Source organism: Pseudomonas spirodelae (genome assembly GCF_034653255.1).
Taxonomy (GTDB): domain Bacteria; phylum Pseudomonadota; class Gammaproteobacteria; order Pseudomonadales; family Pseudomonadaceae; genus Aquipseudomonas; species Aquipseudomonas spirodelae.
Genome location: NZ_JAYEET010000039.1, coordinates 1 through 230,686, shown reverse-complemented (window position 1 = coordinate 230,686; position 230,686 = coordinate 1). Strand labels below are relative to the sequence as shown.

Genomic DNA, 230,686 nt, shown 5'->3' with positions numbered 1-230,686 from the left:
CTTCGGCCAGCGGCACGCCGCTGATGCTGGTCACCGTTTTGCCGCCACGGCCTTTGGTTTCGCGGCGCACGCGGGCAATGCCATCACCGTCGGGAATCTGGGTTTGTTTGCAGGTGCAGGCGTCCACCGGCTGGCTGCAGTCAGGGCAATGCCGACCGCTATCAGTGGAATACACCAGGCCGCTAAGGGCGGCAAATGAGGAAGCTTTCTTGACCACCGGTTTGTCCTCGAAGGGGGCCGGATAGCGACTGGCCGACTGAATACCGGTTAAGGCGTCGACCGCGAAGCCCCACTCTGGCAGGGGCAGCGCACCTAGGCTTTACGGCCAAGGCTTGAAGGCGGCGCAGTGTAACGGCAAAAAACGCTGCTGCTAAGTGTAAAAATGCGCCATTACTCGGCGCATAAGCGACGCTGTGCAGGATGCCGAACAAAACGTCCACATATCCTGCACAAAGCCTTAAACGGCGCGGGATTACCCTGCCAGAGCTGGTCGTAGGATGGGTTGAGCGCAGCAATACCCCTCCTCGCGAAACGATGGGTTACGCCTACGGCTAACCTACGCGGCCCGACCCATCCTACGCAGTGGCTGCCAGATAACGCTGCAAGGCGGCCAGCGAATCGGGGCAATAGGGCAAATGCTGGGTCTCCGCCAAGGCCTGTTCGATGGTGATAAATCGCGCCTCCACGACTTCCTCAGGCTGCAACACCAGCGGCGCGTCGGAGACCGCCGAATAGGCCATGCACCACAGGCGACTTTCCGGCGAGTCGTAACGAAAATGCGCGTGCTCAACCAGCACCGCATCAACGATGCCCAGCTCTTCCGCCAGTTCGCGGGCGGCGGACTCGGCATAGCTTTCATTCACCAGCACCATGCCGCCGGCGGCCACATCCCAGTAGCCCGGATACAGCGCCTTACTCAGGGTACGCCGGTGCACGCAGAGCAGGCCGGCACTGTTGAAGAGCAGGATATAGGTGCCCCGGCCGCGCAAATGGCGCTGACGCAGTTCGCTGCGCAGCACGCCACCCAGCAACTGGTCATCCTCGTCGACCCAGGCGATGCGCTCGCGATCCGAGGCAGCGCGGTGCGCCGCCTCAGCGTCAGACCAGGCCACCGATCAGCCCTGCGACAGCAGTTGGCGTAGATCGATCAGGCCGGCATTGGCCCGCGAAATATAGTTGGCCATCACCAGCGAGTGGTTAGCCAGCAAACCATAACCGCTGCCATTGAGGATCATCGGGCTCCACAGGGGTTCCTGCGCGGCCTCCAGCTCACGGATGATCTGACGCACACTGACGGTGGCGTTCTTCTTCGCCAGCACATCGGCGAAATCCACTTCGATGGCGCGCAGCAGGTGCGCCAGCGCCCAGGCCTGACCACGGGCTTCGTAGAACACGTTGTCGATCTGCAACCACGGTGTTTCGTAGTTCACGCCTTCGACAAAGTCGGCCTGAGCCACGCTTTCGGCCAGCGCCGGATCAACCACCGCGGTATTCAGACGTACCTGACCCACGCTGGCCGACAGACGCTGCGACAGCGAACCCAAACGGGTCGCGGCATCGCCCAGCCAGTTGTTGAGGTTATCGGCGCGGGTATAGAACTGCGCATTGGACTGACTGGGATCGGCAAGGCGAGCCAGATAGCGATCAAGCGACTTGATGCCTTCGGCATACTCGGCCTCGGAGGCCGGCAGCGCCCAGCTCTTGTTGTCGAAGTGAAAGCGCGGCTCGGCCTTGGCCAAATCCGGGTCTTCGGTGGATTGCGATTGCGAACGGGTGAAGTCCTTGCGCAGCGCGCGGGACATATCACGCACCTGCACCAGCACGCCAAACTCCCAGCTCGGCATGTTGTCGAGCCACAGGCCCGGCGGCGCGAGGTCGTTGGACAGATAGCCGCCCGGCTTGTCGAGCAACGTATTGGCCACCTGCTTGAGGGTTTCGGCAGTGGTGTAACCATTCACCAGCTTATGCCCGCGCGCCTGGGAAGCCGCCTCGGCGCGTTGCTGCACAGAAAACTGCGCAGGCTCCTGACTCCAGTACCAGCCGACGACCAGCGCCAACAGCAGGAAAAGCCCGATCAATCCACCCACGGTGCGTACAACCCAGTTAGCGGAGGACTTGTTGGGGGTACTGTCAGCTGAGCCGGTGGCGCCAGCAGACGCAGCGGCAGTTCGATTCTTCCAATCCAGCATGGCGTTGTCCTTTTTTACTCAAGTAGCGAGGCCACAGCGGAGCGTGCTGCGCTGTGGCAGCGCCGCCCGCAGGCTCTCGTTCGACCACAATCCCCTCGCAGGGTTGCGCGACTGGCTTTAACTATAAGTGAAGCGCGGCGTGCTGCGCAGCGAAGATCGGCAAACTTAGCGCGTCTGAGTCAATCTGCCACCTGTGACGGGGTCGACAGAAGGCCGACGCCAATAGATCGACGGCGCGAACAAAACCGTTCGCCAGTGGTACGATTGCTAGCAATAAGCCATCACTTCCCCTGCATAAGCCGACCCAATCGAACCCGCGCCATGATCGAGCACGAAGACCCCTGCAGCGACCGCCTCAAGCAGCACTTCGCCCAGCGCGTCATCAATCAGGCACGCCAAGTACTGGAAGTCTGGCAGCGCCTGCAACGCAGTGAATGGAACGACACTGGCATGGCCGAGTTACGCGAAGCCACGCAGCTGCTGCAACGCTACGCCGAACGCTTCGACCAGGCCGAGCACCGCCAGCTGGCCGAGGAGATCAATAACAGCCTGCAACAGGTCGCCGACAATCGCGGTCGCCTCAACAGCCAACTGATCAGCCAACTCAACCTGCTGCTGCAGCGCCTGTCGCGCACCGGCCTGCGCCACGGCGACCGTTTCGAGCAAACCGTGCTACCGCCGCTGCGCAAACCGGTGTACCTGGCGCTGCAACATATCGAGCGTGCCGAGCAACTGGTCCAGCGCTTAGAGTTCTTCGGCATGACGGCCATTGCCCTGGACACTGCCAACGCGTTTCGCAACGCCATCCTGGAACGCCACCCCGCCGCGATCCTGATGGAAGTCGATTTCTCCGGCCCCGGCTGCGGCCTACAGCTTGCACAGAGCGTGCAGGAAGGCCTCAAACACAAGATCCCGCTGCTGTTCTTCAGCGCTGAAGACACCGACACCCTGACCCGCCTGAAGGCTGTACGCGCCGGTGGCCAGGAGTTCTTCACCGGCAGCCTGGACGCCTCGAACCTGTTCGAACGCATCGAGGTGCTGACGCATGTCTCGCAGTACGAACCCTACAAGGTGCTGATCATCGACGACTCGCGGGCGCAGGTCACACACACCGAGCGCGTGCTCAACAGTGCCGGCATCGTCACCCGCACCCTGGTCGAACCGATTCAGGCGATGAGCCAGCTGGCCGACTTCCAGCCCGACCTGATCATCCTCGACATGTACATGCCCGAGTGCAGCGGCCCGGAACTGGCCCAGGTGATTCGCCACAACGACCGTTATGTCAGCGTGCCGATCATCTACCTGTCCGCCGAAGATGACCTGGACAAGCAGCTCGATGCCATGAGTGAAGGCGGCGATGACTTCCTCACCAAACCGATCAAGCCGCGCCACCTGATCGCCACCGTACGCAACCGCGCCGCCCGTGCGCGCAGCCTCAAGGCGCGCATGGTACGCGACAGCCTGACCGGCCTGTACAACCACACCCATACCCTGCAACTGCTCGAAGACGCGCGCTTTCGTGCCGAACGCGACGGCCAGCCTCTGAGCTTCGCGATGATCGATATCGACTTCTTCAAGAAGGTCAACGACACCTATGGCCACCCCATGGGCGATCGGGTGATCAAGAGCCTGGCGCTGTTTCTCAAGCAACGCCTGCGCAAGACCGACCATATTGGTCGCTACGGCGGTGAAGAGTTCGCCGTGGTCATGCCCAATACCGACGCCGAGTCAGCCAAGCGCGTGCTGGATGACATCCGCCAGCGCTTTGCGGAAATCCAATACTCGGCGCAGCCGCATGACCTGTCCTGCACCTTTAGCGGCGGCATCGCCCAGCTGAGCCCGAACCTGGATGGCAAACTGCTCTCGCAGCAGGCCGACCAGGCGCTGTATGTGGCCAAGCACAGCGGGCGTAACCAGGTCGCGATCTATCAGGGCGACTGAACCGCAGACAAGTGGTTATAGGCGTCAGCGCGCGATAGAAAACTGTGACGCGGCTCGCACCGTCATATTACGGTCATGAAAGAGCAATAAATTCTGAGGCTTAGTGGCTGCCTGACGCCAATCGTCGGTAGCCCGCACCGTTCTTCAGCCGGTCGAGCCCTATGCGCCTTAAATTCCTGACTAATTTCAATACCCTGCTACTGGTCACCGTGTGCGCCGCCTTGGCTGCCACGCTCTGGTGGTCGCAGCGCGCCCTCGAACGCCCGTATCTGCTGATGACGCAATACCTCAGCCTGTCGCAACAATTCCAGAACGATGCAGCACTGAATATCAACGCCTACCTGAAAACGGGCGACGCCCTGCGCCACAGCGCGGCGCTGCAGGCGCTGGCGACACTGGAGCAATCGATTGCCGAGCTGCCCGAACAGTTGGCCAACGACGCTCTTCCGAGCATCAACGCTCTCACAGCTTTCAGCGCCCACGAACTGCTGGCCGCCGGCAAGCTCTCCGCAGACCCACAAGGCCTGCTCGTACAGGCCGAGCGTGAAATAGAGGCGAGCCTCGAACAACTGGCGGACTATGCCGACAGTGCAGATACAGGCGATGCTGCGAGCTATCGCCGGCCGCTGTTCAACGCGGCTCGCCACCTCACACGCCTAGCCCATGCCCGCGACAAACTGGTGCGCAGCGGCCGCAGCGAGCTGGCGAGTGAAGTCGAGCGCGAGCTGGCGGCACTGAGCAAACAAACGCAGCGGCTCAGCGACCTGCCGTTACTCGGCGTGGCCGACGCTAACCAAGCGCCCAGTAACGCCTTTGCCAATTTACTAGGACTGGACGCCGGCGCTGACAGCAGCCAGGCCGAAGACCGCGGCATCGCCCTCAAGCGCGACCTGCTGTCGCTGCTCAAACGCTACCCCGCCGAACTGCAGCGCACCCGGGAGCTGATCGAGGCACGCGCGGCCCTTGCCAGCAGCACCCGCGTGCAGGTCGATCAGGTACAACAGGCGCTCGCCGCGCTGGAGCCTCAAGTGCGCGCCGAGCATGGGCGTATCCAGGGCGAAGTGCAGTTGATACTGGGCCTGATGATCGGCCTGATCCTGCTGATTGCCTTGATTATCGACACCCTGCAGCGCCGCCTCACCCGCGTCCTTTCTCGCCTGGCACCAGCCTTGTCGACCTGGGCCCAGGGTGACTTCGCGACCGACATTCATCTCGACTCACGCACGCAGGAGTTGCGCGATATCGAAGAATCGCTCAACCGCTTGCGGGTTTATCTGGTTGACCTGGTGGGCACCATTCGCCAAAACGCCGAGCAGGTGGTCAGTTCCAGTCACACCCTGGCACACCTCAATGGCGGCCTGCATGAGGGCGCTGAGCGCCAGGCCGGGGATACCGCACAGATTCGCGATGCATTGGGCGAATTGCAGGCCACCATTCAGCAGGTAGCGGGCGACGCCAGCCAGGCCGCCGACGCCAGCCGCGATGCCAACAGCGCCCTGGAGCAGGGCCAGCAGGTGATTGGCCAGAGCCTTACCGGCCTGCATTCGCTGGTCGACGAAGTACAGGGTAACGCCCAGGCCATCGAACGCCTGGCCGAAGAAACCGCCACCATCGGTAATGTGCTGACGGTCATTCGCGGCATCGCCGAACAGACCAACCTGCTGGCCCTGAACGCGGCCATCGAAGCGGCGCGCGCCGGAGAGCTGGGCCGCGGCTTTGCAGTGGTGGCCGACGAGGTGCGCTCGCTGTCGCAACGCACCAGCGGCGCGACCGCCGAGATTCAGGAGCTGATCGGCCGCCTGCAACAGGCGGCCCGGCAGTCGGTGCAAGCCATGCGCACCCAGGTCGAACACGCCGAAGCCACAGCCAGCCAAGCCGAAGCGGCTGACGGTGCGCTGGATGAAATCGTTGCCGCGATCCGCACCATCGCCAGCATGGCCGAGCGCATCGCCGATGCCACGGCGCAGCAGGGTGAAGCCGTCAGCGACATTCGCGGACACAGCGAGCGCATCCACACGCTGGGCGGCGACAACCTGCAGCGTATCGGCGAGGGGCGCAATCAGGGCGAACACCTGTTGCAACTCGGCGGGCAACTGCACACCGCGGTGCAGGCGTTTCGGGTGTAACGCGGCAATCTGTCGCGGCCATTTAGCCGGCAGACAACAGCGCTTACAGCCTTGACCGTGCCCTGAGTCACCCGCCTCCGTTATGATGCGGCGACTCCCGTATCACGAGCCTGCCATGCACCGTTTACTCTGCCTGCTTCTGCTTTTGGTCGCACTGCCTGCCAGCGCCGGCCTGTTCGATAAGCCACCCGCGCCCGCACAACTGGGCACGCCGCTAAACAACAGCGCCGACTTCCTGCCGGTCAGCGAGGCGTTCAAGCTGAGCCTGATCGACAGCTCCAGCACCTCGGTCAAATTGCGCTTTGTCGCTGCAGAAGGTTATTACCTGTATCGGCACCGCTTCAGCTTCAGCAGCGAACCGGCTGATATCAGCCTAGGCCAGGCGATTCTGCCGCCAGGCAAAGCCAAGCATGATGAGTTCTTCGGCGATGTGGAGGTGTACTACGAGGTGCTGGATGTCGAGGTGCCGGTCAGTAACCCGGACAATCGCCCCTTCAACCTCAATGTCAGCTACCAGGGCTGCGCCGACAAAGGCCTGTGCTATCCACCGGAAACCAACGTGCTGGCCATTGGTGGCGGCGCAGCGGCCAACAGTGCCGCACCTGATGCGGCAACGCCGTGGCGCTGGAGCGATCTGGCACTGTTCTTCCTTGGAGGCCTGGCGCTGACCTTCACCCCCTGCGTGCTGCCGATGCTGCCGATTCTCACCGGCGTGGTATTACGCGGCCAGCCGGGCGGGCTGCGCAGCCTGGTGCTGTCGCTGGCCTATGTGCTGCCGATGGCCCTGAGCTTTGCCATCCTCGGCGCATTGATGGGTCTGTTCGGCGCGGAGCTCAATCTGCAAGCGCGCCTGCAGTCGCCCTGGGTACTGGTGCCCTTTGCGATTTTCTTCGCCCTGTTCGGCGCGGCCAGCCTGGGCTTCCTCGAACTGCGCCTACCGGCTGCCATCGATGGCCCGCTGCAGCGCCTGAGCCAGCGCCTGCAGGGCGGCACGGTAGTCAGCGCAGCCGCGTTGGGCGTGCTCTCCAGCGTGTTGGTGTCACCGTGCGTCTCCGCACCATTAGCCGGCGCGCTGTTGTATATCAGCGCCAGCGGCGACGCCCTCGGTGGCGGCCTCAAACTGCTGGCTCTGGGCCTGGGCATGGGTGCGCCACTGGTGCTGTTCGCCGTCGGCGGCGGCGCCTTACTGCCAAAGTCCGGCACCTGGATGATTACCGTACGCAACCTGTTCGGCGCACTGCTGATGGCCGTGGCCATCTGGCTGCTTGAGCGCGTGGTGCCTGGCCCGGTCAGCCTCGCCTTGTGGGGCCTGCTGGCCGCAGGTATCGCACTCTGGCTCGGCGCACTGGAACTGACGCCGAAAACCCATCACCAAAAACTCGCGCAACTGCTTGGCCTCCCCCTGCTGGTGTATGCCTTGGTTGCCTGGGTCGGTGCATTACAGGGCCAGGATGACCCGCTGCGACCACTCGGGCGCGCGCTGATGAGCAGCGCCGAAGCAACCCAGCAGGTGCAATCAGGCCAGTGGCAAACCGTTACGACTCCGGCCCAGCTGGATGCAGCATTACTGTCCGCCCAGAGCAGCGGCCAACCGCTGCTGCTCGACTGGTACGCCGACTGGTGCATCAGCTGCAAAGTGATTGAGCGCGAGGTGCTCGCCGCCCCCGAGGTCGGCCGCCAGCTGGGTGACTACACGTTAGTGCGCTTCGACATCACCGAAAGCAACCCGGCGCAGCGCGCGCTGCTTGACCGCTACCAGCTGTTCGGGCCGCCGGCGATCCTGTTATTCGACGGCAAGGGTGACGAATGGCGCGACCTGCGAGTCGTAGGTGAGGTGGATGCCGCAACCTTCGCCGCCCGTTTGAGTGCAGCACGCGAACGTTTCTAGCACCCGCAGTCATATATTTGCCGCAATCTGCAGCCATCGTGCTGACTATTGCAGAGAACTAGACAGCCCGACGCTGTCGCGGCATAGTCCAGCGCAGTAGAAAAACAAGGAAGCACCGCCATGGCGACCCTACTGGTATTGCACGGCCCTAACCTCAACCTGCTCGGCACCCGCGAGCCTGGGGTTTATGGCGCCGTCACCCTGGAGCAGATCAACCTCGACCTGGAGCGCCGCGCCCGCGAGGCCGGCCACCATTTGCTCTACCTGCAGAGCAATGCCGAATATGAGTTGATCGAGCGCATTCACGCCGCTCAAGGCGAAGGGGTCGACTTTATTCTGATCAATCCTGCCGCTTTTACGCACACCAGCGTCGCATTACGTGACGCGTTGCTGGCGGTGAGCATCCCATTCATCGAAGTGCATCTGTCCAACGTGCACAAACGCGAAGCTTTCCGCCATCACTCCTACTTTTCCGATGTTGCTGTAGGGGTGATCTGCGGCCTTGGCGCCAGCGGTTATAAGCTGGCCCTGGAGGCTGCACTCGAACAACTTGAACTTAAGCGCCCCTGACCTCACCGGGAGTTGAACCACTATGGATATTCGTAAAGTCAAAAAACTGATCGAGCTGCTGGAAGAGTCCGGCATCGACGAGCTGGAGATTCGCGAAGGCGAAGAGTCCGTGCGCATCAGCCGCCACAGCAAGCAGCCGGCCTTTATGCAACAGCCGATGTACGCTCCGGCGCCAGCCCCAGCAGCCGCACCGGTTGCCGCAGCACCCGCCGCCGAAGCCGCCGCCCCGGCAGCTGCCAAGCTGAACGGCACCGTCGTGCGTTCGCCAATGGTCGGCACCTTCTACCGCGCCTCCGGCCCAACCTCGGCGAATTTCGTCGAAGTCGGTTCGAGCGTGAAGAAAGGCGACATCCTCTGCATCGTTGAAGCGATGAAGATGATGAACCACATCGAAGCTGAAACCAGCGGCGTGATCGAATCCATCCTGGGCGAGAACGGTCAGCCGGTGGAATACGACCAGCCTCTGTTCACCATCGTTTGAACCGAGGAGAGCCAGCGATGTTGGAAAAAGTTCTGATCGCCAACCGCGGCGAGATTGCCTTGCGCATCCTGCGCGCCTGTAAAGAACTAGGCATCAAGACCGTCGCGGTGCACTCCACCGCCGACCGCGAGTTGATGCACCTGGGCCTGGCCGACGAGTCGGTATGCATCGGCCCAGCTTCCGGGGCGCTGTCGTACTTGCAGATTCCGGCGATCATCGCCGCTGCCGAGGTCACTGGCGCAACAGCCATTCACCCCGGCTACGGCTTCCTTGCGGAAAACGCCGACTTCGCCGAGCAGGTGGAAAACTCTGGCTTCGCCTTTGTCGGCCCAACCGCTGAGACCATCCGCCTGATGGGCGACAAGGTGTCCGCCAAGCACGCCATGATCAAGGCCGGCGTCCCCGTGGTACCCGGCTCCGACGGCCCGCTGCCGGAAGACGAAGAAACCGCCCTGCAGATTGCCCGCGAAGTGGGTTACCCGGTGATCATCAAAGCCGCTGGCGGCGGCGGTGGTCGCGGCATGCGCGTGGTGTACAAGGAAGAAGACCTGATCAAGTCGGCCAAGCTGACCCGCAGCGAAGCGGGCTCAGTGTTCGGCAACCCGATGGTCTATCTGGAAAAATTCCTCGGCAACCCGCGCCACGTCGAAGTCCAAGTCCTCTCCGACGGCCAAGGCAACGCCATCCACCTGGGTGACCGCGACTGCTCGCTGCAGCGCCGCCACCAGAAGGTATTGGAAGAAGCACCGGCACCGGGCATTGATGAAAAAGCCCGCGCCGAAGTGCTGCAACGCTGCGTCGATGCCTGCATCGAGATCGGCTATCGCGGCGCTGGCACCTTCGAGTTTCTCTACGAAGACGGTCGCTTCTACTTTATCGAGATGAACACCCGCGTACAGGTTGAGCATCCGGTATCGGAAATGGTCACCGGCATCGACATCGTCAAGGAGATGCTCAGCATCGCCGCTGGCAACAAGCTGTCGTTTACCCAGGACGACGTGGTGATTCGCGGCCACTCGCTGGAATGCCGAATCAACGCCGAAGACCCGGATAACTTCATGCCCTGCCCCGGCAAGGTCAAGCACTTCCATGCCCCTGGTGGCAATGGCGTGCGGGTTGATTCGCACCTGTACAGCGGCTACACCGTACCGCCGCATTACGACTCGCTGATCGGCAAGGTCATCACCTACGGCGCCACCCGCGACGAGGCCCTGGCCCGTATGCGCAATGCCCTGGACGAGATCGTAGTTGACGGCATCAAGACCAACGTCCCGCTGCACCGTGACCTGGTCCGCGACAAAGGCTTCTGCAAAGGCGGCGTGAATATCCACTACCTGGAAAAGAAATTAGGTATGGATAAGCACTAAGCTTTGGCATAGCGCACAGACAAGGGCTGCCATTCGGCGGCCCTTGTCGTTTCTGCCGACCGCAAGCGGTGGCAGCCGCACCACCGCTTCAAGTAAGCTGCGCGCCAATTTGCGCCATCCCGCCACAACGCTCACGAGGTTTCCCATGCCCTGGTTACAAGTCCGTCTCGCCATCACTCCTGAGCAGGCGGAAACCTACGAAGATGCCCTTCTGGAAGTCGGCGCCGTATCGGTGACCTTTATGGACGCTGAAGACCAGCCAATTTTCGAGCCGGACTTGGGCACCACGCCGCTGTGGTCGCATACCCACCTGCTCGCCCTGTTCGAAGCCGATACCGACGCCAATGCAGTCTTTGCCCACCTGCAGCTGCTGACCGGTGCCGACCTGCCGGAACACCAGGCCGAAGTGATTGCCGACCAGGACTGGGAACGCAGCTGGATGGACGGCTTCCAGCCGATGCGCTTCGGCCAACGCCTATGGATCGTGCCGAGCTGGCATGCCGCACCAGAGCCGGACGCCGTCAACCTGCTGCTCGATCCAGGCCTGGCCTTCGGCACCGGCACCCACCCCACCACCGCGCTGTGCCTGGAATGGCTGGATGGGCAAGACCTGCATGATTGCAGCGTGATCGACTTCGGCTGCGGCTCGGGCATCCTCGCCATTGCCGCCTTGCTGCTTGGCGCACCGCAAGCCGTCGGCACCGACATTGACATCCAGGCCATCGAAGCCTCGCGCGATAACGCCGGACGCAACAACATCGACCCGGCGCGTTTCCCGCTCTACCTGCCTGAAGACATGCCGCAGGCGCCCGCGGACGTGGTGGTCGCCAATATCCTCGCCGGCCCGCTGGTGGCACTGGCGCCGCAGATCTCCCGCCTGGTTAAAGCCGGCGGCCGCCTAGCGCTGTCAGGCATCCTCGCCGAACAGGCCGAAGAAGTGCGCGCCGCCTATGCCGACGCCTTTGACCTCGACCCAACAGCCGACAAAGATGGCTGGGTACGCATCAGCGGCGTGCGCCGTTAGGCTGCGCTGCATTGCCGAGCGCTTGCGTTAGACTAACCGCCTTGTTTATTCGGATTGCCGCATGACCCAGAGCTTCGTCACCCAGTGCCCCCATTGCCGCACCAGCTTTCGCGTGAACCTCACGCAGCTGGGCGCAGCCCATGGTGCCGTGCGCTGCGGAGCCTGCCTGCATGTGTTCAACGCCGCGCAACAGCTGCGCGAACAAGGCCAGCAGCTACCCACCAGCGCGCCAGCGCAGGCGCCCGACATAAAACCGCAGCCCCTGCCCGCAACGCCCGCACCACAGGCGGTCGAGCCCAGCGCAGCAGCCCCCGAGCCAGCCAGCAACACCGCCAGCGACACCTTGTGGATTCACGACGACCTGGACCTCGACAGCCTCGACCTGGATGAAGAGCTGGCCAAGCTCGAAGCCCAGGAACAGCAGATGTCCAAGCAGTTTCTGGCGATTGATAGCGCCCCAAAATACGCCGAAACCTTTCTGGCACCCGAGCCCGTTGAGCACGACCCGCACGACGAGCGCTGGGCCGAAGCCCTGCTGCATGACGAGCTGCGCACGCCAGCCGCCAGTCAGCCGCCGACGTCGCACGAGCCGCTCAGCACGATTGAGGACGAACCTGCGTTCAATACCAACGCCAGCGAACGCCATCTAGAACCCGAAATCGAACACATTGAACTGCACGCCCAGCGCGACAGCTTTTCCGCGCACGCAGACAGCCCCGCCGATGAAGAGCCGGACTTGACCGCGCCGAAAAAAACCGAGCGCAACGAGCCGCAATTGCGTGACGAGCACCTGTTCGAGCTGGATGACGAACCATTACAACTGGACTGGCAGCCGCCGAAGAAGCCCTGGGGCCGCTGGATTGGCTGGACCGTGCTGAACCTGCTTGGCGCCAGCGCCTTGGCTGGCCAATACGTGATCTATCACTTCGACGAACTGGCGCGCCAGGATCAGTACCGCCCATGGTTTGAACAGTTGTGCCCGGCGGTCGGCTGCCAGCTGCCATCCAAAGTCGACATCAGCCAAATCAAAAGCAGCAACCTGGTGGTGCGCAGCCACCCCGAGTTCAGCGGCGCACTGGTAGTCGACGCCATCCTTTACAACCGCGCACCCTTCTCGCAGCCCTTCCCGCTGCTGGAAATACGCTTTGCCGACATCAATGGCCAGCTGCTCGCCAGCCGCCGCTTCAAACCCAGCGAATACCTCGCCGGTGAACTGGCCGGCAACGTCGAAATGCCACCGCAGACGCCGATTCACATCTCCCTGGACATCCTCGACCCAGGCACCCAGGCGGTGAATTACAGCCTGAGCTTCCACTCGCCGGAATAGCCAAGATAGCGAGGTTTGGTTGCGCATCCGCCACAACCAAACCCATCGCGATAAGCTCAGAGCTGTTCATAATTTGTTCAAAACAGCCTTTCTCCGGTCATCCAGAGCGGGTATCATGCCCACCCTTTTTCGCACTCTCCTATTGACCTCAACAGCACGTCTCTTGAGCAGGGAAGCCCTATGTCGGCGCTACGCATCGGCCCCTATACATTGCCCAACTCACTGATCCTCGCCCCGATGGCGGGCGTCACGGATCAGCCGTTTCGACAGCTGTGCAAGCGCATGGGCGCCGGTTTAGTGGTGTCGGAAATGGTCACCAGCGACATGCGCCTGTGGCACACCCGCAAGTCGAGCCTGCGCATGGTGCACGCCGGTGATCCCGAGCCGCGCTCGGTGCAGATCGCCGGCGGTGATCCGCAGATGCTTGCCGAGGCGGCGCGCAAGAACGTCGAATTGGGTGCACAGATTATCGACATCAACATGGGCTGCCCGGCCAAGAAAGTCTGCAACAAGGCTGCCGGCTCCGCCCTGCTGAAAGATGAAGCCTTGGTTCGCGAGATTGTTCAGGCCGTGGTCGCCGCCGTCGATGTGCCGGTGACCCTGAAAATCCGCACCGGCTGGGACCGCGAGAACAAGAACGGCGTCACCGTCGCGAAAATCGCCGAAGACGCCGGTATTGTCGCGCTGGCCGTACATGGCCGCACCCGCGCTGACCTGTACATGGGCGAGGCTGAGTACGACACCATCGCTGCAATCAAGCAGGCGGTGTCGATTCCGGTGCTGGCCAATGGCGATATCGACTCGCCAGAAAAAGCCAAGGCCGTGTTAACGGCAACTGGCGCCGATGGCCTGCTGATCGGCCGCGCCGCGCAAGGGCGGCCGTGGATATTCCGTGAAATCGAGCATTACCTGCGTACCGGTGAACACCTCCCGGCACTTGGCCTGCTCGAAGTGGAACATATTCTGCTTGAACACCTGGCTGCACTGCACGCCTTCTACGGCGATGTAATGGGCGTGCGTATCGCCCGCAAGCATGTCAGTTGGTATCTCGCAACCTTGCCGGGCGCCAAGGAGTTTCGCGCCCAATTCAATCGTCTGGACAGTAAGGACGCGCAGTGCGCCAACGTTCGCGAGTTTTTCAGCGAACGGCATAACAATGGAGAAGGGGTGGCCGCATGACGATGTTGACTGAGACTTTAGGAAGTGAAATGGCTCCTGCGAGTGACAACAGTAGTTTGAAGCAGCACCTCAATACGCCAAGCGAAGAAGGGCAAACCCTGCGTGGCAGCGTTGAGAAAGCCTTGCATAACTACTTCGCCCACCTAGAGGGCGCCGACGTCTGTGACGTCTACAACCTGGTGCTGACCGAAGTGGAAGCGCCGCTGCTGGAAACCGTGATGAATTACGTCAAGGGCAACCAGACCAAGGCCTCCGAGCTGCTCGGCCTGAATCGCGGCACCCTGCGTAAGAAACTCAAGCAATACGACCTGCTGTAACCCCCAACTCCCGAAAAGGGCGGCCCACATGAGCCGCCCTTTTTGCTGAAACCACCGCCCTGATGGACTCTGAAATGACCGACCAGACCACCCGCCTCCCCGTTCGCCGTGCCTTGATCAGTGTTTCCGACAAGACCGGCATCCTTGAGTTTGCCCGTGAGCTCGTCGCCCTCAATGTGGAGATCCTGTCCACCGGTGGCACCTACAAACTGCTCAAAGACAACGGCGTACAAGCCGTGGAAGTGGCTGACTACACTGGCTTCCCAGAAATGATGGACGGTCGCGTCAAGACCCTGCACCCGAAAATTCACGGCGGCATTCTCGGCCGTCGCGCCCTCGACGGCGCCGTCATGGACGAGCACGGCATCAAGCCGATCGACCTGGTCGCGGTCAACCTCTACCCGTTCGCCGCCACCGTGGCCAAGCCGGGCTGTGACCTCGCCGATGCCATCGAAAACATCGACATCGGCGGCCCTACCATGGTCCGCTCCGCGGCGAAGAACCACAAAGACGTGGCCATCGTGGTCAACGCTGGCGATTACGCCGGCATCGTCGAGTCCCTGAAAGCCGGCGGCCTGAGCTACGCCCAGCGCTTCGACCTGGCCCTCAAAGCCTTCGAGCACACCGCTGCCTACGACGGCATGATCGCCAACTACCTGGGCACCATCGAACAGAGCCGCGACACCCTATCGACTGCCGAGCGCAACCTCTTCCCGCGCACCTTCAATACCCAGTTCATCAAAGCGCAAGACATGCGCTACGGTGAAAACCCGCACCAGAAAGCCGCGTTCTACGTCGAGCATGCCGACGAAGCCTGCGTGGCGACCGCCGTGCAGCTGCAGGGTAAAGAGCTGTCGTTCAACAACGTGGCCGACACCGACGCCGCGCTGGAATGCGTGAAGAGCTTCGTTAAACCGGCCTGCGTCATCGTCAAGCACGCCAACCCATGCGGCGTGGCCGTGGCCCTGGACAGCGAAGGTGGGATCCGCCAGGCCTACGAGCTGGCCTACGCCACAGACACCGAGTCGGCCTTCGGCGGCATCATCGCCTTCAACCGCGAGCTGGACGGTGCCACCGCCCAAGCCATCGTTGAGCGTCAGTTTGTCGAAGTGATCATTGCGCCGAAAATCAGCGCTGAAGCACGCGCTGTAGTCGCTGCCAAAGCCAACGTCCGCCTGCTCGAGTGCGGCGAATGGCCGGCTGAGCGCAGCACCGGTTGGGACTTCAAACGCGTCAATGGCGGCCTGCTGGTACAGAGCCGCGACATCGGCATGATCACCGCCGACGACCTGAAGATCGTCACCCAGCGCGCGCCGAGCGAGCAGGAAGTGCACGACCTGATCTTCGCCTGGAAAGTGGCCAAGTTCGTCAAATCCAACGCCATCGTCTACGCCAAAGGCCGCCAGACTATCGGTGTCGGCGCCGGCCAGATGAGCCGCGTCAACTCCGCACGCATTGCTGCAATCAAAGCCGAGCATGCTGGCCTACAAGTGGCGGGCTCGGTGATGGCCTCCGACGCCTTCTTCCCGTTCCGCGATGGTTTGGATAACGCGGCGGCTAATGGCGTCACCGCGGTGATCCAGCCGGGTGGATCGATGCGCGACGCAGAAGTGATTGCCGCCGCCGATGAAGCGGGTATTGCCATGGTGTTTACCGGCATGCGCCACTTTAGGCACTAAAATCGGCCGCACTCGGACAGGTACCTGCGGCGTTGTCCGGCACTCCCCCCATGCTCATTGCCAGAAGGCAACTCCGCTGGGTGAAGTGCCGAACGCCTTGCATCTACCAGCCCGATCGCGACCTCAGAATTTGTAGGGTGAATAACGCTTCGCTTATCCACCAAACGGGCCAAAAGCCCGCCTCCACTGGGAGAGAAACATGAATGTATTGATCATAGGCAGCGGCGGTCGTGAACACGCCCTGGCCTGGAAAGTCGCGCAAGACAAGCGCGTCACCAAAGTCTTCGTGGCCCCGGGCAACGCCGGCACCGCGACAGAAGCCAAGTGCGAGAACGTCGCCATCGACGTGCTGGATATCCAAGCGCTGGCCGACTTCGCCGAGCAAAACGTGCAGCTGACCATCGTCGGCCCGGAAGCGCCGTTGGTAGCGGGCGTGGTTGACCTGTTCCGCACGCGCAAACTGGATATCTTCGGCCCCACCGCTGCCGCCGCGCAGCTGGAAGGCTCCAAGGCCTTCACCAAGGACTTCCTCGCCCGTCACGCGATTCCAACTGCCGATTACCAGAACTTCACCGAAGTTGAACCGGCCCTGGCTTACCTGCAAAAAGTCGGCGCACCCATCGTGATCAAGGCCGACGGCCTAGCGGCGGGCAAAGGCGTGATCGTCGCCATGACCCTGCAGGAAGCGGAAGACGCCGTGCGCGACATGCTCGCCGGCAACGCGTTTGGCGAAGCCGGTTCACGCGTGGTGATCGAAGAGTTCCTCGACGGCGAAGAAGCCAGCTTTATCGTCATGGTCGATGGTGCAAACGTGCTGCCTATGGCCACCAGCCAGGACCACAAGCGCGTCGGCGACGCCGATACCGGCCCGAACACCGGCGGCATGGGCGCTTACTCGCCGGCACCGGTAGTCACCGCCGACGTGCACCAGCGCGTGATGGATGAAGTGATTTATCCGACCGTGCGCGGCATGGCCAGCGAAGGCAACGTTTACACCGGCTTCCTTTACGCCGGGCTGATGATCGACCAGGCTGGCAAGCCGAAGGTGATCGAATTCAACTGCCGCTTCGGCGACCCAGAAACCCAGCCGATCATGGTTCGCCTGGAAAGCTCCCTGGTGCTGCTGGTCGAAGCCGCACTGGCCAAGGCGCTGGACAAGGTCGAAGCTACCTGGGACCCACGCCCGACAGTAGGTGTGGTGATCGCTGCCGGCGGCTACCCCGCTGATTACGCCAAGGGTGATGTGATCGAAGGGCTGGAGGATGCCGCACAATTGGAAGGCAAAGTTTTCCACGCCGGCACGGCACTGAAGGACGGCCAGGTCGTTACCGCTGGTGGCCGCGTGCTGTGTGCCACCGCCATCGGCCGTACCGTGGAAGAGGCTCAGCAGCAGGCCTACCGCCTGGCCGAGAAGATCCGCTGGAACGGTAGCTTCTACCGCAACGACATCGGTTACCGCGCGATTGCCCGCGAACACGCAGAAAAGTAAACGTAAAGACGACAATGGTGGCTAAATGGCCATCATTGTCATATTACCCAGACAAACAGCTTGGCTATAATCTGCCCACCTAATATTGAAGGGAACTCATTGTGCGCCGGCTGAGGATTGCCACCTACCTGCTACTCAGCACCCTGCTGATGGCGCTCACCGTAGCGTCAGCTCAAGCAGACGCACAGGTTGCCTGGTCAAGCCTTAACGACCCGGGCGCTGAGCTACAACTCAATGACGTGCGCAGCGCCGAACGCAGAGCGCAGTTCCAGCCCATTGACCTCACCCAGCTCTACACACCAGGCGGCAACAGCGCACTGTGGCTGCACCACCGCCTGCCGGCGAATACCGATGCGCAGATGCTGCGGTTGTTCGCCCCTTACCTGGCCTACCTTGACCTCTATGTGCTGCAAAACGATGAGCTCATCGCGCAGGCCCATACCGGTAGCAACCTACCGCTCTCCAGCCGGCCACTGGCCAGCCGCGACTTTCTCTTGCCGCTGCCGATCAGCGAGCAACCGCTAGACCTGTATCTGCGCCTGGCCTCCGATCATGCCTTGCGCCCTACCATCACCCTGCAGAGCGCCCAAGCCTTAGCGGCCGATGATAATCGCCCGTTGCTCTTTGGTCTGTTAATCGGCTGCCTGCTCATGCTGGTGGCTTATAACCTTGTGCGCTATGCGTACATTCGTGCCAACAGCAGCCTCTGGTTGGCCGCGATGCAAACCTGCCAAGTGATCGTGGCGATAAGCCTGCTGGGCATCAGCACGCCCTGGCTGGGTGAGTGGCAAAGCCTGCAGCCACAGATCGTCAACCTGTCGATGCTGCTGGTGGCACTCTGCGCGCTGTGTTTTACCGCCAGCTTCTTCCATAAGGTTTGCCCCAACACGCTGCTGAACTATCTGCTTGGCGGCGAAGTGGCGCTGATCGCCGTGGTATGCGCGGTTCTACTGGTCGCAACCAACCTGCAGTTCAACCAGTTGGTCTACCTACTCAATGCGCTTGCCGGCTTGAGCATCCTGCTGGTCGCGCTCACCCACTGGCGACATGGTTACCAACCCGCGCGCTTGTTCAGCCTGGCGGCGCTGGTGTTCTGCGCGGCCTTTATCTGCGCCCTGCCCGTTTTCTTTGGCTATGGGTCAGTGCAGAGCGAATCGATCGCCTACGCCCTGCTGGCCGCCACTGTCGTTAGCGGTTTTATCCTCAGCATGGCCATGAGCGAACGGCAACGCCGCATCCTGCATGAGCACTTCAGTACCAGCAGCGCGCTCGCCGCCAGCACGGCCGAACTAAAAGCCAAAGCCGAGTTTCTCGCCAAGATCAGCCACGAAATCCGCACACCGATGAATGGCGTGCTCGGCATGACTGAGCTGCTGCTCGGCACGCCGCTGTCCGCCAAGCAGCGCGACTATGTGCAAACCATCCACAGCGCGGGCAATGAGCTGCTGACCTTGATCAACGAGATCCTCGACATCTCCAAGCTCGAATCCGGGCAGATTGAACTCGATGACGTGCAGTTCGACCTCAACGCGCTGATTGAAGACTGCCTAGACATCTTCCGCGCCAAGGCCGAGCAGCAGAAGGTTGAGCTGATCAGTTTTATCCAACCGCAAGTGCCACGCGTGATTAGCGGTGACCCCACGCGCCTGCGCCAGACCCTGCTGAGCCTGCTGGACAACGCCTTCAAGCAGACCGATGAAGGCGAAATTCTGCTGGTGGTGGCGCTCGACAACAATAGCGACACCGCACGCCTACGGATTGCGGTGCAGGACAGCGGCAAGCCACTGGATGCCAGCGAACGCGACGCCCTCCTCAACGCCGAACTGCACAGCAAAGACTTCCTCGCGGCAACAAAGCTGGGCGGCCGCCTTGGCCTGATTATCGCCCGCCAGCTGATCCGCCTGATGGGCGGCGAGTTTGGTATCCAGGGCGGCAACAGCCGGGGCTCAACCCTATGGCTGACCCTGCCGCTGGATGCCGCGCGCCTGGAGCTGCCCACCGCCGATCTCGACGCCTCGCTGCAAGGCGCCCGCCTGCTGGTGGTGGACGACAACGACACCTGCCGCAAAGTCCTGGTGCAGCAATGCAGCGCCTGGGGCATGCGCGTCAGCGCGGTGCCGTCGGGTAAAGAAGCGCTGGCCCTGCTGCGCACCAAGGCGCACCTGCACGAGTACTTCGATGCCGTGCTGCTGGACCAAGAAATGCCCGGCATGACCGGTATGCAGCTGGCGGCTCGCATCAAAGAAGACGCCAACATCAACCACGACATCCTGCTGATCATGCTCACCGGTATCAGCCAGGCGCCGAGCAAGATCATTGCGCGCAACGCCGGGATCAAACGCATCCTGGCCAAACCGGTGGCCGGCTACACCCTGAAAACCACCCTGGCTGACGAGCTGGCGCAGCGCGGTAAGGGTGAATCGCCGATGTTCAGCCCCGCACCGGTCAGTGCCCCCCTTAACGCCCCCAGTGACTTCCGCATTCTGGTCGCCGAAGACAACACCATTTCCACCAAAGTGATTCGCGGCATGCTCGGCAAGCTCAACCTGCAGCCTGATACCGCGAGCAACGGTGAAGAAGCGCTTAGCGCGATGAAAGCGCAGCAGTACGATCTGGTGCTGATGGATTGCGAAATGCCCGTGCTCGATGGTTTCTCCGCCACCGAACAGCTGCGCGCATGGGAAGCCGCCGAGCAGCGCCCGCGCACCCCAGTGGTGGCGCTGACCGCGCACATCCTCAATGAACACAAAGAGCGCGCGCGCCAAGTGGGTATGGACGGGCACATGTCCAAACCGGTGGAAATGTCGCAATTGCGTGAACTGATTGAGCACTGGGTGGCCGAGCGGGAAATCCGCCTAAAGCGCGCCGCCTTGCCATCCTGATCGGGTCGTCGGGATTGCCCGGCGGCCTCTACACTCGTACCCTGCCTCCCCTTATTGATCGAGACGAGTCCTAGTCATGGCGTCCGCGCTGTTCAGCCTGTATTTGAAACTGCTGGTGCTCTATAGCCCCTTCTTCGTGCTGTCGTGCTTTATTGGTTTGAGCCGTGGTTACACGGTCAAGGAGCGCAAGCGCCTGGCCTGGAAGGTGGCGCTTGGCGTACTGATCGCCAGCGTGCTGCTGTACCTGTTCGGCAAACACATCTTCACCCTGTTCGGCATCACCATTGATGCCTTCCGCATCGGGGCCGGCAGTGTGCTATTTATCTCGGCGCTGGGCATGGCCCAGGGCAAGTCGGCGGTGCAAAGCGATAACGTGCAGCAAGACGTGACTATCGTGCCGCTGACCATCCCGCTGACCGTCGGCCCCGGCACCATCGGCGCCCTACTGCTGATGGGCGCCAGCCAACCGGACTGGAGCGACAAGGCTGTGGCCGTGCTGGGCATCGCCCTGGCCAGCTTCACCGTGGGCGTGGTGCTGTATATGTCCAACCAGTTCGAACGCTTGCTCGGTGATCAGGGCCTGCAGATCGTCAGCCGCCTGATGGGGCTGTTCGTTTGCGCCCTGGCCGCGCAGATCATCTTTACCGGGGTAAAAAACTACCTGATCAGCTGACCCTCAGCCTCACGCCCCAGCACAGCACACACCCACGCACCACACCCCGCCCTTCGCACCTGCATGGTGCAACCACACCGCAAACCATCACACCGCGCCCCGGCTGCACAGCCGGGGCGCAACACCGGCGGCTGCCCGCTAAACACGACGCCCCTAGGCCATAGCGCATCTCAGGGGGCCTATCTGCGCGTGTTGCCGGGCGCGATCTGCCTGGCGTAACGCAAACAGGCACAGCAATTGCTCTAGTCCTGTCGAGGACAGCGCAGCGCTGTCGACGTTTCCGGGCGCAGCTTGTGCCCCGTTGTTTCACTGCCAAGACCAATAAGCCCAAATCAGCAGTTAACACAGTACCTTTGTGAATGGAGATCGCACCATGCAACGTCGCAATCTGATCAAGGCCTTCACCCTGTCCGCGTCCATCGCCGCCATGGGCATGACCTGGACCGTGCAAGCCGCGGAAACCATCAAGGTCGGCATCCTGCACTCATTGTCCGGCACCATGGCCATCTCGGAAACGTCGCTGAAAGACATGGCGCTGATGACCATCGACGAAATCAACGCCAAGGGCGGCGTACTCGGTAAACAGCTTGAGCCTGTGGTGGTTGACCCGGCGTCCAACTGGCCGCTGTTCGCCGAGCGTGGCCGCCAGCTGCTGACCCAGGACAAGGTCGACGTCACCTTCGGCTGCTGGACCTCGGTATCGCGCAAATCCGTGCTACCGGTCTATGAAGAACTCAACGGTCTGCTGTTCTACCCTGTGCAGTACGAAGGCGAAGAAATGTCGCCAAACGTCTTCTACACGGGCGCAGCGCCAAACCAACAGGCCATCCCTGCGGTCGAGTACTTGATGAGCGAAGACGGCGGCGCGGCCAAGCGCTACTTCCTGCTGGGTACTGACTACGTTTACCCGCGCACCACCAACAAGATCCTGCGCGCCTTCCTGGTCAGCAAAGGCGTGGCCGAGAAAGACATCGAAGAGGTCTACACCCCATTCGGCCATAGCGACTATCAAACCATCGTCGCCAACATCAAGAAGTTCTCCGCTGGCGGTAAAACTGCGGTGATCTCCACCGTTAACGGCGACTCCAACGTGCCGTTCTACAAAGAACTGGCCAACCAGGGCATCGAAGCCACCGACATTCCAGTCGTAGCCTTCTCCGTGGGTGAGGAAGAACTGCGCGGCATCGACACCAAGCCGCTGGTCGGTCAGCTGGCCGCCTGGAACTACTTCCAGTCCGTGGAGAACCCGGTTAACGAGAAGTTCGTCGCTGACTGGAAAGCCTACGCCCAAGCCAAGAAGCTGCCGAACGCCGACACCGTGGTGACCAATGACCCAATGGAAGCCACTTACGTGGGCATCCACATGTGGGCCCAGGCCGTTGAGAAAGCCGGCACCACCGACGTTGATAAGGTCCGCGAGGCCATGGCCGGGCAGACCTTTGCTGCGCCGAGTGGCTTCACCCTGACCATGGACAAAACCAACCATCACCTGCACAAACCCGTGATGATCGGTGAAGTGCAGGAAGACGGGCAGTTCTCCGTGGTCTGGCAGACCGAAGGGCCGATCCGCGCCCAACCGTGGAGCCCGTACATCGAGGGCAACGACAAAAAGCCGGATTACGCAGTCAAGTCCAACTAAGGCAAAAGCCCTCCCCTCGAGCGTGATGACACGCCGCGTGTGCTGACCAACCCCCTTGTCAGAGATGGGTTGGCTCAGCCACGCAGGGAGAGGGTCGCTGGAGCCCGGAGGTGATCCGGGAAGACCGCTCCCGGATCACATCCGGGCTACGCCAAGGAATCCCCATGCCCACTGCCCTTACCCGAATTCTGCTGAGCCTGCTGTTGCTGCTGCCCCTGGCCGCGCACGCTGGTGATGCACAAGATTTTGCCGCCGCCAACCCGGCTAAGCAGGCCAAGCTGCTGCAAAGCTGGTCGGCCGCCCCTGATGCTGCACGCCTGCCATTGCTCGAAGCCTTGCAGCAGGGCCGCGTCGCGACTGACAAGAGCAAGCAGGCGTTTATTGAAACCGCCGGCACTTACCAAGCATTGGAAGGTGACGCGCGCCCAACCAGTACGCCCAAGAAACTGCGCCTGAATAACCGCCTGCGCGGCCTGATCAGCAGCACCATGGCCAGCCATCAACTGCTCGCGGACGATCCAGCACTGCGCCTGGCCGCCGCCCAGCAACTGCAAAAGAGCGCCAAACCGGCGCAACTGCCATTGCTGGAAGCCAGCGTCGCCCGCGAAACCGACGAGACTGTGCGTGACGCCTTGACCCTGGCGCTGGCCAACCTACAACTGGTCGACAGCGACCCTGCCGTGCGCCTGGCAGCCGTACGCCTGCTCGGTGAAACCGGCGACCCACTGGCCCGCACCCGCCTGGAAACCCTGCTCGACCCCGCCGTGGAAAGCGACCCAGGCGTGCGCACCGCCGCCGAAACCAGCCTGGCCCAAGTCAAACGCAAGCTGCTGATCGGTGAACTGCTTGGTCAGGCCTTTAGCGGCCTATCGCTCGGATCGATTCTGCTGTTGGCCGCCTTGGGCCTGGCCATCACTTTCGGCCTGCTCGGGGTGATCAACATGGCCCACGGCGAGATGCTGATGCTCGGCGCCTATTCCACCTACATGGTGCAGGTGCTGTTCCAGCGTTTCGCCCCCGAGGCTCTGGCGCTGTACCCGCTGGTGGCGCTGCCGGTGGCATTCTTCGTCACCGCAGCGATTGGCATGCTCCTAGAGCGCACGGTAATCCGCCACCTTTATGGCCGCCCGCTGGAAACCCTGCTGGCCACCTGGGGTATTAGCCTGATTCTGATCCAACTGGTGCGCGTGCTGTTTGGCGCGCAGAACGTCGAAGTGGCCAACCCCTACTGGCTGTCCGGCGGCATCCAAGTGCTGCCGAATCTGGTGCTGCCGTACAACCGCATCGTGATTATCGGCTTCGCCCTGTTTGTGGTGGTGCTGACCTGGCTGCTGCTGAACAAGACCCGCCTCGGCCTTAACGTCCGTGCCGTGACGCAGAACCGCAACATGGCCGCCTGCTGCGGTGTGCCGACCGGCCAGGTGGATATGCTCGCCTTCGGTCTCGGCTCCGGTATCGCCGGTCTCGGCGGCGTGGCCCTGAGCCAGATCGGCAACGTCGGTCCCGATCTCGGGCAGAGCTACATCATCGACTCGTTCCTGGTGGTGGTGCTCGGCGGTGTCGGCCAGTTCGCCGGTAGCGTGATGGCCGCCTTTGGTCTGGGCATCGCCAACAAGATTCTCGAACCGCAGATCGGTGCCGTGCTCGGCAAGATCCTTATCCTCGCGCTGATCATTCTGTTTATTCAGAAACGCCCGCAAGGTCTGTTTGCTTTGAAAGGACGGGTGATCGACTGATGACTATGCCACTCAACCAAACGCTGCTGGCGCGAGCCAGCGCCAAGCTCGGCCCGCAAGTGTCCATCGCCATCGGCCTGCTGGTACTCACCCTGCTGATCGCCATGCCGCTGCTGCACCTGTTGCCTGCGGACAACGCCCTGCATGTGTCGGCCTACACCCTGACCCTGGTTGGCAAAATCCTCTGCTACTGCATCGTCGCCCTGGCGCTCGATCTGGTCTGGGGTTACGCCGGCCTGCTGTCGCTCGGCCACGGCCTATTCTTCGCCCTCGGCGGTTACGCCATGGGCATGTACCTGATGCGCGAAGCCGCCGGTGACGGCCTGCCGGCCTTTATGAGTTTCCTCGCCTGGACCGAGCTGCCCTGGTATTGGTACGGCACCAGCAACTTCCTCTGGGCGCTATGCCTGGTAGTGCTGGCCCCCGGTTTGCTGGCGTTAGTGTTCGGCTTCTTCGCCTTCCGCTCGCGGATCAAGGGCGTGTACTTCTCAATCATGACCCAGGCGCTGACCTTCGCCGGGATGCTGCTGTTCTTTCGCAACGAAACCGGCTTCGGCGGCAATAACGGCTTTACCAACTTCAAAACGATTCTGGGCTTCGACATCACCTCGGCGCACACCCGCGCGGTGCTGTTTCTCGCCACCGTGGCGCTGCTGGTCGCCAGCCTATACCTGGGCTGGACACTGGCGCGCAGCAAGTTCGGCCGCGTGCTGACGGCGCTGCGCGATGCGGAAAACCGCCTGATGTTCTGCGGCTACGACCCGCGCGGCTACAAGCTGTTTATCTGGGTGCTCAGCGCCGTGCTCTGTGGTCTGGCCGGCGCGCTGTATGTGCCACAGGTGGGCATCATCAACCCCAGCGAAATGTCGCCGACCAACTCTATCGAAGCTGCCGTGTGGGTCGCCCTCGGCGGGCGCGGCACGCTGATCGGTCCGCTGCTCGGCGCCGGTTTAGTCAACGGTATGAAGAGCTGGTTTACCGTGGCCTTCCCCGAGTATTGGCTGTTCGCCCTGGGCTTCCTTTTCATTGTCGTAACCCTGTTCTTACCCAAGGGCGTAATCGGCCTATTGCGTAAAAAAGGAGAGCAATGATGCGCGCCACTCCGGTACCCGAATTTATGCTCGAACCTGCCTTTGACCCCGCCGGCAGCGGCCGCGATGCGATTGGCGCAAGCACCCTGGCGAGCAAGGGCCTGAACGTCCGTCACGGCACCATCCTGACCCTGGAAGACATCAACGTCAGCTTCGATGGCTTCAAGGCGCTGACCAACCTGACCCTGTATATCGGCGTCGGCGAGCTGCGCTGCATCATCGGCCCCAATGGCGCCGGCAAGACCACCATGATGGACGTGATCACCGGCAAGACCCGTCCCGACAACGGCGTCGCCTACTTCGGCGAAACCCTCGACCTGACGCAGATGAGCGAAGTGGAAATCGCCCAATCCGGTATCGGTCGCAAGTTCCAGAAACCCACAGTATTCGAAGCGCTGAGCGTGTTCGAAAACCTCGAGTTGGCGCAGAAAACCAACAAGTCGGTATGGGCCAGCCTGCGCGCCAAACTCAGTGGCGAGCAGAAAGACCGCATAGATGAAGTACTGCAGACGATCAAACTCGACACCTCGCGCAATCGCCCGGCCGGGCTGTTGTCCCACGGCCAGAAGCAGTTCCTCGAGATCGGCATGTTGCTGGTGCAAGACCCGCAACTGTTGCTGCTGGACGAGCCGGTGGCGGGCATGACCGACGCCGAAACCGAGTTCACCGCCGAGCTATTCAAATCCCTGGCGCGCAAGCACTCGCTGATGGTAGTGGAACACGATATGGGCTTTGTCGGCAGCATTGCCGACCACGTCACCGTGTTGCACCAGGGCAGCGTGCTGGCCGAAGGCTCGCTAGAGCAGGTGCAGGCCGATGAACGAGTGATTGAGGTTTATCTAGGCCGCTAAATACCGCGGATGATGGTTCCCACGCTCTGGAGTGGGAACCCCTCCCGGGACGCTCCGCGTCCCTGCGACGCAGAGCGTCGCCAACTGCATCCCCACGCAGAGCGTGGGAACGATCAAGGGAGCAAGACATGCTGCAAGTTGAGCAACTGCATCAGTACTACGGCGGCAGCCATATCCTCCGCGGCCTGTCGTTCGAGGCCAAGGTCGGCGAAGTCACCTGCCTGCTCGGCCGCAATGGCGTGGGCAAGACCACCCTGCTGAAATGCCTGATGGGCCTGATCCCGGCCAAGCAAGGCGCAGTCAACTGGGAAGGCCAGCCGATCACCGCATTCAAGCCGCACCAGCGCGTGCACGCCGGCATCGCCTACGTACCCCAGGGCCGGGAAATCTTCGGCCGCCTGACCGTGGAAGAAAACCTGCTGATGGGCTTATCGCGCTTTCCCGGCAGCGAAGCCAAGGTAGTGCCGGAGTTTATCTACGAACTGTTCCCAGTGCTGCGTGAGATGAAGCAACGCCGCGGCGGCGACCTCTCCGGCGGTCAGCAGCAACAGCTTGCGATAGGCAGAGCCCTGGCGAGCAAGCCGCGCCTGCTGATCCTCGATGAGCCCACCGAAGGCATCCAGCCCTCGGTGATCAAGGAGATCGGCGTGGTAATCAAGAAGCTCGCCGAACGTGGTGACATGGCCATCCTGCTGGTCGAGCAGTTTTATGACTTTGCCGCCGAGCTGGCCGATCAATACCTTGTCATGAGCCGCGGCGAGATTGTCCAGCAGGGACGTGGCGAAACCATGGAAGCCGACGGTGTGCGCGGACTGGTGGCGATTTGAGGGCAACCTGTAGGCGCGAGCTTGCTCGCGATTGCGATTCGCGAGCAAGCTCGCGCCTACAAAACAGCCGAAGCCCATTCCACCGAAAAAGATAACTATGAACGCACCCGTACCCGCCGCCTTATTTACCCCCAGCTGGCACGCCGAGCTGGAGCTGGGTTATGGCCGTGACGGCGACGCCACCCGCCCGACCCTGCGCCGCCATAAAGGCCCGCTGCGGGTGCAAAAGCACCTGTACGCCGAAGGGCCGCAAGTGTGCCAGCACATCATCGTGCACCCACCGGGCGGCATCGCCGGCGGTGACCGCCTGGATATTTGCGCCACCGTCGGCGCCAATGCCTGGGCCCAGCTGACCAGCCCCGGTGCAGCCAAGTGGTACCGCGCTACCGGCCCGGCTTATCAAAGCCTCAAGCTGCGTGTCGAAGCGGGTGCCACCTTGGAATGGCTGCCACAGGAAACCATCGTCTACGCCGGCGCCCAAGCCGAGCTGAGCACCGATATCGACCTGCTTGGCGATGCCAAGCTGCTGTACTGGGACATCGTCGCCCTCGGCCGCCCAGCCAGTGGCGAGCGCTTCGATGCGGGCCATTTCCAAGCCGAACTGAATATTCGCCGCGACGGCCAACTGCTCTGGCACGAACGCCAGCGAGTTACCGGCGCTGACGGCCTGCTCGACTCGCCCATCGGCCTGGACGGCAAACCAGTGTTTGCCACCCTGCTGATCACTGGCGAAATCGACAGCGAATTGCTGGAGCGCTGCCGCAATCTGACCACACCGGTACGCGGCGACCTGACTCAACTACCGGGCCTACTGGTGGCCCGTTGCCTGGCCAGTGAAGCGCTGCTTGCCCGCGCCTGGCTAATCGAACTCTGGCGCCTGCTGCGCCCTGAATTACTTGGCCGTGAGGCCATACCCCCGAGAATTTGGAACACGTAGGGTGGACAACCGCGCAGCGTTGTCCACCACCAGCCGGTGGATGTGAAAAGCGACATCCACCCTACGAACGGAGCAAAACGATGGACCTTACACCCAGAGAAAAAGACAAATTACTGATCTTCACCGCCGGCCTGGTGGCCGAACGCCGCCTCGCCCGTGGGGTAAAGCTCAACTACCCGGAAGCCATGGCCTATATCTCCGCCGCACTGCTGGAAGGCGCCCGCGACGGCCAGACCGTGGCCGAGCTGATGCACTTCGGCACCACGTTGCTCAGCCGTGATCAGGTGATGGAAGGCATCCCTGAAATGATCCCGGAGATTCAAGTCGAGGCCACCTTCCCCGACGGCACCAAACTGGTCACCGTCCATCAACCGATTGCATAAGCATGATTATTCAAGACGCCACTGCCGCCGACCTGCCCGCCATCCTAGCCATCTACAACGACGCCGTACTCAATACCACGGCGATCTGGAATGAAACCCTCGTCGACCTGGCCAACCGCCAGGCCTGGCTGAGCGAACGCAACGCCGCCGGTTTCCCCGTACTGGTAGCCCACGATGCTGCTGGAGAGGTCGTCGGCTACAGCAGCTACGGCACTTGGCGCGCCATCGAAGGCTTTCGCCACACCGTCGAACACTCGGTATACGTGCGCTGCGACCAACGCGGCCAAGGCCTCGGGCCGCTGCTGATGCAAGCGCTGATCGAGCGCGCCCAAACGGCAGGCCTGCACGTCATGGTCGCCGCCATCGAGAGCGGCAACAGCGCCTCAGTCCGCCTGCACGAGCGCCTTGGATTCGTCACCACCGGCCAGATGCCGCAGGTCGGCCGCAAGTTCGGCCGCTGGCTGGACCTCACCTTTATGCAACTGAACCTGGAGTGAAACAGCGATGATCCCCGGCGAATACCAAATCCAGGACGGCGACATAGAGCTGAATGCCGGCCGTCGCACGATCAGCCTGACCGTAGCGAACAGCGGCGACCGACCGATTCAGGTCGGCTCGCATTACCATTTTTTTGAAACCAACGACGCGCTGACTTTTGATCGCAGCGCCGCACGCGGCATGCGCCTGAACATCCCGGCCGGCACTGCGGTGCGCTTCGAGCCAGGGCAGAGCCGCGAAGTGGAATTGGTCGACCTGGCCGGCCATCGCCGCGTATTCGGCTTTGCCGGACGGGTGATGGGCGACTTGTAACGTCTGGGTAGGATGGGTGGAGCGCAGCGATACCCATCGCCCAAAACTAACCAAGCATTGATGGGTTACGCCGCTTCGCCGCTAACCCATCCTACGGATAGGACAAACATGAAAATTTCCCGCCAAGCCTATGCCGATATGTTCGGCCCCACCGTCGGCGATAAGGTGCGCCTGGCCGATACCGAGCTGTGGATTGAAGTGGAAAAAGACTTCACCACCTACGGCGAGGAAGTGAAATTCGGCGGCGGCAAGGTGATCCGCGACGGCATGGGCCAGGGACAACTGTGCGCCGCCGACGTGGTCGACACACTGATCACCAACGCACTGATCATCGATCACTGGGGCATCGTCAAAGCCGACGTCGGCCTTAAGGACGGCCGTATTGCCGCCATCGGCAAAGCCGGCAACCCGGATATCCAGCCGGACGTGACCATCGCCATCGGCGCCGGCACTGAGGTGATCGCCGGTGAAGGCATGATCCTCACTGCGGGCGGTATCGACACGCATATCCACTTCATCTGCCCGCAGCAGATCGAAGAAGCGTTGATGAGCGGCGTGACCACCATGATCGGCGGTGGTACCGGGCCGGCCACCGGCACCAACGCCACCACCTGCACCTCCGGCCCTTGGCACATGGCGCGCATGCTGCAGGCCGCCGACGCCTTCCCGATGAACATGGGCTTTACCGGCAAGGGCAACGCTTCGCTGCCAGAACCGCTGATCGAACAGGTCAAGGCCGGTGCCATCGGCCTCAAGCTGCATGAAGACTGGGGCACCACCCCGGCGGCCATCGACAATTGCCTCTCCGTGGCCGATCAATACGACGTGCAGGTGGCGATTCACACTGACACGCTGAACGAATCCGGCTTTGTCGAAACCACCCTCGGCGCGTTTAAGGGTCGCACCATCCACACCTACCACACCGAGGGTGCCGGTGGCGGTCACGCGCCAGACATCATCAAGGCCTGCGGCTTCCCCAACGTGCTGCCCAGCTCGACCAACCCGACACGGCCGTTCACCAAGAACACCATCGATGAACACCTGGACATGCTGATGGTCTGCCACCACTTGGACCCGAGCATTGCCGAAGACGTGGCTTTTGCGGAAAGCCGCATCCGCCGTGAAACCATCGCCGCCGAAGACATCCTGCATGACCTCGGCGCGTTCAGCATGATCAGCTCCGACAGCCAGGCCATGGGCCGCGTGGGCGAGGTGATCACCCGTACCTGGCAGACCGCCGACAAGATGCACAAGCAGCGCGGCCGGCTGGACGGCGACGGCCTCGGCAACAGTAACTTCCGGGTTAAACGCTACATCGCCAAGTACACCATCAACCCGGCGATCACCCACGGCATCAGCCATGAAGTGGGCTCCATCGAAGTGGGCAAATGGGCGGATCTGGTGCTCTGGCGTCCGGCGTTTTTCGGCGTGAAACCGACGCTGATTCTCAAGGGTGGAGCGATTGCCGCCAGCCTGATGGGCGACGCCAATGCCTCGATCCCCACCCCGCAGCCGGTGCATTACCGGCCGATGTTCGCCAGCTATGGCGGCAGCCGGCATGCCACCAGCATCACCTTTATCAGCCAGGCGGCTTTCGATGCTGGGGTGCCCGAACAGCTGGGGCTGAAGAAGAAGATTGGCGTGGTCAAAGGCTGCCGCGAGGTGCAGAAAACCGACCTGATTCACAACGACTACCTGCCGACTATCGAGGTGGACGCGCAGAACTATCAAGTCAAGGCTGACGGTCAGCTGCTCTGGTGCGAGCCGGCCGAGGTGCTACCGATGGCGCAGCGTTATTTTCTGTTCTGACGCTAGCGACTGACTTCAAGTAAACGAGGCAGCAGACTCAGGTTGGGGAACCAGTGCTGGAAGAGACGCGCGAAGCTGCCATCGCGCTTCATCTCATCCAGCGCCCCTTGCCAACGGCTGACCACCGCAGGGTCAGTGGCCAAAGAGAATGCCAGGTAGGACTCGTGCTGCAGGAAAACCAACTGCGGTTCGAGCTGATCCGGCGTCATACCTGCCATGTCCAATAGTGCAGGTAAGGCAATATCGCTGACGGCCAACATATCGCCACGGCCACTGCGAAACATCTGCATCATCCGCTCAGCAGAGGTCACCGTATAAATATTGCTGAAGCCTTTATCCACCAGGTATTGGTAGCTGTACCACTGCCGCGGCAGGACCAGTTGCATGGCTTGCGCCTCAGCAATACTACCCATCCGAATACCTGAGCCTTTACGGGTATAAAAGCGGTTCAGCGAAAGGGAGATGGGCCCCACCCACTGGAACGATTTTTCCCTCTCGGCAATCCGCGCCATGGTGAAAATACCGACATTCGGGGCGTCCTGTGCCTTGGCATAACCGCGCGTCCAAGGCGCCAACTTGATGCGCGTAACATCCCCGGTCAGCACGGCCAGCTGGCGAATAAGTTCAGTAGAAAAGCCCGTGACAAGGCCATCGCGGCTGAAATTCAAGGGCGGGCTTTCTTCGGTGTACAACTGCAACTCTGCCGCTGACGACAACGCCATCCCCGACAACCACAAACACGCACACAAGATGCAGCGGCGCATTAACATCACCGACCATGCGTAGGGCGCGCGCGGGTAACTCGTGAGGATAGCGTCACGCAAAGCAGTAACCATCAAGCGGCCTCTAACTGAGGTGGTTATTGGCGAAAAGTATAGATGAACACTCTGCTGGCTACAGACCAGCCCCACGCCCGCTCCATCAGCGCAGCTGACTGTCTTTGCTACCGCGCCGGTTGATGCCGCCACTGGCTTTCTGCTGTTGATCATCCGCGTCCTGGCAGGCCACGCACAACCTCACTCCGGGCACAGCCAGACGTCGCGCGTCAGGAATGCGCGCATCGCACAGGTCGCAGTGCGTCAGGCTCTCGCCACTGGGCAGCTGGCTACGGGCGCGCTGGACGGCGTCAGCGATGGTGCTGTCGATCTGCTCCTGTACCGCGCCGTCATTGCTCCAACCACCGGCCATGATCACCTCCACATGCGTTGCACTGAGGAGATGATATGAACGTCACTGAGGCTGATTACAAGCGCAGGTGATCGGTGGCCTATTCGTTGACGTTCATAAACTCTTCAGCCCAGACGATGTAGTCCTCGGGCTGGGTGTAGGTATGCGTCAACTCAGTCGCGCTGAGATCACTGGACTGCGCCCCACGCTGCTCACGCAGGCAGTCATAGGTCGCCTTGATGGCGGCGAAGTAGGCGGCATGGCCATTCACCACAATGCGCACGCCAAGCTTGGCCAGACGTTGGTTGTCACGCAGTTTCGGGTTGCCGTAGGTCACCAACATCAGCGGCACGCTCAAGGCGGCGGAGATTTGCTCCAGATGAGCAAAATCCTCGACACCGACAATGCAGATGGCATCGGCACCGGCCGCCTGATAGGCCTGGGTGCGCTGTATCACCTGCTCAACGCTAAGCACGCCGGCATGGGTTCGCGCGATGATGGCCAGGTCCGGGTCGATCCGCGCCTCCAGCGCAGCACGGATCTTGCCGACACCTTCGGCCACGCTGATCAGGTCCGTGGACTTGCGCCCAAACTGCGCCGGCAACAGGGTGTCTTCGATGGTCAACGCAGCAATCCCGGCGCGCTCCAACTCAACCACGGTACGCATCACGTTGAGTGCATTGCCATAGCCGTGGTCGGCATCGGCGATCACCGGTAAGCGGCTGACTCGGCCAATACGGGTAGCCTGCTCGACAAACTCGCTGAGGGTGATCAGGGCAAAGTCCGGCGCAGCCAGAACTTGTAGTGAAGCTACAGAACCGCCCAGGATACCCACTTCAAAGCCGAGATCGGCAGCAATGCGCGCCGCCATGGGGTCGAACACCGAGGCCGTGTGATAGCAGCTATTTGAGGCAAGAAGCGCGCGAAACTGCGCGCGAAGGTCATGATGCGAGGCTCTTTGCATGGAAGTGCACCATTGCTCGTTTTTGGTTTTGGCGAGCAATTATGTAGTAAAACTACATAATCAGCCAGCCGGCCTTACGCCGATCCCACAGCGCAAACCGCAAAACTTTGTGGGCACCCCGCATTCGACAGGCACTTAGCGCGGCCAAATAGAAAGCCACTCGGCATATACAGGAAGGTTTAGCAGGCAAGGCGCCGGGCTTAAGCAGGCTCAACCCATCGGCACCGGCCATTACTGGCCCGGCAAGTCGTTGCTAAGGGCGGGCACGGGCACCAAGGCCTCCAAACTGAAGGGTTCGCTAAACCAGCGCTGGTGAATCTGTTGCAAACTGCCATCACGGCCGGCCTGCTCAAGCGCGTGCTGCCAACGCTGCACCAGCGCCGGGTCGGTGCTCTTGGAAAAGCCGATATAGGAATTGTTAGCCATAAAGGTGAACTGCAACTCAACTTCTTCAGGGCGCATGCCTTGCTGCGCGAGCATCTCAGCCAACACCAAGTTACTCGCCACCATTAACTCGCTGCGCCCATGCTTGAACATCTTCACCATGTGCTGGGGCGTCGGCACGCCGTAAAGGTTTTTCAGCCCCAGCCCGCGTAGGTACTCGTAGGAATACCAGCGCTTTGGCAGCACCAGTGAACTAAACCGCTCGAGATCCTTTAGCTCACGTATCGCCAACCCAGCCCCACGCCGGGCATAGAAGCTGGTACGCCCCTGTGCAATCGGCCCGACCCACTGGAACAGCGCCTCACGCTCAGGCGTGCGCACCATGGCGAACAAGCCACTATTCGCCTCACGGCGTATCTGATGATAACCACGGGTCCAGGGAACTAGCTCGATCCGAGTAGCCTGCCCGGTCCGCTCAACCAGCAACTCGACCACTTCCACCGCCATACCGGTTAGCCGGCCATTGTCGCTATAGCTCAACGGGCGGTATTCCTCGGTATACAGGCGTAACTCAGCCGCCGACGCGGATGCGCCACAGCCAAACAGAAACACACCCAGCCAGAACGTAAACCTCATGGAGCACTACCTAAAAACTTGAAAAACTGCCCCATAAACCATCGCAGGGAGCCTGCGCGGCGGGCACACGAGTGGCTAGTAGGAAAAGGTACGCCAGCTGCAGCAGCGGCTATCTAGACTTATACAGACATAGTTGACGCATCAGCATTACGCCAAAAGCCTTGCGGTGCCTCGCGCGCTGTCGCGCACAGTAAAGCGTAACCGTCACGCTATCGATATCACTTTAGTATCAGACACTTAACCTCACTAAACGCTAGACAAGGGTTCAACGGCCAGAAATCGCAGATGGCCACTGCAATCGCCGCCCCACTCATACTTTTTCACACTCAAGGCGACGGCTGGGCTGGTAGCCGCCGCTCAAGCAGGCGATGATCGCGCATCTTTCCTGCACCTTGAACGACATGACCGATACCACGCCAAACAATCAAGCCGCACACAAACCCCGCCCGCTGATCGACTTGCTCGTCAGCATCGTGATTCCCTCGCTGATCCTGATGAAGCTCAGTGGCGAAAGCAGGCTGGGCGCCGATGGTGCGCTGATATTGGCACTGGCCTTCCCGCTGGGTTGGGGCAGCTTTGAGCTGCTCAAGTACCGCAAATTCAACTTTATTGCCCTGCTCGGCCTCGTCAGCGTGCTGCTTACCGGCGGTATCGGCCTGCTCAAGCTGGACAACCAGTGGCTGGCAATCAAAGAAGCGGCAATCCCAGGAATCATCGGTATCGCCGTGCTGGTTTCAACCCGCACCCGCTACCCGCTGATCCGCACCATGCTGTTTAACAAAGCCGTGCTCAATGTCGACAAGATCCATGAGTGCCTGGAGCAGGCGGGTAATACCCCGCAGTTCGAAGCACGCCTGCTCCGGGCCACATACTGGCTAAGCGGCACCTTCTTCTTTTCATCGGCGATGAACTACGTACTGGCCAAGTGGATTGTCATCAGCCCGGCAGGTAGCGAGGCGTTCAATGACGAGCTGGGGCGGATGAACCTGCTCAGCTACCCAATGATTGCGATCCCCTCGATGATCATGCTGATGGCCATCTTCTATTACCTGTGGCGCACCATCCACGGCCTCACCGGCCTCAAACTGGAAGACGTCATGGCCAATCCCGAACAGGAAAAGCAGCCTTAAGCGACGCGGCCCGACACTGAACCGATGCTGACCCTTTCAGCCTATCTGGGCCTGTTTATTTCGGCGCTGGGTGCCGCCACACTGCTGCCGTTGCAATCGGAAAGCGTGCTGGTGGCGCTGCTGCTGAGCGACGCCTACTGGCCCTGGATGCTCGTGGCCGTGGCTAGCGTAGGTAACGTCCTCGGCGCTCTGCTCAACTGGCTACTCGGCCGCTACCTCGAACACTTCCGCCATAAACCCTGGTTCCCGGTCAGCGAGGCGCGCCTGCAACAAGCGCAGCGCGGTTATGCGCGTTACGGCCGCTGGGCGCTGCTGTTGAGCTGGGTGCCGGTGATAGGTGATCCACTGACCCTGGTGGCCGGGGTCATGCGCGAACGGCTGTGGGTCTTCCTGCTGATCGTCAGCCTGGCGAAAACCGCTCGTTATGCCGTATTGGCGGCGTTGACCCTCGGCTGGCGCTAGCCGCGGTCGCGCCACTCACGCCCGCCCGCAACGGCTGACGCACTCAGCCTGACAACGTTGCCAAGCAAAAACGCCAAGTGGATAACCGGGGGCAGCATTGCGCGGCGCACTCGCATAGAATGCGCGGCCGTTTTTTGTGTTCAGCACATTCCTGTGCGTCACCCTCTTCGGGGCTTGTGCGCAATACCGCTCCCGGCCATGCCTTGAGCCGCCGCTCGCACTCTCACAATCTCCCGGTCATTTTTCAGGAACAGCGCGCCGCATGATTCTCTCTACTCCCGCCCGCGCCTGCGGCATCGATTTCGGCACATCCAACTCCACTGTCGGCTGGCTACGGCCGGACGCTGAGACGCTGATCCCGCTTGAGGACGGCAAAATCACCCTACCATCGGTGGTGTTTTTCAATATGGAGGAGCGCCGCCCGGTGTATGGCCGCCTGGCGCTGCAGGAATACCTGGAAGGCTATGAAGGCCGCCTGATGCGCTCGCTGAAAAGCCTGCTGGGCAGCAAACTGCTGAAAAGCGAAACCACGGTGCTCGGCAGTGCCCTGCCGTTCAAGGACCTGCTGGGTTTCTTTATCGGCGAGCTGAAAAAGCGCGCCGAGCACGCCGCCGACCGGCCGTTTGAAGAGGTGGTGCTGGGCCGCCCGGTGTTCTTCGTGGATGACGACCCGATCGCCGACCTGGAAGCCCAGAACACACTCGTGGCCGTGGCACACAAGCTCGGTTTCAAGGAAGTGTCGTTCCAGTACGAGCCAATCGCCGCCGCTTTCGACTACGAGTCAGGCATCAGTCAGGAAGAGCTGGTGCTGATCGTCGACATTGGCGGGGGTACCTCGGACTTCTCCCTGGTGCGCCTTGCACCGGAGCGGCGTAACGTCGCCGACCGCAGCAGCGACATTCTCGCCACCGGCGGCGTGCATATCGGCGGTACTGATTTCGACAAGCAGCTCTCCCTGGCTGGCGTAATGCCGCTGTTTGGCTATGGCAGCCGGATGAAAAGCGCCGCACCAATGCCCACCAGCACCCACCTCAATCTGGCGACCTGGCACACCATCAACGCGGTGTACTCCGCGCAGTCGCAGCGCCAGCTGCAAAGCATGCGCTACGACATTGTCGACCCCACGGGCATTGACCGCCTGTTCCAGCTGATTGAGCGGCGCGACGGCCATTGGCTGGCCATGCAAGTGGAAGACAGCAAGATCGCCCTCACCGAGCAGGAGGCGCGCCCCATCGACCTCAGCCGCCTGGAAGCCGGACTGGTCGCAGAACTGACTCGCGAGCTGTTTGAGGACGCCATTGAGCCGCTGCTGGAGCGGGTGCGCGCCAGTGTCACCCAGCTTCTCAGCGATGCCGGCGTGAGCGTCGAACAAGTCAATACAGTGTTCTTTACCGGTGGTTCCAGTGGCATTCCGGCGTTGCGCCAGAGCGTGGCGGCCATGCTGCCGAATGCCCACCATGTGGAAGGCAACACCTTCGGCAGCATTGGCAGCGGCCTAGCGATTGAAGCGCAGAAGCGCTACGGCTGAGGCTGTAGGATGGGTTGAGCGCAGCGATACCCATCAAAGACCTGATGGGTATCGCCGCTACGCGACGAACCCATCCTACGGCTGTGAAGTCCCTCAACACCTATAACCGACGCCATAAAAAACGCCAGCTCAGTGCTGGCGTTTTTTATGGGCGCAGGATCAGCGCGGCACAGCTGGCTTCTTCACCGGCTTCTTGCCTTTGCCTTTAGCGGCATCGGAACGTTCTTTGGCCGCCTGCTGGTTACGCGCCTGCGCGGCCGCTTTGGCCTGCTCACGCTTGTCCCAAGGGTTGCCGCCTGCCGCGCCGGTATCACGCGGCGGCAAGCCGGTGTGCTGAGTCAGCATCGGCTTGCTCTTGGCAGCGGAAGCTCCCGCCACTTTCTTACTACCGGCCGGCGTCGAGTTTTTCCGCCGCGCACTTTGGTAGCCGTCGGTAGCTGGCTGATGCAGTGGGATCAGCTGATTCTTACCCGGCCCGATCAGGTCGGCACGACCCATGCGGATCAGCGCCTCACGCAGCATCGGCCAGCCTTTCGGGTCGTGGTAACGCAGGAAGGCCTTGTGCAGGCGGCGCTGATCTTCGCTTTTTACAATGGCCACGCCGTCGCTTTTGTAGCTGACCTTGCGCAGCGGATTCTTGCCCGAGTGATACATGGCCGTGGCGGTAGCCATCGGCGACGGGTAGAACGCCTGCACCTGGTCGGCACGGAAGCCATTACCTTTTAGCCACAAGGCCAGGTTCATCATGTCTTCATCGGTGGTGCCCGGGTGCGCAGCGATAAAGTACGGGATCAGGTACTGCTCTTTGCCCGCCTCTTTCGAGTACTTCTCGAACATGCGCTTGAACTTGTCATAGCTGCCAATGCCCGGCTTCATCATCTGATTCAGCGGGCCTTCCTCGGTGTGTTCCGGGGCGATCTTCAGGTAGCCACCAACGTGATGGGTGACCAGCTCCTTCACGTACTCCGGTGACTCGACAGCCAGGTCATAGCGCAGACCGGAGGCGATCAGAATCTTCTTCACCCCCGGCAACGCGCGGGCGCTGCGGTACAGCTGAATCAAGCTGGAGTGATCGGTATTCAGGTTCGGGCAGATACCGGGGAACACGCAACTTGGCTTGCGGCAGGCGGATTCAATCTCCGGGCTCTTGCAGGCGATGCGGTACATGTTCGCCGTCGGCCCGCCGAGGTCGGAAATCACCCCGGTAAAGCCCGGCACCTTGTCGCGGATTTCTTCGATCTCGCGGATGATCGACTCTTCCGAGCGGTTCTGGATGATCCGCCCTTCGTGCTCAGTGATGGAGCAGAAGGTACAGCCGCCGAAGCAGCCACGCATGATGTTCACCGAGAAGCGGATCATGTCGTAGGCCGGGATTTTCTCCTTGCCATAGACCGGGTGCGGCACGCGCGCATAGGGCATGCCGAACACGTAGTCCATTTCCTCGGTGGTCATCGGGATGGGTGGCGGGTTGAACCACACGTCCACTTCGCCGTGCTTCTGTACCAGCGCGCGGGCGTTGCCCGGGTTGGTTTCCAGGTGCAGCACGCGGTTGGCGTGGGCATACAGAACCGGGTCGTTGCGCACTTTTTCCATCGACGGCAGACGGATTACCGTCTTGTCGCGGGTCATGCGCGGGCTGGCCAATATCTGCACAACCTGCGGCTCGTTCGGGTCTTCAGCGGGACCTTTCTCTTGCTCGATGGCGCAGGCCTGAGTGTCCTGGGTGTTGACGTACGGGTTGATGATCTTGTCGATCTTGCCCGGCCGGTCGATGCGCGTGGAGTCCACCTCATACCAGCCTTGCGGCGTATCCCGGCGAATAAACGCGGTGCCGCGCACGTCGGTGATGTCTTCGACCTTCTGCCCGTAGGACAAACGCTGGGCCACTTCAACGATGGCGCGCTCAGCGTTGCCGTACAACAGGATGTCGGCGCTGGCGTCGATCAGGATCGAGTTACGCACGCGGTCTTGCCAGTAATCGTAATGAGCGATGCGGCGCAGCGAGGCTTCGATGCCGCCAAGCACGATCGGTACGTGCTTGTAGGCTTCCTTGCAGCGCTGGCTGTACACCAGACTGGCACGATCCGGACGCTTACCGGCCAGACCGCCAGGGGTGTAAGCATCGTCCGAGCGGATCTTCTTGTCGGCGGTGTAACGGTTGATCATCGAGTCCATGTTGCCGGCCGCGACGCCGAAGAACAGGTTCGGCTCGCCGAGCTTCATGAAATCGTCTTTCGACTGCCAATTTGGCTGCGCGATGATGCCGACGCGAAAGCCCTGGGACTCCAGCAGCCGGCCGATGATCGCCATACCAAACGAAGGGTGATCGACATAGGCATCGCCGGTGACAATGATGATGTCGCAGCTGTCCCAGCCAAGCTGATCCATCTCTTCCCGACTCATCGGCAGGAAAGGCGCTGGCCCGAAACACTCGGCCCAGTACTTTGGATAATCGAATAACGGCTTGGCGGTTTGCATGGACATGGAAAGTGACCGGCGTTGACGAACAGGGATGGTAAATCGCGGCCGCGGAATATAGCACAAAATTTAACCAAACCCGACTCAAACGCTAGGTTTAATGACCAATCTGCACCGCGAGGGTGTCGCAGCAACGTAATGGCTTACGACTATACTCGGGTACATAACATCGGCCGCCAATAGCCGGGATTAGGAGCGCATGTGCCGCGACGCTTAGCTTTTTCGACCCTATTCGTGTTGAACCTGGCCCTTGCAAGCGGCCTGGCGCATGCCGCCATTGAGCTGACCACAACAAGCAGCGGCACCGCTCTCAATGACCGAATAGAACTGCTTGAAGATGTTGGCGCTCAGCTGACCATCCGCGACATGGCCGACCCCGCCGTGCAGCGCCGCTTTCAACCGGCGAATGGCCGCGCCAGTGTTGGTCAAAGCCTTAACCCCTGGTGGATAAAAGTCAGCCTGCAGCGCGCAGCCGATGCGCCCGCCCAATGGTGGCTAGAGGTCGGCTCCGTGACCCAGCTGGATCTGCGTTTGTATTGGCCAGGCCCAGACGGCAACTGGCAGGAGCGCCAATCGGGCGAACGCGTCGCCCACCGCGAAGGGCGTGACCACGACTTCAGGCACATGCTGTTCAGGCTGCCCACGCTCGACCAGAACCCCACGACCTTTTACATGCGCAGCTATGACCCGGCCGGCAACTCATTTCCCATGCGCGCCTGGCAACTGGACGATTTGAGCCAGAAAGCGGCGGAAGAAAACATTGCCCTCGGCGTGATCTACGGGATCATTGCGGCACTGTTGCTCTATAACCTGTTCATCTTCTGCAGCCTGCGCGACTCAGCCTACTTCTGGTATGTGCTGACCACCGCTGGCGCTCTGCTGATGATTCTCAGCATGAGCGGCCATGGCTTCCAATACCTATGGCCGGATAACCCCGTGCCATTCTGGCTAGACCGCATCACCCTGCCCTCGCTCTGGGGCTTCTGCGCCACGCGATTCACCCAGTGCCTGATGCAAACCCGCACACACGTGCGCTGGGCCCATCACCTGCTGAATTTTGCGTGCACGTGCTATGTCATTGCGGTCGTTCTGGATGGCCTGGGACAACGCCACATTGCAGCCTGGATCATTGCCCTGCTGTCGCTGACCAGTATCCCAGCGGCCCTGGGCTCGGCATTGATTCGCTGGCGCCAGGGTTACTTTCCGGCTTTTCTCTATCTTTGTGGCTATGGCCTGATCCTCGGCAGCATCAGCCTGGCCCTGATGCGCGCCACCGGCTTGGTGCAACCGGCAACGTGGAATGCCTATGTATTCCCGCTCTCCGTTGCCGCCGAATCAATTCTGTTCTCTTTTGCATTGGCCTACCGCATCCAAACGCTCAAGCAGGAAAGAGCCGAAGCCCTGGAACAGGCCGACCGCGAAAAGACCGCACGTATGGCGCAGATGCAGGGCAGCGCCGACGAGCTGCAAAGCGCGGTCAAACTGCGCACCGCAGAGTTGGCACTGGCCAATCAGCAGCTCAGTGAGCGTGAACGCGAACTGCAGCATGCCGCCTTCCACGACCCTTTGACCGAGCTGCCCAATCGGCGTTTTCTGGTCGAGCGTTGTGAGGCTGCACTGGCCAACGCCCGCCGACACAACGAAGCCACTGCCTTGCTGCTGATTGATCTCGACCATTTCAAACCGATCAACGACAAATATGGCCACGACGCCGGTGACCTGATGCTGCAAACCATCGCCCAGCGTCTACGCGAGCATGTGCGTTCGGGGGATGCGGTGGCGCGCCTGGGCGGCGACGAGTTTGCGGTACTGATCTGCGGGGAAGATGCCGAACAACATGCGCGCGACATTGCCCGCCGCCTGCTGGATGAACTGGCCAGGCCGGTCACCTACGGGGCTGAACGCCTAACCGTGACCATTAGCATTGGCGTGGCGCTCTACCCACGCCACGCCAATGACTTCACCACGCTGTACAAGGCCGCTGACGAAATGCTCTACAAGGTCAAAGGCCAAGGCCGCTCGGGCTCTGCCGTGTGCGGGGAAGATGGCGCGCTGAACAGTAACGAGCGACTGCGACTGGATGTGCTTAATGTGCCAAGCGGACTGGCCTGACTTAGTGACTGCAATAACGCCGCGACACCCGCGCCGTGACCTTGCTGAGCAACTCGTAGCCAATGGTGCCAGCAGCCAGCGCCACTTCATCAACCGGCAACTGCGCGCCCCACAACTCCACCGCATCGCCTATGGCCGCGTCAGGTGCGTCCGTCAGGTCAACGGTCAGCATATCCATAGAGACGCGCCCAACCAGCGCCACGCGGTGACCACCCACAATTACCGGTGTACCGGCAGGCGCATGCCGCGGATAACCATCGGCATAACCGCAACTCACCGTACCGATACGTGAAGGCCGCTCAGCGCGCCAGCTACCGCCATAACCGACAACCTCATCAACGGCCACATCACGACAGGCAATCAGTTGGGCCGTCAGGCTCATCGCTGGGCGCACACCCAACTCCTTGGCCGTCAAGTCGGCGAACGGCGTCGCGCCGTACAGCATGATGCCGGGGCGCAGCCAATCCATATGCGCCGCCGGAATGGTCAAAATCGCCGCAGAGTTGGCCAACGAGCGCTGGGCAAAATCCAGATCCAACAGATCGAGAAACTGCTCAAGCTGGTGCTCGGTGGCTTCACTGCCGCGCTCATCTGCGCAGGCAAAGTGGCTGATCAGGTTCAACTCAGCGACTTGTTCCGCACCGCTTAAACACCCGTACCAGTCACGCAGTTGTGCGGCATTGAAGCCTAGGCGATGCATGCCGCTGTCGAGTTTCAACCAGACATTCAGTGGCCGGTTCAACGTGGCCGCAAGCAACTGCTGCGCTTGCTGCTCACTGTGCACCACCACATCCAGCCCCAGTTGCGCGGCAAACTGGTATTCGTTTGCATCAAAGCAGCCTTCCAGCAGCAGAATGCGCGCCTCACCCTGCAGCGCTCGCACCTCGGCGGCCTCCTCCAGGCAGGCCACAGCAAAGCCGTCAGCCAGATCATGCAGCGCCGTCACCACCTCACGCACGCCATGCCCATAGGCATTCGCCTTGACCACCGCAAACGCCTGCCGGCCGGGCGCGCAGCGTTTTGCCACGGCATAGTTCTGAGTAATCGCAGACAAATCGATGGTGGCAACAAGCGGGCGCATGGAGGCAATGTCCTTAAAGCAAAACGGGCGGCCAGTTTACCCACTGGTCGCCCGCTTTTATTGATCTAGCGCGATAACTCGTTGCGTTGCCCGTTTCCGCCTTACTCGTCGTCGAACTGGTAGCTGCCCGGCGCCAAGTTCTCGAAGCGCGAATACTTACCAAGGAACGCCAGCCGCGCTGTACCCAAGGGACCATTACGCTGCTTACCGATGATGATTTCAGCCACGCCCTTATATTCCGTTTCAGGGTGATACACCTCGTCGCGGTAAACGAACATGATGATGTCGGCGTCCTGCTCGATCGCACCGGACTCACGCAAGTCGGAGTTGATCGGGCGCTTATTCGGGCGCTGTTCCAGGCCACGGTTTAGCTGTGACAGGGCAATCACCGGGCAGTTGAACTCCTTGGCCAGAGCCTTCAGCGAGCGAGAGATTTCGGAAATCTCATTGACTCGGCTGTCACCGCTGGAGCCCGGAATCTGCATCAGCTGCAGGTAGTCGACCATGATCAGGCCAATTTCGCCGTGTTCACGGGCCAGACGCCGCGTCCGCGCACGCATTTCCGAAGGCGAAATACCGGCAGTGTCGTCGATAAACAGCTTGCGGTCATTGAGCAGGTTGACCGCCGAGGTCAGGCGCGGCCAATCATCATCATCCAACCGCCCCGCACGCACCTTGGTCTGGTCGATACGCCCCAAGGACGCCAGCATACGCATGACGATGGAGTCGGACGGCATCTCCAGCGAGTAGACCATCACCACCTTGTCGCTGCGCATCAAGGCGTTTTCCACCAGGTTCATGGCGAAGGTGGTCTTACCCATGGAAGGTCGGCCGGCGACGATTATCAGGTCGGCCGGCTGCAAGCCACTGGTCAGGTCGTCCAGGTCATTAAACCCGGTGGACAAGCCCGTGATCGCATCACCGCTATTGAACAGGGTGTCGATACGGTCGATGGCCTTGACCAGAATATCGTTGATCCCGACCGGCCCACCGGTCTTCGGCCGTGCCTCGGCGATCTGAAAGATCAGCCGCTCGGCCTCATCGAGAATTTCTACCCCGGTGCGACCTTGCGGCATATAGGCGCTGTCGGCAATTTCGCCACTGATGCCGATCAACTGGCGCAAGGTGGCGCGCTCACGAATGATCCGCGCATAGGCCTTGATGTTGGCCACCGAGGGGATGTTTTTCGCCAATTCGCCGAGATAGGCCAACCCACCGACTTGCGACAGCTGACCTTCCTGGTCCAACTGCTCGGATACGGTGACCACGTCAAACGGGTGATTGCGTTCGGCCAGCTTGAAAATCGCACGGAAGATCAGGCGGTGATCATGCCGATAGAAGTCACCGTCGGACACCGCATCGAGCACTCGCTCCCAAGAATTATTGTCGAGCATCAAGCCCCCCAGCACGGCTTGCTCAGCCTCGATCGAGTGCGGTGGCACCTTCAGGGCTGAGGTTTGCAGGTCGTACTGTTCGGGCAGGCTGATGTCGTTCATAAGGCTCGGAAAAGAATTCTGTATTTGAAAAACAAAGGGCACGGCATCGCTTTCGCAAGGCCGTGCCCGATGTTAGCGAGCTTGCACCTAAGTGCAAGCCCGTTGAGCAGCCAGTTAAACGGCGGCTACAACAACAACCTTAACGGTTGCTTCAACGTCGCTGTGCAGGTGCACGGCTACGTCGTATTCGCCAACTTGGCGAATGGTGCCGTTCGGCAGACGCACTTCAGCTTTAGCCACTTCAACGCCGGAGGCGGTCAGGGCTTCAGCGATGTCGTGAGTACCGATGGAACCGAACAGTTTGCCTTCATCGCCCGCAGTAGCGGTGATGGTGACTTCCAGTTCAGCCAACTGAGCAGCACGGGATTCAGCGTACGCTTTCTTCTCGGTAGCCAGTTTTTCCAGCTCGGCGCGACGCGCTTCGAACGTTGCAATGTTTGCAGCGGTAGCAGCAGTCGCTTTGCCTTGCGGCAGCAGGAAGTTACGACCGTAACCGGCCTTAACATTCACTTTATCGCCCAGGTTGCCCAGGTTGGCGATTTTTTCCAGCAGGATCAGTTCCATTTGGTAATAACCTCTTAACTTTTAACCTTCACCGTCCGCGGGGCCCGAGCCTTGTTTACGCTCAAAGCGACCACGAAAATCAAACAGACTGTCGACAATGGCCAAAACCACCAGTAACGGATAAGTCAGCTGCATAAACAGCAACAGCGTGATGTACAACCCAACCAGCCAGAACTTGCCCAGCCGACCTTGCGCCACCACCCCATGCAACAGGGCGATACCCGCAAACGCCAACGGCACACTGCACAACGGCGTCAACATGGCCATTTGCGGACCCAGGTTGGGCCCCAACAGCATGCCGACCAGCAGCAACATCGCCAGCGGTGGTGGGAGGCGTAGGGCGCGAAACTCGCGGCCAAAACCACCCGGGTTATACAACTGCGCCTGCCAGAAACGCCCAAGCATCAGGCTCAACAGGCTGACTATCTGCAACAACGCCGCGATCAAACCGGTCAGCACCGGTGCAATCAGGCTATCCAGACGCGCTCGCTCATCCACCGACATCTGCTGGTGAACCCCATCGAGCATTTGCGGCATGAGCTTTTGCAGCTCAAGCGCCATTGCGTCGATGGGTTCGCGGAATACCGCACCCAAGACCAGCCCATACACCAGGCCCAATGCCACGCTGCACAGCAGCACACGATTCCAGGACAGGTTAGCGCGCAACAACAACGCCAACCCCAGCGCACCGAGCAACACCAAAAGGGTGCGCGGCTCACCAAAATACCACCAGCCAATAGCCGGCAGCAGCGCCCAGGCGAGGATGCCAACAGCATCACTCCAACCGCGCCGCAGAAGCACCAGGCTTCCAGCGGCAGCACTTAACCAGAACAACAGCGGCAATGCCGCAGAAACCACCACTACGAGAGTGGCCTGCATACGGCCGCGCATAATGAATTCAGCTAAGGCGCGCATGCGATTAATCCCTTACTTCTTGTCGAACATCCGGTCTCAGCGGCCGTGGCTGTCGGTGTAAGGCAGCAGGGCCAGGAAGCGGGCGCGCTTGATAGCGGTAGCCAGCTGACGCTGATAACGAGCCTTAGTACCGGTGATACGGCTAGGAACGATCTTGCCGGTTTCCGAGATGTAAGCTTTCAGCGTGTTGAGATCTTTGAAATCGATCTCTTTCACTTCTTCTGCGGTGAAACGGCAGAATTTACGACGACGGAAGAAACGTGCCATGAGAGTGGCTCCTCAATAGATCCGTGGATTACTCGTCAGCGTTGTCGCTGTCGTTGTTGTCGCTGTCATCGCCATCAGTAGCATCGGCGTTTTCAGGACGGTCACGACGCTCACGGCGCTCACTGCGGTTTTCTTCGGCCTTGAGCATCTCGGACTGGTCGATAACGGCCTCGTCGCGACGGATGACCAGGTTACGGATCACGGCATCGTTGTAACGGAAGTTGTCTTCCAGCTCAGCCAGGGCTTTGCCAGTGCACTCAACGTTAAGCATCACGTAGTGAGCTTTGTGGACGTTGTTGATGGCGTAAGCCAGCTGACGACGACCCCAATCTTCCAGGCGGTGAATCTTGCCGCCGTCTTCTTCGATCAGCTTGGTGTAACGCTCAACCATGCCGCCGACTTGCTCGCTCTGGTCCGGGTGAACCAGAAAGATGATTTCGTAATGACGCATAAATGCTCCTTACGGGTTGTAGCCTGCCGCGAAATGCGGTCAGGCAAGGAGTGAATTTCACTTGTTTGTCTTGCTGAAACAGAAAGGCGCAAAAACGCCTGCCGTAGCGGCAAGGGGCAACATTCTAGTGAAGCCCCCTGCCGCACGCAAGGCGAACTGGTGATTATTTGAACAATCCCGCGCCCATGAGAAACCTAAACCGCCGGTTACTCGATATAGCGAGCGCCCTAAAGCGCTCACTACACACGCTCTACTTCTTCTTGCTGCCAGCCTTGCGCTGACGCAATGCCTCAAACAGGCAAACACCGGTCGCCACCGAGACATTGAGGCTGCTGACGCTGCCTGCCATCGGCAACTTGACCAGGTAATCGCAGTGCTCGCGGGTCAAACGACGCATGCCCTTGCCTTCAGCCCCCATGATCAACACGGTCGGTCCGGTAAGGTCATGCTCATACAACTCCATCTCCGCCTCACCAGCGGTACCGACAACCCACAGGCCGCGCTGCTGGAGCTTCTCCAGGCTGCGCGCCAGATTGGTCACGGCTACCAAGGGAATTACCTCAGCCGCACCACAGGCCACCTTACGCACGGTAGCGTTGAGCGTGGCGGACTTGTCCTTCGGCACGATCACCGCCAGCGCACCCGCCGCATCAGCGGTGCGTAGGCAGGCACCGAGGTTATGCGGATCGGTCACGCCGTCGAGCACCAACAACAAAGGCGCCCCTTCGGTGCGATCAAGCAGCTCATCGAGCATCGCCTCACCCCAGACCTGGCTCGGGCTAACATCAGCCACCACCCCCTGATGCACCCCCTCGACCCACGAGTCCATCTCGCGACGCTCGCACTGACCGACCGCAACCCGCGAATCCGCAGCCAAGGCCAGGATCACCTGCACGCGAGGGTCATTACGCCCCTCAGCTAACCAGACTTGCTTGACCCGCTTGGGGTGATGACGCAACAGCGCTTCTACCGCATGCACGCCGTAGATTTTTTCCAGCTGACTCATGACTTCGCCTTACGCTTGCGCGGCCCACTCGACGATGGCGCACCACCCGCAGCGGCACCCTTACGATGGGAACTCGACTTACCCGACTTTGCCGCCGACTCGCCTTTGGACGAACCCTTAGCGGGCTTGCTCTTTGAATCACTGAGCAGCGACTTTTTCAGCGCGCGGCTTTTGTCTACATCAGAGCCCGCCGGCGCTTTACGCTCGCTGCGGCGCCCAGTCTTGCCCGCCGCCGATTCAAAACCGCCGCGACGCGTGCCTGCCGGCACTGCAACCTTCTCTTCGGCCAACTCGAAATCGATCTTGCGCTCATCAAGATCAACGCGCATGACCTTGACCTCAATGCTATCGCCCAGACGGAAGCTGCGCCCACTGCGCTCGCCCGCCAGACGGTGATGCACGGGATCGAAGTGATAGTAATCACCCGGCAAGGCGGTGACGTGCACCAACCCTTCAACGTAGATGTCCTTCAATTCGACGAACAAACCAAAACCGGTCACCGCGGTAATCACACCCGGGAAGGTTTCGCCGACGCGGTCTTTCATAAACTCGCATTTGAGCCAGTTCACAACATCGCGAGTCGCTTCATCGGCACGCCGCTCAGACATTGAGCACTGCTCGCCGAGCTGCTCAAGAATTGCATCATCGTACGGATAAATACGCGCACGCGGCATGATGGCTGCACCCGCGCGCTTTACGTGCGGAGTGTCAAGCTTGGAGCGAATCACGCTGCGAATCGCCCGATGGATCAGCAGATCCGGGTAGCGACGAATCGGCGAGGTGAAGTGTGCGTACGCCTCATAATTCAGACCGAAGTGGCCCTGATTGTCCGCGCTATACACAGCCTGACTGAGCGAGCGCAGCATTACGGTCTGGATCAGGTGGTAATCCGGACGCCCGCGAATGCTTTCCAGCAATTGCTGATAGTCTTTCGGGGTCGGACCGTCCTTGGACTTACCGCGGTGCAGCGACAGCCCCAACTCGGTGAGGAATGCCTTGAGTTTTTCCACACGCTCTGGCGGCGGACCGTCATGCACACGGTATAGCGCAGGGACCTCATGCTTCTGCATAAACGCTGCAGTCGCGACGTTGGCCGCGAGCATGCACTCTTCGATCAACTTGTGCGCATCGTTGCGCTGAGTTGGGCAAATATCCGAGATCTTGCGATCTGCACCGAAGATGATCCGCGTTTCCTGGGTCTCAAAGTCGATGGCGCCGCGCTCATGTCGCGCCGCCAGCAAGACTTGGTACAGCGAATACAGCTGCTTTAGATGCGGCAGCACATCTTTGTATTCGCCGCGCAGAGCTTTGCCTTCAGTGCTTTTCGGCTGTTCAAGCATGGCACTGACCTTGTTGTAGGTCAGGCGCGCATGGGAATGGATCACCGCTTCATAGAACTGGTAGTCGGTCATCTTGCCGGTTTTCGAGATGCTGATCTCGCAGACCATGGCCAAACGATCCACATGCGGATTCAGCGAGCAGAGACCATTGGAGAGCTCTTCTGGCAGCATTGGGATAACGCGCTCGGGGAAGTACACCGAGTTGCCACGCACCTGCGCCTCAGCATCCAGCGCCGAATCGATTTTCACATAATGAGAAACGTCAGCGATGGCGACATAGAGCTTCCAGCCGCCAGAGAACAACCGCCAGTTGCTGCCATTCTTCTCGCAGTAAACCGCGTCATCAAAGTCACGTGCATCTTCGCCATCGATGGTCACGAACGGCAGATGGCGTAGATCAATACGCTTCTCTTTGTCCTTATCTTCGACTTCAGGCTTAAGCTTGCTCGCCTCTTTCACCACCGCGTCCGGCCAGACATGGGGAATATCGTAGCTGCGCAAGGCAACATCGATTTCCATACCCGGTGCCATATAGTTACCAACCACCTCAATCACATCGCCTTGAGGCTGGAAGCGCGTGGTCGGCCAGTGGGTGATCTTCACCTCAACGAACTGCCCTTGCTTGGCGCCAGCATTACGCCCCGGGGTTACCAGCACTTCTTGCTGGATTTTCGGGTTGTCAGCAACGACAAAGCCAACGCCGCTTTCTTCGTAATAGCGACCGACGATGCTTTCGTGAGCGCGACTGATCACCTCGACTACGGCGCCCTCACGACGGCCACGACGGTCAAGGCCGGAGACCCGCGCCAGCGCACGGTCACCATCGAACACCAGGCGCATTTGCGCAGGGCTTAAGAACAGGTCATCGCTGCCGTCATCCGGCACCAGAAAGCCAAAGCCATCGCGGTGACCACTGACACGACCCAGAATCAAATCAAGCTTATCCACCGGCGCATAAGTACCACGACGGGTATAGATCAGCTGACCATCGCGCTCCATGGCGCGTAAACGGCGACGCAGCGCTTCGAGCTGCTCATCAGTTGCCATGCCGAATTCATCGGCCAGCTCTTCCCGGCTCGCCGGGGAGCCACGGTCAGACAAGTGCTGCAGGATCAGCTCGCGACTGGGGATGGGATTTTCGTATTTTTCCGCTTCACGAGCGGCCTCGGGATCGAGGGATTGCCAATCGGCCATTAGAGGTAATTCACCTTATCTACACAAATTCGGTTTGCCATGTGCCTATTGAAGCGCGAAACCACTGTCCAGGTCAGCACAGCACACAGAATAAAATATTTTAACAACAGGGGTTTACAAGTAAAAACACGATCCGTATTATGCGCGCCACAACGACGGGAAACGAAGTTAACCAAGTTGTAGTTGATAGCAAATAAGCAAGTTTTGCAATCAATGCCCAGGTGGTGAAATTGGTAGACACGCCAGCTTCAGGTGCTGGTGACCTTACGGTCGTGGAAGTTCGAGTCTTCTCCTGGGCACCAATTCAAAAAAACCGAGCCACTGGCTCGGTTTTTTATTGCCTGCGATTTAATCAATCACGACGCAACCATTCGGCGAGCGCCAGAAGCGCCCGCCTTGAATCGGTTTAAACGCGAAACTGCCCCAAGCTGGCCTTAAGCCTCTTCGCCAACCCATCCAACACACGTCCACTGCTCGCCGTCGCCGCTACAGCCTCCGCCGCCCGCTGCGCCTCGACATGAATCACCTCGACGCGACCACGCACAGCATCAGCACCGGCAGCCTGATGCGCCGCGGCCTCGGTCGCACCATTGATTGCACCATGCACCTCCTCCACCGCATCGCGCACCGATTGCTGCACCTGCGCACTTTCGCGCAACGCCGCCAACCCCTGATCAGCTTGCCTACCCGCCTGACCAATCGCCTCAACAGCCTCGCGCGCACCCAACTGCAACGCACCTATATGGGCCTGGATATCTCCGGTGGACTGCTGCGTCTTACTGGCCAACGCTCGCACCTCATCGGCCACGACAGCAAAACCGCGCCCGCTCTCGCCTGCTCGCGCAGCCTCAATTGCGGCATTCAGAGCAAGCAAATTAGTCTGCTCGGCAATTGAACGAATCACCGTCAACACCACCTCAATCTGCTCGCTTTGCTTGGCCAGCCGCTCGATCACTGCCGAGCCCGCTTCTACACGCCGCACTAACTCTTCGATTGAACCACCCACACGCTGGGCAATCGCAGCGTTCTCATCCGCCGCCTGACGAATCGCCCCGACACGCTGTAACGCCTCACGCATGGCCTGACTTTCTGCCTGCGCTTCACCCGCCATTTCCGCCAAAGCCTGCAGACTACCCGCCACTTCATCGCGCTGACGCTCCGCCGCCGACTGCGCCGCGGCACTGCGCGAAGCCAGATGGGCAATTTCCTGCCCGGTTAACGACGCCACCTCACCCGCCTCGCGCACAATCGGCTGCAGCTTGGCGACAAAGCGATTGACCGCCGCCGCCATGTCGCCAATTTCATCTCGGCTGTTGAGCTCCACCCGGCGAGTCAGATCCCCCTCGCCCGCCGCCCAGTCATTCAGCACCGCAATCAAGGTATGTAGCTTGCTGACCACTCGCTGCCCCAGCACCAGCGCCAACACCAGCAGAATCACCAGCGCCACCACCACAAGCCCCACACTGATATTCCAGCGCAACCCGGCCGCCGCCTGCCGCACCACCTCACGACTGCCCCGCTGCATAGCTTCAGCGGCATCACGAGCAACACTCAAACGTGCCGCCAAGGCCCCTGCACTGCTGCTAGCCGCACCACTCAGGCTGTCGGAAACCAACTGCCCACTACTGCCGATCAGCTCGACGAAACGCGCATCCAGCTTCGCCAACTCGTCATCCACCGATGCCGTGGAAACCCCGAGCAAAACCTTGCCGATATCCGAGCCCATCGGACTGATTGCAGCCTCGGCGATGTATACACCGGGATCATTGGCGGCAGCCTGCAGCACTTTATCCAGCGCACCACTGCCTTCGCCCTTGGCCAGCAGCGCCCGCACGCGCGAGTCCTGGCGATTGAGGTGACGCGTAAGGCGCGCGCCCTGCGCATCGAGATACACCGCAAACAGCACGGCCGGATTGCGGTGCGCGCCGCGCACCAACTCGGTCAACGCCGGCACATCAGCATCCCAAATCGCCTTGGGCGCAACCGCTGACAACAACTGCGCCAACTCATCGGCAGAACGCTTAAGGTTGCTATCCAGCACCACACGGATCTGCCCCTGCTCTTCGCCCAATCGAGCGGAGAGGCCTTTGGCTAACTGCGCCTGAGTATTCGCCGAAAGGCTATTGAGCCCACCACTGACCTCCTCACCCGCCTTCGTCAACTCTTCCGCCAAGCGCGCCGTATCGGCCTGCATGCCGCTGGCCAGATCAGCCTCAAGCGCCGCCACCGTGGTGCGCGTCAACGCCACCGCCACCACAACCTTAACCAACAAGGCCACGCCCAGCGCCAGAAACACCGGCAGCAATAAACGACTGCGCAACACAGAAATAATGGCAAACACGGCAGACACTCCTGACAACGGTATTACCTATAACGGCGGGAACACTGACTTATGAAGGCCAGCCCAGATATTTTCCCCCGCACCAGAAACGACAAAGGGCCGCCAAATGGCGACCCTTTGTGCATTGCTCACGACTATCAGGCAAACGGATGACGCAACACAATAGTCTCGTTGCGATCCGGCCCGGTGGAGACGATATCGACCGGCGCACCAACCAATTCCTCCACGCGATTGATGTAAGCACGCGCAGCAGCCGGCAGCTCTTCCAGGGTTTTCGCCCCCAGCGTCGACTCACTCCAGCCCGGCATCTCTTCATAAACCGGCTGTAAGCCCAGGTAGCTATCGGCATCCGTCGGCGCATCAACCAACACAACACCGTTCTGGTCTTTATAGCCGACACAGATACGGATGGTTTCCAGGCCGTCGAGCACATCCAGCTTGGTCAAGCACAGACCCGAGATGCTGTTGATCTCGATGGCGCGACGCAGGATCACGGCATCAAACCAACCGCAACGGCGCGCACGACCGGTAGTGGAACCAAACTCATGACCGCGCTTGGCGAGGAACGCGCCAGTTTCATCAAACAGCTCAGTCGGGAACGGACCGGAGCCAACGCGTGTGGTGTAAGCCTTGGTGATGCCGAGGATGTAATCCAAGTACATCGGACCAAAACCGGAACCGGTCGCAATCCCGCCCGCCGTGGTGTTGGAACTGGTGACGTAGGGGTAGGTGCCGTGATCGATATCCAGCAACGAACCCTGAGCGCCCTCGAACATGATGTCCTGACCCTCACGACGCATCTCGTGCAGTACCGCCGTCACGTCGGTCATCATCGGCTTGAGCAGCTCGGCGTATTCCATGCACTCGTCGAGCGTCTTCTGGAAGTCGATAGCCGGCTCTTTGTAGTAATTGACCAGCACGAAGTTGTGGTAATCCAGCAACTCGGCAAGCTTGACGGCGAAACGCTCCGGGTTAAACAAGTCGCCAATGCGCAGACCGCGACGCGCCACCTTGTCTTCATAGGCCGGGCCAATGCCACGCCCCGTGGTGCCAATTTTGTCATCGCCACGCGCCTTCTCACGCGCCTGATCAAGGGCCACGTGATATTGCAGGATCAGCGGGCAGGAAGGACTGATACGCAGACGCTCGCGCACCGGCACGCCCTTCTCTTCCAGCTTGAGGATTTCACGCATCAGCGCATCGGGCGCCACCACCACGCCATTGCCGATCAGGCATTGCACGTTTTCGCGCAGGATGCCGGAGGGGATGAGGTGCAGAACGGTCTTCTCGCCGTCGATCACCAGGGTGTGGCCAGCATTGTGACCACCCTGATAACGCACAACAGCTGCAGCCTGTTCGGTCAGCAGGTCGACGATCTTGCCCTTGCCTTCATCGCCCCACTGGGTGCCCAGGACTACGACATTCTTACCCATAACACTAACCCTCTTCGCAAACTGGATGCCGGGCACTGCCGGCGGAAACTTTTGGTACGGACGCTTAAGCTGTTAGCTCAGCCAGCTGCCAGCGACCATCACGCAACAACAGCTGACGATCACAACCTGCCACCTCGGCATCAGCCGCGGCCTGCCCAGGCAGCGCCTGAACCACACGCTGGCCGCCCTGACGCAAACGCTGAATGGCTTGCCACAAAAACACATCATGGTTATCTGGCGCCCAGATACCAGCCGGCACATCACCCAGCTGCATCTGCCCCAGGCTGACCAGGGTTTTCAGGTCAGTGGAGAAGCCTGTTGCCGGACGCGCGCGGCCAAAATCGGCACCGATGTCGTCATAGCGACCGCCCTGAGCAATGGCATAGCCAACACCCGGAACAAAGGCCGCAAACACCACACCGGTGTGATAGTGATAGCCGCGCAGCTCGCCGAGGTCGAAGTACAGCGGCAATTCCGGATAGCGCAAGCTCAGCGCATCGGCAATCGCCATCAGCTCGTCTAGCGCGGCATGCACGTCGTCGGGCGCATCGACCAAGCAGGCCTGAGCCAGATCCAACACCTCACGCCCACCGCACAGTTCGCTGAGCGCGCGCAGCATCTTGCGCAGGTCATCCGGCAGGGTTTCGGTCAGCTCGGCAACTTCATCCATCGCCTTGCGCTGCAGCGCATCGAACAACTGCTGCTCAACTTCGCCAGACAGCGCAGCGGCACGCGCCAAACCACGGTAGATACCCACATGACCAAGGTCCATATGCACATCCGGCACGGCCGCCAGCTCAAGGGTATTAACCAGCAGGCTAATCACCTCAACATCGCTGGCCGGGCTGGCATCGCCATACAACTCAGCACCCAGCTGAATCGGGCTGCGCGAAGTGGTCAGCGCACGCGGCTGAGCATGCACCACACTGCCGGCGTAGCACAGACGACTCGGCCCCTCGCGACGCAAGGTATGCGCATCAATGCGCGCCACTTGCGGCGTGATATCGGCCCGAAAGCCCATCTGCCGCCCGGACAGTGGATCGGTCACCTTGAAGGTACGCAAATCAAGATCTTGGCCGGCGCCAGTGAGCAGCGACTCAAGATATTCGATGTGCGGCGTCACCACGAACTCATAGCCCCAGCACTGGAACAGATCCAGCACCTGACGGCGCGCCACTTCAATACGCCCCGCGTACGGCGGCAGTACTTCTTCGATGCCATCTGGCAGCAGCCAGCGGTCTACCGTTGCCATTTCGCCATTCCCCTCTTGGATCGAGCAGCACAAGCGTTCAGTGAAGCCGGTAAGGACAGTTGTTCCCAGCAATCTGCTGGCCAACCCGATCAGACGCAGCTGTCGTTTACAGACAACTGCGTCAGTTGTAAAAGCGTGTCACGCCAAAGGCGCGTCCCCAGGAAGGGCAGGATGCCCTCTAGCATCAGCACAAGACACAATGCGATGACCAATTCCTGCCACATGCTTCCCACAGACGCAAAAAAGCCGGGATTTCCCCGGCTGCCGCATCATACCACGTTTTCAATAAGGATCACCCCGGCGGCTGCCCGCCGGGGTGATGACTTAGGGCTTAGATTTCTCGAGGTAACGGAAGAAGTCACTGCTCGGGTCCAGCACCAGCACATCACGCTTATCAGCGAAACTTTCGCGATAGGCTCTCAGACTGCGATAGAACGAGTAGAACTCCTGATCCATACCATAGGCCTTGGAATAGATTGCAGCAGCCTGGGCATCACCCTCACCGCGCAATTCTTCGGCCTGACGGTAGGCGTCCGCCAGCAACACGCGACGCTGACGATCCGCATCGGCACGAATACCTTCAGCCAGCTCACGACCTTTGGCACGGTGCTCACGCGCTTCACGCTCACGCTCCGAACCCATACGATCAAAGACGCTGCGGTTGACCTCTTTCGGCAGATCGATGGCCTTAACGCGCACATCCACCACCTCGATACCCAACTCCTTCTGCGCAGCCCGATTCAAGGACGCCGTCACGTCAGCCATCAAGGCATCACGCTCACCCGACACCGACTCATGCAGGGTGCGCTTACCGAACTGGTCACGCAGCGAAGCCTCAAGACGACGCGCCAGGCGCTCGTCGGCAATCTGCTTAATACCCGAGGTCGCGGTGTAGTAGCGCTCAGCATCCAGTACACGCCACTTGGCGAAGGCATCAACCATCAATGCTTTCTTTTCCAGCGTGAGGAAACGCGAGCTTGTGGAGTCCAGCGTCAGCAAGCGCGCATCAAATTTACGCACTTGGTTGACGTATGGAATCTTCACATGCAGACCTGGCTGCACATCAGGCTGAACGATACGACCGAACTGCAGCAGCACCGCCCGCTCAGTCTGCGCCACGATATAGAAGCTGTTCCAGGCGACGATCGCCAGCACCACACCAACAATCAGGGCAATCAGTGATTTATTGCTCATCAGCGACTCTCCCTTGTACGCAGCTCAACCTGGCGCGGATCAATACTTACACGCGACCCTGCATCCGACGCACTCGCCGAACCGGAGATAGAGCTAGGGGCAGACGCGCTGCGACCATCGATCATTTTGTCCAGCGGCAGGTACAGCAGGTTGTTTTGGCCTTTATCACCCGTTACCAGCACTTTGCTGGTGTTGGTCATCAGCTCTTGCATGGTGTCCAGGTACAGACGCTCACGCGTCACCTCGGGCGCCTTACGGTACTCGGTGACCAATGCAGTGAAGCGATCCGCCTCACCCTGTGCGCGCGAAACCACTTCATCACGGTAACCGCTGGCATCCTCAATCAGACGCTGCGCCTGACCACGGGCCTCTGGCACTACACCATTGGCGTAGGTTTCAGCTTGGTTCTTCTCACGCTGCTCGTCTTCACGGGCACGGATCACGTCATCAAAGGCTTCCTGCACTTCACGCGGCGCAGCTGCGCTCTGCAAGTTAACCTGAGTGACTGCGATACCGGTGCGGTAGTTGTCGAGGAACCGCTGCAAGCGCTCCTTAACCTCACTGGCCATCAACTCACGCCCTTCGGTCAGCACCTGATCCATCTCGGTGGAGCCCACCACATGGCGCACGGCACTGTCAGTGGCATGCTGCAGGCTGATTTCGGGCTGGTCGACGTTGAGTACGAAATCTTGCAAGTTGCTGATCTTGTACTGCACGGTCAACGGCACTTCGATGATGTTCTCGTCCTCGGTCAACATCTGCCCCTGCTTGCTGTAAGCACGCTCGCGGGTGACGTTTTCCTGGAATTTGCGATCAATCGGCGGAAAATAGATATTCAGGCCCGGACCGACTGTTTCGTAGTACTTGCCGAAGCGCAGCACGACTGCCTGCTCCTGCTCATCAACGACATAGATCGCGCTGTACAGCCAGACTGCAGCAAGCAAGCCAAGGCCCACGAACAGCAGGCCGAAACCACCACCACCGCCTGAGCCAGCTTCGCTGCCTCGTTTTTTGCCGCCACCGAACAGCCCATTCAGGCTCTCTTGCAGCTTGCGGAAGGCCTCATCGATATCCGGCGGCCCCTTGCGATCACCGTTCTTACGGCCACCCCATGGGTCCTGATTATTCGAGTTGCCACCCGGCTCATTCCAAGCCATAGCGCTCTCCATCTGATAAAGCAAAGACGCACCCACGGCGCGTCAGCCAATGCTACAGAATGCATGCACCCAGCGGCAAAGTCGCTGGCGCAGGCTTTATTGCAAAGTGTGTTGCTCAATAAATTCTTGCGGTTCGAGCCCGGCACGGCTGACCAGTCGGTTCAGCTCGATACGCGGCAAGCGCACCGCCAGCAGGCTACTGCCATCCTCACTGTACGACTCGCTCTGCACCACGCCCAAATCGAAAAACTGCGCACGCATGCGGGCAAGCCGTTGCGGCAACTGCAATGTACCGACAAACAGGTCATCACCCAACAGCTCCGCTATAGCCTGACGCAATAACGGCAACCCGCGCCCATCACGCGCCGACAACCAGACCCGCTGCGGCTTACCATCGGCATCACGCTGAATCTGTGGCTCCACGCCTTCCAGCAAATCAAGCTTGTTGTAGACCTCAAGCATCGGCAGATCCTGCGCACCGATCTCACCCAACACAGCAAGCACCTGCTCAATCTGCTGATCACGCTCCGGCTCATGGGAGTCAATTACGTGCAGCAGCAGATCGGAATTGCTCGATTCTTCAAGCGTCGCGCGGAACGCCTCGACCAGCTTGTGCGGCAAATGACGGATAAAGCCCACGGTATCGGCGAGCACAATCGGGCCCAGATCATCTAGATCCAGACGACGTAGAGTCGGGTCAAGGGTGGCAAACAACTGATCGGCCGCGTAAACCTCCGAGGAGGTCAACGCATTGAACAGCGTCGACTTGCCGGCGTTGGTGTAACCCACCAACGATACAGAGGGAATGTCCGCACGCTGCCGCCCACGACGGGCTTGATCACGCTGGCTACGCACTTTTTCAAGCTTCTGCTTGATCTGACGAATGCGCACCCGCAACAGACGGCGGTCAGTTTCTAGCTGGGTCTCGCCCGGGCCGCGTAGACCGATACCGCCCTTTTGCCGCTCAAGGTGAGTCCAGCCTCGCACCAGCCGCGTACTCATGTGATCAAGCTGTGCCAGCTCGACCTGCAACTTGCCTTCATGAGTACGTGCGCGCTGAGCAAAAATGTCGAGGATCAGACCGGTACGGTCCAACACTCGACATTCGAAAGCACGCTCAAGGTTGCGTTCCTGGCTCGGCGTAAGCACGTGGTTGAAAATAACCAGATCCGCCTCACAGGCCTTGACCTGGTCACGCAACTCTTCAACTTTGCCACTGCCGATCAGGTATTTGGCCGTCAGCCGATTACTCGGAATGCTGAAAAACGCAACAGTTTCAGCGCCAGCGGAAAGCGCCAGCTCCTGAAACTCCTGCGGATCTTCACGCGCCTCGGAGTTTTGGCCGTCCAGATGCACCAGGATAGCTCGATCCCCACCTTCATGACGCTCGAAGAACAATACAGCCTCCTAAATCAGGCGTTACCAAGTTCAGCTTCAGCTTGTTCAGTTTCACTTGCGCTCGGCAGACGCACCGGGCGGCTAGGCACCACGGTAGAAATGGCGTGCTTGTAAACCATCTGGCTGACAGTGTTTTTCAGCAAAATCACGAACTGGTCGAAAGATTCGATTTGGCCTTGCAGCTTGATACCGTTAACCAAATAAATAGACACCGGGACGCGCTCTTTACGCAAGGTGTTCAGGTAAGGGTCTTGTAGCGAATGCCCTTTTGACATGTGCCGCACTCCTTTAAGGATCAATTTTCAATAATTTAAGTAAACAAACCAACGGCTCAAAGCCGTCATACCCCAAGGATAGACGGCCAGCGGCAATATCTCAGGTCAATATGGAGACCGCTGCCAAGTATTTCAAGGCACGCGGCAGATTGTTGCAATCAGCGCTATCTAACCAATGCACATCTTGCTGCCAACCACGTAACCAGGTGAACTGTCGCTTGGCCAGCTGGCGCGTGGCGATAATGCCGCGCTCCTGCATTTGCTCAGCGTCAAGGTTGCCGTCCAGAAACTCCCAGACCTGCCGATAGCCCACTGACCGTATAGACGGCAAGCCAACGTGCAAGTCACTTCTTTGATGCAGAGCTTCGACCTCGGCAACCAGCCCCTGTTCCAACATCAAACGAAAACGCAGGGCAATTCGCTCATGTAACAGCTGCCGTTGCGCCGGAGCGATAGCCAATTGCGCGACAGTATAGGGGAATTGCCCGCTTATCGATGCGCCACTGACAGTATTTTCTGCAGCCTGGCGCCGGCGATGAGCGGTCATACTTTCACCGCTCACTTGATATACCTCAAGGGCACGAATCAAGCGCTGCGGATCATTGGGGTGGATGCGTGCCGCCGACTCAGGGTCAACAGCACACAACTCGGCGTGCAACGCCTGCCAGCCTTCAGTTTGGCCGCGCGCCTCGAGCGCTGCGCGCAACGGGGCATTGGCGCTGGGCATTTCAGCCAGCCCCTCAAGCAGCGCCTTGAAATACAGCATGGTGCCGCCCACCAGCAGCGGAATACGCCCGCGCGCAGTGATTTCGGCCATCGCCGCCAACGCGTCATGGCGAAACTCGGCGGCCGAATAACTTTCGGCCGGGTCTCGAATATCGATCAAACGATGGGGAAACTCGGCCAACGTCGCCTTATCCGGCTTGGCCGTACCGATGTCCATGCCACGATAGATCAAAGCGGAGTCCACGCTGATCAACTCACAGGGCAGCACCCGCGCCAGCTCAATAGCTAGATCGGTCTTGCCGGCCGCCGTCGGCCCCATCAAAAAAATCGCCGGAGGCAGACGCTCAGACATGCTCAAAAAATCTCTAAATAAAAGGACGCAACAACTTTAACGGCCGCGCAAGAACAGCTTATCGAGGTCATCCATGCCCATCTGCGTCCAAGTTGGACGCCCATGATTGCATTGACCACTGCGCTCGGTACTTTCCATGTCGCGCAGCAAGCCGTTCATCTCTGGCAGGGTTAGCCGTCGATTGGCACGCACAGCACCGTGACAGGCCATGGTGCCCAGCAGCTCATTGAGGTGCGCTTGAATACGATCGGTGGTGCCGTATTCAAGCAGGTCACCCAGCACATCCTGTACCAGGCGAGTGGCCTCGGCCTGTTTAAGCAATGCGGGTATCTGACGAATTGCCAGGGTTTCCGGGCCCAAGCGTTGCAGCTCAAAGCCAAGCCGCTGGAACCACTCGGCATGTTCTTCAGCACAATCAGCCTCACGCTGGCTCACGGCAATCGACTCTGGCACCAGCAACGGCTGGCCGCGCAGACCTTCACTGGCCATGGCCACTTTCAGCCGCTCATAGGTAATGCGCTCATGGGCCGCATGCATATCCACCACCACCAGCCCCTGAACGTTCTCGGCGAGGATATAGACACCTTTGAGCTGCGCGATGGCGTAGCCCAGCGGCGGAATATCACCTTGCTCCTCAGGGAGCGCAGCCGGTGTCGACGCAGTGGCCATCAGCGAGAAAAACTCGCGATACGCGCCCTGAGCTTCAGCCGCGGGCAAAGCGGCCTCCGGACGAGAACCCTGATAGCCAGCCCCCGGCGAACGCCAGACCGACGCACTGGGTGTCGACTGCAGCAGACTGGCCGCTAAGCCGATTTCACCTTGCGGGCCAAACTCGCCAGCTGCCTGGCCGCTCGGACGTACCATCTCGCTGACCGCCGCCGGGGCAGCCAACTGATCTTCAGGGCGCACTTCACCTAACGCACGGTGCAAGGTGCCATAAAGAAAGTCATGCACCATGCGCCCATCACGGAAGCGCACCTCATGCTTGGTCGGGTGCACATTGACATCGACCACCGACGGATCGATTTCCAGAAACAGCACAAAGGTCGGATGACGACCATTAAACAACACGTCGCGGTAGGCCTGACGCACGGCATGGGCGACCAACTTGTCGCGGACCATACGACCGTTCACATAGAAGTACTGCAGGTCGGCCTGGCTCCGTGAAAAGGTCGGAAGCCCAACCCAGCCCCATAGATGTAGACCATTACGCTCTATATCGATCGGCAGCGCTTGTTCCAGAAATGCCGCGCCACAAACCGACGCCACCCGCCGCGCGCGCGTAATTTCATCCGGCGCCTCATGCAAACCGAGGACAGTCTTACCGTTGTGACGCAGATGAAAAGCCACGTCGAAGCGCGCCAGCGCCAAGCGTTTGATCACTTCCTGCAGGTGGTCGAATTCAGTCTTTTCGGTTTTGAGAAACTTGCGCCGCGCCGGGGTGTTGAAGAACAGGTCGCGCACCTCCACCGAGGTGCCGACCGGGTGCGCGGCTGGCTGCACCCGCGGCTGCATGTCGCGCCCTTCGGTTTCCACCTGCCAGGCCTGCTCAGCCCCTTCGGTGCGCGAAGTCAGAGTCAGGCGCGCCACCGAGCTGATCGAGGCCAACGCCTCCCCTCGAAAGCCCAGGCTCATCACCTGTTCAAGGTCTTCCAATTCGCGGATCTTGCTGGTGGCATGTCGCGCCAGCGCCAGCGGCAGGTCATCTGAAGAGATGCCACTGCCGTTGTCACGCACCTTGAGCAGCTTGACACCGCCCTGTTCGACATCTACTTCGATACGTTTGGCACCGGAATCCAGGCTGTTTTCCAACAGCTCCTTGATCACCGAAGCCGGACGCTCAACCACCTCACCGGCAGCAATCTGGTTGGCCAACCGCGGACTAAGCAGTTGGATACGCGAAACGTCACTCATGGCTGTGCAGCCAGAGCAGTAGCTGGAATCTGGATACGCTGCCCCACTTTGATCACGTCACTTTTTAGCGAATTGGCACTACGCAGCACCGCCAGGCTGACCTGATAACGCTGAGCAATCAGCGCCAGACTCTCACCGGAACTCACAACATGCTCACGCGGCCCGAGGGCGATTTTGCCGTTATCCCGCAGCCAGGCTACGTACGTACCGGGCGGCGGGTTTTCATGGAAAAACTGCCGCACGCCACTGACGATCGAGCGGCTTAGGGCCTGCTGATGGCTTGCACTGGCCAGTTTGCGGGCTTCATTAGGGTTGGAGATAAACCCGGTTTCCACCAGGATCGAGGGAATATCCGGCGACTTCAGCACCATAAAGCCCGCCTGCTCCACCCGACGCTTATGCAGCGGGGTGATGCGCCCCATATTGCCCAGTACCTTGTTGCCGACGTTGAGACTGGACGACAGCGATGCTGTCATCGACAGATCAAGCAATACACCGGCAAGCATGCGGTCCTTGTCATCCAGGCTGACGTTACCTGCACCACCGATCAGGTCGGACTGGTTTTCCGAGTCAGCCAGCCAGCGCGCGGTTTCCGAGGTGGCGCCGCGGTCCGACAAGGCATACACCGATGCACCGAAAGCCGCGGCCCGCGGCGCGGCATCGGCATGGATGGAGACGAACAGATCGGCACCCTTCTTGCGCGCAATCTCGGTGCGCTTACGCAGCGGGATAAAGTAGTCGCCCGTGCGCACCAGCTCTGCGCGGAAGCCTTTCTCGGCATTCACCTGGCGCTGCAGTTCTTTGGCAATCGCCAGGGTCACATGCTTTTCAAACTGGCCTTTGACCGGCGACAGCGCACCCGGGTCTTCACCACCATGCCCCGCATCGATGGCAATCACGATATCGCGCTTGCCATTCGGCACCGGCGTCAGCTTGGGCGGGGCCTGCGTCGGCGTTACTGGCAACTGAGGCGCGGTAGTCACGGCGGTGGTCGGCAGGCTTGGTGCAGCGCCGCTCTCCTGATCAAACAGGTCGACAACCAGGCGATGGCCGTACTGCTGATTGGGGGCCAAGGTAAAACTTTTCGGCGTGACCGCTGCCGACAGGTCAATGACCACGCGCAACTCTTCCGGGGTGCGCTGCGCCGAGCGCACCCCGGTGATAGGCGTGTTGCTTAGGGCTAGCTGATTAAGGTTGGTGGCTAACTTGGCGCCATTTACATCAATAACGATGCGATTTGGCGCAGACAGCTGGAACACGCTGTGCTGTACCGGGCCGGACAGGTCAAACACCAGGCGCGTGTTATCCGGTGCACGCCAGAGCCGCACACTGCGCACATCCGAAGCGGCCATTACATTGGCGGCCAAGCCGACCAATACCACTCCAACTGCGATGAAACGCGCGCCTATGCGCATAGCCAACCCCATAATTAATTCATGCCCTGACGGCCAAAGCGGCGCACCAGGAGGAGCCGCGCTCGCCTTGCGCCTGCAAGCGCAGCGCGCGGCCGGCCCCATGCGGGCTAATGGTAATATCCAGGTCAGCCTTTGGCAAAACGCCTGCACCGCGCTGCGGCCACTCGACCAGGCATAGGGCATCACCGTCGAAATAATCGCGGATACCCAGGTACTCCAACTCTTCGGCATCCACCAGGCGGTAAAGGTCGAAGTGAAAAGCACGCAATGCGCCAATTTCGTAGGGTTCCACCAGGGTAAAGGTCGGGCTTTTGACCGCGCCAACATGCCCAAGGCCGCGAATAATGCCGCGCGACAGGGTGGTTTTACCTGCGCCCAGATCACCATGCAGGTAGATCACACCTTTACCGCCCGTCACCTCAGCGATCTGCGCTCCCAGCACCAGCATCGCCTCTTCGTCGGCGGCAAACAGCTCTAATTCAGACACGCAGACTGCTCCTGCAATAATTCACGAATAACCGCACACAAATCACTGGCTGCTAAACCTCGGCCCTGCAGCGCCAAGCGCTCACCGGCACACGCATGCAGATAAACCGCCAGCTGGGCCGCCGGCAACGCAGCCAGCCCTTGCGCCAGCAGGGCACCTATAAAGCCGGCCAGGACATCACCTAACCCTGCGCCAGCCATGGCCGGATGGCCACGATCACACAACCATAGGCCACCGTCCGGCGCGGCGATCAAAGTGCCTGCGCCCTTTAGCACGCAAACCGCCTGATAGCGCTGCGCCAGAGCGCGAGCCGCCGCTGGGCGATCCGCCTGCACCTCGGCACTGCTGATACACAACAATCGCGCGGCCTCACCCGGGTGTGGCGTCAGCACCACGCCAGCAGGTAACTGGACCACAGCCTGCGCCAGCAGGTTCAGCGCGTCGGCATCCCATACCTGCACAGCATCACTGGCCGCCGCCGCCGATAACAGGCTACGCCCCCACGCACCTTGACCGAGACCAGGCCCCACGACCCAGACACTTGCATGAGCGCCCAGCGCCATTAATTGATTAGCCGATGCAACGCCTGCCGCCATGACTTCAGGCAAGCGCGCCTGCGCGGCAGAAACATGCTCGCCACGGGTCGCCAGGCTAACGAGCCCAGCCCCGGCACGCAGCGCACTCTGCGCCGCCAGCAGGCCGGCACCGGCAAAGCCACGATCCCCGCCGATCACCAGCACATGCCCTAACTGCCCCTTGTGCACAAGAGGCGAGCGCGCAGCCAAGTGCGGCAAACTGATTGGCACAAGGCGCTGCGCGGTAAAAGCCTGAGCGGCCACCAGCGCGGGATCGGCCTGAAGGTCGTCAAACTGCAACGCACCCCGAAAATCCGCCGACTGGCCAGTGAACAGGCCCAGCTTCAGCCCAATCAGGGTCACCGTCAGCCCTGCACGCACCGCATCACCCAACGCCTGACCGGTATCGGCACAGAGCCCGGATGGAATATCCACCGCCAGGACCGGCAAACCACTGGCATTCAGCAGGCGGATAACCTGCGCATACGGTTCGCGCACAGCCCCCTGCAGGCCGGTACCGAGCAAGGCATCGAGCACCACGCCGCGCAACTCAGCACGCTCCTCCCATAACTGAATGGACACGCCGGCAGCCAGCGCCTGATCACGCGCCCGCGCCGCATCGCCCTGCAATTGCGCGGGATCACCGACCGCCAGCACGTGCACCTGCCAACCAGCGCGAAGCGCCAGGGCCGCGACCAGGTAACCATCACCGGCATTGTTGCCGCGTCCAGCCAGCACCGTCAGCCCCCCTGCATCCGGCCAGCGCCGACGCAGGGCACGCCAGATGGCATGCGCGGCGCGACTCATCAGTTCAAAACCCGAGGTGCCGGCAGCAATCAGCCGCGCATCCAGCTCACGCACTTGTGCGGCGCTGAACAGCGGCAGAGGAAGATTGTCAGGTGAATGCAGCATGCGCGGGCTCCGTTGTCTGGCAGAATTATACTCACCTCCGCTCCGGTTACCCGCCTTCATATGAACACTGACGCCCTCGACCTTGCCGCTCTCGCCCAGTCAATCAAAGACTGGGGCCGCGAGCTGGGCTTTCAGCAGGTCGGGATTGCCGATGTGCAGCTGGGCGAACACGAAGCGCACCTGCAGCGCTGGCTGGACGCCGGCTATCAGGGCGAGATGGACTACATGGCCGCCCACGGCAGCAAACGTTCACACCCAGAACAACTGATACCCGGCACCCTGCGCGTGGTATCGCTGCGCATGGACTACCTGCCCGGCGACACGCAGATGGCGCAGCAGCTTGCCCAGCCGGCAAAAGCCTACGTGTCGCGCTACGCCCTAGGGCGTGACTATCACAAGCTGATCCGCAAACGCCTGCAGCAGCTCGCCGAGCGCATCCAGCAGCAGATCGGCCCATTCGGTTACCGCGCCTTTGTCGACAGCGCACCGGTGTTGGAAAAAGCCATCGCTGAACAGGCCGGCCTCGGCTGGATCGGCAAGAACACCCTGGTACTCAACCGCAAGGCCGGCAGTTATTTCTTCCTCGGCGAACTGTTCGTCGATCTGCCGCTGCCGGTGGACCCAGCCCACACCAGCGAGCACTGCGGGCGCTGCACTGCCTGCATGGATATCTGCCCCACAGCGGCCTTTGTCGGCCCCTATGTGCTGGACGCGCGACGCTGTATTTCCTACCTGACCATCGAGCTCAAAGGTTCGATCCCTATTGAGCTGCGTGCGCCCATTGGCAACCGTGTGTTCGGCTGTGACGACTGCCAAATGGTCTGCCCGTGGAATCGCTTCGCCAAACCCACCGAGCAAAGTGACTTCCAGCCCCGCCATAGCCTAGACAATGCCGAGCTGGCCGCACTGTTCGGCTGGAGTGAGGACGAATTTCTCAGCCGCACTGAAGGCTCGCCCCTGCGCCGCGCTGGCTACGAACGCTGGCTGCGCAACCTGGCGGTCGGCCTGGGCAATGCCCCCACGACGATCCCGGTACTGGAAGCGCTCAAAGCACGCCGCGAGCACCCCTCCGCCCTTGTGCGCGAGCATGTCGAGTGGGCACTCGACCAACATGCGCAGCGCGACCTAACACCTCAGCCCTGAGGATCGTCCCGATAGACGAATTTGGGCATCTCCCAGTGATAGCGGATCGATAGCAACCGAAACAGCAGACCGCCGAACAGGCTGATCAGCAGTGACTGCTCGTTGCCCAGCCCCAGGTAGGCACAGCCGAGAAAGCACCAAGCGCAGGCAAACGACACGCTGGCATAAAGTTCGCGGCGAAAAATCAGGGGCACGTCGTTGCAGAAGATATCCCGCAAAATGCCGCCGAATACGCCGGTAATAACCCCACTGACCGCTGCGATCAGTGGGCCGTGCCCCATGTCCAGGGCAATCTGGCAGCCAATCAGGGTGAAGGCCACCAGCCCCATGGCGTCCAGCACCAGAAACAGCGAGCGCAGATGCCGCATCAGGGGCGCGATAAACACCGTGACCAGCGCGGCGAAGGTGGTCAGCACCAGGTATTCGGGATGCTTGACCCACGTCAGCGGGTAGTGCCCCAGCAGCATGTCACGCACCGAGCCGCCCCCCAGGGCGGTAATGCAGGCGATCAACGCCACGCCGAACCAGTCCATGCCGCGCCGCCCGGCCGATAGCGCACCGGTCATGGCTTCGGCGGTGATCGCTATGAGGTACAACACAGTCAGCAACATCGGTCAGCCCCTGCCAAAAGGCGCGCAGTCTACATGCCCGCGAAAGCATGCGGGCACCTAAAAACCACGACGCACGCTACTGGCAGACCGCTAGACGCGTATAGGCGTTGCTTAATGCGCTGTCGACACCCTAGACCTTGATGAAATGCTCGCGGTAATGACGCAGCTCAGCGATGGACTCACGGATATCGTCCAGTGCCTGATGCGTGCCTTGTTTCTGAAATGACTCTTTGACCTTTGGCGCCCACATCCCAGCAAGGATTTTCAGGGTCGACACATCCAGCGCGCGGTAATGGAAGTAGGCGTCCAAGTTCTGCATGTACTTACACAGGAAGCGCCGGTCCTGGCCAATGCTGTTGCCGCAGATCGGTGACTTGCCTTTTGGCACCCATTGCTCAAGGAAGGCAATGGTCATGGCCTCGGCCTCGGCGGGACTGATTTTGCTCTCGCGTACACGCTGGGTCAGACCGCTGCCACCGTGAGTGCGGGTATTCCACTCGTCCATACCGGCGAGCAACTCATCACTCTGATGGACGGCGATCACCGGACCTTCGGCGAGAATATTCAGGTCGCTGTCGGTAACGATGGTGGCCATCTCGATGATGACGTCCGTTTCGGGCTCCAGACCGGTCATTTCCAGGTCGATCCAGATTAGATTCTGCGGGTTCTGCATGCGGGGATCCTCGGCTAAGGCCGACAGTTTAGCGAATAAATCAGCCGCGCATGCGCCACAGCAGCAATCGCGAGTTACGCCAGTCGTGCAGCTCGATCAGCTGATCCGCTGGCTGGCCAGGCACCTCGAAGGTATTACTTATCAGCAGACTGCCAGCCGGCATCTGCTCGCAGGCCTGAACCCACAACGCTGCCATGGGCGCAGGCGAGAGAAAGCAATACACCACATCGAATACAGACAAGTCCGTGCGCCAGAGGCTTTGATAGCGAACCTGACAATTACCCCGGCGCAAGGCGCGCAACCAGGCGATGGCAAAGGACAACGGCGCCGTTTCTACGCCAACAAAATGTGCCTGCGGGAACTGCCGGGCCAGGCTCAGCAGCATGCCGGCCGGACCACATCCCAGGTCGATAAAACGAAAATGCTCGGGCTGCTCGCGCAACACCTGCACCAGATGCTGCCGGGTGCCGGCTCCGGTCAGGTATAGCGGCACCTGCTCGGTAAAACTGTTCCAGTTGAGCAGCAACACTAGGACAAACCCACCCAGAAAAAACCAGGACGGAAGGGGCGCACCGCTCGCCAACAGCAACGCCGGCGCAAACAGCAGGTTCAACCCGCACCACCAGCGCGACAAGCCCAGGTAGCGGGCCAGCGCGGCGGCGATCAATCCCTGGCTCAGCCCAACAGCCAGCCAGGTAGGCCGCCAAGGAGCCACCTGCGCGGCCAGATACAGCGCCACGCCGACCAACAACGTCGCGCCCAGCTGCGTGCCCAATGCCAGCAGCGCAGGGTATCGCCGGACAACGCGCAGCATGCAGACTCCTGAGCAGACAGATAATGCGCCGCAGTGTAGCCGCGTCAGCAGCGCAATTGGCAGCCCGTGCTAGACTCGCGACCGTTTATTGCGCAATTCAACTCTCGGAAGACCCATGGCCAAACGCCAACTCAACCGCCGGCAAAACTGGCGTATCGAAAAAATTCAAGGCGAGCGTGCCGCCCGCGCCGCCAAGCGCGAATCGCAGGCTGTACAAATTCTCGAAGGTGGCGATTTAGGCCCGGAACAAACCGGCCTGGTGATCGCCCACTTCGGCGTGCAGGTCGAGGTTGAGGCACTGGACGGCGAACTGGCCGGCCAGGTATTCCGCTGCCACTTGCGCGCCAACCTGCCCACCATGGTGACTGGCGACCAGGTGGTGTGGCGCGCCGGCAATCAAGGCATTGGCGTCATTGTTGCGCAACTGCCGCGCAGCACGGAACTGTGCCGCCCAGACACGCGCGGCCAGTTGAAGCCGGTGGCGGCCAACGTTGACCTGATCGTGATCGTCTTCGCCCCGCTGCCCGAGCCACACGCCAACCTGATCGACCGCTACCTAGTAGCTGCCGAGCACGCCGGCATCCGCCCACTGCTGCTGCTGAACAAGGCCGACCTGATCGACGAGCAGAATGGCATCGCGCTAAACGCCATGCTCGACGTCTACCGCCAGCTGGGTTATCCACTGCTGGAAGTATCGGCGCATCACGGCGACGGCATGGATCAGCTCAAGCAACAGCTCGATGGCAATGTCAGCGTCTTCGTCGGCCAGTCGGGGGTCGGCAAGTCATCGCTGGTCAACACCCTGCTACCGGATGTCGACACCCGCGTCGGGCCGCTGTCGGAGCTTTCCGGCCTCGGCACTCACACCACCACCACGGCACGCCTGTTCCACTTCCCCGGCGGCGGCGAGTTGATCGACTCCCCGGGGATTCGTGAGTTTGGTCTGGTGCACGTCAGCCGCGATGACGTTGAAGCCGGCTTTATCGAGTTCGGCGAGCTGATCGGGCAATGCCGTTTCCGCGATTGCAAGCATGACCGTGAACCGGGCTGCGCCCTGCTCAAGGCACTTGAAGACGGTCGCTTGCACCCACAACGCATGGCCAGTTACCGGCAAATCCTGGCGAGCCTGCCGGAAGCCGATTACTGAAAAAATCGCCGAGAGCGATTTTTACGTCGAGCCGCAACGGCCCGCAGGGTGGCGCCAGGGATTGCAGGCTATCAACAAAAAAGGCCGCGAAGATTCGCGGCCTTTTGCTCACAGCGGCAACTCACTCAGCCGGCTGATCGAACTGCAGCACACCGTCTTCGAAAATATTCAGTCGTTCGCGTAGCTGCCCATCGGGTAACGGATCATCCGGTGCGCTAGGCGCGACTGCATCGGGCGCGCCAGGCGCGGCGGGTACATCGCCCGCACCGACATCACTCTGCGCGCCCTCAATGGCCCGCTGGGCCTTCTTCGTCAGCACCACAATATCGATACGCCGATTGACCGGGTTGAGCGGATTCTCGCGATCGAACAACGCCGACGAGGCATACCCCACGACACGCGCCACCTGCGTATCGTCATAACCACCGGCTACCAAAACTCGCCGCGCCGCATTCGCGCGATCCGCAGACAGCTCCCAGTTGCCATAACCACCGCGCCCAGCAAAGGGCTGAGCATCGGTATGACCACTGACGCTGATCTTGTTCGGTACCGCCGCAATGGTGTCCGTCATGGCCAGCAGAATATCCTCGAAATAAGGCTGCAGCTGCGCACTGCCAGAGGCAAACATCGGCCGGTTGGCAGCATCCATAATCTGGATGCGCAGACCGTCCTGAGTGATTTCGAAGAGAATCTGATCTTTGAAATTCTGCAGCTGAGGGTTCTCCTCAACTTTGTTTTGCAGCTCTTGCAGCAGCAACTCCAGGCGCTCACGCTCAACTTCCTCGGCTATCGACTCGGCTTGCTGCTGGTCGATTTCACCCTGCGCCTCACCGGCCGGGTCGTCGTCATCTTTTGCCTCGGGATTCAGGGTTTTATCCGGCGCCGGCGTGGGCGTGCCGCCAAGGTCGATCACATACGGGCTTGCACTCTCGGAAAAGCCGACAGGGTCTTGAAAGTAGCCGGAGATGAGTTTTTTCTGCTCTGGCGTGGCCGATGACATCAGCCACATCACCATAAAGAACGCCATCATCGCCGTGGCGAAGTCAGCAAAGGCGATTTTCCAAGCACCGCCATGGTGGCCGCCAGCAACCTTTTTGACGCGTTTGACGATGATCGGCTGATTGTTTTCCATGCAGCGCTCTAGCTCCCACGCATGGCTTGCTCAAGCTCAGAAAAGCTTGGCCGGTGCGCCGGAAACAGCACTTTGCGCGAGAACTCGACGGCCAGCGAGGGCGGCATGCCTGAAGCCGAAGCCACCAAGCCCGCCTTGATCGCCTCGTACACATTCAGTTCTTCCTTGGCATCGTGCTCCAGCGAGCCGGCCAGCGGCCCGAAGAAGCCATAGGACGCCAAGATCCCGAGGAAGGTGCCGACCAACGCGGTGCCGACCTTCTCGCCGATTTCCGCGTTATCCGCCTCGGCCAGGATCGACATGGTAATCACAATGCCCAGTACCGCCGCCACGATCCCCATGGCGGGCATTCCGTCGGCAATCTTCGCCACGGCATGCGCCGGGTGCTCGAGCTCTTCTTTGAGGCTAGCGATCTCCATGTCGAACAGCCCCTCAAGCTCGTGCGGGGCCATATTGCCGGACGACATGATGCGCAGGTAATCGCAGATAAAGGCGGTCATCCGCTGATCTTTGAGGATGCCGGGGTACTTGCTGAATATCGGGCTGGCGGCAGGGTCTTCAACATCGGCCTCGATGGCCATCATGCCTTCACGGCGACTTTTGTTGAGGATCTCGTACAGGAGCTTAAGCACATCCAGGTAGTAGTGATGAGTGAAGCGCGAGCTGAACATGCTCAGCGACTTCTTGAACACCTGCATAAACATGCTGCCGGGGTTGGCCTGCAGAAAGGCCCCCAATGCAGCGCCGCCAATGATCATCACTTCGAAGGGATGAACCAACGCCATAAATTTGCCGCCCGAAAGGATAAACCCCCCCAGTACGCTGGCGAATACAACAATGATGCCGATGATTTTTGCCATAAAGAGACACTTGCCAGAGAGGGTAGAAGGGGCTTTGCAAAACAACCCTTCTATTTATCGGAAGTTTTGCGCGAGACTATAGCCAGTTAAGGTCAAAAGCCAGCTTGTCTCAATACACATGCCTAAGCCCGTCCACCATCCGCGCAACCTGACAGACTGGCTCAAGCAGCTAGACAGCCAGCTATTGCCTGCCTCAACCGAGAGCCAGCAACAGCTGCGTCGCGCCCTGGCGGACAGTAATCGCTCGATGCGTGAACTGGCGGAGTCAATGCAAAGCTGCCCGGCTCTGGCACTCAGCGTCATGCGCGAGGCCAACCGCAAAAGCAGCGGGCTCAGCGAGCGAACCGAAAGCCTCGAAGCCGCTATCAGCCGTCTCGGCATCAAACGTACCGAAGAGCTGCTCAACCGCCTGCCCGCCTTGCCCGAACAGGCGCTACCAAAGGCACTCCGGCAGATTCTGCTGATCAGCCAACATGCCTGCCAGCAGGCGAACGGCCTGTTCGCCGGGCGCCTGGCGCGCCTGTGGCAGGAAGTGCACTGGGGCAGCCTGCTGTTTCTCTCCCCGATTTGGACCCTGCTGGCCGCCCACCCGGAACTGTTCGATAAATGGGAACAGCGGGTACTGGTCAACGGTGAAGCGGCGACCAAGGTTGAGCAGGAATTACTCGGCGTCCCTCTGCTAGAGCTATGCCTGGCACTGAGCGAGCAGTGGAACCTGCCAGAATGGATCACCCAGGGTTATCGCCTACTGGTCAACGACCGGCGCTTACTGGTCAAAGCCCTGCACATCGCCCGCGACAATCAACATCCACTGCACCAGCAGCAGTGCCTGGACTCGGATAGCAACCTGCGCCGCTGGCTAACCCTGCCAGCCAACAGCATTCTCCTGGCCAATGGCTTGGCGATTTCTGCACACTATGCTTGGAACAGTCCGCACAGCCTGCGCTGGCAGCGCCTGACCGGCCTATTCCTGCAACTGCCACTCGATAACGTGCAGCAACTGTTGCACCAGAACGCCGTCAACAGTGCCCGCCAGATGCCCAGTTCAGACCTCTGGCACCCGGCCGAAGCCTTGCTGTGGCCGTGGTCGGCGCGGCACCTGCAAGCAGCGGTCACACAACCCAGCACTGCACTCGTCAGCGCGTGGCGTCAGCATTGCGCACAACTGCTCGCTCAACCCAGCGCTTTTACCAATGTGCTGCAACTCACCGCCTGCGCCAATCAAGCCCTTCAAGCCTGCGGTATGCAACGCGTGCTGATCCTGCTGGCGGATCGCAACCACACCCGCCTAATCGCCCAACAGCAAAGTGGCCTAGACAAGGCAGCAGCCAGCCTCAGCCTCGACCCACAGCAAAGCCAGGTGCTGCGCCGCTTGCTGAGCGCCCCCGCGCAATTGAAGCTGAGCCCCGCCAACATCGCGCAGTTTTCCGCCCTACTGCCGGGCACGCTGAAAAACCTGTTCCCCAGCGAACACTTGCTGATTCGCTCAATCGCCAACAATAACCGCGTGGTCATGCTGATCTTCACCGACCAGGGTGGCCGGGCGCTGAGCGACACCAGCGTGCAGGGCTTCGGCAAAACCGTGCAATGCATTGAGCGCGCCCTCGCCAGCTTTGCCAACCGCGGGCGATAGGCTTTCCGCTACAATCCGCCCTTTCCCGTCAAAAGAGGCCCGGCATGACCGCCTTCGCTGAGTTGCCCTTGCTGATCGAACCCGCCCAACTGGCCAGCCGCCTGGAGGCGCCCGAGCTGATTTTGGTCGACCTGACCAGCCAGGCGCGCTATGCCGCTGGCCACATCCCGGGGGCACACTTTGTCGACCCCAAGCGCACCCAGCGTGGACAGCCCCCAGCACCAGGCCTATTGCCGGAGCCGGCACAACTTGAGCAGTTGTTCGCTGAACTCGGGCACCATCCTGATGCTGTCTACGTGGTGTACGACGATGAGGGTGGCGGCTGGGCCGGACGTTTCATCTGGCTGCTGGATGTAATCGGCCACCGCCACTATCACTACCTTGATGGTGGCCTGCTGGCCTGGCAGGCAGAAAACCGCGAACTGAGCACCGCTGTGCCGCCAGTCGCTACGCAAGCCATCCGCTTGAATATCGACCCCACACCCACGGCTACCCGCGAATATCTGCAAAGTCGTCTCGGCGCCACCGATTTGGCGATCTGGGATGCACGCTCGCCCGGCGAATACAGCGGCGAGAAAAGCCTGGCGCAAAAAGCCGGGCATATCCCCGGCGCGGTCAACTTTGAATGGACCGCCGGTATGGACCCGTCCCGCGCGCTGCGCATTCGCCAGGACATCCAGGCGCAACTCGACAGCCTCGGCATCACGCCTGACAAAGAAATCATCACCCACTGCCAGACCCACCACCGCTCTGGCTTTACCTACCTGGTCGCCAAGATCCTTGGTTATCCACGGGTAAAAGCCTATGCCGGCTCCTGGGGCGAGTGGGGCAACCATCCGGACACTCCGGTCGAGCGCTAAGTACCCGCAGACCGCCTGCCACTTTTAAGGAAACCCAATGAAAGATCGCCTGTTTATTCTCAGCCAGTACCTGCTGCCGCACCATCTGCTCTCACGCCTGATTGGCTGCGCCGCCGAATGCCGCGCCGGCTGGTTCAAGAACCGCCTGATCGGCTGGTTCGCCAAGCAGTACCAGGTCAACATGAGCGAAGCCCAGGTCGAAGACCTGACCGCCTTTGCCCACTTCAATGACTTCTTTACCCGTGCCCTGAAAGACGGCGCACGCCCACTCGACAGCAGCCCTGGTGCAGTGCTCAGCCCTGCCGACGGAGCGATCAGCCAGCTCGGCAAAATCGAACAAGGCCGGATTTTCCAGGCCAAGGGTCATAGCTTCAGCGTGATCGAACTGCTGGGCGGTGATACCGAGCGCGCGGCAGCCTTTATGGGTGGTGATTTCGCCACTGTTTACCTGTCCCCCAAGGACTACCACCGCGTGCACATGCCACTGGCCGGCACGTTGAAAGAAATGGTCTACGTGCCAGGCCGGCTGTTCTCGGTCAATCAAACCACGGCAGAGAATGTGCCGGAACTGTTTGCCCGCAATGAGCGAGTGGTTTGCCTGTTTGACACCGAGCGCGGGCCGATGGCGGTGGTGCTGGTTGGTGCGATGATCGTGGCGTCAATCGAGACGGTCTGGGCTGGGCTGGTCACCCCACCCAAGCGCGAATTGAAGACGTTCAAGTACGATGACGCCGCACGCGCGCCAATCAGCCTGGAAAAAGGCGCTGAACTGGGCCGCTTCAAACTGGGCTCCACGGCTATCGTGCTGTTTGGCCCGGAACAGGTGCAGTGGGCTGAAGAACTAACGGCCAACAGCGCAGTCCAGATGGGCCAGCGCCTCACTTCACCACTCACCTGACATGTGCACAGCCTGCGCTGCCAGCAGACGCTGGTAGTGCAGGCGCGACTGAGCCTCGGCTTACGAAGACCAAGCACACCAACGACTTCCGACTGGTTAGCAGCCCATGCCAGCCTGGCAATACGGCCAAGGACATGGCTGCGAGCCAGGCGAGATGCTGCTAGAGTCGAACCATAATTGATAGCCCGATCAGTTTTGCCTGTGCGCTGGAGTATTCGATTTAGATGGATAAACAGAATTCTCATTTGCTGCTGCGTGTCACCACGCCGGACAAGCAAAGCCTGTCATTCTGCGACGCCAGCCCTCGTGACTTGAAGAAATGGGTCGATGGCCTGCCCAAAGCCAATATTGGTGAAACTGCACGCCAGCTCTACCAAGCCTTAGTCGAACTCAATCAGTTGCTGACACCCTCGGAAAATCGCCTGCAACTGCTGGAGATCCTTCGCCCAGAGGTTTATTTCGTTTGTAAGCAGCTGGAAAAACACTTTCTTAAACAAGCCATTGTTCTTGATGAGCGCCCGCGCAAGGTTGCCAACCTCTGCCAGGCCCTGCAGAACCACCTGGCCATTGGCTACAAACTGATCGTCGCGCGCCTGGCGACTCAACCTGGCCGCGAGCGTCATCAGCTGCTTGCCATCGCCCTGCAACGCGCCACACACAGCCTGTGCGGACCACTGATTCGCGCCAGCCAACTGTACTGCCCGGTTCCCGAGGGGCTTTGGCTTGAGTTGCACCAGCTGTACCAGATAGCCCTTAAGCGCGACCTGCACAAAGTCATGATTCGTGACAACCAAGCCTTGCACACCCAAGGCCTGAGTACCGAGCAAAGCTATCTGGTTGCCCTGTTGCTCGGCTGTGCACGCTGCAACCAAATGCGCCAAAGTGCCATTGCACGTCTGGCTGAAGTGCTCGAACCCTGGAGTACGCTGGTCACCCTGCAGGCCGGTGACGAACACTCCAGCTTGTTTGCGGTCGCTCCACAACTGGACGGCCCGCCCCGCTACATCTCGCTGTTCCAGAAGAGCGAACTGCACAACGCCCTAGGGATCGACCCTAGCCACTTGGTGGACGCCATTAAGGAGCATTTGCTGCTGCCGGCGGAAAATCTGAACCATTCGCGCTTGACCGTTCCCGAGGGATTCAGCCACGACATGCTTCAGCACCTGGCAGCCGCCTGGGGCGACATCGCCGAGCGCACCTTTCAGCGCAGCCAGGGCCAGGGCGCATTGACCCTGTGCATCGGCATGAGTGCGTTGCACTTCTACCTCGCCGGTAAGCGCCCATTCAATGAAGTTCTGCAGCTACCCGTTCAAGCCAATACCGCCGTCTTCAAGGCCGAGACTGGGCCGCAAGACATCTGGTCAAATGCCTTCGATGCCCAGAAACACAACCACTGGGAAAACGGCCTACCCTTCGAAGAGATCCAATACAGCAAGCCTGGGAAAAGTATCGACATCCCGGAAAGCAACGCTGTTGAAAGCTACCCGACCTTCGACGTGTCCATTGTCAACATCAGCCCCGGCGGTTATTGCCTGTCATGGCCGAAGGATGTGCCCAACCAACTCCAGGCCGGCGAACTGCTCGGCGTGCAAAGCCTGCCGCAACAAGGCTGGAGCATTGCCGTGGTGCGCTGGATTCGCCAGGTGCGCGGCGGCGGCACACAAATGGGTATCGAGCTGATCGCTCCGCATGCCCAAGCCTGTGGCCTGCAGCTGGTACGCAAGGCCGAACAGAACAGCCAGTACTTGCGTGCACTTTTACTGCCAGAAATCAGTGCAATTTCACGCCCGGCAAGCTTGATTACCGCCCGCCTCCCCTTCCAGGAAGGCAACAAGGTCAGCATCAACCTGAACGGGAGCGAACACCGCGCGGTACTCAGCCGTCGACAAACCAGCACCGGCAGTTTCAATCAGTTTGAATACCGCGGCGTCGAGCAGGTCGGCAGCGAGCAAGGGAAGCCTGTCACAGCGCCGAAAGGTCGCACGCCAGGCGGGGAGGAAGACTTTGACTCACTCTGGAAGTCGCTGTAGATTGCCGACGCTCTCCCTTTTGTCGCCTTTTCGCGCCCGTTCGGCGCAGATTTGATACCCAACCATGGCCATTGAAAAAAAAACCATTCGGCTACTGATACTCGAAGACTCACAAAATGAGGCCGAGCGCCTCGTCAGCCTGTTCCGCAACGCAGGCCGGGCAACCCGGGTGCATCGCCTGAGTTCCAGCGATGACCTAAACGAGGTCCTGCAGCAAAGCTGGGACCTGCTGATTTGCGCACCGAGCAGCGAACAGCTGGCCCCTAGCGAGGCGATTGGCGCGATCCGCCGCCTGGCAAAAGACATTCCAGTCATCCAACTGCTCGCCGACAACGACTCCGACAGCATCACCGAGGCGCTGATGCTCGGCGCTCAAGACGCCCTGCCGCAAGGTGAAGACGAACGCCTGGTCTTGGTGGCTAAACGCGAACTGGCCAACCTGGAAGAGCGCCGCGCTCGCCGCGCCTCGGAAGTGGCCCTGCGCGAAGCGGAAAAACGCTGCCAGTTATTGCTCGAAAGCTCTGTCGACGCCATCACCTACGTGCACGAAGGCATGCACATCTATGCCAACCGCGCCTACCTTGACCTGTTCGCCTACGTAGATGCTGACGAACTGGAAGGCATGCCGATGATCGATCTGATCAGCAGCAGCGACCAGGCCAGTTTCAAGGACTTCTTGAAGAGCTATCACAGCGCCGAAGGCCATGCCGAACTGAAGTGCAGCGGCATGAAGGCCAACGGCCAGCGCTTTGCGGCGCAAATGAGCTTCTCCCCTGCCACCTATGATGGCGAGCCGTGCATTCAGGTGGTGATTCGCGCCGAAACCAGCAATGCCGAACTGGAAGAGAAACTGCGCGAAATCAGCAGCCAGGACCTGGTCACCGGCTTATTCAACCGCACCCACTTCCTTGAGCTAATGGACAACGCCGCCGAGCGTGCCGTGAATGCAGGTCAGCCATCGACCCTGGCGTATATCCGCGTTGATCATTACGCCAGCCTACTCGCCGACATCGGTTTGGCAGGTATCGACATCCTGCTTACCGACATGGCCAACCTGCTGCGTGCGCACTTCAATGCGGATGCGCAGCTGGCTCGCTTTGGCGATGATGTGTTTACCGTGCTGCAGCCTGGCGTCAGCCCGGAAAGCAACCGCGAGCACCTGAGCAGCTTGCTGAAAAAGGTCGAAGGCCACCTGTTCGAGGTGAGCGGTCGCACCGTACAAAGCACCCTGTCGGTGGGTATCGCCGGGCTCAACGAGACCACCACCAAGGCTCAAGAAGTGGTCAACCGCGCCCACCGTTGCGCCGATGAGCTAAGTGACGGCAACGCCATCAAACTGTTCAACCCTGCCGACGAGCTGGCGGCAGCCGCCAACCGCGGCAACATTGCAGCGATGATCCAACAGGCGCTGGAGAAAAACAGCTTCCGCCTACTGTTCCAGCCGATCATCAGCCTACGCGGCGATAGCTTTGAACACTATGAAGCGCTGTTACGCCTGATCAACCCTCAAGGCGAAGAGATCCCGCCGAAAGAGCTGTTTGACTCGGCGACAGATGCCGGGCTTGCGGAGAAGATTGATCGCTGGGTGATTCTTAACTCAATCAAACTGCTCGCTGACCATCGCAGCAAGGGCCACAACACGCGCCTGTTTGTCCATCTATCGAGCGCCAGCCTGCAGGATCAAACCCTGCTGCCGTGGCTCAGCGTTGCGCTGAAAGCCGCCCGCCTGCCGTCGGACTCACTGGTATTCCAGTTCAGCGAACCCGAAGCGATTGCCTACCTGAAACAGGCCAAGGCGATCACACAAGGCCTCAACGAGCTGCACTGCAAAACCGCGCTGACCCAGTTTGGCTGCTCGCTTAACCCCTTCAACACCCTCAAGCACCTGCATATCGACTTCGTCAAAGTCGACAGCTCGTTCTCTCAGGACCTGAGCAACGCGGAGAACCAGGAAGCACTGAAAACCTTGCTGGCCAGCCTACACGCCCAGGCAAAGCTGACCATTGTGCCTTTCGTCGAGACGGCCAGCGTGCTGGCCACGCTCTGGCAAGCCGGGGTCAACTACATCCAGGGCCACTACCTGCAGGGCCCGAGCCAGTCGATGGATTACGATTTCGCCGCCGACGACGAGTAGCCTCCGCAAAAACCAAAAAGCCGCCCTTGGGCGGCTTTTTCGTGAGCGGTTATTTACTCCAGGCCGTCGCGGTCGCGGAAGCCAAGCAAGTACAGAATGCCGTCCAAGCCCAAGGTCGAGATCGCTTGCTTGGCCGATTGCTTAACCAGCGGCTTGGCACGGAATGCCACGCCCAGCCCGGCGATCGCCAGCATGGGCAGGTCATTGGCACCGTCGCCCACGGCAATCGTCTGCTCCAGGCGCAACCCTTCCTTGGCTGCCAGCTGGCGCAGCAAATCGGCCTTGCGCTGCGCATCGACGATTGGCTCCACCGCCACGCCAGTGACCAGACCATCAACGATCTGCAGCTCATTGGCGAAGACGTAGTCGATACCAAGCTTGGCCTGTAGCTGCTTAGCGAAGTAGGTGAAACCACCGGACAGGATCGCGGTTTTGTAACCCAGACGGCGCAACTCGCTGAACAGGGTTTCCGCGCCCTCGGTTAGGCGCAGCGACGCGCCGATGTCGGCCAGCACGGTTTCCGGCAGGCCTTTTAGCAGCGCCAGGCGCTCGCGGAAGCTCGCGGCAAAGTCCAGCTCACCGCGCATTGCACGCTCGGTAATCTCGGACACCTGCTCACCGACGCCCGCCGCCTTGGCCAGCTCGTCGATCACCTCAGCTTCGATCAGCGTCGAGTCCATGTCGAACACCGCCAGACGGCGATTGCGGCGATACAACGAATCACGCTGGAAGGCGATATCAACATTTAACTCCTGCGCCACGCTCAGGAACTCGGCACGCAGGGTCGCTGGATCGGCCGGTTCGCCGCGCACCGAGAACTCGATGCAGCCTTTACCCTGCTCGGCAGGCATATTCAACGGCATCCGCCCGGAAAGGCGATCGATATGGTCGATATTCAGGTCATAGCGCGCGGTAATCGCGCTGACACGCTGCAGCTGTTCAGCCGTGACCTTACGCGTGAGCAAGGTGACAATGTGTCGGGCCTTGCCCTGGCCGCTGACCCACTGCTGGTAATCCGCCTCAGATACCGGGGTAAAACGCACCTGCTGGTCGAGTTTGTAAGCGGTGAACAGAATGTCCTTGAGTACCGACGAGGCGCGCTCGTTATCCGGTATCTCGACCAGGATGCCAAACGACAGCGTGTCATGGATCACCGCCTGGCCAATATCGAGGATATTCACCCCACCCTGGGCCAGTACGCCGGTGATGGCGGCGGTTAAACCGGGTCGGTCTTCACCGGTGATATTGATCAGGACGATTTCGCGCAAGGCTCGGTCTCCAGTAATGCGGAAGGGGCAGCGGCTTGCAGAACAGACCACAAGCAGCGCAAAGGCGCACATTCTACCCATTTACACCGATAAACAGCCACGCACGGTGCTTTGCCCACTGCCGAGGCGCCGCTATACTGCGCGCCACCTACAGTCGACATGAGCCGAGCTCTGTGAACCGGCCCGCCCCCGTAAAATCCGATAATTTCTTCCTGCTGCTGTTCCAGGCCCTGCGCCAAAAGCGCATCCCTCTGGCGCTGCGTATTGTCTGCCATAGCCTATTGCTGGTGGCCCTGGCCCTGGTGATTTATGGCTGGGTCATCGGCATGCAATTTAAATATGCCATGCAGCAGCAAGCTGAAGCCCTGGGCACCAGCCTGATTACCCAGACGGCCACGTCAGCCACCGAACTGCTGGTGTCCAACGACATCCTCAGCCTCAATGTGCTGCTGAATAATTTGGTGAAAAATCCGCTGGTGGCCCATGCCGCGATCTACAGCGTGGACAACCGAATCCTGGCCGAGGCCGGCTCACGTCCGACCCAGAGCATGCTCGGTGAAACCGAAGGGCTGTATTCCACGCCCATCACCTTTCAGGAAGTGATCGCCGGGCAATTGCGCATCAGCCTGGACATGCAGCAGTTCCAGCAACCAATGACCATCAGCCTGCAAAGCATGGGCATTCTTAGCCTGATTTTGCTGGCCCTGGCGCTGTCACTGAGCATGCGTTTGGGGCGGCACATCTCCACGCCGCTGCTACAACTGCGCGTCTGGCTGCGCGACCCGGATGACCCTGCCCCCGGCAGCGGCCGACAGGATGAAATCGGCGACCTGGCGCGTCAGCTGCAAGCTCGCCTGGTGCCGGAAAAACCTGCACAGCCAGAAGAGCAGCCACTCTACGACGACCAGCCGATAAGCGAAGACGCCGACGACTACCTCGATGAGTCGTTTGATGACGAACCCGATTTTGAAGTGCGCAACCTGCACGATGAACGCTTTGATGAGTTCGACGAAGCCATCGAATCAGCCCATGCCAGCACCGACGATGCTGTGGACGACCCGTTTTCCGAGCTGCGCGATAACGACGAGCACACACCTGCCGTACCACCAACGCCACAGCAACCGCTCCCCAGCGCGGTATTAGCGATCCAACTGGGTGCCCAGGAACAGCTGCGCCGCCTGCCCCGCGCGCGCCTGATGGAATTACTGCAACGCTACCGCGACTGCCTGGATCAGGCCGCCAAGCTCTATCAGGGCGAGCTGCACACCCTCAGCGATGGCAGCAGCCTGATGCTGTTCCACCAACTGGACTGCGGTGAAGATTATCTGACCCACGCCATCTGCTGCGGCGAGCTGATGCGCGCCCTCGGCCATGCCCTGCAAATTGAAGTGGCAGACAGCGGTATTACCCTGCAACTGCAACTTGGCCTGACCCTCGGCGAGCACCTTGGCAACCTTAGCCAGGGCGATCTGCTGCTGAGTGAAACAGCCCAAAGTGCGCTGGCGCTGTCACAGCACAGCCGCAACCTGTTGCTGGTTGAACGCAAGATTGCCGACGATGCGCTGATCAGTCAGCGGGCGCGTATTCGTGCCATCGCCAGCCCGCAAGGGGCGTGCTGCGTGGAGCGCCTGCTAGAACCTTACCCATCATTACTGGAGCGCCAACTGGCGCACATGCACGAAAGCAACTAGGCGCCGGACTGGCGCCTAGGTTGTATCGCTAGAAGCGGAACACTTCACTTTCCCCACGCATCGGCTCAACCACCGGAATACGCGGCGGCGCTGGTGGCTCAGGCTTTACCGGCACGGGCTTGCGCACCGGTGCCCGCGCCTTGGGTGCGGGTATGACCTGGGTTTCGACGGCCACGGCCAGTTGCTCGACTAACTGCTGCACCACCAGACTCTGCGCCCGCACCTGATCAACGATGCTGCCATTGTGGCCTTCTTCCAGGTGCACCAGACGCCCATCCAGCAACTTGCCGTCCGCCCCCGCCAGCCGCCATTGTGCTTCCAGCACGGCCGGCCGCTGCGGACCGGAGTCCAGGCGGGTGATCGACAAGCCCAGGCGTACCTGCGGCACGAACCCTGCCGTCGTCGGTGCCAACACCAAGCGCTGGCTGTCCAGGCGCGAAGCCAGCTGGCGCACCAACTGCTGATCAATATCAGACGCCAGGCTACCGGCCCAGCTCGCATTATCTGCGGCGGTTAGGCTGCCATCGGCCTGGCGCTGTAACAGCGCCTCACGCTGCAGATAATCGGCAATCTCTACCGGCCCAAGTAACACGGCAATGCCCTGCTCGGCAGCAGGTACGCGGATATCGCCACTGTCGAGCTGGTACAGCGGCGCTTGCTGGTAGCGCACACAACCGGCCAGGCTGAGCACGCCAGCCAGCAGCAAAACCCCAGGAAAACGCAGTGCAGTCATCTCATTCATCCAGCCGGTAAATCTGCCGGCGCGCATACAAAATTAGGTGCAGGCGGGTTGCTGAAGCCAACCCGCGTTGCGGCTGAGTATCATCCTTGAAAGCCACTCGCGACTCCAGCGCCGCACGGTGGAACGCTGGGTGTGCCGCCAACACTTAGCCCTGAACTTCAACCAACAAACTATCGACACGCTGGAAACCCCGCGGCAGCTTATTACCGCGCCGTCCGCGCTCGCCCTTGTAGTGCTCGAGGTCATCAGGCTTGAGCGACAACGTGCGCTTGCCTGCCTGAAGCACAAGAGTGCTGCCTGGTGGTAACACGGCCAGGTCACTGAGGTATTCCTCACGCGAAGCTACCCGTTCACCCGGAATGCCGATGATTTTGTTGCCCTTGCCCTTACCCAACTGAGGCAGATCAGCGACCTTGAACAACAGCAGGCGCCCTTCAGTGGTCACCGCCGCCAACCAGTCCTCTTCACGATTGCCCAGCGGTTTGGGCGGCACCACTCGCGCACCGGCAGGCAGGCTCAGCAGCGCCTTGCCGGCCTTGTTCTTGGCTTGCAGGTCTTCGCCCTTAACCACAAAACCGTAACCGGCATCGGAGGCAATCACAAACAGCGCATTGTCCTCAGGCAACAGCACACACTCAAAGGTCGCACCCGGCGGAGGGGTTAGCCGCCCGGTCAGCGGCTCGCCCTGCCCGCGGGCGGACGGCAGTGAATGTGCAGCCAGCGAGTAGCTGCGCCCGGTGGAGTCGATAAACACCGCAAACTGATTGGAGCGGCCCGGCGCGGCGGTCTTGAAGCCATCGCCGCCTTTATAGGAGAGGCCAGTCGCATCGATATCGTGGCCCTTGCCGCAGCGCACCCAGCCTTTCTCCGAGATCACCACGGTGACCGGCTCGGTCGGCATCAGCTCGGTTTCGCTCAGCGCTTTGGCTTCAGCGCGGGCAACGATCGGCGAACGACGGTCATCGCCGTACTTTTCGGCATCTTCAAGAATTTCCTTGCGCACCAGTTTCTTCAGCTTGGCTTCGCTGCCGAGCAAGGCTTGCAGCTTGTCGCGTTCCTTGGCCAGTTCGTCCTGCTCACCACGGATCTTCATTTCCTCAAGCCGCGCGAGCTGACGCAGACGGGTATCGAGGATGTAGTCGGCCTGAATATCGTCGAGGCCGAAGCGTGCCATCAGCACCGGCTTGGGCTGATCTTCGGTACGGATGATATGGATCACTTCATCCAGATTGAGGAAAGCCGTCAGCAAGCCTTCCAACAGGTGCAAGCGTCGCTCAACCTTATCCAAGCGGAACTGCAGGCGGCGGCGTACGGTATTCACCCGGAACACCAACCACTCCGTCAGCAGCGTGCGCAGGTTTTTCACCGACGGTTTGCCGTCCAGGCCAATCACGTTGGTGTTGACCCGGTAGCTGGACTCCAGCTCGGTGGTGGCGAACAAATGCTGCATCAGCTCGTCGGCATCCACCCGGTTGGAGCGCGGAATGATCACGATGCGGCACGGGTGTTCATGGTCCGACTCATCGCGCAGGTCGGCAACCATCGGTAGTTTCTTCGCCTGCATCTGCGCGGCAATCTGCTCCAGCACCTTGGCCCCGGAGACTTGATGCGGCAACGAGGTGACGACGATATCGCCATCCTCGACGCGGTACACGGCGCGCATGCGCACCGAGCCCTTACCTGTTTCGTAGATTTTCAGCAGATCCGCACGCGGCGTGATGATCTCAGCTTCGGTCGGGTAATCCGGGCCAAGCACATGCTCGCAGAGTTGCTCAACCGTGGCATTCGGCTCGTCCAGCAAGCGAATGCAGGCCGTCGCGACTTCGCGCAAGTTATGCGGCGGCACGTCGGTGGCCATGCCCACGGCGATGCCGGTGGTGCCGTTGAGCAGCAGGTTGGGTAAGCGCGCCGGCAGCGTCGCCGGCTCGTTCATGGTGCCGTCGAAGTTTGGCACCCAGTCGACAGTGCCCTGGCCCAGCTCGGTGAGCAGCACTTCGGCGTAACGCGACAAACGCGCCTCGGTGTAACGCATGGCGGCGAAGGATTTGGGGTCATCCGGCGCACCCCAGTTACCCTGCCCGTCGACCAGGGTGTAGCGGTAGCTGAACGGCTGCGCCATCAGCACCATGGCTTCGTAGCAGGCACTGTCGCCGTGCGGGTGGAACTTACCGAGCACGTCACCGACGGTACGCGCCGACTTCTTGTGCTTGGAGTCGGCGTCCAGGCCCAGCTCGCTCATGGCGTAGATAATGCGGCGCTGCACCGGTTTCAAACCGTCACCAATATGCGGCAGCGCACGGTCCATGATCACGTACATGGAGTAATTGAGGTAAGCCTGCTCGGTAAAATCGGCAAGGGAACGGCGTTCAACACCGTCCAGGCTCAAATCGAGGGAGTCGCTCATGCGTGCCTCATTGCAAAGTAGGTTGCTGCAAAATGGGTTGTTGCGAAGTTGGCTGGCGCAGCAGCAAGGTGCCGCCGCGCTGGGTAAATTCGAGTTGTTTCAGGGCACTCATGCCCAGTAATACGTCATCGCCGCCCATCCCGGGGGCAATCAAGGCGTCGACATCGGTCAATACGATATCGCCCAGCTGCAAGCGCTGCAGCCGCGTACGGTGCGCCGTGGCGCGACCGTTGGCGGTGCTGATAATAATCGCCGCACCGGCCTGCAAACCCAGACGCTGCGCCACCTCGATCGGCACCGCGACCTGCGTCGCACCGGTGTCGAGAAGAAAGGTCACCTCTTCGCCATTGATCGTGCCGCCGGCCATGTAGTGGCCTTGGCGACTGCTGGCCAGGCGTACTTCCACATAGCCACTGCCGTGCAGCGACTCTGGTGTGCGATTGGGGTTGCGCTGCGCCTCTTCCCAATCGCCGAAGAACTTGGTCGCCAGCAGCAACGCCGCGCCCCAAGCCAGCACCAGCATCACCCGCCCGGCGCGTTTACCGGCAGGTTGGCTGCTCAAGGCTTACCACTCCAACCGCCTTGCGGCGCGGCAAACCTCCAGATAATCGGCCGCGACTCACCATCGGCGCGACTGAAACGGCCATTGTCGACGCCGATCCAGGCCCCGTCCTGATCCACCCACAAGGCTTCGGCCATGCCATAGGCCGGCGGATAGCGCCGCTCGGGCATCAGCGCCTCAGCGGCAAACGACCAGCAGCGCTCGACCTCAGCATTGCTCAGGTTACGCCGGCAAATACGGTGCGCCTGACGCTCAAGGGTGAAGAGTTTTTCGTTGTGGAAGGCCAGGCCAGAGAAGTCCCGGGGCTGCTCTTCAGTCCCCAGTTGTGCGGGCGAGGGCTCAGTACCCGCCTCGCTGAACAACACGCAGCCGCCAGTGCAGCGCCAGATGGAGCGCTGCTTGTGCACCACCAGCAAACCTCGCCGGCGTTGCTCGGCCGCCAGGTACAGGCGCTCACCCGCAGGATCAACGGCAATACCTTCCAGCAGCGCGTTGGAATGCAGCAACATGCCGCTCGCACGCGCCTGACGCACCAACCCTTGAGGCAGGTTCAGCCAGTTGGGCTCGCCGATGACGGGCAGCTGCAGCACCGCGGCATGGGCCTCACTAACCAGGTAACGGTTACCGGCGGCATCACAGCTAATGCCCTCAAAATCCAGCTCGCCACCACGCACCAGGCCAGCGACCCAGCTGCGCATGCGCAAGCCCCAGGGCAAACGCACATCCGGCGCCGGCGGCGCGACAAAGGCCTCAGCAGTGGCTTGCCACTGGGTCTGGTCAGACTCCAGGCGATACAGCTGCTGATCATCACGATCAGACACCGCCCACAGCGCGCCTTCGCACCAGGCCAGCCCGGACAGGTTGCCGCCGCTGACGCCACTGACAGGTTGTTCGTTGAGCAGTTTCAGCTCTTCCAGCGCCGCCGCACTCACCAGCAAAGGTGCGCAGAGCAATAGGCAGACAGCCAACAACCGCTGCATCAGAGCAACACCTCGGCCAGGTTGCCCTTGGACTCCAACCAGGATTTACGGTCGCCGGCGCGTTTCTTCGCCAGCAGCATGTCCATCACTTCCTGGGTGCCGGGGTAATCCTCCAGCGTCAACTGCACCAGGCGCCGGGTGTTGGGGTCCATGGTGGTTTCGCGCAGCTGCGGCGGGTTCATCTCACCCAAGCCTTTAAAGCGAGTGACCTGCGGTTTGCCACGGCGCTTCTCGGCTACCAGGCGGTCGAGAATGCCGTCGCGCTCGGCTTCATCTAGGGCGTAGAAAATCTCTTTGCCCAAATCGATGCGGTACAGCGGCGGCATGGCCACATAGACGTGCCCCGCGTCCACCAACGGGCGGAAATGCTGAACGAACAAAGCGCAGAGCAAGGTGGCGATGTGCAGGCCATCAGAGTCGGCGTCGGCGAGGATGCAGATCTTGCCGTAACGCAGCTGCGAGAGGTCGCTGGAGCCTGGATCGAGGCCAACCGCCACGGCGATGTTGTGCACCTCCTGGCTGGCCAGCACTTCACTGCCATCGACTTCCCAGGTGTTCAGAATCTTCCCGCGCAGCGGCAGAATCGCCTGGAATTCTTTATCACGCGCCTGCTTGGCCGAGCCGCCGGCAGAATCACCTTCCACCAGAAACAGCTCGGAGCGCATCGGGTCTTGCCCGGCGCAATCGGCCAGCTTGCCGGGCAACGCCGGCCCTTGGGTAATACGTTTGCGCTCAACCTTCTTGCCGGCCTTGAGGCGGCGATTGGCGTTACTGATGGCCAACTCAGCCAGCTGCTGACCGAGTTCAGGGTGGGCGTTAAGCCACAGGCTAAAAGCATCCTTCACCACGCCAGAGACAAAAGCTGCTGCCTCACGGGACGACAGGCGCTCCTTGGTCTGCCCGGAGAACTGCGCGTCCTGCATCTTCATCGACAGGACGAAGGCGATGCGCTCCCAGATATCTTCCGGCGCCAGCTTGACCCCGCGCGGCAGCAGGCTACGGAACTCGCAGAACTCGCGCATGGCATCCAGCAGGCCCTGGCGCAGCCCATTCACGTGGGTGCCGCCCTGGGCCGTGGGAATCAGGTTGACGTAGCTTTCCTGCACCGCGTCGCCGCCTTCCGGCAGCCACAGCAGCGCCCAGTCCACGGCCTCTTTATTGCCCGCCAGGCTGCCGCAAAAGGGCTCATTGGGCAGGCGTTCAAACTCGCTGACCGCATCGACCAGGTAAGAGCGCAGGCCGTCTTCATACAGCCACTCGACTTTCTCGCCACTGGCTTTGTCTTCAAAGCTTAAGGCCAGCCCCGGACAAAGCACGGCCTTGGCCTTAAGTACATGCTTGAGGCGGCTGACCGAGAACTTGAACGCATCGAAATACTTGGGATCGGGCCAGAAGTGCACGCTGGTACCGGTGTTGCGCTTGCCCACCGTGCCGACTACGGCCAGATCGCTGGCCTTGTAGCCGTCTGCGAAGCTCATTTGGTACTCATTGCCGTCGCGTTTGACCGTAACCAGCACGCGGGTCGACAGCGCGTTGACCACCGAGATGCCCACGCCATGCAGGCCACCGGAGAACTGGTAGTTCTTGTTGCTGAACTTGCCGCCGGCATGCAGCTTGGTCAGGATCAGTTCGACCCCAGGTACGCCCTCTTCCGGGTGAATGTCCACCGGCATGCCACGACCGTCGTCGAGCACTTCTAGGGAGTTGTCCTCATGCAGGATCACCTGGATCGATTTAGCGTGCCCGGCCAGCGCTTCGTCGACGCTGTTGTCGATGACTTCCTGGGCCAGGTGGTTGGGCCGGCTGGTGTCGGTGTACATGCCCGGGCGTTTGCGCACCGGGTCGAGGCCGGAAAGGACTTCGATGGCATCGGCGTTGTAAGAGCTAGAACCTTGCTGGGCCATGGGGTCTCGTGTTCGTCAATTGAGAGCGGAAAAGTCGATATCCTGCCACAAATGGCGAGGAATACCGGCGAAAGCGAAAAGCATCGGCAGGCGTTCGGCAAAACCCTGAAAGCCATGATTGCCACCGGCCTGGATACGCAGCGCGCTGCCCCGGTAATACGCCTGGGCATCACGGTAATCGAGGGTTTCATCGGCAGTTTGCAACCACACCTGATAACGCGCGGGATCTTCCAGCGTGGCGACGTCCAACTCAGCCAGCGCCGCCACATGGTCGGCGGTTAGCTCCCAGGTTTCATCGTTGTAATAGTTCGTCTGCGGGCCTAGGTAGCCGTCGAAACGCAGGTGCGGGCGCACGGCGGGGTTGATCAACAGCGCCGGCAGCCCATGTCGCTCAGCCAGATGGGTCGCATAGTAGCCGCCCAGCGAGCTGCCAACCAGCACGGGCCGACCAAGCTCGCTAATCAACGCCTCAAGTTGAGCAATCGCCTGGCGCGGATGATGGTGCAACGCAGGCACACGCAGCTGCGCGGCCAAACCCAGTTGCTGCATGGCGCGCTGCAACAGGCTGGCCTTTAGCGACGCTGGCGAGCTGTTAAGCCCGTGAAGATAAAGTAAGGATGGGGTCATGGGCGGGAGGCTAACCGTTAGCGGCGACCGGCTGCAACCGCTGCGCCACCGCGCCAGGCAACGCCTCAATAGCCTTTGATGGCGTAATCGATTTCGAAGGTGATGCCGGTGACCCGCGACACGCCCGTTTCCAGGCGGCCATCGTCAAACAAGCGCAGCCAGCGATAGCCGGGTGCACTTTTATCGACCTGAAATTCCTCGCTACCGGGGACGAACTGCACACAGGTAGACGGTGACGCCAGCAAGCGGATCGGCCCGCGCAGCTGATCGAACTCTTGATGGATATGCCCCCAAAGCACTGCACGCACATTGCTGAAACGCTCCAGCACGGCAAACAGGGCATCGCGATTGCGCACCCCGATCGGCTCCATCCATTTGCAGCCGATGGACACCGGGTGATGGTGCAGGCAGATCAGGTGGTGGCGATCCGGCGCTTCGCTCAGCGCACGCGCCAACAGCGCCAGTTGTCGATCATCGAGATAGCCCGGCACGGCCCCTGGAATAGAGGAATCAAGCAGCGTTACCCGCCAGTTACCTAGGTCAATCACCGGGTCGAGCAGGTCCGTGCCGACACAGGTGGCCTGCATCGCGGGCACTTCATCATGGTTACCGGGAAACCAGCGCGCCGGCGCGGGAATGGCCGCGGTCATGTCACGAAAGCGTTGATAGGACGCAACGCTGCCATCCTGCGAGAGGTCGCCGCTGGCCAGCACCAGGTCGATCTGCGGCTGCTCTTGCAGCACGCGCTCAATCACCCGCTGCAAGCTGTCCTGGGTATCCATACCCAATAGTTTGCCTGCTGCATCGGCAAATAGATGGCTGTCGGATAACTGCACCAGCAGTACCGAGCGATCAACAGCAGTGCTTTTAGTCAGTGCGTCCGGCAAGACCTTCTCCTTGGGCGGCATGCATGAATTATGCTGGCAGCCCGGCCGACGGTAAACCCGCTAAAGGGGAATAGGTCACAGAACGCCCGCTGTAAATCCGGCATGTGCAGCAAAGGCTAGCGCAGTCGAGGCGCATACAGCCGCAGCCGGCGTCCGCCAATCGCGCGCGCACTAGCGAACTGGCGCCAACTCATGGCCGCAAGCCAGGCAATGGCTGAGCCATTCGCCGAGAAACAGGTTGAGCTGGGTCTTTTCATCCGGCTGATGCATCGCCGCATTCGGGTACGGGTAGCGGCCATGAAACCGGCGCGCGCTTTGTGCACCCACAACTTCCGCCATGCGCGCATCGTGATACACGCGCACCTCCAACTGCGGCAATGGCAACCAGGCCAGGCCGAGCTCTTGGCGCACGGAGAGGGTCGAGGTGTAAGGGCATGTCTCCAGCACGTACAGCGCCAGCACACCGAGTTGCTGCTCGCCTTGGCTTAGCGCGACCCGCCGCGCTTCACCGCTCTCACGCATCGCCGGCAACAGCTGCATCAGGCGCGCATAGTTGGCCTCACAAGCGGCTTGCAGCTCGACCAGGTCGACCCGATAGCGCTCGCGCAGCAGGTTCATGACCACAGGCCCCTGACTTCAACCCGGTTTAGCGCCAGCCACTGCAGGGCAATGATGCTCGCAGCATTGTCGATACGCCCGTCTTTGACTGCATCCAGGGCATCTTCCAGCGGCCAGACATGCACCCGAATGTCCTCGCCCTCTTCTGCCAAACCATGTACGCCGCCCGCACCGGCACTGTCGCAACGGCCGACGAACAAATGCACACGCTCATCCGAGCCACCGGGCGAGGGGTAATACTGCGTGATGGGCCATAAAGCGCTCAGCGGCAGATTGGCTTCTTCCAGCGCCTCTCGGCGCGCCACCTCTTCTGGCACCTCATCCTTATCAATCAGCCCAGCCACCAGCTCCAACAGCCAAGGATTGGTGCTTTTATCCAGCGCGCCGATGCGAAACTGCTCGATCAGCACCACGCAGTCGCGCTGCGGGTCGTAGGGCAGCACACACACCGCATCGTGGCGTACGAACAATTCGCGACTCAGCTCAGGACCCATCTCACCGGCAAACTGGCGATGGCGCAAACGCAGCCGATCGAGCTTGTAGAACCCGCTGAAGCAGGCCGCGCGATCGATTACTTGAACATCATCTTGAGCATTCATTGCGCACTCCAAAAACGTGACTGACGCGACCGGCGACAGCATTGCCGGCCCGCGTATTAAGCACAGCTTACACGCTGTTTCTAGACGCCAGGCAAGCCTCCATCGCACTTGCCTGGCAAACAGCGGCGCAGCGCCGCCACACGGCGGCCGCTGCCAAGCCCCACCTCTCAGCTGATCGCCGCCAGGCGCTTGCGGCTCAAGCCACCCAGCAGCAGCTGCAGCCCTGCGGCCAACAAAAACGCCGGCAGGGTGGCACCGATTTCTGGCGAATAATGGCTGAGCAGGTGATACACCGCCGCGCCACTGCCCCACGCCAGCAAGGTATCACCTCGCCAGGCACACACTGGAGCCAGCTCGGCGCGGCGACGGCGCAGAATAAAGTGATCAACCAACACCACGCCAAACAGCGGCGCAAACACCGAGCCGATCAGTAACAGAAAGTTCTGATACTCGGCCAGCGGTGCCAACCAGGCAATTAAGGTGCACAGCACGCCAATCGCCAGGGCCAACGCCTCAACCCGCAGCGGCAGCACGATACCGGCGGACACCGCCGCAGAGTGGATATCCGCGAAGGCGTTTTCCGACTCATCGAGCAAAATCAGCAACAGCGGGATGCCCAAGCCAGCACCGGCCAGCGCCAGTAGCAAGGCATTGGCCTCAGCTCCGGTAGCAAAGGCCAAGGTGTAGGCCACACCTAGGCTCATCAGCCAGACATTGCCGAGGAAGAAGCCTAACGCCGTACCACCAAACACCCGCACCGCGCTCTTGCCGAAGCGCGAATAGTCGGCAATCAGCGGCAACCAGGACAGCGGCATGGCAATCGCAATGTCAAAACCCAGCGCAAAGGGCATCGAGCCATCGCCGCCACGCGCCCAGATACGGGCCAAATCAGCCTTGTCGAACAGGTTCCAGGTCAGCCACAGGCAGGCGCCGAGCAGTAACCAGATGCCCCACTTGCGCAAAATCTTGCGCACAAAGGTCAGCGGCCCGGTAACGGCCAGCAGAGTCGCCAGTGCGCCGAAGAACAAGGTCCATAGCAGTGGGTTACTCCAGGCGCTACCCGCACCGAATGCGCGCTCGGCCAAAACGCCAGCAGCATCGCGCATCACGATGATCTCGAACGCGCCCCAGCCAACCAGCTGCAGCACATTGAGCAGGGCCGGCAGCAACGCGCCCTGGCTGCCCAGGCTGAGCTTCAACGCCGCCATGCTGGAGCGGCCGGTGTCGCTGCCGATCACCGCCACGGCGCCCAGTAACAGCACGCCGACGGCCGTGCCGCAGACAATCGTCAGCAGCGCGCCACTCATGCCCAGCCCCGGCGCCAGCAAGGCCCCCAGCTGCAAGACCATCAAGCCGATCCCCAGGGAGAACCACAGCGAGAACATGTCCCGCGCGCCCAGCACGCGCTGATTACTACCCACGCTTTGGTGCGGGGAGTAGGTGTTGGTCGTCATCACGATAAAAACCACCTCAGAAAAAATAAAAACCACCCAGGGCGCAAACCCTGGGTGGTACTTCGGTCAAACCGACGCTGTCTCTCAGACCTTGTGGTACAGCTCACTGCCCTGCGACTTGAACTCAGCGGCCTTGGCCTGCATGCCCAGTTCTGCCTCGTCCAGCTCCAGCGCAGCGATACGCTGCTCTTCGGCGTAGACCCGCACTTCCTGAGTGATCTTCATCGAGCAGAACTTCGGCCCACACATGGAGCAGAAATGCGCGACCTTAGCCGAGTCCTTCGGCAGGGTTTCGTCGTGATACGAGCGCGCCGTGTCCGGGTCGAGGCCGAGGTTGAACTGGTCTTCCCAGCGGAATTCGAAGCGCGCCTTGGACAAGGCGTTGTCGCGAATCTGCGCGCCCGGATGGCCCTTGGCCAAGTCGGCGGCATGCGCGGCAATCTTGTAGGTGATGATGCCGGTCTTCACGTCATCCTTGTTCGGCAGGCCCAGGTGCTCCTTGGGCGTGACGTAGCAGAGCATGGCGCAGCCGAACCAGCCGATCATGGCCGCACCGATGCCGCTGGTGATGTGGTCGTAGCCTGGTGCGATATCGGTAGTCAGCGGGCCGAGGGTGTAGAACGGCGCCTCGTCACAGCATTCGAGCTGCTTGTCCATGTTCTCCTTGATCAGCTGCATCGGCACGTGACCGGGGCCTTCGATCATGCACTGCACGTCGTGTTTCCAGGCAATCTTGGTCAACTCACCCAGAGTCTCCAGCTCACCAAACTGCGCTTCGTCGTTGGCGTCGGCAATCGAACCCGGACGCAGGCCATCGCCCAGCGAGAAGCTGACGTCGTAGGCCTTCATGATTTCGCAGATATCTTCGAAATGGGTGTAGAGAAAGTTCTCTTTGTGGTGCGCCAGGCACCACTTGGCCATGATCGAACCGCCACGCGAGACGATGCCAGTGACGCGCTTGGCGGTCATCGGCACGTAGCGCAGCAATACGCCGGCGTGGATGGTGAAGTAGTCCACGCCCTGCTCGGCCTGCTCGATCAGGGTGTCGCGGAACAGCTCCCAGGTTAGCTCTTCGGCCGCGCCGCCGACTTTTTCCAGGGCCTGATAGATCGGTACGGTGCCGATTGGCACGGGCGAGTTGCGGATGATCCACTCGCGGGTTTCGTGAATGTGCTTGCCGGTGGACAGGTCCATCACCGTGTCCGAGCCCCAGCGGATGCCCCAGGTCAGCTTGGCCACTTCTTCCTCAATCGAGGAGCCCAGCGCCGAGTTGCCGATATTTCCGTTGATCTTCACCAGGAAGTTACGGCCGATGATCATCGGCTCCAGCTCGGTGTGGTTGATGTTGGCCGGGATGATCGCGCGACCGCGGGCGATCTCTTCACGCACAAATTCGGGGGTGATGATCTTCGGCACACTGGCGCCAAAGCTATGACCGGGATGCTGCTGATCAAGCAGACCGGCGGCGCGGGCGACTTCCAACTTCATGTTCTCGCGGATGGCGACGTATTCCATCTCGGCGGTGATGATGCCTTTGCGCGCGTAGTGCATCTGGCTGACGTTGGCCCCGGCCTTGGCGCGGCGCGGATTATTCACATGGGCAAAACGTAGCTTGGTCAGCTCGGCGTCGGCCAGGCGCTGCTGGCCGAAGTTGGAACTCAGCCCAGGCAGACGCTCGGTGTCGCCACGCGCCTCAATCCACGGCGAGCGCACATCGCCCAGGCCTTTGCGCACATCGATGATCACCTTGGGATCGGTGTAAGGACCGGAGGTGTCGTAGACCATCACCGGCGCGTTGACCTCGCCGCCGAAGTCGGTGGGCGTCACGTCCAGGCTGATCTCACGCATCGGCACTTGAATGTCCGGGCGCGAGCCTTGCACATAAATTTTTCGCGAACGCGGAAAGGGTTGGATCGACTGCTGGTCGACCTGGGCTGACTCACTCAGCATCGGGTTCAGATTTTGTTGTTGTGTGCTCATCGGCGGCTCTCCAGGGCTGAATGTCGGAGCGAACCTGGACGGATGAGCGGCGAAAGGTGCACCTGGGGCGGTGCCAGAGGCTCGCCAGAGAAAAGGCGGGCACATCTTGTTCCCTACGCAGGCTTTAACCTGATCAGGTTCAACGGGATCCGGCAGTAGCCAATCTCAGCCCCTCAATTAGGGCACCCCGACAAGAACCCGGCCAGTCTAATCAACCCCAGACAATAAAACCAACCCGCGAGTCAAAAAATATGACCAGCGCGTCGGCTTGTGACGAGGCGACGTGCGCAGCTGCATTGTTGCATCCAGGCAACATAGCTTGTTGCAAACTACACTACGGCTGCCACCACGCCCCTTGACCCCTTGGGCACGGCCCCTTAGCCTTGCCGATTACCGCCAAAACCAGGATCACCCTCATGCTGCGCAGACTTTCTCTGGCTCTTGCTGTGGCCGCCGCGCCGACCGCAATGGCCTGGGCTGAACAAGCCCCGCTGTCCACCAAAACTGACCTGGTCACGGTGTATCAAGAGGCCGCCGCCAATAACGCCGATTTGGCTGCCGCCCGCGCCGACTATAAAGCGCGCAGCGAAGTGGTGCCCCAGGCCCGTGCAGGCCTGCTGCCAAACCTCTCGGCCGGTGCCAACTTGAGCGACACACGCACCCAGGTCGACTCGCCAGCCAATACCAGCTCGCGCAGCGGTATGGTCTACCAGGCCAACCTCAGCCAGCCGCTGTTCCGTGCCGATCGCTGGTTCCAGTTGCAGGCCGCTCAAGCCGCCGATGAGCAAGCCGCTCTGGAGCTCTCAGCCACCGAGCAGAGCCTGATTCTGCAAAGCGCCGAAAGCTACTTTGCCGTGCTGCGCGCCCAGGACAACCTGGCCTCGACCAAGGCCGAAGAAGCCGCATTCAAACGCCAGCTGGACCAGGCCAATGAGCGCTTCGATGTTGGCCTGTCGGATAAAACCGACGTGCTGGAAGCCCAGGCTGGTTTCGACACCGCGCGCGCCAACCGCATCATCGCCCTGCGTCAGGTTGAAGACGCCTTCCAGGCCCTGATCACCCTGACCAACCGTGATTTCAATGCCCTCGAAGGCATTGAGCACAGCCTGCCAATCCTCGCCCCGACGCCGAATGACGCCAAAGCTTGGGTCGACACTGCAGCCGCGCAGAACCTCAACCTGCAAGCCAGCAACTACGCGGTTGAAGCCGCTGAAGAAACCCTGCGCCAGCGTAAATCCGGCCACGCGCCAACTCTGGATGCGGTCGCCAGCTACCAGAAAGGCGATAACGACAGCCTCGGCTTCAGCAACAACGCCGCCTCCGCCAACCGCTTCAGCGGTGATGTCGAGCAGCGTTCAATCGGCCTGCAACTGAATATCCCGCTGTACAGCGGCGGCCTGACCAGCTCCCAGGTGCGCGAGTCCTACCAGCGCCTGAATCAGAGCGAGCAATTGCGTGAAAGCCTGCGCCGCCAGGTGGTGCAGAACACCCGCAACCTGCACCGTGCGGTCAACACCGACGTGGAAACCGTGCAGGCGCGCAAGCAGTCGATCATTTCCAACCAAAGCGCCCTGGAAGCCACCGAAATCGGCTATCAGGTGGGTACGCGTAATATCGTTGACGTACTCGATGCTCAACGTCAGCTGTACAGCTCGGTACGCAACTACAACAACGCGCGCTATGACTACATCCTCAATAACCTGCGCCTGAAGCAAGCCGCTGGCACCCTTAGCCCAGATGATCTGGCTGCGCTGGAGCAGTACCTGAAATCCGACTACAACCCGGACAAAGACTTCCTCCCGCCCGACCTGGCCAAAGCCGCCGAAGCCCAACTGCGTGGCAACCCGCAGTACTGAGTGAGCCGGACAAAAAAGCCCGCTGAAATCAGCGGGCTTTTTATTGGCTGCGAGTAGCGCTGCAGATTACTTACTAAGTAACCGCTCCAGCCCCGCCAGCAAGCGCGCCAATGCGCCCTGATTAGCCTGCATCACGCCCTGCCCGGCCATGCACATCGCCTGCGCAGCCTCAGGCTCGCGCCACAACTGCGCCACGCGCTGTGCCAGCGCAGCAGCATCTGCCACCTCGCTCAGCGCACCGGCAGCACGCAACTGCGCCGCAATCTCCAGGAAGTTGAACAGATGCGGACCGCTCAGCACCGGCTTGCCCAAGGCGGCAGGTTCGAGCAGGTTATGCCCGCCATTGGCCACCAAGCTGCCGCCGACAAAGGCGATGTCCGCCAGGGCATAGAGAAACAACAGCTCACCCATGGTGTCGCCGAGCAGCACCTGATCAGTGGCCTGCAGCGGCTCTGCGCTAGCGCGGCGCCGCGTGCTAAAACCTTGGCGCTGGCACAGCTCGAACACCGCATTGAAACGCTCGGGATGGCGCGGCACCAGGATCAGCAATGCATCAGGCCGCTGCTTGAGTAGCTCACGATGGGCAGCCAGGACAATCTCATCCTCACCGGCGTGGGTGCTTGCGGCGATCCATACCGGGCGCGACCCGGCATGCCATTGCTCGCGCAGCAGCGCGGCACGCTTGAGCAAATCAGGGTCAATGGTTAAATCAAACTTGATCGACCCGGTCACCGCGACGCAGGCCGCGCGCGCGCCAAGGCTTTTGAAGCGTTCGGCTTCTACTGCCGTCTGCACGGCAATAAAATCCAACTCGGCGAGCATCGGCGCAGTCAGCTTGGCAAAGCGCGCATAACCCCGCGCCGAACGCTCAGACAATCGCGCATTGGCCACCGCCACCGGGATGCCGCGCTTGGCGCACTGGTGAATATGATTGGGCCATAGCTCGGTTTCCATAATCACCGCGAGTTTCGGCTGCGCGCGATCGAGAAAGCGCGCCGCCGCCCAAGGCAGGTCGTACGGCAGGTAGCAATGCTGCACACGTCCGGCGTATTCGGCCGTGCCGAACATGGCCTGGATGCGCTCCGAACCGGTAGGCGTCATACAGGTCATGGTGATCGACTTATCGGGGTAACGCGCCAGCAGTTCGCGCACAAGTGGCGCGGCAGCAATGCTTTCACCCACCGACACGGCATGCAGCCAAATACCACCCGGTTTGAGCGCCGGAAGGCCGAGGGCAAAACGCTCACCGATGCGCTGGGCATAGGCCGGCGCTCGCCAAGTGCGCCAGGCCAGTCGCCCGGCCACAATCGGCAGGCCGAGATGAAACAGCAGGGTGTAGAGGCTTCTATTCATGGCGCGCAGCTTATGCACTTTGGCAAACATCGTCGAGTCACGCGCAAGCACGCCTCAACCAATCGCCTGCAAATTCTCGGCGAAACATTCCGCCAACCACAATGCCGCCGGGCCGAGCGCCTCATCACGCCGACAAACCAGCTCAACCACCAAGGGCGGCGGAGTCCAATCACTGTTCAGTTCAACCAGCTGGCCTTGATAGGTTGGGTACTGCAGCACATGGCGCGGCAACCAGGCCCAGCCCAAATTGCGCATCAGCAGCTCGGCCATGGCGTAAAAACTGTCGGTGCGCCATACCGACGGACTGAGCTGCTCGCCGCCGGGATAGTGGCTGTCCTGCGGGGCCATCAACAGCTGCCGATGACGGGCCAGCTCGCGCCGATCAACATGTTTGAAATGCGCCAATGCATGCCCGGCGCCGCACACCGTCACCATCTCGATGGTACCCAGACGCTGACGTTCCAGTGCATCGGGCATCTGCTCATGGTGGAACAGCAGGCCGAGGTCGGCGCGATGTTCCAGTAGCTTACGCGCCACATCGCCCTGGGCGCCGCTGGCCAGCTGCACCTCCAATAGCGGGAACTGCTGAGCCAGCGCCTCCAGGCTGTCGAGTACCGGCTGATAGGGCATGGCTTCATCTTGAGCCAGGCGCAGGCACACTTCCTCACCACGTACGAGCCCCAGCGCACGGCCCTCAAGGCGCTGACACTGACACAACACCTCGCGCGCCTCTGCCAGCAGGGCCGCGCCGGCCTCGGTCAGGCGCGGCTGGCGGCCGCTGCTACGTTCGAACAGGCACACGCCAAGGTCGGCCTCCAACAAGGCAATCGCATGGCTCACCGCTGATTGCGCGCGCTGCATCTGCCGACCCACGGCAGAGAACGATTGACCATCGGCGACGCTGACAAACAGGCGAATCTGCTCCAGGCTCCACTGCACAACCTATCTCCTATTCAGATAGGTAATCACTTTATCCCATCTGGTGTAGGCCTAGAATGGCGCGCAGATCACACAGGAGTCCACAGCATGGGCGGCTACCTCTACCTCGCCATTGCCATCACGGCTGAAGTCATTGCCACTACCTCGATGAAAGCCCTGGATGGTTTCAATAAACCCTTACCGCTGCTGCTGGTCGTGGTCGGTTACGGCCTATCGTTCTGGATGCTCAGCCTGGTGGTAAAAACCATCCCGGTGGGCGTCGCCTATGCGGTCTGGGCCGGCCTGGGCATTGTGCTGGTGAGCATCGCGGCGGTGTTTCTCTACCAACAACGACTGGACCTGCCGGCCATGCTCGGCATGGGGCTGATCGTTGCCGGTGTGGTGGTGATTCAGTTGTTCTCGCAAAGCGTCGTCCATTGACCCAGGCGCGGGCGGGTTATACTGCGCACCTGTTTTCCCGGTGAGACGCATGCATGTCCCAAGCATTAAGCACTGATGTTTTGATCGTTGGCGGCGGTGTTGCTGGCCTTTGGCTGAATGCGCGCCTGCGCCGCCAGGGCTTTGCCACCGTGCTGGTGGAAAATGCCAGTCTCGGCGGCGGACAGAGTGTGAAATCTCAAGGCATCATCCACGGCGGCGCCAAATACGCGCTGCACGGCGCACTCACCGGCGCCTCCGAAGCCATCGCCGACATGCCACGGCGCTGGCGTGAGGCCCTGGCCGGCAACGGCGAACTGGACCTCACCGGCGTACGCCTGCTTTCCGATGCCCACTACCTGTGGTCGCCCGGCAGCCTGGCCGGCAACATCACCAGCTTCTTCGCCAGCAAGGCCGTGCGCGGCCGGGTCGATCAGGTCAAGGGCGAGCAACTGCCACCGGCCCTGCAGCACCCGAAATTCAAGGGCAAGGTCTACCGCCTGGCCGAGTTGGTGCTGGATGTACCCAGCCTGATCAGCCGCCTGAGCGAACTGGCTGGTGATGGCCTGCTGGCTGCCGAGCGCATTGAACCCCTGCAGGAAAATGGCGAGCTGATCGGCCTAAGCGTCGACGGCCGCGAGATTCGCGCACAGCGCATCATCCTCAGCGCCGGCCGCGGCAACGCCGAGCTACTGAGCAGCCTGGGCCTGAGCCAGCCCGCGCAACAACTGCGCCCGCTGCATATGGTGCTGGTCAAAGGGCCAACCCTAAAACCACTGTACGCCCACTGTCTGGGTGGCGGACCGAAGCCGCGCGTGACGGTCACCACGCATCCGGGTGCCGACGGCCAGTGGGTTTGGTACCTGGGGGGCGATCTGGCCGAAGCCGATGGTGTCGCTCGCGATGAGGTCAGCCAGATCAAAGCAGCGCAGAAAGAACTCAGCGACTTGCTGCCCTGGGTCGACTTGTCCAGCGCCCAGTGGGCTACGCTGCGGGTGGAACGTGCCGAGCCGTCACAGTCCGGCCTGGTTCGCCCTGATAACGCCTTCGTGCATGAGCAAAACAAGCTGCTGGTCGGTTGGCCAACTAAACTGGCCCTGGCGCCAGACTTTGCTGATCGCGTACTGGCCGCACTAAGCCGTGACGGTATTCAGCCGACGCCGCACGCACCACTGCCCGAGCTGCCACGCCCGGCCATTGCCGCACCTGCCTGGGAGGAACTGTTCTGATGCATCCACTGCACAGCCTGCACAACTTGTACCGCCCGCTGGGCGCCACCGAGCTGCTGGTTTCGCCGCTGGGGTTGGGCACAGTCAAGCTGGGCCGCGACCAGGGCGTGAAGTACCCCAACGGCTTTACCATTCCCGATGACGCCGCCGCCCGCGAGCTGCTGGCCCAGGCCCATGATCTGGGCATCAATCTGATCGACACTGCGCCGGCCTACGGCACCAGCGAAACCCGCCTTGGTCCGCTACTCCGTGGCCAGCGCCAGCAATGGGTCATCGTCAGCAAGGTCGGTGAAGAGTTCGACAACGGCCAGTCGCACTTCGACTTCAGCCCGGCGCACACGCGTTTTTCCGTAGAGCGCAGCCTCAATCGACTAGAAACTGATTTTATCGACTTGGTATTGGTGCACTCAGACGGCAACGACGTGGCGATTCTGCGTGACAGCGGCGTGTACGAAACCCTGGCCGAACTTAAGCGCGAGGGTAAAATTCGCGGCTTCGGCCTTTCCGGCAAAACAGTTGAGGGCGGCCTGCTGGCACTGGAAACGGGCGATTGCGCCATGGTCACCTACAACCTCAATGAGCAGGCCGAGTTGGCCGTGCTGGATTACGCCGAACTGCACGGCAAAGGCATCCTGATCAAGAAGGCCCTGGCCAGCGGCCACGCCTGCCTGGCGGGCGAAGACCCGGTGCGTGCCAGCTTCGAACTGATTTTCGGCCACCCCGCCGCCACCAGCGCGATCATCGGCACCATCAACCCGCACCACCTGGCGCATAACGTCGCCACCGCGGCGGCTGTAATTCAGGATATTGCCTGAGCGCGCGCAACCCACTATCTGTGCCAAGCTCTCAGGCCTTAGCCGCCGCGAGGAGTTGCCATGCCGCGCACCCTGATCCGCAAAGACCCCAGCACCTTTAAAACCCTGCAACTGTTGGTCGAAGCCAGCCCAGAAGGCCTGAGCTACCAGAGCCTGGGCATGCCGCTGAATTTTGCGCAGATGCTGGAGAAGCGCAAGCCGGTAACAGTCACCGACTGCCAGCGCTTTACCGTGGAACTGGCGAACCTGGGCGTTTCAGTACGCCTGACCCTCAACTGGCAAGGTCGTGATTACTGGGTACTGGTGCGCCAACGTCGCGCCGACCGTGGCGATGTGGTGCTCAAGCTGATCTCAGGCTACGTACCGACCCATGAACTTAATCTGCCCTTGCTCACCGTGATTCAGGAAGTGGCAGAAGAGTGCCTGCTGGAAACGCCTGAAGGCTGGCTAGGCGGGCGTTTTGGCGACACCTGGCTGCCAACCCCTTACCAAAAGAGCCTGCACTATCGGGACAGCACGCACTTCAACCTCAGCGCGCTATCGGGTGCGGCGCGACCGGTGCAATGCGGCAACCTCAAACTGCTCGAACGCCCCCGCGCCTATGTGCACCTGCCAACCGCCTCGCTGCAGCTGGTGTACGACCTGCGCCTGGATCTGCCCAAGGAAACTCACCAGCTCAGCCTGCTGCATGTCGATGAACACCTGGAAGATGGCCAGCTGATCGCTCGCCTCAACCGCGCCCGTCCCGACCTGTTTCTGATCCCGTTGAACCAAGGCCGACCAACGGCCGAGCTACTGATCCTGAAGCAGGGCCAACTAGTGCCCGCCAGCACCCGCGGCCTGTGGTTAGCAGAAAGCTTCGCGCCTCAAGACGGTTGGCTGGTACGCGAGGAGCGCATCCGCTGGAAAGATTGGCTGGCCCAGCAAAACGGGACGCCACAAAAAAGCCCCGCCTAGGCAGGGCTTCATCGGCAGCAGACGCTTACTTGCTGCGGATTTTTTCGACAATCGCGGTGGTCGAGCTGTTTTCCACCAGCCCCAGCACCCGCACTTCACCACCGTAGGCCGTGACAATGTCGGCGCCCACCACCTGTTCAATACCATAATCACCGCCCTTGACCAGCACATCTGGCTGGACCGCACGCAATAGGTTTTCCGGTGTGTCTTCGCTGAAGCTCACCACCCAATCAACGGCGCCAAGACCCGCCAAAACAGCCATGCGTCGGTCTACAGCATTAATCGGCCGACCTGGACCCTTTAAGCGGCTGACTGAAGCATCATCGTTAACCGCCAGCACCAGGCGATCACCTTGGGCGCGCGCTTGTTCCAGATAGGTCACATGGCCGGCATGCAGGATGTCAAAGCAGCCGTTGGTGAAGACGATCTTCTCGCCATGGGCGCGGGCGTCTTCAATGGCCAACAGCAATTGATCCAGGCTCAACACGCCGCGCTCGGAACCGGCCTCACGCTGAATCGCACGGCGCAGCTCCGGCGCACTAATCGCAGCAGTACCTAACTTGCCCACCACAATACCAGCGGCCAGGTTGGCCAACGCCACGGCATGCGGCAACTCCTCGCCGGCAGCCAGACTGGCGGCCAGGGTGGAAATCACCGTATCGCCGGCACCGGTGACATCGAAGACTTCCCGCGCACGCGCCGGCAGATGAAGGGCCGGATGCTGCGGGCGCAGCAGGGTCATACCATGCTCGCCACGGGTGACCAACAAAGCCCCCAAATCCAGCTCGGTCATCAATGCCGCGCCCTTGGCCACCAACTCGGCCTCATCATGACACTGGCCGACGATGGCCTCGAACTCGCTGAGGTTCGGGGTAATCAGGCTGGCGCCGCGATAGATGGAGAAGTCCTTACCTTTAGGGTCGGCCAGCACGGCAATGCCTTTGCTACGCGCCAGCTGCACCAAGGCCTGATGGTTCTGCAGCGCGCCCTTGCCATAATCGGAAAGGATCAACACCTTGATACCGTCCAGCTGTGCCTCGACGCTGGCGGCCAACGCGGCGCTGTCGGTGCGAAACGGCTCTTCGAAGTCCATGCGCAGCAACTGCTGATGACGGCTCATCACGCGCAGCTTGACGATGGTGGGCTGATCTTTGATGCACTGAAACAGGGTTTTCACACCGACCGCGTGCAAGCTGTTACTCAGGCTATCCGCGGCCTCATCCTTACCGGTCACACCGATCAAGACTGCCGGCGCACCCAGGGCCGCGATGTTCAACGCTACGTTGGCGGCACCACCTGGACGATCCTCAATCTGCTCAACCTTTACCACCGGCACTGGCGCTTCCGGCGAGATCCGTGAAGTGCCGCCATGCCAATAACGATCGAGCATGACATCGCCGACCACCAGAACGGCGGCCTGGTCGAAACGCGGCATGGACAATTTCATAAAAACTCCAGAAGCGGCTGATGCAAATCGCCGCAGATCATAACATTTGCAGGTCAAAACGCCGGCTAGCCGCCGAGCGTACGCACCCAAAATAATTCATGGCGGCGCACGGCCTTGCGGAAGAACTCATCGTCACCGGTTGCCGGCCAACGGCGCCCCACCAGTACACGTTGAATCAGCCGGCGGATACGCCGTTTGAGCGGTAATGCGCCTTGCAAGTCATGCTGCATGGCTAAGGCCATGGCCTTATCCAACTGCTGCGCAGCATTCAGAGCCGGGCTCCACAAACCATCTGCCGGCAGCGCTTCAATGGCCGGCGGCAAAGCAATGCCGAAGCCCGCCGGGCCCATGGGCCAGCGGTCGTTGTCATGCAAGTGGTTGGCGTACAGCAGTAGCGTTTTCGGCTTCCAGGCACTCAGTTCAATCGCCTCCAGCAGTGCCTGGGTGCTGGCCACATGGTCGCTGTGTGGGTCCAGCTGCGGATGCGGTGTGACCACCACCTCTGGCCGAAAGTGCTCAAAGCTCGCCGCTAAATCGGCCAATAGGTTGCGCCAGCTAGGCACGCCGTCTGCATCGCCGGGCAACTGGATAGCGTTGCCGGCACGCACGCTACGGATATCACTCTCGCCGGACTCACGCGAACCAACGCCCAGCTCAGGCTGCGCCTGCATGGCAGGTAATTGCAGGCAGTAATAACCCAGCTGTACACATTGGCTTTGCGGCACGCCGCCCCACAGCGGAACTGCCAGGCTATCCCAAGCACGCAAGCGCCCTTTGAGGCGGGCTGCACCGGCCTGATCAAGGCCCAGCGCTTCATAGGGCTTAGCCTCAATCTCGCCCTGGGTCAGGGTCACAATGCTGACATCCACGACCCGACTATAGAGCCCGAACGCCGCCAACTCCGCATCATCAGCATGCGGGGCTATGACCATCAGCCGTTGCGCGGCGTAATTCGGGTTGCTCAGGGCATACAGAGTGACCACTGGCTCAATACTGCAGAAGCGGCCTCGCACCTGCAGCTTGCCGCTGTTCAACAGCTCGTTTTGACCTGACAGGTTCAGGTAGCGGCGGCCATTCACACCGCGCTCAAAGTCCTGCCGATCCGCCCCCACCAGCACAAAAGGGTCCAGCCAGCGGCCCAGCCAGCTGGTCTTGAGCTGCACTTGGAGAATCAGGGTATCGGCCGCAACAATATCTGCATCCAACCGCAGGCAGCCTGCCTCGATGCGCCCTGCAAACGCGGGCACTCCGTCAGCAAAGTTGTAGCTGTAGTCATCACTCGGGGCATAAAACAGGTGATCAGCAAACCACGCCTCATGCGCCACCCAGCCCAGTAACAGGAGCAATGGCAACCACCACCAGGCGACTACAACGGCCATCACCAGCAGTACGACCAAAGCTAGCAGCAGGGCGATGCGCTTTTGCCGGCGATGCCGCTTGAGCAGGGTTTGCTTGCGTGCAGACATAATCAGACCTGATAGACCGGCACACGGTTGCACCAGCGATCTTTATATTCGCGATCAGCACGACCAAAGGAATAGCGCAACGGTTTACCCAGGGCTCGCGCTTCGGCCCAGGCCGTTTGGGTATTGATAAAACTGAGCACGCTGCCTGGGCTGAACTCGCGGTTTTGCGGGTCAACGCCGCCGTTGATGTACTCCAGGCTGACCCATTGCGGGGCCTCGACACGGTAGAGTATCTGGATAGCCACCGGCTGATCATTCAGGTAGATCAGCGAACCGGTCATAAACTCGCGCATCAGCCCGAACACCTCGGCGAGATGGGCCATGCCTGTCGCCTCAAAACCCCAGCGACGCTGAAAGAGATCGGCGTAAACCAGTGCCTGCTCGACGGCGGACAACTCCAGCATAGGCCGCACAAAGCCACCAGCCTCCTCCAGCAAACGCTGCTCGCGGCGCTGGTTGTAGCGGAATTTCTTGCTGTATTCCTCAGGCTCGCGAGCCAGCGCCAAACCTTCCGGCTGCTCACGAATGCCGAGCGCCTGCTCGGCATTCAAAGGCGACAGGTAGCGCACTTTATGACGCAGAGGTACGCGCACGTCACTGGCCAACGGCAGGATAATTTCAGCGTTACCCAAGTCAAACAGCCCGCGTTTACCGTGCTGCTTAAGTACATCCTTGGACAACGCCAGATGACGCCCCCAGACGGGCAAGGCCGCACGTATCTCGCCCTGCTCAAACCAGCCCAAATAGCTCACCGGCAAGCCGGCAAGGCCCGCCAGACGCTCAATGACCTGCGGATGGGTGGCCACACTGCCGCCAAAGCGCTGCCAGGCCTCGGCATAAGTGACGGCATCGATAGGCGTCCAGCCGCGCTCACGCCAGGCGCGTAAATGACTGAGCATCAGGCGTCGTGCTCCAACGACACAGCACCACCGCCCTCAACAAAATCTTTTTCATGCAGACGCGCGTAGTAACCGTTCTGCGCCAGCAACTCGGCATGCGTGCCACGCTCGACGATACGCCCCTGATCCATCACCAAAATCAGATCAGCCTTCTCGATAGTGGACAGCCGGTGGGCGATCACCAGAGTCGTACGACCCTTCATCACCTCATCCAGCGCGGCCTGGATATGTCGCTCCGACTCGGTGTCGAGAGCAGAAGTGGCCTCATCGAGAATCAATAGCGGCGCGTTTTTCAACAATGCCCGGGCAATTGCCAGACGCTGGCGCTGACCGCCCGACAACAGCACGCCGTTTTCACCGACGAGGGTGTCATAGCCTTGCGGCATCTTCTCAATAAACTCGGCGGCATAAGCGGCCTCTGCCGCCTTACGCACGTCTTCCAGCGGCGCACCCTGTAAATCGCCATAGGCGATGTTATTGGCCACCGTGTCGTTAAACAGGGTTACGTGTTGGGTAACCAAGGCGATATGACGACGCAGGTTTAACAACTTGTAGTCTTCAACATCCAGGCCATCGAGCAAAATCTGCCCTTGATCATGGTGATAAAAGCGCGGAATAAGGTTCGCCAGTGTCGACTTACCACTGCCCGAGCGCCCCACGAGAGCGACCATTTGCCCGGGCTCAGCGACAAAACTGATGTCATTCAGAACGGGCTTATCGCTGCCCTCATACTGAAAACTCAGGTTGCTCACCTCCAACCGCCCGTTTACCCGCTCACGCTCCTGAGTGCCGTGATCCACTTCGGGGGCTTCATCCAACTGCTCGAAAATACTCTCCGCGCCAGCCACGCCCTTTTGAATGGTTGAGCTCACCTCAGACAGCTGACGAATCGGTTTCGGCAGCAGGCCTGCCAGAGTGATGTAAGCAACCAGGTCGCCAGCACTGGCATCGCCGCGCATAAACAGCACCAGAAACATCAGCACTGCCATAGCGCTGTAAATCACCAACTGCAGCATCGGTGTATAAACCGCGGATGTCTTAGTCATGCGCAGCTGTTTTTCCGTATTACTGCTACTCGCACCGAGAAACCGCTGTTGCTCGTAGGCTTCACCGCCAAAACTGCGCACAACCCGATACCCTTGAATGGTTTCCGAGGCCACATGGGTGACATCCCCCATAGCCACTTGAATTTTCTTGCTTTGCTTGCGGAATTTTTTGCTCGCGCTACTTACCATGAGACCGATCACCGGCAGGATGGCGACCATTACCAAGGTCAACATCCAGTTCATCCACAGCAACGTGGCGAACAGGAAAACCACCGTCATGCCTTCGCGGATGACCACTTTGATCGCATCCGTAGCAGCCCCGGTGACCATGGTCACGTTAAAAGTAATCCGTGAAATCACATGCCCGGAATTGTGGCTATCAAAATAACGATTGGGCAGCGTTAGTAAATTATTGAACAGCGCCACACGTAGGTCATGCACCAGTCCCAGCGAGACCTTAGCTAGAAAGTAGTTTCCCAAGAAAGAGCCGACACCTTGCCAAAAGGCAATCAACACAATAAGCAGAGGCACAGCCTGCACCAATTGCAAATCCCTAAGGTAGGGCACGCTAGGGAACAGGCTCGCATCCGGATTGGAAAGGCCATCAACAAAGTATTTGAGGATGTAACCGAGCATCGGCTGAGTCGAGGCAAAGATCAAAAAGCCCACAATACTCAGCGCAAAAAAACCAAGGTAAGGACGGATATAAGTGAGCAAGCGCAGATAGATTTTCAGGCTCGATGAAGCGCCCTGACTTGCAGCTTTTCCACTCATAAACACGCCCATAATCGGTAAAAACGGGATATTAACATAGCCCGCCCAACCTGCGATTAGGCCCACTGGGAACCGTGTATGCGGTAAAAGCGCATAAGTGGCCTACTCGCCCAGCAAAGCAGTTATCGCCATGCTGTCAAAGACGGCTTGGAAGAAAGTCGAACCAGCCAAGAAAAGGCCTGACTTGATCCTGTAGAATCGCGACTCACTGCCGAACTGGACTTAAGCATAGATGCACACACAGATCGACTCACGGACACAGCAAGCACACGCCCTCATTTGCAATTGGTTACTGCCTGCAGGCTTTGTCGTTCTGCTCATCGGACTGGCCGCCCTGCCTGAGCGCAGCCTTTATCACAAGGCTTTCTACGCGCTTATAGCCGCGCCCACATTAATTGCCCTAGCATTGCGCCCCCGCATCTGCGTAGCGCTCTTGCGAGAGCCTGTGATCATCGCTTTATTAATGTTCTCGACCTGGGCCTTGATCAGCATTAGCTGGTCAGACACCGAGCGGTCCTTCGGCACGCTATTCAAGCGCCCGCTCTATATTTTTATGCTGTTTGCCGCCTGTGCGCTGATAGCGCTGCAAGCCCATACAAGACTCGCCCAAAGCACACTACTCGCGGCTGTATTGATGCTGCCGCTAACCGCCTACAGCCTGATGATATTCATGACCAACGCAACTCCGGGCGAACGGCTGATTGGCTTCGGCGCCCTAGACAACCCCCTGCTGAGTTCGCATGTGTTCGGCTTTTTTTGCGCGTTCTGGCTGGCACTAAGCATGACCCTAAGCCCTCGCCAAAGTTGGCTCGCACTAATTGCCGCAACCTTAATGGGAATGGCGCTGCTAGCCACAGGCTCACGCACGCCACTTGTGGCAACCGCACTGACCTGTGCCTGGTTGATAGTCGCGTGCTGGAGTAAACGCTCAGTTGGGCTGCTGCTCTTCGGCGCACTGGGGGCACTGGCTCTAATCGTGCTTTACCCCGAAGTTTTGTCTAGTCGTGGCCTGTCTTATCGGCCCGAACTGTGGGCCAAAACCCTCAGCATGGTTATTCAACAGCCTTGGCAGGGATTCGGCTTTGGTGCGCACCTGACGATATTTATCGCTGATCTCAAAATGAGCTTTAGTGAGCCCCACAACTTTGCACTGGGGGTACTGTATTACACCGGTATTATCGGCCTGGTCCTTTGGCTCGCTATGCACGGACTGGCCCTCTTCCAGTGCTGGAAGCACCGAAGCAACTACTTGTTCATCGTTTGTGGGGCGCTGCTGGTTTACGGCATAGGTGCCGGCCTAACGGAAGGGGGCGGCATCCTGTCAAGGCCCAAAGAACACTGGCTGGTAACCTGGATTCCCTTGGCACTGATTGCAGCTCTGACTATTCGCACTCGGCAAGCACAAGGAGCCCTGCGCTAATGCAAACGCTTTCCCAGCCTGAGCTGACTGCACTCTCAGCCAACGCAAGCGTGCTTGAAGTCGACGGCCTTGGGCCAAAAGTGCTGAAGTTAGCAGACGGTAGTTTTCTCAAACTGTTCCGTAAACGCTCTGTATTTTCCCGCGAAACCCTCAAGCCTTACGCCAAACGCTTTGCAGAGAACGCTGCTCGCCTACAAAAGCTGGGGTTTAGCAGCCCGAAAATCATCCAGGTGTATAGGTTGGTTGACCCAGTCAATAAAACTGCTGTGCATTACTGGCCGCTCCCCGGAGAAACCTTACGCCACATACTGAGCAACAGCTGTAGTGAGCGACGCCAGGAGCTTGTAGAGCTGTTTGGGGAGCTGCTTGCCAAACTGCATGGCAGCGGCGTCTACTTCCGCTCGGTGCACCTGGGCAACGTACTGGTACAACCTGACGGACAGCTGGGTTTGATTGACCTCGCCGACATGCGCATAAGCCACTTTGCACTGAGCCTGCATAAGCGTCAGCGCAACCTGAAGCACATGCGCCGCTATGTCGACGACCAGAAGTGGCTGTTCGAAGAACACCGTGACGCACTAAAAGCAGGCTATAGCCGCATCGCCAAGCAGCAGGCACTCAAGCTGTTTACGTAATCCGTAGAAACCTACAGCGCTTTAGCCTTCTGCGCCGAACGCTGCCGGGCATACTGTAGAAAGCTATCGAGCTGATCACTGCACAACAGTGGGCTGATGCTACGCACCTCCTGCTCTGGCCACTCCCACCAAGCAGCCTCAAGCAGTGCTGCGCAGAGCTCTGGGGCAAAACGCCAGCGAATATGCCGCGCTGGATTGCCAGCGACAATGGAGTAGGGCGCCACATCACGACTTACCACTGCGCCGGCAGCAACCACGGCACCATGCCCCACAGTAACCCCTGACAGAATCACGCTATTAGTGCACAGCCATACATCACTGCCGATCACCACATCACCCCGGCTCACGGCATAGCCTTGGATATGCTGAGCCTCTTCAATCATCGCGGGAAACGGATAGGTTGTAAGCCAATCACTGCGATGATGGCCGCCCAGAAAAATCTCCACATGCTCGGCAATAGAGGTGTAACTACCGATCTTTAGCGTGGCCCCTTCCTGCCAATCATGCACGATAGGTATGCCGTAAGTCCCCAGACCGACTTGGTAGTGCGGATAGCGCTGAAGAAACTTCGCAGGGCCACGCTGCAATTTAGGCAGCATCCGCAGTTGTTTTTTGGCCCGCTTGGCCAAAAACCGCGCCCACACCCCCATAACCAATCAGCCCTTCTCCAGGGGGGAGAAGTACAGGCGCATCAGGCCACGCCATGTTTTCTTCGACCACTTTTTAAACGGGATCTGCGCCAATAACTCGCGCGCCAACTGACGATCACGGTTGGAGCATTTAAGAAACATGGAGCTGAGAAAACGCGTACGGACGAACTCATACTGCGGATGATCGCTGTACAACGCATAAATGCGCAGGATGCTGCTGATCATAAAACGGTGGTTTTTGTACGAATTAGTAGCATGCTTACGGTAACGCGCCAACACTTCGCCCAGGCAGTCGATGTAGTAGCCGGCATGGGTGATTTTCAGCTCAATGGCCAGATCCTCCAGACGAATCTCAGGATCGAAGCCGCCTACTTTCTCCAATGCCTCCTTGCGGATCATCAAGGTTGTGGCGGGCGCATAAGGTTTACGCTCCATAAACACATCATCGAAGTCCATCCGCCGAAACGGCACATCGCGGCGCTGGCGAGACTCGGGAAATAGTGTGCCCTGAGAATCAATCAACTCGATATTGCCGGCGCAGATTCCCACTTCGGGCTTATCAGCCATATAAGCCACCTGTTTGGCCAGGCGCTCGGGGAGCATCACATCATCCGAGCCGAACGGCACAATCAACTCACCTTTGGCGCGAGCGATTGCTGAGTTCAACGTGCGGGTTAACCCTTGGTTCTGCTGCACCTGAAAATCGAAGCCATACTCGGCCTGCAAGCGCCGGATACGCTCAACGCTGTCATCGGTAGAACCATCATCCACTACCAAAAGTTCGACATGCGGATAGGTTTGCCCCAGCACACTGAGAATGCACTCTTCGATATAGGGCGCGTGGTTGTAGGAGGCAATAATGACACTGACAAGCTGGGAACTCTGACTCATTGGGAGGCACTCGCCTGACTCAGCGACTCGTCAATGAGCTGCCGATACTGCTGACGGAAGGTTTCGATATCGTGATTGGCACACAAATAGGCATAGGCCTGCTCACCCTTGGCCTGCAACTGCTCATCACTCAACTGTAAATAGCTGTTGAGCGCCTGACTCAGAGCGTCGACGTCAGCCGGCGGCACAGCGATACCACCCGCCCCCTCGATCAGCGGCAGCATCGCCGGCACATTCGAGGCAATCACCGGCAAATGCCCGCTCATGCCTTCCAGCAACGCCAAGCCCAGGCCTTCAGCCAGCGACGGCATGGTCCAGATATCAAAAGCACGGACATACTGCAGCGCATTTTCACGAAAACCGAGCAGATGAACCCGCCCACCGAGACCAAGCCGCTCAACCTCAGCCAGCAGCCGCGACTCTTCGCGCCCCTTACCGATAATGGCTAATTGTGCCTGCGGGTAAATATCTTTGAGTTTGGCAAACGCTTGGAGCAGGTAGGTATGTCCTTTAACCGGCACCAGACGCCCAAGTGCGCCCACCAAGCGCGCATTGGGGTCAAGCCCCAACAGGCGGCGAGCGTCTTCGCGCGAATGCTGCAAAGCGGCGGCCTGCTCAATATCAATGGCGTTAGTGATGGCCACCGTATTGTGCTCGGTAAAGCCGCACGCACAGTCCAGCAAGTATTGCTTAACCGCCGGCGACACACCCACGAAACGCCAGGCCGTATCGATCAGGCGCCTGGCTTGTCGGCGCCGGTAAAAACGGTCGTACTCACCAAACCCGTGAGAGATGCCGATACACAGTGGAATCTTTAACCAACGGTTGAGCTGCAGCATCATATTGACTGGCTTAAAGCGGTTACAGATCACCACATCGAACTGCTCGGCGCGACAAAACTGATAGAGCTGCCACATGGCCCGCAACCGCAGTCCTTTGAGCTGCTTATCGGCGAACTCAAAATACACTGAGCGCGCGGCTCGACTAACGGGCTCGCCCGGCTGCGGCTTACCACGCAAGAATGCCGCGACCACTTCATAGCGCTCACCCGGCAAGGCTTTCACGATCTGCTCGGCCAAATCGGCGAAGTCATGCGCCTTAACGTTGTAGTCCGGCTGTAGCTGTAAAACCTTGATACGCCTAGGCATTATTGTTCACGCTCGAAGCCCTGCGGGCTGATTGACCAAGACGGGCTCAGAGCAAAACTAGTCGATGCTTGCAATTGCTCCGGCGGCAACTGATCCCAGCCGTGGCGCTTCCACACGATAAAGTGGAAATAAGGAAATTCGCGCGAACCATCCTGATCGTTGGTCAATTTTCCCTTATTCCAATACCACTTTTGCGGAAAGTTACGACTACCGTCATGCCAATCGATACGCGCATAAGGGGTGCTGTAGGCCTCAACAAACTCACTGCGCCGATACCAGGGGTTGAACAACGTCCCGAGTATTTTCTGCAAAAAATCTGGCAGATTCTTGTTACGCAAGAATAGTCGGGTAAAGGCGCCCTCATCTAAAGCCTGATGCTGCGGGTCACAGAACCGCTGCCTCCAGCTCGGCATGCGCTTGAACGCATCACGCATACGCGGGGTATTCCGGATCAGACACAAATGCCCCGATACACGCCGCGCGTGGGTTGAACAAAGATCATGCGACTGCAAGCGCTCAGCGGTGAAATAGGCACGCAAGTCACCATAAACCAAATCAATATCGCCAAAGCCCCAAAAGTCGTAGCCCTGTAGATCCGCTTCATGAATCAAACCAAATGCCGGGCGGATATCGCAGAGCTTATAAGCCTGTGTGGGACGAAAATCGATATCAAGCCGACTTGACACATGCTGGCAGTAGTCCGCGAAACTCATCGAGACCACACGGACATTCTCCGGACAGTTATCCAGCGGCGCACAGTCGCTATAAAACAACCATTCGACACTCGGGTTAAGCCGACAGCTCTGCAGAAAGAACGGCATCCAAAACGGCCATTTACCAAAATAGGGCATCACGAGACAGATGCTTGGTGACGTACTCATACAGTTCCTTCGCAACAAGTCCAAATAACCATCATCGATAACCTTGCGGATTCTTACTTTGCCAGCGCCAGGTATCGGCCATCATGCTGGCCAAACTACGCTCAGCTTTCCATCCCAGCTCACGCTCAGCCTTACTCGGCTCGGCCCAATTGGCAGCGATATCGCCAGGACGACGCGGCCCGATGATGTAATGCACTGAACGCCCACATGCCTGCTCAAAAGCACTAATCACCTGCAGCACTGAATAACCTTTACCGGCACCTAGGTTCCACACCGAACAGCCCTTGTGGCGGCTAATAAACTGCAATGACCGCACGTGCCCCTGTGCCAGATCAACTACGTGGATATAGTCGCGGATACAGGTTCCGTCCGGGGTGGGGTAGTCATTGCCATGCACTTGCAAGCAATCCAGCTTTCCGACAGCCACCTGGCTCAGATAAGGCAGTAGGTTATTCGGAACACCCAAAGGGTCTTCGCCGATCAAACCACTTGGATGCGCCCCAACCGGATTGAAGTAACGCAAGATAGCAATCGACCAACGCGTATCGGCACGCTGCACATCATGCAGCAGATGCTCCACCATCAGCTTGCTACGCCCATAAGGACTGGTTGGCTCTGCTACAGGACAGCTCTCATCTACTGGCACCTGAGCCGGATCGCCATAAACAGTTGCCGATGAGCTGAACACCAGCTGAAATACCCCCGCATCAGCCATTGCTTGGCACAAGTTAAGGGTGCCAGCCACATTGCAAGCGTAATAGTCCAGCGGCTGCCGCACACTTTCACCGACAGCCTTAAGCCCGGCAAAGTGCACCACGGCATCCACTTGCTGCTGAGCGAAGAGCCGATCAAGCAATGCTCTATCACGAATATCGCCCTGAACAAACTGTAGTGACCGCCCGGCTATTGCCTGAATACGCCGCAGGGCCTCCAACGAGCCATTGCACAGATTATCCAACACCACCACATCGTGACCGGCTTGCAACAACTCCAGTACGGTATGTGAGCCGATATAACCAGCCCCGCCTGTTACCAGTAATCTCATCGCACGCTCACTCGTCATCACGCACTGGCCCCCAAGGACAGAGGCATATCACGCTCAAAACGGCTCACCCATCTGGAAAGGTCGCATGGCAGCCAGCCCCCAGAAAACCTCACTCACAGCACGGTCAGAAAACCGCTCCTGCAAGCGCGCGAACATAAGCGACTCGGTGCGCTCTCGCTGGGTCGCGGATATAACCGAGAATTGCTCCAGCATGGCCGCCAACGCAGCGGCATCAGCGAACCCAAACAACCCGCCGGCATCCCCCACCACTTCAGGCCCACCACCGCAATCACTGGCGATAACAGGTACACCGGCAGCCATAGCTTCCAACAACACCATGCCGAAAGGCTCGTGATCCGAGGATAAAGCAAAGAGGTCAAACGCCTTGAAGTAACGCCGGCCATTCGCCACCTGCCCGACAAAACGCACGGCATCACTCACACCCAACTCCACAGCCAGGGTCTTGAGCTGCGTTTCCAGTCGACCACTGCCCATGATCACCAATAGACTGCCCTTGGGCAGTTGTGGCAATGCTTGGGCAAATCCACGGATCAACGTAGCCTGATCCTTATCTGGATGCAGACGCCCGACATTGCCGACAACCCAAGCATCCTGAGGCAAGCCGAGGTGCTCGCGGGCGTCGTGACGGGAGACCTGAGCAGCCTGTACGGCGGCAATGTCGATACGGTTGTACAGGGTCTGGATACGCTCAGCCGGCCAGCTCGGTAAGCAGGCACGCATGTCATCACGCACCGCATCGGATACACCAAGCAACGCCAAGCGCTTCTTGAAGGCATTAGCGAACAGCCGACGTGATAAGCGCTGATAATCGCCAAACGCATGGTGTACGCCGATCACCGGCAAATCGCTACCCAGCAAGGCGATATAAATCGGCTTGAAGCGATGAGCGATACACAGCTTGAATTCGTGCGCAGCGACGATGCGCTTGAGATCACGAATCGCCTTGAGCTTGAGGCCGCGCACTTCGCGACTGGAGTAGTCGAGGAAAATCACCTCGTCAGAAGCCGAGCCCTGCTCGACCTCTGCACTTGGTTTGCCGGTCAGGTAAACCGTACAAACCTTATAACGGGTGCCGATAAACAACGCGGCGTACTGCCGCGCACAGTCGAGGAAGGGACCGTCGTAGCCGTGGCAGAACTGCAACACCCACGGCTGCCCGGTCACTGCGTCCTCAGACGTTGTCATACCAATCCTTGCCATCCTTGACCACCAGAATATCTTCCATGATCAGGTACTGCAGGTCGGAGCCGTAGAACATGTTCAGCGCGTCGGTTGGCGAGCAGATCATCGGCTCACCGCGGCGATTGAGCGAGGTGTTCAGCGACACGCCGTTGCCGGTAAGTTTTTCCAGTTCGAGCATCATGTCGTAGTAGCGCGGGTTGTATTCGCGCTTGAGCACCTGGGCACGCGAGGTGCCGTCTTCGTGGACCACTTCGCCGACGCGGGTCTTCCACTCGTCGTTGACTTCGAAGGTGAAGGTCATGAACGGGCTCGGGTGGTCGACCTTGAGCATCTGCGGGCCGACGGTGTCGAGCATCGACGGGCAGAACGGCCTCCAGCGCTCGCGGAACTTGATCTGTTCGTTGATGCGATCAGCCACGCCCGGCACGCTCGGGCAACCGATGATCGAACGACCGCCGAGGGCCCGTGGACCGAACTCCATGCGGCCCTGGAACCAGGCCACCGGGTTAGCGTCGACCATGATCTTGGCGATGCGCTGCGGCATGTTGTCGATGCGTTTGAACACCGGCTTGCTCGGGTGACGAGCACAGGCGGCGATCACGTCTTCGTTGGAGTAGGACGGGCCGAGATAGACATGCTCCATCTTCTCCACCGGCACGCCGCGCTGGTGCGAGATGTAGGCGGCAGCACCCACTGCAGTACCGGCGTCGCCGGACGCCGGCTGCACGAACAGCTCCTTCACGTCATCGCGGGCAATGATTTTCTGGTTGAGCTTAACGTTCAGCGCACAGCCACCGGCGAAAGCGATCTTGCCGGTTTCGCGGATGATGTCGCCGAGATAGTGCTCCATCATTTGCAGCGCCAGCTTCTCGAACAATGCCTGCATGCTGGCGGCGTAATGGATGTAGGGGTCGTCGGCGATGTCGCCTTCGCGCTTAGGCCCCAGCCACTCGATCAGCTTCTTGGAGAAATAGAAGCCTTTGCCGTTTTCTTTATAACGGCGCAGGCCGATGACGTTGGCGTACTCGGTGTTGATCACCAACTCGCCGTTTTCGAACTTGGCCAAGCGTGAGAAGTCGTACTTGCTGGCATCGCCGTAGGGGGCCATGCCCATCACTTTGAACTCGCCGTCGAGCATTTCAAAGCCAAGGAACTCAGTAATCGCGCCATATAGGCCGCCCAACGAATCCGGATCGAAGAATTCTTTGATCTTGTGAATCTTGCCGTTCTCGCCGTAGCCAAAGAAGGTGGTGGCGTACTCACCCTTACCGTCTATGCCAAGAATCGCGGTCTTCTCGGTAAAACCCGAGCAGTGGTAGGCACTGGCGGCATGGGCCAGGTGGTGCTCGACCGGCTCGATCTTGATTTTCTTCAGGTCAAAGCCGAGCTGCTGCAGGCACCACTGAATGTGCTTGTAGTAGCGCTTGTAGCGGCGGTTGCCCATCAGGATCGCATCAAGCGCGCGGTCCGGTGCATACCAGTAGCGCTTGGCATACTGCCAGCGAGCCTTCTCGAAGATGCTGATCGGGGCAAACGGAATCGCCACCACATCAACATCAGACGGCTTGATCCCAGCCTGCTCCAGGCAGAACTTGGCCGATTCATAGGGCATGCGGTTCTTCGCGTGCTTGTCGCGCACGAAGCGCTCTTCTTCGACGGCGGCGATCAGCTTGCCGTCGATATACAGGGCGGCGGAAGGGTCATGGCTGAGGGCGCCGGACAGGCCGAGAATGGTCAGTGCCACTGGTTTTGCCTCTTTTAGTCTGCTGAGCCGACGCCGGGCGTCAGCGGTATACGTTGGTTGAGCAACTGGTGCAGCGCCGAGTCGGCAGGCCAGTTGCGCAGAAAACGAGCACGGTCGCGGGCATAAGCCCTGGCGAAACGGCGTGCACTGCGGTGCTGCTGCATGGCGTCGAGGTCGATCAGCGACCAACGAGCCAAGTCTTCATCCCAAAACAGATTGTGCCCTTTGAAATCACCGTGACTGATGCGCTCGCGCAGCAAGGCGGCGAACAAACGATCCAGCGCCAACAGCTCAGTTTCCGGGGGCGATCTGTCGAGGTAGTTGTCAAAGCGCGCGATTATATCCTGCCCGCCGCAGTATTCGGTAATCAGGTAGGCGCGCCCGCGCAACCAGCACCAGCGCCGTTCCACGACGGCCAGTGGCCGCGGAGTTGCAATGCCCAACAAGTGCAGGCGGTTACCCTCGACCCAGCTGTGCCAGGCGCGACTCGGTCGCCAGAAACGTTTGAGCCAATGGCCGACGCTCTTCACGTTGTAGCGTTTGACCACCAAGGGCCGCCCATTCAGCTCGACCCGCGCCACAGTCGCGGCGCCGCCAGTCTTGTAGATATGGCCTTGTTCGGTGAGCGCGTCCAGATTCGCCAGCAACGGCTGCACGTCGGCCTCATCGTCACGGCGCACCACGCGCAGGCCAAAGGCGCCCACTTTAGCGGCGAATAAGCTGCAATCTCGAGCGACTTTGCGCAGGTAATCGCGTACACGCCATTGACGAACCTTCTCCACCTCTTTCAACAGCGCCTCCAGCGGCAAGGCATGCTCGCCGTTAGCCAGCAGGTAATGCACCAGCAACTCTTCGATAAAGGGCGTCAGCTCGGCGGGCAGCTGGGCGAAGAATACGCCGAGGTTTTCCAGCACCTTGCTGCGTGACAACGGCTGCCCGGCCACCTCAACCTGCACACCGCCGCCATCGATAACGAACAAGTGGCCGTCGTGCCGCAATAGATTGTCCAGGTGCAGGTCAGCTTGCCAGAGCCCCTTGGCGTGCATATGCGCAATACACCCCAAGGCTTCAGCCAATACAGCCTGCTGATCGCTACTGAGCAACGCCTGGTTTTCCACCGCGCGCCAGGCATCCCACAAGCTCTCGGCCCCGTTCAAATACTCAAACAACAGCCAGCCGCCCTCGCCTTCGCGCAAGCCATCGGCCAGTAACGGAGGTGTAGGCAACCCCTGCTCAGCCAGCAGGCGCGCGCCATCACGCTCACGCTGAAAATGCCGCGCAGCCTTGTCGCCAACCAACAATTTGGCCAGCACCGGGCGACCGCGCCACTCGGCCAGACCCACATAGCGCTGCCCAGGCAGGACACGCAGCAGCCGCTGTAGAGTCAACGCTGCCGAGCCCGCCGCATCGGCCAGCTGCAGAGTCAGCGGCAGAGACGGCGAACGCCCAGCCTGGCTGAGACTCGTGAAACTCATCAACGCGCCTCCTTATTACGCCGACGAGCCCCAAGCTGCGCGCTCCAGGCGTCGAGATCAACACGTTCATCTAGATAAGCTGCCAACAGCACGGCCACCTCTGCGTCATTCCAGACACTGGCGCGGCGCAGCAGGGGCTCCAGATCCTTAACCCGATCACGCCGCCCGAACAGCAGCGGCCGGGTCTTTTCCAGATCGATGAGCTGCGCATCGAAGCCAGCCGCCGTTTCGCGCAGAAAAATATGCTTGGGGTAAAAGCAGCCATGCATTTGCCCAGCGCCGTGCAGCTGCCGAGCCAGCGTGCCGCACGCCTGCAAAATAGCGCGTCGCTGCGATTCGCTGTGCGCGCGCCACTCCGCCAACAAGCTATCCAGGTCGCTCCAGCCATCCAACGCGCGCGTCAGCAAGATTGCCCGTTGCTCGCCCGCGACTCGCCGCTGGGCAAAAAACGCCGCCTGCAACGCCGGGATAGCCAGGCGCTGATAGCGCTGAATATTGCGAAACTCACGGGCAAAGGTCGGCTCGCCGAACGGATGCAGCACACTGCGGGTCAGGTGATTGCTCTGCCGCTTGAGGTAGAAGGCCGTCTCACCGAGGTCCAGGCGATAGACACTGCTCCAGCCACCGCGCTCGGTATTGGGCTCGTCGACCGCTTCAAGCTTTAACGCCCAAAGCGCATCAAAACTAGCCAGGCCGTGCTGCTCAAGCAGGGCGCGATTCTGTGCCGCAATAAAATCCGTCATTCACGCCCCTCAAAGAAACCCACAACCCGACGTACGCGGCGTTTATCGGCAGCGCCCAAACGACTGCGACCTCGATATTGCAGATAAAAACGTAGGCGCTGAGTACGTGACAATTTGTACTTGGCCACCTTATCCAGGCAGGCCAGGTCCTTGATGATGCGATAGCGTAATAGCGGCCCCCACCAGAATGTACCCGTGGGGCAATCGATCAAAAATAACTCCGCCCGATCATTAACCAGTAAGTTGCGCCATTTGAGATCGTTATGGGTGAAGTGATGCTCATGCAAGGTCCGCGTGGCGCGGGCCAGTTGAAGGCTGACGGTATTAACCCAATGGCGATCCTGCAGGCGTGGATCGTCGTTATTGGCAAGCAAGCTCAGGTCTTCGGTATTGCTGATCTCGCGGGTAATCAACGCCCCCCGGACAAAACGTCCGAACTGACGCTCTAGCCCGAACGCGACAATCGGCGCCGTAGCCACGCCCCACTTGGCGAAGTATTTCAGGTTCTGCCATTCCGCCTTGACCCGTGGCCGCCCGATGTAGCGGCGCAGGCCCTTGCCGCCGCCCCAGTAGCGCTTGACGTAATAGCGCACGCCCGCGCGCTCGATGCGGATGACCTCGGACAACGGGTCTTTGGTCAGCCGCTCCCCCTGCAGAGCGAACACCGCCTGAAGGCTGCCAAAATCCTCTGCTAACTCCTGATACTGGGCATCCAGCGTCCACCCAGCCATCAGAGCGCATCCCCGTAACGCTGCTTGCGCGCATACAGCGCGTCCGCCTTACGCTCCAGCCACACCAGTAGCGGGCGTTCGGCGCTGAGTGTTTGGCGCAGCGGCTGCTGCCCGTTTAGCACCGCAAAGTAGCGGCGCAAAAAGCGCAGCTTGTCGCGCCGGGTCAGGCCGATATCCAGCACGGAGAAATACAGCGCGGCCAGGTCTTTGTTGCGCCAGCGCATGGGCAACTGGCTGCGAACCTGAGCGCGATGCAGATCGATCACCGACAGGCGGAAATCATCCGCCGTGACCGGCTTATCGGTATGCAGCAGGAAGTGGCAGATATAACAGTCGCGATGATTGACCCCGGCACGGTGCATGCTGCCAACCATGCTCGCCACTTCATTGATCAACGCCCACTTGAGCCGTGGCTCGGGCGGTTGTTGCGCCCAGTTCAGGCTGAGCTGCTCAAGGTCGGTAGTCGGCGCCAACTCTTCGGTGACGATAAACGAATGCTGCGCCGCCGGATTACGGCCGCGCTCGCCATAGGCCACAGCGGTCATGGTGGCTACGCCGACTTCAGTCAGGCGCTGGATGGCCTCCCACTCCTGGCGCGCACCGAGTACCGGCAGCTTGGCAGTGAGCAGGTTCTTGATGATCTCGCCCCAGCCAATGCCACGGTGGATCTTCACAAAGTAGCCACGCCCAGCCACTTCGGTACGCAGCGTGCGACGCCCTTCCAACTCGCGGTACACCTGACCTTGCAGGGCCTCAACGGCAGCGAAGGCATCGCGACCGGCCCACAGGCTTTTAAAGGGTTCAGCCAAGTGCAACTTCATGGACGCGCCGCCAGGATGATGTCGGCCGCATGTTGCGGCATGGAATACAGGTCCGCGTGGTCGGCGTAAGCCAGACCATTGCGCGACCAGAGGGCACGACGCGAGTCGTCGGCCAGCATGTCGGCGAGCAGCTGATTAAGCCGCGCCTGCTCAAACGGCCCGCTCAACACTCGCCCAGCATCCGCCTCGGCAATGTAATGGGCATAGCCGCAAACGTCGGTGACCAGCACGGGCAAGCCGGAGACCAAGGCCTCCAGCAGCACGGTGCCGGTGTTCTCGTTGTACGCCGGGTGAATCAGCAGATCGGCGCCGAGCAGAAAGCGCGGGATATCGCTACGCCCCTTGAGGATTTGCACCTGATCGGACACCCCCAGCGCCTTGGCCTGCAACTGGAAGGCGCGCGGATCGTCCTGACCGATGGCAATCAACCGGGTGCGTTTTTTCAGCTCACGCGGCAAGGCAGCCAGCGCTTTGAGGCTGCGATCCAGCCCTTTGGTCTTGAAGCCGGAGCCGATCTGCACCAGCAGCAGGTCGTCATCCGCCAGGTTGAATTCGGCGCGGAACGCAGCACGAATCTCGGCAGCATTGGCCGGCGCACGGCGGTCTTGGGCAATACCTGGCGGCAGCAGGTGAAAGCGCTGCAGCGGGGTGTGGTAATGCTTGATAAACAGCGGCTGCTGCACTTCCGAGATCATCAGAATCTCGGTCTTCGACTCGGGAGCAAACACTGCCCGCTCGTAATCGGCGAAGTGTTTGTAGCGGCCCCACAACTTGTAAAGCGGGTTGCGCAGGGTCTGCGCCTTGTCTTCATAACAGCCATCGGCGGCGTAATAGACATCCAGGCCGGGCATTTTGTTGAAGCCGATCACCCGATCTACCGGGCGCTTAGCCAGGTCGGCCTCAACCCACGCGGTGAGCTTTTCATTACGTTTGTGGTTGAACAGCGCCTTGACCGGCACCACGACCACCTCGAAACCCGCAGGGACCTCACCTTCCCAGATTGGCGTGTAGACGCGGATCGCATGGCCGCGCGCCTGGCACTCCAGGGCAATGCGCATAAAGTCGCGCTGCAAGCCGCCGAACGGAAAGTACTTGTAAAGGATAAATGCGAGCTGCATCAGACAACGCCCTCGGCCAGCAACAGGTCCTGTAAATGCGTAGCAACACGCTCAGCATCCAGGCCCTCGAAACAGGGTTTATGTCGATCGCCCGAACCGGCGTTCGGCCCCGTGGCGCACAGGTGCACCTGGCCACGGCCATAGGCCCCTACTCGCCCGGGCAGTGTTGGGCCGTATAGAGAAATACTTGGCACATCCAGCGCCGCGGCCAAGTGGCCCAGACCGGTGTCCACCGCCACACAGGCACTGGCGCCGGCAATCACCTTGGCCACACCTGCCAGGTTAAGTTTGGGCAGTACTGCAGCGCTTTCAATACCGGCAGCAATTCGCTCGGCGCGGGCTTTCTCGCTGGAGTTACCCCAAGGCAGACGGATAGCCCACCCCTGGGCACTCATCTGCTCAGCCAGCTGGCGCCAGTCAGCTTCCGGCCAGTGTTTGCTTGGCCAGGTGGTGCCGTGCAGAAACAGCAAGTAAGGCTGCGGCGCTGCATCGGCTAGCAGCGCGCGGTTGAGGCCGTAGTCGCCGATATCTGCAGGCAGCGCATAGCCCAACGCCTGGGCAAACAGCTGACGGGTACGCTCAAGCGCATGCTGCTCACGCGGTACGGCATAGCGGCGATCATAGAAGCGGCTGGCCAGCGGCTCGCGCGCGGAGTCGCGGTCTAAGCCAGCCACCGGCGCGTTGACGTAGCGGGTCAGCCAGGCACTCTTCAGCAGGCCCTGGGCGTCAATCACCAGGTCGTACCGAGTTTCCCCGAGGCGCTGCTTAAAACGCTGCCACTCACCATTCCTGAGCGTCTGCCAGAGGTGCTTGCGCCAGCGGCGAATCGCCACCGGAATCACCTGCGCGACGGCCGGATGCCAAGCGGGGATTTCGGCAAAGCCTTCTTCCACCACCCAGTCGAACTGAATACCGGGAATCGCCCGCGCGGCATCGGTGAGCGCCGGCAGGGTGTGTACCACATCGCCCAGCGAGGAGGTTTTGATCAACAGTACCCGCAAACTATTCAACCTCAACCGGATCACTGACCAGGCGATCCAACGCCTCGATCACCGGGCGCGGCTTAAGCTGGCCCAGGCAGTTGTAATGGCCGAAACGGCAGGTACGCTCGAAGCAGGGGCTGCACTCCAGGCCCAGGCGGACGATTTCCACCTGCTCAGCCAGCGGCGGGGTAAAGCCCGGCGAGGTTGAACCGTAGACCGCCACCAGCGGGCGATTCAACGCCGCCGCCACATGCATCAGGCCGGAGTCGTTGGACACCACGGCGCCCGCACACGACATCAAGTCGATCGCCTCGGCCAGACTGGTCTCGCCGGCCAGGTTGCTGGCTTCTTCACGCAGGCCAGGAATCAGCCGGCTACGGATATCTTCACCGACCGCATGATCATTCTTCGAGCCGAATATCCACACCTGCCAACCGGCGCGAATCTTCAGCTCGGCAACTTTGGCGTAGTGCTCGCTCGGCCAGCGTTTGGCTTCACCGAACTCGGCACCGGGACACAGCGCCAGCACCGGCCGATCCAGGCTTAAACCGAACTTAGCGAGCGCGGCATCGCGGCTCTGTGCATTGATCTCTAGTGCCGGGCGCGGATACGGCTTCGGCAGCTCGGCACCTGGCTCGAAAGCCAGCGCCATAAACCGCTCGATCATCAGCGGGTAGCGTTCTTTGTCCAGAATGCGAATGTCATTGAGCAGGCCGTAACGCAGCTCGCCTTTCCAGCCGGTGCGTTTGGGGGTACCGGCGAAGAATGGCACCAACGCGGACTTGAGCGAATTGGGCAGCAGAATCGCCTGATCGTACTGGCCCGCCAGGGACTTGCCGATCTTGCGCCGCGTCGCCAACTCCAGCACGCCATGGCCGAGCGGAAAGCTCAGGGCCTGACGCACTTCGGGCATGCGCTCGAGAATCGGCCGACTCCACTCGGGGGCCAGCACATCGATTTCACAGCCAGGGTGGCGCTGCCGCAGACACTGAAACAATGTCTGCGCCATCACCATGTCACCCACCCAGCTGGGGCCTACGATCAGTATTTTCATGCCACTTCCAGAAACGACCAAGGAGGCTTTCGCCTCCCGGACAGACTCAACACTCGGCTATCAGCCTAGCCTGCACGCCCGACGGGTATCGCAATGCTCAACCCATCCGACGCAGCAGGCCGCTTACTTAACTAGGGTACGCCACTCGGCATGGGCATCGGTTTTACCGGTGACCAGGTCGAAATAGGCAGTTTGCAATTTCTCGGTGATCGGTCCGCGACGACCTGCACCGATCTGCCGACCATCGACTTCGCGAATCGGCGTCACTTCGGCAGCCGTGCCAGTGAAGAAGGCCTCGTCGGCGATATACACCTCATCGCGGGTGATGCGTTTCTCGACCACGTCAATACCGTGCTCGGCCGCCAGGGTCAGGATGGTGTTACGGGTAATACCGTTCAGGCACGAGGTCACTTCCGGGGTGTAGATCACGCCGTTCTTGACCAGGAAGATGTTTTCGCCCGAGCCTTCGGCCACATAGCCTTCCGGGTCCAGCAACATGGCTTCATCGGCACCACCGGAGACCGCTTCCTGCAGCGCCAGCATGGAGTTGATGTAGTTGCCGTTGGCCTTGGCGCGGGTCATCGAGATATTCACGTGGTGACGGGTAAAGGAGCTGGTGCGCACCTTGATCCCCACCTGCAGGGCTTCATCGCCCATGTAGGCGCCCCAGCTCCAGGCCGCGACGATCACCTGGGTTTTCAAGCCGCTGGCACGCAGGCCCATGGCTTCAGATCCGTAGAACACCATCGGGCGGATATAGGCGCTTTCGAGGTTGTTCTCACGCACCGCGGCCCGGGTGGCTTCGTTGATTTCGTCTTTGCTGTACGGAATCTTCATGCCCATGATGTGGGCCGAGTCGAACAGGCGGTCGGTGTGTGCCTGCAGACGGAAGATCGCCGTGCCCTGCGGCGTGTTGTAGGCGCGCACGCCCTCGAACACGCCCATGCCGTAGTGCAGGGTATGGGTCAGCACGTGAGTGGTCGCGTTGCGCCACGGCACCAGTTCGCCGTCATACCAGATCACGCCATCACGATCAGCCATCGACATAGTTGCCTGCTCCTCAAACTCGATTGGTACAACGTTGGCCGGCCACCCTGGGCGCCCGACATCCTTATATTCAGCTCAAACCCAGCGCTCGCCAGATGCGCATCACCGTGTGCCGCTCCTCGGCAAACTGCTCACCGCTGACCACCCCAGGTTGCTTTTGCAGGGCCTGGCGATGTGCCGCTGAGCGGTAAGCCTTGTAAATATCCTGCAGCAAACGGGCATCTTCCCCCGGCAACAAGCCGGCCCGCTCCAACCCTTCCAGAATGCGAATATTATCGGTGAACTCAAGCAATTCCGGGTACTGGCGCGACCAGGCCAGGGCCGCGTATTGCACCATAAATTCAATATCGACGATACCTCCGGCGTCCTGCTTGAGGTCGAACGGGGCCGTAGCCTCGAAGGCATTCGCCGCGGTGCCGGCGGCGGTGGCCTTGCTGCCGAGGTTGTCACGCATCTTCGCGCGCATCTCGCTGACTTCAGTGCGCAGCGTCTCCAGGTCGCGCTCACGCCCCAGCACTGCGGCGCGCACCGCCTCAAACGCCTTGCCGACGCGCGCACAACCGACCAACACCCGCGCCCGCACCAGCGCCTGATGCTCCCAGGTCCAGGCCTCGCCTTGCTGATAACGCTCGAACGCGCCCAGCGAGCTGACCAGCAAGCCGGACGCACCGGAAGGCCGCAAACGCATGTCCACCTCATACAGCTGACCGGAGTTGGTCTGCGTGGTCAGCAGATGAATAATGCGCTGACCGAGGCGATTGAAGAATTGCGCACCGTCGATGGACTTTTCACCATCGGTTTCCGCGTGCGGATCGCCATCATGGATAAACACCAAGTCGAGGTCCGAACCGTGGCCCAGCTCGATACCGCCGACCTTGCCGTAGCCGACGATGACGAAATCCGGATTACAGAGACTGCCATCAGCACGACGCGGCACACCGTAGCGGCTCACGGTGTGGTGCCAGGCCAGAGCGAGTACCTGATCGAGAATCGTCTCGGCCAGCCAGGTCAGGTAATCGCTGACTTTCATTAATGGCAGGCTGCCGGCAATTTCCGAGGCCGCGACGCGCAAACGATGCGCCAGCTTGAAATGGCGCAGCGCCTCCATTTGCTGCTCCAGGTCCTCCTCGGGAATCCGCATCAAGCGCTCGCGCAGCTCGGCAGCCAGCTCGGGGGCCAGCGGCGGATTAAATAGCCGCCCTTCGTTGAGCAGCTCATCGAGCAACAGCGGGAAGCGGGTGATCTGCTCGGCGATCCACGGGCTGGCCGCACACAGGGTCAGCAACCGCTGCAAGGCATTGGGGTTCTCGGTGAGCAGCACCAAGTAAGCCGAGCGCCGCGCCACGGCTTCAATCAGCGGCAACACACGCTCCAACACCAGATCCGGGTTAGCGTGCTCGACGGTTTGCACCAGCAAGCGTGGAATAAAGGCATCCAGGCGCTCACGACCCAGGCGCTGCATGGCACGCACCTGATTACTGTTGCGCAGCCCCAGCAGTCGCCGCCAGGCCGCTTGCGGCTCGGCAAAGCCGGCCTCAGCCAATTGCCGACACGCTGATTCTTCGTCCTGCATATCGTCCCACAGCGGCAGCCATTCGCAGCCCACCGCCGCCTCGGCCGGCTCGCCGCCCTCCTCTTCATCAGGGTCGGCAATCACCTGGCGGAAGTGCCAGTCGACCCGGCCACGCCAGTACATCAACTGTTCGTGGAACGCCTGCCAGCTGTCGAAGCCCATGATAAAAGCCACGCGCGCGCGGTCTTGATCGTTGTCCGGCAGCATCTGCGTCTGCCGGTCGTCGATGGCCTGCAGGGCATGCTCGGCATAGCGCAGGAAGGCATAGCCATCACGCAGTTCATCGGTCACCGCCGCCGGTAAGTAGCCTTGGTCGCGCAGGGTATTCAGCACCGCGAACAGAGAGCGCTGCTGCAGGCTCAGGTCGCGCCCGCCATGGATCAGCTGGAAGGCCTGGGCGATAAACTCCACCTCGCGGATACCACCAGAACCCAGCTTGATGTTCTCAGCCATGCCCTTGCGCCGCACTTCCTGCTGGATCAGCTGCTTCATCGCGCGCAGCGCTTCAATCGCCGAAAAGTCCAGGTAACGCCGGTAAACGAAGGGCCGCAACATCTCCAGCAACTGCGCGCCGGCAGCCTGATCGCCGCCGACCACCCGCGCCTTGATCATCGCGTAGCGCTCCCAGTCACGGCCCTGGTCTTGGTAGTACTGCTCCAAGGCATTAAAACTGAACACCAGCGAACCGGAGGAGCCATAGGGGCGCAAACGCATGTCGGTGCGAAACACGAAACCATCGACGGTGATCACGTCCAGCGCCTTGATCAGCTTCTGGCCGAGACGGATAAAGAACTCCTGATTATCCAGCGGACGCTTCACGCCTTCGGTCTCGCCACCTTCGGGATACCCGAAGATCAGGTCGATATCCGACGACAAATTGAGTTCATGGGCCCCGAGCTTGCCCATCCCCAGAATCACCATCTGTTGCGCCTGCCCCGTATGCCGACCGATGGGCGTGCCAAATTGCACACAATGGCCCGCATAGAGCCACTGATAAGCCAGATCGATACAGGCATCGGCTAAATCGGAGAGGTCGCGACAGGTTTCAATCAGATCAGCCTGGCGACTGATATCACGCCAAATAAGGCGCACCTGCTGACGGTTGCGAAAACGCCGCAAGCGCCGCGCCAGCTCATCTTCATCGGCGCACTCAACCAATGCCTGCGCCAGTTGACTGCGCAGCTCGCCCACACCGAGGCTGCGCTCCAGCTCACCACTGGCGGCCAGATCGAGCAGCATCTGCGGATCACGCTCGCCTTGCAGCACCACGAAATCGCTAGCCGCCACCACGCGCTGCAAGGCCGCGCGGCGCGCACTCGGCCAGCCCGCATAAGCCGCCGAAGCAGCATGGGAGAGCCCGGCAAACGCCTGCCGCAGAGACTGCTCGGCACGTGTTGCAAGAGGGGCTAGGGCAGCGGGTAAAGAGGCCAGCGCGGGCAGGCTCATGGTCTATCCTTTTTAACGATCTGCCAGCGCGCCGAACCTCGACGGGAAACCCCACTCAAAGAGCCTGCAGCGGCACTAGCAGAAAATAATTGTAGTTTTACTACCAAAGATTGTATCCAAAAGGCTGAAATCGGCGCCGGAATGTAGTAAAACTACACACAGCCGGTCCTACCCCCGGTCAATCCAAGAATTCACGCGGCCACTCACGAAGTCGTCCGCGAAACCTGGCCTCCGATTCTGGAAGCCTTTCCGCCCTGGAGCAAGCCATGCAAGACCTCGATCCCGTCGAAACCCAGGAATGGCTGGACGCCTTGGAATCGGTTCTCGACAAAGAAGGCGAAGACCGTGCCCATTACCTGATGACCCGTATGGGTGAACTCGCGACCCGCAGCGGTTCGCAGTTGCCTTACGCGATCACCACGCCGTACCGCAACACCATCCCGCTGACCCACGAAGCACGCATGCCTGGCGACCTGTTTATGGAACGCCGCATTCGCTCGTTGGTGCGCTGGAACGCCTTGGCGATGGTGATGCGCACCAACCTGAAAGATTCCGATCTGGGTGGTCACATTTCCAGCTTCGCCTCCTCCGCGACGCTGTATGACATCGGTTTCAACTACTTCTTCCAGGCTCCGACCGAGGAGCATGGCGGCGACCTGATCTTCTTCCAGGGCCACGCCTCGCCCGGTGTTTACGCCCGTGCCTTTATGGAAGGTCGCATCACTGAAGACCAGATGAACAACTTCCGTCAGGAAGTCGATGGTCAAGGCCTGTCGTCCTACCCGCACCCGTGGCTGATGCCAGACTTCTGGCAGTTCCCGACTGTCTCCATGGGCCTCGGTCCAATCCAGGCAATCTACCAGGCACGCTTTATGAAGTACCTGGAAGCGCGCGGCTTTATCCCAGCCGGCAAGCAGAAAGTCTGGTGCTTTATGGGTGACGGCGAGTGCGACGAGCCGGAATCCCTCGGTGCGATCTCCCTGGCTGGCCGCGAGAAGCTGGACAACCTGATCTTCGTCATCAACTGCAACCTGCAGCGCCTCGACGGCCCAGTACGCGGCAACGGCAAGATCATCCAGGAACTCGAAGGCGTGTTCCGTGGCGGTGGATGGAACGTTAACAAGGTGGTTTGGGGCCGTTTCTGGGACCCACTGCTGGCCAAAGACGTCGACGGCATCCTGCAGCGCCGTATGGACGAAGTCATCGACGGCGAATACCAGAACTACAAGGCCAAGGACGGCGCGTTCGTCCGTGAGCACTTCTTCAACTCGCCAGAACTCAAAGCGATGGTGGCGGATCTGTCCGACGACGAGATCTGGAAGCTCAACCGTGGCGGCCACGACCCGTACAAGGTCTATGCGGCCTACCACCAGGCGGTCAACCACAAAGACCAGCCAACCGTCATCCTGGCCAAGACCGTCAAGGGTTATGGCACCGGTGCCGGCGAAGCGAAGAACACCGCGCACAACACCAAAAAAGTCGACGTCGACAGCCTTAAGCAGTTCCGCGACCGCTTCGACATTCCGGTTAAAGATGACGAGCTGGAAAACCTGCCGTTTATCAAACCAGAAGCCGGCAGCGCCGAAGCGCGCTACCTGAGCGAGCGCCGCGAAGCACTGGGCGGTTTCGTGCCACAGCGCCGCGCCAAGAGCTTCAGCATCCCGACGCCGCCACTGGAAACCCTCAAGGCCATCCTCGACGGCTCGGGCGACCGTGAAATCTCCACCACCATGGCCTTCGTGCGGATCCTCGCGCAGCTGGTCAAGGACAAGGACATCGGCTCGCGCATCGTCCCGATCATCCCGGACGAAGCCCGTACCTTCGGTATGGAAGGCATGTTCCGCCAACTGGGCATCTACTCCTCGGTCGGCCAGCTGTATGAGCCAGTCGATAAAGACCAGGTGATGTTCTACCGCGAGGACAAGAAGGGCCAGATTCTCGAAGAAGGCATCAACGAAGCCGGCGCCATGAGCTCGTTTATTGCGGCGGGTACCTCGTACTCCAGCCACAACCAGCCGATGCTGCCGTTCTACATCTTCTACTCGATGTTCGGTTTCCAGCGTATTGGTGACCTGGCCTGGGCCGCTGGCGACAGCCGCACCCGTGGCTTCCTGATCGGCGGCACCGCCGGCCGTACCACGCTGAACGGCGAAGGCCTGCAGCACGAAGACGGTCACAGCCACATGCTGGCGGCGACCATCCCTAACTGCCGCACCTATGATCCAACCTACGGCTATGAGCTGGCGGTGATCATCCAGGACGGCATGAAGAAGATGACCGAAGAGCAACAGGACGTCTTCTACTACATCACCGTGATGAACGAGTCCTACCAGCAGCCAGCCATTCCGCTGGGTGTTGAGGAAGGCATCATCAAGGGCATGTACCTGCTCGAAGAAGACAAGAAGGAAGCGGCGCACCACGTGCAACTGCTCGGTTCCGGCACCATCCTGCGTGAAGTGCGCGAAGCGGCGAAGATCCTGCGTGACGAGTTCAACGTCGCGGCAGACGTGTGGAGCGTCACCAGTTTCAACGAACTGCGCCGTGATGGCCTGGCCGTAGAACGCAGCAACCGTCTGCACCCGGGCCAGAAGCCTAAGCAGACCTACGTGGAAGAATGCCTGGGCGGCCGTAAAGGCCCAGTGATTGCCTCGACCGACTACATGAAGCTGTTCGCCGAGCAGATTCGCCAGTGGGTACCGAGCAAGGAATTCAAAGTCCTGGGCACCGACGGCTTCGGCCGCAGCGACAGCCGCAAGAAGCTGCGCCACTTCTTTGAAGTGGACCGCAACTGGGTTGTCCTAGCTGCCCTGGAAGCCCTCGCCGACCGTGGCGATATCGAACCTAAAGTGGTGGCCGAGGCCATCGCCAAGTTCGGCATCAACCCGGAAAAACTCAACCCACTGGACTGCTAAGGAGCGAAACGATGAGTGAATTGATTCGCGTACCCGACATCGGTGGTGGTGAGGGTGAAGTAATTGAACTGATGGTCAAGGTCGGTGATCGCATCGAGGCTGATCAGAGCCTGCTGACCCTGGAGTCGGACAAGGCCAGTATGGAAATCCCCGCGCCGAAAGCCGGCGTGGTGAAAAGCCTGAAAGTGAAGCTCGGCGACACCCTGAAAGAAGGCGACGAGCTGCTCGAACTGGACGTTGAAGGCGATGCCGAAGCAGCGCCTGCGGCTCCAGCTGCAGCACCTGCTGCCGAAGCGCCGAAAGTCGCCGAAGCCGCTGCGCCAGCACCTGCTGCGGCCTCACCAGCAGCCAGCAGCGTACAAGACGTGCATGTGCCGGATATCGGCTCGGACAGCAAGGCCAAGGTCATCGAAGTGCTGGTCAAGGTTGGCGATACGGTCGAAGCCGACCAGTCGCTGATCACTCTGGAGTCGGACAAGGCGAGCATGGAAATCCCCTCGCCGACTGCCGGCGTGGTGGAAAGTATTGAGGTGCAACTGGATGCCGATGTTGGCACTGGCGACCTGATCCTCAAGCTCAAGGTTGCCGGGGCTGACGCCCCAGCAGCACCCGCTGAAAAACCAAGCCAGAGCCCAGCGCCCGCCGCTTCAAGCACCAGCGAAACCCACAAGGTACCTGCTGGCGCCAACCCGGCCATTGCCGCTGAAGTCAGCGCCATTGCCTCGCTCTCCGCCGCGGCCGCCAATGTGGCCGCCATGCCCAAGCGCGATGGCGCCAAGGTGCATGCGGGGCCGGCCGTACGCTTGCTCGCTCGCGAGTTTGGTGTCGAGCTGGCAGTCGTACCGGGCAGCGGGCCGAAAGGCCGCGTGCTCAAAGAGGACGTGCAGGCTTACGTCAAAGCGATGATGCAGAAGGCCAAAGAAGCCCCAGCCGCCGGAGCAACCGGTGGTGCCGGCATCCCACCGATCCCGGTGGTGGACTTCAGCAAGTTTGGTGAAATCGAAGAAGTGGCGATGACCCGCCTGATGCAGGTCGGCGCCAACAACCTGCATCGCAGCTGGCTCAACGTGCCTCACGTGACTCAGTTCGATTCGGCCGATATCACCGAGCTGGAAGCCTTCCGCGTTGCGCAAAAAGTCGTGGCGGAAAAGGCAGGGGTCAAACTCACCGTACTGCCGCTACTGCTGAAAGCCTGCGCCTTCCTGCTCAAGGAGCTGCCGGACTTCAACAGCTCGCTGGCACCAAGCGGCAAGGCGATCATCCGCAAGAAGTACGTGCACATTGGCTTTGCCGTGGACACCCCAGATGGTCTGCTGGTCCCAGTGATCAAGAACGTCGATCAGAAGAGCTTGCTGCAACTGGCTGCCGAAGCCGCCGCTCTGGCGGAAAAAGCCCGCACCAAGAAGCTCTCCGCTGACGACATGCAGGGCGCGTGCTTCACCATTTCCAGCCTCGGCCACATTGGCGGCACCGGCTTTACCCCGATCGTCAACGCGCCGGAAGTGGCGATTCTTGGCGTGAGCAAGGCGACCATCCAGCCAGTCTGGGACGGCAAAGCCTTCCAGCCCAAGCTGATGCTGCCGCTGTCACTGTCCTACGACCACCGGGTGATCAACGGTGCCGCGGCGGCGCGCTTCACCAAGCGTCTGGGTGATGTGCTTGCGGACATCCGCACCATGCTGCTGTAACGCTTCAACTTTCGAGCCGCCACGCTCGTAACCTCGACCCCGCCTTCTTGGCGGGGTTTTTTTTGGCTATGTCCCAATAGCGTGTTGCACAGTTCGCCCAACCGCTTCCTGGATGCAGTGAGTCGGCTCAATACGCTGCTGATAACGCTCAAGCATGCGGCGCCAGCCCAGATAGTTCGGGAGGTAGCGGGTGGCTACACCGTGAAAGCGAGTCATCCAGCTCTTCAGGCGGCTGTGGTAGGCGTTAACGTTCTGAATGTGGAACGCGCCCTGTTGTACCCGCTCGCCAGGTCGTGAGTGGACGACATGGTGAGTGATGCCCTGGACGCGGGCAAAGCTGGCGTAGACTGCGGCACCATCGCTGCACAGCACCGCCTCTCGGTCGATCAGCGGCAGTAAAGCTGCTCGCACATGCTCGGCATCGAGCTTCTCTAGCTTGAAGTCTGCGGTATGCCCCTCGCGATCACGCACCACCATGACCGGAATTTGATCCTTGCCCGTGCCGCGTGTTTTGCCCACGCCGCCCCTTTGGCGGGGTGCTCGTGGCAGCTTGCGCTGCCCCTTGAAGGACTCCAGAAAGAACGTCTCATCGACCTCAACGATTCCTGCTTCATGTGCTGCGTGATGTTGGGCCGCGCAGGCTAGGAAGCGGTGTCGCCAGAGAAAGGCCGTGTTCTTGCTGATGCCACATCGCTTGGCCGCCTTGCGCACGCTCAGGCCTTCGATCAGCGCTTGGGCGTAATCCTTCCAGCGTCCGGGATAGTGCAAACGAGCAAGGCCACTGCTCGAAACCGCCGAACAGGTGCGCCGACAGGCCCGACAACGATAACGCCGTAAGCCACGCGACCAACCCCAGGGAGCAAGTTGCTCTGCCTTTGCCTGGCAGTGTGGACAGCTCTGAAGCGCTGGCAAGCTATCAAGAACCTCCATTGTCGGCGGTTCCTGCAACGCCTGATGAAGTGCAGATTTTTGCTTGCTGCTGAGCTGGCTCACCTGAGCCAGCCAGCGCTGAAAGACCTGAGTATCCATGGTGGGCAGACCTCACGAGCTGATGCCTGCCCTAAATCTTAGTCCTTGCAACACGGTATTGGGACATAGCCTTTTTTTTGCCTCAATCTTTACACCACGCAATGAACAACAGCGGCTTAGCCTTTCTGCAGATTACGAATCAGAAAGCTCAGGGCTTTGGCCAGCTCGGCGGCGCCCTGGTGATCACGCACGATAGTCAGCAGCGGGCTGCCATCATTGGGGTTGTGCAGCACACAGCTGATGCCGCTGCTCGGGCATTCGTAACGCACAAAGGGGTCAACCCCGAACAGCGCCACCCGCTGGTTGCGCACGGCGATATCTGTACCCTGCTGACCACGGATTTCCTCACGCAGCAGCAGTTCGCCTGGCGCGCCTTCGCGCACTTGATAGAGCCTGTCTTGACGCTGCGCCTGGCCGACCTGATAGGCGGCGCGCAGGGCATAGGTTTTGAGTAAATCATTGCAGTGGGCCAGCAGCGCTTGGCGCTCATTTTCGGTCAGGTACAGGCGCTTCAGTTCAAGCAGATAATTGCCCTGCTCAGCACTGCTCAAACCCGCGCCCGATTCAGCAGCGGATACCGGCGAGGCGGCTATCGCGCTGGTCAACAGCGCGGCGGATATTAGTTTTCTTGTCAGTCGCAATTGCATGATGCACCCTTACCCGACGCTGTAAATAAAGTGAGTCGATTGCCGCCTCGATCAGCATACTGGAAGCCAGCCCTCGAATGAAAAACCATCCCGATGCCGCGAGTCGTTTAGCGGCCGAGGTTGTGACGCAGTTGCCAGTGCCTTCGCGCCTTGGCTTGCTGCGTTTCGAGCGGTTGAATGAGGCCAACTGGCCCTTGCTGTACCTCGACGCCGGTTGCGAGCAACAATTCGGCCTGCCCGCGCAGGCGCTCTGCTCCCTGCTCGATGCGCCCTACGCCAGCCTGATGGAGCCCGCGGCTCGCTACCAGCTGCACGACAGCATCCAGCAGCAGCTGGCCAAGCATCGGCATTACAACGTGCAATACCACCTGTACACCCCGCGTGGCAGCCTGACCCTGATGGAAACCGGCGAAGCCTTTAAACAGCGCGACCGGCATTTGCTGCGCGGCTACCTGCTGGTGATGACCGAGCAGAACACCGCCTCACCACAAACACTCGAGCTTTACCAACGCAGCCAGGCCGACCTGCAGGCCCAGCAGCGCCGCACCCACGCCCAACAACAACTGATTGTCAGCCTCGCACGGCATCATTACGGCGACAGTGATCCCTTGCGTGAAGCGGCCGAACTGATCAGCCAGCGTGCCTGCGAGTTGTATGGGGTCAACCGCGTCGGCATCTGGAACCTCAAAGGGCACATGCTGCAGCCAATGGCCCTGTATCAGCAGGACGAGGGCCATATCTCGCAGGCGGACATTGACGCCAGCCCTTACCCCGCTTACCTACAAGCCCTGCACAGCGGTCGTGCGCTGGACGCCCACAATGCGCAGCAAGACCCACGCACACGTGAGCTTGGCGACAGCTACCTCCACCCCATGGGCATCACCGCCATGCTCGACGCCAGCATCCGCATCGCCGGTGAAGTGGTGGGCGTGCTGTGCCTGGAACATATCGGCTCAGCACGCACCTGGCAGGCCGACGAAATTGCTTTTGCCGGTGAGCTGGCCGACCAATACGCGCACGTCCTGGCGAACCAGCAACGGCGCTCGGCCACCAATGCCCTGCACCTGTTCCAGCGCGCCGTCGAACAAAGCTCCAGCGCCTTTATCCTGCTCGACCGCGACGGATTGGTGGAGTACGTCAACCCAAGCTTTACCGCCATCACCCTGTACAGCGCCAGCGAAGTACAGGGCCGCCGCCTCTCCGAAATACCCGCGCTGGAAAACCTCAGCGACTTGCTGTTCGACGCCACATCCAGCCTGGCCGAACACACCAGCTGGCAGGGCGAATTCAAAAGCCGACGGAAAAACCTCGAGCCTTATTGGGGGCAGTTATCGCTGTCCAAGGTGTATGCCGACGACGGCAGCCTGACCCACTACATCGGCATCTACGAAGACATTACCGCCAGCAAGCAGGCGCAGCAGCATATCGAGCGCCTGGCCTTTCGCGACAACCTCACCGGACTGGGTAATCGCTATGCCTTTATTCGCTCGCTCGAAAGTCATTTTCGCGAACACCCCGGCAAGCCGATCAGCTTGCTGCTGGTGGACATCGATAACTTCAAGCGGATCAACGACAGCCTCGGCCACCAGACCGGCGACAAACTGCTGATCAGCCTGGCCCGTCGCTTGCGCAATACCCTGTCGCCGAGCAACGTGCTGGCACGCTTTGCCAGCAACGAATTTGCCGTGCTACTGGAGACCAACCAAGCCGATAGCCAGTTGATGGCGCAGAAGCTGCTGCACACCTTGGACAAGCCACTGTTCGTCGACAACCAGCTGATCAGCGTCACCGGCTCTATCGGCCTAGCCTGCGCGCCTGAGCACGGTGACGACCCACAGACCCTGATGAAACACAGCGGCTTGGCGCTGCACAAAGCCAAGGCCAACGGTAAGAACCAGCTGCAGGTGTTTACCGACACGCTGAATGCCGAAGCGCATTACAAGCTGTTCGTCGAGAGCAACCTGCGCCGGGCGCTGATGCAGAACGAACTGGAAGTGTTCTACCAGCCCAAGCTGTGCCTGAAGAGCGGCAAGCTGTTGGGCCTGGAGGCGCTGTTGCGCTGGCACCACCCGGAAAAAGGCATGATCAGCCCGGACAAATTCATCAGCGTGGCGGAAGAAACCGGCTTGATCATCCCCATCGGCAAATGGGTGGCACGCCAAGCCTGCCGCATGAGTAAACAGCTGACGGCCGTCGGTTATAGGCCCCTGCAAATCGCCATCAACCTGTCACCCAAACAGTTCTCTGACCCTGACTTGGTCGGGGAGATCGCCACCATCCTGCAGGAAGAACAACTCGACCCAGCCCTGCTGGAGCTTGAGCTCACAGAGAGCCTGCTGCTGGAAGCCACCGACGACACACGCCAACAACTCAATAGCTTGAAAAGCTTGGGCCTGACCCTGGCCATGGATGACTTCGGCACCGGTTATTCCTCGCTCAGCTACCTGAAGAAATTCCCCATCGACGTGATCAAAATTGATCGCAGTTTTATCAAGGACATTCCCGAGAACCAGGACGATATGGAAATCACCTCTGCGGTGATTGCCATGGCCCATAACCTGAAACTCAAGGTGGTGGCCGAGGGTATCGAGACGGCCGCGCAGCTGAATTTCCTCCGCCGCCAACACTGCGATATCGGTCAGGGCTACCTGTTCGACAAACCCATCGCCGGGCGCGATCTGCTGGAAAGCCTGAAGCGCTACCCACATCGCGGCTAATCGGCCTGTAACAAGTCCGCCGGTTAACGGTCTATGACACACATGCATCTGCTGAGGAAATGGCTCATGGTTCTGCGCTCGCAAATTCTCGCCCACAAACTCGAACTGCCGACTGCCGAGCAAGCGCTACCCGGCCGCGCCACAGCCATGGCGGTGCCCGCCGCGCATTTCGTCAACGGCAATGCACTGCAGGCACCCTTCCCGGCCGGCCTGCAACAAGCAGTGTTTGCGCTGGGATGTTTCTGGGGGGCTGAACGGCGTTTCTGGCAGCAACCCGGCGTATGGAGCACAGCGGTCGGCTATGCCGGCGGCCATACGCCCAACCCGACCTATGACGAAACCTGCTCGGGGCTGACCGGGCATACCGAAGTGGTGCTGGTGGTCTTCGACCCGCAACTGACCAGTTATGACGCACTGCTGAAAGTGTTCTGGGAAGCGCACAACCCCACTCAGGGCATGCGCCAGGGTAACGACACCGGCAGCCAGTACCGCTCAGCGATCTACTGCTACGGCGCCGAACAGCTAGCCGCCGCTCAGGCCAGCCAAGCCGCGTTCCAGGCCGAGCTGGACAAGGCCGGCTTCGGCCCGATCACCACTGAAGTGCGTGAAGCGCCGCCTTTCTACTACGCCGAAAGCTACCACCAGCAATACCTGGCGAAAAATCCAGGCGGCTATTGCGGCCTTGGCGGCACGGGTGTGTGCCTACCGGCCTAAGTTGCCGCAGGGGGTCAGGCCGGGGCGAAGCTGCTGGCCTGCGCCATGTGCCACATCCGCGAATAGAACTCCCCGGACACCTCGCCACTGAGCAGCTCGCCCGGCTTGAGGAATATATGCAACTGCGAGTACAGCTTGATCTCACTCGCCGACATGCGCCGCACCAGGTGCTTCGCTTCCACCTGTGAAGGATGTTCTAGCCCGGCCGCAGCGAGCATCTCCGCCAACGCCTTGAGGGTGTTGCGATGGAAGCTGTGCACCCGCTCAGCCTTGTCCGGCACCACTAACGCGCGTTGACGCAGCGGGTCTTGGGTGGCCACGCCGGTTGGGCATTTGTTGGTGTGGCACGACTGGCTCTGAATGCAGCCGATGGCAAACATAAAGCCCCGCGCCGAATTGGCCCAATCGGCACCCAGCGCCAGCACACTGGCGATATCAAAGGCGCTGACAATCTTGCCGCTGGCGCCAATGCGGATCTTGTCGCGTAAGCCAATGCCAACCAGGGTGTTGTGCACAAAGAGCACGCCCTCACGCAGTGGCACACCAATGTGATCGGTGAATTCCACCGGCGCCGCGCCGGTGCCGCCTTCCTTGCCATCGACCACGATAAAGTCCGGCAGAATTCCGGTCTCCAGCATGGCCTTGGCAATCCCCATAAACTCCCACGGATGACCCAGGCAGAACTTGAAGCCCACCGGTTTGCCCGCCGACAGCTCGCGCAACTGGGCGACAAACTGGAGTAACTCGATGGGCGTGGAAAACGCGCTGTGGCTGGCCGGCGAGACGCAATCCTGGCCCATGGGCACGCCGCGAGTCTGGGAGATTTCGGCGGTGATCTTGTGTTTCGGCAGAATCCCGCCGTGGCCCGGCTTGGCGCCCTGACTGAGTTTGATCTCAATCATCTTCACCTGCGGGTTGGCCGCCTGCGCGGCAAACCGCTGCGGATCAAACTGACCGTTTTCCTGGCGACAACCGAAATAACCGCTGCCCAACTCCCAGACCAGATCGCCGCCATGCTCGCGGTGATAAGGGCTGATGCTGCCCTCGCCAGTGTCGTGATAAAAACCGCCGAGCTTGGCGCCTTGGTTCAACGCGCGAATCGCATTGGCGCTGAGCGAGCCAAAGCTCATGGCCGAGATATTGAACACCGATGCCGAGTAAGGCTGGGGGCACTGCGGGCCGCCAACACTGACGCGAAATCCGCTGGGGTCGACATGCGCGGCCGGTAGCATCGAGTGGCCGATAAACTCAAAACCGCTCTGGTACACATCCGTTAGAGTGCCAAAGGCCTTGTCCGCACTCTCATTTTTCGCCCGCGCATACACCAGCGAGCGCTGCGCCCGCGAGAACGGCAGCTGCTCGCTGTCGGACTCCAGCAAGTATTGGCGAATCTCCGGGCGAATCGCTTCAACCAGATAACGGATGTTACCGAGGATCGGGTAGTTGCGCCGCACCGCATGGCGACTCTGCAGCAGGTCGTTGAGGCCCACCGCGCTGAGCAGCGCGGTGATCAATAACACCGCCCATAGCCAGGCATGCCCTGCCACAAACGGCAAACCACCGAGGGTGAAGAGCACGCAGAAGGCAAAAAAGGCGTAGCGGTTCAGCAGCGACAAACTCATACAAGCTCCTTGCGGTATGCGGTGTTGCAAAACGTCAGACAACCGGGCCTTCGCCAGCAAGTCTTAGGCGGTTTTTTCCTCAATCAGCCAATCCATGCGCCAGCCGCCCTGCGTTTGCCCGAGCAACTTGGCCAGCCAGGGCAGAATCTGCTTAAGCTCATCTTCCAGGCCCCACGGCGGATTGCTGATCACCAGGCCAGAGCCATTAAGCCGCGTCGGCTCATCGGTGGAATGCACATAAAGCTCCACACGCAGCAGCGTCGGCGCTTTGCTCTTTTCTACGCCACTGTAAAAACGGCGCAGCTGACGTAGGTCCTTGATCGGGTACCAGATTGCGACCACGGCTTGGCGCATGCGGCTGATCGCTTCGCTCAACGACTGAGCGCAGCGCTCCATTTCGTCGGCCTGCTCAAACGGCGGATCAATCAGCAGCAGCGCGCGCTTCTCGCGGGTCGGCAGCAAGGCGCGTGGCACATGCCAGCCTTCGCCCAGGTGCACGGCCGCGCGGCGGTCGCCCCGCATATTTTCCTTGAGCAGGCGGCCATCTTCCGGGTGCTTCTCATTAAGGTGTAAACGGTCCTGCTCGCGGGTCAGCAAGCGCGCCAGTTCCGGCGAGCCGGGATAATGGCGCAGCTCGCCATCCGGATTCATCGCACGGATCACTTCCAGATAGTCCAGCAGCGGGTCTGGCACGTCCGAGGCTTGCCACAGCCGGGCGATGCCTTCGAGCCATTCGCCGGTGCGGCTGGCCTGGTCGCCGCGCAGGTCATACAGGCCAATACCGGCATGACTGTCGAGGTAGGCAAAGGGCGCCTCCTTGCGTGACAGCAAGGCAATCAGGCGGCTAAGGACATAGTGTTTCAGTACATCGGCATGGTTGCCGGCGTGGAAGGCGTGGCGGTAGTTCATTGGGCGGACTCCTGTGGCCGCACAGTTTAACCGCTTCGTAAGGCCTGCAAATGGTTAGCGCTCGGCAATGGTTCACACAGCAGTGCCAACAAGCGCTGCTGCGCAGTGTCGGCGCCGCCGCCAGGTGCGCCACGACACGCTGAACGGAATGCGCACTTAACGTGAACATCACACTGGATATTCTTCACTGGCCGTCGTTAAGCGCCAACCGTTACTGTAGCGCCAGCCTGCCAACGAGAGCCCCCATGCAACCTGCTTCCCCACGCCAGATTTTCCTTGCCCTGTTCGCCGGCGGTGCTGCGCTGGTGGTGGTACACGCGCTGGGCCGCTTCGCCTTCACCCCATTGCTGCCGCACTTTCTCGCCGACCAGCTGTTCAGCCTTGAGCAGGGCGCACAGCTGGCCAGCTGGAACTACCTCGGCTACCTGCTCGGTGCGCTGCTGGCATTGCCTCTGTACACGCCGGCGCGCTTGCGCCTGGCGTTGCCCTTGGCGCTGCTGCTCAATGCCCTGCTGACGCTGGCGCAGGGTTTCAGTGAGAACTTCCTGCTATTGCAGGCGCTGCGCCTGGCCAATGGCATCAGTAACGGCGTGGTCTTTGTACTGGCCCCGGCGCTGGTACTGGAATGGCTCGCTGCACGCCAACGGGCCAGCCTCAGTGGCCTGGTCTACCTGGGTTTCGCCGCTGGGCTGTCGTTGGCCGGTTGGCTGGCCGACGCACCGGCGTCCTGGCTGCACGGCCCCGAACGCTGGTGGCCGATGGCAGCTATTGCCCTGCCGCTGGCCTTGCTCAGCGCCTGGCTACTTAGCCGCCTGCAGCTGCACCAGCGGCATAGCGCGCCGGTCGCCAACCGCAGCCGCTTGTTTGACCGTGCCAGCACTCCGCTGTTTCTCGCCTATGCCGGCGCGGGCCTGGGTTACATCCTGCCGATGACCTTCCTGCCGACCCTGGCGCAGGAGCAATTACCGCCTGGGCACAGCCTGATCAGCGGCGCCTGGCGCTGGACGGCCCTGGCCTGCCTGATTTCGATCCCGCTATGGAATGCGCTGGGCGCGCGCTTCGGCGACCGTCATGCCTTGCTGGCCACCTACCTGCTGCAAGCGGTGGGCTGCGCCGCGCCCTGGCTGTTCCCCAGCGCCGGCGGTGTCCTGCTGTGCGCCGTACTCGTGGGAGGCAGCTTTATGGGCAGCGTGCTGCTGACTCAACGCCTGGCGCGCACCCTACAACCGCATCAAGGCCCTCGGCTGTCGGCGGCCCTGATCGCCTTATACGGCGGCGCGCAATTGGCAGGCCCCTGGCTCGCAGGGATGTGGCTGACCTTCGGCGGCAGCCTCACGCAAAGTTTCGCCCTAGGCGTTGCCGCCATGCTCTGGGCACTCGTATGGACCTGGTTCACCCCCGCCGCCAACCCTGCCTCAGGAGCGCCGCATCCATGACCCTGCAATCACTACTCGGCTGCACCCTGCCACTGATCCAGGCCCCCATGGCCGGCTCGCACAACCACACACTGACTGCCGCCGTGTGCAATGCCGGCGGCCTTGGTTCGCTCGCCTGCGCGCTGTTCGATGCCAGTGCGTTACGCCTCGAACTAGAAGCCCTCACACGCAAAACCACGCAGCCGTTCAACCTGAACTTCTTCTGCCACACCCCGCCGCGTGTCGATGCCGCCCGCGACGCGGCCTGGCGCACAGCGCTAAGACCTTACTACGCCGAACTCGACATCGATCCGGCCAGCATCAGCAGCGGCCCCGGTCGCCTACCGTTTAGCGCCGAGATGGCCGACGTGCTCGATGAGTTCCGCCCAGCCGTGGTGAGTTTTCACTTCGGCCTGCCCGCCGCCGAGTTGCTGGCGCGGGTCAAGGCGTGCGGCGCAAAGGTGCTCAGTTCGGCGACCACGGTCGAGGAAGCACGCTGGCTAGAAGCCCATGGCGCTGATGCGATCATCGCCCAAGGCCTGGAAGCCGGCGGCCATCGCGGCATGTTCCTCAGCGAAGACCTCAACCGCCAGCTCGGCACCTTTGCCTTGCTGCCGCAGATCGTCCAGGCCGTGCAGGTACCCGTGATCGCCGCCGGCGGCATTGCCGATGCTCAGGGCGTGCGCGCGGCCATGGCCCTCGGCGCGAGTGGCGTGCAGGTCGGCACCGCTTACCTGTGTTGCGACGAGGCCAGCACCAGCGCGATCCACCGTGCGGCCCTGCTCAGCCCGGCGGCGCAACATACCGCCCTGACCAACCTGTTCAGCGGGCGCCCAGCGCGCGGCATCGTTAACCGGGTGATGCGTGAGCTGGGCCCAATCAGCCCACTGGCGCCGGCCTTCCCGTTGGCAACCAGCGCGATTGCACCGCTGCGCAGCCAGGCAGAGAGCCAGGGCAGCGGCGATTTCTCCCCGCTCTGGGCCGGCCAAAACACCCGCGGCTGCCAGGCCATCGGCGCCGCCGAGCTGACGGCGCAATTGGCCCAAGGTTTCACGCACTGAGCCTTTATCACGCCGGTTTATAGTGCTGGGAGCTGCGCCGCAGGCTGCTTAGACTCGGCCCATTGCAACCGGAGGTATAAGCATGTCCGAGTCCCTGCTCAGTTCCCGTAACCTGGCCTTCGAGCTGTATGAAGTGCTGGACGCCGAAGGCCTGACCCAGCGCGAGCGTTTCGCCGAGCACAGCCGCGAAACCTTTGATGCTGCCATCGACACTGCGCGCAGCATCGCCGAGAACCTGTTCGCTCCGCACAATCGCAAGAACGACGAACACGAGCCAGAGTATATCGACGGCGCTGCGGTGCTGATCCCTGAGGTCAAGCCGGCGGTAGATGCCTTCCTCGAGGCGGGCTTTCTCAATGCTACCCGCGAGTTCGAGGTCGGCGGCATGCAGCTACCCAACCTGCTTTCGCAGGCCTGCTTTGCGCACTTCCAGTCGGCTAACGCGGCGACCACCTCGTACCCATTCCTGACCATGGGCGCGGCCAACCTGATCGAGAACTTCGGCACGGCCGAACAGAAGCAACGCTTTCTGCAGCCGATGATCGATGGGCGTTTCTTCGGCACCATGGCGCTGACCGAGCCGCACGCCGGCTCGTCACTGTCGGACATCCGCACCCGCGCGGAACCTGCCGAAGACGGCACTTACCGGCTCAAGGGCAACAAGATCTTTATCTCCGGCGGCGATCACCCGCTCAGCGAGAACATCGTGCACATGGTGCTGGCCAAGCTGCCGGACGCACCTGCCGGGGTGAAGGGCATCAGCCTGTTTATCGTGCCGAAGTTCCTGGTCAATGACGACGGCAGCCTGGGCAAGCGCAATGACGTGGTTCTAGCGGGCCTGTTCCACAAGATGGGCTGGCGCGGCACCACCTCTACGGCGTTGAACTTCGGCGATAACGGCGACTGCGTCGGCTATCTGGTGGGCAAGCCGCACCATGGCCTGAGCTACATGTTCCAGATGATGAACGAAGCGCGCATCGGCGTCGGCATGGGCGCGGTAATGCTCGGCTACGCCGGCTACCTGTATTCACTGGACTACGCCCGTCAGCGCCCGCAAGGTCGCCTGCCGGATGGCAAAGACCCCACCTCCAGCCAAGTGGCGATCATCGAACACGCCGACGTGCGGCGCATGCTGCTGACGCAGAAAGCCTATGTGGAGGGCTCGTTCGATCTCGGCCTATACGCTGCTCGCCTGTTCGACGACACCCTGACCCTCGAGAGCGAAGAAGAGCGCCGCAGCGCCTTGGAGTTGCTCGACCTGCTCACCCCGATCGTCAAATCCTGGCCGTCTGAGTTCTGCCTCAAGGCTAACGAACTGGCGATCCAGATTCTCGGCGGCCACGGTTACACCCGCGATTACCCGGTGGAGCAGTATTACCGCGACAACCGCCTGAATCCGATACACGAAGGCACTCACGGCATCCAGTCCCTCGACCTGCTCGGCCGCAAGGTGTCGATGAACGGCGGCGCCGCGCTCAAGCAACTGCTCAAGCTGATCCACGGCACCTGCCAACGTGCCGAAGCCCATGCCTCGCTGACCACCCTGCGCCAGCCGCTGGAGCAACTGCTGGCAAGGCTGCAAGCGGTGACCTTGGCACTGCTCGGCGACCTGATGGGCGGCAAAGTGAATGAAGGCCTGGCCAACTCGGCGCTATACCTCAAGGTCTTTGGCCATACTGTGATCGGCTGGCGCTGGCTGGAGCAGGCGATCCGCGCCGAAGAGGGCCTGGCACGCCTGACTAATAAAGAGGCCAACGCCGCCGATGTCGACTTCTACCAAGGCAAGCTGCAGGCCGCGCGTTACTTCCTCACCTGGGAAGTGCCGAGCTGCCACCACGACCTGGCCATCCTCGAAGCCCGCGACGACACCTGCCTGAGCATGCAGGATGCCTGGTTCTAAAAACCTGCAGACGCTTAGCTGCAGGTCCTCGCATGCGTTCATTGCATCGCCCTAGCTCGACAGGGCGTAACAGGTTTTTAAGCGCATAGCATGCTGTTACAACACGCCCGGCCGATGCCGGGCGTTTTTTTCAGCGGCAAATTCGAGCAACGGTTAGAATCGCTGGCACGCGCCATGCATAGTGGCACGCTCACCACCCGCACGGAGTACGCGCCTTGGATGCCAGCACCATCAATAATCTTTTTTTGGTCGGTGGTGTGCTGGTCGCAATGAGCATTCTCGTCAGCGCGTTTGGCTCGCGTTTCGGCATCCCCATCCTGGTGATTTTTCTCGGCGTCGGCATGCTCGCCGGCACCGACGGCCCGGGCGGCATCATCTTCAACAATTACCCGCAAGCCTACCTGGTCGGTAACCTCGCGCTGGCGATCATCCTGCTCGACGGCGGCATGCGCACCCGCGTGTCGAGTTTTCGCGTGGCCTTATGGCCCTCGCTTTCCCTGGCCACGCTGGGGGTACTGATAACCGCCGGGCTGACGGGCATTGCCGCGGCCTGGCTGTTCGACCTGACGTGGATGGAAGGCTTGCTGATTGGTGCCATCGTCGGCTCCACCGATGCCGCCGCCGTATTCAGCCTGCTCGGCGGGCGTGGCCTCAACGAACGGGTCAGCGCCACCCTGGAAATCGAGTCCGGCAGTAACGACCCGATGGCGGTGTTTCTTACCGTTACCCTGATCGCCATGCTCGGCAGCGGCCAGGACGGCATTAGCTGGAATCTGCTGATCCAGCTGGTGCAACAGTTCGGCATTGGCGCACTGCTCGGCTTAGGGGGTGGCTGGCTGCTGCTCAACCTGATTAACCGCATGGAGCTGGCCAAGGGCCTGTACCCACTGCTGGTGGTCAGCGGCGGCCTGATCATCTTTGCCATCACCACGGCGGTGGGCGGCAGCGGCATTCTGTCGATCTACCTGTGCGGCCTGCTGCTGGGCAACCGGCCGATCCGCTCGCGCCACGGCATTCTGCATATGCTCGACGGCCTGACCTGGCTGGCGCAGATCGGTATGTTCCTGGTCCTCGGCCTGCTGGTCACCCCGCACGAATTGCTGCCGATTGCCTTGCCGGCACTGGGCTTAGCGCTGTGGATGATCCTCTTCGCGCGGCCGTTGTCGGTGTTCCTCGGCCTACTACCGTTCCGCGCCTTCCATGACCGCGAGCGGGTCTTTATCGCCTGGGTAGGCCTACGCGGCGCGGTGCCGATTATTCTCGCGGTGTTCCCGCTGATGGCCGGGCTGCCGAATGCCCAGCTGTTCTTCAATGTGGCGTTCTTTATCGTACTGGTCTCATTGTTGCTGCAAGGCACCAGCCTGCCATGGGCCGCCAAGCTACTGCGGGTGACCGTGCCGCCGGAGCCTGCGCCAGTATCACGTGCCGGCCTGGACGTGCACCCGACCAGCCAGTGGGAGCTGTTTATCTATCGCCTCGGCGCGGAAAAATGGTGCATTGGCGCGGCGCTGCGTGAGCTGAAAATGCCTGAAGGCACACGTATCGCCGCGCTGTTCCGTGGTATGGAACTGCTGCACCCTTCCGGCAGCACGACCCTGGAAGCCGGCGATTTGCTCTGTGTGGTGGGCCACGAAAATAACCTGCCCGCACTCGGCAAACTGTTCAGCCAGGCCCCGAAACGCGGCCAGGACCTGCGCTTTTTCGGTGACTTCGTGCTTGAAGGCGATGCTGAACTGGCTGCCGTTGCCGCGTTGTACGGTTTGAAACTGGAGGGTGCCGAAGGCCAACTGCACCTGGGCCGCTTTATTGCCCATAAGATTGGCGGCGAGCCGGTGATCGGCGACCAGGTGGAATGGCAAGGCCTGACCTGGACAGTGGCCGCAATGGAAGGGAACAAGATCCGCAAAGTCGGCGTCAGATTCCCCGAAGGCAGCCGCCCAGGCCCTGGGCTCTTCCTCTAACAGTCTGTTTACGCCCGGCTGCACGCCAGCCTTAACCCACTAAAGGCCATTGCGTGCGGCCCAGGCAGTTAACCAGACGCCTGTTAAACTCAGCTTCTTTATCGAGCCAACGACTGCCACTATGCCCTCTCTGCGCACCTATCTAGCCGTTGCCCTGCTCGGGCTTTGCCTGAGCGTCCCCCAGTTGCACGCCGCTGAGCCACCGAGCAGCGCTGCCGTACAAAGCAGCCTCGACAGCCTGGCAGAGCGCAAGCTGCCGGAAGCCGAGCAGCAGGCCGTCAAGCAGACACTGGAGAAAACCCTGGCGCTGCTGGTCGAGACAGCCGACAGCGAACAGCGCCTGGCCGCCCTGGAAAAGCAGCTAGAGGATGCCCCACGGCAGATTAGCGAAGCCCAGCGCGATTACGAGCGGCTGAAAAACAGCCCCCCCACTCAGGTCAACCTGCGCTACGGCAAAAGCGCCCTGCCACAGCTTGAGCAGCTACTGGCCGAGCGCAACGCGCAACTCAACGAATGGCAAAAGCAGATCATCGAGGCCAATAGCCTGGTGATCACCGCGCAGACCCGCCCAGAGCGCGCCCAGGCGGAAATCAGCAGCAACCAGACCCGTAGCCTGGAGATCAACAACCTCCTGAAAAACGGCCGCGACGGCAGTAAACCGCTGAGCAATGAGCGCCGTGACCAGTTGAATGCCGAACTGGCCAAGCTCGACGCACAAACCCAGCTGCGGCGTCAGGAGCTGGCCGGCAATAGCCTGCTGCAGGACCTCGGCAATAGCCGCCGAACCTTGCTCGATGAACGGATCAAACGCCTCGAGCAAGAACTCCTCGACCTGCAGAACCTGATCAACGAAAAACGCCGCAACCTGTCTGAACAGGCGGTGGCCGAACAATCGCGCGAAGCCGAGAAAGCCGGCAGCGACACCCTGCTGGCGCGTGAAAGCGCAATGAATCTGAAGCTGTCCGACTACCTGCTGAACGCCACCGACCGCCTCAATGAACTGACCCGCCTCAACCTGCAGACCAAGCAGCAGCTCGACAGCCTGAGCCAGAGCGACCAAGCCCTGGCGGAACAAATCAGCGTACTGCAAGGCAGCCTGCTGCTCTCACGCATTCTCTATAAACAGCAGCAGGCCCTGCCAACGTTGCAGATCGACAGCAGCCTGCCAGACCAAATCGCTGACCTGCGCCTGTATCAGTTTGAGCTGAACCAGCAGCGCGAGGCCATCAACAACCCCAGCGTCTACGTCGACAAACTGCTCAGCAACCACACGGAAGATGCGAATACCCCGGCCTTGCGCACCGACCTGCTGGATATCATCAACACCCGCCGCGAGCTGATCGACCGCCTGAACCGCGAATTAAATACGCTGCTCAACGAGTCGATCACCCTGCAGCTCAACCAGAAACAGCTACAAACCACCGCCGAAACCCTGCGGGCCACCCTCGACGAGCAGATGTTCTGGATCCCCAGCAACAAGCCGCTGGACCTGGAATGGTTCAAGTCGGTGCCGCATTTGCTGGAGCGGCAGATTGCCGAACTGCCCTGGGGCGCTAATTTGCGTCAACTGGCGGCCGGCCTAACCGAGCGACCGCTGTTGTTCCTGCCGCTACTGCTGCTGATTACCGTGTTGCTGTGGCGCCGCAGCTACCTGTACCGCAAGCTCGGCGAACTGCACCAGGACATTGGCCACTTCAAGCGTGACAGCCAGCTGCATACGCCCATGGCGATCATGCTTAACGTGCTACTGGCATTACCCGGCACCTTGCTCCTGGCGCTCTGCGGCTTCGCCCTGCAAATGGATGCCCGCGGGCAGAACGCCAACCTGGGCGAGGCGCTGTTCCAGATGGCTCAGGCCTGGCTGGTGTTCTATACCGTCTACCGCATCCTTGCCGATGGCGGCGTGGCCGAGTTGCACTTCCGCTGGGGGCACGCGCAGGTGGCCTTCCTGCACAAGCAAGTGCGCCGTTTGGGCTTGGTGGTGATGGCCTTGGTCGCCGTCGTCACAGTGGCTAAACACCAGCCCGCCGGCCTTGGCGATGACGTCATCGGCCTGACCGTGGTGCTGAGTTGCTACGCCCTGATGGTCTGGTTGCTGTACAAAACCCTGCTCACCGGCCCGGCCCGCGAGCATGGCTCGGCGTTTCGCCTGCTTATCGGTATCGCCCTCAGTCTGCTGCCCCTGGCGCTGATCATTGCGGTCGGGTTTGGTTACTACTACACCGCGCTGAAACTCAGTGACCGCCTGATCACCACCCTGTACCTGCTGATGATCTGGCTGATCATCGAAGCCACCTTTATCCGCGGTTTGTCTGTGGCGGCACGACGCCTGGCTTACCAACGCGCCCTGAGCAAGCGCCAGGCACAAAGCAGCAAAGAGGGCGGTGAAGGCACGGATATCGTCATTGAAGAGCCGACACTGGATATTGAGCAGGTCAATCAACAATCGCTGCGGCTGATTCGCCTGTCCCTACTCGGCGCCTTTATCTTCAGCCTGTATTGGGTGTGGGCGGATCTGATCTCAGTATTTGCCTACCTGGATAACATCGCACTGTATGAGTACAGCAGCGGTACCGGCGATGCCGCCGTGCTGGTGCCCATCAGCCTCAGCGATGTACTCGGCGCGCTGATCATTATTGGCATCACATTGGCCCTGGGGCGCAACTTACCCGGCCTGCTTGAGGTGCTGGTGCTGTCGCGGCTCAAACTGGCCCAAGGCAGCGCCTACGCCACCACCACGCTGCTGTCCTACGCCATTTTCGGCATCGGCTTTGTCATCACCCTGTCGACCCTCGGGGTCAGTTGGGACAAGTTGCAATGGTTGGTCGCCGCCCTGTCGGTGGGCCTGGGCTTCGGCCTGCAGGAAATCTTCGCCAACTTTATCTCCGGCCTGATCATCCTGTTCGAGCGGCCGGTTCGCATTGGCGACGTGGTGACGATCGGCAACCTGTCCGGCACGGTCAGTAAAATCCGTATTCGCGCCACCACCATCACCGATTTCGACCGCAAAGAAATCATCGTGCCGAACAAAACCTTCGTCACCGACCAACTGATCAACTGGTCGCTGAACGACACCGTCACCCGCGTCATTGTGAAAATCGGCCTGGCCTACGAGTCGGACCTGGCCCTGGCGCGCAAGCTGATGATGCAAGCCGCGATAGAGAACCCACGGGTACTGCGCGACCCGGAGCCCTTGCTGTTCTTCCTGACGATCAGCGCCAGCACCTTCGACTACGAGCTGCGCTTCCATGTCCGTGAGCTGGGCGACCGCAACGCCGCCACCGACGAAATCCTCACGCGCATCGCCCTGAGCTTCCGCGAACATAACGTCGAGATGGCATTCAATCAGGTCGATGTGTTGATCAAAAACCTGCAGGGCCATGAGCTCAATCTGAGCAGCGGAGAACTGATACAAGCCGGGGTCGCGGCTACGGCTAAGCAACAACAGTCGCCGCCCGAGCCGCCTCTAGATCCGCAGTAAATCAGTTACTCGCCCGCACATGCGGGCCAGCCCCTCACCACCGCCGGGCCGCTGTGCCTGGCTGGAGCCTGAACGTGAAGTCGCTCATCGAGTTGCAATTCGACAACCGTTTCGCCCGCCTTGGCGACGCCTTTTCTAGCCACGTATTGCCCGAGCCGATTGCCGAGCCGCGCTTAGTGGTGGCCAGCACAGCGGCGATGGCGTTGCTCGACCTCGACCCGAGCGAGGCCGAGAGTGCCGTATTTGCGCAGATTTTCAGCGGGCACAAGCTCTGGAGTACGGCCGAGCCACGGGCCATGGTTTATTCCGGGCATCAGTTCGGCGGTTACAACCCGCGCCTGGGCGATGGCCGCGGCCTGCTGCTGGGCGAGGTGCTCAACGAAGCCGGCGAGTACTGGGACCTGCACCTCAAAGGCGCCGGGCAAACCCCCTACTCACGCATGGGCGATGGCCGCGCGGTACTGCGCTCCTCGATCCGTGAATTTCTCGCCAGCGAGCACCTGCACGCCCTTGGTATTCCGTCCTCGCGGGCGCTGTGCGTGACCGGCTCCAGCACCCCGGTGTGGCGCGAGAAGCAAGAAAGCGCGGCGATGGTGCTGCGCCTGGCGCCCAGCCATGTGCGCTTCGGCCACTTCGAATACTTCTATTACACCCAGCAGCACGACCAGCTGAAGCAACTGGCCGAGCATGTGTTGCACAGCCACTACGCCGAGTGCCTACAAGACGCGCAGCCCTATCTGGCGATGCTCCGCGAGATCATCGAGCGTAACGCCACGATGATCGCCTACTGGCAGGCGTACGGTTTCTGTCACGGGGTGATGAACACCGACAACATGTCGATCCTCGGCATCACCTTCGACTACGGTCCCTATGCCTTCCTCGACGATTTCGACGCCCAGCACATCTGCAACCATTCGGATGACACCGGGCGCTACAGCTTCAGCAATCAGGTGCCCATCGCCCAATGGAACCTCGCTGCCCTCGGTCAAGCGCTGGTGCCACTGGTCGAGGTCGATGCCCTGCGCGAAAGCCTCGGCCTGTTCCTGCCGCTGTATCAGGCGCACTACCTCGATCTGATGCGTAAACGCCTAGGCCTACTGAGCGCCGATGAGGGCGATGAAGCCCGGGTGCAGCGCTTGCTGCAACTGATGCAAAGCAGCGCGGTGGACTACACCAACTTCTTCCGCGAGCTCGGCGACAGCCCAGCGGCCGAGGCTGTGGCGCGCCTGCGTGATGACTTTACCGACCTCGCCGGCTTCGACACCTGGGCCGCCGACTACCTAATACGCAGCGCTCAGGACGGCGCTGACCAGGTGCAGCGCCAGGCGCGCATGCAGGCGGTCAACCCCAAATACATCCTGCGCAACTACTTAGCGCAGCAGGCGATCGAAGCCGCCGAGCAGGGCGATTATGCCCCGGTGCGCGAACTGCATCAGGTGCTGTCACAGCCCTTCGACGAGCAGCCGGGCTTCGAGCGCTACGCCCAGCGTCCACCGGAGTGGGGTAAGCACCTGGAAATCAGCTGTTCCTCGTAGCCAGCCGTGGGAGGGGCTTTAGCCGCGACAATCGCCGCTAAAGCGCCTCCCACAGGATTTCCTACACCCCCAACATCCACTCCAGCCCCATCGCCACATGCAACTCGGCGCTGTCGAGCAACGGCAGCGGTGCGTCCACGCCCTCCAGTAACAAACCAATTTCGGTGCAACCAAGAATCGCCACCTCGGCGCCCTGCTCTTTCAGCGTGCGCAAGCAATCCAAGTAGAAGTCGCGCGCCGGCGCGAGGAACTGGCCCTGACACAGCTCGGCAAAGATCACCCGGTCGACTTCCTCCATGTGCACAGGCTCAGGGGTGATCACCTCAATCGCAAAACGCTCGGCCAACCGCTGACGGTAGAAGGCCTCCTGCATAGTAAAACGCGTCCCAAGCAAGGCAGCGCGCTTGATCCCTTGACGCTGCAAGGCCTGACCAACCGCATCGCCGATATGCAGCAACGGGATATCGATCGCGGCCTCCAGCGCCGGCGCGACCTTGTGCATGGTATTGGTGGCGAGCAGCAAAGCGGTCGCCCCAGCCTGCTGCAAGCCCTGTGCGGCCCTGGCCAAAAGCTCGCCGGCGGCCTGCCAGTCGCCACGTTGCTGCAGCTCGGCCACTTCAGCGAAGTCCACGGAATGCAGCAACAGCGGCGCCGAGTGCAGGCCGCCCAACTGCTCGCGCACGCCCTGATTGAGCAAACGGTAATAACTGGCCGTAGATTCCCAGCTCATGCCGCCCAAGATGCCTAACTGACGCATAGCGATCCCCTTCCGACAAAGCCTTGAGCCTAATTCGCCCAGGCGCCGCCGCACAGGCACAGTGGCCAGCAGAGCGGTCCGTACAGCCTTATCTGTTAAATCGAAAAGGCATATAAACCTTCCCAAACATTCTTAGACTCTCTAAGCAGCAACCCTTATCTTCTGCGCCTTGCGCCGCCATAGCCCCCATAGGTCGGCACGCCGATAGCTCAAAAGGACGTTCATGTTCTGGGATTCACTACCGCTGCCCCTGCTGTTTGTTGGCGCCCTGTTGGTTTGGGTGCTGTACGCGTTTGTACGCGAGAAGTGGAGCCCGGATATAGTCGCCGCCATTGCCGTGGCCGCGCTGCTGATTACCCAGCTGCTGACCCCAACCGAAGTGCTCAGCGTACTGAGCAACTCGGCCCCGGTGACCATCGCCTGTATGTTTGTGCTGTCCGCCGCTTTAGAGCGCACCGGCTGTATCGACGCCCTCGGCAACTGGCTGGGCGATCTGGTCGGCACCAGCCCGATCCGCGTGCTCACCGGTCTGACGATTACCGCCCTGGTCATTTCGGCCTTTCTGAATAACACCCCGGTGGTGGCCATTCTCACCCCGGTGGCGATCTCCCTGGCCCGGCGTGCCGGCACCCTGCCGTCGAAACTGCTGATTCCGCTGTCCTACGCGACCATCCTTGGCGGCACGCTGACCATGATCGGCACCTCGACCAATATTCTGGTCGATGGGGTGGCGCGCAAGGCGGGCCTGGAGCCCTTCGGCATGTTCGAAATTACCGGCGCCGGGCTGATCCTCGCCGCCGCCGGTATGGCTTATCTGCTGACCATTGGCCGGCACTTGTTGCCCGACCGCGAAACCCTGTCCAAGCAGCTGCGCCCGGATCTTGCGCGCACCTTTATGACCGAACTGCTGGTGCCGCACGACTCCCCGGTGATCGGCAAAACCCTGCACGAAGCCCATCTCAACGGTGGCAGCGGCCTGCAGGTGCTGAAAATTTTCCGCGACGAGCAGGAGCTCACCGAGCCCGCCCACGACACCCTGCTGCTGGCCGGCGATCAGTTGGTGCTGCACGGCCAGGTCAAGGATGTGGTCGAGCTGCGCGAAAGCGGCCACCTGATCTTCAACCGCAGCGATGCCTTTGAAACCATCAGCAGCCACGATGTGATCCTCGCCGAGGCCATCGTCGGACGTAACTCGCGCTACAGCCACCGGCCCATGCGCGACCTAGACCTCACCGCGCGCTATGGCATCGCCGTGCTCGCCGTGCACCGCCAGGACGAGAACATCCAGGGCAACCTGGATGACTTCGAGTTGCAGTTCGGCGACGTGATGCTGGTCGAAGGCACGCCGACGCAAATCAAACGCTTTGCCGACAACGGCGAGCTGATCAGCCTTAACGCCGTGCAGGAGCGCGCATTCCGCCGCGACAAAGCGCCGATTGCGATCATCGCCACCCTGGCGGTAATGCTGCTGGCGGCCTTTGGCGTGATGCCCATCGAAGGCCTGGCGATCATCGGCGCGGTGACCGTGCTGGCGACCCGCTGCCTGGATGTGGAAGACGCCTACAAAGCGGTGGACTGGAAGATCCTCAGCCTGATCTTCGGCATGCTGGCCATCAGCATCGCCATGGACAAAGTCGGCCTGGTCAAACTGCTGGTGGAAAGCGTGATGGGCTGGCTGCCCTGGGCCGGGCCGCTGCTGATGCTGTCGCTGATTTACTTGCTGACCTCGATCCTCACCGAGATGCTCTCGAACAACGCCGTCGCGGTACTGGTCACGCCGATTGCCATCGGCCTGGCTCAGCACCTGGGGGTGGATCCGCGCGCCTTTGTGGTCGCCGTGATGTTTGCCGCCAGCGCCAGCTTTGCCACCCCCATCGGCTATCAAACCAATACCTTCGTATACAACGCCGGCGGCTATCGCTTCACCGACTTTATGAAGGTCGGCATACCGCTCAACCTGTTGCTGTGGGCGGTTGCCAGTGTGGTGATCCCCTGGTTCTGGCCACTGGTACCGGTCTAAGCACGCGCTCGGCACCGGCCTCGGCCCGCACACTTTGCGCTGAATGCGCCGGTGCATTGACCAGGCGGTGCTGCTTTGGCCATGCTGCGTACCTTGCCATCTGCCCCGAAGGAACGTGCGTATGAAATTGGAAACCCTGGCCATCCACGCCGGCTACAGCCCTGACCCGACCACCAAGGCGGTGGCCGTGCCGATCTACCAGACCAGCTCCTTTGCCTTCGACGACACCCAGCACGGGGCCGATCTGTTCGACCTGAAGGTCGCCGGCAATATCTATTCACGAATCATGAACCCGACCAACGCCGTGCTCGAAGAGCGCGTCGCCGCGCTGGAAGGTGGCGTCGGTGCACTGGCTGTGGCCTCGGGTATGGCCGCGATCACCTACGCCATCCAGACTGTGGCCGAAGCCGGTGACAACATCGTCTCGGTGGCCAAGCTGTACGGCGGCACCTACAACCTGCTGGCCCACACCCTGCCGCGCTTTGGCATCCAGACGCGCTTCGCCGCGCACGACGACATCGCCGCCCTGGAAGCGCTGATCGACGACAAGACCAAGGCGGTATTCTGCGAATCCATCGGCAACCCGGCGGGCAATATCGTTGACCTGCAAGCACTGGCTGACGCCGCACACCGCCATGGCGTGCCGCTGATCGTCGACAACACGGTGGCCACGCCGATGCTCTGCCGGCCGTTTGAACACGGCGCCGACATCGTCGTGCACTCACTGACCAAATACATCGGCGGCCACGGCACCAGCATCGGCGGCATTGTCGTCGACTCCGGCAAATTCCCCTGGGCTGACAATAAACAGCGCTTTGCCCTGCTCAATACGCCGGACCCGTCCTACCACGGCGTGACCTACACCGAAGCCTTCGGGCCTGCCGCCTTTATCGGCCGCTGCCGCGTGGTGCCACTGCGCAATACCGGTGCGGCGCTGTCGCCGTTCAACGCCTTTTTGATCCTGCAAGGTTTGGAGACGCTCGCGCTGCGCATGGAGCGCCACTGCGAGAACGCGCTGAAGGTCGCCCATTACCTGCAAAACCACCCGCAGGTGGCTTGGGTCAAATATGCCGGCCTGCCGGATCATCCCGAGCATGCCTTGGCGCAGAAATATTGCGCAGGCAAGCCTGCGTCGATCCTGTCGTTCGGCATTGTCGGCGGTCAGGAAGCCGGGGCGCGCTTTATCGACGCGCTCCAGCTGGTGGTGCGCCTGGTGAATATCGGCGATGCTAAATCGCTCGCCTGCCACCCGGCCTCGACCACCCATCGCCAACTGAATGACGAAGAGCTGGAACGCGCCGGTGTACCGCGCGACATGGTGCGCCTATCGATTGGCATCGAACACAGCGATGACATTCTCGCCGACCTCAGCCAGGCGTTGCAGGCCGCACAAATCGTTTAAGGCACACCCGCGCACTTGATATCGGCGTCAGCGACTCCAGATTAGGACTATCCCGCGTCTGGAGTCGCCCATGTCCAATCCCCTGCTGATCCCCTGCCCGCACTGCAATGGCCTCAACCGTATTCCCTCTGAACGCCTGGGCGATGCGCCGCGCTGTGGCCGCTGCAAGGCTGAAGTGCTGCCGAGCACGCCCTTCGAGCTGAGTCAGGCCAGCTTCGCCGCGCAGAACAAAGGCGATTTACCCTTGCTGATTGACGTCTGGGCCAGCTGGTGCGGCCCATGCCGCAGTTTCGCGCCAATTTTTACCCAGGCCGCCAGCCAATTGCAGGGCCGCTGTCGCCTGGCAAAACTGGACAGCGAAGCCAACCCGCAACTGTCCACCGAGATGGGCATTCGCTCGATCCCGAGCCTGATCCTGCTTAAGGGCGGCGTGGAAATCGCCCGCCAGAGTGGCGCACTGCCATTGCCACAACTGCTCGGCTGGCTACGTCAGCACGGCATCTGAGCTGCGGCGCTGAGCGATTCAGTCAATGCCGCGATGCCAGCGCGGTCATTACCCTGCTCTTAAGCACGCATTAGGCTGGCTGCACACTCACAACCTGTGGAGCCAAGCCATGCCGATGCCCCTTGAACTGGTGCGCCAGCTCACCGAAGAACAGATCGCCTTTGTTCAGCGCAGCGGCCTCAAGGCCGAAGTCCTTGAGCCTGGCTGGGTGCGCCTGCGGATGCCTCTAGAGGGCAACCAGAACCATATCGGCAGCATGTATGCCGGCGCGCTGTTCACCCTGGCGGAGATTCCCGGCGGCGCGTTATTTCTCACCAGCTTCGATACCCAGCATTTTTATCCCATCATCAAGGAGATGAACCTGCGCTTTCGCCGCCCCGCTACCGGCGCGATTCGGGTCGAGGCACGCCTTAGCGCCGAGGAAATCCAGCGCCTGCAAAACCAGGCAACAGACCAAGGCAAGGCTGAATACCTTTTAGAGTTGCAGCTAACCGACGACAGTGGTGAAGTAGTGGTCGAGAGTCGTGGCCTGTACCAATTGCGTAGACGCTGACGCATGACCTTGCCCTAGGTCAAAAGTCCAGCTATGACTCGAGGTCACAATAAATGTGCCGACATGCATCGGCAGGAGAGTGCCGACCATGCCCAGTCATATCCTCATTGCTCACGACCTGCGCGATACCGCTGATATGGCGCTGTGCCGCGCCGCGCAACTGGCCAAACAGTTCAACGCCAAACTGACCCTGCTGCATGTGCTCGACCCGAGCAAAAGCAGCCAGGAGCATGACCAGGCCAAACAGGCTCTGGATCGCAGCCTCACCACCTATGCACCGGCTGGCACGCAACTGCTGATCCGCAGTGGCAGCAAGCCCTCGGACACCGTGCTGCAGCAGCTCAATGAACTGGGTTGCGACCTGCTGGTCCTCGGCGCCCATCACCAGCGCCACGATTTCTTCTCCGGCACTAGCCTCGACCGCATCGCCCGCAACTGTCCCGTGCCGTTGCTGTTGGTCGCACGCAATGATTCCAGCCCGTATAAACGCGCTCTGGCGGCCATCGACTTCTCGCTCTGCGCCTGCAGCGCGCTCGGCCAGGCCTATCGGCTGCTGCCCGAAACCGCTGAGCTGCATGCCTTGCACGTGTTTGAGCCTGACAAGGGCACAGCCAAGCAGGTTGAGGCGCAACTGGACACGCAGAAAGCCCTGATCAACCAGTTGCTGGAAGATGAAGCGCAAAACCTGCCAGACAAGGGCCCGACGCTGACTCATTCAGTAGAACAAGGCGGCATTCTGCGCTGCCTGCAAGCTCACCTGAAAAGTACCGATAGCGAACTACTGGTGCTCGGCAGCCACGGCCGCAGCGCACTGTCGCAAGCCCTGCTCGGCAGCCTGGCGCAGCACTTCCTGCACAAGGCACCCTGCGATATCTACGTGGTGCGGTAGGGTGAGTTTGCTGCGCAGAAGCGTAACCCACCAATAAAAAAGCTGCCTAGGCAGCTTTTTTATTGGTGGGTTACGATCAGCGGGCATTGAGCAGGTCATGCAACTCGACAAACTGCTGGGTCAGCTTGTGGTTGCGATCCAGATAAACCAGCGGCATGCAGGCCTGGTGCGACTCGCGCATCTTCACCGAACTCATCAGATTTACCGGCAACACCGGTAAGCCCTCGGCGACCAACTCATCGAGCAGTTGCTGCGGCAAGGTCGCGCGCGGCTGGAATTGGTTGACCACGATACCTTCAACCTCAAGCCCTTCATTATGGTCTTCCTTAAGCTCTTCAATTTCCCGCAATAAGCCATACAGCGCCTGACGCGAGAAGCTGTCGCAGTCAAAGGGAATCAGCACCCGGTCGGCCGCGATCAACGCCGAAACGGTGTAAAAATTCAGTGCGGGCGGGGTATCCAGGTAGATGCGTTCGTAATCCTCACCCAGCTCATCGAGCAATTTGCGCAGCTTGTTGATCTTGTGTTTCTGCTCAAGCTTGGGCTGCAGGTCAGCCAGCTCAGCGGTGGCGGTGACCACATGCAGGTTGTCGAACGGCGTTTCGTAGATATCAACCCGGCCTTTCTTGCCGAAGGGCGCGGACGACAGGGTGTTCTTGAAGAACTCGGCGATCCCCATAGGAATCTCATCGCCGGTCAAGCCGGTGAGGTAATGCGTCGAGTTGGCCTGTGCGTCCAGGTCGATCAACAGCGTGCGATAGCCCTGGGAAGCGCTGACTGCGGCCAGGTTGCAGGCAATGCTGGACTTACCCACACCGCCCTTCTGATTGAAAATTACGCGCCGCATGAAGTACCTCCCTGAGCCCCAAAATGGTCTTGGATTCTATGCAAAAAACCTGCGGATAAGCGAAAAACTCTGCAAAACGAATCGCGCATACGCAGGCTCAACAATAAAGGCAAAACGCCACCACACCATGCTAAGCTCCGCCGCCGCTTTTGCGTGGCCGGATTACCAACAAAAACATGGAGTTAGCATGAGCATCAATCGTATTTTTGCAGCAGCCAGCGTAATCGTATTTTGCACGGGATGTGCATCGGGTCTTAATTCGCATCAGGAAGCTGAGCTCAAGTATTTTGAAGCGCGCGGCCAGGCCGTCGAAGAAAAGAATCCCGGGCTAGGAGCCGCTTTAGGTCTTTTGCCAGGCGGGGGCTCCTTCTATGGCCGCGAATACGGCTTAGGCGTCGTGAACTTGCTTTTCTGGCCACTTTCGATTCTTTGGGACCCTGTCAGCGGACATGACGCCTCCCAATCAATCAACTATCAAGCGACAAAAGCACACCTTCACAGTCAGCATGAACGTGAGCTAGATGGCCTAGATGAGCAACTCCAAACAGGCCAGATCGACATTACTCAATACACGCTGAGCAAGCGTAAAGTCGATCAGAAATACCGTTACAACTGATTAAGCGCTGCACAATGAACAAGGGCCGCAAATGCGGCCCTTGTTCATTTACGAAGTGTGGTATTGCGCCGACAGCTCATGCACCGCTTCGAAGAACGCACCGGCATGCGCCGGGTCGACTTCCGGGGTGATGCCATGGCCGAGGTTGAACACCTGACCGCTGCCATGGCCGTACGACGCCAAGATGCGCCGGACTTCGGCGCGAATCGCCGCCGGGTTGGCGTACAGCACGCTCGGGTCCATGTTGCCCTGCAAGGCCACCTTGTCGCCGACGCGGGCGCGGGCGCTGCCGATGTCACAGGTCCAGTCCAGGCCCAGGGCTTCAGCACCTGTCTCGGCCATGGACTCCAGCCACAGGCCGCCGCCTTTGGTGAACAGGATTACCGGCACGCGACGACCGTCGTGTTCGCGGATCAAACCGTCGACGATCTTCTGCATATAGGCCAGGGAAAACTCCTGATAGGCCGCTGCCGACAGCGAACCACCCCAGGAATCGAAAATTTGCACCGCTTGCGCACCGGCCTTGATCTGGCCGTTAAGGTAGGCGGTAACCGACTGTGCCAGCTTGTCGAGCAACGCATGCATGGCCTGCGGGTTGTCGTAGAGCATGGCCTTGGACTTGCGGAAGTCCTTCGAGGAGCCGCCTTCGACCATGTAAGTGGCCAGGGTCCAGGGGCTGCCAGAGAAGCCGATCAACGGCACGCGGCCATTCAGCTCACGGCGAATGGTGCGCACGGCGTCCATCACATAGCCCAGATCTTGCTCGGGATCAGGGATCGGCAGCGCTTCGATATCAGCCATGGAGCTGATGACTTTGTTGAAACGCGGGCCTTCACCGGTTTCGAAATACAGGCCTTGGCCCATGGCGTCGGGAATGGTCAGGATGTCGGAGAAGAGAATCGCCGCGTCCAGCTGCGGGTAACGGTCCAGCGGCTGCAGCGTGACCTCGCAGGCCAACTCGGGGTTCTTCATCAGTTTGACGAAATTACCCGCCTTGGCGCGGGTGGCGCGGTACTCGGGCAGGTAACGACCGGCCTGACGCATCATCCACACTGGGGTGACGTCGACAGGTTGCTTGAGCAGGGCACGAAGGAAACGGTCGTTCTTCAAGACGGTCATGGTGGCATCCGACAAAAGTGTGAGCACCTTGCACGATCAACACGCCGCTATACGAGGCCGTTCACCGCCCATAGGCAAAAAGATGCGCCATTGTCGCAAAGCACATAACAAAAGGCACGGCGGCTACCGTGCCTTTTATCTATTGCGACGATTTGCCTCGCCGGGGCCCGGCGAAATAGCCCAAGAGACGCTTTAAATAACGAATCGCTGATGAGTTCTTAACGTCTTTTCACACCCGCGCCTCTACTTTTGCAACCGTCTTCCCCTCCTCTCTTGCCTGACGGATTGCGCCGATGAACAAACTGCCTGCCATCACCCTGAGCTTCTGGGTGATGAAGATTTGTGCCACCACCCTGGGCGAAACCGCCGGGGATTTACTGTCCATGACGCTGGATGTCGGCTATGCCATAAGTTCACTGATTCTTATCAGCCTGTTTCTTCTCACCCTAGTCGGCCAGCTACGGGCGCGCAGTTACAACCCAGCGCTCTACTGGACAGTGATTCTGGCCACCAGCACCGCCGGCACCACCATCTCCGACTTTATGGATCGCACCCTGGGTCTGGGCTACGCCACCGGTTCGGCGTTACTGGTGACCTTGTTGATTGCGGTTTTCGCGATGTGGTACCTGAGCGAAAAATCCCTGTCGGTCGAGCATATTGAGAGCCGCCGAGGTGAGCTGTTCTATTGAATGGCGATTCTGTTTTCCAACACCCTGGGCACCGCACTGGGTGATTACCTGGCCGACGACTCGGGCCTGGGCTTTGCTGGTGGCGCCCTGTTGATCGGCAGCCTGATCGCCGCAGTGGTGGCGGCTAAGTACGTGACGCGCATCTCGCACGTGGTGTTGTTTTGGCTGGCGTTCGTGCTGACCCGGCCATTCGGCGCGACCCTGGGCGACTTCCTCAGCAAACCACTGGATCACGGCGGCCTGGGCTTCGGCACGGTGGGGTCGTCCGCCGCGTTGGCCATCACCCTGGTCGTACTGGTGGCTGGCGCGGTATGGAGCACCCGCCGCGAGCGCGCCGTAGGTTTTAGCGCCGCGCCCAGCAACTAAATCGGCGCAACAGCCCGCGACTTACGCGCCAGTGTCATGGCAAGCAGAAACGACAAAGCCAGCCCTAAGGCTGGCTTTGTTTATTGCAACCTCACTGCTCGGTAATTAGACGCCGAGGTAGTCGAGGATGCCTTCTGCGGCGTTGCGGCCTTCGAAGATCGCCGTCACCACCAGGTCAGAACCGCGAACCATATCGCCACCGGCGAAGATCTTCGGGTTGCTGGTCTGGTGCTTGAACTGGCTCTGCTCCGGCGCCACCACACGGCCTTGGCTGTCGGTGTCGATGGTGAAATCGCTGAACCAGGCGGCCGGGCTTGGACGGAAACCGAAGGCGATCAGCACGGCTTCCGCCGGGATGATTTCCTCGGAGCCCGGAATCGGCTCGGGGCTGCGACGGCCACGGGCATCCGGCTCGCCGAGACGGGTCTCGACCACCTTCACGCCTTCGACCTTGTCTTCACCCACAATGGCGATGGGCTGACGGTTAAAGAGGAACTTCACGCCCTCTTCTTTGGCGTTCTTCACTTCCTTGCGCGAGCCCGGCATGTTTTCTTCGTCGCGGCGATAGGCGCAGGTCACCGACTTGGCACCCTGGCGAATCGAGGTGCGGTTGCAGTCCATCGCCGTGTCACCACCGCCGAGTACGACGATGCGCTTGCCCTTCATGTCGATAAAGTCTTCCGGCGACTTCTCGAAACCGAGGTTGCGGTTGACGTTGGCGATCAGGAAGTCCAGCGCGTCATGCACACCCGGCAGGTCTTCACCAGGGAAGCCGCCCTTCATGTAGGTGTAGGTGCCCATGCCCATGAACACGGCATCGTACTCATCCAGCAGCTGCTGCATGCTGATGTCTTTGCCGATTTCGGTGTTCAGACGGAACTCGACACCCATGCCGGTAAAGACTTCGCGGCGATGGCTGAGGACGGTCTTTTCCAGCTTGAACTCGGGGATGCCGAAGGTCAGCAGGCCGCCGATTTCTGGGTTCTTGTCGAACACCACCGGCGTCACACCGTTGCGCACCAGAACATCGGCGCAGCCCAGGCCGGCGGGGCCGGAACCGATCACTGCCACACGCTTGCCGGTCGGCACAACGCCGGACATGTCCGGACGCCAGCCCATGGCGAAAGCCGTGTCGGTGATGTACTTCTCCACCGAACCGATAGTCACCGCGCCGAAGCCGTCGTTGAGGGTACAAGCACCCTCGCACAGACGGTCCTGCGGACACACCCGACCGCAGACTTCCGGCAGGGTGTTGGTCTGGTGGCTCAGTTCGGCAGCCGCGAGGATGTTGCCCTCGGACACCAGCTTCAGCCAGTTGGGAATGAAGTTGTGCACCGGGCACTTCCACTCGCAATACGGGTTGCCGCAGCCCAGGCAGCGATGCGCCTGGTCTGCCGCATGCGCCGGCTTAAAGTTGTCGTAGATCTCGACGAACTCTTTCTTACGCTGACGCAACAGTTTCTTCTTCGGGTCTTTGCGCCCGACTTCGATGAACTGGAAGTCGTTATTCAGACGTTCAGTCATTGCAATACCTCATCAAACCACTTCAGGCGCATTCTTATTGCGGGTTGGCACGGGTGCTGGAGAGCAACGACTTCAGGCTTGCCGCCTTCGGCTTGACCAGCCAGAACTTGCGCAGGTAGTCGTCCAGGTTTTCCAGCAAGTTGATGCCCCACTCGCTCGATGTTTCTTGCACATACTCCGTCAGCACCTGCTGCAGGTGAGTGCGGTAGGCTTCCATCGCCTCGTTACTGATCCGCTGAATCTCCACCAGCTCGTGGTTCACCCGGTCGTAGAAGCTGTTGTCTTGGTCAAGCACATAGGCGAAACCACCGGTCATACCCGAACCGAAGTTGTAGCCGGTCTTGCCCAGCACGCAGACAAAGCCGCCGGTCATGTATTCGCAGCAGTGGTCACCGGTGCCTTCAACAACGGTGTGCGCACCGGAGTTACGCACGGCGAAACGCTCGCCTGCAGTACCGGCCGCAAACAGCTTGCCGCCAGTGGCGCCGTACAGGCAGGTGTTGCCGATAATGGCGCTGTCCTGGGTCTTGAACGGGCTGCCTTGCGGCGGGGTGATCACCAGTTTGCCGCCAGTCATGCCCTTGCCGACGTAGTCGTTGGCATCGCCTTCCAGATAGAGGTTCAGACCACCGGCGTTCCATACACCGAAGCTCTGGCCCGCAGTGCCCTTGAAGCGGAAGGTGATCGGCGCTTTAGCCATGCCCTGGTTGCCGTGTACGCGGGCGATTTCCCCAGATACGCGGGCACCAATGGAACGGTCGCAGTTGCAGATGTCCAGATCGAACTCGGCGCCGCTCGCGGCATCAATCGCCGGCTTAGCCATCTCAACCATCTTCTCGGCCAGCAGGCCTTCGTCGAAGGGTGGGTTGCGGTCAACCAGGCAGAACTGTGGCTTGTCCGCTGGAATGTGATCGCTACCCAGCAGCGGCGTGAGGTCCAGATGCTGCTGCTTGTCGGTTTCACCCGGCAGCATGTCGAGCAGATCGGTACGCCCGATCAGCTCTTCCAGGCTGCGCACACCGAGCTTGGCCAGCCACTCGCGGGTTTCTTCGGCGACGTAGGTGAAGAAGTTCATCACCATTTCGACGGTGCCGATGAAGTGATCCTTGCGCAGCTTGTCGTTCTGCGTCGCAACGCCGGTGGCGCAGTTGTTCAGGTGACAGATGCGCAGGTACTTACAACCCAGAGCAATCATCGGCGCAGTACCGAAACCGAAGCTCTCGGCGCCAAGGATGGCGGCTTTGATCACGTCGAGGCCGGTTTTCAGGCCGCCGTCGGTCTGTACCCGCACCTTGCCGCGCAGGTCGTTGCCACGCAGCGTCTGGTGGGTTTCGGCCAGGCCGAGTTCCCACGGCGCACCGGCGTACTTGATCGAGGTCAGCGGCGAAGCGCCTGTGCCGCCGTCATAACCGGAGATGGTGATCAGGTCAGCGTAGGCCTTGGCCACACCGGCGGCGATAGTGCCGACACCGGCTTCCGCTACCAGCTTGACCGACACCAGCGCCTGCGGATTGACCTGCTTGAGGTCATAGATCAGCTGCGCCAGGTCTTCAATGGAATAGATATCGTGGTGCGGCGGCGGCGAAATCAGGGTCACACCCGGCACCGCGTAACGCAGCTTGGCGATGAGGCCGTTGACCTTGCCACCCGGAAGCTGACCACCCTCGCCAGGCTTGGCGCCCTGGGCCACTTTGATCTGCAGCACTTCAGCGTTGACCAGGTATTCCGGCGTGACGCCGAAACGACCAGTGGCCACTTGCTTGATTTTCGAGCTGCGCACGGTGCCGTAACGGGCTGGGTCTTCACCGCCCTCACCGGAGTTGGAACGCGCACCCAGGCGGTTCATCGCTTCGGCAATGGCTTCGTGGGCTTCCGGCGACAGCGCGCCCAGAGAAATACCGGCGGAGTCGAAGCGCTTGAGAATCTCACCCAGCGGCTCAACCTGCTCCAGCGGCAACGGCTGGTCGGCCAGCTTCAGTTGCAGCAAGTCGCGCAGCATCGACACCGGACGGGTATCCACCAGCGTGGTGTATTCCTTGAACTTCTCGTAGCTGCCCTGCTGCACAGCAGCCTGCAGGGTGTTCACCACATCCGGGTTGTAGGCGTGGTACTCGCCACCGTAGACGAACTTGAGCAAACCACCTTGCTGGATCGACTTGCGCGCATTCCACGCTTCAACCGCCAGCAACTTCTGCTCGGCTTCGATATCGACAAAGCGCGCGCCCTTGATGCGGCTGGCCACACCACGGAAGCACAGCTCGGTGACGTCATCAGCCAGGCCGACCGCCTCAAACAGCTGCGCGCCGCGGTACGAGGCAACCGTGGAGATGCCCATCTTCGAGAGGATCTTCAGCAGGCCTTTGGAGATGCCTTTGCGGTAATACTTGAAGACTTCATACAGATCGCCCAGCACTTCGCCGGTGCGAATCAGATCACCCAACACTTCGTAGGCGAGGAACGGGTAGACCGCTGACGCGCCGAAGCCGAGCAGCACCGCGTAGTGGTGCGGGTCGCGAGCAGTGGCGGTCTCGACCAGGATGTTGCAATCGCAACGCAAACCTTTCTCGGTCAAGCGGTGGTGAATCGCACCGGTAACCAGGGAGGCGTGAGCCGGCAATTTGCCCGGCGCGATATGGCGATCAGACAGGACCAGCAGCACCTTACCGGCGCGCACGGCTTCTTCAGCCTGATCGGCCATGTTGCGCACAGCGGCTTCCAGGCCCATCGACTCGTCGTAGTTCATGTCGATCAAATGGCGCTCAAAGCCCGGACGATCCAGGTTCATCAACGCGCGCCACTTGGCCGGCGAGATCACCGGGCTGCTGAGAATCACCCGTGCGGCGTGCTCGGGCGACTCTTCGAAGATATTGCGCTCGGCACCGAGGCAGATCTCCAGCGACATGACGATGGCTTCACGCAGCGGGTCGATCGGCGGGTTGGTAACCTGCGCGAACTGCTGACGGAAGTAGTCGTACGGCGAACGCACACGCTGGCTGAGCACTGCCATCGGCGTGTCATCACCCATCGAACCGACTGCTTCCTGGCCTTGCTCACCCAGCGGGCGCAGCACCTGATCACGCTCCTCAAAGGTGACCTGGTACATCTTCATGTACTGCTTGAGCTGGTTCTGGTCGTAGAACGCCGAGCCGTGGTCACGGTCTTCCAGGGTCGCGCGAATGCGCTGAGCGCTTTTGCGCATCCACTGTTTGTAGGGGTGGCGCGACTTCAAGCGGTTGTCGATGTCATCGCTACCGAGAATCTGCCCGGTTTCAGTGTCCACCGCGAGGATCTGCCCCGGACCAACGCGGCCTTTGGCCAGCACGTCTTCCGGCTGGTAGTTCCACACGCCGATTTCTGAGGCCAGGGTGATGTAGCCATTCTTGGTGGTGACCCAGCGTGCCGGGCGCAGACCGTTACGGTCGAGCAGGCAGACCGCATGACGACCGTCGGTGAGTACTACACCGGCCGGCCCATCCCAAGGCTCCATGTGCATGGAGTTGTATTCGTAGAACGCACGCAGGTCGGCGTCCATGGTCTCGACGTTCTGCCAGGCTGGCGGAATAAGCATGCGCACGCCGCGGAACAGGTCGATACCACCGGTGACCATCAGTTCGAGCATGTTGTCCATGCTCGAAGAGTCGGAACCGACGCGGTTAACCAGCGGGCCGAGATCGTCCAGATCAAAGATCTGATCGTTGGCGAACTTCAGGCGGCGCGCCTGCGCCCAGTTGCGGTTACCGGTGATGGTGTTGATTTCACCGTTGTGCGCGAGAAAGCGGAACGGCTGAGCCAGCGGCCACTTCGGCAGGGTATTGGTCGAGAAGCGCTGGTGGAATACGCAAATGGCGGTCTGCAGACGCTCGTCACCCAGATCCGGGTAAAACTGCTGCAGATCGGCCGGCATCATCAGGCCTTTGTAGATGATGGTCTTGTGCGAAAAGCTGCAGATGTAGTGATCGCTATCCGCGGCGTTGGCCACCGACGAACGACGACGGGCACTGAACAGCTTGATCGCAAATTCCTGGTCAGACAGGCCTTCGCCACCGATAAACACCTGCTCGATCTGCGGCAGGCGCTCAAGGGCAAGCCGCCCGAGCACGCTGGTATCGATCGGCACTTTGCGCCAGCCAACCAGGCTCAGGCCGGCCGCGAGAATCTCGCGATTCATGTTCTCGCGTGCAGCCTCGGCTTTCACCGGGTCTTGGTTGAGGAACACCATACCGACGGCGTACTGCTTGGGCAGTTCGGCGGCAAAATGCTGCTTGGCCATGGCCCGCAGGAAAGCATCAGGCTTCTGGATCAGCAGACCGCAACCGTCACCGGTTTTACCGTCGGCATTGATGCCGCCACGGTGGGTCATGCATGTCAGGGCTTCAATCGCGGTCTGCAGCAGGTGATGGCTAGCCTCACCCTGCATGTGGGCGATTAGGCCGAAGCCGCAGTTATCCTTGAACTCATCAGGACGGTACAAACCTGCTTTCATAGGGACTCTCACCAGACGGCCTTTTGCAAGGCAATTACTTTCTAATTCAATAACTTACCGTGCGCGCAGGGCAAAGCACCAGCTTTGCGCAGGCGAAAGGGCAGCCATTGTACATATCCACTCAGGCCGCCACAAACCCAGCTGGCGAAAATATGAAAGCTTATGTCGCTAAAGCGAAGGATAAGACTGCAAGGTCGTGCTATCGACCAGCGGGTCAGCTCTATATCAACGCGCCTGAGCAATCTCCTGCTGGATGCCGGCGAAGTTGCGCGGCCACGGCTTACCCGCCTGAACCTTGGCCGGCAAAGCGCGCAAGGCCGCCTGCGCCGCGTCTCGGCTACTGAAGCTGCCATAGGTCACCACATAAAGCGGCTTACCCTGATGCTGCTTCTTGAAATAGTGGTAATCCGCACCATTGGCTTTTACAAACGCTTGAGCAGCGCTTTCCGAACGAGCGCCGAGTATCTGCAAGGTAAAACGCGAGCCCGCCTGAGTGGCATACCATCCACCAGCGGCAACCGGCTTGATGATTGCAGGCGCTGCAGGTGGCGCCACTGGCGGAGCAGCCTTCGCCACTTCAGCAACCACAGGCGCAACCGCAACGCTCGCCACTTCTACAGGCGCAGGCTCCATTGCAATGCTCGCAGTATCCGAAACGCCCTCGGCCTCTTCCGCACCACTCAAGCCTGCAGCTTGCGCTAAAGGCTCACGAATAACAGGCTGCGCCTCGCCCACCAGAGGCAGCGGCAATGGCTGACTTGCGCCCTCGAACTGGATCGCAGGTGCAACCGCATCAGTCGCAGCCGGCGCAACCACCGCAGGAGGTGCCGCCTCACCGAGGGGCAACTGCGCAATGGTCGGCGCCGCAACATCTTTATCGACCCGCCCCTGCATAAACCAAGCAGCCAGAACCCCAATAGCAACCACACAGAGAGCAAGCAGATGCTTGCGCGGCAAGCTGAAAGAAAACCCACCGCGGCTTGCGGCACTGCGCTGCGCCAGCATTGCCTCAACCAACGATTCCCGCGCGACTTGATTGATTAACCCTGGCCAACCTTCAGACTGCGCGTAAATCTCAGCGACCTGATCGTCACTGAGCACTTCAATGCCCTGCGCCGCCCCTTCAAGGCGCTGAGCCAGATACTCACGCGTTTCGTCCTCGCTGTAAGGTTGCAACTCAATGACATGAAAACACTCTTCGCCTTCAGCCAACGGCTCAAGACGCGACAACAGCTGAGTCTCGGCAAACAAAAACACATGCGGACGCCCCTCTGCGCTACCCGCAGCGAGGCTTAAAAGAGTGCTAAGCGCAGCATCGCTAAGCTCCTCAGCATCATCAACCAGTACGTAAACTTCTTGCCCAGTTAGCGCCAACTGCCCAACCTGGGCAAGAATGGCTGACAACTCCGGACGCTGAACCTGAATACCCTGCGCGACCTGACGCAAAATGCTTGCGGGGTCAGACGCGCCCTTAGCAGACACCACCACACTCTGCACCGTCTGCTTGTTGGCGCTCGCGACCAGCGCCTGGCGCAGCAGCGTTTTACCGCTGCCCTCCGGACCGCTAACCACCAACAACAACTGGCTGTAGCGTGCTAGATGGTGCAACTGCCCCAGCACAGGCTTACGCTGCGCCGGAAAGAACTTAAACCCCGGAACCCGCGAAGCAAAGGGATCGTGAGTGAACTGGTAATGGTCGAGAAACGCCTCGTCAGCATGCAAACTTGTCATGGGGTACTCGTTATTTTTTAAGCTGAGCCAGCTGCGCCGCATAGTCTGCATTCAGCGTGGCATTCAAAATTTCGCGGGGGAAATCACCCGTCACAGTCGCCTGCCCCAAGCCGCGCAATAGGACCAACCGCAACTTGCCATCAAGCACCTTCTTGTCGACCGCCATATGCGCCATAAAGTCCTCAGGAGTCATATCCTCAGGCGGAACAACCGGCAAGCCCGCAGCGATAAACAAGCGAACGGCACGCTCACGTTCGGCCTGTGTAATCCAGCCCAGGCGCTCGGACATATCCAGCGCCATCACTGTACCCGCCGCAACCGCCTCACCATGCAGCCAGACACCATACCCCTGGTGCGTCTCAATGGCATGACCAAAGGTATGCCCCAGATTCAATGTCGCACGCACCCCAGACTCACGCTCATCAGCCGCCACAACGCGCGCTTTTGCAGCGCACGAATGGGCAATCGCCGTAGTCAGCGCCGCCTGATCAAGGGCACGCAGGTCAGGCATATGCACCTCCAGCCAGGACAAGAATGATTCGTCGCAGATCAAGCCGTACTTGATCACCTCAGCTAATCCCGCAGACAGCTCGCGAGCAGGCAAGGTGGTCAGGGTATTGGTGTCGATCAACACCGCTTGAGGCTGGTAGAAAGCTCCCACCATATTTTTGCCCAGCGGATGGTTAATGCCGGTTTTACCTCCCACGGATGAGTCGACCTGCGATAACAGCGTGGTGGGCACTTGGATAAAGTTAACGCCGCGCTGGTAGCAAGCAGCCGCAAACCCCGCCATATCGCCAATTACACCGCCACCCAAGGCAATTACCGTAGTACCTCGATCATGCCGCGCGCCCAGCAAGCCATCAAAAATTAGCTGCAGGGTTTCCCAAGTTTTATAGCTTTCACCATCGGGCAAAACCACCGTGGCAATCACGCGATCGGCGAGCGAACGCTCAAGTGCAGCCAGATACAAAGGAGCAACGGTCTCATTCGTGACTATCGCAACTTGCCGACCAATGATGTGCGCTGCCAGCAAATCACCACGAGCCAACATCTCAGCCCCGATATAGATCGGGTAGCTGCGTTCACCAAGATCGACATGAAGAGTCTGCATAAAGCCCCCAAGCTATAAAGGGACCTAGAATAGCGCAGTTCAGCCTGCGCTTTAACGGGGAGAAAGCGCCTCGAGACGCTCAAGGATCTCTTGCACCACCAGCCGCGGCGGACGCTCGTCAGTTTCGACCACCACGTCGGCAATTTCGCGGTAAAGCGGATCACGCAGCTCGAACAGTTCAGCCAATATTTTGCCGGGATCTGCAGAGCGCAGTAGAGGGCGATTACGGTCACGCGAGGTACGATCTATCTGCTGCTCAACAGAGGCATGCAGATAAACCACATGGCCACCCCGCCTCAAAGCAACACGATTTTCGGCGCGCATTACCGCCCCACCACCCGTTGCCAAGACCATACCCTCTACATCACAAAGCGCTTCGATTACCGCCTGCTCACGCTCACGAAAACCCTGCTCACCTTCCACGTCAAAAATCCACGGAATATCCGCACCCGTACGCTGCTCAATCTCTTTATCAGAGTCCTTGAACGGCAAGCGCAGCTCTTTAGCAAGCAAACGCCCGATGGTGCTTTTACCAGCACCCATCGGGCCTACGAGTATCAAATTACGCACTAGATCAACGACTCACCGCAATAGCTTGGTTGTTCATGATGCGCGGGGTGAGGAACACCAAGAGTTCAGACTTATTGTCCTGAACAATATCGCGACGAAACAGACGCCCCAAGTAAGGTAGATCACCGAGGAAGGGAACCTTCTCAACAGCCTTAGTTTGGGTATTTGAGAACACCCCTCCGAGGACAATTGTCTCACCGTCACTCACGAGAACCTTGGCGTTAACTTCGTTCTTATTAATCGGCGGAACACCATTCAAGCTCCGAGCAAAGTCAGCGGCATCTTTAGTAACCTTCACCTCCATGATAATACGATTATCAGGAGTGATTTGTGGAGTAACTTCAAGGGATAAAGCGGCTTCTTTAAAGGAAGTGGTAGTAGCACCACTGGAGCTTGCCTCTTGATAAGGAATCTCGGACCCCTTGAGGATCTTCGCTGTTTCTTTATCAGAGGTTACAACCTTTGGCTGGGAAATAATTTCACCGTTACCGGTTTTCTCCATCGCAGACAGCTGAAGATCCAAAACAACATTATCGGTCAAAAAGCCAATACCAATACCAGAGGTACTCCCCAACACCCCCATATCTACAAATGGAACAGGTGCCAAGCCATCTTGAAGGGTTACCTCCCCAACTTCATTTGTACCAGGTAAAAGTCGCTGCCCACCATCATTAAACGATTGAGCACCATCCTTACCATACAAGCTCCAGTTTCCGCGCGAAGTGGCTCCACCCCAACGCACACCCAGGGCCTTATCATAATCAACATTGGCCTCAACAATCCGCGCCTCGATCATGACTTGGCGCACAGCCACATCAAGCTGCGCAATAATACGACGCAACTCATCAAGTCGCTCTTGAGTTTGGTAGGCGATAATACTGTTGGTCCGATCATCAACAGTCACCGAACCACGATCAGCCACAGCACCATCCGCACTGGTCACGGACTGGAAAAGCTGAGCCATATCAGAGGCTTTGGCGTAGTTCACTTGGATAAGCTCACGACGTAAAGGTGCAAGGTCTGCAACCTGCTTCTTTGATTCAAGCTCTTGACGCTCACGCGCGGCTATCTCGTCAGCCGGCGCAACCAGTAAGACATTACCTACTTTGCGCTTATCCAGACCTTTAGTCTTGAGCACTAGGTCGAGAGCCTGATCCCACGGTACGTTTTGCAGACGCAAGGTAATGTTCCCTGCAACCGTATCACTGGCAACCAAATTCAAATCAGTAAAGTCTGCAATCAGCTGCAAAACAGAACGAACATCGATATCTTGGAAGTTAAGCGAAAGCTTTTCACCCGTGTAAGAGAAGCTATCAGCTTTACGCTGCTCAGCTTGTTCTTGGGTCAACGGCTTCACACTGATAGTGAGTTTATTATCGGCCTGGTAAGCCAAGTAGTCATAAACGCCCGACGGCTCAATCAGAATGCTTGCCTTATTGGCGGTGCCTGTCGCACTGACAAACTGAACAGGTGTCGCAAAATCCTTCACATCAAGTTTGACCCTGAGCGACTCAGGTAACTGCGTGCCGGCAAAATCCAAGCGAATTTTTCCGCCTTGGTCTTGTATGTCAGGACTGACAGAAGCGTCGGACAGCGTAATAACAACATTACCCTCACCTAATTCTCCGCGCTGAAAGTCAATATTGCTAATCGCGTTTGACTGAGGGACATATTTTTTAGCCGTCGCAACTGGCGCAGAAGGCGCGGACTGAACGTTAGCCGCAGTATTAGCGCCCCCCTCTCCAACCACCACAAAAATGCTGCTCCCCTCTGAACGGGTGCTATATGGAGAAAGGTTGGTCAGGTTTATGATCAGGCGCGTGCGGTCTTTCGCCTCAACAACGGTGACACTGCGCGCATTACCTACACCTAGCTCTCTGGTCTTTGCTCCGAGCTTGTTAGAAACCCCCGGCAAATCAAGCGCAATACGCGCTGGCTGCTCGATGGTATAACCTCGCGGAGCGAGCACAGGCTCGTCAAATGTTAACTTTAATTCGACGCGATCTCCGGGCAACGCAGAAACATCAAGCGTCTGTAGGTCAGCAGCCATTAAGGATGGCGAAAAAAGTGCCGCCAGGAGTGAAAGCCCTAAAAAAGAGGGGGATATGTTCATGATCATATTCCACTGAGCAGATCGGTTATTTTTTTTCATAGTCACTCCGCTCTGTTTAAGAGCGCTCCTTAAGGGACAAGCTGCGCGGCCGCTCTAACCAACCACCCTCGCCATCCGGAACGATTTCAATTACATCAACTCTTGATTCGTCTATGGCAATTATTCGCCCATGGTTACGACCCAGATAATCACCGACTCGAACCCGATGAACGCCACCTGCACCACTCACAAGGGCAAAAGCGCCAGAATCATTCGCTAAGGTACCGACCATAATAAAAGTTTCTATATTAAAGCCTTCAAGAAACTGTTTTGTGCGTGCTTCATCAGGTTTCACATCCTTGGAACCCTTTTGCCTCTCAGCCATCTCCAGCTTAACTGGGGGTTGAAACGGACTTCTTAGAGCAGCAGCACTATAGGTAAAACTTTCATAGGGTTGAAATGTGGGTAATGGCTCAATCTCGCCCTTAGGACGAGCACGCACTTCATCCATGTAAGCTTGAAGATCAGAAAAATTGCCGTGGCTATCACAGCCAGAAACGATCAGAAATGACAAGGCCAATACTGGCTTAAGAAACCTCACTGCACTCCCCCCTTATCGTTATAACGATAAGTCTTGGCCAATATGCTCATGCGCAACTTAGATGAGCCACTGTCGTTAGCCGGGACAAGATCAAAGTCATGCAGCGTAACAATCCGTGGAAGACTCGCAACACCACTGACGAAGGTGGCCAGATCGTGATAGGCACCCACAACAGTGATCTGTATTGGGAGTTCTATATAAAATTGCTGGGCCGCCTCGGGCAAAAGCTTGATCTCTTCAAATTCCAGACCGCTTCCCAAGCCTGTGCGCGTTATGTCTTCAAGTAAACCCGGAACCTCCGTATCACTTGGTAACTGCTTCAAAAGCGCGCCAAATGAAACCTCCATTTCTTGCATCTGCTCTTTATAGGCGTCTAGGTTTGCAGCTTGGAACGCTTTACTTGAAAACTGCTCTTTCAGAACAAGCTCTTCGGCCTGCTTACTCTCTAGACTGGCTTGCAAGTCTTTAAGGTGAAAGTTGTAGCCTAACGCTACGACAACCACCAACAACAACGCACCTGCGATAAACTTTACCGCAGCAGGCCATGAGCCAACGTTATTGAAGTCAAGATCATTCAAATCAATCTGGCGCAGGCTTTCTAAGGAATCGTTAAGACTCATTGCTTAGCCTCCTCTGCTGCGAGCGCAGGCTGGGTCTGCTGAACACTCAATTGAAAGACATTGGCCTGATCAATCGCACCTGCCGTGACAGACTTAACCTCAGTTAGGTTTGGCGCGGTCAACCACTCCGACGAATCTAAATTGCGCATCAAATTTGATACACGATTGTTTGATTCGGCAGCGCCCACAATAGCGATATTTTTCGCTGTCATTTTCACGCCAGTAAAATGCACACCGTCTGGCAACGTTCGAACCAACTGATCAAACACACGACCGATAATCGGTCGATTGCCCTGCAGATCCTGAATAATCTTCATTCGTTCAAGAAGCTGCTGCCTACGGGTTTTCAGCTCACTGATTTCTTTGATCCGAGCATCCAGAACCGCAATTTCTTTGCGCACGAATTCATTTCGAGCCGTTTGTTGCTCGATAGCACCGTTTAGGTATTGGTCACCCAGAAACACAGCGCCGGCCGCAACAATGAACACGCCAGCGAGTGTTACTAAAAAGCGCTGTTTACGCTCTTCACGTAATTGCTCGCGCCATGGGAGTAAGTTAATCCGCGCCATTAGTCGAAACTCCTCATCGCCAGGCCACAGGCAATCATCAAGGCAGGCGCATCACTGGCGAGCGCACCCGCATTAACCTTGCCACTCAAGGCCATCTCAGCGAATGGATTGGCAACCAATGTTTGGGTGCCTATTTTCTGCTGGATCAAGCGATCGAGATCAGGAATTGAGGCAGTGCCGCCGGCTAACAGGATGTAATCGACATCGTTGAATTGGCCTGCCGCGAAGAAGAACTGCAGGGAGCGAGCTACCTGCTGAACCACCGCCTCCTTGAAGGGCTGGAGCACTTCGCTGTCATAGTCGTCTGGCAATCCGCCTTGCTTCTTGGCGAGACCCGCCTCTTCAACGGATAGGCCGTAGCGACGCTGAATTTCCTCCGTGAGCTGCTTGCCGCCGAACAACTGCTCACGCGTATAGATAGTACGACCGTTGTGCAGAACGCTGAGCGTGGTCATCGTGGCGCCGATATCGACAACCGCAACGGTCAGCTCATCACGACCGCCACCAAGCTGATCAATCAGCAAGCTGTAGGCACGCTCAAGCGCATAAGCCTCGACATCAACCACTTTGGCGGTAAGGCCGGCAAGTGCCAAAGCGGCCTCGCGGACTTCAACATTTTCTTTGCGACACGCGGCCAACAACACCTCGACACGATCCGCATTGCGCGCAGATGCGCCCTGCACTTCGAAGTCGATCGCCACTTCTTCCAATGGATAAGGGATGTACTGGTCGGCTTCGATCTTCAGCTGATTTTCCAATTCATCATCAGAAAGCCCTGCTTCCATTTCGATGGTTTTGGTAATCACTGCGGACCCTGCTACGGCCACGGCCACGGTTTTCACACCGCTCTTGGCTTTAACAAGCACGCGTGAAAGAGCCTGCCCAACGCCCTCCAGATCGGCGATGTTCTTTTCGACCACCGCGTTTGGCGGGAGCGGCTCAACTGCGTAAGCCTCTACCTTATAGCGGCTTCCGGAGCGGCTCAATTCGAGGAGCTTGACGGAGGTCGAACTGATATCGATCCCGAGTAGCGTATTCGCTTTCTTATTGAAGAGCCCTAGCACGACCGATTTCCTATTGGCATCCGCGACTTACGGACTATTTATGTTTTTTCACATTAAATAACAGTCTTGACAGAAGCGCAAATGGCTACCCGGCAAAAAAACCGCTTATAATGTGATCAGTTTTTCTCTTTTAACCTTATGTTTCGCTTAACTCGTTCTTTTATCTGGAAATCCAAAAATCTTGATGCGTCTTTTGCGTTTTTTTTGCTGGTCTTGCCTCGCCGTTTTTTGTGGGGTGGTACTCAGTTTCAGCGGGGCCTTCCTCTATCTTAGCCCCAGCCTACCGTCCGTCGAATCGTTGCGCAGCATTCAACTGCAGATTCCCCTGCGTATTTACAGCAGCGACGCCAAACTGATTGCCGAATTCGGTGAAATGCGTCGTTCACCTATAGCCTTCGCGGATATCCCACCAGACTTCATCGGCGCATTGCTGTCAGCCGAAGACGACAATTTTGCCAACCATTATGGCGTCGACCTTAGCAGCCTGATGCGCGCTGCAACGCAAATCTTGAAAAGCGGGCAGATTCAATCGGGTGGAAGCACCATTACCATGCAGGTGGCGAAGAACTTTTTCCTCACTAGCGAAAAAAGTTTTTCACGCAAGATCAACGAGATACTCCTTGCGCTACAAATTGAGCGGGAGCTCAGTAAAAACGAAATCCTTGAACTTTATGTGAACAAGATTTACCTGGGCAACCGTGCCTACGGTATCGAAGCGGCCGCACAGGTTTATTACGGAAAATCCATTCGCGAGACCAGCCTTGCGCAAATGGCAATGATTGCCGGCCTGCCAAAAGCCCCTTCACGCTTCAATCCGCTGGTCAATCCGGCCCGCTCGATGGAGCGCCGCGACTGGATTCTCGGACGCATGTACAGCCTGGGACGCATCGACAAGCAGCGCTATGAAGAGGCGCTGGCCGAGCCGATCAATGTCAGCTACCACGTAGCGACACCCGAACTGGCAGCCCCCTATATTGCTGAAATGGCGCGCGCTGAAATGGTCGGCCGCTATGGTAGCGAGGCATACACTGAGGGGTTTAACGTCACTACCACGGTGCCCAGCGATCTGCAACAGGCCGCTAATAGCGCAGTCCGTGAAGGACTGATTAGTTACGATCAACGCCACGGCTATCGCGGCCCAGAAAGCCGCCTGCCGGGCATGACCAAAGAACATTGGCTGAGCGAACTAAACAAGCAGTCATCGCTCGGCGGTCTTGACCCAGCCATTGTTACAAGCGTTGAGAAGAGCGGCATCATGGTCCTGCTTCGTAACGGCGAAGAGCACGTCGTGACCTGGGACAGCATGAAATGGGCACGTCCCTTCCTTAATACCAACAGCCTCGGGCCGCGCCCACAGCAGCCAGCGGATATTAGCCAGATCGGCGACCTGATCCGCGTGCAGCGCCAAGAAGACGATAGCCTGCGCTTCGTTCAACTCCCCGCGGCGCAGAGTGCTCTGGTCTCGTTAGACCCTAACAGCGGCGCAATTCGCGCCTTGGTCGGCGGCTTTTCTTTCGAGCAGAGCAATTACAACCGTGCCGCCCAGGCCAAGCGCCAACCAGGCTCAAGCTTTAAGCCATTTGTTTACAGCGCAGCGTTAGATAACGGCTACACCGCAGCCTCCCTGATCAACGATGCGCCGATCGTGCTTGCCGACGACCCTCGCTCGCAGACCTGGCGTCCGAAGAACGACAACAACACCTTCCTCGGCCCGATCCGCCTGCGTGAAGCGTTGTATCGCTCACGCAACTTGGTCTCTATTCGCCTACTGCAAGACCTCGGCATCGACAGCACCCTGAACTACATCGAGCGCTTCGGTTTTGAGAAAAAAGACCTACCGCCCAACCTTTCCCTGGCCCTGGGCACGGCAAGCCTCACGCCCATGGAAATCGCCGAGGGTTGGAGTGTTTTCGCCAGTGGCGGCTACAAAACCGAGCCGTATTTGATTGAGCGGATTGAAGGCCGTGATGGCAAGCAACTGTTCAACGCTAACCCAGCCCAGTCGCCAGCGGGTATTGCCCTGCGCACCGAGCAGGACAACGCGGCACAACTCAGCGCAGGCGATACACCGCAGCCAGTTGAGCCCGTGCTTGCCGAGCAAGTCATCGATGAGCGCACGGCCTACATCATGACCAGCCTGCTCCAGGATGTGATCAAGCGCGGCACCGGCCGCCGAGCCCTGGCACTCGGTCGTGACGACCTCGCGGGCAAGACCGGCACCACCAACGAGTCGAAAGACAGCTGGTTTTCCGGCTATAACGCGGACTACATCACCACGGTCTGGGCCGGTTTCGACCAACCGGAAAGCCTCGGCCGCAATGAATATGGCGGCACCGTGGCCCTGCCGATCTGGATGAGCTACATGGGCGCGGCACTGAAGGACAAACCCAGCCATGTGCTGCCCGAGCCTAAAGGCATACTGACCCTGCGCATCGACCCACACAGCGGTCGCGCGGCCTCCCCGGACACCCCGAACGCTTACTTCGAACTCTTCAAGAGCGAAGACTCCCCGCCGCCCATAGGTGAGTTCGAGCCGGGCACCTACATCCCAGGCAGCCCGCTACCCGCTGATGAAGTTGCGCCGATAGACCTGTTCTAAAGCCACTAACAGCAAGCGTATCCGCTTTATACAGCCGAAATAGCGACCAATAAAAAACCCGCCGAAGCGGGTTTTTTATTGCGTTTAAGCTAAGCGCTTAGCCGTTGAACACATCGTTGACCGACTGCAACGGGTAATGCTTCGGATAGGGCAGAGTCGCTACACCGCTTTCAATCGCAGCCTTGGCTACCGCGTCGCAGACCAACGTGATCAGACGTGGGTCCATTGGCTTCGGAATGATGTACTCGCGACCAAACGACAGGGCAATGCCGCCGTAGGCATCACAGACTTCCTGTGGCACCGGCAACTTGGCCAGGTCACGCAGCGCCAGAGCAGCGGCGATTTTCATCTCTTCGTTGATGCGGGTCGCGCGAACGTCCAGAGCACCACGGAAAATGAACGGGAAGCCCAGCACGTTGTTGACCTGGTTCGGGTAGTCGGAACGACCGGTGGCCATGATCACGTCATCGCGCACTTGATGGGCCAGCTCTGGCTGAATTTCCGGATCCGGATTGGAGCAGGCGAACACGATCGGGCTTGCCGCCATGCGCTTGAGGTCTTCAGGGGCCAGCAGGTTAGCACCAGACAAACCAACAAATACGTCAGCACCGTCAAGCGCGTCCGACAGGGTGCGCTTGTCCGTTTCGCTGGCGAAGACCGCCTTGTACTGGTTCAGGTCATCGCGGCCAGCGTGGATCACGCCTTTACGGTCGACCATAAAGATGTTCTCAACCTTGGCACCCATGCTCACCAGCAAGCGCATGCAGGAGATCGCGGCAGCGCCAGCGCCCAGGCACACAATCTTGGCTTCAGGCAGAGTCTTGCCGGCGATTTCCAGGGCGTTGAGCATGCCCGCCGCCGTCACGATCGCAGTGCCGTGCTGGTCATCATGGAATACCGGAATGTCGCACTGTTCGATCAGCGTGCGTTCGATTTCAAAGCACTCAGGTGCCTTGATGTCTTCCAGGTTGATGCCGCCGAACGTGATGGAGATACGGCGTACGGTGTCGATAAAGGCCTGCGGGCTCTCGGACTCGACTTCGATGTCGAATACGTCGATACCGGCAAAGCGCTTGAACAGTACACCCTTACCTTCCATAACCGGCTTGGAAGCCAACGGACCGAGGTCGCCAAGACCGAGAATAGCGGTACCGTCAGAGATCACTGCCACCAGGTTGCCTTTGCCGGTGTAGCGATACGCCAACTCCGGATCACGCGCGATTTCGCGCACAGGCTCGGCGACACCCGGGCTATAGGCCAGAGCTAGGTCGCGGGCGGTTGCGGTTGGCTTAGTGAGCTCGACACTCAGCTTACCCGGACGGGGATTGGCGTGATAATCGAGAGCGGCTGTTTTCAAATCAGACATATGGGCATTTCCGCTTTGGGCTGTTGAACAGGCAGGCGACCGAGGATACGCAAGTTGTATACAACTGCACAAGACTGACGAGTCGGTATACGCACGCAAGCCCTAGCGCACGACCTTCAGCCAATCACCAGCACGCGGCTGCCCCGACGGGTAGAGGTTATTGAGCAAACGTAAGGTCTTCAGCGCATCACCTGGTAATTTGCTGCCCTTGGCCAGCGCTTCAATGGTCTGCCCCGGTTTGACCTTGACCATGTGCAAGCGCAAGGGCTGCGCCTCTTTGCGCTCGGCGCGGGTCATCGGCCGAAAGCTTTTGATCACGCTCAAAAACTGCTCGTCCTGACTTTCCAACGAGGCCCGACCACGCACCGCCGCCACAAACAAATAAACCTGCGGACCATGCTGAATCAGCGCCACGCGCTTGGCAGCATTGCCGGGGATCACCGCGCTATAACCCTTGAGGCCAGCCTGCTGCAACTCGACGCCAGCCACCAGGCGCTGGCCACCAACGCGCTGGCGCAGCAGTTCAGCTGGCGACAATTGTTGCGGATTGTCCTCCAGCGTCATCGCAATAAAAGCTTGCTGATCCTCGGTGTGGCCAATCAACGCATCCGCTCGATTGAGCAGGCTCCAGCCCTTGGGGAACGTCAGGGTGAAATTCAAATCCGCATGGTAGAAGCGCTGACCGCGGCGCACCCCAGTCTCGGCAGAGTCACCGAAGGGTAGCCCCCCCAAGCGCTTGAGAAAGACTTCGCGATTGACCTCCTGCCGGCCTGTGGCCAGCGCACGCGCCGGGCCCAGCACCTGCTGCAAGCGCCGGTCGTTATCCGGATGGGTATCGAACAACCCGTGGTAGCCGCCAGCAGGTTGCGCTTCTCCGCGCGCAGCCGCTTGGTCGCGGGAGAAGTCTTCCTGATTCTTCAGCACCTTGACCACTTCGATCATCGCCTGCGGGTCGTAACCGCTGCGCGCCAGGTATTGAGCGCCCAGGCCATCAGCCTCAAGCTCCATGTCGCGGCCATAACCACGGACAAAAGCGTTACCCACTACACCGGTGACATCGGCGGCCGCGCCGACACCCGTACCAATCGCCACAGCCTGGCCCAGCAAGCCCCAAGCGGTTGACTGACTTTGTTGCTGCACACTGTGGCGCGCCGTCACGTGACCCACTTCATGGCCGAGCACCGCAGCCAGCTCGGCTTCAGAACTGAGGTACGCCAGCAGCCCGCGATGGATGTAGATATAGCCACCCGGCAAGGCAAAGGCATTGATATCAGGGCTGTCGACCACCGTGAACTGATAGGCCAGCTGTGCGCGGTGACTGCTCTTGGCCACGCGCTCACCGACCTGCTGCACGTAAGCCTGCAGCTTCTCATCGGCGTAGCGCGGGTTTTCCTTAAGGATCTGCTGGTTGTAACGACGGCCGAGGTCTAGCTCTTGCTGCTCGCTCATCATCACGAAGTTGCTGCGCCCGGTGGCCGGGTTGACCGCGCAAGCCGTCAGTTGCAACAGCATCAGCAATAGCAGGACACGCACAATCATGGCAGCACCTCCAACATGGCCTTATCGGTCAACGGCAGCATCCAGCGCGCCTGCCCCTTACGCAAGCCGCCACGCTTGGCGCGATCAATCACCCATCCTCGTGCCTCGACCTTACGCCCTTCAAGCCCTTGGACAGCGTGCAGGTCGAAATTAGCCAGCGCGCGCGGTGCGATATGCAGCACCAAGTCATCAGCCATTTCCACCCAGACCCCGCCGGCATTACGCTCGACATGCTCGACGCGCCCCCGGAGCAGAACAAACCCGCCCTGTTGCAGCTGCGCGGGGGACTTAACCGGCGAGCGCTGCCACAGCCCAACACGAGCCTGCCGTGCACTGCGCTCAGCCGCCTGCTGGCAGCGCACCAAGGCCAGATTCTGCGCAACCGCCACTAGGTAACCCAACCCCTCACTGAGTAACTGGGCTTCTAGATTACGCCCGCGACTGTCGTAGGCATGTGCCAGGGTGCGACCGTAGTGATCCTTGGACTGCCGGCCGACCTGCAAGGCGATGCGTCCATCGCTGGCCGCCACCAACCCCTGCAAGTGCCGGCGAGCGGCGTCGGCCAAGGGCTCGCTGGCACGCCCCTGGCGACCGATCTCTGGCGTATTCAGGCCAATCAAACGCACGCTACGCCCATCCACCAGACGCAGGGTGTCGCCGTCGACCACACGCTGCACCTTAACGCTGGGCAGCTTGCCCGGGGCCGGACAGAACGCCAGCGCGGCGCCTGCGTAAAAGCCGAAAACGAAAAAGGCGCCCACAAGGGACGCCTTTTTCAGTAGCGCGGTACAACCCATTAGGGTTTGCAGCGCTGCGCGCAAGCTTACTGCTTGGCGCCGAACATGCCGAAACGCTGCTTGAAGCGATCAACACGGCCGCCGGTATCAAGCATTTTCTGCTTACCGGTGTAGAACGGGTGGCACTCGTTGCACACGTCCAGAGGCAGAGCTTTGCCCAGGGTGGAGCGAGTTTCGATCACGTTGCCACAGCTGCAAGTGGCGGTGATGGCTACATAGTTCGGGTGGATATCGGCTTTCATGGTGATTCCTCAGGACTGTCGCGCCGCCACCAAACACTATTGTCAGGTACCGCACGGAATTAGGCCGGCGATAATACCAGAGCACCACCGCGACGCAAGGCCGGCCGTCGACTGGCTGCATGCTAAGATCGCGCCTCGCCAACCGCGGCTGATCACGGGAGCCATTGTTTGTCCGACGTCATTTTGCGCCTCGCCCTGCCCTCGCCGCTGCGCCGCCTGTTCGACTACCGCGCCCCCGCCGGTGTGCCGCGCAGCGCGTTGCAGCCGGGCGCGCGGCTGCGCGTGCCGTTTGGGCGACGGGAAATGATTGGCATCTTGATTGAGGTGACGGATCACAGCGAGGTGCCCGCAGACAAACTCAAGCCGGCCCTGCAACTGCTTGACGCGCAATCACCACTGCCGCCGGCGTTTTTTAAGCTGTGCCTATGGACCGCCCAGTACTACCAGCACAGCCTTGGCGACACCCTAAGCTGGGCGCTGCCTGTGCTGCTGCGCCAGGGCGAGCCGGCAGAAGCACGTCAGGAGCGCTTCTGGTCGATCAGCGATGGCGCGCAGCTGGACGATCCGCGGCTGAGCCGCGCGCCGCGCCAACGTGACGCCCTGAAGACCCTCGCCCAGCATCCGCATGGCGTTGCTCATCAATTGCTGAGCAAGCTGCAACTGAACAAAGACAGCCTCGACCTGTTACTGGAAAAAGGCTTGGTCCAGGTGGAGGTGCGTCGGCACGCCCCGAGCAAGCGCCACGCTAACTGGCTCGCGCAGCCAGAGTTGCCGCTGAATGCCGAACAACGCGCGGCCTCCGAAGCCATCCGTTCAGGCTTCGACAGCTTTAACGCCTTTCTCCTGGCAGGCGTTACCGGCAGCGGCAAAACCGAGGTTTACCTGCAGCTGATCCGCGAAACCCTGGAAGCCGGAAAACAGGCGCTGGTGCTGATCCCAGAGATCAACCTCGGCCCGCAGACCCTGGCGCGCTTTGAACAGCGCTTCAACGCACGCATCGCCCTGCTGCATTCCGCAGTGAACGACCGCGAGCGCCTGGACGCCTGGCTGGCTGCCCGTGATGGCGAGGCCGACATCATCATCGGCACCCGCTCAGCATTGTTTACGCCGATGCAGCGCCCAGGGCTGATCATCATCGATGAAGAGCACGACGCCTCCTATAAACAGCAAGAAGGCCTGCGCTACCACGCGCGTGACTTGGCGGTGGTGCGAGCGCACCAAGAGAACATCCCGATAGTCCTCGGCTCGGCTACCCCCTCCCTGGAAAGCCTGCACAACGCCCACAGCGGCCGTTATGCCATGCTGCACCTGCGTGAGCGCGCTGGCGGTGCCAAGCAGCCGCGTTTTCTGCGCCTGGATGTTAAAAGTCGGCCGCTGGATTCCGGCATCTCCGGCCCAATGCAACAAGCCATCGCCCAGACCTTAAAAGCCGGCCAGCAGGTGCTGGTCTTCCTTAACCGTCGCGGGTTCGCCCCGACGCTGCTGTGCCACGACTGCGGTTGGTTGTCGGAATGCCCGCGCTGTGACGCGCGCATGACCGTGCATCAGCGTTCGCGCGAGTTGCGCTGCCACCACTGCGGCCACGCCGAGCGTCAGCCGAGCAACTGCCCGAAATGCAACAACGTCGACCTGCGCCCGGTGGGTGCTGGCACCGAGCGCGCCGAAGAACGCCTGGAGATTCTCTTCCCCGATGTACCGGTACTACGCGTGGATCGCGACAGCACCTCGCGCAAAGAGGCCATGACCACCCTGTTCAACACCGTGCAACGCGGCGAGCCGTGCATTCTGGTCGGCACGCAGATGCTCGCCAAGGGCCATCACTTCCCGCGCGTGACCCTGGTGGCGATTCTCGATGCCGACGGCGGGCTGTTTTCAGCGGACTTCCGCGCCAGCGAACGTATGGCTCAGTTGATCGTGCAGGTCGCCGGGCGCGCCGGGCGCGCCGAAGAGCCAGGTAAGGTGATTATCCAAAGCCACCTGGCCGACCACCCGCTGCTGGTGCAATTGACGGAGCAAGGCTACTTCGCCTTCGCCGAGCAGGCCCTGAGCGAGCGTCGCAGCGCCGGCCTGCCGCCGTTCTGCCACCTCGCCCTGCTGCGCGCCGAGGCACACAAACCGGGCCAAGCCGAAGGCTTTCTCGACGATGCCTGCACGGAAGCCGAACTGCTGCTGGACGAGCTGAAACTCAGCGGCATCGAACTGCTCGGCCCGATCCCCGCGCCGATGGAACGCCGCGCCGGGCGTTATCGCGCACAACTGCTGGTACAAGCCAACGCCCGCGCACCGCTGCACCGTTTGCTCAATACATGGATGCACGCGTTGGAGCAGATGCCCAGCGGCCGCGCGGTGCGTTGGTCGTTGGATGTTGATCCAATCGACCTGTTCTAGAACCCTTTACGATCTGCGGCGCGTCAGCCCTACTGCGTTAAAAACAAGCTCTCACTCGCGAGACCATAAAAAGGTTCTACCCCCCACAAAGACCGGCCGCCTGATAGCACCTAGCCGCCGCGTCCAGCCTGTTACACTGCACGCCATTTCGTTTAGCAGGCCTGTACCGTGACCAACACCGCTTTCTCTTCTCTGCCGCTTTCCGCCGCCATGCTGGCGAACCTCGAGTCCCTCGGTTACAGCGAGATGACCCCGATTCAGGCGCAGAGCCTGCCGGTAATGCTCAAGGGCATGGACCTGATTGCCCAAGCCAAAACCGGCAGCGGCAAGACCGCCGCCTTCGGCATTGGCCTGCTCAACCCGCTTAACCCGCGCTACTTTGGCTGCCAGGCACTGGTAATCTGCCCGACGCGTGAGCTGGCTGACCAAGTGGCCAAAGAACTGCGCCGCCTGGCGCGTTCTGCCGACAACATCAAAATTCTGACCCTGTGCGGCGGCGTGCCGTTCGGCCCGCAGATTGCCTCGCTGGAGCATGGTGCACAGATCATCGTCGGCACCCCGGGGCGCATCCAGCAGCACCTGCGCAAAGCCACGCTGAAACTCGACGGCCTCAACACGCTAGTCCTCGATGAAGCCGACCGCATGCTCGACATGGGCTTCTATGACAGCATCGCCGAGATCATCGAGCAGACGCCAAGCCGCCGGCAAACTCTGCTGTTCTCCGCCACCTACCCGAGCAGCATCAAGCAGCTGTCCGCGAAGTTCATGCGTGATCCGCAACAGGTCAAAGCCGACGCCTTTCACGATGACACACAGATCGAGCAGCGCTTCTACGAGATAGCCCCGGAAGAGCGCATGGACGCCGTGGTCAAGCTGCTCAACTGCTACCGCCCGCAATCCTGCGTGGCGTTTTGCTTTACCAAACAGCAGTGCCAGGAAGTGGTCGATCACCTCACCGCCAAAGGCATCTCGGCCGCCGCGCTGAACGGTGATCTGGAACAACGCGACCGCGATCAAGTGCTGGCGATGTTTTCCAACCGCAGCCTGTCGGTACTGGTGGCCACCGATGTCGCCGCGCGCGGCCTGGATATCGACGCGCTAGACATGGTGATCAACGTCGAACTGGCGCGCGACTCGGAAATTCATATTCACCGCGTCGGCCGTACCGGTCGTGCCGGTGAAAAGGGTCTGGCCATGAGCCTGGTCGCCCCAGCCGAAGGCCATCGCGCCCAGGCCATCGAAACCCTGCAAAAGGCGCCGCTCAACTGGCACCCACTGAGCAGCTTGAAAAACCAGGGTGGCGCGCCGCTGCAGCCGCCGATGATCACCCTGTGCATCGGCGCGGGGCGCAAAGACAAACTGCGCCCCGGCGATATTCTCGGCGCGCTGACGGGCGAAACTGGCATCCCCGGCGCACAGGTCGGCAAGATCGCCATCTTCGACTTCCAAGCCTATGTCGCAGTTGAGCGCAGCCTGGCCCTGAAGGCGCTCAACTGCCTCAGCGAAGGCAAAATCAAAGGCCGCTCGCTGCGCGTACGCTCGCTGTAAATGCCTCAGGCTGCGGCCGCGCAATGCGGCCGCGATCAGCCATTACAAACCGTGGCGCTGAAAAATCTGCTCATAGCTGCCATCGGCACGCATGGCCTCAATCGCCTTGTTGAAGGCATCGGCAATCTGCTGATGCTGCGGGTGCCGACGGCTAACCAGAATATGCAGACCGTTCTCACTTAACGGCTGCGGTAAAAATTCCAGCTGATCACGGATGCTGGTTAAGTGCCGGCCCAGGTGAAAGCGCGCCACCAGCTCATCCTCCAGGGCCAATTGCACCCGCTGCGCCTGCAACATGCGCACGCCCACGGCAACACTGAGCACCCCCACTTTGCTCAGGCGGCTGTCCTGATCAAACGCGCTGGAATAGGCGTAACCGCGTACCACGGCAATGCTGTAGGGATACAAATCCGATAATTGGTGGAACTCAATCTGACTGCCCTTGCGCTGCAAAAAGCGGATGCGGTTGATCAAGTAGGGCTGCGAGTAATAGCCAAACGTCGCGCGCTCATCGGTGTACCAGGCGTTGATCAGCACATCGTAGGTGTCTTGCTGCAAACCACGCACCGCACGCTCCCAAGGCACCTGCGCGTAATGGCTGGCGTAACCGGCACGGCTCAGGGCGGTGACCACCAGATCGGAAGCCAGGCCGTTGTTCAGCAGCGTCTTGTCAGTGAAGGGCGGCCAAGGGTCGGCGACCAGACGCAATGCGTCAGCCGCGCCGCCATACAGCGGCATCAGCAGCGCTAACGAGAGCAGGCCTGCACGCAGTCCATCCATTAACGGCGGCTCCTTTCAAGGAGAACAGAGCCCTTAGCCTAGTCGACCACCGGCCCGGTCACACCCACCCAGCCATCAGTTAATATGCGCTGTTTTGCGCCAGCCTTGGCGCATGTCGTAGGTTGAGGAAATTGCTGTGCTGACACCCCAGGTCGTGATTATCGGAGCCGGCGCCGCCGGGCTTATGTGCGCATTGACGGCTGCCGCGCGCGGCCGTCAGGTGCTGCTGCTGGATCACGCCAACAAGGCCGGCAAGAAGATCCTGATGTCCGGCGGCGGACGCTGCAATTTCACCAACATGTACTGTGAACCGAGCAATTTCCTCTCGCAAAACCCACACTTCTGCAAATCCGCCCTGGCGCGCTACACCCAGTGGGATTTTATCGGTCTGGTGGCCGAGCACGGCGTGGCGTATCACGAGAAGAAACTCGGTCAGCTGTTTTGCGACAACAAGGCCAGCGACATTCTTAATATGCTGCTGAGCGAGTGCGATGAAGCCGGCGTCGAGCTGCGCCTGGACACCTCGGTGAGCGAGATCAGCAAACTGGACAGCGGCTACCAGCTGCAAACCAGCGCCGGCACAGTGCGCTGCGAGTCCTTGGTGATCGCCACTGGCGGACTGTCGATTCCCACTCTCGGCGCTACAGGTTTTGGCTATCAGGTGGCCAAGCAATTCGGCCACGAGCTGCTGCCGACCCGCGCCGGCTTGGTGCCCTTCACCATTACCGACCCGCAGCTCAAAGCGCTGTGCACTGAGCTGTCCGGCACCTCGGTGGAGGACTGCGTGGTGAGCTGCAACGGCCAGAGCTTCAAGGAAAATATCCTGTTTACCCACCGCGGTCTTAGCGGCCCGGCAATTTTGCAGATTTCCTCGTTCTGGCAGCCCGGGGATGCCATCAGTATCAACCTGCTGCCGCATATCGACCTGCCCGAGTGGCTGGCCGAGCAACAACGCGAGCGGCCCAACAGCGAGCTGAAAACCCTGCTGGCCGAGTTGTTCACCAAGAAGATGGCCGGGCTGCTGGCGGATAACTGGTTTGCCTCAAAACCGATGAAGCAGTACACCCACGCCGAGCTCAAAGCGATTGCCGAGCAGCTCGGCGACTGGCAGCTGGTGCCGGCGGGCACTGAAGGCTACCGCACCGCCGAAGTCACCCTGGGCGGGGTCGACACCCGCGAAGTGTCGTCGAAAACCATGGAGTCGTTGAAATCACCGGGGCTGTATTTTGTCGGTGAAGTACTCGATGTCAGCGGCCACCTGGGCGGCTTTAACTTTCAATGGGCCTGGGCGTCGGGCTACGCGGCGGCGCAGTATGTTTAAGCGGGTGTACGCCTGTGCGGCGCCAGCATGAGACCTGTGCACGGCTAAGCGGCGTCCCCCGCCCCCACTCTAAGGATGGTTTACCCGCATGACCCAAGACCAAGGCCTGATCTTCGCCATCCTTGCCGCCACCATGGGGCTGTTTCTCTGGGGCCGCTGGCGGCATGACATTGTCGCGCTCGGTGCCCTACTGGCCTGCGTCATCACCGGCCTGGTGCCAGACCAGGAGGCCTTTGCCGGCTTCGGCCATCCGGCGGTCATTACCGTGGCCTGCGTGCTGGTACTCAGCTTCGGCTTACAGCGGACCGGCGCGGTGGACGCCATGGCGCAACGGCTATTACCCGCCAATGCGGGCCCCATGCTGTCGATTGCCGCCCTGACCGGGCTTGGCGCGCTGCTGTCGGCCTTTATGAACAACGTCGGTGCGCTCGCCCTGCTGATGCCAATTGCCCTGAAGATCGCCAGCAAACAAGAGCTGCCGCCGGGACGTTTGCTGATGCCGCTGGCCTTCGGCACCATTCTCGGCGGCATGACCACGCTGATCGGCACGCCGCCCAACCTGATCGTATCCAGCTTCCGCGCGCAAAGCGGCGCCGGGCCATTCGCCATGTTCGATTTCAGCCCGGTGGGCGTCGCCGTGGCGCTGACCGGCGTGCTGTTTATTACCCTGATCGGCTGGCGCCTGGTGCCGCGCCGGGAAGTGGTCGGCGTCGCCAGCTTTGACACCGGCACCTACATCACCGAGGCCCGCGTAAAAGAAGGCGCCAAGGCCGACGGCAAGAGCCTGCGCGAAGTCGAACAACTGCTCGAAGAAGCCGATGCCCAAGTGGTGGGCATGGTGCGCAACAAGCTGCGCCTGTCGGCCCCCAACCCACGGCGCATCCTCCAGGCCGATGACGTATTGGTGATCGAAGCCGAGCCTGAAGCCCTCGGCGAAGTGCTCAGCAAGCTGGGGTTGCAGCTGGAAGCCGAGCAGAAGTCGGCAGCGGATGAGGACGAGAAAAACGACAAGGCGGCAGCCGAGAGCAAGAGCGAAGAAAAGAAGGACAGCAGCAATGACGACAGGGTGCTGCAGGAACTGCTGGTCCGCCCGGACTCCCAGCTGATTGGTCGATCGGCCAGCAATATCCGCCTGCGCCACCGCTACAACATCAACCTGCTGGCGATCTCAAAGCAAAGCCATCGTTCGATCAAACGCCTGCGCTCGACCCTGTTTGAGCGCGGCGATGTACTGCTGATGCAAGGCGATTCGGCGGATATCAGCGACTTTGCCAGCGACTATGCCTGCGTGCCGCTGGCCGACCGCGCCATCAGCATTCCTAACCCGGCCCAAGCCGGCTTCGCCGCCGGCGTGATGCTGCTGGCAGTGATCCTCGCCGCGTTCGGCGTGCTCTCGGCAGCCGTGGCATTCGCCGTCGGTGTGCTGGTGTTTATGGTGGCGCGCATCGTGCCGCTGCGCCTGCTTTATCAGTCCATCGATTGGCCGGTGATCGTCCTGCTGGGGGCGATGATTCCCGTGGCCGGGGCCATGTCTGCGACCGGCGCGGCCGACCTGCTGGCGCGCCTGCTGATGGAGCATGTCGCACAAGGCAATCCGGTGGTGGTGCTGACGCTGATCCTGGTGGTGACCATGACCCTCTCGGACTTTATGAACAATGCCGCCACCGCCGCGGTGATGTGCCAGATCGCCTTAAGCGCGGCCAGCCAACTTGGGGTCAGCCCGGACGCATTGTTGATGGCGGTGGCAATCGGCGCTTCCTGCTCATTCCTCACCCCGATTGGTCACCAGAACAACACCTTGATTCTCAGCCCAGGCGGCTTTCGCTTCGGCGACTATTGGCGCCTCGGCCTGCCGATGGAAATCCTCGTGGTGCTGGTCAGCGTGCCGTTGTTGCTGCTGGTCTGGCCGCTGTGATGAATAAAGTGCGGGCGCTGGTTTAGCGCAGCGTCCGTATTTATTAAGCCAAACGCTTTAGCGGTTGGCGTGTATCAATGACGTCAGGGCGTGCCGCCGGACAGGCTATTGCATTAGTCTGAGCGCACGTCTCATGTCCAAGGCCCCTGTTTGATGTCGTCACCTTCACTGCGCCATTCGCTGCGTCGCCTCTGGGCGCAGGACAAATTCAGCTACAGCCTGCGGGTGTTTATCGCCCTCAGCGGCGTCCTGCTGCTGTGCTGGTCGCAAGGCTGGATGCAGGCGCTGATCCCGCTGTTTCTCGGGGTGATCGCCAGCGCCCTGGCGGAAACCGACGACAGCTGGCAGGGCCGTTTGGTGGCGCTGCTGGTGACCCTCGGCTGCTTCAGCGTGGCGGCCTATGCGGTGGAGTTCCTGTTCCCCTACCCCTGGCTGTTCGTTATCGGTCTGGCGCTGGCCAGCTTTGCCCTGACCATGCTCGGCGCACTCGGTGAACGCTACGCCACCCTCGGCTCGGCGACCTTGATTCTCGCGGTGTACAGCATGATCGGCGTGGAGCAGCGCGGTGGGGCCGCCGGTCTGTGGCAGGAACCCTTGCTGCTGGTCGCGGGCGCGGCCTGGTACGGCGTGCTGTCGGTGCTGTGGAATGCGCTGTTCGCCAACCAGCCGGTGCAGCACAGCCTGGCACGGCTGTTTCGCGAGCTGGGCCAGTACCTCAAGCTCAAGGCCGCGCTGTTCGAGCCGCTGCGCCAGCTGGATGTAGAAGAGCGGCGCCTGGCCCTGGCCAAACAAAATGGGCGCGTGGTCGCAGCGCTGAATGCGGCCAAGGAAATCATCCTGCACCGCGTGGGCAATGGCCGGCCGGGGCCAAAAGTCAGCCGCTACCTCAAGCTGTACTTCCTCGCTCAGGATATCCACGAGCGCGCCAGCTCCTCGCACTACCCTTACAACGAGCTGGCCGAAGCCTTCTTCCATAGCGATGTGATGTTTCGCTGCCAACGCCTGCTGTATTTGCATGGCGAGGCCTGCCAGCGTTTGGCCCAAGCCATCGAGCTGCGTCAACCGTTTGAATACCGCGAGCTATGCCGCCAGGCGCTGACCGACCTGCACGACTCCCTCGAACACTTGCGCCTGCAGAGCAACCCCGCCTGGCGCCACCTGCTGCGTTCACTCGGCGCCCTGGCCGGTAATCTGCGCAGCCTGGATACGCTACTGGGCAACGCCAGCAACCCCGACGCCATGGCCGAAGAACAGGACAGCAGCCTGCTCGACCGCGAGCCGCAGTCACTCAAGGATGTCTGGGAACGTCTGCGCCTGCAGCTGACCCCCACCTCACTGCTGTTTCGCCACGCCCTGCGCCTGTCCATCGCCCTGGCCGCCGGCTACGGCGTGCTGCACTGGATTCACCCGACCCAGGGTTACTGGATTCTGCTGACCACACTGTTCGTCTGCCAGCCCAACTACGGCGCCACCCGGCGCAAGCTGGTGCAGCGCATCAGCGGCACCGTGCTTGGCCTGTTGCTGGGCTGGGCACTGTTCGACCTGTTTCCCAATCAGCTTGTACAAGCGCTGTTTGCGGTCGTCGCTGGCGTGGTGTTCTTTGCCCTGCGCAGCAGCCGCTACACCCTGGCCACGGCGGCGATCACCCTGCTGGTGCTGTTCTGCTTCAATCAGGTGGGCAATGGTTACGGGCTGTTTATTCCGCGCCTGGTCGACACCCTGCTGGGCAGCCTGATCGCCGGCTTGGCGGTGCTGATAATCCTGCCGGACTGGCAAGGCCGCCGCCTCAATCGCCTGCTGGCCAATACCCTGAGCTGCAACAGCCGTTACCTGCAGCAGATCATCCAGCAGTACGCCAGCGGCAAGCGTGACGACCTGAGCTATCGCCTGGCCCGGCGCAACGCCCACAACGCCGATGCCACGCTGTCGACCGCGCTCGGCAATATGCTGATGGAGCCGGGACATTTTCGTAAGCAAGCCGATGTCGGCTTTCGCTTTCTGGTGCTCTCGCACACCCTCTTGAGCTACCTATCGGGCCTCGGCGCGCACCGCGGTGAGGCGAGCCTGAGCGGCAGCGACCACCCACTGCTAGTCAGCGCCAGCCGGTTAGCCGCCAGCCTGGATGAGATTGCCAGCTGCCTGCATGACGAGCGCCCGGTGGCGATTCACAGCGATGCGGAAGAGCAGCTCGCCAGCGAGCTGGAAACACTCAGCGACGAGCTGGATGACCCACATCGGCTGCTACAGACCCAGCTGGCACTGATCTGCCGGCAACTCGGGCCACTGCGCACTCTCGCCGCGCACCTGCTCAGAGGCCAGGGTCGAGATTAAACCGTCAAGGCCGCCTCGCGCGGGATCACGGCCCTGACGCTTTTCCGCTACCCTGCACAGCTGCCCACACAGTGCCCGCCATGAACAAGACTGAACTGCTGCAACAGGTGCTCAAGCGCCTTGAAGATGACCACCTGCAAGCCCAGCAGGCGGCATTAACCGCCTACGAAACCGCCACCGCCAAAGAGAACATCGCCGAGAACAAATACGACACCCTCGGCCTGGAAGCCTCGTACCTGGCAACTGGCCAAGCGCGGCGGGCGGCAGCCATTCGCCAGACCCTGGCGAACTGGAAACAGCTGGTACTGCGCAGTATTGACTCGCAACTAGGAATCCAACTCGGCGCCCTGATCGCGCTAAGCGACGACGAGGATCGGCATCAATGCTTGTTCCTCGGCCCGGACGGTGCGTCCATGAAGCTGCAGCAGGATGGCCAGACAGTGCAGGTGATTGGCCCGCAAGCGCCGCTGGGACAACTCTTGCTCGGCAAGGGCGTCGGCGACGAGATCACCCTGCGGGTGGCCAGCGGCGTGCAACTGTTGGAGATTCTCTCGGTCGACTGATAGCAGCTATAACTGAAAGACCACCCCGCACTGCCTCAGGAGACCGCCATGTACCCGCAGACACACGACCTTGCCAGCCTCTTCAAACAACTCGGCCTGCCCAATGACGACGCCGCCATTGAGCGGTTTATCGAGCAACATTCGCCTCTGGCTGAAGACTGCAAACTCGCCGACGCGCCCTTCTGGGACAACGCTCAGGCGGGGTTTTTGCGTGAAGAGATTGGTGAAGATGCCGACTGGGCCGAGGTTGTTGACCAGCTCAACCTACTGCTGCGGGGCTGACAACGTGCCGGTGGCACCCACCAGCTCGCGCCAGGTCAGGTAAACCCGCAGGTCGAATTCCAGTTGATGGTAGTCAGGCAGCATGTACTCGCAGAGTTTGTAGAAGGCCTTGTTGTGCTCAGCCTCCTTCAAGTGCGCCAGCTCGTGCACCACGATCATCTGCAGAAACTCCGGCGCGGCCTCGCGAAATAACGAGGCCACGCGGATTTCCTTCTTCGCTTTGAGCTTGCCGCCCTGCACCCGCGAGATCGCCGTGTGCAGACCGAGGGCGCGATGGGTCAAATCGAGGCGATTGTCGTAGAGCACCTTGTCGATGGCCGGCGCATTGCGCAGGTGTTCCTGCTTAAGGCCTTGGATATAGGCGTACAGCGCCTTATCGCTCTGAATCGCATGCTTGCCACTGTAGGACCGCGCCAGATAATCGCCCAGGCGCTGCTCGGCAATCAGCTGACGAATCTTCTCTTGCAGCGCAGTTGGGTAGCCTTGCAGGTATTTAAGCGGGATCATGGGCGAAGTGGTGAGGGCACAGTAAGGCCGGCGATTATGCCGCAAGCCGCCCGCGACGGGGGGCGGCTTTTAGCGTCATTCTGCAGCCGGCACAACGCGCAGCAAGCGCCCGTCGACGTTGTCGGTGAGCAAGTACAGCGCGCCATCCGGACCGCAGCGCACATCCCGGATGCGCTCGCCCAGCTCTTCGAACAACACCTCTTGCCCTGCCAGCTTGCCGTTGTGCAAACGAATACGTCGCACGCTGCGCTCAGCCAGGGTCGAGGCGAACAGGTCGCCCTGCCACTGCGGGAACAACGCGCCGCGGTACAGCGCCAGGCTCGACGGCGCCACCGACGGGGTCCAGTGCAGCAGCGGCTGCTGTAAGCCTGGCAATTCGGTGTAAGGGGAAATCTGCGCGCCGCTGTAGTCGATGCCGTAGGTGATCAGCGGCCAACCATAGTTGTTACCCGGTTTAATCAGGTTCAGCTCGTCGCCGCCACGCGGGCCGTGCTCGTGGCTGTACAGGCGCTGCCGTTCGGCGTCATAGACGATGCCCTGCACGTTGCGATGGCCCAGGCTATAAATCTCCTCGGCAACACCGGTTTGCCCCACCAGCGGGTTGTCCTGGGGGATGCTGCCATCGCGATTAAGCCGGACGATTTTGCCCAGATGGTTGCTGGTGTTTTGCGCCTGCTCACGCAGGTCAAAGCCATCGCCGAGGGTCAGCACCAAGGTGTTATCCGCAAGAAAGGCCATGCGCCCGCCGTAATGCGCGGCCCCGGCTTTCGCCGGCAGCGCACTGAACAGCACCTGGACCTCCTGCAACTGCCCGTCGACCAGCCGCGCCTTGGCCAAACGGGTGTTGTTGGCCTGGGAGGTGCCGTAGGCATAACTCAGGTAGAGCTGCTGATTGCTGGCGAATTGCGGGTCGAGCATGACCTCCATCAATCCCGCCTGCGCAGCGACAAACCCCTCTGGCACGCCGCCAACTGGCTGCGGGTTAAGACGGCCATCCGCCTCGATGATGCGCAGGCGCCCCACCCGCTCGGTCACCAACATGCGCCCGTCCGGCAAAAAGGCCAGCGACCAGGGATGCTCCAGGCCACCGGTCACGGTTTCGATGCGGTAGTCCATGGCCTGCGCCAGGCTGCTGCCCAGCAGACCGAGGAATAACAGAGCGCGGGATGTCTTCAACATGGCACGGGCCTTTTGCTCGAAGGTAAACAAGTCAGGGTTGGGCAGGCGCGGCACGCCGCCATAGCTGCGCAAACAACAACGCCCCCAGGCTGCCGCAGGCCATTAGCCCAGCGGTGCCGCCCAGGCTGCGATTAGCCGCAATCAGCGTCGGCATCGGCAACAGCGCATTGGCCAGCGCCAGCGCTGACCGCACCGCCAGCGCGCCAGCCAGGGCAAACAATAGCCAGCGGCCACTCGGCCAGGCGCGCGAAAATCGACTCGCCACCGGCAGCGCGCAGATAAATCCGAGGATCACTAGCACCGCGAAAGTCGGGCTAAAGCCCAGTAAATCCAGGCCGGTGGTGTGTAAGCGCACTGTCAGCGGCACTGGCGCACCGAGTGCTTGCAGGCTGGCCAGATTGAACTGCGTCTGCAGCACAGCCCCCAACACACTCGTGAGCAGCACAGCGAAAAGAAAGTACAGCAAGGTGCGCGATTTACTCGGCATGCAGACGGGTATCCAGAAACGACAGTGGCCCGAGTATGGACCAGCACGCGGAGCGGCATACGCTGGGTGTTTTACATGGTTTTACCAAGCACCCGCCTCGGTGCACCCTGCTCGATCAGTATTGATCACACCCAAGGCCACGTCGTGCTTACCACGCCCATAACAAAAAGCCCCGCATCGGCGGGGCTCTCGGTACAGCAACAGGCTTAGTTGACCTTGGCGGCCAGCTCACCCTTGGCATAACGCTGGAACATGGCTTCCAGGTTTATCGGTTTGATCTTCGACGCGTTACCGGCAGTGCCAAACGCTTCGTAACGGGCGATGCAGATATCACGCATGGCCGTCACGGTCGCGGAGAAGAACTTACGCGGGTCGAACTCGCTCGGGTGCTCAGCCATCATGCGGCGCATGGCACCGGTAGACGCCAGGCGCAGGTCGGTGTCGATGTTGACCTTGCGCACGCCGTGCTTGATACCTTCGACGATTTCTTCAACCGGCACGCCGTAGGTTTCTTTGATGTCGCCGCCGTACTGGTTGATGATTGCCAGCCACTCTTGCGGTACCGAGCTGGAGCCGTGCATCACCAGGTGAGTGTTGGGGATGCGCGCATGGATCGCCTTGATGCGATCGATAGCGAGGATGTCGCCGGTCGGTGGCTTGGTAAATTTGTACGCGCCGTGGCTGGTGCCGATGGCGATGGCCAGGGCATCAACCTGAGTGCGCTTGACGAAGTCAGCGGCTTCTTCCGGATCAGTCAGCATCTGGCTGTGATCCAGCACACCTTCAGCGCCAACACCGTCTTCTTCGCCGGCCATGCCAGTTTCCAGGCTACCCAGGCAACCCAACTCACCTTCCACCGACACACCGCAGGCGTGAGCGAAGGCGACAGTTTGCTGGGTGACACGGACGTTGTAGTCGTAGTCGGCCGGGGTCTTGCCGTCTTCTTTCAGCGAGCCGTCCATCATCACCGAGCTGAAGCCCAGCTGGATCGAGCGCTGGCAGACATCTGGGCTGGTGCCGTGATCCTGGTGCATGCACACCGGGATGTGCGGGAACTCTTCGATAGCAGCCAGAATCAGGTGACGCAGGAACGGCGCACCCGCGTATTTACGCGCACCGGCGGAAGCCTGAACGATCACCGGGGAATCGGTCTTGTCGGCCGCTTCCATGATCGCGCGCATCTGCTCGAGGTTATTGACGTTGAAGGCCGGCACGCCATAGCCGAATTCGGCGGCGTGGTCGAGCATCTGGCGCATGCTGATAAGTGCCATGGTGTTCTTTCTCCCGGTGGGGCTCGTTAATCGTGCAAGCCTGCCGCAGGGGCAGGCGCTATTCAAGTCATTCAGATCAGGGGTAAGCCTGGCCTGTATTCAATTCGTTGCTAAGGTGCCTTGCAGCCACGGCCAATCAGGTCATCGTTGGCCGTCCAGTAAACCAGCCCTTCCTCACCCTTGGTATGAAAGGACAGCAAACCGTCGCTGTACAGCGCCCCCGAACCTGATACCTGCTGCTTCAAGCGATAGACGATATCGCCACCACCCAGACGCACATCAACCGACTCGCGGCTGCTGTCGGCGAAACGCCAGAACACTTCGGCCTGGCTGTCGCAGACCCAGCGCGTCCAGTTATCCGACGGCGCCGGCTGACTGGCGCAGGCGCCAAGCAGGCCGAGCAACGCCAGCAGGCTGATCGGCTTAACCATTGGCACGTTGTTCCAGCATGGCTACGGCCGGCAGCACTTTGCCTTCGACGAACTCAAGGAACGCGCCGCCGCCGGTGGAGATATAGCTGATCTGCGCGCCGATGCCGTACTTGTCGATGGCCGCCAAGGTGTCGCCACCACCGGCAATCGAGAACGCCGGGCTTTCGGCAATGGCCTGCGCCAGCACCTTGGTGCCGTTGCCGAACTGGTCGAATTCAAATACGCCGACCGGGCCGTTCCACAGAATAGTCTTCGAGGATTTGAGCAGCTCGGCAAACTGTGCAGCGGTCTGCGGGCCGATATCCAGAATCATGTCGTCTTCAGCCACATCGGCCACCAGCTTAACGGTCGCTTCGGCGTCTTCGGCAAAGGCTTTAGCAACGACCACGTCCACCGGCAACGGCACACTGACCTTAGCCGCGATGGCTTTGGCCGTCTCAACCAGATCCGCTTCGTACAGCGATTTACCGACCGGGAAACCAGCCGCCGCGAGAAAGGTGTTGGCGATGCCGCCGCCGACGATCAGCTGGTCGCAGATCTGACTCAGGCTATTCAGCACGTCGAGTTTGGTCGACACCTTGGAGCCCGCAACAATCGCGGCCATTGGCTTGGCCGGGTTACCCAGCGCTTTGCCCAGGGCGTCCAACTCGGCAGCCAACAACGGGCCGGCGCAAGCTACCTTGGCGAACTTGGCTACGCCGTGGGTCGAGCCCTCAGCGCGGTGAGCGGTGCCGAAGGCGTCCATCACGAATACGTCGCACAGGGCGGCGTATTGCTGGGCCAGTTCATCGGCGTTTTTCTTCTCGCCCTTGTTAAAGCGCACGTTTTCGAACAGCACGATCTCGCCAGCAGCGACTTCGACGCCGCCCAGGTAGTCGGCAACCAGCGGCACGTCGCGACCCAGGGCCTTGCTCAGATAGGCAGCAACGGGTGCCAGACTGTTCTCTGCGCTGAATTCACCTTCGGTCGGGCGACCCAGGTGCGAGCAGACCATCACCGCTGCGCCCTTTTCCAGCGCCAGCTTAATGGTCGGCAGGGACGCGAGGATGCGCGCGTCGCTCTTCACCACACCGTCTTTTACCGGCACGTTGAGGTCTTCGCGGATCAGCACGCGCTTACCGGCAAGGTCGAGGTCGGTCATCTTCAGAACGGTCATAAATTCAGTCCTTCACGGGGGCTGGTTGTAGCGTGGCTTTTAAAAGGAAATGTTCGGCGACATCGAGCATGCGGTTGGCAAACCCCCACTCGTTGTCAAACCAGGCCAACAGATTGACCAGGCGCGGCCCGGAGACCCGGGTCTGACTGCCGTCGACGATGGCCGAATGCGGGTCATGGTTGAAATCGCAGCTGGCATGCGGCAACTCGGTATAGGCCAGCAGACCTTGCAGCGGGCCGCTCTCGGCGGCCTGACGCAGCACCGCGTTAATTTCGGCTGCTGAGGTATCGCGGGCGGTCTGCAGGGTAATGTCCAGGCACGAGACATTGACCGTCGGCACCCGGATGGCTTTGGCCTGAATCCGCCCAGCAAGTTCCGGCAACAGCCGCTCAATACCACGGGCCAAGCCAGTGGACACCGGAATCACCGACTGGAAGGCCGAGCGGGTACGCCGCAAGTCTTCGTGGTGATAGGCGTCGATTACCGGCTGATCGTTCATCGCAGAGTGGATGGTGGTGATCGACACGTACTCGATCCCCACCGTTTCATTCAGCAATTTGAGCAGCGGCACACCACAGTTGGTGGTGCAGGAGGCGTTCGACACCAGTTGCTCGCGGCCTGTCAGGTTGGCCTGGTTGACCCCGTAGACCACCGTAGCGTCGATATCTGCCTCGCTGGCCATCGGCTGCGAGAGCAACACCCGCGGTGCGCCGGCGTCGATAAAGCGCTGTGCAGCAGCGCGCGTGGTGTATTGACCGGAGCATTCCAGCAGCAGGTCAATATCCAGCGCTGCCCAGTCGACACCTTCCGGGGTCGCCTGGCGCAGCACCTTCACGCAGTCGCCATTGATATGCAGACAATCGCCATCGACACGCACCTCGCCGGGAAAACGCCCGTGGGTGGAGTCGAAGCGCGTCAGGTATTCGATGCTGGCCTGATCGGCCAGGTCATTCAGTGCAACGATCTCCAGCTGCGCCCCTGTACCACGCTCATGCAACGCACGCAGCACGCAGCGGCCAATGCGGCCGTAACCGTTGAGGGCAATTCGATAGGGACGCTTGGACATGGCGATCTCAGTGAGGAACCGTAGGATGGGTTAGCCGCAAAGCGGCGTAACCCATCATTCGCCGAATCAGGCGTCCAGCAGCTCGGCAGCGGTTTCCAGGACGTTTTCGACGGTGAAGCCGAACTCCTCGAACAGCGCCGGGGCTGGGGCCGACTCACCAAAGGTGGTCATGCCGATGATGCGACCTTCCAGGCCCACGTACTTGTACCAGTAGTCCGCATGCGAGGCTTCGATGGCGATCCGCGCACCGACCTGCACCGGCAGTACGGCCTGCTTGTAGCCGGCGTCCTGCTGGTCGAACACGCTGGTGGACGGCATGGACACCACGCGTACCTTGCGGCCTTCGGCAGTCAGCTTGTCAAACGCCGCGACCGTCAGGCCGATTTCCGAACCGGTGGAAATCAGGATCAGCTCAGGCTCGCCAGCGCAGTCTTTCAGCACATAACCACCACGGGCTACGTCAGCCAGTTGCTGGGCATCGCGGTTCTGGTGCGGCAGGTTTTGTCGGCTGAAGATCAGCGCGCTTGGGCCGTCATTACGTTCGATGGCGTACTTCCAGGCCACCGCCGATTCCACGGCGTCGCATGGGCGCCAGGTGTCGAGGTTCGGCGTGCCACGCAGGCTGGCCAACTGCTCGATCGGCTGGTGCGTCGGGCCGTCTTCACCGAGACCGATGGAGTCGTGGGTGAAGACAAACAGCACGCGCTGCTTCATCAGCGAGGCCATGCGCACGGCGTTACGCGCGTATTCCATAAAGATCAGGAAGGTCGCGCCGTACGGCACGAAACCGCCATGCAGAGCCACGCCGTTCATGATCGCGCTCATGCCGAATTCGCGCACGCCGTAGAACATGTAGTTGCCAGACGCGTCGTCAGCCGATACGCCCTTGCAGCCTTTCCACAGGGTCAGGTTGGAGCCAGCCAGGTCCGCCGAACCGCCGAGAAATTCCGGCAGCAGCGGGCCAAAGGCGTTCAGGGTGTTCTGGCTGGCCTTGCGGCTGGCGATGGTTTCGCCTTTGGCGGCCACTTCCTGAATATAGGCAGCAGTTTTCTCGGCGAAGTCGGCGGGCAGTTCACCGGCGACACGGCGTTTGAACTCGCTGGCCAACTCGGGGAAGGCAGCCGCATAGGCGGCGAAACGCTGATCCCACTCGGCTTCGGCCGCGGCACCCGCTTGCTTGGCATCCCACTCGGCGTAGATATCAGCCGGAATTTCGAATGGGCCGTGGTTCCAGCCAAGGGTGGCGCGGGTCAGGGCGATTTCTTCGAGGCCCAGTGGCGCACCGTGGCAGTCTTCCTTGCCACCTTTGTTTGGCGAGCCGAAGCCGATGGTGGTTTTGCAGCAGATCAGGGTCGGACGGTCGTCGGTTTTACGCGCGGTCTCGATGGCCATCTTGATCTCGTCGGCATCGTGGCCGTCGACATTGCGAATCACCTGCCAGCCGTAGGCCTCAAAGCGCGCCGGGGTGTCGTCGGTGAACCAGCCTTCGACTTCGCCATCAATGGAGATGCCGTTGTCATCGTAGAAGGCAACCAGTTTGCCCAGGCCCAAGGTGCCGGCCAGCGAGCAGACTTCATGGCTGATGCCTTCCATCATGCAACCGTCGCCGAGGAAGGCGTAGGTGAAGTGATCAACGATCTGGTGGCCGTCGCGGTTGAACTGCGCGCCCAGGACTTTCTCGGCAATGGCGAAACCGACAGCGTTGGCGATGCCCTGGCCGAGCGGGCCGGTGGTGGTTTCAACGCCTGGGGTGTAACCGTATTCCGGATGGCCCGGGGTCTTGCTGTGCAACTGACGGAAGTTCTTCAGGTCGTCGATCGACAGTTCGTAACCGGTCAGGTGCAGCAGCGAATAGATCAGCATCGAGCCGTGACCGTTGGACAGCACAAAGCGGTCACGGTCGGCGAATTTTGGGTTGTTCGGGTTGTGCTTGAGGAAGTCGCGCCACAGGACTTCGGCGATATCCGCCATGCCCATCGGGGCACCCGGATGGCCGCTGTTGGCCTTCTGCACGGCATCCATGCTGAGGGCACGAATGGCATTGGCTCGCTCACGACGGCTGGGCATCACTGAATCTCCTACGGGGCTGCTTGGGCAACTGGGGGTCGAAAAGGCAGCTATTTTCGCCCAGCGGGGGCCATGGGGGCAATCACAGATGGTCGTTGCGTCGAGACAAATGGCAATAAGCTCCTAAGCGGGCACCTCATACGGGCTTCACCGTGCATAAACACGGCGCCTGAAACAGCTCACCATGCCAGAGGCCACGCAGGGTGTGACGCATCACCAGCAACCAGATCAGCGTCAATTTGACCGCCAGCAACAAGCCCACCCAGGTGAAAAACGCCAGCCCGGTTAACTGCTGCAAGGCAAAGGTGGCCAAGGTGAAGACGCCCAGTGGGAAGGTAAAACCCCACCAGCCGAGATTGAAGGGCAACTCACGGCGGATGTAATGCTGGGTGAACAAGCTCGCGGCGACCAACCACCAAAACCCCGCACCCCACAGCGCCAGCCCGCCGACCAGGCCCAGTTGCTGCGCCATTTCAGCAGCGCCCTGCAACGCGGTGCCCTGCCAGGCCTGCGGCGCCGCTTGGCCCAGACTGATCAACCCCAGGCAACCGGTGGCCAGCGGCCCCAGCGGCAACCAACTGCTGGCGGCAAAATCCATGTCCGGCAGTTTGTGCAAGGCCAGACGCAGCAGCACCAGGGTGATCAGGGCAAACGCCAGGCTCAGGGACAAACCCCACAGCACATAGCCAAGGCTCAGCAGTAACTGCGCGGTTTCAGCAGGCAGATGCGGCGCCAGCACCGCGGCACCACTGGCAACCACTTCAGGGGCGACAATCGGCAGCAGCCAGACACCCGTCAGGGTCTCCAGCACATGCTTTTGCCGGGTGAACATCAGATACGGCACACCCAGCGCCACCCCAAGGGCCAAGCCCAGCGCCAGCCACCACAGGCCGTGCGCCACCTGCACCACCACCGCGCCATACACGGGCTCGGCAAATAACAGCAGGCCATTGACCACCTGCACCAGCCCCATGGGAATCGCGCCCAGGAACATCGACTGCACCGGGTGATCCAGCATCGGCCACAGGGTGTCGCGAAACAGCAGCAAGCGCGCGACAAACAACAGGCTGAACAGCCCAAACAGCAGCACCGTCAGCAGCCACAGGCCTTCGGCCAGCCACAATTGCCCGGTGAACGATACGGGCAGCTTGGCCACTACCTGGGCCAACACGCCCGTGCCCATGGTCATGGCGAACCAGTTGGGGGTGAATTGACGGACAAATGCCAGCGGCTCATGCAAACGGGTAAAGGGGCGCAACATCACGGTATTCCTCATAAAGGACCGAGTCAGCGGTCTATACCTGTGAGGTTAGAGAGCAGCGTGGTATAGGTAAAATACATATAAAAGATACAAGGCATACCTTCTATTTATGAATCTACACCACCTCAAGGTGTTTCTCGCCATCGCCCAAACCGGCAGCATCAGTGCCGGCGCCGCGCGCCTATTTATTAGCCAGCCGGCGGTGACGCGGGAAATTCGCGAACTGGAAGCACGCCTGCAGCTACGCCTGTTTGATCGCCAAAGCCGCGGCGTCAGCCTGACCGCCGCCGGGCAGCGCCTGCTGCCTTACGCCGAACGCATCTTTGCCCTAGAACAGGCCGCTGAACGCGACCTGCAGGCCTTTGCCAACCTCAGCTGCGGCGAGCTGCAGCTAGGCGCCAGTGCCACCCTTGGCAGCTATCTACTACCGCCGCTGATCGCCCACTTTCACCAGCAGTACCCGCAGCTACAGCTCAGCCTGCAGATCGGCAACACCGCCGCCAGCCTGCGGCAACTGCAAAACAATGAGACCACCCTGGCCTTTATCGAAGGCCCGTTTGAGCGCGAGCACTTTAACCACCGCCACCTCGGCACTGATGCCCTGCTGCCGGTGGCCAGCCCGCACCACCCGCTGGCCGGATGCCGCGAAGTGAGTCCCGCCGAACTGGCGGCAACCTCGCTGCTGATCCGCGAGCTGGGTTCCGGCACCCGCGCCAGCCTGGAACAGGCCTACCAGGCACGCGGCCTACAACCGTGCATCGGCATGGCGCTGGGCAATAGCGAAGCCCTCAAGCGCAGCCTCGTGGCCGGGCAAGCCATCGCCTGGATCTCCGAACTGGCGGTGCAGGAGGAGCTGCGTAACGGCCAGTTGTGCTGCCTGGCCGTGACCGACATGCGTATCAACCGCGACCTGCATGCGGTCTGGCGCCGCGAACACAGCCTGAGCCCGGCGGCCGAAGCCCTGCTCAACCAAGTGCAAGCCGCCCTGAACGCCAGCAAGACCAATATCAAAACTTTTTGATATTGGTCTTGCTGGATAAAAAATGACCGACTAGACTGCCCCACCTATGAATATGCGCGCCTCCCATTTGGCCTTTCAGCCCGTCGACGCCCTCGCTGCCCTGTGCAAGGCCAGTGGTGATGCGTTGCGCCTGAATATCCTGCGCGCCCTGGCCAACGACTCATTCGGCGTGCTGGAGCTGGCGCAAATCTTCGCCACCGGCCAGTCCGGCATCAGCCACCACCTGAAAGTGCTGGCGCAAGCCGGACTGGTGGCCACGCGCCGTGAAGGCAATGCGATTTTCTACCGCCGTGCCCTGGCTCAGGCCGAGCAAGTGGGCAGCCGCCTACACAGTGCCCTGCTGGATGAGGTCGACCAGCTGCAGCTGCCGGCCGAAATACAACAGCGCATCGCCGCTGTACACAGCCAGCGCGCCGCCGCCAGCCAAGCTTTTTTCACCCGTAGCGCCGCAAGCTTCCAGGCGCAGCAGGACTTGATCGCCGGCCTGCCGCAATACCGTGACAGCGTGCTGGCCCTGCTCGACTCCCTGGGCTTTGCCGGTGACGCCCGCGCCGTGGAAGTCGGCCCCGGCGACGGTGGCTTCCTGCCGGAGCTGGCGCGGCGTTTTCAGCAGGTGCTGGCGCTGGATAACAGCGCCGCCATGCTCGAACTGGCGCGCCTGCGCTGTGCCGAGGAAGGTCTGGATAACGTTACGCTGCAACTGGCCGATGCCCTGCATGACGACTACCCAGCGGCCGATTGCCTGGTGCTGAACATGGTCTTGCACCACTTCGCCGCACCCGCCGAGGCGCTCAAGCAGCTTGCACAACACGTGCAGCCCGGCGGCAGCCTGCTGATTACCGAACTGTGCAGCCACAACCAGAGCTGGGCCCGCGAGGCCTGCGGCGACTTGTGGCTGGGCTTCGAACAGGACGACCTGGCGCGCTGGGCCGCCGCCGCCGGTTTAAGCACCTGCGAAAGCCTGTATGTAGGCCTACGCAACGGCTTTCAGATTCAGGTACGGCACTTCGCCAAACCTTCACTACCTTATGGCCCACGGGCTGCAACTATCGATCACTCACAGGAACCCGAACGATGAGCGAATACTCCCTCTTTACCTCCGAGTCCGTCTCCGAAGGCCATCCCGATAAGATCGCCGACCAGATTTCCGATGCCGTGCTCGACGCCATCATCACCCAGGACAAACACGCCCGCGTCGCCTGTGAAACCATGGTTAAAACCGGTGTGGCCATCGTCTCCGGAGAAGTCACCACCAGCGCCTGGGTCGACCTGGAAGAAATCACCCGCAAGGTGATCTGCGACATCGGCTACACCAGCTCTGACGTCGGCTTCGACGGCAACACCTGCGGCATCATCAACATCATTGGCAAGCAGTCCCCGGACATCAACCAGGGTGTTGACCGCGCCAAGCCAGAAGATCAGGGCGCTGGCGACCAGGGCCTGATGTTCGGCTATGCCAGCAACGAAACCGACGTGCTGATGCCCGCGCCGATCGTGTTCAGCCACCGCCTGGTTGAGCGTCAGGCCGAAGCCCGCAAGTCCGGCTTGCTGCCGTGGCTGCGCCCGGATGCCAAGTCCCAAGTCACCTGCCGTTATGACGGCGGCAAAGTTGTTGGCATCGACGCCGTGGTGCTGTCCACTCAGCACAACCCAGATGTTTCGCTGACTGACCTGCGCGAAGCGGTGATGGAGCTGATCATCAAGCACACCCTGCCGGCTGAGTTGCTGCACAAAGACACCCAGTTCCACATCAACCCGACCGGTAACTTCGTGATCGGCGGGCCGGTGGGCGACTGCGGCCTGACCGGCCGTAAAATCATCGTCGATTCCTACGGCGGCATGGCCCGTCACGGCGGCGGCGCATTCTCCGGCAAGGACCCATCCAAGGTTGACCGTTCGGCCGCCTACGCCGGTCGTTATGTGGCCAAGAACATCGTCGCCGCCGGCCTCGCTGAGCGCTGCGAAATTCAGGTGTCTTACGCCATCGGCGTGGCCCAGCCGACGTCGATCTCGCTGAACACCTTCGGCACCAACAAGGTGGCTGAAGAGCTGATCATCAAGCTGGTGCGCGAGCTCTTCGACCTGCGCCCGTACGCCATCACCAAGATGCTCGATCTGCTGCATCCGATGTACCAGGAAACTGCAGCCTATGGTCACTTCGGCCGTACGCCTGCGCAGAAGACGGTCGGCGACGACACCTTCACCACCTTTACGTGGGAAAAGACCGACAAAGCTGCCGAACTGCGCGCGGCAGCCGGCCTGTAAGGCTCGCGGCAACACCACAAGCCCCGCCCAGTGCGGGGCTTTTTATTGCGGGCACGTTAAGCGCCGGATAAAAAAGCAACTAGCCTTAGATGGTCACCTGCCGAGCAAGGATGCTCATGATGAAAGCGCTGATCGCCGGCTTACTCCTACTCAGCAACCCCTTATGGGCTACCTGCCCGGACTGGCCAGCGCAACGTGCCGAGCGTGAACTGAGCGCCCTGGCCCAGCAACTCAACGCCTGGGACGACGCCTACCACCGCCAAGGCCAGAGCCTGGTTGCCGATGAGCTCTATGATCAGGCCAGCGCCAACCTGCAATACTGGCGCCTCTGCTTCCACGGCGCTGGCCCGGCGGAAGCAAACCCGCTCAACAGCAGTACCGGCCCAGTCCCCCACCCCATTGCCCAAACCGGGCTGCGCAAGCTCGCGGACAGCCGCGCCGTCGCCAACTGGATCGCCAGCCGAGAAGACCTGTGGATTCAACCTAAGGTCGATGGCGTGGCCTTTAGCCTGGTCTATCGACAGGGTCAGCTGGCGCAATTGATTAGTCGCGGTGACGGCCGTAGCGGCCAGGACTGGACCAGCCAGGCGCGTCAGCTGCCAGCCATTCCCCAACACTTGCCCCGCCGGCTGGACCTGGTATTACAGGGCGAGCTGTATTGGCGCATGCCTGCGCATATTCAGCACCAGGCCGGCAGCTTAGGTGCGCGCAGCAAGGTCGCCGGATTGCTGGCCCGAGAGACGCTAACAACCGAGGAAAGCGCCGGCATCGGCCTGTTTGTCTGGGACTGGCCAGACGGACCGAGCAGCATCAACGAGCGCCTGCAGCAACTCAGCACTCTGGGCTTTGCCGACAGCCAGAACTTTAGCCAACCGATCCGCACATTGACCGATGCCAGCCACTGGCGCGCACAGTGGTACAACAGCCCCCTGCCCTTCGCGACTGACGGGGTCGTGTTGCGTCAAGGCAAACGTCCGCCAGCCGCCCGCTGGCAAGCCGAACCGCCGCACTGGGCCGTCGCCTGGAAGTACCCAGCCAGCCAGGCATTGGCCGTGGTGCAGGCGGTGGATTTTCGCATCGGCCGCAGCGGGCGCATTACCCCTGTGCTGCGCGTACAGCCGGTGAAACTGGATGACCGGCGCATCGAATATGTCAGCGCCGGTTCCCTGCAACGCTGGCAAAGCCTAGATATTCGCCCCGGCGATCAGGTGGTAATTCGCCTGTCCGGGCTGACCATCCCCGCGCTGGATAGCGTGCTCTGGCGCACGCAGCAGCGCGCCGAACTGCAGGTGCCAGATGCCAAGACCTATCACAACCTCAGCTGCTGGCGCGCCACGCCGGCGTGCGCCAGTCAGTTTCGCGCACGCCTGGTCTGGCTTAGCGGTAAACAGGGCCTGGCGTTACCGGGTGTTGGCCCCGGCACCTGGGATAAGCTACTGCGCGCCCAACAGATCAACAGCCTCACCGACTGGCTAGACCTCTCGACCGAGCAGCTCAGGCGCGTACCGGGCCTTGGACCACGCAGCGCCGCTGCCCTGCAACAGAGTTTCCAGCTGGCGCGCCAACGCCCACAACAGGCCTGGCTGCGCGCCCTGGGCGTGCCAGGCAACGTGACATTGGACGCCGACTGGGACACCCTGGCGCAACGCAGCATCAGCGACTGGCAGCGCCAGCCCGGCGTCGGCCCACAGCGCGCGGCGCAGCTGCAGGCATTTTTCCAACACCCGGAAGTACAGGCCCTGCGTACACAGCTGCGCACGGCGCAAATCGCCGGTTTCTAAACTGCCGATAAACTTTGCCCCCGCTGAACTGTCAATTGCACACCCCACTACCGAGGAATAACCATGCACAGACCCTTGCTCCTGAGCGCCCTGATGCTGACCGCCACCCTGGCCCACGCCGATCAAAGCACAACGCCGCTCACCGGCTGCGCAGCGAAAATTCAGGCCATTTCAGCGCAACTCGAAATCGCCAAAAGCCACGGCAATAGCAATCAGCAAGCCGGCCTGGAGAAAGCCCTGAAGGAAGTTGAAAACAACTGCAACGATGACGACCTGCGCGCCAAGCGCGAAGCCAAGGTGAGCAAAGCCGAGGACGAAGTTGCAGAACGCGAGCAGGATCTGCGTGAAGCACAGGCCGACGGCGATCAGGACGACATCAGCAAGCGCCAGCGCAAACTGCAGGAGTCGCGTACAGAGCTGCAACAAGCCCGCGAAGAACTCAACAAATAGCGCGCGTAGGGTGGCTCAACTAAAGCCATTGCAGGCAAGGTGCAGCGACCGCCCACAGGTGCGTGCCCTCCCCTGGGCACGACTCGCTTAACGGGCTTTGCGTCTGCTAAATAGAACGGCGAAGCTGGCGCAACCAGCTGTGCGCCTTGACTTAGAAGGCGCGGAACTCTTCATGGCACGCCTTGCAGCTGTCTTCAACACGCTGCATCGGTGCCGCCAGTAACTCAGGGCTTAGAGGCTGAGCTTGGGTGGCGCTAACCAGCGCCGCGGTGCTGGCTTCCATCGCGCGCGCCAGCTCCTGGAAGCGCGCCTGACGCTGCCACACTTCATCCTTGGCGCGGCTCTCGCCACCCTCTTCACGCACCTGCGGAAAGTGCTGCCAAGGCTTACGCGTCAGCTGGTCAAGCTCGGCCGCACCGGCAACAAACGCCTCTTCCTTGAACGCCACCCGGCCGCGCAGCATGCCACCCAGGTTTTCGCTGACCTTGAGCATCTGCTTGAAAAGCGCCTGACGCTGGCCTTGCGGCGAATTGGGATCGACACCGCCACAACCACTCACAGTCAGCGCCAATAAAACGAGGAACAGGGTTTTAAGCTTCATAACACCTTCAATACTAACAACCGGGTGGATAACGGGTGACAGTATCGCCACCCGCCCGCCAACGGCCAAGCGTGGTGTTTTGCCGCAGAGAGCAGAACCTGATGTAACGGCTGGCGAGCGAGAGCCATGCAAGGGGCTACGTTAGTAACCGCCTTAGGCTGGCCCGCAGTGTGAGCGCAGCAGACTTTGCACAGGCCCTTAGGCGGAGACTACAAACAGACTGATGATCAGCCCTATGTTGACGAACCACACCAGCGAACGCAGGGTCGCCCAGTCGGCCACATAGAAGATGAAATAAAGGATACGGCTAGCAACAAAGGCCATGGCCAATTTATCGAGCAATGTCTGCTCGGCACCACCTGCCAGGTGGGCGATGATCACCGCCGCAGAGAATGCCGGAGTGATTTCGAAGCTATTGAGCTGGGCATTGTTGGCGCGGCGACCGAGGCCGCTGAGGTTGTCCAGCAGGGCGCGCGGGTCATGATTGTATCGGGGGCTGAAGCCGCCGCTGACGGCCTTGGCCGTCGCAGTCGACAGGTAAGGTAAAAACAGGGCAATCAACACACACCAGTAAGCAACGGTCATGGCAACTCCTAAGGTCTGAGCAGCAAAGCTGCAGCTTGGCCTGCAACCTTAGCCCGCGACCATGACACTTGCCCACAAGCCACCGGATAATCAGCCAATCATGCTGCCAATTTCCCGTTGGCCAGTGCCACCGAGGCCGCGAGCATGGCACGCAGCAGTACCGCGCAGCCGGCGGCGAGATCACCCGGCGCGGCATTCTCAATCTCGTTGTGGCTGATACCGCCCTCGCACGGCACAAAGATCATCCCCGCCGGGCCCAGTTCAGCGAGAAAGATCGCGTCATGCCCGGCGCCGCTGACGATATCCATATGCGACAGACCCAGCCCCTGCGCAGCACTGCGTACCGCCTCAACACAGCCCTGCTCAAAATACAGCGGCGGGAAGTCTGCCGTCGGTGTTAGCTCGAAGCTCAGGCCATGCTTGGCGCACGTGTCTTCGATCACCCCACGCACCTCAGCGATCATCGAATCCAACCGAGCCGGTTCCAGGTGACGAAAATCCAGGGTCATGCGCACTTCACCGGGAATCACGTTGCGCGAGCCGGGGTAGGCCTGCAGGCAACCGACCGTTCCACAGGCATGTGGCTGATGCTCCAGCGCCACCCGATTAACCGCCGCCACCACCGCAGCCGCGCCAACCAAGGCATCCTTGCGCAGGTGCATCGGCGTCGGGCCGGCATGTGCCTCCACACCCTTGAGGCTCAGGTCGAACCACTTCTGCCCGAGTGCGCCGAGCACCACGCCGATGGTTTTCTTCTGATCTTCAAGAATTGGCCCCTGCTCGATATGCGCCTCGAAATAGGCACCGACCGCATGCCCGGTCACCGCACGGCTGCCGGCATAGCCGATAGCGTTCAGCGCTTCACCGACGCTGACGCCCTCGGCATCGCGCTTGGCCAGGGTTTCTTCCAGGGTGAATTTCTCGGCGAACACCCCGGAGCCCATCATGCACGGGGCGAAGCGCGAACCTTCTTCGTTGGTCCACACCACCACTTCCAGCGGCGCCTCGGTTTGCACGCCCAGGTCATTCAGGGTACGCAGCACCTCAACGCCGGCCAGCACGCCAAAGCAGCCGTCAAATTTGCCGCCAGTGGGTTGGGTGTCGATATGGCTGCCGGTCATCACCGGCGGCAGTGCGTTATTACGCCCAGGGCGGCGGGCAAAAATATTGCCCACGCCATCCACGCTCACCGTACAGCCGGCCTCTTCGCACCAGCGCACAAACAAGTCGCGCGCCTGACGATCGAGGTCGGTCAGCGCCAGCCGGCAGACACCGCCTTTAACCGTGGCACCAAGCTGCGCCAGCTCCATTAGCGATTGCCACAGACGCTCACTGTTGATGTGCGGTTGAGTGGATTGCAGAACCTCGCTAACCGTGTTCATGGCGTTCTCCTTGTCGATCATGTTTGACCCGCCTGACAGAACGGCGAGCATATTGGGTGGCTTTGCAGGCCAGCACGCGCAGCTGTGCTAGCCCGCCAGATGACTGCTCTAGGCGGCGCTATCAACCACCACCGGCTGCGTATTGCGCAGGCTGCAGAGGCCGAAATAAATCAAGCCGCCGAAGAACGAGCCGGTAAACCAGCCGTAGTCGTAGAACCAGCTGAAGGCGTTGCTGCCTAGCGACAACAGGGTCAGCGCCACTGGCACCGCGAAGGCAACAAAACCGATCCAGTTCCACGCTGGGTACACGTCATCGCGGTACAGGCCGGCCAGGTCGAGGCGCTGTTTCTTGATCAGGAAGTAGTCCACCACCATGATCCCGGCGATCGGCCCGAGCAGGCTGGAGTAGCCCAGCAACCAGTTGGAATAGACGCTTTCCAGGCTCAGGTCCGAGACCAGCAGGCCGAGCTTCTTCAGCAACTCGTGGCCCATCAGGCCCAGGCCAATCAGGCCGGTGAGCATCACCGCCTTGGTACGGTTGATCAGCTTGGGCGCGATATTCTGGAAGTCATTGGTGGGCGAAACGATATTCGCCGCCGTATTGGTCGATAGCGTGGCGACAATGATCAATGCCATGGCCAGGGCAACCCAGCCTGGGCTCTGGATATGACCGATCAGGGTGACCGGGTCCGACACGGTTTCACCCACCAGCGAGGCCGACGCGGCGGTCATCACCACACCGAGGGCGGCGAACAGGAACATAGTCAGCGGCAGGCCAATGATCTGGCCGATGATCTGATCCTTCTGGCTCTTGGCGTAACGGCTAAAGTCGGGAATGTTCAACGACAAGGTGGCCCAGAAACCAACCATGGCGGTCAGCCCGGCCAGGAAGTAACTGGTCACACCGGCGCCCTCTGGGCGATTGGCCGGCTGCGCCAACAGCTCGCTCATCGACACATTGGGCAGCGCCCACATCAGCAAGCCGGCACCGACCAGCACCAGCAGCGGCGCGGACAGGGTTTCCAGCCATTTGATCGACTCAGCCCCACGCAGCACCACCCACAGGTTGAGGGTCCAGAAGACCATAAAACCGATCACCTCACCGGTGCCGCCGAGGCTTTTCCAGCCCTCGAAGATTGAGCCGAGCAACAAGTGAATGGCCAGGCCGCCGAACATGGTCTGAATACCAAACCAACCACAGGCCACCACCGCGCGAATCAGACAGGGCACGTTAGAGCCGATCACCCCGAACGACGAGCGCAGCAAAACTGGAAAGGGAATGCCGTACTTGGTACCAGGAAAGGCGTTCAGCGTTAGCGGGATCAGCACGATGATATTGGCCAGCAGAATCGCCAGCAGCGCCTCGCTCACCGACAACCCGAAGTAGGCGGTCAGCACGCCGCCCAAGGTGTAGGTCGGCACGCAGATCGACATACCGACCCACAGCGCGGTGATGTGCCACTTGTTCCAGGTGCGCTCATGGACCTGAGTGGGGGCGATGTCATGGTTATAACGCGGGCTGTCGAGTACGTCGGGGCCTGCGGCCAGTTCGTACAAGCCATCGCGCTCAGTCACTTGCGATCTGCTCTGTTGCATGGGGCCTCTCCAGTGATTGTTCTGATTATTTGCTCATCGGGATTACCAACCATTTGCCAAGGGCTGCACTGGCAAAGGCCGTTCGCGATGGCCGGAGTACGCGTTCATCTCGGCCGGCCAGCTCGATAGCGACGGCTATCAATAAGCGTGCCGGGAACCTGTTCAACTCATGCATTGCTTGCCAATAAAACGCATAAATAGCTGATTTATATGGACTTTATATCAACTACTAGATTCTCCCTCTGCACCTCACATGCCGGCTGTTGCCGCCACCAACAAGCCTGTCTCACCCGTCAGGATTCAAAGTGGTGCAGGCAAATATTTTTTGTGCCCGCAGCGCGAGCCCTGCGTCGAGTTCAAACGCCTGATTTTGCATAGGAAATCTTGCTCATATTTGGTTCTTGTCAAGTGCGTCAAAATGGTTAGGGCCTGCACTATTTTGTTTATTTAGTTATTTTTTCCTTTATTTTCAATGACTTAAAATACAAAAAGAGTATTTAAAAATATTCTTGATCAATCATTGAGCAGCGACTAGATTCAATTCCTGTCAGCAGTGACAGGAATAAAACCTCTCACCTGACAGGTCATAACACTAAGAACCGGCATGCACCGGTCAGCCTGAGAGGAACTCGCTATGTCGCTGTTGATCCGCGGTGCCACACTGGTCACCCATGAAGAGAGCTACCGCGCTGACGTGCTCTGTGCCGACGGCCTGATCCAGGCCATTGGCGACAACTTGGACGCCCCCGCCGGTTGCCAAGTGCTCGACGGCAGCGGCCAGTACCTGATGCCAGGCGGCATCGATCCGCACACCCATATGCAATTGCCCTTTATGGGCACCGTGGCCAGCGAAGACTTCTTCAGCGGCACGGCTGCAGGGCTGGCCGGCGGCACCACCTCGATTATCGATTTCGTCATCCCCAACCCCCAGCAATCGCTTCTCGAAGCCTTCCACACCTGGCGCGGCTGGGCGGAGAAGTCCGCATCCGACTATGGCTTCCATGTCGCCATCACGTGGTGGAGCGAGCAAGTAGCCGCCGAGATGGGCGAGCTGGTGGCAAAGTTCGGGGTCAACAGCTTCAAGCACTTTATGGCCTACAAGAACGCCATCATGGCCGCCGACGACACCCTGGTCGCCAGCTTCGAGCGCTGCCTGCAACTGGGCGCAGTGCCCACCGTGCACGCGGAAAACGGCGAGCTGGTCTACCACCTGCAACAGAAACTGCTGGCCCAAGGCTTGACCGGGCCGGAAGCTCACCCGCTGTCACGGCCATCCCAGGTCGAAGGCGAAGCCGCCAGCCGTGCCATCCGCATTGCTGAGACCCTAGGTACGCCGTTGTACCTGGTGCATGTTTCCACCCAGGAAGCCCTGGATGAAATCACCTATGCCCGCGCCAAAGGCCAGCCGGTGTATGGCGAAGTACTAGCCGGCCACCTGCTGCTCGATGACAGCGTCTATCGCCACCCAGATTGGCAGACTGCTGCCGGTTACGTAATGAGCCCGCCGTTCCGCCCCAAAGCGCATCAAGCAGCGCTATGGCGCGGCCTGCAGTCGGGCAATCTGCACACCACCGCCACCGACCACTGCTGTTTCTGCGCCGAGCAAAAAGCCGCTGGCCGTGACGACTTCAGCAAAATCCCCAACGGCACTGCCGGTATTGAAGACCGCATGGCCGTGCTGTGGGACGAAGGGGTGAACAGCGGCAAGCTGTCGATCAACGACTTCGTCGCGCTGACCAGCACCAATACGGCGAAGATCTTCAACCTGTTCCCACGCAAGGGTGCGCTGCGCGTGGGGGCCGACGCCGACTTGGTGCTTTGGGACCCACAGGGCACGCGCACCATTTCGGCCAAAACGCATCACCAGCAGGTCGACTTCAACATCTTTGAAGGCAAGACGGTGCGCGGCATCCCCAGCCACACCATCAGCCAAGGCAAGCTGGTCTGGGTCGATGGTGACTTGCGCGCCGAACGTGGCGCCGGCCGCTATGTCGAGCGCCCGGCGTACCCGGCGGTATTCGACCTGCTGAGTAAACGCGCCGAAAAGAATCGCCCTACCGCCGTCGAGCGCTAAACCCGCGCCCAGGCACCACACATGACTTAGCCGCACCGACCCACAGAGGCCGGACGGCCGCTTATCAGCTGTTAACTGCCCAATAAAAGCCACAAAACCGTGAGGCAATAACCGTGATAGACACCCTCAGCCATTTGCCACGACCGGATGCCGCCGCAGCCGAACTGGCCGATCGTTTCAGCGATCTGGCCCCGCCGCTTAACGCTCGCCAAGCCGCACTGGAAAGCGCCCGTTGCCTGTACTGCTATGACGCGCCCTGCATCAATGCCTGCCCGAGCGAGATCGACATCCCCTCATTTATCCGCAATATCAGCCATGAAAACGTTCAGGGCGCGGCCGAGAAAATTCTCTCGGCGAATATCCTCGGAGGCAGCTGCGCCCGCGTCTGCCCTACAGAAATCCTTTGCCAGCAGGCCTGCGTGCGCAACAACGCCCAGGAATGCGCGCCAGTGCTGATCGGCCTGCTGCAGCGTTACGCTATCGACAACGCGCAGTTCAGCGAGCACCCGTTTAAACGCGCCCCAGCCAGCGGCAAACGGATCGCCGTGGTTGGTGCCGGGCCTGCAGGTTTGTCCTGCGCCCATCGCCTGGCCATGCATGGTCACGATGTTGTGATCTTCGAGGCGCGTGAGAAAGCTGGCGGCCTCAACGAATACGGCATCGCCGCCTACAAGCTGGTGGACGATTTCGCCCAGCGCGAAGTGGAGTTCCTCCTGCAAATCGGCGGCATCGAGATCCGCCACGGGCACAAACTCGGTGACGACCTCAGCCTGAGCGAGCTGCACCAGCAGTTCGCCGCGGTGTTTCTCGGCATCGGCCTGGCCGCCAGCAAACGCCTCGGCCTGCCAGGCGAAGACGCACCGGGGCTGCTCGCCGCCACCGACTACATCCGCGAACTACGCCAGAGCGATGACCTGACCCAGTTGCCCGTGGCCGAGCGCTGCATCGTCCTCGGTGCCGGCAATACCGCTATCGACATGGCGGTGCAAATGAGCAAGCTCGGCGCCCGCGACGTAAACCTGGTCTATCGCCGTGGTTTCGAGGAAATGGGCGCCACCGAACATGAACAAGACATCGCCAAAGCCAATCAGGTGCGCCTGCTGACCTGGGCACAGCCGCAAGACGTGCTACTCAATGAACAGGGCCAAGTGCGCGGCATGCGCTTCGCCCGTACCCGCGTGGAGAACGGCCGCCTGCACAGCACTGGGCAAACCTTCGAGCTGGCCTCCGACGCCATCTTTAGCGCCATCGGCCAGGCCTTTGACGGCCAAGCCCTGAGTGATCCGCTAGCCAGCGAGCTGAAGCGCGAGGGCGAACGCATCTGGGTCGATGTCCAGCAGCAAACCAGCGTGCCCGGCATCTACGCCGGCGGCGACTGCACCGCCCTGGGGCAGGACCTCACCGTACAAGCCGTGCAGCACGGCAAGCTGGCCGCCGAGGCCATCCACTCTCATCTGATGCTCAATGTGGAGGCCGCATAAATGGCCGATCTATCCATCGAATTTGCCGGTATCAAAGCCCCCAACCCGTTCTGGCTGGCCAGCGCGCCGCCGACCGACAAAGCCTATAACGTGGTCCGCGCCTTCGAAGCGGGCTGGGGCGGCGTGGTCTGGAAAACCCTTGGCGAAGACCCGGCTGCGGTCAACGTGTCGTCGCGCTACTCGGCGCACTTCGGACCCAACCGCCAAGTACAAGGCATCAACAACATCGAACTGATCACCGACCGCTCGCTGGAAATCAACCTGCGCGAAATCACTCAGGTGAAGAAAGACTGGCCGGACCGCGCGATGATCGTGTCGCTGATGGTGCCGTGCGTCGAAGAATCCTGGAAAACCATCCTGCCACTGGTGGAAGCCACCGGCTGCGACGGCATCGAGCTGAACTTTGGCTGCCCTCACGGCATGCCCGAGCGCGGCATGGGCGCGGCGGTCGGCCAGGTGCCGGAATACGTGGAGATGGTCACCCGCTGGTGCAAGACCTACAGCTCGCTGCCAGTGATCGTCAAACTGACACCGAACATCACCGACGTGCGCCTGTCCGCCCGCGCGGCTCATCGTGGCGGCGCAGATGCGGTGTCGCTGATCAACACCATCAACTCGATCACCAGCGTCGATCTCGATCGCATGGTCGCCCACCCCATCGTCGGCACGCAGAGCACCCACGGCGGTTATTGCGGTTCAGCGGTCAAACCCATCGCCCTGAATATGGTCGCGGAAATTGCCCGCGACCCGGAAACCCAAGGCCTGCCGATCTGCGGTATCGGCGGCATCGGCAGCTGGCGCGATGCGGCGGAGTTCATCGCATTGGGCTGCGGCGCGGTGCAGGTGTGCACGGCGGCTATGCTGCATGGCTTTCGCATCGTTGAGGAGATGAAAGACGGCCTGTCGCGCTGGATGGACAGTCAGGGCTACGAGAGCCTGGCGGACTTCTCAGGCCGCGCGGTGGGCAACACCACCGACTGGAAGTACCTGGACATCAACTACCAGGTAATCGCCAAGATTGACCAGGACGCCTGCATCGGCTGCGGCCGCTGCCATATCGCCTGCGAAGACACCTCGCACCAAGCCATCGCCAGCCTGACCCAGGCCGACGGCACGCATAAATACGAAGTGATCGACGAAGAGTGTGTGGGCTGCAACCTGTGCCAGATCACCTGCCCGGTGGAAAACTGCATTGAAATGGTGACCCAGGACACCGGCAAGCCCTTCCTCGACTGGAACCACGACCCACGTAATCCCTATCGCGTGGCGTCGTAACCACACCATTCCATCAAATATATCGCGGGCAAGAACTAGGCGTCCCCGCCGCTCCTACGGATTCAGCGTTGTTGTAGGAGCGGGCTTGCCCGCGATCAACTACCCCGCGATCACAGCCGTTAAGGCTCCAGCCCAATCCCACGCAATATCACACTGGTCACTGTCTGTACTGCGCGCTCGAACTGCAGCTCGGACAGCGACTGGTGGTCGTTCAGCACGCTGACCTGATGGCTGAAGTCGGCATAGTGCTGAGTTGACGCCCAAATCATATACAGCAACGCCGAAGGCTCGACGGCTAGGATGCGTTTGTCTTCGACCCATTGGCGGATCTTCGCTTCCTTCATCTTGGCCCAGCTGTAGAGGCTGTCATCGAGGGTTGCACCCAGCATCGGCGCACCATGGATGATCTCGTTGGCCCAGACTTTGGAGCCGTGCGGACGCGTGCGTGAGTGGTTCATCTTGGCGCGGATATAGGTACTGAGCACCACACGCGGATCGTCATACATCTCGAAGCACAAGGCGTCCTGCTTCCACACTTCAAGCAGGCCCAGCAGTACCGCACGGTACAACTCGTCCTTGGTGCTGAAGTAGTAATGCAGGTTGGAGCGCGGCAACTCGGCCTCTTCAGCAATATCGCCCATGGCGGTGCCGCCGTGGCCTTTTTCGGCGAAGACCTTTTCGGCGGCCAGCAGGATCTTCTCGACGTTGCGGCGGCGAATCTCGATTTTGTGATTGGCCATGACAGGTCCGTGGCTAGGCAATACCGCAAGGCTACCACCCACGCTGAGACGGAGCGACGGAAAGCCTTTGGCTAAATCCTCAGCATCGCTATAATCACCCTCGCTTCACGCGACCTGCACAGTTCTGGTCGCTCCCGCCACCCGTCCGAGGGGCGCTGCAGCAAACTCTGTCCAGCAGAGATTTGTCAGGCTCGGATGGGGCGTTAACCATACGCATCAACGGCGCCCATTCGCAGACAACGAATGGAGAGCTTTTTATGAGCGCCGCTTTTAACGATTTCAAAGTCGCCGACATGTCCCTAGCTGCCTGGGGCCGTCGCGAAACCATCATCGCCGAATCCGAAATGCCAGCCCTGATGGGCCTGCGCCGCAAATACGCCGGCGAACAGCCGCTGAAAGGCGCGAAGATCATCGGCTGCATCCACATGACCATCCAGACCGCCGTGCTGATCGAAACCCTGACTGCACTGGGCGCCGAAGTACGCTGGTCGTCGTGCAACATCTTCTCGACTCAGGACCAGGCCGCTGCCGCCATCGCCGCCGCCGGTATCCCGGTATTTGCCTGGAAGGGCGAGACCGAAGAAGAGTACGAGTGGTGCATCGAGCAAACCATCCTCAAAGATGGCCAGCCGTGGGATGCCAACATGATCCTCGATGACGGCGGCGACCTGACCGAGATCCTGCACAAGAAATACCCGCAGATGCTTGAGCGCATCCACGGCGTCACCGAAGAAACCACCACCGGCGTACACCGCCTGCTGGACATGCTGGCCAAGGGCGAGCTGAAAATCCCGGCGATCAACGTCAACGACTCGGTGACCAAGAGCAAGAACGACAACAAGTACGGCTGCCGTCACAGCCTGAGTGACGCGATCAAGCGCGGCACCGACCACCTGCTGTCCGGCAAGCAAGCGCTGGTCATCGGTTACGGCGACGTGGGCAAGGGCTCGGCACAATCGCTGCGTCAGGAAGGCATGATCGTACGCGTGACCGAAGTCGACCCGATCTGCGCAATGCAAGCCTGCATGGACGGCTATGAAGTGGTTTCGCCATTCAAAGACGGCATCAACGACGGCACCGAAGCCTGCATCGACACCCAGCTGCTGGGCAAGATCGACCTGCTGGTAACCACCACCGGTAACTTCAACGTCTGCGACTCGAACATGCTCAAAGCGCTGAAAAAACGCGCTGTGGTGTGCAACATCGGCCACTTCGACAACGAGATCGACACGGCCTTTATGCGCAAGAACTGGGCATGGGAAGAAGTGAAGCCACAGGTGCACAAGGTTCACCGCACTGGCCCTGGCGCATTCGACGCGCAGAACGATGACTACCTGATCCTGCTGTCGGAAGGCCGCCTGGTAAACCTCGGTAACGCCACTGGCCACCCAAGCCGGATCATGGACGGCTCGTTCGCCAACCAGGTGCTGGCGCAGATTTTCCTGTTCGGCCAGAAGTACGCCGACCTGAGCCCAGCGCAGAAAGCCGAGCGCCTGACCGTGGAAGTGCTGCCGAAGAAGCTCGACGAAGAAGTAGCCCTGGAAATGGTCAAAGGCTTCGGTGGTGTCGTCACCCAGCTGACCAAGACTCAGGCCGACTACATCGGTGTAACCGTGGAAGGCCCGTTCAAGCCGCACGCTTACCGCTATTGATGCGTAGGATGGGTTAGCCGCTCTGCGGCCAGCCTGTCGAGAACCCCGGTGGGTTATGCCTGAGGCTGACCCACCTTTCGGAATTTTCTTATGTCTCAAGAACGCCGTTACAGCTTCGAGTTCTTCCCTACCAAGACCGAAGCCGGGCACGAAAAGCTGATGAATGTGGCGCGCCAACTGGCGACCTACAACCCCGATTTCTTCTCCTGCACTTACGGTGCTGGTGGCTCCACCCGCGACCGCACGCTGAATACCGTGCTGCAGTTGAATAACGATGTCGGTGTGAGCACTGCGCCGCACCTGTCCTGCGTCGGTGACAGCAAGGCCGAGCTGCGCGACCTGCTGACCCTGTACCAAAACGCCGGAATCAAGCGCATCGTCGCCCTACGCGGTGACCTGCCATCCGGTATGGGCATGGCCAGCGGTGAGCTGCGCTACGCCAACGAACTGGTTGAGTTCATCCGCCACGAAACGGGTGATCACTTCCATATCGAAGTGGCCGCCTACCCGGAAATGCACCCGCAGGCACGTAACTTCGAAGACGATATCGCCAACTTCGTGCGCAAGGCCAAGGCCGGTGCCGACAGCGCAATCACCCAGTATTTCTTCAACGCCGACTGCTACTTCTACTTTGTCGAGCGCGTGCGCAAGCTGGGTGTGGATATCCCAGTGGTGCCGGGCATCATGCCGATCACCAACTACAGCAAGCTGGCGCGCTTCTCCGACGCCTGCGGTGCGGAGATCCCGCGCTGGGTGCGCAAGCAACTGGAAGCGTACGGTGACGACACCGACAGCATCCAGGCGTATGGCGAGCAGGTCATCACTGAAATGTGCGAACGCCTGCTGCAAGGCGGCGCTCCAGGTTTGCACTTCTACAGCATGAACCAGGCTGAACCGAGCCTGGCGATCTGGAACAACCTCAAGCTGCCGCGTTAAGTTTTAACGCCCGCTATATCGGCACCTGCGTCCTGCGGGTGTCGATGCCTTCACCCGCCATTCGGCATGCCTCGCCACGCCTCGGTTGCAGTTTTTTCCCATCCTCCCGACAAACCACGGTAGCCTTTTGCAACGCACTACCTGGTCTGCGCTTAGTCCAACGTACTCAGTCACGACCATACTTTCAGCAAGCGTTTAGCCATGAAAGGCTTACGCGATATGACAACCATGGAGCGCCGCAATGGCCGCACGAAAAACCATCAATGCCTCTGTTAACCCCAAAGGCAGCCTGGAAACCCTTTCGCAGCGTGAAGTGCAGCAGCTGCGCGAAACCGGCTCCGGCAGCGTCTATGCGCTGTTTCGTCAGTGCGCCCTGGCGATCCTCAACACCGGCTCGCACAGCGATAACGCCAAGACCATTCTGGAAGCCTACCCGGACTTCGAAATCCACATCGTGCAGCAGGATCGCGGCATCCGCCTGGAGTTGTTCAACGCCCCGGCCGACGCCTTCGTCGATGGTGAGATGATCGCCAGCACCCGCGAAATGCTGTTCAGCGCCCTGCGCGATATCGTCTACACGCAGAGCGAGCTGGAAAACAAGCGGGTCGACTTCAGCAGCTCCCAGGGCATCACCGACTACGTCTTCCACCTGCTGCGCAACGCCCGCACCCTGCGGGCCGGTGCCGAGCCGAAGATCGTGGTGTGCTGGGGCGGCCACTCGATCAGCACCGAGGAATATAAATACACCAAGAAAGTTGGCCACGAGCTGGGCCTGCGCGGGCTGGATATCTGCACCGGTTGCGGCCCTGGCGTGATGAAGGGGCCGATGAAAGGCGCAACCATTTCTCACGCCAAACAGCGCAACGTGCATGGTCGTTATCTGGGCCTGACTGAGCCGGGGATCATTGCCGCCGAAGCGCCGAACCCGATCGTCAATGAGTTGGTGATCCTGCCGGATATCGAAAAGCGCCTGGAAGCCTTCGTGCGTATTGGCCACGGCATCATCATCTTCCCCGGCGGCGCGGGTACAGCAGAAGAGCTGCTGTATTTCCTCGGCATCCTCATGCACCCGGACAACCAGAACATCCCCTTCCCGTTGATCATGACCGGGCCAAGCAGCGCCGCCGCCTACCTCGAACAGTTGCATGAGTTTATCGGCGCGACCCTGGGCGAAGCAGCGCAGCAGCGCTACAGCATCATCATCAACGACCCCGAGCAGGTCGCCCGGGAAATGGCCGCCGGGATCAAGGCGGTCAAACAATTCCGCCGTGAACACAACGATGCGTTCCACTTCAACTGGCTGCTGAAGATCGACGAAAGCTTCCAGCACCCCTTCGAGCCGACGCACGCCCACATGGCCAGCCTCAAGCTGACCCGCGAGCAGCCCGCACACGAACTGGCGGCCAACCTGCGCCGGGCGTTTTCCGGGATTGTCGCGGGCAACGTCAAGGACAAGGGCATCCGCCTGATCGAACAACATGGCCCCTACGAAATCACCGGTGACCGCGACATCATGCAGAAGCTCGATACGCTGCTGCAGGCCTTCGTTGATCAACACCGGATGAAACTGCCAGGCAACAGCGCCTATGTGCCCTGCTACCGGCTGACCAAATAGCTCCAGACCGCACGAGCAATAGGCCGAACGGCGCTGCCCATGCAGCGCCGTTCGCTGTTGTGATGGCAAGTAGCCGAGCGCAACTATTCATCGCGTCCCGACTACTCAGAGTCGATCCAAGTCGCTACTCTGGCCACATGCCAACCTCCCCGCGCCAGATAATCGCTGCACTGTGCCTGATGGGCCTGAGCCTCTGCGCTCACGCCCAGACGCTGCGCATCGTCAGTGAAAGCTGGGCGCCCTATGTGTATGAAGAGCAAGGCACAGTAAAAGGCCTCGACTACGAGACCACACAAATTGTCCTGCAGCGCCTGGGCGTCGAGGCTGAATGGCAGTTCCTGCCCTGGAAACGCTGCCTAGCGGCAATTGAACAGGGGCAGGCCGACGCCATCCTAGATATCTTCCGCACCCCTGAGCGCGAAATCAGCATCATTTACCCCGACGAGCCCATGTCGCAGATCGAGTTTGTGCTGTTCTACGCCAGTGCCAGGCCTTACCCGTTCAGCCAGTTAGAGGACCTGCAAGGCCTGAAAGTCGGTGTATCCGCCGGCTACTGGTATGCCAATCGCGCGTTTCGCGAGTCCGACCTGTTCATCCGTGAGCCCGCGCCCAGCCACATCGCGAACTTCGGCAAGCTGCTGCGCGAGCGGGTCGACCTGGTGATCAACGACAAACGCGGCGGCCTATTTCTGGCCCAGCAGATGGGCATCCAGAACGACATCGGCCATCACCCCCTGGTGATTAGCCGCGACCTGTTGTATCTGGGCCTACGCCGCAACGCCGGCCTGGAGGCGTTCGCCCAGCGCTTCAGTAACGAGCTGCGCCGTTTCAAAGGTGAGCCGGGGTATGCTGCCCTCAGCGCCCGCTATACCCGCTGAGCCATGTTGCGGTGCCCATAAGCCGCGCAAAACACCTCAGTAGTCCGCTAAGCAGGCGAATGCTGCAGATCGACCCAGCTCTGTTATACTCGAGCCTTCCCGCCAGGCTTGCGCCCGGACGCTAGCCCCCAGAGGCCAGTAGTACCGGACGGGATTGCGCCCCCCAAGCGTGATTCAAGCCAGGCAATACACCCCATAGGGCTGCGCCCTCACTAGACAGGATTACACATGTCCTTTGCCTCCCTCGGTCTCTCCGAGGCTTTAGTCCGTGCGGTCGAATCCGCCGGCTACACCCAACCCACTCCGGTGCAACAGCGGGCCATCCCCGCCGCGTTGCAAGGTCGCGACCTGATGGTTGCAGCCCAGACGGGTACAGGTAAGACAGGCGGCTTTGCCCTGCCGATCCTTGAGCGACTGTTCCCCAACGGTCACCCCGATCGCGAACAGCGCCATGGCCCGAAACAACCGCGTGTGCTGGTGTTGACCCCAACCCGCGAACTGGCCGCCCAGGTGCATGACAGCTTCAAGCTGTATGCCCGTGATTTGAAATTCGTCAGCGCCTGCATCTTCGGCGGCGTTGGCATGAACCCGCAGGTCCAGGCCCTGGCCAAAGGCGTCGACGTACTGGTGGCTTGCCCCGGACGCCTGCTCGACCTGGCTAACCAACGTGCCATCGACCTCTCGCACGTGGAAATCCTGGTCCTCGATGAAGCCGACCGCATGCTCGACATGGGCTTTATCCATGACGTGAAAAAGGTCCTCGCCAAGCTGCCGGCCAAACGCCAGAACCTGCTGTTCTCGGCGACTTTCTCGAAAGACATCACCGACCTGGCCGGCAAGCTGTTGCACAACCCGGAACGCATCGAAGTGACGCCGCCGAACACCACGGTCGAGCGCATCGAACAACGTGTGTTCCGCGTTCAGGCCAGCCACAAGCGCGCCCTGCTCGCCCACCTGATCACCGCTGGCGCCTGGGAACAGGTACTGGTGTTCACCCGTACCAAGCACGGCGCCAACCGCCTGGCTGAGTACCTGGATAAACACGGCCTGCCGGCTGTGGCGATCCACGGTAACAAGAGCCAGAACGCACGCACCAAAGCCTTGGCTGACTTCAAGGCCAGCAAGGTCCGCGTATTAGTTGCCACCGATATCGCCGCGCGCGGCCTGGATATCGACCAGCTGCCGCATGTGGTCAACTTCGAGCTGCCGAACATCGAAGAAGACTACGTGCACCGCATTGGCCGTACCGGTCGTGCCGGCCGTAGCGGTGAAGCGATCTCCATGGTTGCCCCGGATGAAGAGAAGCTGCTCAAAGGCATTGAGCGCATGACCAAGCAGAAGATCGCTGACGGCGACCTGCTCGGCTTTGATGCCAGCACCGTTGAGGCCGAGCGTCCGGAAGTGCGTGAGCCGCAGAAGCCACGCCCACCGCGCGGCGCCAAGCCAGAAGGCGAACGCCATGGCGGCGGTCGTAAAGACAAAGGCAAAGACAGCGGCCGTGACAACAACAGCCGCAGCAAGCCGCAGGGCGGTCGTAGCCAGCAGCCACGCAGCGCATCATCGGCCCGCACCAGCACACCGGCCGTGCCCGCACTCCCTCCGGATCGCGCGCCGGACGAGTTCCGCGACGATGAAATCGATAATTTCGGCAACCGTGTCGACTATGTAAGCCCTAACCAGAATAAGCAGCAGAACCGTGGCCGTCGGCCCGGTGCGCCTGCTACCGGGCCAAGCGCCAGCAATGGTGTCGGCCAAGGTGCTCGTCCAGCCAATAAGCCACGCAGTAATGCTGGCGGCGCGGGTGCCGGCGGCCAAGGCCGTCGCCAGGGTGCTGGCGCGGCGGCCAACGGCGGCCAGGGCCGTAATGGCTCCGGCCGTGCTCGACCACCGCGCGACACCCGTACCACCTCGCTGAACCGCGATGAGCTGCCACGCCAGGAAGCGGCAGTGAAAAGCCCACGCGATAAGCAGCCGGTAATCGTGCACAAGGGCTCACGCCTGGATCGCCTGCCAACGGCTGAGCAACTCGACGAACTGGCGAGTGCACGTCCGCGCGGCGAAAAGCCGGCCCTGCTGACACGCAACCGCGAAGAGTCATAGTCAGCTAGCCGCTCACAAAAACGCCGCCCATTGGGCGGCGTTTTTGTTGGTGCTGCATTCGTTCAGCGATGGGTTACGCCGCTGCGCGGCTAACCCATCCTACGAGCTTACTGGCGTACGCCTTCAACCGAGATGATCAGCTCGACGCTTTCCGACGCTGGACCCAGGTCCTTGGTGATGCCGAAGTCTTTCAGCTTCAGCATGGTGCTGCCTGCAAAGCCGGCACGGTAGCCGCCCCATGGGTCTTTGCCTTCACCGATAAAGGTGGCGGCAATCACCACCGGCTTGGTCACGCCATTAAGGGTCAGATCACCGGCGATATCAGCCGTGCCTTCGCCAGTGGAGGTCACAGCGGTGGAGGCGAAGGTCGCGGTTGGGTGCTTACTGACATTGAGGAAGTCAGCGCTGCGCAGGTGCTTGTCGCGCTCGGCATGGTTGGTGTCGACGCTGGTGGTGTTCAGCGTCACGTTGACCTTGCTGTCCTGCGGCTTGGCGGCGTCGAAGCTGAAGCTGCCGTCGAAGTCCTTGAACGTACCGTACAACCAGCTGTAGCCCAGGTGGCTGATCTTGAAATTGACGAAGGCGTGCTGGCCCTGCTTGTCGATGGCGTAATCAGCAGCCATCGCCTGACCAGCGCCGATCAATGCGCCACCCAGTGCCAGGGCTACGAGGGTTTTCTTCAACATGGGCATACTCCTTGTGAGTGTGGGATGGGGCCAGTCCAGCCCCGGAAACAGCAAACGCAACTAGCGACCGAACATCCGCATCAGCGTACGGTCGCGATCAATAAAGTGGTGTTTCAACGCAGCTAGCGCATGAATGCCGGCAAAGATCACCAGCGCCCACGCCAGGTACTCATGCACCAAACCAGCAACGTCTTCCTGATCAGGAATGCTGGTCAGACTGGCCGGCACTTCAAACAAGCCGAATACCGGGATGCCGCGTCCGTCAGCTGTAGAGATCAGGTAGCCGGAAATCATCAGCACAAACAGCCCCAGGTAGAGAAAGCTGTGACCTAACTTGCTGGCCAGGCGAGTCAGCCGCCCATGGTCGGGCAAGCTCGCCGGCGGCGGGCTGAAACAGCGCCACAGCACCCGAGCCAGCATCACAGTAAACAGCACCAGGCCGATGCTTTTATGCAGGTCCGGCGCGGTCTTGTACCAGCCACTGTAATAGTCCAGCCCGACCATCCAGTAACCCAAGGCAAACAGGCCGAACACGGCCAGCGCCACCAGCCAGTGCATCAGGATGCTGACAAGGCCGTAGTGAGAAGAGCTATTGCGCCATTGCATTGCAAAGGTTCCAAAAAATAAAGGTCGGGGCCGCGAATCGAGCAAGACTAGCAACAAACCTATCGACTAAAAGCGGAATTTTTCGCTTTGAAATATCGAGAAATACGATGCTTCATTCGAGTCTCTTACGCAGAGTCATTAGTCTAGCGGCGCGCCATAACGTTCCGCGGCTGCTCTACAAACGCCATGATAGAGCCAATCGGCGGGCAGCCAGCGCAATACCGACACGGTTGTGTCGCTCATCGCCCACGGTGCTTCTGATAGGCTTGGCGCAGATTTTCAAGGGAGACCCGCGATGAGCCTTAATGACCAGTGGATGCAACGTGACCTGAAGGTGCTGTGGCACCCGTGCACGCAAATGAAGGATCACGAGCAGCTGCCCCTGGTACCGATCAAACGCGGTGAAGGCGTGTGGCTGGAAGACTTCGACGGCAAACGCTATATCGACGCGGTCAGCTCCTGGTGGGTCAACGTTTTTGGCCATGCCAACCCGCGCATCAACCAGCGCATCAAAGATCAGGTCGACCAACTGGAGCATGTGATTCTCGCGGGCTTCAGTCATCAACCGGTGATCGAACTCTCCGAGCGCTTGGTCAATATGACCCCGGCGGGGCTCGACCGGGTGTTCTATGCCGACAACGGCTCATCCTGCATCGAAGTCGCGTTGAAGATGAGCTTTCACTACTGGCTCAACGTCGGTAAACCGGCGAAGAAGCGCTTTGTCACCCTGAGCAACAGCTACCACGGCGAAACCATCGCGGCGATGTCGGTCGGCGATGTCGCGCTGTTCACTGACACCTATAAAACCTTACTGCTGGACACTATCAAGGTGCCTAGCCCGGACTGCTACCACCGCCCCGAGGGCGTTAGCTGGGAAGAACACTCGCGCACCATGTTCGCCCATATGGAACAGACCCTGGCCGAGCACGGCCATGAAGTCGCGGCGGTAATCGTCGAACCGCTGATCCAGGGCGCCGGCGGCATGCGCATGTACCACCCGATCTACCTCAAGCTGCTGCGTGAAGCCTGCGACCGCTACGGCGTGCACCTGATCCATGACGAGATCGCCGTGGGCTTCGGCCGCACCGGCACGATGTTCGCCTGCGAACAGGCCGGTATCCGTCCGGATTTCCTCTGCCTGTCGAAAGCCCTCACCGGCGGCTATCTACCCATGGCAGCGTGCCTGACCACCAACGAGGTGTATGAAGCATTCTATGACGACTATTCGACCCTGCGCGCCTTCCTGCATTCACACAGTTACACCGGCAACCCGCTGGCCTGCGCGGCGGCACTGGCAACCCTGGACATCTTCGAGCAGGACAATGTAATCGAGACCAACAAAGCCCTGGCCGCGCGTATGGCCAGCGCCACCGCGCACCTGGTCGACCACCCGCATGTCGCCGAAGTTCGCCAAACCGGCATGGCCCTGGCCATCGAGATGGTGCAGGACAAAGCCAGCAAAACCGCCTACCCCTGGCAGGAACGCCGTGGCCTCAAAGTATTCCAGCACGCCCTCAAGCGCGGTGCGCTGCTGCGCCCGCTGGGCAGCGTGGTGTACTTCCTGCCGCCTTATGTGATTACCCCTGAGCAGATCGACTTCCTCGCGGAAGTAGCCAGTGAAGGCATCGATATCGCCACCCGTAACTCGGTCAGCGTGGCAATGGGCAACGCCAACTATCCGGGCTTTCGCGATCCGGGCTAAATACAGCAGCGGGGTGGATGACGCGCTTGTCATCCACCCTACGGATATCCATGCGCACCACGCGCCCTGCGGCTAGAATTCGCGCCTTTACTCTAGGTTCACGTCTTATGCGCCTATCCCGATTCTTTATCGACGCCCCCCTCTCCCTCGGCCAGCACGAGCTGCCAGAAGCCCAGGCCCACTATATCGGGCGTGTGCTGCGTCACGCCGTCGGCGATACGGTGCAATTGTTCGACGGCAGTGGCCAGGAGTACCTGGGCGAACTGATTGAGGTTGGTAAAAAGAATGTGCGCGTCGAGTTGCGTGAGGCATTCACCGGTCAGGCCGAATCCCCCCTGCGTATTCACCTTGGCCAGGGCTTATCGCGCGGCGAGCGGATGGACTGGGCGATCCAGAAGGCCACCGAGCTAGGCGCCAATGAAATCAGCCTGATCGTCAGCGAGCGCTGTGAAGTGCGCCTCAAGGACGAACGCGCTGACAAACGCATGGCCCACTGGCGACAAGTGGCAATCAGCGCCTGCGAACAATGCGGTCGCTCGGTGCTGCCGATCATTCACCCGCCGATCAGCCTCAACGAATGGCTGGTGCAGACCCGCGCCGAGTTGAAACTGGTGTTGCACCCGGTCGCCGAACCTTGGGCCAGCCACCCGCAGCCTCAGTCCTTGGCGTTCCTGATCGGCCCGGAAGGCGGCCTCAGCGACAACGAAGTGGCACTGGCCAAGCATCACAGCTTTCATGCCGCGCGCCTCGGCCCGCGGGTGCTGCGCACCGAAACCGCGCCGGTGGTGGCGCTTAGTGTGGCGCAACAGTTGTGGGGCGACTTCTAAGCCCCTGGATCGGGTAGGAGGCGGCCTCACGGCCGCCGTCCTCCCACACCACCGTGCGTACGGTTCCGTACACGGCGGTTCAGGCCATGCGGTTAAGCCGATTGATCGTATCCAGTATCGAGACCAGTCCAAGTCTGTCCCATAGCTTCTTCGGCAGCGCCTGATTCATATGCGGCGCTCCTGAGTTCCACCACGGGCCTCGGCCATTGAAGGCCGACTTGCAGGCACGCTCCTCGCTCAATCCCAGGCGCATCAGGTTGCGCGCCCTCGTAGAGGGCTGCTTCCATTGCCGCCAGATGACACAGCGAAGTTTGTGCCTGACCCAGCCATCCAGCTC

General features: G+C 60.5%; 189 protein-coding genes, 1 tRNA gene, 2 pseudogenes and 2 riboswitches (1 of these 194 cut by a window edge). Of the genes and pseudogenes, 84 read left to right on the top strand and 108 right to left on the bottom strand.

The genetic code is table 11. The annotated features are described in order from the left end of the window. From SOP97_RS12805 to SOP97_RS12795, 3 genes are all read right to left on the bottom strand, one after another. Nucleotides 1-217, bottom strand: partial view of a translation initiation factor Sui1 gene (locus SOP97_RS12805; protein ID WP_274087277.1) — the 5' portion only. It extends 155 nt beyond the left edge of the window; only the first 217 of its 372 coding nucleotides appear in the window; its start codon is at nucleotides 215-217; the stop codon falls past the left edge of the window. Nucleotides 218-575: 358 nt separating this feature from the next. Then, nucleotides 576-1,112, bottom strand: coding sequence for an NUDIX hydrolase (locus SOP97_RS12800; RefSeq protein ID WP_274087276.1), 537 nt, complete (start codon nucleotides 1,110-1,112; stop codon nucleotides 576-578). 3 nt (nucleotides 1,113-1,115) lie between these two features. Beyond that, nucleotides 1,116-2,189 carry a DUF2333 family protein gene (locus SOP97_RS12795; RefSeq protein WP_274087275.1) on the bottom strand — a complete coding sequence of 358 codons (1,074 nt, stop codon included), beginning with the start codon at nucleotides 2,187-2,189 and terminating at the stop codon, nucleotides 1,116-1,118. A 321-nt stretch (nucleotides 2,190-2,510) separates the two neighbouring features. Here SOP97_RS12795 and SOP97_RS12790 point away from each other — a divergent pair, with 321 nt between their 5' ends. The 24 genes from SOP97_RS12790 (at nucleotide 2,511) to ureC (ending at nucleotide 31,215) form a co-directional block, all read left to right on the top strand. Further along, nucleotides 2,511-4,130 carry a PleD family two-component system response regulator gene (locus SOP97_RS12790; RefSeq protein ID WP_322949376.1) on the top strand — a complete coding sequence of 540 codons (1,620 nt, stop codon included), beginning with the start codon at nucleotides 2,511-2,513 and terminating at the stop codon, nucleotides 4,128-4,130. A gap of 161 nt (nucleotides 4,131-4,291) precedes the next feature. Further along, complete coding sequence (locus SOP97_RS12785) at nucleotides 4,292-6,256, top strand: methyl-accepting chemotaxis protein (protein WP_274087273.1); 1,965 nt, start codon at nucleotides 4,292-4,294, stop codon at nucleotides 6,254-6,256. 115 nt (nucleotides 6,257-6,371) lie between these two features. Then, on the top strand, nucleotides 6,372-8,144 hold the full coding sequence (locus SOP97_RS12780) for a protein-disulfide reductase DsbD (RefSeq protein ID WP_274087272.1): 1,773 nt from the start codon (nucleotides 6,372-6,374) through the stop codon (nucleotides 8,142-8,144). Nucleotides 8,145-8,264: 120 nt separating this feature from the next. Beyond that, nucleotides 8,265-8,714 (top strand): type II 3-dehydroquinate dehydratase, encoded by a 450-nt coding sequence (gene aroQ, locus SOP97_RS12775; protein WP_322949375.1) that lies wholly within the window; start codon nucleotides 8,265-8,267, stop codon nucleotides 8,712-8,714. A 22-nt stretch (nucleotides 8,715-8,736) separates the two neighbouring features. Continuing rightward, a complete protein-coding gene (gene accB / locus SOP97_RS12770; RefSeq protein WP_274087270.1) occupies nucleotides 8,737-9,195 on the top strand; it encodes an acetyl-CoA carboxylase biotin carboxyl carrier protein in 459 nt (152 codons plus the stop codon). A 17-nt stretch (nucleotides 9,196-9,212) separates the two neighbouring features. Continuing rightward, entirely contained in the window at nucleotides 9,213-10,562 is a 1,350-nt protein-coding gene (gene accC, locus SOP97_RS12765; protein WP_322949374.1) for an acetyl-CoA carboxylase biotin carboxylase subunit, read from the top strand. A gap of 145 nt (nucleotides 10,563-10,707) precedes the next feature. After that, complete coding sequence (prmA, locus tag SOP97_RS12760) at nucleotides 10,708-11,586, top strand: 50S ribosomal protein L11 methyltransferase (protein WP_322949373.1); 879 nt, start codon at nucleotides 10,708-10,710, stop codon at nucleotides 11,584-11,586. A 61-nt stretch (nucleotides 11,587-11,647) separates the two neighbouring features. After that, entirely contained in the window at nucleotides 11,648-12,913 is a 1,266-nt protein-coding gene (locus SOP97_RS12755) for a DUF3426 domain-containing protein (RefSeq protein ID WP_274087267.1), read from the top strand. 180 nt (nucleotides 12,914-13,093) lie between these two features. Beyond that, nucleotides 13,094-14,092, top strand: a complete 999-nt coding sequence (gene dusB, locus SOP97_RS12750) for a tRNA dihydrouridine synthase DusB (RefSeq protein WP_322949372.1) — start codon at nucleotides 13,094-13,096, stop codon at nucleotides 14,090-14,092. Continuing rightward, a complete protein-coding gene (gene fis / locus SOP97_RS12745) occupies nucleotides 14,089-14,409 on the top strand; it encodes a DNA-binding transcriptional regulator Fis (protein ID WP_274087265.1) in 321 nt (106 codons plus the stop codon). The genes dusB and fis overlap by 4 nt, the downstream gene beginning before the upstream one ends. Nucleotides 14,410-14,483: 74 nt before the next feature. Beyond that, entirely contained in the window at nucleotides 14,484-16,088 is a 1,605-nt protein-coding gene (gene purH, locus SOP97_RS12740) for a bifunctional phosphoribosylaminoimidazolecarboxamide formyltransferase/IMP cyclohydrolase (protein ID WP_322949371.1), read from the top strand. A 199-nt stretch (nucleotides 16,089-16,287) separates the two neighbouring features. Beyond that, entirely contained in the window at nucleotides 16,288-17,577 is a 1,290-nt protein-coding gene (purD, locus tag SOP97_RS12735) for a phosphoribosylamine--glycine ligase (protein ID WP_322949370.1), read from the top strand. 101 nt (nucleotides 17,578-17,678) lie between these two features. Beyond that, complete coding sequence (locus SOP97_RS12730) at nucleotides 17,679-20,459, top strand: response regulator (RefSeq protein ID WP_322949369.1); 2,781 nt, start codon at nucleotides 17,679-17,681, stop codon at nucleotides 20,457-20,459. A gap of 76 nt (nucleotides 20,460-20,535) precedes the next feature. Then, complete coding sequence (locus SOP97_RS12725; protein ID WP_322949368.1) at nucleotides 20,536-21,132, top strand: MarC family protein; 597 nt, start codon at nucleotides 20,536-20,538, stop codon at nucleotides 21,130-21,132. Nucleotides 21,133-21,505: 373 nt separating this feature from the next. Then, nucleotides 21,506-22,771, top strand: a complete 1,266-nt coding sequence (urtA, locus tag SOP97_RS12720; protein ID WP_322949367.1) for an urea ABC transporter substrate-binding protein — start codon at nucleotides 21,506-21,508, stop codon at nucleotides 22,769-22,771. A gap of 164 nt (nucleotides 22,772-22,935) precedes the next feature. Then, nucleotides 22,936-24,507: an urea ABC transporter permease subunit UrtB gene (gene urtB, locus SOP97_RS12715; RefSeq protein WP_322949366.1), complete on the top strand. Its 1,572-nt coding sequence runs from the start codon at nucleotides 22,936-22,938 to the stop codon at nucleotides 24,505-24,507. Continuing rightward, nucleotides 24,507-25,598: an urea ABC transporter permease subunit UrtC gene (urtC, locus tag SOP97_RS12710; RefSeq protein WP_322949365.1), complete on the top strand. Its 1,092-nt coding sequence runs from the start codon at nucleotides 24,507-24,509 to the stop codon at nucleotides 25,596-25,598. Before urtB ends, urtC begins: the two co-directional genes overlap by 1 nt. Beyond that, the gene (urtD, locus tag SOP97_RS12705; RefSeq protein WP_322949364.1) at nucleotides 25,598-26,449 is read left to right on the top strand and encodes an urea ABC transporter ATP-binding protein UrtD; all 852 of its coding nucleotides are present in this window, start codon (nucleotides 25,598-25,600) and stop codon (nucleotides 26,447-26,449) included. The genes urtC and urtD overlap by 1 nt, the downstream gene beginning before the upstream one ends. A gap of 128 nt (nucleotides 26,450-26,577) precedes the next feature. Then, nucleotides 26,578-27,276, top strand: a complete 699-nt coding sequence (urtE, locus tag SOP97_RS12700; RefSeq protein WP_069519610.1) for an urea ABC transporter ATP-binding subunit UrtE — start codon at nucleotides 26,578-26,580, stop codon at nucleotides 27,274-27,276. A gap of 97 nt (nucleotides 27,277-27,373) precedes the next feature. Further along, a complete protein-coding gene (locus SOP97_RS12695; protein ID WP_322949363.1) occupies nucleotides 27,374-28,213 on the top strand; it encodes an urease accessory protein UreD in 840 nt (279 codons plus the stop codon). Nucleotides 28,214-28,293: 80 nt separating this feature from the next. Further along, the gene (gene ureA / locus SOP97_RS12690; protein ID WP_269379893.1) at nucleotides 28,294-28,596 is read left to right on the top strand and encodes an urease subunit gamma; all 303 of its coding nucleotides are present in this window, start codon (nucleotides 28,294-28,296) and stop codon (nucleotides 28,594-28,596) included. Beyond that, nucleotides 28,593-29,093, top strand: coding sequence for a GNAT family N-acetyltransferase (locus SOP97_RS12685; protein WP_322949454.1), 501 nt, complete (start codon nucleotides 28,593-28,595; stop codon nucleotides 29,091-29,093). The genes ureA and SOP97_RS12685 overlap by 4 nt, the downstream gene beginning before the upstream one ends. A gap of 7 nt (nucleotides 29,094-29,100) precedes the next feature. Then, the gene (locus SOP97_RS12680) at nucleotides 29,101-29,406 is read left to right on the top strand and encodes an urease subunit beta (RefSeq protein WP_322949362.1); all 306 of its coding nucleotides are present in this window, start codon (nucleotides 29,101-29,103) and stop codon (nucleotides 29,404-29,406) included. 108 nt (nucleotides 29,407-29,514) lie between these two features. Further along, entirely contained in the window at nucleotides 29,515-31,215 is a 1,701-nt protein-coding gene (ureC, locus tag SOP97_RS12675) for an urease subunit alpha (protein WP_322949361.1), read from the top strand. A 2-nt stretch (nucleotides 31,216-31,217) separates the two neighbouring features. Here ureC and SOP97_RS12670 read toward each other — a convergent pair whose 3' ends face one another. The 4 genes from SOP97_RS12670 to SOP97_RS12655 all read right to left on the bottom strand — a co-directional run bounded on the left by SOP97_RS12670 (nucleotide 31,218) and on the right by SOP97_RS12655 (nucleotide 34,366). Continuing rightward, nucleotides 31,218-32,039 carry a substrate-binding periplasmic protein gene (locus tag SOP97_RS12670; RefSeq protein WP_322949360.1) on the bottom strand — a complete coding sequence of 274 codons (822 nt, stop codon included), beginning with the start codon at nucleotides 32,037-32,039 and terminating at the stop codon, nucleotides 31,218-31,220. A gap of 97 nt (nucleotides 32,040-32,136) precedes the next feature. Further along, nucleotides 32,137-32,403, bottom strand: coding sequence for a DksA/TraR family C4-type zinc finger protein (locus tag SOP97_RS12665; RefSeq protein ID WP_322949359.1), 267 nt, complete (start codon nucleotides 32,401-32,403; stop codon nucleotides 32,137-32,139). 79 nt (nucleotides 32,404-32,482) lie between these two features. After that, nucleotides 32,483-33,346, bottom strand: a complete 864-nt coding sequence (locus SOP97_RS12660; RefSeq protein ID WP_322949358.1) for an isocitrate lyase/PEP mutase family protein — start codon at nucleotides 33,344-33,346, stop codon at nucleotides 32,483-32,485. 231 nt (nucleotides 33,347-33,577) lie between these two features. Beyond that, on the bottom strand, nucleotides 33,578-34,366 hold the full coding sequence (locus tag SOP97_RS12655; protein WP_322949357.1) for a substrate-binding periplasmic protein: 789 nt from the start codon (nucleotides 34,364-34,366) through the stop codon (nucleotides 33,578-33,580). Nucleotides 34,367-34,767: 401 nt separating this feature from the next. Here SOP97_RS12655 and SOP97_RS12650 point away from each other — a divergent pair, with 401 nt between their 5' ends. The 3 genes from SOP97_RS12650 (at nucleotide 34,768) to SOP97_RS12640 (ending at nucleotide 37,486) form a co-directional block, all read left to right on the top strand. Further along, nucleotides 34,768-35,496: a VC0807 family protein gene (locus SOP97_RS12650; protein WP_274087318.1), complete on the top strand. Its 729-nt coding sequence runs from the start codon at nucleotides 34,768-34,770 to the stop codon at nucleotides 35,494-35,496. A 24-nt stretch (nucleotides 35,497-35,520) separates the two neighbouring features. Further along, the gene (locus SOP97_RS12645) at nucleotides 35,521-35,958 is read left to right on the top strand and encodes a YqaA family protein (RefSeq protein ID WP_274087249.1); all 438 of its coding nucleotides are present in this window, start codon (nucleotides 35,521-35,523) and stop codon (nucleotides 35,956-35,958) included. Between the two features lie 262 nt (nucleotides 35,959-36,220). Then, nucleotides 36,221-37,486 (top strand): Hsp70 family protein, encoded by a 1,266-nt coding sequence (locus SOP97_RS12640; protein ID WP_274087248.1) that lies wholly within the window; start codon nucleotides 36,221-36,223, stop codon nucleotides 37,484-37,486. A gap of 159 nt (nucleotides 37,487-37,645) precedes the next feature. Here SOP97_RS12640 and SOP97_RS12635 read toward each other — a convergent pair whose 3' ends face one another. Beyond that, nucleotides 37,646-39,964, bottom strand: coding sequence for a YgiQ family radical SAM protein (locus tag SOP97_RS12635; protein WP_274087317.1), 2,319 nt, complete (start codon nucleotides 39,962-39,964; stop codon nucleotides 37,646-37,648). A 201-nt stretch (nucleotides 39,965-40,165) separates the two neighbouring features. On the opposite strand from SOP97_RS12635, the gene SOP97_RS12630 reads away from it, so the two are divergent. After that, a complete protein-coding gene (locus SOP97_RS12630) occupies nucleotides 40,166-42,076 on the top strand; it encodes a diguanylate cyclase domain-containing protein (protein ID WP_411912060.1) in 1,911 nt (636 codons plus the stop codon). A 1-nt stretch (nucleotide 42,077) separates the two neighbouring features. On the opposite strand, the gene alr is transcribed toward SOP97_RS12630, so the two are convergent. From alr to rnr, 8 genes are all read right to left on the bottom strand, one after another. Then, nucleotides 42,078-43,157 (bottom strand): alanine racemase, encoded by a 1,080-nt coding sequence (gene alr / locus SOP97_RS12625; RefSeq protein ID WP_274087247.1) that lies wholly within the window; start codon nucleotides 43,155-43,157, stop codon nucleotides 42,078-42,080. A 101-nt stretch (nucleotides 43,158-43,258) separates the two neighbouring features. Next, nucleotides 43,259-44,653, bottom strand: coding sequence for a replicative DNA helicase (gene dnaB / locus SOP97_RS12620; protein ID WP_274087246.1), 1,395 nt, complete (start codon nucleotides 44,651-44,653; stop codon nucleotides 43,259-43,261). A 114-nt stretch (nucleotides 44,654-44,767) separates the two neighbouring features. Then, nucleotides 44,768-45,217, bottom strand: coding sequence for a 50S ribosomal protein L9 (rplI, locus tag SOP97_RS12615; protein WP_274087245.1), 450 nt, complete (start codon nucleotides 45,215-45,217; stop codon nucleotides 44,768-44,770). A 21-nt stretch (nucleotides 45,218-45,238) separates the two neighbouring features. After that, nucleotides 45,239-46,132 (bottom strand): YybS family protein, encoded by an 894-nt coding sequence (locus SOP97_RS12610; protein WP_274087244.1) that lies wholly within the window; start codon nucleotides 46,130-46,132, stop codon nucleotides 45,239-45,241. A 36-nt stretch (nucleotides 46,133-46,168) separates the two neighbouring features. Next, the gene (gene rpsR, locus SOP97_RS12605) at nucleotides 46,169-46,399 is read right to left on the bottom strand and encodes a 30S ribosomal protein S18 (RefSeq protein ID WP_069519637.1); all 231 of its coding nucleotides are present in this window, start codon (nucleotides 46,397-46,399) and stop codon (nucleotides 46,169-46,171) included. A 28-nt stretch (nucleotides 46,400-46,427) separates the two neighbouring features. Further along, the gene (gene rpsF, locus SOP97_RS12600) at nucleotides 46,428-46,850 is read right to left on the bottom strand and encodes a 30S ribosomal protein S6 (RefSeq protein WP_274087243.1); all 423 of its coding nucleotides are present in this window, start codon (nucleotides 46,848-46,850) and stop codon (nucleotides 46,428-46,430) included. 250 nt (nucleotides 46,851-47,100) lie between these two features. Beyond that, nucleotides 47,101-47,856, bottom strand: coding sequence for a 23S rRNA (guanosine(2251)-2'-O)-methyltransferase RlmB (gene rlmB / locus SOP97_RS12595; RefSeq protein WP_274087242.1), 756 nt, complete (start codon nucleotides 47,854-47,856; stop codon nucleotides 47,101-47,103). Next, a complete protein-coding gene (gene rnr, locus SOP97_RS12590) occupies nucleotides 47,853-50,390 on the bottom strand; it encodes a ribonuclease R (RefSeq protein ID WP_274087241.1) in 2,538 nt (845 codons plus the stop codon). Before rnr ends, rlmB begins: the two co-directional genes overlap by 4 nt. Nucleotides 50,391-50,605: 215 nt before the next feature. Here rnr and SOP97_RS12585 point away from each other — a divergent pair. Next, nucleotides 50,606-50,692 (top strand) — tRNA-Leu (locus SOP97_RS12585). Nucleotides 50,693-50,796: 104 nt separating this feature from the next. Here SOP97_RS12585 and SOP97_RS20420 read toward each other — a convergent pair. The 14 genes and pseudogenes from SOP97_RS20420 to SOP97_RS12520 form a co-directional block, all read right to left on the bottom strand. Next, entirely contained in the window at nucleotides 50,797-51,681 is an 885-nt protein-coding gene (locus SOP97_RS20420) for a methyl-accepting chemotaxis protein (protein WP_411912067.1), read from the bottom strand. Next, a pseudogene (locus SOP97_RS20415) lies at nucleotides 51,655-51,915 on the bottom strand (HAMP domain-containing protein); the annotation flags it as partial. The pseudogene SOP97_RS20415 and the gene SOP97_RS20420, both read right to left, overlap by 27 nt. Nucleotides 51,916-52,868: 953 nt before the next feature. Continuing rightward, the gene (locus tag SOP97_RS12575; protein WP_274087239.1) at nucleotides 52,869-54,164 is read right to left on the bottom strand and encodes an adenylosuccinate synthase; all 1,296 of its coding nucleotides are present in this window, start codon (nucleotides 54,162-54,164) and stop codon (nucleotides 52,869-52,871) included. A gap of 64 nt (nucleotides 54,165-54,228) precedes the next feature. Further along, complete coding sequence (locus tag SOP97_RS12570; RefSeq protein ID WP_274087238.1) at nucleotides 54,229-55,416, bottom strand: ATP phosphoribosyltransferase regulatory subunit; 1,188 nt, start codon at nucleotides 55,414-55,416, stop codon at nucleotides 54,229-54,231. 89 nt (nucleotides 55,417-55,505) lie between these two features. Continuing rightward, nucleotides 55,506-55,601 (bottom strand): DUF2065 family protein, encoded by a 96-nt coding sequence (locus SOP97_RS20410; RefSeq protein WP_274087315.1) that lies wholly within the window; start codon nucleotides 55,599-55,601, stop codon nucleotides 55,506-55,508. Between the two features lie 139 nt (nucleotides 55,602-55,740). Next, nucleotides 55,741-56,610, bottom strand: a complete 870-nt coding sequence (gene hflC / locus SOP97_RS12560) for a protease modulator HflC (RefSeq protein ID WP_274087237.1) — start codon at nucleotides 56,608-56,610, stop codon at nucleotides 55,741-55,743. Beyond that, the gene (hflK, locus tag SOP97_RS12555) at nucleotides 56,610-57,767 is read right to left on the bottom strand and encodes an FtsH protease activity modulator HflK (RefSeq protein ID WP_274087236.1); all 1,158 of its coding nucleotides are present in this window, start codon (nucleotides 57,765-57,767) and stop codon (nucleotides 56,610-56,612) included. Before hflK ends, hflC begins: the two co-directional genes overlap by 1 nt. A 96-nt stretch (nucleotides 57,768-57,863) precedes the next feature. After that, complete coding sequence (gene hflX, locus SOP97_RS12550; protein ID WP_274087235.1) at nucleotides 57,864-59,165, bottom strand: ribosome rescue GTPase HflX; 1,302 nt, start codon at nucleotides 59,163-59,165, stop codon at nucleotides 57,864-57,866. Between the two features lie 14 nt (nucleotides 59,166-59,179). Beyond that, nucleotides 59,180-59,440 (bottom strand): RNA chaperone Hfq, encoded by a 261-nt coding sequence (hfq, locus tag SOP97_RS12545; protein ID WP_274087234.1) that lies wholly within the window; start codon nucleotides 59,438-59,440, stop codon nucleotides 59,180-59,182. A gap of 100 nt (nucleotides 59,441-59,540) precedes the next feature. Beyond that, nucleotides 59,541-60,518, bottom strand: a complete 978-nt coding sequence (gene miaA / locus SOP97_RS12540; RefSeq protein WP_274087233.1) for a tRNA (adenosine(37)-N6)-dimethylallyltransferase MiaA — start codon at nucleotides 60,516-60,518, stop codon at nucleotides 59,541-59,543. A gap of 36 nt (nucleotides 60,519-60,554) precedes the next feature. Continuing rightward, on the bottom strand, nucleotides 60,555-62,432 hold the full coding sequence (gene mutL / locus SOP97_RS12535) for a DNA mismatch repair endonuclease MutL (RefSeq protein ID WP_322949356.1): 1,878 nt from the start codon (nucleotides 62,430-62,432) through the stop codon (nucleotides 60,555-60,557). Then, nucleotides 62,429-63,784 carry an N-acetylmuramoyl-L-alanine amidase gene (locus SOP97_RS12530; protein ID WP_411912066.1) on the bottom strand — a complete coding sequence of 452 codons (1,356 nt, stop codon included), beginning with the start codon at nucleotides 63,782-63,784 and terminating at the stop codon, nucleotides 62,429-62,431. The genes mutL and SOP97_RS12530 overlap by 4 nt, the downstream gene beginning before the upstream one ends. 82 nt (nucleotides 63,785-63,866) lie before the next feature. Further along, nucleotides 63,867-64,334 carry a tRNA (adenosine(37)-N6)-threonylcarbamoyltransferase complex ATPase subunit type 1 TsaE gene (gene tsaE / locus SOP97_RS12525; RefSeq protein WP_322949354.1) on the bottom strand — a complete coding sequence of 156 codons (468 nt, stop codon included), beginning with the start codon at nucleotides 64,332-64,334 and terminating at the stop codon, nucleotides 63,867-63,869. After that, nucleotides 64,322-65,821, bottom strand: coding sequence for an NAD(P)H-hydrate dehydratase (locus SOP97_RS12520; RefSeq protein ID WP_322949353.1), 1,500 nt, complete (start codon nucleotides 65,819-65,821; stop codon nucleotides 64,322-64,324). Before SOP97_RS12520 ends, tsaE begins: the two co-directional genes overlap by 13 nt. Before the next feature lie 60 nt (nucleotides 65,822-65,881). Here SOP97_RS12520 and queG point away from each other — a divergent pair, with 60 nt between their 5' ends. Next, entirely contained in the window at nucleotides 65,882-66,964 is a 1,083-nt protein-coding gene (gene queG / locus SOP97_RS12515) for a tRNA epoxyqueuosine(34) reductase QueG (RefSeq protein ID WP_322949352.1), read from the top strand. Here queG and SOP97_RS12510 read toward each other — a convergent pair. The 3 genes from SOP97_RS12510 to SOP97_RS12500 all read right to left on the bottom strand — a co-directional run bounded on the left by SOP97_RS12510 (nucleotide 66,955) and on the right by SOP97_RS12500 (nucleotide 69,062). Then, nucleotides 66,955-67,575: a trimeric intracellular cation channel family protein gene (locus tag SOP97_RS12510; RefSeq protein WP_322949351.1), complete on the bottom strand. Its 621-nt coding sequence runs from the start codon at nucleotides 67,573-67,575 to the stop codon at nucleotides 66,955-66,957. The genes queG and SOP97_RS12510 overlap by 10 nt on opposite strands. A gap of 130 nt (nucleotides 67,576-67,705) precedes the next feature. Next, a complete protein-coding gene (orn, locus tag SOP97_RS12505) occupies nucleotides 67,706-68,248 on the bottom strand; it encodes an oligoribonuclease (protein ID WP_322949350.1) in 543 nt (180 codons plus the stop codon). Nucleotides 68,249-68,288: 40 nt separating this feature from the next. Beyond that, entirely contained in the window at nucleotides 68,289-69,062 is a 774-nt protein-coding gene (locus SOP97_RS12500) for a class I SAM-dependent methyltransferase (RefSeq protein WP_322949349.1), read from the bottom strand. Nucleotides 69,063-69,177: 115 nt separating this feature from the next. Between SOP97_RS12500 and rsgA the strand changes: the two genes are divergently transcribed. After that, entirely contained in the window at nucleotides 69,178-70,209 is a 1,032-nt protein-coding gene (rsgA, locus tag SOP97_RS12495; RefSeq protein ID WP_322949348.1) for a small ribosomal subunit biogenesis GTPase RsgA, read from the top strand. A 121-nt stretch (nucleotides 70,210-70,330) separates the two neighbouring features. Here rsgA and motB read toward each other — a convergent pair whose 3' ends face one another. Further along, nucleotides 70,331-71,341: a flagellar motor protein MotB gene (gene motB / locus SOP97_RS12490; RefSeq protein WP_274087223.1), complete on the bottom strand. Its 1,011-nt coding sequence runs from the start codon at nucleotides 71,339-71,341 to the stop codon at nucleotides 70,331-70,333. 8 nt (nucleotides 71,342-71,349) lie between these two features. Continuing rightward, a complete protein-coding gene (gene motA / locus SOP97_RS12485) occupies nucleotides 71,350-72,201 on the bottom strand; it encodes a flagellar motor stator protein MotA (protein WP_274087222.1) in 852 nt (283 codons plus the stop codon). Nucleotides 72,202-72,319: 118 nt separating this feature from the next. Between motA and SOP97_RS12480 the strand changes: the two genes are divergently transcribed. From SOP97_RS12480 to SOP97_RS12460, 5 genes are all read left to right on the top strand, one after another. Further along, nucleotides 72,320-73,834 (top strand): HDOD domain-containing protein, encoded by a 1,515-nt coding sequence (locus SOP97_RS12480; RefSeq protein ID WP_274087221.1) that lies wholly within the window; start codon nucleotides 72,320-72,322, stop codon nucleotides 73,832-73,834. Nucleotides 73,835-73,878: 44 nt separating this feature from the next. After that, entirely contained in the window at nucleotides 73,879-74,694 is an 816-nt protein-coding gene (locus SOP97_RS12475; protein WP_274087220.1) for a rhodanese-like domain-containing protein, read from the top strand. A gap of 37 nt (nucleotides 74,695-74,731) precedes the next feature. Continuing rightward, complete coding sequence (gene asd, locus SOP97_RS12470; RefSeq protein ID WP_274087219.1) at nucleotides 74,732-75,592, top strand: archaetidylserine decarboxylase; 861 nt, start codon at nucleotides 74,732-74,734, stop codon at nucleotides 75,590-75,592. Nucleotides 75,593-75,816: 224 nt separating this feature from the next. After that, on the top strand, nucleotides 75,817-77,622 hold the full coding sequence (locus SOP97_RS12465; protein ID WP_274087218.1) for a molecular chaperone: 1,806 nt from the start codon (nucleotides 75,817-75,819) through the stop codon (nucleotides 77,620-77,622). A gap of 64 nt (nucleotides 77,623-77,686) precedes the next feature. Beyond that, complete coding sequence (locus tag SOP97_RS12460; RefSeq protein WP_274087217.1) at nucleotides 77,687-79,756, top strand: EAL domain-containing response regulator; 2,070 nt, start codon at nucleotides 77,687-77,689, stop codon at nucleotides 79,754-79,756. Nucleotides 79,757-79,809: 53 nt separating this feature from the next. Here SOP97_RS12460 and serB read toward each other — a convergent pair whose 3' ends face one another. Beyond that, nucleotides 79,810-81,024 (bottom strand): phosphoserine phosphatase SerB, encoded by a 1,215-nt coding sequence (serB, locus tag SOP97_RS12455; RefSeq protein WP_274087216.1) that lies wholly within the window; start codon nucleotides 81,022-81,024, stop codon nucleotides 79,810-79,812. 173 nt (nucleotides 81,025-81,197) lie between these two features. On the opposite strand from serB, the gene SOP97_RS12450 reads away from it, so the two are divergent. Further along, the gene (locus SOP97_RS12450; RefSeq protein WP_274087215.1) at nucleotides 81,198-82,715 is read left to right on the top strand and encodes an AhpA/YtjB family protein; all 1,518 of its coding nucleotides are present in this window, start codon (nucleotides 81,198-81,200) and stop codon (nucleotides 82,713-82,715) included. Between the two features lie 28 nt (nucleotides 82,716-82,743). On the opposite strand, the gene SOP97_RS12445 is transcribed toward SOP97_RS12450, so the two are convergent. The 11 genes from SOP97_RS12445 to thiC form a co-directional block, all read right to left on the bottom strand. Further along, entirely contained in the window at nucleotides 82,744-83,448 is a 705-nt protein-coding gene (locus SOP97_RS12445) for a PqiC family protein (protein WP_274087214.1), read from the bottom strand. Nucleotides 83,449-83,602: 154 nt separating this feature from the next. After that, on the bottom strand, nucleotides 83,603-85,861 hold the full coding sequence (gene parC, locus SOP97_RS12440; RefSeq protein ID WP_322949347.1) for a DNA topoisomerase IV subunit A: 2,259 nt from the start codon (nucleotides 85,859-85,861) through the stop codon (nucleotides 83,603-83,605). A 7-nt stretch (nucleotides 85,862-85,868) separates the two neighbouring features. Beyond that, nucleotides 85,869-86,423: a retropepsin-like aspartic protease family protein gene (locus SOP97_RS12435; RefSeq protein WP_274087212.1), complete on the bottom strand. Its 555-nt coding sequence runs from the start codon at nucleotides 86,421-86,423 to the stop codon at nucleotides 85,869-85,871. Continuing rightward, nucleotides 86,420-87,403, bottom strand: coding sequence for an esterase-like activity of phytase family protein (locus SOP97_RS12430; RefSeq protein ID WP_411912059.1), 984 nt, complete (start codon nucleotides 87,401-87,403; stop codon nucleotides 86,420-86,422). Before SOP97_RS12430 ends, SOP97_RS12435 begins: the two co-directional genes overlap by 4 nt. Continuing rightward, entirely contained in the window at nucleotides 87,403-89,307 is a 1,905-nt protein-coding gene (parE, locus tag SOP97_RS12425) for a DNA topoisomerase IV subunit B (RefSeq protein ID WP_322949346.1), read from the bottom strand. The genes SOP97_RS12430 and parE overlap by 1 nt, the downstream gene beginning before the upstream one ends. A 15-nt stretch (nucleotides 89,308-89,322) precedes the next feature. Next, nucleotides 89,323-89,934: a YqiA/YcfP family alpha/beta fold hydrolase gene (locus SOP97_RS12420; RefSeq protein WP_322949345.1), complete on the bottom strand. Its 612-nt coding sequence runs from the start codon at nucleotides 89,932-89,934 to the stop codon at nucleotides 89,323-89,325. Nucleotides 89,935-89,999: 65 nt separating this feature from the next. Further along, nucleotides 90,000-90,842, bottom strand: a complete 843-nt coding sequence (cpdA, locus tag SOP97_RS12415; protein WP_411912058.1) for a 3',5'-cyclic-AMP phosphodiesterase — start codon at nucleotides 90,840-90,842, stop codon at nucleotides 90,000-90,002. Nucleotides 90,843-90,992: 150 nt separating this feature from the next. Continuing rightward, entirely contained in the window at nucleotides 90,993-91,445 is a 453-nt protein-coding gene (locus tag SOP97_RS12410) for a DUF1249 domain-containing protein (RefSeq protein WP_322949343.1), read from the bottom strand. Continuing rightward, on the bottom strand, nucleotides 91,436-92,038 hold the full coding sequence (locus tag SOP97_RS12405) for an NUDIX domain-containing protein (protein ID WP_322949342.1): 603 nt from the start codon (nucleotides 92,036-92,038) through the stop codon (nucleotides 91,436-91,438). The genes SOP97_RS12410 and SOP97_RS12405 overlap by 10 nt, the downstream gene beginning before the upstream one ends. 167 nt (nucleotides 92,039-92,205) lie before the next feature. Continuing rightward, nucleotides 92,206-93,492: a putative hydroxymethylpyrimidine transporter CytX gene (gene cytX, locus SOP97_RS12400; RefSeq protein WP_411912065.1), complete on the bottom strand. Its 1,287-nt coding sequence runs from the start codon at nucleotides 93,490-93,492 to the stop codon at nucleotides 92,206-92,208. 84 nt (nucleotides 93,493-93,576) lie between these two features. Further along, nucleotides 93,577-95,442: a phosphomethylpyrimidine synthase ThiC gene (thiC, locus tag SOP97_RS12395; RefSeq protein ID WP_411912064.1), complete on the bottom strand. Its 1,866-nt coding sequence runs from the start codon at nucleotides 95,440-95,442 to the stop codon at nucleotides 93,577-93,579. Between the two features lie 123 nt (nucleotides 95,443-95,565). Beyond that, nucleotides 95,566-95,672: riboswitch (TPP riboswitch) on the bottom strand. Between the two features lie 216 nt (nucleotides 95,673-95,888). Here thiC and SOP97_RS12390 point away from each other — a divergent pair. Beyond that, complete coding sequence (locus SOP97_RS12390) at nucleotides 95,889-97,328, top strand: TolC family outer membrane protein (protein WP_274087205.1); 1,440 nt, start codon at nucleotides 95,889-95,891, stop codon at nucleotides 97,326-97,328. 66 nt (nucleotides 97,329-97,394) lie between these two features. On the opposite strand, the gene waaA is transcribed toward SOP97_RS12390, so the two are convergent. Together waaA and SOP97_RS12380 are read right to left on the bottom strand one after the other, a co-directional pair. Beyond that, nucleotides 97,395-98,681 (bottom strand): lipid IV(A) 3-deoxy-D-manno-octulosonic acid transferase, encoded by a 1,287-nt coding sequence (gene waaA / locus SOP97_RS12385; protein ID WP_274087204.1) that lies wholly within the window; start codon nucleotides 98,679-98,681, stop codon nucleotides 97,395-97,397. 54 nt (nucleotides 98,682-98,735) lie between these two features. Then, complete coding sequence (locus tag SOP97_RS12380; RefSeq protein ID WP_274087203.1) at nucleotides 98,736-99,620, bottom strand: LysR family transcriptional regulator; 885 nt, start codon at nucleotides 99,618-99,620, stop codon at nucleotides 98,736-98,738. A gap of 87 nt (nucleotides 99,621-99,707) precedes the next feature. On the opposite strand from SOP97_RS12380, the gene SOP97_RS12375 reads away from it, so the two are divergent. The 4 genes from SOP97_RS12375 to SOP97_RS12360 are packed head-to-tail and all read left to right on the top strand — an operon-like array spanning nucleotide 99,708 to nucleotide 103,038. After that, nucleotides 99,708-100,040 carry a DMT family transporter gene (locus SOP97_RS12375; protein ID WP_274087202.1) on the top strand — a complete coding sequence of 111 codons (333 nt, stop codon included), beginning with the start codon at nucleotides 99,708-99,710 and terminating at the stop codon, nucleotides 100,038-100,040. Between the two features lie 53 nt (nucleotides 100,041-100,093). Beyond that, complete coding sequence (locus SOP97_RS12370; RefSeq protein ID WP_274087201.1) at nucleotides 100,094-101,266, top strand: FAD-dependent oxidoreductase; 1,173 nt, start codon at nucleotides 100,094-100,096, stop codon at nucleotides 101,264-101,266. After that, nucleotides 101,266-102,081, top strand: coding sequence for an aldo/keto reductase (locus tag SOP97_RS12365; protein ID WP_274087200.1), 816 nt, complete (start codon nucleotides 101,266-101,268; stop codon nucleotides 102,079-102,081). Before SOP97_RS12370 ends, SOP97_RS12365 begins: the two co-directional genes overlap by 1 nt. Before the next feature lie 60 nt (nucleotides 102,082-102,141). Further along, on the top strand, nucleotides 102,142-103,038 hold the full coding sequence (locus SOP97_RS12360; protein ID WP_322949341.1) for a metal ABC transporter ATPase: 897 nt from the start codon (nucleotides 102,142-102,144) through the stop codon (nucleotides 103,036-103,038). Nucleotides 103,039-103,063: 25 nt separating this feature from the next. Here SOP97_RS12360 and hldE read toward each other — a convergent pair whose 3' ends face one another. The 4 genes from hldE to msbA all read right to left on the bottom strand — a co-directional run bounded on the left by hldE (nucleotide 103,064) and on the right by msbA (nucleotide 108,670). Beyond that, complete coding sequence (hldE, locus tag SOP97_RS12355; protein ID WP_274087198.1) at nucleotides 103,064-104,485, bottom strand: bifunctional D-glycero-beta-D-manno-heptose-7-phosphate kinase/D-glycero-beta-D-manno-heptose 1-phosphate adenylyltransferase HldE; 1,422 nt, start codon at nucleotides 104,483-104,485, stop codon at nucleotides 103,064-103,066. A 65-nt stretch (nucleotides 104,486-104,550) separates the two neighbouring features. After that, nucleotides 104,551-105,951 (bottom strand): PIG-L deacetylase family protein, encoded by a 1,401-nt coding sequence (locus SOP97_RS12350; RefSeq protein ID WP_274087197.1) that lies wholly within the window; start codon nucleotides 105,949-105,951, stop codon nucleotides 104,551-104,553. A 2-nt stretch (nucleotides 105,952-105,953) separates the two neighbouring features. After that, on the bottom strand, nucleotides 105,954-106,850 hold the full coding sequence (locus tag SOP97_RS12345) for a GNAT family N-acetyltransferase (RefSeq protein ID WP_274087196.1): 897 nt from the start codon (nucleotides 106,848-106,850) through the stop codon (nucleotides 105,954-105,956). After that, the gene (gene msbA, locus SOP97_RS12340) at nucleotides 106,850-108,670 is read right to left on the bottom strand and encodes a lipid A export permease/ATP-binding protein MsbA (RefSeq protein WP_274087195.1); all 1,821 of its coding nucleotides are present in this window, start codon (nucleotides 108,668-108,670) and stop codon (nucleotides 106,850-106,852) included. The genes SOP97_RS12345 and msbA overlap by 1 nt, the downstream gene beginning before the upstream one ends. Nucleotides 108,671-108,902: 232 nt before the next feature. On the opposite strand from msbA, the gene SOP97_RS12335 reads away from it, so the two are divergent. Then, a complete protein-coding gene (locus tag SOP97_RS12335) occupies nucleotides 108,903-110,090 on the top strand; it encodes an O-antigen ligase family protein (protein ID WP_322949340.1) in 1,188 nt (395 codons plus the stop codon). Further along, the gene (locus tag SOP97_RS12330; protein ID WP_322949339.1) at nucleotides 110,090-110,725 is read left to right on the top strand and encodes a lipopolysaccharide kinase InaA family protein; all 636 of its coding nucleotides are present in this window, start codon (nucleotides 110,090-110,092) and stop codon (nucleotides 110,723-110,725) included. The genes SOP97_RS12335 and SOP97_RS12330 overlap by 1 nt, the downstream gene beginning before the upstream one ends. A gap of 11 nt (nucleotides 110,726-110,736) precedes the next feature. On the opposite strand, the gene SOP97_RS12325 is transcribed toward SOP97_RS12330, so the two are convergent. From SOP97_RS12325 to glnE, 16 genes are all read right to left on the bottom strand, one after another. Then, a complete protein-coding gene (locus tag SOP97_RS12325) occupies nucleotides 110,737-111,375 on the bottom strand; it encodes a CatB-related O-acetyltransferase (protein WP_322949448.1) in 639 nt (212 codons plus the stop codon). Nucleotides 111,376-111,381: 6 nt separating this feature from the next. Then, nucleotides 111,382-112,266, bottom strand: a complete 885-nt coding sequence (locus SOP97_RS12320) for a glycosyltransferase (protein WP_322949338.1) — start codon at nucleotides 112,264-112,266, stop codon at nucleotides 111,382-111,384. After that, complete coding sequence (locus SOP97_RS12315) at nucleotides 112,263-113,414, bottom strand: glycosyltransferase (RefSeq protein ID WP_322949337.1); 1,152 nt, start codon at nucleotides 113,412-113,414, stop codon at nucleotides 112,263-112,265. Before SOP97_RS12315 ends, SOP97_RS12320 begins: the two co-directional genes overlap by 4 nt. Beyond that, complete coding sequence (locus tag SOP97_RS12310; RefSeq protein ID WP_322949336.1) at nucleotides 113,414-114,295, bottom strand: DUF6625 family protein; 882 nt, start codon at nucleotides 114,293-114,295, stop codon at nucleotides 113,414-113,416. Before SOP97_RS12310 ends, SOP97_RS12315 begins: the two co-directional genes overlap by 1 nt. Before the next feature lie 31 nt (nucleotides 114,296-114,326). Further along, a complete protein-coding gene (gene galE, locus SOP97_RS12305) occupies nucleotides 114,327-115,340 on the bottom strand; it encodes a UDP-glucose 4-epimerase GalE (protein ID WP_274087190.1) in 1,014 nt (337 codons plus the stop codon). A gap of 54 nt (nucleotides 115,341-115,394) precedes the next feature. Further along, entirely contained in the window at nucleotides 115,395-116,546 is a 1,152-nt protein-coding gene (locus tag SOP97_RS12300; protein ID WP_274087189.1) for a glycosyltransferase, read from the bottom strand. After that, a complete protein-coding gene (locus SOP97_RS12295; protein ID WP_274087188.1) occupies nucleotides 116,533-118,287 on the bottom strand; it encodes a carbamoyltransferase family protein in 1,755 nt (584 codons plus the stop codon). Before SOP97_RS12295 ends, SOP97_RS12300 begins: the two co-directional genes overlap by 14 nt. Nucleotides 118,288-118,301: 14 nt before the next feature. Continuing rightward, on the bottom strand, nucleotides 118,302-119,762 hold the full coding sequence (locus tag SOP97_RS12290; RefSeq protein WP_322949335.1) for a lipopolysaccharide kinase InaA family protein: 1,461 nt from the start codon (nucleotides 119,760-119,762) through the stop codon (nucleotides 118,302-118,304). Continuing rightward, nucleotides 119,762-120,505, bottom strand: a complete 744-nt coding sequence (locus tag SOP97_RS12285; RefSeq protein WP_322949334.1) for a lipopolysaccharide kinase InaA family protein — start codon at nucleotides 120,503-120,505, stop codon at nucleotides 119,762-119,764. The genes SOP97_RS12290 and SOP97_RS12285 overlap by 1 nt, the downstream gene beginning before the upstream one ends. Then, complete coding sequence (locus SOP97_RS12280; protein ID WP_322949333.1) at nucleotides 120,502-121,236, bottom strand: lipopolysaccharide kinase InaA family protein; 735 nt, start codon at nucleotides 121,234-121,236, stop codon at nucleotides 120,502-120,504. Before SOP97_RS12280 ends, SOP97_RS12285 begins: the two co-directional genes overlap by 4 nt. Continuing rightward, nucleotides 121,236-122,057, bottom strand: coding sequence for a lipopolysaccharide core heptose(I) kinase RfaP (gene rfaP / locus SOP97_RS12275; protein ID WP_274087184.1), 822 nt, complete (start codon nucleotides 122,055-122,057; stop codon nucleotides 121,236-121,238). The genes SOP97_RS12280 and rfaP overlap by 1 nt, the downstream gene beginning before the upstream one ends. Further along, complete coding sequence (locus tag SOP97_RS12270) at nucleotides 122,054-123,175, bottom strand: glycosyltransferase family 4 protein (RefSeq protein ID WP_274087183.1); 1,122 nt, start codon at nucleotides 123,173-123,175, stop codon at nucleotides 122,054-122,056. Before SOP97_RS12270 ends, rfaP begins: the two co-directional genes overlap by 4 nt. Next, nucleotides 123,175-124,176, bottom strand: coding sequence for a lipopolysaccharide heptosyltransferase I (gene waaC, locus SOP97_RS12265; protein WP_274087182.1), 1,002 nt, complete (start codon nucleotides 124,174-124,176; stop codon nucleotides 123,175-123,177). Before waaC ends, SOP97_RS12270 begins: the two co-directional genes overlap by 1 nt. Before the next feature lies 1 nt (nucleotide 124,177). After that, a complete protein-coding gene (waaF, locus tag SOP97_RS12260; protein ID WP_274087181.1) occupies nucleotides 124,178-125,212 on the bottom strand; it encodes a lipopolysaccharide heptosyltransferase II in 1,035 nt (344 codons plus the stop codon). 123 nt (nucleotides 125,213-125,335) lie between these two features. Continuing rightward, nucleotides 125,336-126,259: a branched-chain-amino-acid transaminase gene (ilvE, locus tag SOP97_RS12255; RefSeq protein WP_274087180.1), complete on the bottom strand. Its 924-nt coding sequence runs from the start codon at nucleotides 126,257-126,259 to the stop codon at nucleotides 125,336-125,338. Between the two features lie 70 nt (nucleotides 126,260-126,329). Further along, nucleotides 126,330-129,278: a bifunctional [glutamate--ammonia ligase]-adenylyl-L-tyrosine phosphorylase/[glutamate--ammonia-ligase] adenylyltransferase gene (gene glnE / locus SOP97_RS12250; RefSeq protein ID WP_322949332.1), complete on the bottom strand. Its 2,949-nt coding sequence runs from the start codon at nucleotides 129,276-129,278 to the stop codon at nucleotides 126,330-126,332. Nucleotides 129,279-129,544: 266 nt separating this feature from the next. On the opposite strand from glnE, the gene aceE reads away from it, so the two are divergent. Then, entirely contained in the window at nucleotides 129,545-132,190 is a 2,646-nt protein-coding gene (gene aceE, locus SOP97_RS12245; protein WP_274087178.1) for a pyruvate dehydrogenase (acetyl-transferring), homodimeric type, read from the top strand. Nucleotides 132,191-132,201: 11 nt separating this feature from the next. After that, nucleotides 132,202-133,878 (top strand): dihydrolipoyllysine-residue acetyltransferase, encoded by a 1,677-nt coding sequence (gene aceF, locus SOP97_RS12240; protein ID WP_274087177.1) that lies wholly within the window; start codon nucleotides 132,202-132,204, stop codon nucleotides 133,876-133,878. Nucleotides 133,879-133,944: 66 nt separating this feature from the next. Here aceF and SOP97_RS12235 read toward each other — a convergent pair whose 3' ends face one another. Together SOP97_RS12235 and SOP97_RS12230 are read right to left on the bottom strand one after the other, a co-directional pair. After that, the gene (locus tag SOP97_RS12235; RefSeq protein WP_274089703.1) at nucleotides 133,945-134,907 is read right to left on the bottom strand and encodes an IS1595 family transposase; all 963 of its coding nucleotides are present in this window, start codon (nucleotides 134,905-134,907) and stop codon (nucleotides 133,945-133,947) included. 116 nt (nucleotides 134,908-135,023) lie between these two features. Continuing rightward, entirely contained in the window at nucleotides 135,024-135,554 is a 531-nt protein-coding gene (locus SOP97_RS12230) for a hypothetical protein (protein WP_274089091.1), read from the bottom strand. Between the two features lie 77 nt (nucleotides 135,555-135,631). Here SOP97_RS12230 and SOP97_RS12225 point away from each other — a divergent pair, with 77 nt between their 5' ends. Both SOP97_RS12225 and msrA read left to right on the top strand, forming a co-directional pair. Next, entirely contained in the window at nucleotides 135,632-138,271 is a 2,640-nt protein-coding gene (locus tag SOP97_RS12225) for a putative bifunctional diguanylate cyclase/phosphodiesterase (RefSeq protein ID WP_274089090.1), read from the top strand. Between the two features lie 66 nt (nucleotides 138,272-138,337). Then, nucleotides 138,338-138,985, top strand: a complete 648-nt coding sequence (msrA, locus tag SOP97_RS12220; RefSeq protein ID WP_274089089.1) for a peptide-methionine (S)-S-oxide reductase MsrA — start codon at nucleotides 138,338-138,340, stop codon at nucleotides 138,983-138,985. Between the two features lie 14 nt (nucleotides 138,986-138,999). On the opposite strand, the gene SOP97_RS12215 is transcribed toward msrA, so the two are convergent. Both SOP97_RS12215 and SOP97_RS12210 read right to left on the bottom strand, forming a co-directional pair. Beyond that, nucleotides 139,000-140,607 (bottom strand): FMN-binding glutamate synthase family protein, encoded by a 1,608-nt coding sequence (locus SOP97_RS12215; protein WP_274089088.1) that lies wholly within the window; start codon nucleotides 140,605-140,607, stop codon nucleotides 139,000-139,002. A gap of 63 nt (nucleotides 140,608-140,670) precedes the next feature. Further along, nucleotides 140,671-141,516: a 23S rRNA (adenine(2030)-N(6))-methyltransferase RlmJ gene (locus SOP97_RS12210; RefSeq protein ID WP_274089087.1), complete on the bottom strand. Its 846-nt coding sequence runs from the start codon at nucleotides 141,514-141,516 to the stop codon at nucleotides 140,671-140,673. Between the two features lie 245 nt (nucleotides 141,517-141,761). Here SOP97_RS12210 and SOP97_RS12205 point away from each other — a divergent pair, with 245 nt between their 5' ends. From SOP97_RS12205 to selO, 6 genes are all read left to right on the top strand, one after another. Beyond that, nucleotides 141,762-142,952, top strand: a complete 1,191-nt coding sequence (locus SOP97_RS12205) for a YbfB/YjiJ family MFS transporter (RefSeq protein WP_274089086.1) — start codon at nucleotides 141,762-141,764, stop codon at nucleotides 142,950-142,952. Further along, nucleotides 142,949-143,992: an NAD(P)H-dependent flavin oxidoreductase gene (locus tag SOP97_RS12200; RefSeq protein WP_274089085.1), complete on the top strand. Its 1,044-nt coding sequence runs from the start codon at nucleotides 142,949-142,951 to the stop codon at nucleotides 143,990-143,992. The genes SOP97_RS12205 and SOP97_RS12200 overlap by 4 nt, the downstream gene beginning before the upstream one ends. Before the next feature lie 82 nt (nucleotides 143,993-144,074). Next, entirely contained in the window at nucleotides 144,075-145,892 is a 1,818-nt protein-coding gene (locus tag SOP97_RS12195; RefSeq protein ID WP_322949331.1) for an acyl-CoA dehydrogenase, read from the top strand. Between the two features lie 215 nt (nucleotides 145,893-146,107). Beyond that, the gene (locus SOP97_RS12190; RefSeq protein ID WP_274089083.1) at nucleotides 146,108-147,853 is read left to right on the top strand and encodes a potassium/proton antiporter; all 1,746 of its coding nucleotides are present in this window, start codon (nucleotides 146,108-146,110) and stop codon (nucleotides 147,851-147,853) included. Between the two features lie 121 nt (nucleotides 147,854-147,974). Then, entirely contained in the window at nucleotides 147,975-151,334 is a 3,360-nt protein-coding gene (mscK, locus tag SOP97_RS12185) for a mechanosensitive channel MscK (RefSeq protein WP_274089082.1), read from the top strand. A 74-nt stretch (nucleotides 151,335-151,408) separates the two neighbouring features. Further along, nucleotides 151,409-152,869, top strand: a complete 1,461-nt coding sequence (gene selO / locus SOP97_RS12180) for a protein adenylyltransferase SelO (protein WP_322949330.1) — start codon at nucleotides 151,409-151,411, stop codon at nucleotides 152,867-152,869. Nucleotides 152,870-152,930: 61 nt separating this feature from the next. On the opposite strand, the gene SOP97_RS12175 is transcribed toward selO, so the two are convergent. Next, nucleotides 152,931-153,626: an aspartate/glutamate racemase family protein gene (locus tag SOP97_RS12175; protein ID WP_274089080.1), complete on the bottom strand. Its 696-nt coding sequence runs from the start codon at nucleotides 153,624-153,626 to the stop codon at nucleotides 152,931-152,933. Nucleotides 153,627-153,849: 223 nt separating this feature from the next. Between SOP97_RS12175 and SOP97_RS12170 the strand changes: the two genes are divergently transcribed. The 5 genes from SOP97_RS12170 to SOP97_RS12150 all read left to right on the top strand — a co-directional run bounded on the left by SOP97_RS12170 (nucleotide 153,850) and on the right by SOP97_RS12150 (nucleotide 158,995). Continuing rightward, nucleotides 153,850-155,646 carry an SLC13 family permease gene (locus SOP97_RS12170; protein ID WP_274089079.1) on the top strand — a complete coding sequence of 599 codons (1,797 nt, stop codon included), beginning with the start codon at nucleotides 153,850-153,852 and terminating at the stop codon, nucleotides 155,644-155,646. 121 nt (nucleotides 155,647-155,767) lie between these two features. Further along, the gene (locus tag SOP97_RS12165) at nucleotides 155,768-157,048 is read left to right on the top strand and encodes a bifunctional O-acetylhomoserine aminocarboxypropyltransferase/cysteine synthase (RefSeq protein WP_274089078.1); all 1,281 of its coding nucleotides are present in this window, start codon (nucleotides 155,768-155,770) and stop codon (nucleotides 157,046-157,048) included. A gap of 70 nt (nucleotides 157,049-157,118) precedes the next feature. Continuing rightward, a complete protein-coding gene (gene trxC, locus SOP97_RS12160; protein ID WP_274089077.1) occupies nucleotides 157,119-157,553 on the top strand; it encodes a thioredoxin TrxC in 435 nt (144 codons plus the stop codon). A 109-nt stretch (nucleotides 157,554-157,662) separates the two neighbouring features. Continuing rightward, nucleotides 157,663-158,106 (top strand): YiiD C-terminal domain-containing protein, encoded by a 444-nt coding sequence (locus SOP97_RS12155; protein ID WP_274089076.1) that lies wholly within the window; start codon nucleotides 157,663-157,665, stop codon nucleotides 158,104-158,106. An 88-nt stretch (nucleotides 158,107-158,194) separates the two neighbouring features. Further along, nucleotides 158,195-158,995 carry a universal stress protein gene (locus SOP97_RS12150; protein ID WP_274089075.1) on the top strand — a complete coding sequence of 267 codons (801 nt, stop codon included), beginning with the start codon at nucleotides 158,195-158,197 and terminating at the stop codon, nucleotides 158,993-158,995. A gap of 76 nt (nucleotides 158,996-159,071) precedes the next feature. Here the strand turns inward: SOP97_RS12150 and SOP97_RS12145 are convergent, their stop codons facing one another. Further along, nucleotides 159,072-159,842: a ParA family protein gene (locus SOP97_RS12145; RefSeq protein ID WP_274089074.1), complete on the bottom strand. Its 771-nt coding sequence runs from the start codon at nucleotides 159,840-159,842 to the stop codon at nucleotides 159,072-159,074. Between the two features lie 187 nt (nucleotides 159,843-160,029). Between SOP97_RS12145 and SOP97_RS12140 the strand changes: the two genes are divergently transcribed. Beyond that, complete coding sequence (locus tag SOP97_RS12140) at nucleotides 160,030-160,458, top strand: hypothetical protein (RefSeq protein ID WP_322949329.1); 429 nt, start codon at nucleotides 160,030-160,032, stop codon at nucleotides 160,456-160,458. Nucleotides 160,459-160,506: 48 nt separating this feature from the next. Here SOP97_RS12140 and hemE read toward each other — a convergent pair whose 3' ends face one another. Next, nucleotides 160,507-161,577 (bottom strand): uroporphyrinogen decarboxylase, encoded by a 1,071-nt coding sequence (gene hemE / locus SOP97_RS12135; RefSeq protein ID WP_322949328.1) that lies wholly within the window; start codon nucleotides 161,575-161,577, stop codon nucleotides 160,507-160,509. 293 nt (nucleotides 161,578-161,870) lie between these two features. Here hemE and SOP97_RS12130 point away from each other — a divergent pair. Then, nucleotides 161,871-162,632: pseudogene (locus SOP97_RS12130) on the top strand (COG4705 family protein). A gap of 105 nt (nucleotides 162,633-162,737) precedes the next feature. Here SOP97_RS12130 and SOP97_RS12125 read toward each other — a convergent pair. From SOP97_RS12125 to SOP97_RS12080, 10 genes are all read right to left on the bottom strand, one after another. Further along, nucleotides 162,738-164,156 carry an FAD-dependent oxidoreductase gene (locus SOP97_RS12125; protein ID WP_274089071.1) on the bottom strand — a complete coding sequence of 473 codons (1,419 nt, stop codon included), beginning with the start codon at nucleotides 164,154-164,156 and terminating at the stop codon, nucleotides 162,738-162,740. A 34-nt stretch (nucleotides 164,157-164,190) separates the two neighbouring features. After that, entirely contained in the window at nucleotides 164,191-168,639 is a 4,449-nt protein-coding gene (gene gltB / locus SOP97_RS12120; RefSeq protein WP_322949327.1) for a glutamate synthase large subunit, read from the bottom strand. Nucleotides 168,640-168,864: 225 nt separating this feature from the next. Beyond that, on the bottom strand, nucleotides 168,865-170,370 hold the full coding sequence (locus tag SOP97_RS12115; protein ID WP_322949326.1) for an AAA family ATPase: 1,506 nt from the start codon (nucleotides 170,368-170,370) through the stop codon (nucleotides 168,865-168,867). A gap of 10 nt (nucleotides 170,371-170,380) precedes the next feature. After that, nucleotides 170,381-171,484, bottom strand: a complete 1,104-nt coding sequence (aroB, locus tag SOP97_RS12110) for a 3-dehydroquinate synthase (RefSeq protein ID WP_274089068.1) — start codon at nucleotides 171,482-171,484, stop codon at nucleotides 170,381-170,383. A 51-nt stretch (nucleotides 171,485-171,535) separates the two neighbouring features. Then, complete coding sequence (gene aroK / locus SOP97_RS12105) at nucleotides 171,536-172,054, bottom strand: shikimate kinase AroK (protein ID WP_322949325.1); 519 nt, start codon at nucleotides 172,052-172,054, stop codon at nucleotides 171,536-171,538. 4 nt (nucleotides 172,055-172,058) lie between these two features. Beyond that, on the bottom strand, nucleotides 172,059-174,167 hold the full coding sequence (gene pilQ / locus SOP97_RS12100; RefSeq protein ID WP_322949324.1) for a type IV pilus secretin PilQ: 2,109 nt from the start codon (nucleotides 174,165-174,167) through the stop codon (nucleotides 172,059-172,061). Between the two features lie 55 nt (nucleotides 174,168-174,222). Next, complete coding sequence (gene pilP / locus SOP97_RS12095; RefSeq protein WP_322949323.1) at nucleotides 174,223-174,747, bottom strand: type 4a pilus biogenesis lipoprotein PilP; 525 nt, start codon at nucleotides 174,745-174,747, stop codon at nucleotides 174,223-174,225. Then, on the bottom strand, nucleotides 174,744-175,367 hold the full coding sequence (gene pilO, locus SOP97_RS12090; RefSeq protein ID WP_274089064.1) for a type 4a pilus biogenesis protein PilO: 624 nt from the start codon (nucleotides 175,365-175,367) through the stop codon (nucleotides 174,744-174,746). Before pilO ends, pilP begins: the two co-directional genes overlap by 4 nt. Then, the gene (locus SOP97_RS12085) at nucleotides 175,364-175,936 is read right to left on the bottom strand and encodes a PilN domain-containing protein (protein WP_322949322.1); all 573 of its coding nucleotides are present in this window, start codon (nucleotides 175,934-175,936) and stop codon (nucleotides 175,364-175,366) included. The genes pilO and SOP97_RS12085 overlap by 4 nt, the downstream gene beginning before the upstream one ends. Further along, complete coding sequence (locus tag SOP97_RS12080; RefSeq protein WP_274089062.1) at nucleotides 175,936-177,000, bottom strand: pilus assembly protein PilM; 1,065 nt, start codon at nucleotides 176,998-177,000, stop codon at nucleotides 175,936-175,938. Before SOP97_RS12080 ends, SOP97_RS12085 begins: the two co-directional genes overlap by 1 nt. 184 nt (nucleotides 177,001-177,184) lie before the next feature. Between SOP97_RS12080 and SOP97_RS12075 the strand changes: the two genes are divergently transcribed. Beyond that, nucleotides 177,185-179,599 (top strand): penicillin-binding protein 1A, encoded by a 2,415-nt coding sequence (locus tag SOP97_RS12075; RefSeq protein ID WP_411912063.1) that lies wholly within the window; start codon nucleotides 177,185-177,187, stop codon nucleotides 179,597-179,599. A 97-nt stretch (nucleotides 179,600-179,696) separates the two neighbouring features. Here the strand turns inward: SOP97_RS12075 and SOP97_RS12070 are convergent, their stop codons facing one another. The 4 genes from SOP97_RS12070 to rpmE form a co-directional block, all read right to left on the bottom strand. Next, complete coding sequence (locus tag SOP97_RS12070) at nucleotides 179,697-180,965, bottom strand: malic enzyme-like NAD(P)-binding protein (protein WP_274088971.1); 1,269 nt, start codon at nucleotides 180,963-180,965, stop codon at nucleotides 179,697-179,699. A 102-nt stretch (nucleotides 180,966-181,067) separates the two neighbouring features. Further along, nucleotides 181,068-182,504: a M48 family metalloprotease gene (locus SOP97_RS12065; RefSeq protein ID WP_322949321.1), complete on the bottom strand. Its 1,437-nt coding sequence runs from the start codon at nucleotides 182,502-182,504 to the stop codon at nucleotides 181,068-181,070. After that, entirely contained in the window at nucleotides 182,501-183,301 is an 801-nt protein-coding gene (locus tag SOP97_RS12060; protein ID WP_322949446.1) for a thermonuclease family protein, read from the bottom strand. Before SOP97_RS12060 ends, SOP97_RS12065 begins: the two co-directional genes overlap by 4 nt. Before the next feature lie 26 nt (nucleotides 183,302-183,327). Next, nucleotides 183,328-183,543, bottom strand: a complete 216-nt coding sequence (gene rpmE, locus SOP97_RS12055) for a 50S ribosomal protein L31 (protein ID WP_274088969.1) — start codon at nucleotides 183,541-183,543, stop codon at nucleotides 183,328-183,330. A 168-nt stretch (nucleotides 183,544-183,711) separates the two neighbouring features. Here rpmE and SOP97_RS12050 point away from each other — a divergent pair, with 168 nt between their 5' ends. Both SOP97_RS12050 and dbpA read left to right on the top strand, forming a co-directional pair. Then, nucleotides 183,712-185,931, top strand: a complete 2,220-nt coding sequence (locus SOP97_RS12050) for a primosomal protein N' (RefSeq protein WP_322949320.1) — start codon at nucleotides 183,712-183,714, stop codon at nucleotides 185,929-185,931. Nucleotides 185,932-186,099: 168 nt separating this feature from the next. Continuing rightward, complete coding sequence (dbpA, locus tag SOP97_RS12045; protein ID WP_322949319.1) at nucleotides 186,100-187,479, top strand: ATP-dependent RNA helicase DbpA; 1,380 nt, start codon at nucleotides 186,100-186,102, stop codon at nucleotides 187,477-187,479. Between the two features lie 42 nt (nucleotides 187,480-187,521). Here the strand turns inward: dbpA and SOP97_RS12040 are convergent, their stop codons facing one another. Next, nucleotides 187,522-188,259, bottom strand: coding sequence for a substrate-binding periplasmic protein (locus SOP97_RS12040; protein ID WP_322949318.1), 738 nt, complete (start codon nucleotides 188,257-188,259; stop codon nucleotides 187,522-187,524). Nucleotides 188,260-188,395: 136 nt separating this feature from the next. On the opposite strand from SOP97_RS12040, the gene SOP97_RS12035 reads away from it, so the two are divergent. The 5 genes from SOP97_RS12035 to SOP97_RS12015 all read left to right on the top strand — a co-directional run bounded on the left by SOP97_RS12035 (nucleotide 188,396) and on the right by SOP97_RS12015 (nucleotide 194,671). Further along, nucleotides 188,396-189,580 (top strand): BaiN/RdsA family NAD(P)/FAD-dependent oxidoreductase, encoded by a 1,185-nt coding sequence (locus SOP97_RS12035; protein ID WP_322949317.1) that lies wholly within the window; start codon nucleotides 188,396-188,398, stop codon nucleotides 189,578-189,580. Between the two features lie 88 nt (nucleotides 189,581-189,668). Next, nucleotides 189,669-191,495 (top strand): SLC13 family permease, encoded by a 1,827-nt coding sequence (locus SOP97_RS12030; protein WP_322949316.1) that lies wholly within the window; start codon nucleotides 189,669-189,671, stop codon nucleotides 191,493-191,495. A 153-nt stretch (nucleotides 191,496-191,648) separates the two neighbouring features. Further along, the gene (gene yccS / locus SOP97_RS12025; RefSeq protein ID WP_322949315.1) at nucleotides 191,649-193,826 is read left to right on the top strand and encodes a YccS family putative transporter; all 2,178 of its coding nucleotides are present in this window, start codon (nucleotides 191,649-191,651) and stop codon (nucleotides 193,824-193,826) included. A gap of 80 nt (nucleotides 193,827-193,906) precedes the next feature. Then, complete coding sequence (locus tag SOP97_RS12020) at nucleotides 193,907-194,389, top strand: GreA/GreB family elongation factor (RefSeq protein ID WP_322949314.1); 483 nt, start codon at nucleotides 193,907-193,909, stop codon at nucleotides 194,387-194,389. 48 nt (nucleotides 194,390-194,437) lie between these two features. Next, nucleotides 194,438-194,671, top strand: coding sequence for a DUF2789 domain-containing protein (locus tag SOP97_RS12015; protein WP_322949313.1), 234 nt, complete (start codon nucleotides 194,438-194,440; stop codon nucleotides 194,669-194,671). Here SOP97_RS12015 and SOP97_RS12010 read toward each other — a convergent pair. The 9 genes from SOP97_RS12010 to SOP97_RS11970 all read right to left on the bottom strand — a co-directional run bounded on the left by SOP97_RS12010 (nucleotide 194,654) and on the right by SOP97_RS11970 (nucleotide 204,096). Then, nucleotides 194,654-195,178 (bottom strand): M48 metallopeptidase family protein, encoded by a 525-nt coding sequence (locus tag SOP97_RS12010; protein ID WP_322949312.1) that lies wholly within the window; start codon nucleotides 195,176-195,178, stop codon nucleotides 194,654-194,656. The genes SOP97_RS12015 and SOP97_RS12010 overlap by 18 nt on opposite strands. Nucleotides 195,179-195,253: 75 nt before the next feature. Continuing rightward, nucleotides 195,254-196,357, bottom strand: a complete 1,104-nt coding sequence (locus SOP97_RS12005; RefSeq protein ID WP_322949311.1) for a PQQ-dependent sugar dehydrogenase — start codon at nucleotides 196,355-196,357, stop codon at nucleotides 195,254-195,256. Nucleotides 196,358-196,388: 31 nt separating this feature from the next. Then, nucleotides 196,389-196,844, bottom strand: a complete 456-nt coding sequence (locus SOP97_RS12000; RefSeq protein ID WP_322949310.1) for a hypothetical protein — start codon at nucleotides 196,842-196,844, stop codon at nucleotides 196,389-196,391. A 206-nt stretch (nucleotides 196,845-197,050) separates the two neighbouring features. Next, nucleotides 197,051-198,115 (bottom strand): class II fructose-bisphosphate aldolase, encoded by a 1,065-nt coding sequence (fba, locus tag SOP97_RS11995; protein WP_322949309.1) that lies wholly within the window; start codon nucleotides 198,113-198,115, stop codon nucleotides 197,051-197,053. 110 nt (nucleotides 198,116-198,225) lie between these two features. After that, nucleotides 198,226-198,546: an MliC family protein gene (locus SOP97_RS11990; protein WP_322949308.1), complete on the bottom strand. Its 321-nt coding sequence runs from the start codon at nucleotides 198,544-198,546 to the stop codon at nucleotides 198,226-198,228. Then, the gene (locus tag SOP97_RS11985; RefSeq protein ID WP_322949307.1) at nucleotides 198,539-199,702 is read right to left on the bottom strand and encodes a phosphoglycerate kinase; all 1,164 of its coding nucleotides are present in this window, start codon (nucleotides 199,700-199,702) and stop codon (nucleotides 198,539-198,541) included. Before SOP97_RS11985 ends, SOP97_RS11990 begins: the two co-directional genes overlap by 8 nt. Before the next feature lie 4 nt (nucleotides 199,703-199,706). Continuing rightward, on the bottom strand, nucleotides 199,707-200,768 hold the full coding sequence (gene epd, locus SOP97_RS11980) for an erythrose-4-phosphate dehydrogenase (RefSeq protein ID WP_322949306.1): 1,062 nt from the start codon (nucleotides 200,766-200,768) through the stop codon (nucleotides 199,707-199,709). Between the two features lie 66 nt (nucleotides 200,769-200,834). Then, nucleotides 200,835-202,835, bottom strand: a complete 2,001-nt coding sequence (gene tkt, locus SOP97_RS11975; protein WP_322949305.1) for a transketolase — start codon at nucleotides 202,833-202,835, stop codon at nucleotides 200,835-200,837. Nucleotides 202,836-202,971: 136 nt separating this feature from the next. Then, nucleotides 202,972-204,096 (bottom strand): TDT family transporter, encoded by a 1,125-nt coding sequence (locus SOP97_RS11970; RefSeq protein WP_322949304.1) that lies wholly within the window; start codon nucleotides 204,094-204,096, stop codon nucleotides 202,972-202,974. A gap of 109 nt (nucleotides 204,097-204,205) precedes the next feature. Here SOP97_RS11970 and SOP97_RS11965 point away from each other — a divergent pair, with 109 nt between their 5' ends. The 5 genes from SOP97_RS11965 to SOP97_RS11945 all read left to right on the top strand — a co-directional run bounded on the left by SOP97_RS11965 (nucleotide 204,206) and on the right by SOP97_RS11945 (nucleotide 209,613). After that, the gene (locus tag SOP97_RS11965) at nucleotides 204,206-205,117 is read left to right on the top strand and encodes a LysR family transcriptional regulator (RefSeq protein ID WP_322949303.1); all 912 of its coding nucleotides are present in this window, start codon (nucleotides 204,206-204,208) and stop codon (nucleotides 205,115-205,117) included. 46 nt (nucleotides 205,118-205,163) lie between these two features. Further along, nucleotides 205,164-206,195, top strand: coding sequence for an ArsR/SmtB family transcription factor (locus SOP97_RS11960; RefSeq protein ID WP_322949302.1), 1,032 nt, complete (start codon nucleotides 205,164-205,166; stop codon nucleotides 206,193-206,195). Beyond that, nucleotides 206,192-207,382 carry a methionine adenosyltransferase gene (metK, locus tag SOP97_RS11955; protein WP_322949301.1) on the top strand — a complete coding sequence of 397 codons (1,191 nt, stop codon included), beginning with the start codon at nucleotides 206,192-206,194 and terminating at the stop codon, nucleotides 207,380-207,382. The genes SOP97_RS11960 and metK overlap by 4 nt, the downstream gene beginning before the upstream one ends. A gap of 119 nt (nucleotides 207,383-207,501) precedes the next feature. Next, nucleotides 207,502-209,163 (top strand): NAD-dependent DNA ligase LigB, encoded by a 1,662-nt coding sequence (gene ligB, locus SOP97_RS11950; protein WP_322949300.1) that lies wholly within the window; start codon nucleotides 207,502-207,504, stop codon nucleotides 209,161-209,163. Between the two features lie 63 nt (nucleotides 209,164-209,226). Continuing rightward, nucleotides 209,227-209,613, top strand: coding sequence for a DUF1090 domain-containing protein (locus SOP97_RS11945; RefSeq protein WP_411912057.1), 387 nt, complete (start codon nucleotides 209,227-209,229; stop codon nucleotides 209,611-209,613). Nucleotides 209,614-209,764: 151 nt separating this feature from the next. Here SOP97_RS11945 and SOP97_RS11940 read toward each other — a convergent pair whose 3' ends face one another. From SOP97_RS11940 to SOP97_RS11925, 4 genes are all read right to left on the bottom strand, one after another. Next, nucleotides 209,765-210,214, bottom strand: coding sequence for a c-type cytochrome (locus SOP97_RS11940; RefSeq protein WP_322949299.1), 450 nt, complete (start codon nucleotides 210,212-210,214; stop codon nucleotides 209,765-209,767). Nucleotides 210,215-210,412: 198 nt separating this feature from the next. Next, complete coding sequence (locus SOP97_RS11935; protein WP_322949298.1) at nucleotides 210,413-210,799, bottom strand: MAPEG family protein; 387 nt, start codon at nucleotides 210,797-210,799, stop codon at nucleotides 210,413-210,415. Between the two features lie 98 nt (nucleotides 210,800-210,897). After that, nucleotides 210,898-212,181: a Zn-dependent hydrolase gene (locus SOP97_RS11930; RefSeq protein ID WP_322949297.1), complete on the bottom strand. Its 1,284-nt coding sequence runs from the start codon at nucleotides 212,179-212,181 to the stop codon at nucleotides 210,898-210,900. Nucleotides 212,182-212,289: 108 nt separating this feature from the next. Continuing rightward, nucleotides 212,290-213,777 (bottom strand): NCS1 family nucleobase:cation symporter-1, encoded by a 1,488-nt coding sequence (locus SOP97_RS11925; protein ID WP_322949296.1) that lies wholly within the window; start codon nucleotides 213,775-213,777, stop codon nucleotides 212,290-212,292. A 634-nt stretch (nucleotides 213,778-214,411) separates the two neighbouring features. Here SOP97_RS11925 and hydA point away from each other — a divergent pair. The 3 genes from hydA to preA all read left to right on the top strand — a co-directional run bounded on the left by hydA (nucleotide 214,412) and on the right by preA (nucleotide 218,607). Beyond that, on the top strand, nucleotides 214,412-215,851 hold the full coding sequence (hydA, locus tag SOP97_RS11920; RefSeq protein ID WP_322949295.1) for a dihydropyrimidinase: 1,440 nt from the start codon (nucleotides 214,412-214,414) through the stop codon (nucleotides 215,849-215,851). A 113-nt stretch (nucleotides 215,852-215,964) separates the two neighbouring features. Continuing rightward, the gene (locus SOP97_RS11915) at nucleotides 215,965-217,332 is read left to right on the top strand and encodes an NAD(P)-dependent oxidoreductase (protein ID WP_322949294.1); all 1,368 of its coding nucleotides are present in this window, start codon (nucleotides 215,965-215,967) and stop codon (nucleotides 217,330-217,332) included. Then, a complete protein-coding gene (preA, locus tag SOP97_RS11910; protein ID WP_322949293.1) occupies nucleotides 217,333-218,607 on the top strand; it encodes an NAD-dependent dihydropyrimidine dehydrogenase subunit PreA in 1,275 nt (424 codons plus the stop codon). A gap of 119 nt (nucleotides 218,608-218,726) precedes the next feature. Here preA and SOP97_RS11905 read toward each other — a convergent pair whose 3' ends face one another. Next, nucleotides 218,727-219,347 (bottom strand): TetR/AcrR family transcriptional regulator, encoded by a 621-nt coding sequence (locus SOP97_RS11905; protein WP_322949292.1) that lies wholly within the window; start codon nucleotides 219,345-219,347, stop codon nucleotides 218,727-218,729. A 141-nt stretch (nucleotides 219,348-219,488) separates the two neighbouring features. Next, a riboswitch (S-adenosyl-L-homocysteine riboswitch) is annotated at nucleotides 219,489-219,582 on the top strand. Between the two features lie 22 nt (nucleotides 219,583-219,604). Between SOP97_RS11905 and ahcY the strand changes: the two genes are divergently transcribed. From ahcY to SOP97_RS11880, 5 genes are all read left to right on the top strand, one after another. After that, entirely contained in the window at nucleotides 219,605-220,999 is a 1,395-nt protein-coding gene (gene ahcY, locus SOP97_RS11900; RefSeq protein WP_322949291.1) for an adenosylhomocysteinase, read from the top strand. Nucleotides 221,000-221,089: 90 nt separating this feature from the next. Next, nucleotides 221,090-221,935: a methylenetetrahydrofolate reductase [NAD(P)H] gene (metF, locus tag SOP97_RS11895; RefSeq protein ID WP_322949290.1), complete on the top strand. Its 846-nt coding sequence runs from the start codon at nucleotides 221,090-221,092 to the stop codon at nucleotides 221,933-221,935. Nucleotides 221,936-222,176: 241 nt separating this feature from the next. Further along, nucleotides 222,177-223,550, top strand: coding sequence for a nucleotide 5'-monophosphate nucleosidase PpnN (ppnN, locus tag SOP97_RS11890; protein ID WP_274088936.1), 1,374 nt, complete (start codon nucleotides 222,177-222,179; stop codon nucleotides 223,548-223,550). A 137-nt stretch (nucleotides 223,551-223,687) separates the two neighbouring features. Next, on the top strand, nucleotides 223,688-224,428 hold the full coding sequence (locus SOP97_RS11885; RefSeq protein ID WP_322949289.1) for a substrate-binding periplasmic protein: 741 nt from the start codon (nucleotides 223,688-223,690) through the stop codon (nucleotides 224,426-224,428). 228 nt (nucleotides 224,429-224,656) lie between these two features. After that, nucleotides 224,657-226,528 carry a DEAD/DEAH box helicase gene (locus tag SOP97_RS11880; RefSeq protein ID WP_322949288.1) on the top strand — a complete coding sequence of 624 codons (1,872 nt, stop codon included), beginning with the start codon at nucleotides 224,657-224,659 and terminating at the stop codon, nucleotides 226,526-226,528. Between the two features lie 107 nt (nucleotides 226,529-226,635). Here the strand turns inward: SOP97_RS11880 and SOP97_RS11875 are convergent, their stop codons facing one another. Further along, on the bottom strand, nucleotides 226,636-227,214 hold the full coding sequence (locus tag SOP97_RS11875) for a YceI family protein (protein ID WP_322949287.1): 579 nt from the start codon (nucleotides 227,212-227,214) through the stop codon (nucleotides 226,636-226,638). 60 nt (nucleotides 227,215-227,274) lie between these two features. Beyond that, the gene (locus tag SOP97_RS11870) at nucleotides 227,275-227,820 is read right to left on the bottom strand and encodes a cytochrome b (RefSeq protein ID WP_322949286.1); all 546 of its coding nucleotides are present in this window, start codon (nucleotides 227,818-227,820) and stop codon (nucleotides 227,275-227,277) included. A gap of 295 nt (nucleotides 227,821-228,115) precedes the next feature. Here SOP97_RS11870 and SOP97_RS11865 point away from each other — a divergent pair, with 295 nt between their 5' ends. Beyond that, nucleotides 228,116-229,522, top strand: a complete 1,407-nt coding sequence (locus tag SOP97_RS11865; protein ID WP_322949285.1) for an adenosylmethionine--8-amino-7-oxononanoate transaminase — start codon at nucleotides 228,116-228,118, stop codon at nucleotides 229,520-229,522. 107 nt (nucleotides 229,523-229,629) lie between these two features. After that, complete coding sequence (locus SOP97_RS11860) at nucleotides 229,630-230,349, top strand: 16S rRNA (uracil(1498)-N(3))-methyltransferase (RefSeq protein WP_274088930.1); 720 nt, start codon at nucleotides 229,630-229,632, stop codon at nucleotides 230,347-230,349. Between the two features lie 79 nt (nucleotides 230,350-230,428). Here the strand turns inward: SOP97_RS11860 and SOP97_RS11855 are convergent. After that, on the bottom strand, nucleotides 230,429-230,686 hold a 258-nt coding region (locus SOP97_RS11855; RefSeq protein ID WP_322949284.1), incomplete at its 5' end, for a group II intron maturase-specific domain-containing protein.

What these genes read in the sequence shown, in the direction of transcription:
- ligB (WP_322949300.1), top strand. Translation starts at nt 207,502, where the DNA reads ATGAAAGCGCTGATCGCCGGCTTACTCCTACTCAGCAACCCCTTATGG.
- rplI (WP_274087245.1), bottom strand. Translation starts at nt 45,217, where the DNA reads ATGGAACTGATCCTGCTGGAAAAAATCGCCAACCTGGGCAACCTGGGC.
- waaF (WP_274087181.1), bottom strand. Translation starts at nt 125,212, where the DNA reads ATGAAAATACTGATCGTAGGCCCCAGCTGGGTGGGTGACATGGTGATG.
- SOP97_RS12755 (WP_274087267.1), top strand. Translation starts at nt 11,648, where the DNA reads ATGACCCAGAGCTTCGTCACCCAGTGCCCCCATTGCCGCACCAGCTTT.
- SOP97_RS12645 (WP_274087249.1), top strand. Translation starts at nt 35,521, where the DNA reads ATGCTGACCCTTTCAGCCTATCTGGGCCTGTTTATTTCGGCGCTGGGT.
- SOP97_RS12725 (WP_322949368.1), top strand. Translation starts at nt 20,536, where the DNA reads ATGGCGTCCGCGCTGTTCAGCCTGTATTTGAAACTGCTGGTGCTCTAT.
- cpdA (WP_411912058.1), bottom strand. Translation starts at nt 90,842, where the DNA reads ATGCCGCCCAAGGAGAAGGTCTTGCCGGACGCACTGACTAAAAGCACT.
- SOP97_RS12635 (WP_274087317.1), bottom strand. Translation starts at nt 39,964, where the DNA reads ATGCAAACCGCCAAGCCGTTATTCGATTATCCAAAGTACTGGGCCGAG.
- rpmE (WP_274088969.1), bottom strand. Translation starts at nt 183,543, where the DNA reads ATGAAAGCCGATATCCACCCGAACTATGTAGCCATCACCGCCACTTGC.
- urtA (WP_322949367.1), top strand. Translation starts at nt 21,506, where the DNA reads ATGCAACGTCGCAATCTGATCAAGGCCTTCACCCTGTCCGCGTCCATC.
- SOP97_RS12230 (WP_274089091.1), bottom strand. Translation starts at nt 135,554, where the DNA reads ATGCAATTGCGACTGACAAGAAAACTAATATCCGCCGCGCTGTTGACC.
- SOP97_RS12610 (WP_274087244.1), bottom strand. Translation starts at nt 46,132, where the DNA reads ATGCGCGCCTTAGCTGAATTCATTATGCGCGGCCGTATGCAGGCCACT.
- SOP97_RS12005 (WP_322949311.1), bottom strand. Translation starts at nt 196,357, where the DNA reads ATGTTGAAGACATCCCGCGCTCTGTTATTCCTCGGTCTGCTGGGCAGC.
- SOP97_RS11940 (WP_322949299.1), bottom strand. Translation starts at nt 210,214, where the DNA reads ATGAAGCTTAAAACCCTGTTCCTCGTTTTATTGGCGCTGACTGTGAGT.
- accC (WP_322949374.1), top strand. Translation starts at nt 9,213, where the DNA reads ATGTTGGAAAAAGTTCTGATCGCCAACCGCGGCGAGATTGCCTTGCGC.
- urtD (WP_322949364.1), top strand. Translation starts at nt 25,598, where the DNA reads ATGCGCGCCACTCCGGTACCCGAATTTATGCTCGAACCTGCCTTTGAC.
- SOP97_RS12445 (WP_274087214.1), bottom strand. Translation starts at nt 83,448, where the DNA reads ATGACTGCACTGCGTTTTCCTGGGGTTTTGCTGCTGGCTGGCGTGCTC.
- urtE (WP_069519610.1), top strand. Translation starts at nt 26,578, where the DNA reads ATGCTGCAAGTTGAGCAACTGCATCAGTACTACGGCGGCAGCCATATC.
- hflC (WP_274087237.1), bottom strand. Translation starts at nt 56,610, where the DNA reads ATGAGCAATAAATCACTGATTGCCCTGATTGTTGGTGTGGTGCTGGCG.
- SOP97_RS12575 (WP_274087239.1), bottom strand. Translation starts at nt 54,164, where the DNA reads ATGGGTAAGAATGTCGTAGTCCTGGGCACCCAGTGGGGCGATGAAGGC.
- SOP97_RS11880 (WP_322949288.1), top strand. Translation starts at nt 224,657, where the DNA reads ATGTCCTTTGCCTCCCTCGGTCTCTCCGAGGCTTTAGTCCGTGCGGTC.
- parC (WP_322949347.1), bottom strand. Translation starts at nt 85,861, where the DNA reads ATGAGCGACTCCCTCGATTTGAGCCTGGACGGTGTTGAACGCCGTTCC.
- SOP97_RS11935 (WP_322949298.1), bottom strand. Translation starts at nt 210,799, where the DNA reads ATGACCGTTGCTTACTGGTGTGTGTTGATTGCCCTGTTTTTACCTTAC.
- aceE (WP_274087178.1), top strand. Translation starts at nt 129,545, where the DNA reads ATGCAAGACCTCGATCCCGTCGAAACCCAGGAATGGCTGGACGCCTTG.
- SOP97_RS11930 (WP_322949297.1), bottom strand. Translation starts at nt 212,181, where the DNA reads ATGAACACGGTTAGCGAGGTTCTGCAATCCACTCAACCGCACATCAAC.
- SOP97_RS12310 (WP_322949336.1), bottom strand. Translation starts at nt 114,295, where the DNA reads ATGAGTACGTCACCAAGCATCTGTCTCGTGATGCCCTATTTTGGTAAA.
- msrA (WP_274089089.1), top strand. Translation starts at nt 138,338, where the DNA reads ATGGTTCTGCGCTCGCAAATTCTCGCCCACAAACTCGAACTGCCGACT.
- SOP97_RS12030 (WP_322949316.1), top strand. Translation starts at nt 189,669, where the DNA reads ATGACCCAAGACCAAGGCCTGATCTTCGCCATCCTTGCCGCCACCATG.
- SOP97_RS12280 (WP_322949333.1), bottom strand. Translation starts at nt 121,236, where the DNA reads ATGGCTGGGTGGACGCTGGATGCCCAGTATCAGGAGTTAGCAGAGGAT.
- SOP97_RS12165 (WP_274089078.1), top strand. Translation starts at nt 155,768, where the DNA reads ATGAAATTGGAAACCCTGGCCATCCACGCCGGCTACAGCCCTGACCCG.
- SOP97_RS12145 (WP_274089074.1), bottom strand. Translation starts at nt 159,842, where the DNA reads ATGCGGCGCGTAATTTTCAATCAGAAGGGCGGTGTGGGTAAGTCCAGC.
- tkt (WP_322949305.1), bottom strand. Translation starts at nt 202,835, where the DNA reads ATGCCCAGCCGTCGTGAGCGAGCCAATGCCATTCGTGCCCTCAGCATG.
- SOP97_RS12205 (WP_274089086.1), top strand. Translation starts at nt 141,762, where the DNA reads ATGCAACCTGCTTCCCCACGCCAGATTTTCCTTGCCCTGTTCGCCGGC.
- SOP97_RS12665 (WP_322949359.1), bottom strand. Translation starts at nt 32,403, where the DNA reads ATGGCCGGTGGTTGGAGCAATGACGGCGCGGTACAGGAGCAGATCGAC.
- SOP97_RS12695 (WP_322949363.1), top strand. Translation starts at nt 27,374, where the DNA reads ATGAACGCACCCGTACCCGCCGCCTTATTTACCCCCAGCTGGCACGCC.
- SOP97_RS12655 (WP_322949357.1), bottom strand. Translation starts at nt 34,366, where the DNA reads ATGAGGTTTACGTTCTGGCTGGGTGTGTTTCTGTTTGGCTGTGGCGCA.
- SOP97_RS11885 (WP_322949289.1), top strand. Translation starts at nt 223,688, where the DNA reads ATGCCAACCTCCCCGCGCCAGATAATCGCTGCACTGTGCCTGATGGGC.
- SOP97_RS11985 (WP_322949307.1), bottom strand. Translation starts at nt 199,702, where the DNA reads ATGACCGTTCTGAAGATGACCGACCTCGACCTTGCCGGTAAGCGCGTG.
- SOP97_RS12405 (WP_322949342.1), bottom strand. Translation starts at nt 92,038, where the DNA reads ATGAATGCTCAAGATGATGTTCAAGTAATCGATCGCGCGGCCTGCTTC.
- asd (WP_274087219.1), top strand. Translation starts at nt 74,732, where the DNA reads ATGAAAGATCGCCTGTTTATTCTCAGCCAGTACCTGCTGCCGCACCAT.
- ppnN (WP_274088936.1), top strand. Translation starts at nt 222,177, where the DNA reads ATGGCCGCACGAAAAACCATCAATGCCTCTGTTAACCCCAAAGGCAGC.
- SOP97_RS20410 (WP_274087315.1), bottom strand. Translation starts at nt 55,601, where the DNA reads ATGCTAGAGGGCATCCTGCCCTTCCTGGGGACGCGCCTTTGGCGTGAC.
- SOP97_RS12680 (WP_322949362.1), top strand. Translation starts at nt 29,101, where the DNA reads ATGATCCCCGGCGAATACCAAATCCAGGACGGCGACATAGAGCTGAAT.
- galE (WP_274087190.1), bottom strand. Translation starts at nt 115,340, where the DNA reads ATGAGATTACTGGTAACAGGCGGGGCTGGTTATATCGGCTCACATACC.
- rsgA (WP_322949348.1), top strand. Translation starts at nt 69,178, where the DNA reads ATGGCCAAACGCCAACTCAACCGCCGGCAAAACTGGCGTATCGAAAAA.
- SOP97_RS12390 (WP_274087205.1), top strand. Translation starts at nt 95,889, where the DNA reads ATGCTGCGCAGACTTTCTCTGGCTCTTGCTGTGGCCGCCGCGCCGACC.
- SOP97_RS12430 (WP_411912059.1), bottom strand. Translation starts at nt 87,403, where the DNA reads ATGCAGCGGTTGTTGGCTGTCTGCCTATTGCTCTGCGCACCTTTGCTG.
- SOP97_RS12510 (WP_322949351.1), bottom strand. Translation starts at nt 67,575, where the DNA reads ATGTTGCTGACTGTGTTGTACCTCATAGCGATCACCGCCGAAGCCATG.
- SOP97_RS11965 (WP_322949303.1), top strand. Translation starts at nt 204,206, where the DNA reads ATGAATCTACACCACCTCAAGGTGTTTCTCGCCATCGCCCAAACCGGC.
- SOP97_RS12530 (WP_411912066.1), bottom strand. Translation starts at nt 63,784, where the DNA reads ATGGCCGCTTCGGATGTGCGCAGTGTGCGGCTCTGGCGTGCACCGGAT.
- glnE (WP_322949332.1), bottom strand. Translation starts at nt 129,278, where the DNA reads ATGAGCCTGCCCGCGCTGGCCTCTTTACCCGCTGCCCTAGCCCCTCTT.
- SOP97_RS12475 (WP_274087220.1), top strand. Translation starts at nt 73,879, where the DNA reads ATGACCGCCTTCGCTGAGTTGCCCTTGCTGATCGAACCCGCCCAACTG.
- purH (WP_322949371.1), top strand. Translation starts at nt 14,484, where the DNA reads ATGACCGACCAGACCACCCGCCTCCCCGTTCGCCGTGCCTTGATCAGT.
- hfq (WP_274087234.1), bottom strand. Translation starts at nt 59,440, where the DNA reads ATGTCAAAAGGGCATTCGCTACAAGACCCTTACCTGAACACCTTGCGT.
- SOP97_RS12420 (WP_322949345.1), bottom strand. Translation starts at nt 89,934, where the DNA reads ATGACCCCATCCTTACTTTATCTTCACGGGCTTAACAGCTCGCCAGCG.
- urtB (WP_322949366.1), top strand. Translation starts at nt 22,936, where the DNA reads ATGCCCACTGCCCTTACCCGAATTCTGCTGAGCCTGCTGTTGCTGCTG.
- SOP97_RS12465 (WP_274087218.1), top strand. Translation starts at nt 75,817, where the DNA reads ATGGATAAACAGAATTCTCATTTGCTGCTGCGTGTCACCACGCCGGAC.
- queG (WP_322949352.1), top strand. Translation starts at nt 65,882, where the DNA reads ATGAACACTGACGCCCTCGACCTTGCCGCTCTCGCCCAGTCAATCAAA.
- mscK (WP_274089082.1), top strand. Translation starts at nt 147,975, where the DNA reads ATGCCCTCTCTGCGCACCTATCTAGCCGTTGCCCTGCTCGGGCTTTGC.
- SOP97_RS11860 (WP_274088930.1), top strand. Translation starts at nt 229,630, where the DNA reads ATGCGCCTATCCCGATTCTTTATCGACGCCCCCCTCTCCCTCGGCCAG.
- ahcY (WP_322949291.1), top strand. Translation starts at nt 219,605, where the DNA reads ATGAGCGCCGCTTTTAACGATTTCAAAGTCGCCGACATGTCCCTAGCT.
- SOP97_RS12000 (WP_322949310.1), bottom strand. Translation starts at nt 196,844, where the DNA reads ATGCCGAGTAAATCGCGCACCTTGCTGTACTTTCTTTTCGCTGTGCTG.
- SOP97_RS11865 (WP_322949285.1), top strand. Translation starts at nt 228,116, where the DNA reads ATGAGCCTTAATGACCAGTGGATGCAACGTGACCTGAAGGTGCTGTGG.
- SOP97_RS12015 (WP_322949313.1), top strand. Translation starts at nt 194,438, where the DNA reads ATGTACCCGCAGACACACGACCTTGCCAGCCTCTTCAAACAACTCGGC.
- SOP97_RS12170 (WP_274089079.1), top strand. Translation starts at nt 153,850, where the DNA reads ATGTTCTGGGATTCACTACCGCTGCCCCTGCTGTTTGTTGGCGCCCTG.
- metF (WP_322949290.1), top strand. Translation starts at nt 221,090, where the DNA reads ATGTCTCAAGAACGCCGTTACAGCTTCGAGTTCTTCCCTACCAAGACC.
- SOP97_RS12225 (WP_274089090.1), top strand. Translation starts at nt 135,632, where the DNA reads ATGAAAAACCATCCCGATGCCGCGAGTCGTTTAGCGGCCGAGGTTGTG.
- rpsR (WP_069519637.1), bottom strand. Translation starts at nt 46,399, where the DNA reads ATGGCACGTTTCTTCCGTCGTCGTAAATTCTGCCGTTTCACCGCAGAA.
- SOP97_RS12125 (WP_274089071.1), bottom strand. Translation starts at nt 164,156, where the DNA reads ATGACTGAACGTCTGAATAACGACTTCCAGTTCATCGAAGTCGGGCGC.
- waaA (WP_274087204.1), bottom strand. Translation starts at nt 98,681, where the DNA reads ATGAATAGAAGCCTCTACACCCTGCTGTTTCATCTCGGCCTGCCGATT.
- urtC (WP_322949365.1), top strand. Translation starts at nt 24,507, where the DNA reads ATGACTATGCCACTCAACCAAACGCTGCTGGCGCGAGCCAGCGCCAAG.
- motB (WP_274087223.1), bottom strand. Translation starts at nt 71,341, where the DNA reads ATGGAAAACAATCAGCCGATCATCGTCAAACGCGTCAAAAAGGTTGCT.
- gltB (WP_322949327.1), bottom strand. Translation starts at nt 168,639, where the DNA reads ATGAAAGCAGGTTTGTACCGTCCTGATGAGTTCAAGGATAACTGCGGC.
- yccS (WP_322949315.1), top strand. Translation starts at nt 191,649, where the DNA reads ATGTCGTCACCTTCACTGCGCCATTCGCTGCGTCGCCTCTGGGCGCAG.
- dnaB (WP_274087246.1), bottom strand. Translation starts at nt 44,653, where the DNA reads ATGAACGACATCAGCCTGCCCGAACAGTACGACCTGCAAACCTCAGCC.
- SOP97_RS12010 (WP_322949312.1), bottom strand. Translation starts at nt 195,178, where the DNA reads ATGATCCCGCTTAAATACCTGCAAGGCTACCCAACTGCGCTGCAAGAG.
- thiC (WP_411912064.1), bottom strand. Translation starts at nt 95,442, where the DNA reads ATGCTGAGTGAGTCAGCCCAGGTCGACCAGCAGTCGATCCAACCCTTT.
- SOP97_RS12780 (WP_274087272.1), top strand. Translation starts at nt 6,372, where the DNA reads ATGCACCGTTTACTCTGCCTGCTTCTGCTTTTGGTCGCACTGCCTGCC.
- SOP97_RS12570 (WP_274087238.1), bottom strand. Translation starts at nt 55,416, where the DNA reads ATGGCAACGGTAGACCGCTGGCTGCTGCCAGATGGCATCGAAGAAGTA.
- purD (WP_322949370.1), top strand. Translation starts at nt 16,288, where the DNA reads ATGAATGTATTGATCATAGGCAGCGGCGGTCGTGAACACGCCCTGGCC.
- hemE (WP_322949328.1), bottom strand. Translation starts at nt 161,577, where the DNA reads ATGACCGTCTTGAAGAACGACCGTTTCCTTCGTGCCCTGCTCAAGCAA.
- SOP97_RS11905 (WP_322949292.1), bottom strand. Translation starts at nt 219,347, where the DNA reads ATGGCCAATCACAAAATCGAGATTCGCCGCCGCAACGTCGAGAAGATC.
- SOP97_RS12790 (WP_322949376.1), top strand. Translation starts at nt 2,511, where the DNA reads ATGATCGAGCACGAAGACCCCTGCAGCGACCGCCTCAAGCAGCACTTC.
- SOP97_RS11970 (WP_322949304.1), bottom strand. Translation starts at nt 204,096, where the DNA reads ATGTTGCGCCCCTTTACCCGTTTGCATGAGCCGCTGGCATTTGTCCGT.
- aroQ (WP_322949375.1), top strand. Translation starts at nt 8,265, where the DNA reads ATGGCGACCCTACTGGTATTGCACGGCCCTAACCTCAACCTGCTCGGC.
- hydA (WP_322949295.1), top strand. Translation starts at nt 214,412, where the DNA reads ATGTCGCTGTTGATCCGCGGTGCCACACTGGTCACCCATGAAGAGAGC.
- SOP97_RS12315 (WP_322949337.1), bottom strand. Translation starts at nt 113,414, where the DNA reads ATGCCTAGGCGTATCAAGGTTTTACAGCTACAGCCGGACTACAACGTT.
- SOP97_RS12795 (WP_274087275.1), bottom strand. Translation starts at nt 2,189, where the DNA reads ATGCTGGATTGGAAGAATCGAACTGCCGCTGCGTCTGCTGGCGCCACC.
- dusB (WP_322949372.1), top strand. Translation starts at nt 13,094, where the DNA reads ATGTCGGCGCTACGCATCGGCCCCTATACATTGCCCAACTCACTGATC.
- cytX (WP_411912065.1), bottom strand. Translation starts at nt 93,492, where the DNA reads ATGACGACCAACACCTACTCCCCGCACCAAAGCGTGGGTAGTAATCAG.
- aceF (WP_274087177.1), top strand. Translation starts at nt 132,202, where the DNA reads ATGAGTGAATTGATTCGCGTACCCGACATCGGTGGTGGTGAGGGTGAA.
- SOP97_RS12065 (WP_322949321.1), bottom strand. Translation starts at nt 182,504, where the DNA reads ATGATTGTGCGTGTCCTGCTATTGCTGATGCTGTTGCAACTGACGGCT.
- motA (WP_274087222.1), bottom strand. Translation starts at nt 72,201, where the DNA reads ATGGCAAAAATCATCGGCATCATTGTTGTATTCGCCAGCGTACTGGGG.
- SOP97_RS12290 (WP_322949335.1), bottom strand. Translation starts at nt 119,762, where the DNA reads ATGAGTTTCACGAGTCTCAGCCAGGCTGGGCGTTCGCCGTCTCTGCCG.
- parE (WP_322949346.1), bottom strand. Translation starts at nt 89,307, where the DNA reads ATGGCCCAGCAAGGTTCTAGCTCTTACAACGCCGATGCCATCGAAGTC.
- SOP97_RS12270 (WP_274087183.1), bottom strand. Translation starts at nt 123,175, where the DNA reads ATGCAGCTCGCATTTATCCTTTACAAGTACTTTCCGTTCGGCGGCTTG.
- mutL (WP_322949356.1), bottom strand. Translation starts at nt 62,432, where the DNA reads ATGAGTGACGTTTCGCGTATCCAACTGCTTAGTCCGCGGTTGGCCAAC.
- SOP97_RS11925 (WP_322949296.1), bottom strand. Translation starts at nt 213,777, where the DNA reads ATGCAACAGAGCAGATCGCAAGTGACTGAGCGCGATGGCTTGTACGAA.
- SOP97_RS12235 (WP_274089703.1), bottom strand. Translation starts at nt 134,907, where the DNA reads ATGGATACTCAGGTCTTTCAGCGCTGGCTGGCTCAGGTGAGCCAGCTC.
- orn (WP_322949350.1), bottom strand. Translation starts at nt 68,248, where the DNA reads ATGCAGAACCCGCAGAATCTAATCTGGATCGACCTGGAAATGACCGGT.
- SOP97_RS11960 (WP_322949302.1), top strand. Translation starts at nt 205,164, where the DNA reads ATGAATATGCGCGCCTCCCATTTGGCCTTTCAGCCCGTCGACGCCCTC.
- SOP97_RS12345 (WP_274087196.1), bottom strand. Translation starts at nt 106,850, where the DNA reads ATGCTCAGTCATTTACGCGCCTGGCGTGAGCGCGGCTGGACGCCTATC.
- epd (WP_322949306.1), bottom strand. Translation starts at nt 200,768, where the DNA reads ATGTCCAAGCGTCCCTATCGAATTGCCCTCAACGGTTACGGCCGCATT.
- fba (WP_322949309.1), bottom strand. Translation starts at nt 198,115, where the DNA reads ATGGCACTTATCAGCATGCGCCAGATGCTCGACCACGCCGCCGAATTC.
- msbA (WP_274087195.1), bottom strand. Translation starts at nt 108,670, where the DNA reads ATGAGTGGAAAAGCTGCAAGTCAGGGCGCTTCATCGAGCCTGAAAATC.
- SOP97_RS12375 (WP_274087202.1), top strand. Translation starts at nt 99,708, where the DNA reads ATGGGCGGCTACCTCTACCTCGCCATTGCCATCACGGCTGAAGTCATT.
- metK (WP_322949301.1), top strand. Translation starts at nt 206,192, where the DNA reads ATGAGCGAATACTCCCTCTTTACCTCCGAGTCCGTCTCCGAAGGCCAT.
- SOP97_RS12115 (WP_322949326.1), bottom strand. Translation starts at nt 170,370, where the DNA reads ATGACAAGTTTGCATGCTGACGAGGCGTTTCTCGACCATTACCAGTTC.
- fis (WP_274087265.1), top strand. Translation starts at nt 14,089, where the DNA reads ATGACGATGTTGACTGAGACTTTAGGAAGTGAAATGGCTCCTGCGAGT.
- pilO (WP_274089064.1), bottom strand. Translation starts at nt 175,367, where the DNA reads ATGAGTCTTAACGATTCCTTAGAAAGCCTGCGCCAGATTGATTTGAAT.
- SOP97_RS11875 (WP_322949287.1), bottom strand. Translation starts at nt 227,214, where the DNA reads ATGTTGAAGAAAACCCTCGTAGCCCTGGCACTGGGTGGCGCATTGATC.
- pilQ (WP_322949324.1), bottom strand. Translation starts at nt 174,167, where the DNA reads ATGAACATATCCCCCTCTTTTTTAGGGCTTTCACTCCTGGCGGCACTT.
- SOP97_RS12660 (WP_322949358.1), bottom strand. Translation starts at nt 33,346, where the DNA reads ATGCAAAGAGCCTCGCATCATGACCTTCGCGCGCAGTTTCGCGCGCTT.
- rpsF (WP_274087243.1), bottom strand. Translation starts at nt 46,850, where the DNA reads ATGCGTCATTACGAAATCATCTTTCTGGTTCACCCGGACCAGAGCGAG.
- SOP97_RS12335 (WP_322949340.1), top strand. Translation starts at nt 108,903, where the DNA reads ATGCACACACAGATCGACTCACGGACACAGCAAGCACACGCCCTCATT.
- SOP97_RS12175 (WP_274089080.1), bottom strand. Translation starts at nt 153,626, where the DNA reads ATGCGTCAGTTAGGCATCTTGGGCGGCATGAGCTGGGAATCTACGGCC.
- SOP97_RS12520 (WP_322949353.1), bottom strand. Translation starts at nt 65,821, where the DNA reads ATGCTGCATTCACCTGACAATCTTCCTCTGCCGCTGTTCAGCGCCGCA.
- SOP97_RS12330 (WP_322949339.1), top strand. Translation starts at nt 110,090, where the DNA reads ATGCAAACGCTTTCCCAGCCTGAGCTGACTGCACTCTCAGCCAACGCA.
- aroB (WP_274089068.1), bottom strand. Translation starts at nt 171,484, where the DNA reads ATGCAGACTCTTCATGTCGATCTTGGTGAACGCAGCTACCCGATCTAT.
- SOP97_RS12460 (WP_274087217.1), top strand. Translation starts at nt 77,687, where the DNA reads ATGGCCATTGAAAAAAAAACCATTCGGCTACTGATACTCGAAGACTCA.
- SOP97_RS20420 (WP_411912067.1), bottom strand. Translation starts at nt 51,681, where the DNA reads ATGGCGGCGGCGGTCAATCGCTTTGTCGCCAAGCTGCAGCCGATTGTG.
- SOP97_RS12480 (WP_274087221.1), top strand. Translation starts at nt 72,320, where the DNA reads ATGCCTAAGCCCGTCCACCATCCGCGCAACCTGACAGACTGGCTCAAG.
- SOP97_RS12325 (WP_322949448.1), bottom strand. Translation starts at nt 111,375, where the DNA reads ATGGGGGTGTGGGCGCGGTTTTTGGCCAAGCGGGCCAAAAAACAACTG.
- accB (WP_274087270.1), top strand. Translation starts at nt 8,737, where the DNA reads ATGGATATTCGTAAAGTCAAAAAACTGATCGAGCTGCTGGAAGAGTCC.
- SOP97_RS12215 (WP_274089088.1), bottom strand. Translation starts at nt 140,607, where the DNA reads ATGAGTTTGTCGCTGCTGAACCGCTACGCCTTTTTTGCCTTCTGCGTG.
- preA (WP_322949293.1), top strand. Translation starts at nt 217,333, where the DNA reads ATGGCCGATCTATCCATCGAATTTGCCGGTATCAAAGCCCCCAACCCG.
- rnr (WP_274087241.1), bottom strand. Translation starts at nt 50,390, where the DNA reads ATGGCCGATTGGCAATCCCTCGATCCCGAGGCCGCTCGTGAAGCGGAA.
- SOP97_RS12210 (WP_274089087.1), bottom strand. Translation starts at nt 141,516, where the DNA reads ATGAACTACCGCCACGCCTTCCACGCCGGCAACCATGCCGATGTACTG.
- SOP97_RS12140 (WP_322949329.1), top strand. Translation starts at nt 160,030, where the DNA reads ATGAGCATCAATCGTATTTTTGCAGCAGCCAGCGTAATCGTATTTTGC.
- SOP97_RS12650 (WP_274087318.1), top strand. Translation starts at nt 34,768, where the DNA reads ATGACCGATACCACGCCAAACAATCAAGCCGCACACAAACCCCGCCCG.
- SOP97_RS12500 (WP_322949349.1), bottom strand. Translation starts at nt 69,062, where the DNA reads ATGCTGCGCGTTGTCCGGCGATACCCTGCGCTGCTGGCATTGGGCACG.
- SOP97_RS12060 (WP_322949446.1), bottom strand. Translation starts at nt 183,301, where the DNA reads ATGGGTTGTACCGCGCTACTGAAAAAGGCGTCCCTTGTGGGCGCCTTT.
- SOP97_RS12640 (WP_274087248.1), top strand. Translation starts at nt 36,221, where the DNA reads ATGATTCTCTCTACTCCCGCCCGCGCCTGCGGCATCGATTTCGGCACA.
- SOP97_RS12075 (WP_411912063.1), top strand. Translation starts at nt 177,185, where the DNA reads ATGCGTCTTTTGCGTTTTTTTTGCTGGTCTTGCCTCGCCGTTTTTTGT.
- alr (WP_274087247.1), bottom strand. Translation starts at nt 43,157, where the DNA reads ATGCGCCCGCTTGTTGCCACCATCGATTTGTCTGCGATTACTCAGAAC.
- SOP97_RS12360 (WP_322949341.1), top strand. Translation starts at nt 102,142, where the DNA reads ATGCCGCGCACCCTGATCCGCAAAGACCCCAGCACCTTTAAAACCCTG.
- SOP97_RS12285 (WP_322949334.1), bottom strand. Translation starts at nt 120,505, where the DNA reads ATGACGGATTTTATTGCGGCACAGAATCGCGCCCTGCTTGAGCAGCAC.
- prmA (WP_322949373.1), top strand. Translation starts at nt 10,708, where the DNA reads ATGCCCTGGTTACAAGTCCGTCTCGCCATCACTCCTGAGCAGGCGGAA.
- miaA (WP_274087233.1), bottom strand. Translation starts at nt 60,518, where the DNA reads ATGTCTGAGCGTCTGCCTCCGGCGATTTTTTTGATGGGGCCGACGGCG.
- SOP97_RS12200 (WP_274089085.1), top strand. Translation starts at nt 142,949, where the DNA reads ATGACCCTGCAATCACTACTCGGCTGCACCCTGCCACTGATCCAGGCC.
- SOP97_RS12040 (WP_322949318.1), bottom strand. Translation starts at nt 188,259, where the DNA reads ATGGATGGACTGCGTGCAGGCCTGCTCTCGTTAGCGCTGCTGATGCCG.
- hflK (WP_274087236.1), bottom strand. Translation starts at nt 57,767, where the DNA reads ATGGCTTGGAATGAGCCGGGTGGCAACTCGAATAATCAGGACCCATGG.
- ureA (WP_269379893.1), top strand. Translation starts at nt 28,294, where the DNA reads ATGGACCTTACACCCAGAGAAAAAGACAAATTACTGATCTTCACCGCC.
- SOP97_RS12070 (WP_274088971.1), bottom strand. Translation starts at nt 180,965, where the DNA reads ATGTCTGATTTGAAAACAGCCGCTCTCGATTATCACGCCAATCCCCGT.
- SOP97_RS12020 (WP_322949314.1), top strand. Translation starts at nt 193,907, where the DNA reads ATGAACAAGACTGAACTGCTGCAACAGGTGCTCAAGCGCCTTGAAGAT.
- SOP97_RS12085 (WP_322949322.1), bottom strand. Translation starts at nt 175,936, where the DNA reads ATGGCGCGGATTAACTTACTCCCATGGCGCGAGCAATTACGTGAAGAG.
- rlmB (WP_274087242.1), bottom strand. Translation starts at nt 47,856, where the DNA reads ATGAGTCAGCTGGAAAAAATCTACGGCGTGCATGCGGTAGAAGCGCTG.
- SOP97_RS11945 (WP_411912057.1), top strand. Translation starts at nt 209,227, where the DNA reads ATGCACAGACCCTTGCTCCTGAGCGCCCTGATGCTGACCGCCACCCTG.
- SOP97_RS12320 (WP_322949338.1), bottom strand. Translation starts at nt 112,266, where the DNA reads ATGAGTCAGAGTTCCCAGCTTGTCAGTGTCATTATTGCCTCCTACAAC.
- ureC (WP_322949361.1), top strand. Translation starts at nt 29,515, where the DNA reads ATGAAAATTTCCCGCCAAGCCTATGCCGATATGTTCGGCCCCACCGTC.
- SOP97_RS12155 (WP_274089076.1), top strand. Translation starts at nt 157,663, where the DNA reads ATGCCGATGCCCCTTGAACTGGTGCGCCAGCTCACCGAAGAACAGATC.
- SOP97_RS12195 (WP_322949331.1), top strand. Translation starts at nt 144,075, where the DNA reads ATGTCCGAGTCCCTGCTCAGTTCCCGTAACCTGGCCTTCGAGCTGTAT.
- SOP97_RS12300 (WP_274087189.1), bottom strand. Translation starts at nt 116,546, where the DNA reads ATGACAACGTCTGAGGACGCAGTGACCGGGCAGCCGTGGGTGTTGCAG.
- SOP97_RS12150 (WP_274089075.1), top strand. Translation starts at nt 158,195, where the DNA reads ATGCCCAGTCATATCCTCATTGCTCACGACCTGCGCGATACCGCTGAT.
- SOP97_RS12370 (WP_274087201.1), top strand. Translation starts at nt 100,094, where the DNA reads ATGTCCCAAGCATTAAGCACTGATGTTTTGATCGTTGGCGGCGGTGTT.
- SOP97_RS11870 (WP_322949286.1), bottom strand. Translation starts at nt 227,820, where the DNA reads ATGCAATGGCGCAATAGCTCTTCTCACTACGGCCTTGTCAGCATCCTG.
- rfaP (WP_274087184.1), bottom strand. Translation starts at nt 122,057, where the DNA reads ATGAAGTTGCACTTGGCTGAACCCTTTAAAAGCCTGTGGGCCGGTCGC.
- trxC (WP_274089077.1), top strand. Translation starts at nt 157,119, where the DNA reads ATGTCCAATCCCCTGCTGATCCCCTGCCCGCACTGCAATGGCCTCAAC.
- SOP97_RS11990 (WP_322949308.1), bottom strand. Translation starts at nt 198,546, where the DNA reads ATGGTTAAGCCGATCAGCCTGCTGGCGTTGCTCGGCCTGCTTGGCGCC.
- ilvE (WP_274087180.1), bottom strand. Translation starts at nt 126,259, where the DNA reads ATGTCGATGGCTGATCGTGATGGCGTGATCTGGTATGACGGCGAACTG.
- SOP97_RS12785 (WP_274087273.1), top strand. Translation starts at nt 4,292, where the DNA reads ATGCGCCTTAAATTCCTGACTAATTTCAATACCCTGCTACTGGTCACC.
- SOP97_RS12350 (WP_274087197.1), bottom strand. Translation starts at nt 105,951, where the DNA reads ATGTCTGCACGCAAGCAAACCCTGCTCAAGCGGCATCGCCGGCAAAAG.
- hldE (WP_274087198.1), bottom strand. Translation starts at nt 104,485, where the DNA reads ATGAAATTGTCCATGCCGCGTTTCGACCAGGCCGCCGTTCTGGTGGTC.
- SOP97_RS12365 (WP_274087200.1), top strand. Translation starts at nt 101,266, where the DNA reads ATGCATCCACTGCACAGCCTGCACAACTTGTACCGCCCGCTGGGCGCC.